Genomic DNA, 230,686 nt, shown 5'->3' with positions numbered 1-230,686 from the left:
CGCCCGGAGAGCAGGGTCTCCACGCCACCGATGTTGGCCGCCGCGCATGTCAGAACTTGGCATGCGATCTCTGCGAAGTCGACCGGCCCGGCGTGCTCAAACGGAGTGCCCGCCCCCACAGTGCGCCGGCTGCGGGCGATGGCGGTCAAGGCAGCAACCGCAGCGTCGATCAGTTCGGTATCCGTGGGCATCGCGATTCCTCTCGGTGGGTCATCTACTCCGGCATCGGGCGTCTCGACAGGTCGTCTGGTCAGGAAGCGTCCTGGCCTCCCGTCGGTGCTTCGAAGATCACGGCCGTCACCGTTCGCAGCCGTAGGCCAGACCGGGCGCTGGCGAGACGCGCACTGCGCGCTCCTCGTGAGCGCGCCCGGTCAGCTGCGGTCCAGCTGGGCTGATCTCGCGGTTTGCGCCCAGGAATGTGCCGGCTGAGTCGACCCGAACCGCGGCAGCGACGACGTCGGCGCTGTGCTCGGCCAGCGACGCGCGGAGCGCTTGGGGAAGGGTCACTGGACTGTTGGCGTGGAGGTCCCGTGGGTCGACCCAGGCCGCATCGTCGGGTTGGGCCGGCAGGAGCGTGCATGCGGCTTGCACGCCGCGGGCGGGGACGGTGAGTTCGGGATCGGTGACCACGTCGCGCAGGACGTAGCCGAGGTCGACTGCGGCGACCAGGCCCCGTTGCACCTCCAGGCTCGCCACTCGCAGATCGGCGCGCTGCGCCATGGTCTCCGGGCTGGCATGCCCGCCGAGATCGGCGGTGATCTCCCGCAGGGACGCGCGCAGTTCCGCACCAGAGCGCAGCAGCTCGGGGTCGACTCGGCGGGCGCGTCCGGCGATCTGCGCGAGGTCACCGCCCAGCCGCGCCCAGGCCTCGTCGAGCGATTCGAGTGCCGGCTGCAAGCGTTGCGCGTGCTGGTCGGAGTCGACGGCGCCCAACTGTGCGGCCGCGGCGAGGATCCTGCCGCCGGCCACCGTGAGGTCGCGTTCGACCTTGACTGTGAAGAGCACGTTCGCTGCGGTCGGCGATGCCGCCAGTGTCCGACGGGCCTGGACATCCCAGCAGGCGACAGCCTGCTCCAGGCGGTCCGGCTCGACGAGGTCGCGATGCTGCCCCGTCAGTCCGGCGGGCCAGCGACCCTGCAGGTAGGACGCCGCCAGCTGTTCGGCGGTGCCCACGCGCACCATGAGGTTGAGCGACTGGTCTGCCGACTGCCCGGGGTTGAGCCGGTGTTTGGCGTCGAGCACGCGGCGCATGTCGCGGTTGTACTGCCACAGCGCCTGGCCGACGCCGTGGGAGGCGACGTACACCACGTGCATGATCCGGGTCCGGGCCGCCTCGGAGTCCAGGTGCCCCGTCTCGCTGAGGCGTGCCGTCGGGTGCCGGCGGACGGAGATCATCTCGGTCGCTCGGGACAGGTTCTGCACGACCCGATCCAGGTGCGGGTCGCCGTCGCCGGCGCCTGGCCAGCCGGTGCGCTGCTGGGTCAGGTGCATCCCCACAGTGAGCTTGTGGATCCGCTCCATGCTCAGGTTGCCGGTGCGGTCCGGGAACGAGGACCACAGGTCGGCCGCAGCCTCAACGACCTCGCCCCACGACCGCGCTTTGGCCTTGGCCGTGTCCGGCGGTGCGTCCCACAACAGTTCGCGCGCGGCGACGTCGGCGTCCAGCAGCAGGTCCCCGACCGTCCACTCATCGTCCCCCTCCGGCAGTCTCGAGGTGTGCGACGGGCCGGACATCGCCGTCACGAGAGGGCCTCGGCCTCAGCGACCAAGACGCCGAGTTCGGCGATGACCGCGGCAGCACCGGGCGCGAACGCCTCGACCGGGTGCGTACGAGCGGCGCGGCTGGCCGCCCAGATGAGGTCAACCAGAGTTGAGGACACGGCGACGTCCAGAACGACGTCCTCGAGGTCGCCATCGGCGCCGACTGGCAGGAGCGCCAGGGCTCTCGACGCGACGATCTGGGCGCCGAGTGCCAGGGAGTGCAGGTCGGCCTCGACTGCTCCTCTCGTCTGTGGGCTGTCGGCGGCCGCGGTCAGGAGCGCGACGAGCCGCAGCCACGTGGTCGACGGGTCGACGGTGTTCGACTCGTTCATCGTCCCGCTCCTTCCTCTGGGTGGGTCGCTCCCATGGGGCCACGCCCGGCCGTTCGCGTGGGGCTACGGGGGCTGGTTGTGGATGACGGGGTCGTGTGGGTGGTTCGGTGGACAGTTGCTTCACAGGCCGAAGGCCGGCCGACGCCGCGTGGGTGGTCAGCTGGGATCGACGGGCGTCGCCTCGCACTCGTACGGAACGGAGGCGGCGACGATGCCGATGTCGGTGATGAAGGCCCTGGCGGTCGGTCCCGGGGTGGTGGTCAGCGTTGTCGTAGTCGCGCTCACGCTCGCGGTCGCACCGGCGCCGATTGCAGCAGGCGTGGCGCTGGTGCTGATAGGGGTCGTCTCGGCCACGGGCCGCGGCGCATGGGAAAGATCAGCGGCTGCGATCGTGCTGGGCGCCCGCCGGTTGCGGCCGTCCGAGCGCGACGAGCTGGCGGCGGTGCTGACCGCGCTGTGCCGCGTCGGGCTGGGACCGCCGCTGGTGGAGCTCCGCGTGAAGCGGTCTCGGGTGATCGGGGCTGCCGGGGCCGGTCGACGGACCGTCGTCGTGTCTACAGGACTGATCGAGGCCGTCGTTCGCGGCGATCTGCCGAACCGTCAGGCGGCCGCGGTGGTCGCGCACTCCGCCGTCCTAGTCCGCGAGGGGCTGACGCGCGCGGATCTGCTCATCGGTTGCGTGTCGGCGCCGTGGCGAGCGATGCGGGCCGCCGTCCACGGCATCGGGCGGGCGTTGCCGTTGACCCTGGCCGCGTGGCGGCGGCGAGTCATCGTCGCAGCCGTGGCCGTCGTGCAGGCGGTCCAGGTTGGAAGAATGGGGCTCGCGGTCACGATCGCCGCTATCGGAGCGCTCAGCTACGCGGTGCCGGTGTGGGAGCGCCAGTGGCACGACCTACTCGTCAGGGCCGGCGACGAGGGCGTCGCGCATGCCGGCTTCGGTGACGACCTCGTCGCGTTCCTGCGCACGTGCCCGGGAACCGACGCCACGAGGGCACGCCTTCGAGCATTGGTCCCTTCCGGCACGCCGCGACCGGCGTTGGGCCTGGTGACGCGCTGACGATGTCGAGACCGCTGGTCGAGCAGGCGACCTGGACTGCGACGACGATCAGCGGGGCACGCGGGTCCCTCCCGCCGGGTTGCTTGTTGTACGACGCCCCCGCTGCTCGGCCTGCAGCCGCTGCGCCACCCGCTCGGCCGTGACAATGGACGCCCGTCGTTGGTCGGCCGCCAGCTCGGCGGCCAACCGCCCGGCAGCCTGCGCGCTCGACCGCGCCTCCCCGATGCTGCTGAGGTCCGCCGACAAGCCGCGGCCCCGCTCCCCCTGGGCGGCAAGGTCACGCGACGCCGCAGCCAGATTCCGCGCGGCCTGCCCGCCCAGCTCGTCCACCATCGCGCACAGCCGCTCAAGCAGGCGCAGGTCCTCCCCCGCCTGATCGGTGAACCCTCGCGCGATGGCGTCGGCGACGTCCCCCATCGTCTGCTGAGCCGCGCGTAGGTAGGTGCACGCCCGCTCCAGGCTGACCGGGGCCGGCCGCAGCTGCTGCGACGGCGAGAACCGGTCGAGCGCCTTGTCGCCAGCCGCGGACGGTGTGGTCAGCGTTGGTTCGACCTACTCAAGGTGAAGCCTGGCGCGCTCCAGGTAGGCGTCCGCGACGACCAGCCCGTCCTCAATGAACATCGGTCCTCCCCACGTTCGACCCACGACACTCGACGCCTGCCTTCCCAAGGCGGCGACGACGCGGCAGGTGGTCACAGGCTCGGCGTCGGCCGCTCAGATTGCGTAGCCCTAGAGATCTCGGCGGCGAACGAGGGCGCATCGGGGCATGAACGAGCACCACCTGTCGGTCCAACAGGCCGGTGTTGCAGCGACCGGCTGAGTCCAGTCAATTCAGGTCAAGGAAGTTCGTCACCTGGATCGCACGGACCTACCGCCGCCGCCGCCGTCCGGGCGGCGCCTCACCCTGCCCACTCGACATGGCCTCACCCCACATCAGTTGCACTCGGCCGTCAGGTTGGTCACAGTCGGCTGGTGGGTGGGGGCCACGACCGCTACCGCGCCTGCGTCCCTGGTCATCACTCTCCCCGCGACGGGACGTGAGACGGGTCGGTTCGGACTCAGGGCGGCAATCGTCGGATCGTCCAGAAGGTGCATGGTAAACGCCCTTCTGAGGCGCCTCGGGCGTTCCTAGCATCGACTTGTGCTCAACGACAACAGCCGCTTCACGCTCCCCGAGCGCCCCGATTCACTGGCAGACGCCCCCGTAGCTGGCTGGGCTGCGCCGGTGACTATCCCGACGTTCGAGACAGGCGTGCCCGAGCAACTGCCCGCCTACCTCGACATGAGGGTCTATCAGGGCTCGTCGGGAAAGGTACTGCCACTACCAATGATCGAATCGATCGATCGTGCCGCGCACCCGCGCGCGTGGCAAGCCGTGCACCTGGAGAACGAGTACGTACGCCTCATGGTGCTGCCCGAACTGGGTGGCCGCATCCATGTGGCATTCGACAAGGTGAGCGGACAGGACTTCTTCTACCGCAACAACACGATCAAGCCAGCACTCGTCGGGCTCGCTGGGCCGTGGATCTCGGGCGGCGTCGAGTTCAACTGGCCACAGCACCACCGCCCTGGAACCCACCTGCCGACCGACTGGGAGATCGAGCACGAGGACGACGGCTCGGTGACCGTCTGGTGCTCGGACCATGACCCATTCACCCGCATGAAGGGCATGCATGGGATCCGGTTGCGGCCGGGGACTGCTCTCATCGAGGCACGGGTGCGTCTGTTCAACCGCACCGCGGTCACCCAGACGTTCCTGTGGTGGACGAACATCGCGGTGCGAGTGCACGACGACTACCAGTCGTTCTTTCCGACCGACGTGCACATGGTCGCGGATCACGCGAAGCGGGCAGTCACTGCGTTCCCCGTCGCGGACCGGCCCTACTACGGGGTCGACTACCCTGCCCGCGCGGATCGCGACAGCCCGCACTACGTCGGCCCGGATGCGAACCGGCTGGACTGGTATCGGAACATCCCCGTCCCCACCTCGTACATGTGCGTCGGCAGCGCGGACGACTTCTTCGGCGGCTACGACCACGCGGCTGGGCTCGGGTTCGTGCTCGTAGCCGATCACCGCATCGCCCCGGGCAAGAAGCAGTGGACGTGGGGTAACGCCCAGTTTGGGTGGGCGTGGGACGCGAATCTCACCGAGCGCGACGGCCCATATATCGAGTTGATGGCTGGCGCGTACACAGACAATCAGCCGGACTTCTCGTACCTCACGCCCGGCGAGACCAAGGCGTTCAGCCAGTTCTGGTACCCGTTCCACGAGATCGGCCCCGCTCACCAGGCAACGACGGAAGCGGCTGCCCGCCTCGACGTGACCGTGGTCGACGGCACTCGGACTGCGCGCATAGGCGTGGCATCACCACGTCCTCTGGAGGCGGTCGTCGTGTTGCACGACGACGAGGGCCAAGTGCTCTGGCGCAAGGTCGCGGACGTCCGGCCGGGGCAGCCGCTGCAGGCCGACGTCCCGATCACAGGTGAGGGGCCGGTAGAACTAGTCGTTGCCGAAGCCGAGACCGAGCTCCTGCGCTGCGCGTCGGAGTCGCGTACAGAAACCACGACGCTCGAACCAGCGACGGAACTAGCTCCTCCGGAGAAGATCGAGTCAGCTGACGAACTCTACTTCGCCGGTATGCATCTGGCGCAGTACCGGCACGCGACCCGCTCGCCTCAGCCCTACTGGGAAGAGATTCTCCGACGCGATCCCCTCGACTCGCGCGCGCACGTGGCGCTCGCAGGGCTGCGGCTCCGCGACGGGCGCCTCGATGAGGCGGAACGTCACCTTCGTGCCGCCATCGCGCGCGAGACACGTCGCAACCCGAACCCGCCGACCGGTGAAGCCCACTACCTGCTCGGAGTCACCCTCGACGCAGCGGGACGTGCAGCTGAGGCGTACGACGCTTACGCCAAGAGCATGTGGAACTCGGCGTGGCGCACTCCAGCGCACCTCGCGCTTGCGCGCCTGGACGCCCGCGCCGGTCGCTGGCAAGCCGCGTTGCAGCGCGCGCGGCAGGCGCTGCGCACGGACACCGACCAGCTCCAGGCGCGAGCGATCGCGGTGGTGGCGCTCCGACGCCTCGGTCATCCGGACGAGGCCACCGACCTCGTCGCCGAGACGACCGCCCTGGACCCTCTGGACGCGTGGATCCGAGACCTGCGATTCGGGCAAGTCGATACAGACGCCCTCACCTTGGCGGACGTTGCTGCGGAGTATTCGAGCCTCGGTCTACTCGGTGACACTCTTCGCGTGCTCGACGCGGCCTCGCGCGCGGCCGAACTGCGACCGGTCCCTGCGGCGGGCAACCCCCTGCCCCTCCTGCATTACCGCCGGGCCGAAGTCTTGGCCGAACTGCACCGGGACAGTGACGCGGCGGAGGCGCGTCAGCTCGCTCGCAAGGTCGACGCTCGCACATGCTTCCCGCGAGGAGCGAGCGACGCACGCCTGCTGGAACGCACCCTTGCGCGCGACGACGCCGACGCGCGGGCGCACTCCTTGCTGGGACAGTGGCTGTACGGCGAGCACCGATATGACGACGCGGTCGCGCACTTGAACCGAGCCGCGGAGCTCGACCCGACGGACATCGTTGCACTGCGTGGGCTAGCGCTCGCGGCCTACAACGTCAGTCGCGACACACACGCTGCGATGGGGCTCTACCAGCGCGCGCTCAGCCTTGCGCCGGACAACGGGCGTCTCCTGTACGAGGCTGACCAGCTCGCCCGCCGCGCCGGCGTCGACCCGGCGATCCGGCGCGAGCGCCTGGAGCAGCATCCGGCGGTGACGATGAGCCGCGACGACCTAACGATCGCGTACTGCGAGCTTCTCGTACTCACGGGTCACCCCGCGCAGGCCGTCGAAAGCATGGCATCGCGACGTTTCAGCCCCTGGGAGGGTGGAGAGGGCGAGGCGCTGCGTGTGTGGTCCGCCGCGCAGTCAGCGATCGCAGCGGAGGTGCTGGCTGACGGCAGACCAGACATGGCCGTCACCGCGTTGGAAGCGGCGCTGTCTCCACCAGCGAACCTGGGTGAGGCCCGACACCCGCTCGCCAACGACGCCGACCTGCTTCTCGCCCTGGGCGATGCACTCTGCGCGGCCGGCCGCGAGTCGGACGCCCGCGCGACATGGGAGCAGGCGGCGCTGCGCGTGGGTGACTTCGCCGGCATGTCCGGCGTGCCCTATTCCCCGATGACCTACTACTCGGTGCTAGCGTCCAAGCGCCTGGGGAACGACGAAAGGGCGACATTCCTGACGGCCGCTCTGGCGGCATACGTCGGCGAGGAGCGTGCCGCAGTCCCCGCGATCGACTACTTCGCGACTTCGCTGCCCACGATGCTGACGTTTCGCCCTGACCTGCGCGCAGTCCACGCTGCGCGGGTCTCGCTGCTCGAGGCACAGCTCGCGATCCTCGAAGGGCGGGCTGAGGACGCTCGGGCGATCGTGGGCCGACTGAGGCAGACGGACCCTTGCGACCTCTTGGTGCGAGCCGTCTCGCTCGACGTTCTCCTCGGCGCGGCCGCCTGAGGGTGCCCGTCTGTCCGCGAGTACCGGCCTCAGCCCTTGTGCTGGCGCCGGTACTCGCGTGGCGTCACGCCGTGGAACTTCTTGAACTGTCGCGCGAAGTAGAACGAGTCGGGGTACCCCACTTCGCCCGCGATCGTCGCGATGGTGCGATCGGTGAGGTCCAGCAGCTCGCGGGCGCGTGCCATCCGCAGCATCGTCTGGTACTGCAACACCGGGTAGCCCATGTGCCGCTTGAACACCGCTGCGAAGTGGGACGCGCTCAGCGACGCCATCGCAGCCAGCTGGGCGACGGTGACGCGCTCGGCGACGTGTGTGCGCAGGTATTGCGCGGACTCCTCCACGACATCCACGCTCAGGTCGCCGACGCCGCGATCCGCGGCCAGCAGGGTCAACGCGTGCCATGCCGCGCCCGAGGCGACCAGCAGACTCGGTGTGGTGGAGTCGCGCTCGAGCCAACGGACGATCTCAGTGATGAGCGAGACGATCTGATAGAGGTTGTGGACGCGTCGAACAGGGTTGGCGGCCGTCATCTTGGCGGCGCTCAGGAACTCCGGCAGGTGCGGTCCTGCCAGGTGGAACCACCACACGGTCCACGGATCATCCGCGTCGGCGCCATACGCATGAGGCACTCCGGGGGGCAGGATCACAGCCTGCCCGGCCTCGACGGTGAACCTGCCGGCCGGCGTTTCGCACCACCCGGCGCCGTCGACACACATCATCACGATGACCTGGCCAATGGGCGAGTGGCGGCGACGCCCGTGCGAGTGGGCACGAGGGAAGTAGCCGCAGTCCGTGACGACCAGGTCGCCGGAACCTGACTGTGCGAGGTATTCGCGCACTCTTGGCCGAGGCAGGACCAGAAGGCGCTGGCCAGGGAACCCATCGGGCACCAGCGCATCGTGGCGGACGTCTGATCGAGCATCCTCGAGCACTGGATGAGTGTGAGCCGTCATCGTTGTTCTGTCCAGGTAGATCGACGCATCCTTCTACTCTGACCCATGACAGGCCGCCTAGCGTGGGTGAAGCGCGACCTCCACCGGAACGCTCCGGCGGACCCCCGTACGCACGATTGGAGTCAACGATGACCCACAAAGCGCGACGCCTGATGGCGATGGCGCCACTCCTCCTGATTAGCCTGGTAGCCGGTTGCGTGTCGACCGGCAGCTCGGCCTCCAGCCCGAGCGGTCAGACGCCCACGGCCGATGCCAGTGGCCCGCTCATCCTGCAGTCCCGCTTCACCGATGCCGAGAAGGGTGGGATCGAGGAACTTGTCAAGAACTTCAACGCACTCGGACAGGGCACGGTCCAGCTCAACAGCATCCCCACGCAGACCTTCAACTCGCAGCTGCCGACCTACCTGACCGGCTCGAAGCCGCCGGACGTCTACACCTGGTACGCCGGGCAGGCGACGCGTGACTTCGCCGACCAGAACCTGCTGCTCGATCTGTCCGACGTGTGGTCGCAGCACCTCACCAATCTCCCGGCGGCTCTACGCAGCCTGAGCCAGACTGCCGACGGCAAGGAAGTGTTCATCCCGACCGGCTACTACTGGTGGGGCGTGTACTACTTCAAGAGCGACTTCGAGAAGCTCGGGGTGACTCCGCCGAAGACCTGGGACGAATTCGTGCAAGTCGCCCAGAAGATCAAGGCGCAGGGCGTCAACCCGCTGACGATGGGCCTGAGTGACAACGCGTGGCTCGCGTCCGCCTGGTTCGACTACCTGGACCTGCGGATCAACGGCGGGCAGTTCCACATCGACCTGCTCTCCGGAAAGGAGAAGTACGACAGCCCGAAGGTCAAGGCGGTTCTCACCGAGCTCGCGAAGGTGCTGCCGTATTTCGACCCGTCGATCCTGGGGCTGTCGCACAACCAGGCGATGAGCGACTTCGCGCAGGGTCGTTCGGCGATGTACCTGCTGGGTGCGTGGGCTGAGCCGTCCGTCCCACAAGATCGGCGCGACGACTTGGCGTTCTTCCAGTTCCCCATCATCGATCCCAGCGTGCCCATCGCCGAGGAAGGACCGACGGACGGTTTGATCGCCAGCGTCCGGACAGACAAGCCCGCCCTGACCAATCGCTTCCTGGCTTATGTCGCCAGTGCTGATGCGCAGTCTGCCCTGATGAAGGGACAGGAGGGAACCGCCCTCGCGGCCAACCCCGAGGCCACCCAGGCTCTCGATCCGCTCGCGCAGCAAGGCAAGGCGATGCTCGAGTCCGCGGCGCAGGTCACGCAGTTCTACAACCGGGACGCAGGCGACGCGCAGCAGAAGCCGGCGGACTCCGCACTGACTCGGCTGGTCGCCGAGCCGACCGCGATCGACTCCATCGCCACGGAGTGGCAGGCCGCGGCTGAGCGGGTGCGGGCAACTTCGTGAGCAACTCCACCCTCGTGCAGGGTCGGCGGCGTGGCATCGTCACGCCGCCGACCGTGCTCGCCTTCGTACTCGTCCCGTTCCTCGTCGAGGCGATCGGCGTCTTCTTGCCAGCCGCCCAGGGCATCGGGTTGTCCTTCTTGCGGTGGAACGGCATTGCGCCCGCGCAGCCGCTCGGGCTCGGGAACTATGTAAGTCTCGCTGGCGACCCGATCTTCCGGACAGCGTTGCGGAATACCGCGGTCTGGATCGCGCTGTTCGGCGGGATATCGTTCGTCGCCGGGCTCGCAACGGCCCTGTTGTTCCAGTCCGAGCGTCGCGGCGTTGGCATCTACCGAACTGCCCTATTCCTTCCGATCGTATTCTCGCTCGTGGTCACTTCGCTGATCTGGAGCGCATTTCTGCAGCCGACTGGCGTGCTCAACGTCCTGCTCCGGTCGGCCGGCCTGGGCGACTGGCAGCGAGTTTGGCTCGGTGACCGGCAGACGGCTCTGTATGCCGTCATCGTCGCCGCGTTGTGGCGTGAGATCGGCTACGTGATGGTCCTGTTCATCGCGGGGCTCAAGGGTCTGGACCCGGGCGTCCAGGAGGCCGCGCGAGTCGACGGCGCGTCACGTTGGCAACGGTTCCGGCACGTGACGTTCCCGCAGTTGCGCAGCGTCAACCTCGTGGTGCTCAGCGTCCTCGTGATCGACTCCCTGCGTTCGTTCGATATCGTCTGGGCGATGACCCGCGGCGGACCGTTCCACTCCACGGAGCTCTTGAGCACATACATGTACTCGACCGCCTTCCAGTCCCGCGCGCTCGGATACGCCTCTGCAATCGCCGTGGTCATCTTCGTCCTCGCGATCGCCGTGATCGTGTCCTACCTCGTCCGTGCGCTGTCCGAGGAGAAGGAAGCATGACGACGAGTGCAGCCCCGGTCGGCGGAGTGCCCGCAGTTCCGCCGGCACCCGTAGACGCGGCCTTCCCGGTGACAGCGGCACCCGCCGGCGATCACGCAGCTTCCCACCGCCGTCATAGCCGCCGGAGGACGCTGGCGACGGCAGGCTTCCACACCGGGGCAACGCTCGTCTCGCTCCTGTGGTTCGCGCCGATCCTTCTCGTGCTCGTGACCTCCTTTCGGACCTTCGACGACGTCGCCGGCAACGGGATCGCGAGCGTGCCGCGCACCTTCACGTTCGCCACCTACGCGCAAGCGTGGAGTCAGGGCGGAATGTTCCGAGCCCTGATGAACAGCCTCGTGGTCACTGTGCCGACCGTCGTGCTGTCCCTCGCCCTTGCTGCAATCGCCGCATTCGGGCTCAGCCGGTACCGGATCCCGTTCCGGCGTACGGCGCTGCTGCTCATGCTCGCCGGCAACCTGCTGCCGGTGCAGATGCTCCTCATCCCGGTCACGCGGGTGACCCAGCAGTTGGGTGTCTACGACACGTTGTTGGCACTGGTGGTCGTACAGACAGCGTTCGGGCTGGGGTTCTACGTCTTCGTCCTCTACGGGTTCATGCGCACCGTGCCGCGAGAGCTCCAAGAGGCCGCGACCCTCGACGGTGCTGGGCCGGTCCGCATCTTCCTGCGTGTCATCCTGCCTCTGACGCGTCCGGCGCTCGCTGCGCTCGGCGCTCTCGCCTTCACCTGGGTCTTCAACGACCTGCTCTGGTCCATCACGCTGTTGCAGACGTCTGCGAAGCTGCCGATCACCGCCGCTGTCCTCTCGCTCCAGGGCCAGTACGTCTCGTCCTGGTCGGTGATCGCAGCGGCGACCATCATCGCGGCGATCCCGCCCACGATCGTCTTCCTGCTGTTCCAGCGCAGCTTCATCGGTGGGCTGGCGCTCGGCGCCGTGAAGTGATGGCTCCGACGCCAGTCGAAGCCGGGGGTCAGGGAGGAATCGTGACGGGGACCGAAGCGTCCGCGGTGCTGCTTCGCGGCGGCGGCACAAGCGTGGTTGTTGAGATCACTGACGGTAGGCTCCCGCGGATCCTGCACTGGGGTGAGGATCTCGGGCCGCTGACGGAACAAGAGCTCGTTTCCGTTGTGAGCGGTTCACGACCGGCCGTCGGCGACAGCCAGGTCACCTACCCGCAGCCTGTGCCGGTTCTGCCACAGCTCGCCGAGGGCTGGCTCGGGCGCCCGGGGCTCGGCGGGGACACCGCCGGGACGCGCTGGGCGCCGCTCTTCCGCCGCGCCACGCACTCGGTCGAGAGAGATGCGTCGTGCGACCGCCTGGTGACCGTCGCGCGCGACGTCGAGTACGCCCTGAGTGTGCGGATCGAGATCGAGGTCTTGGTCGCGAGCGGGCTGGTCCGGCAAAGGGCGGCCCTGACCAACGACGGCGACCGCGTCTATCGTGTCCACCACCTCGAGCTTGCCCTTCCCGTCCCTCCTGAGGCCGATGAGGTGCTCGACACGAGCGGACGCTGGTCGCTCGAACGCCGCCCACAGCGGCGGGAGTTCTCGGTGGGCGAATGGGCACGCACCTCGCGAGGCGGCAAACCCGGGCTGGAGCACACACTCCTCCTCGCGGCCGGACAACACGGTTTCGGTTTCCGCTCGGGCCGGGTTTGGGCGATGCATCTGGCGTGGAGCGGCAACCAGACGCTCGCCGCCGAGCGCACCCCAGCGGGCACCCGTCACCTTGTGGCGGGTGAGGATCTGCTCCCGGGCGAGGTCGCTCTCGAGCGCGGCCAGACGTACGTGTCTCCCTGGCAGTACGGGTCCTGGGGCGATGGTCTCGACGAGGTTGCCTCACGTTTCCACCGACACCTCCGCGCGCGCTCGCCGCGCTCGCCGCGACCTGTGGTGGTCAACACCTGGGAGGCGGTCTATTTCCGCCACGACCTTGCGGTCCTGCAGCGATTCGCCGCGCGGGCTGCCGAAGTCGGAGCGGAGCGGTTTGTCCTGGACGACGGCTGGTTCGTTGGGCGACGCGACGACACCACATCGCTCGGCGATTGGGACGTCGATCCCCAGGTGTGGCCAGCGGGCCTCGGGCCGCTCGTCGATACCGTGCAGCGTCTGGGGATGGACTTCGGCTTATGGTTCGAGCCCGAGATGGTCAGCCTGGATTCGCAGCTGGCGCGTGCGCACCCGGAGTGGATCTTCGACGCAGGGCACGGCGTCGGCCTGCCCTCCCGCTACCAGCACGTGCTCGACCTCGGCCACCCCGACGCGTACGCGCACGTTCTGGAGAAGATCTCGGCTCTCGTGCGCCGCTATTCGATCGCCTTCATCAAGTGGGATCACAACCGGTATCTGCTCGACGCCGGCCACACCCCGACCGGAGGCGCCGGTGTCCGCCGCCAGGTCGGGCAGGTGTATCGAATGATGGACGAACTGAAGCAGCGGCATCCGGGCCTCGAGATCGAGACCTGTGCCAGCGGCGGTGGCCGCGTCGACCTCGGCATCCTCGAACGAACCGACCGAGTGTGGCCCAGCGACTGCAACGACCCGCACGAGCGACTGGAGATCCAGCGCTGGACAGGTTTGCTGGTGCCTCCGGAGCTCCAGGGCACGCACATCGGTGCGGAGGAGTCCCACACCACGCGGCGCGTGCATCCGTTGGCGTACCGGGCGGAGAAGGCGATCTGGGGGAACCTCGGAGTGGAGGTTGACCTCCTCGGTGCCGACGCAGAGGAGCGCGCCGCGATCGGCGCCTGGGTTGCTTTCCACAAGAACCACCGTGCCAAGCTCCACTCGGGCACAGCGGTGCATGCGGACCTCGCCGATCCGGCTCTGCGACTGGAAGGTGTCGTTGCCCCAGACCGATCGTGGGCGCTCTATGCCTTCTCCGTCGTCGAGCGCCCGACCACATGGCCGCCCGGTCGCGTGCTCCTGCCCGGCCTGGATGATGAGCTCCTCTATCGTGTCGTGCTCGCCGGGCCGGAGGCGAGCGCGGCGCAGTCAGTCCCCCATCCGCCGTGGCTGGACGACGGCATCGCGCTGCGTGGCCGGGTGTTGCGAACCGTCGGGTTCCAGGCACCCTTGCTCGACGTCGATCGATCAGTGCTGTTCGAGGTGACTTCCACCGGTCCCAGTACCGAATCATGATTCCGCTGGCCGCTCGCCTCGGTGGACATTCGCTCGAGGCTCTGGTGTCCCCGCACGGCGCGAGCCTGCGCGCGCTGACCGTCGACGGTGTGGAGCTGCTGCAGCGCAGCGCCGCTTCCGGGCACCCGTCGCCGTCGGCGCGCACCCGTACCTGCGTGTCGGCGCAGGCTCGGTCGACGACCTGGTGCTCACCGTGCCAGCCGCGACGGCGCTTGAGCTGGATGATCGTCACACCCCCATCGGCTGCCGGGGAGTCGCCGGAACGTCCCTAGATCTGACGCACGGGCGACGAGTGGGCGACGAGTGGGCGACATCGTGAGGCACGCCTGCTTCACGGACCTGCGGATCGATGGCGGCCGCGTGCATCATGTGCTGACATCTCCGACCGGCCCCAGCGTCACGCTCTGGGCTCAGGAGGTCTTCGGCTGGGTGCAGATCTTCGTCACACCGCACTTCCCCAGCGCCGAGCCCGGTGAACTGGCGATCGCCATCGAGCCGATGACGGCCCCGCCGAACGCGCTCCGCTCCGGGGTCGGTCTGCGGTGGCTCGAAAGCGGCGAGGAATGGACGCTGACCTGGGGCATCACGCTCGCGGCGTAGCAGCGCCAGCGAGCGAGTCATCGTGTCGCGGGCCAGCCGGGGTAAGGGCGCGCTCATTTCGTTTCATAGCGCGACCTTGGCGCGCGTATGACCGCCAGACTCATGCTGGGGTTACTGGCCATCTCGCACCGGGGGACCCCGACCTCGCCCAGCCGGAGACCCAGCACCACGGTCGGATCTGTCGTTCGTAGACGCAGGCCATTGCGGTGCACAGACGGCCTGGGTTGGTCCGTCGCGCTCGCCGGTAGAGGTTGCAGCTCTTCGGCCGCCTGAGCAGGCGGCCGGTCCTCATAGCGACGATTCGTCCGCATGCCGGCTCGGCTCGCCGCTTGCTCCGCGCATCCGCGGGCACTCCTTGTGACGACTGGCCGTGTGCCGGTTACCGTCGCGCGACGGGTGGGGATCGAAACTCATCGCGCGACGGCCCTGCCGCGGCCAGCCGCTCGTGCTCGCGTCGCTCTCAGCGTGGGTGACAAGGAGTGAGCGCTGAGCCTGTCGATGTGGCCCGCGTCGATGCCGCGGCATGCTCGACCCGGCGGGGTCGTCGGCGCCAGGTAGACAGGACACCCTGGCGCCGACGAGACCCCTCGCCTGTATGGAGTCAGCTGCAGGTAATCAGCGGCTGCGCCCAGTCGGCCCGGTCGTTATAGCCTCCGTCACCGGCGTCGCCGACGTGGAGGACGAGATCCCGAACGCCCGCCAGCGACACATCGAAGTTGACGCCGGTACCCCGGGCCACAACCCCGCTGTCCCATACCGTCATGCCGTCGGCCACCAGCGAGAACGTGGCGGTGCCGCCCTCTGGACCGACGTTGTTCACCACATCGTCGATGCCAACGATGCCGGTGATCCGCGAGCACGTTCCACCGAGGTAGTAGCGGATGTCGGACGGGCTGGCCACGCCGATGCCAGTCGGGTAGACCGTGCCCGCCACCTTGATCGGGTTGCCTCCGCCGACGCTCTGGTCGATCGCCGGGCTCATCCAGCCGCTGGTGGCGGAAACCCACGGCTGATGCGACAACGGCACATCCGTGCCCGACGGCGGCGCCGGGGCGACCGTCAGCGAGAGCGGCGGCGAGGTGACCGTCGAGTCAGGACGCTGTGAGGAAAACTGCACCTGGGCCGTCGCGGAGTATGTGCCGACCTGCGCGCCGGTCGGCACAGCGATATCGAAGGTGTACTGCGCTGCCTCTCCGTTCGCGAGGGTTCGCGGGCCGGTGCTCTGCGCAGCGGCTGTCCATCCGGCAGGAATGCTCAGCTGCACCTGCGGGTCCTGCGCTGGAGTCGTCCCGTCGTTCTCGACCGTGACCGTGGCGGTCACGGTCGAACCGCCGGAGACGAGGACGTTCTCGGTCGGGGCGATCGAAGTGCCGTCGACCGCGGTCACGGTCGGGGCGTGCACAAGGACTCGCGGCGTCAGCGGCATGCCGGTGCTCGTCGAGGCGATGAGCAGGTCGACGCCATGGGCCGGGACCTCCGCACTGATGGTGTCGAGCGATTCGGTCACCTGGTGCGTCCAAGCGTCCCTGAGGGCCACCCGGTCCGCGCCCAGACCGATTGCCGACGCGGTGGTCGAGATCTCTGCCGGGGAAGTGCCGCGGTTGACCAGCGCGATCGCGATCGAACCATCCTTGAGCGGCTTGATCCATGTCTCGGTTGTGCCGGCTGGCCCTACGCGGACGCCCTGCTTGCCGAGGGTATCCTGGTCGACCGCGAGGACATCCGAGTTGGTCAGAGCCTCGAGCGCCGAGGCGTCGAGTGTGCGCGGGTCGCTTCCGATGACCAACGGGGCCGCCGAGATGGCCCAGAGCGCGAGTTGCGAGCGGAACTCCTCGTCCGTCATGCCGAGGGCCGGGCCGAGATAGTCGGGGTCGTTCCAGTGACCAGGACCGGCAGCCTCCGGATGGCGGGCGTTGATGTCGAAGTTGCGCAGCACGTCGCTGTACTTGATCGAGTTCACGAATCCGACGTCGGTGTAGGTGCGCCACGATTCGGCGATCTGCGGGGCATAGCTCCACGAGTTCGTCGACTGCTGCGACTGCGGGTAGTTGCCCCAGTCCGGCGAGGTGACGGGGTTGCACAGGTTGAAGATCATCGGCCGCCCGCTCGAGTTGTGCCGTAGGGCGTCCGCGAACTGCGTGTAGACCGTCTGCGGGTCGAGGTTGGCTGCGATCCCGCAGAGGAAGTCCACCTTGACGGCGTCGTAACCCCAGGCGGCGAACGTGTTCGCGTCGGTCTGGTAGTTACCGTAGCTGCCGAGGCCGCACCGGTCTGGCATGTACGGGCCGGCATCAGTGTAGATCCCGGCCTTCAGTCCCTTCGCGTGAAGGGCAGCGGCGACGGCGGCCATCCCATCGGGGAAGCGCGTGGGGTCGCCCTGCAGTTGTCCATCCGCTCCGCGCGGCGTGGAAGCCTGCCAGCCGCCGTCGAGCCACACAATGTTGTAGCCAGCACGTGCGAGCCCGCTGGACACCAGGTAGTCCGCGACCGAGAGCACCTGTGCCTCGGTGAAGGTCCCGCCGAGTCCGAAGTAGGTGTTCCAGCCCTGGTACGGCGTCGCCGCGAGCGACGGTTCGGCGATCGATGTCGTCACGGTGGGCACGGGCTGCGCGTTCGCCGCGGGCGCCGCGGACACGACCGCGGCTCCGAGACCGAGTAGAACTGCTGTGGTCTTAGCCATCAAGCGTCGCATGAAGGCACACTCCCGACTTCTTTGTCGTCCTCGGCGCTCTGCCGAGGTTGTCTGCATATAAGCGCGGCCACGGGAGGCGGGGCCATAGAGGCACTGACGGAATACCTGGACATCTCTACGACCACGCAGGGTCGCCTGATGGATCCGGCGGAGAGCCAGGCGCCCAACTTCGGCACCGCAGGACGACCCCCGCCAGAGCCGGGTCGACCCGAACGTTGTTGAGTCTCCCGCCGGGGATGCTTCCGTCGCGACGCGAGCAGACCCGAGCCGCTACCTGGGTGTCGCTATTGACGGCCGCAAGAAGCGTCCGTTGGTACAGGCACCCAGTCGCGCGCGCCGGCGACCCAGCCACACGGTCGCCACCCGAACTGTCGCCCCCCACTACAGCGTCGCCGGAACCCTCGGCCGCCGCGTCCGCGCTGTCGTCCGAGCCCCGCAAACCGGACCGGCGACACCCTCCGACTGCGCCGCCTGCCGCAGCCGCGCCGCCTCCCGCACTGTCAGCAGCTCCGCCCCGCCGCACCACTCGACCGCCTCCGCCAGGCTCAGCCGCTCCTGCTCGGTCATCTTCACCAGCGCCGCCCCGGCCCGCGCCTCGCACACCGAGACCACCGCGTCCCGCTCGGCCAGCGCCGAGATGACCATGACCCCGAGCGCGTCGCGTCGCCGCTCCTGGTCCACCCTCCGCGCCCGCATCCGCGCTTGCGCATCCAGCGCCGTCCGCCGCGCCCGCTGCCTCGCCGTCTGATCCGCCATCGGGACTCCCCTACTCGTGTGACCTCACCTCCGAAGGCCGGCACGAGTCCCCGCGCGCTCACCACCACCACCCGCGCAGCGCAGACGACGTCCCCCCTACGCGACGACGACCGACGACCGCACCGCCCCGACACCGCCCGAAGCCCTCAACTCGACGCTACGCCGATCGCCGAAATCGTCGTAGGAGACGATCGGCTGGTGGCCCGGACCGGTGAGTCCGGGCACGTCATGTCGTACTCCGGTCGTAGGCTGCTCCTGGCGCATCGTCCTCTGCGGCGTGCGCATTAACCCGACAGGAGGCTGCGTGGCCGAATCAGAAGTCAACACGCGATCCGTCTTTGTGGTTCACGGACGCAATGAGGCGCTTCGCAAGGCCATGTTCGACTTCCTGCGCAGCATCAACCTATCCCCGATGGAGTGGAGTCACGCCGTGCAGCTCACCGGCGAAGGCTCTCCCTACATCGGCCAGGTGATCGACGCCGCCCTCTCAAGCGCAGTCGCCATCGTCGTTTTGATTACGCCGGACGAGATCGCCTATCTTCAGCCGCAGTACGGCCAAGGAGAAGGCGATCCAGAGACGAAGCCCGCACCTCAGGCACGTCCCAATGTGCTCTTCGAGGCTGGAATGGCACTCGGCCGCGACCCGCGCCGCACGGTGCTCGTAGAGGTCGGGAAGGTCCGCCCGTTCAGTGACGTGGAGGGACGGCACGCCATTCGGCTCACCAACGATCTCGCCCGACGTCAGGAACTTGCCACACGTCTCGAAACAGCGGGCTGCGAGGTAGACCTCAAGGGCACCGACTGGCACACGACCGGCGACTTCACAGCGCCGCCGCCGCCTGGCGAGGGACTGCCCCTCGGCCGCCGGCTGCCATCGAACACGACTATCCGCAAGGCCATCGACTTCGACGTGAAGCACTTCGACAAGGGCGCAAGCCGGATCGACAAGCTGCAGATCGTGAATCGTGGCACCGAGACAGCGTTCGACGTCGACGTCACGCTTCCGGACGACGCTTCCCTGCAATTGAACGACTTCAAGCCGATCGCGAAGATCCCGGGCGGGGGGCGTTCCGTGACGATCGACGCGATCAGCTACCGCCAGAGCTACGGCGGCTCCAAGAGGGTAGACGTCTTCGACGTGACGATCAGCGCGCGAAGCGAAGCAGGCGAGAGCGTCGTCCAGGAGGTCTTCCTGGACACCAACGGGTGAGGAGATAAACCAGGTGAACGAGGAGATTCGAGTGCCCGTAAGCCTGCCGCTCGACTCGGACGGCTTCCTCCGCCGCGAGTGCCCCACCTGCGGGCGCGAGTTCAAGTGGTTCAGTCACGAGGAAGGCGACGCCGACGCCGAGGCTGTCGATCAGTACTTCTGCCCGCTCTGCGGCGTCGCCTCGGGTACGGACTCGTGGTGGACACCCGCCCAGCTCGAGTACATGCAGGGCGTCAGCGGACCGGCCATCGACCAGCTCGCACGGGACATGATCGCCGACGCGTTCAAAGGGCTGAAGTTCAAGCCGAACCGCTCGTTCTCGCTCGACATCCAGACACCCGACCCGCTCGCCGAGCCGGACGACATGACAATCGTCGAACCACCTTGCCATCCGAATGAGCCCGTCAAGGTCCCCGACGAAGACGCGGCGCGCGTGCACTGCCTGGTCTGCGGTTCGCTCTTCAGTGCCTGAACTACGAGCGATCCGGCTCAACGGCGCTTTACGGTAACCACATTTGGGGAGTTCGCCCGGTCTAGACCTGTGTGATTGAACTGATCTGGCTTGCCCGTGGCGGTGCGGCGAACAGCGCGGTCGATGGTGCGGGCGATGGGCACCAGGTCCTCTCGACTCGCCCTAGGTAGTCCGCCCGAACTGGCGGGCGACCCGCGGCAGTCCGCAGAAAGTCCGCAAGAGGTCCGTTAGCCGCCACTGACGACCATCAGCCGCCGACACCGTCACCGCAGGTCAAGGGGACCGCCACCGACTCCCATCGACGACCGTTCACGCAGGGAGAGTTCGAGCTGTACTACGACTGCTGATCGGCTGCTCCCGATCAGTTGAGACTGAGGGGCGTCCCTGGCTTCGGCCGGGGGCGCCCCTCGGTTTTGCGCGGCGCGCTCCGTCTAGCGGACTGTCGAGGCTCAGCCGCGCGCTGCGACGACCGTGGCGGGCACCGGTCCGGACGACTGCCGGACGATGAGCTCGGTCGGCAGGGTCACGTGGGTCATGTCGAGCTCGCGCCCGGACAGGAGCTCCAGCAGCATCCGCACGGCGTGGCGACCCATCTCCTGGATCGGCTGCGCGATCGTGGTGAGCGCCGGCGACGCGAGCACGGACTCGGGCACGTTGTCGAAGCCGATGACCGAGACGTCGCCCGGCACGTCGAGGCCGAGGCGCTGGGCGACCTGCATCGTGCGGATCGCGGACAGGTCGTTGGCCGCGAACACGGCCGTCGGGCGCTCGGGGAGCGTCAGCAGGGCGTGCGCGGGCTCCTCGGCGGACTCGGGCCGGTAGCCGCCGACGCGGATGAGCTCGGGATCGATGGGGATGCCCGCGGCGGTCAGGGCCGCGCGGTAGCCCTCCTCGCGGAGCCGGGCCGACTCGAGGTCGGGCCGCCCGCCGAGGAACCCGATGCGGCGGTGGCCGAGGGACAGCAGGTGCTCGGTCGCGACCATCGCCCCCTTGAGGTTGTCCGAGTCGACCGTCGGCATGCCGGAGCGGCCGGTGTGGGGGTCGACGGCGACGACTGGCGTGCCGTACTGCGCGTCGACGACCGTCGGCGTGACGAGCACCGCGCCGTCGATCAGGGTGCCTGAGAGCCGGGACAGGTAGCGCCGCTCCCAGCCGACGAGCTCCTCGGCGGGTCCGCCGGCCGAGTAGGCGAGCAGCTCGTACCCCGCGCCGCGGATCGCCTGGGCGGCGCCCTTGAGCAGCTCGGCGCTGAACGGCTCGAAGTCGGCGACGAGGATGCCGATGACGTTGGTGTGGTGGCTCCGCAGGCTGCGCGCGACGAGGCTCGACTCGTACCCGAGGGTCTCGATGACGGCGCGGACCTTGGCGCCCGTGGCCGCCGCGACGCCGTACCGCTCGTTGATGACCTTCGAGACAGTCGCGACCGACACGCCCGCCTCGCGTGCGACGTCGGTGATCGTCACTCTGTGCTGTGGATCCACGCGGAGACTGTATCGCGTGTAAAACGTTATCGAAATCGATTGACGCGCCCGGACGTCGATGCGCGACCTCGACCCGCGGCGCCGGCGCCGACAGCGACGTCAGGCGTAGAAGACGCGCTCCACGACGGCCCGCGCCCGCCGGGCGGTGCGCAGGTAGTGCTCCTCGAGCTCGCCGCCCGATCCCGGCGGGTAGCCGACCACGCGCGCGATCCCCGCGAGGGCCTGGCGGTCGTGCGGGAGGACGTCGGCGTGCGCTCCCCCGGCCCTCCCGGTCCAGAGCACGATCGCGTCGCGCAGCCGCGATGCGAGCTCCCAGGCGGCGGTCAGGGCCTCGGCGTCGGCCGCGTCGAGCAGGCCCGCGCCGGCCGCGGCCGAGAGCGCCTCGAGCGTCGCTGTCGTTCGCAGAGCCGGGACCTCGTGGGCGTGCTGCAGCTGGAGCAGCTGAGCGGTCCACTCGACGTCCGAGACGCCGCCCCGGCCGAGCTTCAGGTGCCGTGCGGGGTCGACGCCGCGCGGCAGTCTTTCGGCCTCGACGCGGGCCTTGATCCGCCGGACCTCCCGCACGACGGCGTGGTCGAGGCCGCCCACCGGGTACCGCAGCGGTGCGACGAGGTCCGTGAACGCTGCGCCGAGCGCCTGGTCACCCGCGACGGGCCGCGCCCGCAGCAGCGCCTGGCTCTCCCACGGGGACGACCATCGCCCGTAGTACTCGCGGTAGGAGTCGAACGAGCGCACGAGCGGTCCGTTCCGGCCCTCGGGTCGAAGGTCGGCGTCCACCTCGAGCGCGGGCTCAGGCCCGACCTCGCCGAGCAGCTGACGCAGCAGGCTCGCGACCGCGAGCGCGAACTCCTGCGCCTGCGTCGGGTCGGCGCCCGGGACCGGGTCGTGCACGAACAGCACGTCGGCGTCCGACGCGTACCCGAGCTCGCGCCCGCCGAGCCTGCCCATCGCGACGACGAGCAGGCGCGTGGGATCCGCATCGAGCCCGCGGTCGTTCCGGACCTCCACGGACGCGATGCGCAGCGCCCCCGCAAGGACGACGTCCGCCGCCGTCGACAGGCTCAGCGCCGCGCTCGTGCCCGTCACCACGCCGAGCACGTCGGCCACGGCCGTCCGCGCAAGCTCGCGGCGTCGCAGCGCCCGCAGGATCGTCGCGGCCCCCACCTGCTCGGTCGCACGGGTCAGCACGGCGTCGGCCTCGGCCGACAGCCGCTCCTGCGAGCGCGGCAGCAGGTCGTCGTCGGCAGCGAGCCACGTCACAGACTCGGGAGACCGCGTGAGGGCGTCCGCGGCGTAACGGGAGGTCGACAGCACGCGCGCGAGGCGCTGGGCGGCCGTGCCCGAGTCGCGCAGCAGCTTGAGGTACCAGTGCGTCGTGCCGAGCTCGTCGGACAGCCGCCGGAACGCCAGCAGGCCCGAGTCGGGGTCGGCGCCGTCCGCGAACCAGCCGATCATCACGGGCAGCAGCTGACGCTGGATCGACGCACGACGCGACACCCCCTCGGTGAGCGCCGCGATGTGCCGCATGGCCCCCGCCGGGTCGCGGTAGCCGATCGCCGCGAGCCGGGCCCGCGCCGCGTCGGGAGCGAGGCTGGCCTCCTCGGTCGACAGCTGCGCTGTGGCGGGCAGCAGCGGCCGGTAGAAGAGCTCCTCGTGCAGGTGGCGGACGTCGCGTCGGACCGCCCGCCAGCGGTCCTCGAGGCCCTGGGCCCCGTCGGCGCGCATGCCGACCGAGCGCGCGAGCCGACGCAGGTCCACCTCAGCGGTCGGCATGAGGTGGGTGCGGCGCAGCCGGTAGAGCTGGATGCGGTGCTCGAGGGCCCGCAGGAACCGGTAGCAGACCGCGAGCTGCGCGGCGCTCTCGCGCCCGACGTAGCCGCCCGCGGCGAGGGCAGCCAGCGCCGTCAGGGTGTTGGGGCTGCGGATGGCCTCGTCGGCGCGGCCGTGGACGAGCTGGAGCAGCTGCACCGTGAACTCGACGTCCCGCAGCCCGCCGACCCCGAGCTTGAGCTGGCGGTCCGCCTCCGCCGCCGGCACGTGCTCCTCGACGCGGCGGCGCATCGCCTGGGAGTCCTCGACGAAGTTCTCACGCTGGACGGCGGACCACACGAGCGGGTTCACGGTCGCGACGTACTCGTTGCCCAGCGCCTCGTCGCCCGCGAGGTGGCGCGCCTTGAGCAGGGCCTGGAACTCCCAGGTCTTGGCCCACCGCTCGTAGTAGGCGCGGTGGCTCGCGAGGGTGCGGACGAGCGGCCCGTTCTTGCCCTCGGGGCGCAGCGCGGCGTCGACCGGCCAGAGCGCAGGCTCCCCCGAAGCCGTCGAGCACGCACGGGCCAGGCCCGCGGCCAGGCGCGCGGCGACCGCGAGCGCGTCCGCCTCGTCGACCCCGTCCACCGGCTCGGCGACGTAGATGACGTCGACGTCGCTCACGTAGTTGAGCTCGCGGCCGCCGCACTTGCCCATGCCGATCACGGCGATCCGCACACCCACGCCATGGTCGTCCAGATCAGCCCGCGCGATCGCGAGCGCCGCCTCGAGCGCTGCGGCGGCCAGGTCGGCCAGCGCCGCGGCGACGCCAGGGAGCCGCGACAGCGGGTCGACGGAGGTGAGGTCGCTCGCGGAGATGCGCAGCAGCCGGCGCTGGTAGGCCCGCCGCATCGCGTCGACCGAGCCTGCGCCCGCGGCGCTCGCGACCGGCACCGCCGCCTCGGGGTCGGCGCCGACGGCCTCGAGCAGCTCAGCACGCACCGCGCCGGCCGCGACTCCGGTGGCTGGGGCGTCGTCGGCCAGCACCGCGAGGTGGTCCGGGTGCGAGGCCAGGTTGTCGCCGAGCGCGATCGAGGCGCCGATCACCGCGAGCAGCCGGTCACGACCGGGGCCGGGCTCGGCCAGCAGCCCCCGTAGCACCGCGAGGTTCGCCGCGTCGGAGCCCGCCGCTCCCGCGATCTTCACCAGGGCGAGCAGCGCCTGGTCAGGGTCGGCGACATCCGACAGCGGGCCGAGCAGCGTCTCGGCCGGGTCGTCGCACGCCTGGGCCAGCGGCTCGTCGAGGAACATGCGCTCGGCTCGCGCAGCGTCGGCGAAGCCCGCCCGCGTCAGCCGACCCGCGAACGTGCCTCCTCGTCCCGCGCCCTCGACCCCGGTGCTCACGAGCGCCACGCTACCGACCCGCGGCAGCTCACAGGACGGGCAGGAACCGCTCGAGCTCGTACGGCGTCACCTGGGCCCGGTACTGCTCCCACTCCTGGCGCTTGTTGCGCAGCACGTAGTCGAAGACGTGCTCCCCGAGCGTCTCGGCGACGAGCTCGGAGGTCTCCATCACCGTGATGGCCTCCCCCAGGGACCTCGGCAGCGGCTCGATCCCGAGCGCACGGCGTTCGGCCTCGGTGAGCTCCCAGACGTCGTCCTCGGCACCCTCGGGCAGCTCGTATCCCTTCTCGATGCCCTTGAGTCCGGCGGCGAGCAGCACCGCGAACGCGAGGTACGGGTTGGTCGCGGAGTCCACCGCGCGGTACTCGATGCGGCTCGAGTTGCCCTTGCCGGGCTTGTACATGGGGATGCGCACGAGCGCCGAACGGTTGTTGTGCCCCCAGCACACGAAGCTCGGCGCCTCGGCGCCGCCCCAGAGCCGCTTGTAGGAGTTGACGAACTGGTTGGTGACCGCGGTGATCTCGGCAGCGTGGACGAGCAGGCCCGCGATGAAGCTGCGTGCGACCTTGGACAGCTCGAGCGGCGCACCCGCCTCGTGGAACGCGTTGCGGTCGCCCTCGAACAGGGACAGGTGCGTGTGCATGCCCGAGCCCGGCTTGTCCTGGAGCGGCTTCGGCATGAACGACGCGAACACGCCCTGCTCGAGCGCGACCTCCTTGACGACCGTGCGGAAGGTCATGATGTTGTCGGCCGTGGTCAGCGCGTCGGCGTACCGCAGGTCGATCTCGTTCTGCCCCGGGCCAGCCTCGTGGTGGGAGAACTCGACGGAGATCCCCATCGACTCGAGCATGGTGATCGCTGCGCGCCGGAAGTCGTGCGCGGTGCCGCGCGGGACGTGGTCGAAGTAGCCGCCCGAGTCGACCGGCACGAGCGGGACGTGCGGGTCCGCCGGGGACTCGAACAGGTAGAACTCGACCTCGGGGTGCGTGTAGAACGTGAACCCCTGGTCGCTCCCCTTGGCGAGCGCGCGCTTGAGCACGTTGCGGGAGTCCGCGAGCGACGGCTCACCGTCGGGCGTGAGGATGTCGCAGAACATCCGTGCCGTGCCGTGGTGCTCACCGCGCCACGGCAGGATCTGGAACGTCGTCGGATCAGGCCGGGCGATCATGTCCGCCTCGTAGACCCGCGTGAAGCCCTGGATCGAGCTTCCGTCGAACCCGATGCCCTCGGTGAAGGCCGACTCGAGCTCGGCGGGGGCAATCGCGACCGACTTCAGGATCCCGAGCACATCGGTGAACCAGAGACGGATGAAGCGGATGTCCCGCTCCTCGACCGTGCGGAGCACGAACTCCTGCTGCCTGTCCATGGCGTACATCCTGCCTGATGGACGCCGCGACCGGACCACTTCGTGGCGCGCGACTCCGGCGAGTCGCCCGCCGGCCGCTCCCCGCCGCCGCGGTCCCCGGTGCGACGCCGCACGGACGACGCCATGACCACGTGGCCTGGCGCAATAGGCTCGGTGCATGGCGCAGCTACGCATCGCGCTGGCGCAGATCGACACGTGCGTCGGCGACCTCGAGGCCAACACCTGTGCAGTCGTCGAGTGGGCACGACGCGCGGCCGACGCCGGTGCGGACCTCGTCGTGTTCCCCGAGATGACGGTGACGGGCTACCCGATCGAGGATCTCGCGCTGCGGGCATCCTTCCGCAGGGGCGCCGAGGCGGCACTGGTCCGGACCGCGGGCGAGCTCGTCGCGGCCGGGCTCGGCGACCTCGCGGTCCTCGTCGGCACCGTCGGTGAGAAGACCACCCAGGAGCATGCCGGAGCCCCGGCACGGCCGACCAACCAGGCCGTCCTGCTCCAGCACGGCAGCGTCCAGGCGCGCTACGACAAGCACCACCTGCCGAACTACGGCGTGTTCGACGAGTTCCGCATCTTCACTCCCGGTGACACGGCGTGCGTCCTGGACATCCGGGGGCGGCGCGTCGGCGTCGTCATCTGCGAGGACATCTGGCAGGACGGCGGGCCGGTGTCGCAGCTCGCCGCTGACGGCATCGACCTGCTCGTCGTGCTCAACGGCTCGCCGTTCGAGGAGGGCAAGGGGCACCTGCGGACCGACCTCGCCGCGCGCCGGGCCCGGGAGGTCCGCGCGCCGCTCGCCTACGTCAACATGGTCGGCGGGCAGGACGACCTCGTGTTCGACGGTGGTTCGTTCGTCGTGACCGACGACGGCACGGTCGTCGCACGCGCGCCGCAGTTCGTCGAGCACCTGCTCGTGTGGGACCTCGCGACCGATGGCGGGCCGGCGCGCACCGCCGAGATCGCCCCGGCCCTCGACGCCGACGAGGAGATCTACCGCGCGATCGTGACCGGGCTGACGGGCTACGCGCGCAAGAACGGGTTCACGTCGGTGGTGCTCGGACTCTCGGGCGGCATCGACTCGGCCCTCGTCGCAGCGATCAGTGCGGACGCGTTCGGAGGCAAGAACGTCGTCGGCGTCTCGCTGCCGTCGCGGTACTCCTCGGACCACTCGAAGGACGACGCGGCGGACCTCGCGCAGCGGATCGGCGCGGACTACCGGGTGCAGCCGATCGCCCCGATGGTCGACGCGTTCGAGGGCCAGCTCGGGCTCGAGGGCGTCGCCGCCGAGAACCTCCAGGCCCGCGTGCGCGGGATGATCCTCATGGCACTGTCGAACGCCGAGGGGCACCTCGTGCTGGCGACGGGCAACAAGAGCGAGCTCGCGGTGGGGTACTCCACGATCTACGGCGACGCGGTGGGCGGCTATGCGCCGCTCAAGGACGTCGACAAGTCCCGGGTCTGGGCGTTGTCGCGCTGGCGCAACCGGGCCGCCGTCGACGCGGGGCAGATCCCCCCGATCCCGGAGAGCTCGATCACGAAGCCGCCGTCCGCGGAGCTGCGCCCGGGCCAGGTCGACCAGGACTCGCTCCCGCCGTACGACCTGCTCGACGAGGTGCTCGACGCCTACGTCGAGAACGCCGAGGGCCGCGCCGAGCTGCTCGCGCGCGGGTTCGACCCTGCCGTCGTGGACAAGGTGCTCTCGCTCGTCGACCGCGCCGAGTGGAAGCGCCGGCAGTACCCGGTCGGTCCCAAGGTCACCGCGCTCGCGTTCGGCCGCGACCGTAGGCTGCCGATCACGACGCGTTGGCGCGAGCCGTGAACCGACCCATCCCCACACCCCGCGTGACCCCGAGCACGGACCAGGAGCAGCCCCGATGACCGACACCACGAAGCGCGTGCGCGTCCACCACCTGCGCGAGGCCAAGCAGCGCGGCGAGAAGCTGACGATGCTCACGGCGTACGACGCGCCGACCGCCCGCATCTTCGACGAGGCCGGGATCGACATGCTGCTGGTCGGCGACTCGATCGGCAACACGATGCTCGGGCACGCCACGACCATCCCGGTCACGGTCGACGAGCTCATCCCGGCGGTGCGGGCCGTGAGCCGCAGCGCCCACCGCGCGCTCGTCGTCGCCGACTTCCCGTTCGGCTCCTACGAGACCGGCCCCGCCCAGGCCCTCGCGACGGGTGTGCGCTTCCTCAAGGAGGCCGGCGCGCACGCGGTCAAGCTCGAGGGCGGCCGGCGCATCGCCGCCCAGGTCAGGGCCCTGACCGACGCCGGGATCCCGGTCGTCGGACACCTCGGCTTCACGCCGCAGTCGGAGAACACGCTCGGCGGCAAGCGCGTGCAGGGCCGCGGCACCCAGGCCGCCGAGGCGCTCAGCGCGGACGCCCTCGCACTCCAGGAGGCGGGCGCCGTCGCGGTCGTGCTCGAGATGGTGCCGAGCGACGTCGCCGCCCGGATCACCGAGATCCTGCGGATCCCCACGATCGGCATCGGTGCCGGCTCGGACGTGGACGGGCAGGTGCTCGTGTGGCTCGACATGGCGGGGATGGGCGACTGGTCACCGAAGTTCGCCAAGCAGTACGCGCAGATCGGCCGGATCCTGGGCGAGGCGGCGCGCGCCTATGCCGACGACGTGCGAGCCGGGACGTTCCCGGACGCCGAGCACTCGTTCCTCACCTGAGCCCGGCTCCGCCTCAGCGCTCCTCCTCTTCCTCCTCGGCCTTCCACTTCTGTGCGCGCGCGGCGGCCGTCTCGAGGGCCTTCTGGGCTGCCTCCCGGGTCGGGTACGGCCCCATCAGGTGGGACCAGTCGGAGACCCTGCCCTCCTCGACCTGGTGCGTCGCGACGTTGTAGTAGAACTGCTGACCGCTGCCCGTCATGGGTCCTCCCTCGCGCCCTGAGGGCCGGCTGCGGCCCTCGTCCGTAGACTGCCAGGTATGTCGACCGTGCACGCGCCGAGAGGTGCCCTCGTCCCCGGCGCCGTGAGCCCCCAGCGATCGGTCCCCGCCTCGATCCCCCGCCCGGAGTACGTCGGCCGTCCCGCTCCGGCACGCCACACGGGCACGGACGTCGTCGCACCCGAGACGATCGAGCGGATCCGCGTCGCGGCGCGCATCGCCGCCCGCGCCCTCGAGGAGGTCGGGCGGAGCATCGTGCCCGGCATCACCACGGACGAGCTCGACCGGATCGGTCACGAGTACCTGATCGACCACCACGCCTACCCGTCGACCCTCGGCTACCGCGGGTTCCCGAAGTCGCTGTGCACGTCGGTCAACGAGGTCGTGTGCCACGGCATCCCCGACTCGACGGTCCTGCAGGACGGCGACATCGTCAACATCGACATCACCGCCTACATCGGCGGGGTGCACGGTGACACGAACGGGACGTTCGCCGTCGGGACCGTCGACGAGGAGTCGGCGCTGCTCATCGAGCGCACGCGCGAGTCGCTGGCGCGGGCCATCAAGGCGGTCAAGCCCGGCCGGGAGATCAACGTCATCGGACGGGTGATCGAGAAGTACGCGCAGCGCTTCGGCTACGGAGTCGTGCGCGACTACACGGGCCACGGGGTCGGCGAGACGTTCCACACCGGCCTGGTGATCCCGCACTACGATGCCGCGCCGCACTATGCGACAGTCATCGAACCCGGCATGGTCTTCACGATCGAGCCGATGTTGAACCTGGGTACGCCCGAGTGCGTGAGCTGGGACGACGGCTGGACGGTCCTCACGGCCGACGGCAGTCGCAGCGCCCAGTTCGAGCACACCCTCGTCGTGACCGACACCGGAGCGGAGATCCTCACCCTGCCATGAGCGACCACAAGCACGGCTCCAAGAAGCGCACACCCACAGCGTTCGGCATCGACATCGGCGGCAGCGGCATCAAGGGCGCACCGGTCAACCTCGAGACCGGCGCGTTCAGCGCCGACCGCGTGCGGATCCCCACGCCGCAGCCGGCGACCCCCGACGCGGTCGCCCAGACCGTCGCGCAGGTCATCGACGCGTTCCACCTGCCCGCCGAGCTGCACGTCGGGGTCACGTTCCCCGCCGTGATCCTGCACGGTGTCGCGCAGTCCGCTGCCAACGTCGACCCGTCATGGATCGGCACGAACGTCGAGACCGCCGTGGCGCGGGCCACCGGTCGCTCGGTCGTCGCCGTGAACGACGCCGACGCGGCGGGCTACGCCGAGACCCTGTACGGCGCCGCACGGGACAACGCCGGAGTCGTGATCGTCGTGACGCTCGGCACCGGGATCGGTTCCGCGATCATCGTCGACGGCGTGCTCGTCCCGAACACCGAGCTGGGCCACCTGGAGATCGACGGGCACGACGCCGAGAGCAAGGCGGCGGACAGCGCGCGCGAACGTGAGGGCCTCGACTGGGCGCAGTGGTCGGCGCGGCTGCAGCGGTACTTCAAGACCGTCGAGAACCTGTTCTGGCCCGACCTCATCGTCGTCGGCGGCGGCGTGAGCAAGCATCACGCGAGCTTCCTGCCGCTCCTCGACCTGCGCACGAAGATCGTGCCGGCCGAGCTGCGCAACGCCGCCGGGATCGTGGGCGCAGCGGCGCTCGCGTCCCGCACCAAGCGGTCCGACTGACCTCGCACCCGTAGCGGTATCACACCAGGACGGGACGGCCACCGTGGGCAGGGAGCTGACGCAGGTCGCACCCGGCGTCTGGACCGCGACGGCCGAGATCTGGACGAGCCTGACGACCCTCGTGGTGGCCGACGACGGCGCCTGCCTTGTCGTCGACCCCGGGATCACCGTGGCGGAGGTCGAGTGTCTGGCCGACGAGATCCGGGACCGCGGCTGGCACGTCGAGGCCGCGTTCGCCACGCACGCCCACTGGGACCACGTGCTGTGGTCCGCGCGGCTCGGCGACGTGCCGCGCTGGGCGACGCCGGCCGCTGCGGCGGCCCAGCAGCGCTCGCGGGACGCGGACCTGGCGAAGGCCGACGCGGCAGCCCCCGGGCACGACCGTGAGCTCTTCGGGCGGATCACCGCTCTGCCCGACGACGCCGTCGCCGTGCCGTGGTCGGGTCCCCGCGCGCTCGTCGTCGGCCACCACGCCCATGCGCCGGGTCACGCCGCGCTCGTGCTCCCCGACTCGGGCGTGCTCGTCGCGGGAGACATGCTCTCGGACATCGAGATCCCGCTGCTGGACGTCGACGCGGCCGACCCCGTCGGCGACTACCGCGACGGGCTGCACCGACTCGAGGCGGCCGTGACCCAGCACGCCATCACAGCAGTCGTCCCGGGCACGGTCATGTCGGCGGCCCGCGCGAGCTGGCCCGGCGGTTCGTGGTCGACCGGGTGTACCTCGGCGCCCTCCTCGCGGGCCTCGACGCGGCGGACCCTCGCCTGGCCGATCCGTGGCTCAGCGAGGCGCACGAGGAGCAGCTCCGAGCGGTCTCCTCGGACTGATGGACCGGCCGTGGCCGCCGGGCTACGGTCGTTTCATGGGACTTGTCGTGAGCCAGCTGTGCGTCGACTGCGGTGAACCCGCCGCGCTTGCCCGGTGGTGGGCGAACGTGCTCGGCTGGCATGTCGTCAGGGGCGTGGCGCAGGACGAGAGCGCCGAGACCGACACGCTCGCGGACGAGGACGAGGTCGAGATCGAACCTCGCGACGGGTCGCACGCCGGCGTGCTCTTCGTGCGGGTGCCGGAGGCCAAGTCGGTCAAGAACCGCCTGCACCTCGACCTGCGCCCGCAGGACGGCTCCGACCAGCAGACGGAGCTCGCGCGACTCCTCGAGCTGGGCGCCCGCCCGGTCGACGTCGGCCAGGGCGTCGAGGTCTCCTGGTACGTGCTGGCCGATCCCGAGGGCAACGAGTTCTGCCTGCTGCGCTCGACGCCGTCGCAGCTCCCCCAGGCCTTCGCCGACGTGCTCGACTGACGGACCACCGACCGGTCCCGGCCGCCCGCCAGGTGATGGCCCGCAGCGGACTCTCCCGCGCCTGCCCCTACCCCGCCCGGAACCACCGCCGGACCGCGTTCACCGGTGCTCCGCCGGAGCGGTTCCCGCCGCGTCGGTGACCGCTCCGGCGGCTCCGGCACGCCGCGCTGCAGGCCGGGCTTCTCGGATGGCGGGGAGGTAGAACACCGCGCCGAGGATGCTGAACGCCCCGGCCACGATGATGGCGAGTGCCGTGCTGGTGTGCTCGGCGAGGGGGCCGAGGAGAAGCAGGCCGACGGTGTACGCGCCGCCCGCCACCATCGAGTTCATCGACAGGACGGTCGCCCGGTTGCTCGGGTCGGCCTCCCGGTGGAGAAGCGTGCTGTGCGCGGGCCCGCCGGCGCCGTGCAGCGTGTAGGTGAACAGGAAGGCGGTGATCAGCCCGGTCGGTCCGGCCGCCAGGCCCAGGACGACGATGAGTGCGCCGTTGAGTACGCGTGCCAGCAGGGCGGTCCAACCCACGCCGATGCGGCGACTGGCCAGGCCGGCGAGGCTCGACCCGAGCGCGAAGAGACCCCAGGCGACTGCCGACACGGGCCCCATGAGGGCGCCGGCGTGGGTCTGACCGCCGACCAGCTCGGCGAGCCGGATCGGCATGAGGGTCTCGAAGGCGATCATCCCGACCGACCAGAACACCTCGACCAGCACGAGGGCGCGCAGGACGCGCGACGTGGACAACGTGCGCAGACCGGCGACGACCGTGCGCGGCGCGGCCCGGACCGAGCCCAGCGCCTGTCGCCACCGGGTCGAGCCGCCCGCGGTCCGCCCTTCGCGCATCCGGACCGCGATCGCGAGGAGATTGACGGCGTAGAACCCCAGGGCGACCCAGTACGGAAGTTCCAGCGCCGTCATCGAGCTGAACGGGTTCCACGCCACGAGGGCGCCGGATACCAGCGCGCCGGACGCGATGGAGAGCCCGAGGGCAGTTCCCGCGTGGGCGAGGCTCGTCTCGACCCTGACGCCGGGCTCGTCCGCCTGGGCGGTGTCGACGTACCAGGCCTCGAGGGGCCCGGAGTCGAGCGCCCGGAAGAGTCCCTGGAGCAGCAGCGCGACCACGAACCCCCCGAACGTGTGCGCGGTGACGAAGATCAGGCCCGAGACCAGCGCGACGACCCCCGCGGCGAGCAGCACGGGCCGCCGACCGAGGGCGTCGGCGAGGCCGCCAGTGGGCAGCTCAAGGCCGAGGACGACGAGGCCCTGCATCGCCAGGATGACCCCGAGCTGAGCCAGGCTCATGCCGCGTTGCAGTGCGAGCAGCGTCGTGATGCCGACGGTGAGGCCCACCGGGAACCAGCGGGTGACCGTCAGCAGCAGGAGGGTGGCGCGAGCATCGCCGGCCGACACCCGCGGGGCGGTCACCCCCCTCACCGTCCCGAGGGGTCGTCGAGATCCATCGGGAAGAGAACGGTGTACACCGCGAGCCGCTTGGCATCGGGGCTGCCCTGGCCCGCGGTGCGGTACATGGTCACGAGCCGGTCGACGTCGGCCTTGAGTGCCTCGGCCTGCGCGGGCGTGACCAGCACGAAGTAGTCGCTCATTCCGGCGGCGTCGCGCCACGGGCCGGGCCAGGAGCTCTCGACGTCGAGCCAGCGATCGAACTGCTGGCCGAGGTGGTGGCTGTAGTCCCGAACCAGCCACGTGAGTGCGGCTTCGGAGTCGCGGTCCCCCGCGAAATCGCTGACCGTCCACTGGTGGGAGTCGGTGGCGGCCCGCCAGAGCCGCCGTCGGCCGGCGCCCTCGTCGGTGTCCGCCACCAGGCCGACCGACTCGAGCTTGCGCAGGTGGTACGAGGTGGCGCCCGTGTTGGTGTCCAACGCGCCGGCGAGCTCCGTGGCGGTGGCAGGCCCACCCCGTCGCAGCGCGCTCAGCAGCCGAGAACGCAACGGGTGGGCCAGCACCTTCAGCGCCGCCGCATCGAGCTGGAGGCCGGTGGAGTCGCCTTCGCTGGTCGAGGTCATTCCTGCACACTACCTATGCATAGAAGATGTGCACAAGAATTCCGCGAACACAGGCCTACCTCGCTGCGACGCCGTCAGCGGAAGCGACATCGCTCGTCGCGCCGGTGGGCCCAGACCGCGAGGGCGAGCGGCACCAGCCTCGTAGCCAAGGACACCCGGACGGTCAACCGCCGAGGCCGAACTGCTGGCGGGTCATCGCGTCAAAGGTGCGGTCCGGGAGCCTGCTGATGGCGACGGCGGTTCCCGACCCGCGCCCGACGCGGTAGCGGGGACATGGCCGGGGGTGGTTGCGGCCTTGACGATGGCGGCAGCGACCACCTCGACCTCGCTGGTGATGGGCTTGTCCTGGTTGGCGCGGTGGTAGCGGGCGACGGCGGTCGCCATCGTCGCGTAGGCGCCCTGGCCGGAGGTCTGTTCCAGCAGGGTCATCGCGGTCTCGTGCCAGGGCGTGCGGACCGGGCCGGGCTGCACGACGGTCACAGTGATCCCGAATGGCCTCACCTCGGCTCGCAGGCTGTCGGAGAGCGCTTCAAGTGCGAACTTCGACGCGTGGTACCAGCCGCCCATGGGCGAGGAGAACTCGCCGGCAAGGCTCGAGACGTTCACGATCCGTCCGCGACGGGCCTCGCGCATGGGCCCGAGCACCCGCCGGGTGAGGTCCGCGAGGCCGAAGACGTTGACCTCGAACTGGAGGCGCGCACGCTCGATGGGCGTGTCCTCGAAGGAGCCGAACTCCCCGTAGCCGGCGTCGTTGATCAGCATCTGGATCGGTCCGACCGCCGCCTCGCCGCTCTGGACGGCCCGCTCGATGCTCTCGGGGTCGGTCAGGTCCAGATGCACGGGGACCACGCCGTCGAGCCGCTCGATCAGCTCCACCCGGCGCGCGGCCCCTGCGACCCGATAGCCCTGCGCGGCGAGCATCTGGGCCGTCCGCGAGCCGAGCCCGGAGGAGGCGCCAGTGACGAGGACGGCACCCTTGGCATTACTGTGCATGTTGTTCACAGTTAATGACTGTACTGTGAACGTCATGCACAATCAAGGTGTCGACGAGCGGGTGCTGAGAACGGTGTGGGGCGCTGCGCCATCGACGGCCCGTGGACCACGGGCGCGGTACGACCTCGCTTCGATCGCCACGACCGCCGTCGCCCTGGCGGACGACCGCGGACTGTCCGGGGTCGCCCTGTCGGCGCTCGCTCGCGAGCTCGGACTGGCGACGACGGCGCTCTACCGCTACGTGGACTCCAAGGAGACCCTGGTGCATCTCATGGTCGACGCCGCCATCGGGCCGCCGCCGGAGGCCGCTCCGGGCGACTGGCGCGACGGGATCCAGGCCTGGGTCGGCGGCCTGTGGGGCCGCTACCGGGCGCACCCGTGGCTCGCCGAGGTGCAGGTGGCCGGCATGCCGCTGTACCCGCAGCGCCTCGGCTGGATGGAGGCCCTGCTGTGCGAGCTGGACCGCGGGCAGGTCCGCGACCCGATGCGCATCGCCCTGCTGCTCGACGGGGTGACCCGCTCGTTCGCCCTTCTGGCACGTCCGGCCGACGACGCCGCTCCCCCGTCCTGGGTGGTCGAGGCCGCGGCAGCGAGGTATCCCCGGCTCGCGCACGAGCTCGCCCGGGACTGGACCGACATCGAAGGCGAGCTGGCCACGGCTGTGCGGACCGTGCTGGCGGGTGCGCAGCGCGTGACCGCAGGCTCATGTGCGGATGAGCTGGCCGATACGCCGGGTGGTGTTCGCCGACGTAGCAGTCGTTGACGCCTCGGGCCACGCATTGCGGGCCATAGCGCCGCGCGCTATGTGGCCTCCTCTGAACTGCCCGGCAGCAGGATGATGGCCCACGTCGTCAACGGGGGCAGGGTGTAGGAGGCGTAGGTCTGCCCGGCCGACAGCGCATCGTGCTGGCTGCCGACGCCCTCGGCGCGACCGTCGAGCTCTCGAGGTGCGCCGCCCTCGGAGTCAGGCGTCGCCCAGACCAGGGTCGGGGGTGCTGCCACCGGCGCGAGTCGCAGCGTGATCCCCTGCTGAGGTGTGGGGTCGTTCTTGCCCGCGTCCCAGGCGACCTCGTCCTGGCCGACGAGGTTGATGAGGTGGATCACGAGTCCTCGCGAGGTCCTGACCACGCGAGTCCACACCGTTCCAGGAGTCGCCTTGGTCGAGAAGGTGACCCCGTCTGCGCCGCTGAGCACGATGTCTTCGTTGATGCCGCCGGTGAAGAACTCCGTCACGTCCACCTGCGTCGGGTCGAGCAGCAGGTCGCCGTACCGCACCTGGAAGTCGTACCAGCCGACAAAGAGGTCCAGGCTCGCCTCGGTGATGCGGTGGTTGCGCGGGTAGTACGGATCGGTGAGCACGTTCGAGCTCTCGCCGAGCAGCAGGTGCGTCGCACCGTGGGAGAACACCGTCGCCATCACGAGGGTCGCGCACGCGTTCGCCCGGTGCTCGTCGTCCGCGTAGCAGGACAGGTATGCCGAGAGGATAGGCGGATGCTCAGGACGGTGCGAGCGCGCCGAGGTGGCGAGCCGGCCGAGGTCCTCGAGGGTGGTGTGGGGCGGCCACACCTCGATGTAGGTGGCGTTCTGGGGTGAGCGCGCGGTCGCGTAGGTCGGGAAGTCGTTGACGTTGTTGAACATGAACGGCGTCTGCGGCAGTCGTTCGCGCACGGCAGCCAAGAGCGCAGGAAAGGCCTCGGCGAGGTCGACGTGCACCCCGTCCGATCGGAGGGCGAACTTCGGCCAGCCGTACTGGTCCAGGTGGAAGCCCTCGATCCGGGTACCTTCGACGACCGCAGCCAGCTGCTCGAGGTAGTGCCCCAGCCAGCGGGGGTCGCTCGGATCGACCAGGACGAGGAAGTCCTCCCCCAGCCGGTAGGGCTCGCCGTCGGGGCGAACGAGCTGTGAGTCCGGCCAGGTGGCCCTCTCGTCGCTCCCGATGGCGTAGACGGCCGAGTAGCCGAGCGGGACGACACCGGCGCTCGCGAGCTCCACGCACATGGCATCGACTGCCCCGAGGTCGCGCTCCTGGCCGAGCGGATCGAGGTAGCGCTCGGTCGGCGGCAGCAGCTGGGAGTGCCGGTACGCCCAGTCGTAGAGCTGTGCGAGCGTGAGATGCAGACGGCGATACGTGCGCGCGACCGCTCGGGTGTCGACGTCGTCGGTCAGGGTCACGACGAAGCCGTAGCGCGGTCGCTCGAAGGCGTCGGTGAGCACGTCGACGGCGGTCGTCGCGAGTGCACCGCCGACGCGCAGCTCCACACCGTATCCACCGCGAGGCAGGGCCCCGACGCGGACACGGGTGGACCCTGCCGGCACGTGCTGCACGTGCACCCGAGTGGCTATGTGCCACACGGACAGAGCGCCGTCGGCGGGAGTCGGCTCGTCGAGGTCGATCTCGACGGGCTCGTCGGCGCGGAACCACGTCCGGGTCGGGATCAGCTCCATGCCGCGTCCTCCACGTCCGACTGCATGAGCAGGTACTTGGCGTGCGACCAGAGCAGGGGGTCGGCCACCGGACCCCAGCGGTCGATCCACGGCTGGACCGCCGAGGCGTCCTGCGGTTCGTGGAGGGTCTGCTCGGCGAGCCCACCGTCTGCTGCCTGGCGACCACGCACCCAGTCGACCGCGTGCGCGTGACCGTCCGCGTTGCCGGCGAGGCGATCGTGCCACCCGAGCCACGCGGTCAGCAGGAGCCACGGGTTGCCCCCGTAGTAGGTGTCACCCAGATACCGACGGATGCCTCCGCTGGGCGACGCGAGGGTGGTGCGGATCCCCTCGATCGTGGCGACCATCACGGGGTCGTCATGGTCGACGAGCCGGAACGGTGTGGCCAGCGAGACCAGGCTCGCGTCGAGACGCGAGTCGGACGGCCCCTTGACGAACCGGCCGCCAGACACGCACGACTCACGGATGAACGCGAGCACGGCGTCCGCCGTGTCGGCCAGGTCCGGGCGGTCCAGCATGTGCGCCGCTGCCTGCAGACCCGCCGCGATGGAGGCAACGGTCGACGTGTGCCGGCGGTCGCCGAACTCCTCCCAGTAGTCGTAGCAGGGCATCGCCCAGGACGCGGCGAGGTACTCGGCAGCGAGCTCGGCCGCGGCACGGAACGCCCCCGCGTCGGCGCCGGCCAGGTGCGTGTGCAGGGCGAACAGCCACGTGCCGTAGCCGTCGAGCTGGAAGTTGGGCCAGCTGTCGGCGCCGTCAGACTCCGGCATCCCCGACAGCGTGTAGCGCGTGGGAAGCATCAGCCGCGGCTCGGGGTCCTCGCCGGCGCGGAGCCTGTTCACCACGTCGAGAATCCTGTCCCGCTGCCGTTCGACAGCATCCGCCGCCCAGCGGTGGAAGGCCTCCGACGATGTGGTCTCGCCGACGGCGTCCATGGCCAGCGCGCAGTACGCGCCGTCGCGGAGCCACGCGAAGCTGTACTGGGGGAAGTTCGGGCTCGCGATGAACGCGCCGGTCGTCGCCTGGCCGTCGAGGAGCACGCGGATGCTCGCCATGACCAGCGGGTCCGTGGAAGGAATGGTGATCATTAGCCTTTGACTGCTCCTGTGGTCAGGCCAGCGACAAAGAATCGCTGGAACACGATGTAGACGATCAGCACCGGGACGATCGCGATCATCGAGGCGGCAAAGACGAGCCCCCAGCTCGTCGAGTGCTGGCCCTGGAAGAGCGAGATCGCGATCGGCAGGGTTCTGACGTCCGTGTCGTTGAGGACGGTCAACGCCCAGGCGAACTCGTCCCAGGTGCCAAGGAAGGCAAAGATGACGGTCGTCGCGAGCGCAGGACGCGCCAGCGGCAGCGCCAAGCTCCAGTAGCGGCGCCACGGGCCCGCCCCGTCGACGATCATCGCCTCGTCGAGCTCTCGTGGGATCGTCTCGAAGAATCCAGCGAGCAAGAACGTGTTGAACCCGAGCGCGGTCCCCACGTAGAACGGGACCAGACCCTGCAACGAGTTGAGCAGGTGCAGGTCCCGGGCCAGCAGGAACTGCGGGATGATCAGCATCATCGTGGGGATCGCCAGGCCGACGACGATGGCCGTGAACAAGATGCGCTTGCCCGGGAACGCCAGCCGGGAGAACGCGTACGCCATCATCGAGGAGAGCGCCACGATCAGCGCCGTGCTGACGACCGCCACCATCGCTGAGTTGAGGAAGTACCGACCGAAGTTGTTGGCCCCGAGCGCTTGCGCATAGTTGTCGAGGGTCGGGCTCGACGGGATCAGGTCCAGCGGGGCGCTCAGGACGAGCGAACGCGTCTTGAACGACGTGGACAGCATGTACAGGAACGGGTAGACGAGGACGGCCGCCGCTATCCCGAGAATGAGGTATCGGATCGCATAGTCGATCCGCCTGCGTCGCTGGGAGGTGGTCATTCCTTCACATCCTTGTCGAACGGCGCGTCCACCAGTACTGAATCCCGGAGATCACGAGCACCAACGCGGTGAGCGAGAACGAGATCGCACTGCCGTAGCCGAACTTGTAGTACTTGAAGGCCTGGTCGTACATGTACGTCAGGGGAACCTGGGTCTGGTTGTCCGGGCCACCTCCGGTCATGAGGAGCACCGAGATGAAGACGTTGAACCCGCCGATCACGAGCAGGATGACGACGACAGTCATGGCGGGGCGGATCGACGGCAACGAGACGTGCTGGAAGCGCTTGAAGGCGCCGGCGCCGTCGATCGCCGCTGCCTCGTGCAGCTCCTTGGGGACCCCGGTCAGAGCCGCGAGGAAGATCAGCATCGACCAGCCGATGCCCTTCCAGGTGCCCAGGATGGAGATGGCCGCGAACGCGGTCCACCGGCCCTGGAACCAGGCGACGTTGTCCGGGACGACGTGGAGAAGGTCGACCACCACCGCGTTGGCCGCACCGTCGCCCGAGGAGAACATGTACTGGAACAGCAGCGACACCACGACCCAGCTGGTGACGACCGGCAGGTAGAACAGCACCCGGAAGGCCGTCCGACCCGGCAGCCTGCTGTCGAGCAGCACTGCGAGACCCAGCCCGATCACGATCTGGAGCGGCACCGTGACCGCGGTGTACACCGCCGAGTTCAGCAGCGAGTTCAGGAAGATCGGATCGCCGAAAGCCTTGGTGTAGTTGGCGAGGCCCACCCACGGGCTCACTGCTCCGGGGGCGATGTTCCACTCGCGCATGCTCAGCAGCAGGGTCTGCACCGCCGGGTAGAGCATCACGAGGGCGTAGAGCGCGAAGCCCGGGAGCACGAACGCGTAGGCCGCAAGCACGCCGCGCCGACGGCGGCGCCTCCCGGCGGCACTGGGCCGCCGGGAGATCGTCGTCGGCTCGGCACTCAGCTGTGCGGTGAGCTGGGTCGAGACCATGCGGTGATTCCTCGCCTTACTTCTGGACGTTCGCCAGCAGTGCGTCAGCCTTCGAGGCCGCCTCGTCCAGAGCACTCTTCACGGACTTGTCGCCCTTGATGGCCGACCGCACCTCGTCCTGGAGCATCGCGTCCATCTCGCTCCACGCGGGGGTGACCGGACGCGGTCGCGCCGTCGCCAGCTGCGTGACGAACGGTGCGTAGTAGGCGTTGACGCTGGTCAGCTTGTCGCCCAGGTTCGCCAGCACGGGCATCTGGCCCACCTTGGCCATCTCGAGCTGCGCTTCCTCGGACACCATGTACCGCATGAACTCGGTCGCGGCAGCCTGGTTCTTCGAGCTCGTGGTCAGGACGATGTCCTCACCGCCCACGACGCTGATGCTCCCGCCGTCGCCCTGAGGCACCGGAGCGGCGTTCAGCTTGAAGTCGGGGTACTGGCTCGCGAAGATCGGGTACATCCACGGCCCGTCGAGGATCGTTGCGTACTTGCCTGTCGCCAGGCCGTCGCTGGTCGAGATCCCGCCCTCGCCGCCGAGGATGATGTCGGGCAGGTAGCCACCCTTGTACAGGTCGACCAGGGTCTGCACCCCGGCGATCGATGCGGCGCTGTTCAGGTAACCCGTCGCCTTCGTGACGTCAGGGTCCGTGATCTGACCACCCGCGCTCCAGATCCACGGCAGGACGTTCCATCCGCCGGCACCGTTGTCGGCGAAGGCGCTCGCACCGACGCCCTTGAGCTTCGGGGCGGCGGCCACCAGATCGGCCACTGTCGCGGGCGGCTCGGCGATGCCGGCCTGCTTCAGCACGTCGGCGTTGTAGAGCAGCACCCGCGTGTTGGTGTCCAGGGGCAGACCGTAGTAGTGCCCCTTCCACTTGTTGGTGGCCAGGCTGCCCGGGTAGGACTGGGCGGAGAGCGTCGCGAAGTCCGGCATTGAGGTGTCCAGCGGAACGAGCACGCCGAGGTTCGCGAGCTCCGGGACCCACCCGATGTCGGCCCGGACGAGGTCCGGCAGCACATCGCCCGCGACCGCGGTGACGAGCTTCTGATGCAGCTGGTCGTACGGGACAGCGACGTCCTTGACCGTCACACCGGGGTTCTTCTTCTCGAACGCCGGGATGATCGTCGTCTCTAGCGTCTTCACCTCGGGCGAGTCCGCGCTGTACGCGTGCCAGAACGTCACCGTCCCTGAGAGGGGAGCCGCACTGCCGGACCCTGCCGGTGAGGCGGTCGCGGCGCCCGCGCCGCCGGAGCATCCCGTCAGGGCGAGCATGCCGGCCGCTAGTGCGGCCCACGCCACCTTGCTTCTCGAAATCACGTCACTGCCTCTCGCTCGAACCGCATTGTTCGGTGTACAGGTGCCGCGTGCACCACGACTCGCTGGGACCTCTTCGCGCACGTCGTGGCTGTCTGTGGACGCTCCAGCCGGAGGTGACCCCTCCAGCTCCAGCGACCAGACGCCTCCTCGGGTTCGACCCGAGTTATCGTCATGTAGGTATTAACCCATGCGGCACCTTGAGACGTCAAGTGCCGCGAACATGCACCACTTGGTCAGATTCGGCGGTTCAGAGTCCACTCGCTTATTCCTGTTGCGGTACTATGAGACCTCGATCGCGCGACTGCTCACCCTCAAGGAGGAGACCTGGTGCCCAGCAACAGTGCTGCCTGGAGCCCCCTGTCCGACTCAGAGCGGCGGGTCGCGCTCGAGGTCCTGCTGCACGGGCCCCTCGCCCGCATCGAGCTTGCTCACCGACTCAACCTGTCCACCACCAGCCTGACCCGACTCACGCGGCCGCTGGTCGAGTCGGGACTGCTGCGAGACGCCCCCGAGACGGACACGACCGCTCGAGCCAACGGCAGGCCGATGCGACCCCTCGACATCGATCCCGAGCTGCAGCACTTCGTCGGCATCAAGCTCACCGGCAGCAGCGTCTACGGCGTGCTCACCAATCTGCGGGCCGACGTCATCGAGACTCGTCGGGTCGACCTGTCCAGCCCTGAGCCCGCCGACGTCGCGGACGTCATCACGCGGCTGGTGGCAGAGCTCGGCACGTACACCGACGAGATCACGGCCATCGGCATCGGGCTCGGGGGCGCCGTGACCGGCTACACGCACGTCTCACGCGCACCCTTCCTCTCGTGGCGCAACATCAACTTCGCCGAGATGGTCCAGGACCGGACCCAGCTGCCCACGGTGATCTCGAACGACCTCGACGCCCTCATGGAAGCCGAGCACTGGTTCGGCGCCGGCCGCGACGTGCGCAACTTCGCCACCCTCACGATCGGCGCCGGCGTCGGCGGCGGTCTCGTCATCAACGACAGCCTCGTCGTCGGCGTCGATGCGGGACTCGGGCTCCTCGGCCACTTCCCGCTGGACCCCCTCGGTCCGCCATGCCCCGAGGGCCACCGCGGTTGCGCGCACGCTCTTCTCTCGCTGCCCTCGATCCAGACCCAGGCCTCTCTTGCCCTCCGCCGCCCGACCAGCTACGACGACGTGCTCGACCTCGCCGTGTCCGGCGACCCGGTGGCCGACCGGATCGTCGGCAACGCAGCTCGCGCCTTCGGCGTCCTGATCGCCGCGGTCGCCAACATCGCGCTGCCGGAACTCGTCCTCCTGACGGGTGAAGGCATCCGGCTCGCGGACGTCGGCTGGGAACGCCTCCAGGACAGCATCCGCGAGAACCGCAACCCCGAAGCCTCGAAGGTCGACGTCCGCGTCATCGCCGACGACCCGATCCTCTGGGCGCGAGGAGCGGCCGCCGTCGCCATCCAGCAGGCGGTCCTTGGTGGACTCGACACAGCCAAGTGATCGCAACACCTGGATGGCCCGTGGCCAGGTAGCGTCCGCTCAGGTCTCAGATCGGGCCCATGGCGCGGGCTGATCTGGTTTCGAAGGCCCACCGATTCGCCGTCGACGTGGCCGGCCGATCGGTTCAGCGCGACTATCGACTGTGGAGGCAGCACTCACGGGACGCAGAGCTCCGCAAAGTTGAATTCTGGGCTGACGGCCCCGGAGCGCAGCTCGTGGCGGCCGGCGCCCAGTGCGAGCAGGCTGCTTGCCAGGCTTGGCCGGACACAGCATTCTCCCTGGGGTCGACGAGCGGCTCGGACACTCCTCGGCGGTCGAGACCCTCGACACGTACAGCCACCTGTGGCCGGACTCCGACGACCGCACTCGTGAGGCGGTCGACTCTGTCCTCGCGCCTGCACCTGCTGCGGACTCCCCGCGGACCGGGGATGGTCAGATGTAGCGTCCTCGCAGGTCAGCGGCTCATGTGCGGATGAGCTGGCCGATACGCCGGGTTCTGTGCCCGCGCGCGGTTGCCCCCGCGCGGGTGACGGCCATCCATCTACGACGTACGTTGCCGCACGCCTCCAGCGGCCTACCCGGGAGCTCGGGCGAGCAGCCCTCGAACGCTCCCTGTCTGGCCTTGCTCCGGGTGGGGTTTACCTAGCCGCACCGGTCGCCCGGCACGCTGGTGGTCTCTTACACCACCGTTTCACCCTTACCCCGCTCACCCCGAAGGGCGGGCGAGGCGGTCTTCTCTCTGTGGCACTGTCCCGCGGGTCACCCCGGGTGGGTGTTACCCACCACCCTGCCCTGTGGAGCCCGGACGTTCCTCGGCGAGCCCGAGGGCTCGACGCGGCCGTCTGGCCAGCTCATCCGCGCGCCCAGCCTAGCTGTCCGGACGGGTGGCGTCCGACCGCGGCCTAGAGTCGTCGGGTGCTCGTGCTCCTGCCGCCCTCCGAGGGCAAGACAGCTCCCCTCGCCGGCGCGTCGCTCGACGTCGCAGACCTCTCGTCGCCCGGGCTCGGCCCGATGCGGGAGAAGGTGCTCGACGCGCTGATCGACGTCAGCGCACGGCCCGATGCGGTGACGATCCTCGGTGTGGGTGCGAGCATCGCTGCGGAGGTCGCCCGCAATTCGGGGCTGCGGAGCGCCCCGACGGCCCGCGCCGACCGGGTCTACTCGGGCGTCCTGTTCGCTGCCGCCGGCCTGTCAGGGCTCACGCCGGTGGCTCGCGCGCGAGCAGAGGAGTCGGTGCGGATCTTCTCGGGCCTGTGGGGCGTCACCACGCCGGGCGATCGCATCCCCGCCTACCGGCTGTCGATGGCGACCGACCTGCCCGGCATCGGACCGCTCGCGGCGGCCTGGCGCGACGAGCTGGCTGCCGTCCTCGACACCCGGTCCGACGGCGACCTCGTCGTCGACTGCCGTTCGGCCACGTACCTCTCGGCGTGGCGTCCACCACGCGGCGCCACGTGGGTCCAGGTCCGCGTCGTGCGCGAGCTCGCCGGGGTCCGGTCGGTCGTCTCGCACAACGCGAAGCACGCCCGTGGGGTGCTCACCCGGCACCTGCTCGCGCGCCGGCGGAGCTCCCCCGTCGACGCGGACGGTCTTGCGGCGGCCGCGAGCGAGCTGATCGGCGAGAAGTGGGTCGCGGTCGAGCTCGGTCCGGTGGGCCGCGGTGCGCGCGTGCTCACGCTCGTCGTGCACTGAGCCACGGGCGAGACGCCTCAGGCGCGCGCGGCCCAGCCCTCGCTCGGCGCTCCGGCGACGGCGACCTCGCTGCGGCCGTCCTCGAACAGCCGCACGATGCTCAGGGACGCGGGAGCGACCCGCAGCTGGCTCCACGACGACGGCTGCGCGCCCATCGCGATCCCGAGCGCGGCCCGGATCGAGACCGCATGGCTGACGACCACGACGGTGCGGTCCACTCCCCCGGCGAGCAGTGCGCCGAGCGCACCGCGGATGCGGACGCCCACGTCGGTGATCGACTCCCCGCCCGGCGGACGCACGGTCGCCTCGAGGTGCCACGGCCGCAGGGTGCCGGGCCAGCGCTCCTCGATCTCCTCGGCGGTCAGCCCCTCCCACGCCCCGAAGTCGGCCTCCTTGAACTCCGGCACCGTCCGGACCTCGAGACCGAGCTTCGCGCCGACGACAGCGGCCGTCTGCTGCGTGCGGACCATCGGCGAGGCGACGAGCTCGCTCGGGTAGGGGATGTCACCCCACAGGTCGCGTCCGACCCGGTCGACGAGCACCGCGGCGGCCGCCGCCTGCACGCGACCCTCGTCGTTGAGCGGCGGTCCGGGCACGGACGACCCGGAGTACCCGCGGGACAGCGTCATCGTGGTGGACCCGTGCCGCACCAGGACGACGGTGACGGGCTCCGCCGCGTCGAACCGCACCCCGGCGCCCGACGGCCGGGCGGCGCGCCGAGGGGCGCCGCCCGCTGCCGGGGAGACCCCGGCGTCCGCCATCAGAAGGCGTCCTCACCGCGCACGAGGATCCGTCCGGAGTCCTCGCAGAAGACGATCTCCTCGGGCGGCAGCGCCTTGATGCGCGCGAGCTCGGTGCCCGGGACCATGAGTCCGCTGCCCTCGGAGCGACCGTGCCGCAGGGCGGCGACCGCGACACCGCCGAGGCGACCGCGCATCTTCTCGTAGAGGGCCAGCAGCTTCTCGTCGAGCGGCGCTGCCTTCTCGGCGCGCTGCGCGCTCACGAGGTCGGCGTCGGCGTCGAGCTCAGCGAACGCCGCATCGCGCTCGGCCACGACCTCGTCGCGCTGCGCGACCAGGGCGTCGTGCGCTGTCGTCAGCTCGTTCAGCACGGACTCGTGGGCCTCGAGCCGCTCCATCACCTCGAGCTCGACCTCCTCGAGCTCCGCCTGTCGCCGGCCGAGCGAGGCGAGCTCGCTCTGCAGCGCCTGCAGGTCCTTCGGGGTGCCGCTGCCCGAGTCGAGCCGGGTCTGGTCGCGCGTCGCGCGGGTGCGGACCTGCTCGACGTCGCTCTCGGCCTTCGCGACGGCCCGGCGGAGGTCGTTCGCGGCGGTCCTGGACGTCACGAGGGCCGTCTCGAGGTCGGCGAGCTGGCTGTCGAGCTCGATGAGTCGCGCGAGCGCGGGGACGTTCGCGCGGCGGTGCGCGATCTGGTCGAGGCGCGTGTCGAGGGCCTGGACCTCCAGGAGCCGGCGCTGGGCCTCGGGGGGTGCTGTGGTCACAGGGGGTTTCCTTCCGACTGCATCTGAGGGCTCGGCACCCGCGCGGTCCACGGATCGGTGCGCTGCGTGCTGATCCGGGTCTCCACCGTAGTGCCGTCGGCCGCGAGGGCCGTCGCGAGATCGGCGGCCGCGAGGCTCAACCAGGGCCACTCGGAGGCGAAGTGCGCGACGTCCACGAGGTAGGGCGGACTCGGCTGACCGGGCGCCGCGTCGAACTCGGCACGCTCGCGCAGCTCGGACGCCGGGTGATGGCGCAGGTCGGCCGTGAGGTACGCGTCCGCGCGCGCCGCCCGGACCTCGTCGAACAGCGAGTCGCCCGACCCACCGACGACCGCGACCCGCACGACCCGGGCGTCCGGGTCACCCGCGAAACGCACACCCTGGACGGTCGCGGGCAGCGCGGCGGCGACCCGCTCGGCGAACCCGCGCAGCGTCGTGGGCTCCGCGAGCCGGCCGACGCGCCCGATCCCCGTCGGGCCGTCCCAACGTGCGAGCTCGAGCACGTCGAACGCCGGCTCCTCATAGGGGTGCGCGGCACGCATCGCCGCCACGACGGCGGAGCGCAGCCGCCGAGGGGCGACCATCTCGACCCGGGCCTCGACGACCGTAGCGATCTCGCCGGATCGACCCACGGCGGGCCGGGCGTCCGCCGACGGCGTGAAGGTGCCCTCGCCCGTCGTGGTCCAGGCGCAGCGCGTGTACGCGCCGATCGCCCCCGCCCCCGCGAGCGCCAGCGCGTCGACCACGCGGCCCGCGTCCGCGACCGGCACGAACACGACGTGCTTGTCGAGGGCCTCGGCCGCGATCGGCTCGAGCGGCTCCAGGTCGACGAGGCCGACCATGGCCGCGAGCGCCTCCGCAACACCGTGGGGCGCGGCGTCGGCGTTGGTGTGGGCGGCGTACAACCCGATCCCCGACCGGATGAGTCGGTGCAGCAGGGCACCCTTGAAGGTGGTCGCCGCGACCGAATGGACGCCCCGCAGCAGCAACGGGTGGTGGGTCACGACGAGGTCCGCCCCCCACGCGACGGCCTCGTCGACGACGGCGTCGACCGGGTCGACCGCGAGGAGCACGCGACGTACGGGCTGCGCCGGGTCGCCCGCGACGAGCCCCACGGCGTCCCACGACTCGGCTGTGCCGGGTGGGTAGAGCCGGTCGAGCACGCCGACGACCTGGGCGAGCGTGGGCGCTGCTGTCCGGTGGTCCGTCACGGCCTGAACGCTACCGTCGGTCTACGGCAGGAGCATCGACTTGATCGCGCGCCGCTCGTCCATCGCCTTGTACGCCTCGGACACGTCGTCGAGCGGGACGACGAGGTCGAAGACGAGCCCCGGCTCGATCGCGCCCGACCACACGTCGCCCATGAGCTCGGCGATGTACGCACGCACCGGCGCGACGCCACCGAGGACCCCGACGTTCGACGAGAACATCTGCTGGACGGGCAGCTCCGGCCCGCCGGCCGGGACGCCGACGTACCCGACCCGGCCGCCGGGACGCGCCGAGTTGAGCGCCTGCTGCATCGACTCCTTCGTGCCGACGCACTCGAGCGCGGCGTCCGCGCCGACCCCGTCGAGCAGGTCCATGACCCGCGCCACCCCCTCCGCGCCGCGCTCGGCGACGACGTCGGTCGCGCCGAACCGCACCGCGAGGTCCTGGCGGGTCGCGTGCCTCGACATCGCGATGATCCGCTCGGCGCCCAGGCGGCGTGCCGCGAGCACCGCGCACAGCCCGACTGCGCCGTCACCGACGACGACGACCGTCGAACCCGGCCGGACGCCGCCCGCGAGCGCGGCGTGGTGGCCGGTGCCCATGACGTCGCTCAGGGTCAGGACGCTCGGCAGCAGGGCCGCATCCGGGTGGTCCGGGGTCGCGACGAGCGTGCCGTCCGCGAGCGGCACGCGCACGTACTCGCCCTGACCGGCGTCGGAGGGGATGCCGTCGTGGTCCGGCTCGCCCCACCAGCCGAGCTGCGAGCACGACGTGTGGACCCCGTTGCGGCAGTGCACGCAGGTGTTGTCGCTGATGGTGAACGGTGCGACCACGAACTGGCCGGGGCGCAGCGACCGGACGCCCGCACCGACCTCCTCGACGACCCCGACGAACTCGTGACCGATCCGGTGCGGGGCCGCGGTGGGCCGCACCCCGCGGTACGGCCACAGGTCGGAGCCGCACACGCACGCCGCCACGACGCGCACCACGGCGTCCGTCGGCAGGACGATGCGGGGGTCAGGGACCGTCTCGAGGCGGACGTCGAAGGGGCCATGGATGAGGGTGGCGCGCACGAGCTGGCCTTTCGCAGGACGGTCGGTGGGTGCCGTGAGGGGTGGGCCCGGCCGGGCTCGAACCGGCGACCTCCGCGGTGTAAGCGCGGCGCTCTGACCAACTGAGCTACAGGCCCCTGCGACGGTGAACCAGACTACCGGCGCGCAGGTACGTCAGAGCAGGGCGAGCGCCGTCCGGTACGCCTCGAGGTCGCGGGCCTGCGTGCGGGGGTTGACGAGCGCCCAGCGCAGCACCCCGCCCGAGTCGATGAGGAAGCTGCCGCGGATCGCCACGCCGCGATCCTCGTCGAACACGCCGTAGGTCCGCGCGATCTCGCCGTGCGGCCAGAAGTCGGAGAGCATGTCGAAGCCGTACGCCTCCTGCTCCTGCCAGGCACGCAACGAGTAGGTCGCGTCGCACGAGACCACGAGCAGGCGCACGCCGGAGTCATCGAACAGCTCGATGTTGTCCCGGAGCGCGCACAGCTCGCCCGTGCAGGTCCCCGAGAAGGCGAACGGCACGAACACGACGACGACGGGCGTCCCGCGCAGCTCCGAGAGCCGCACGGGGGTGCCGTGCGTGTCGATCGAGGCGAAGTCCGGAGCCGGCTTCCCGAGCTCCGGGACGACCTGCTCGCCGACGGGCGACACCGTCACTTGCCGCGACCGCGGTTCCCGAGCCGCGTCGCCGACCAGTCCGGTGCGATCGAGAACGTGCTCGTCGCGTGCAGGCCGGCCGTCGTGGCGGCCTCCTCGATCTCGGCGTGGTCGATGTGACCGCCGCGACCTGCCTTCGGTGTGAGGACCCAGATCACGCCACCGTCGTCGAGGACGGTCTTGGCGTCGACGAGGGCGTCGGTGAGGTCGCCGTCATCCTCTCGCCACCAGATCATCACGCCGTCGGTGACATCGTCGTAGTCCTCGTCGACGAGCTCGTGCCCGGTCGTCGACTCGACGGCGGCACGCAGCTCGCTGTCGACGTCGTCGTCGTACCCGAACTCCTGAACCACCTGACCCGAGATGAATCCGAGGCGAACCACAGCCTGCGAGGCTGCGTCGCCCGTGGTGCTTGCCACGTGCTGACCTGTTCCCTTCCGTCGCGACCACCCCGGACGGGCGATCTGTCGGTGTCCGCAAACCGTAGCCCACCGCACCGGGTCGCACCGAGGCAAGACCCTCACGGGCTCGGCGTGGCGTGGTTCGCCCGCGCGTGTCGCCGACGTCACGTCGGCCCACGGCCCTCTCGGTGTGACTTCCGACGACACAGGGGCAGAGAATGGTTCGACTACCCGCTCCCGATGGCGCGCGCACCTGTGCAGCGCCGCACGGCTCGGGCCGAGCCGCCCCCCCAGGTCGACCGACCGGTGGGTGCACGAGAGACGAAGGAGCGCACGTGGCTTCGACGGACGACAGAGGACCACTCATCAACGGTCTTCTCAGCCAGGTCCCGGACATCGACCCCGCCGAGACTGGCGAGTGGCTCGACTCCTTGGACGGCCTCATCGACGACAAGGGCGGCCCGCGGGCCCGCTACGTGCTGCTGAACCTGCTGAAGCGGGCGCGGGAGCGCAACGTGACGGTCCCGACGTCGATCAACACGCCGTACGTGAACACGATCGGCGTGCACGAGGAGCCGTACTTCCCCGGCGACGAGGTCATCGAACGCCGGTACCGCTCCTGGATCCGCTGGAACTCGGCGGTCATGGTCACGCGGGCGCAGCGCCCCGGGATCGGCGTCGGCGGTCACATCTCGTCGTACGCGTCGGTGTCGACGCTCTACGAGGTCGGCCTCAACCACTTCTTCCGCGGCAAGGACCACCCCGGCGGCGGCGACCAGATCTTCTTCCAGGGCCACGCGTCGCCGGGCATGTACGCCCGCGCGTTCCTCGAGGGTCGCCTGTCGGCCCACCAGATCGACGGCTTCCGCCAGGAGATGTCACACCCGGGCGGCGGCCTGCCGTCGTACCCGCACCCGCGCCTCGCCCCCGCGTTCTGGGAGTTCCCGACGGTGTCGATGGGCCTCGGCCCGGCGTCGGCGATCTACCAGGCCTGGACGAACCGCTACCTGCACCTGCGCGGCATCAAGGACACGAGCCAGCAGAACGTCTGGGCGTTCCTCGGCGACGGCGAGATGGACGAGCCCGAGAGCCGCGGCATGCTGCAGCTCGCGGCGCAGCAGGGCCTCGACAACCTGACGTTCGTCGTCAACTGCAACCTCCAGCGCCTCGACGGCCCGGTGCGCGGCAACGGCAAGATCATCCAGGAGCTCGAGGCGCAGTTCCGTGGCGCCGGCTGGAACGTCATCAAGGTCATCTGGGGCCGCGAGTGGGACGTCCTGCTGAACGCGGACAAGGACCGCGCGCTGGTCAACCTCATGAACAACACGCCCGACGGCGACTACCAGACGTTCAAGGCGAACGACGGCGCGTACGTCCGCGAGCACTTCTTCGGGCGTGACCCGCGCACCAAGGCGCTCGTCGCGAACATGACGGACGACGAGATCTGGGCGCTCAAGCGGGGCGGCCACGACTACCGCAAGCTCTATGCCGCCTACGCCGCGGCATCGGCGCACACCGGTCAGCCGACCGTCATCCTGGCCCACACGATCAAGGGCTACGGCCTCGGATCGGGCTTCGCGGGTCGCAACGCGACACACCAGATGAAGAAGCTCAAGGGCGCCGACCTCAAGACGCTGCGGGACACGCTGCACATCCCCTTCACGGACGAGCAGCTCGACGCGGACCCCTACCTCCCGCCGTACTACCACCCGGGCGAGGACGACCCCGCGATCCAGTACATGAAGGACCGCCGCAAGGCGCTGGGCGGGTACCTGCCCGAGCGGCGCTCGACGCACGTCGAGGTCACGCTGCCCGACGAGAAGGTCTACGACCAGCTCGCCAAGGGCTCGGGGCACCAGGAGGTCGCGACGACCATGGCGCTCGTGCGCCTGTTCAAGGACCTCGTCAAGGACAAGAGCTTCGGCAACCGGGTCGTCCCGATCATCCCCGACGAGGCACGGACCTTCGGGCTCGACGCGATCTTCCCGAGCGCCAAGATCTTCAACACCCAGGGTCAGCACTACGTGCCGGTCGACAACGACCTCATGCTCTCCTACCGGGAGTCCGAGGCCGGGCAGATCATGCACACCGGGATCAACGAGGCCGGTTCCGCGGCCGCGTTCCAGGCCGTGGGCACGTCGTACGCGACGCACGGCCAGCCGCTGCTGCCGTTCTACTTCTACTACTCGATGTTCGGCTTCCAGCGCACGGGCGACCAGTTCTGGGCGGCGGGCGACCAGATGACCCGCGGCTTCCTCGTCGGGGCCACGGCCGGTCGCACGACACTGACCGGCGAGGGCCTGCAGCACGCCGACGGGCACTCGCCGCTGCTCGCCGGCACGATGCCGCACGTCGTGCACTACGACCCGGCGTACGGCTACGAGATCCGGCACATCGTGCGCGCGGGGATCGAGCGGATGTACGGGCCCGACCACGGCCAGGACCGCGACGTCATCTACTACCTCACGGTGTACAACGAGCCGATCCTGCAGCCCGCCGAGCCGGCGGAGGTCGACGTCGAGGGCATCCTCAAGGGCATCTACCTGCTCGCGCCGGCGCAGGGTGACGGGCCGCGTGCCCAGATCCTCGCCTCGGGGGTAGCGGTCGGATGGGCGCTCGAGGCCCAGCAGCTCCTCGCCGACGACTGGGGCGTCCGGGCCGCGGTCTGGTCGGTCACGAGCTGGAACGAGCTGCGCCGCGACGGCCTGAAGTCCGACGACCAGGCGTTCCTCCACCCGGGCGAGGAGCAGCGCGAGGCCTATCTCACGCGCAAGCTCGCGGGCGCCGAGGGTCCGTTCGTCGCGACGACGGACTTCGACCACCTCGTGCCCGACCAGGTGCGCGCGTGGATCCCGGGCAGGTTCGCGACGCTCGGTGCTGACGGCTTCGGCTTCTCGGACACCCGTCCCGCGGTGCGCCGGCACTTCAAGATCGACGGTCCGTCGACCGCCGTCCGGGTCCTGCAGGAGCTCGAGCGGGCAGGTCAGGTCGCAGCCGGCTCGACGGCTCAGGCCATCGAGCGGTACCGGTTGCACGACGTGACGGCCGGGACGTCCGGCAACGCGGGCGGCGAGTCCTGATCGTCTGACCGCTCCGCGCCATCCTCGTCGAGGGGGTGGCGCGGGGCGGTGCGTCGCTACGGTGCGACGGGTTTCGCGTCTGCCGCGGCGATCAGCTGGCTGAGCTCGGCCCGCAGCGGTCCGACCGCCTTCTGGTTCGGGTACAGGTCGAGCGCCGCGAGGTGCAGCTTGGCGTCGAACGTGCGGCCTGCCTCGATCGCGGCCAGGACGAGCTGACGGGCGTTCTCGGGGTCGTGCTCCCGCGGACGCCAGTGCCCGACGCCGAGGGAGAGCGCCTCGACGGGCAGGCCGACCTCGCGGAGCAGCTGGAGGCCCACGACGAGCGCCTTGCCCGACGGGTCGCGCTCGGCGGCTGTCGTCAGCCGACGCAGCATGCCCTCACGGTCGTCATGCACGGACAAGCGGGCGACCTCGATGAGGGGGTACCACGCCCGGGGGTTGCCGGCGAGCTCTTCACCCAGGGCCCAGACGGCCAGGTCAGCGGCACGCTGCTTCTCCGGGTCCTCCAGCGTGGCGGTCAACGGGTCGTCGTCGGGGCCGGTCCCGGCAGCGCGTCGACGGACGATCTCCGCGAGCGCCGAGAAGGCCCGCTCGTTGTTGGGGTCGTCGCTCAGGACCGATCGCAGAGCGTCCTCGTGAAGCGTGTCACCGCGCCTCGGCGCGGTGGAGGGACGACGCGCGCCGACCTTCGATGCAGACGGCGGTCGCCGCATCAGCTGGCGAAGTCGGGGCAGAAGGGCCATGACGCGACCATAGCCTTTGCGGCGCCCCGCCACCTGTCCCACGGTGTCACAGCGCGTGAAGATCGTGCGCGGCGACGTCCACATTTGTCGACCTCCTACAAGCCTCACCGTATGCTCGCGCCATGGCCACGGACCGAGAGCACGCCGCCCGCGCGGCAGACCAGCGCGCGCCCGCCGTCGATCCCGTCGGACCTGGCGAACCGTCGCGCCCACGGTCGGTCGGTGCCGCAGGATCACGGACCGGGACCGAGACGCTGCGGCGGGTGCGCGACGGCAACGGGCTGCTCGCGGCCGCCGCGATGCGCCGCCTCGACGAGGACCTCGCGTGGTACCGCGCGCTGCCGGCCGAGGACCGCTCGTGGGTCGGGCTCGTCGCGCAGGCGGGCATCAACGCGTTCGTCAGCTGGTTCTCGGACCCGTCGACACCGCCCCACGGCGTCGGCGAGATCTTCGCGGCCGCGCCGCCCGAGCTGACCCGGTCGATCTCGCTGCAGCACACCCTGCAGCTCGTGCGCGTCGTCGTCGACGTCGTCGAGACCCACAGCGACCAGCTCGCTGCGCCGGGCGGCGAGCGCGACCTGCGGGAGGCGGTCCTGAGGTACTCGCGGGAGGTCGCCTTCTCTGCCGCCGAGGTGTACGCACGGGACGCCGAGGTCCGGGGCGCGTGGGACGCGCGCCTCGAGGCCATCGTCGTCGACGCCCTCGTGCGAGGAGAGGTCGACGACTCGGTGCGCTCGCGCGTGGCTGCGCTGGGGTGGAGCGGACGTGGCTCGACGCTGGTCATGGTCGGCACGACGTCGGCCCCCCTCGACGACGTGCGGGCAGCGGACCTGCGCCGGGCGACGCAGCGGGCGGCCGACGACGCGCTGGTCGGGATCCTGGGTGACCGGCTCGTGGTGTTCCTCGGCGGCGACGGCGACCTGCAGGCGGGTGCCCTCTCGCTGCTCCCCCGGTTCGGCCCCGGCCCCGTGGTCATCGGCCCGCCCGCCGGGCACCTGGCCGATGCGGCCCGGTCCGCACGCGCCGCACTCGCCGGACTGGTTGCCGCGCCGGCGTGGGCCGAGGCGCCGCGGCCGGTCCAGGCCGACGACCTGCTGCCCGAGCGCGTGCTGGTCGGTGACGTGACGGCTCGACGCGCCCTCGTCGCCCAGGCGTACGTTCCGCTCGCCGCGAGCACCGGGTCGCTGCTCGAGACCCTGACCGCCTACCTGGGCGCGGGCCGTTCGCTCGAGGCCGCCGCGCGCATCCTCTACGTGCACCCCAACACCGTCCGGTACCGCCTGCGCCGCGTCGCCGACGTCACCGGATGGGACCCCCTGGACCCGCGTGAGGCGTACGTCCTGCAGACGGCGCTCGCGATCGGGCGTCTCGGCGAGGACGCCTGAGGCCGCCGGTTCTTGTCGGTTAGCGACAACAGGCTCGGAGAAGGTTCGTGCGAGCCCGCTTCGGCCCCGGGGCATCGGCCTGGCACAGTGGACGCGTGCTCGCCATCGTCTGCCCCGGTCAGGGCTCCCAGTCACCCGGCATGCTCGCACCCTGGCTCGAGCTCCCAGGGGTGGGTGAGAGGCTCTCCGGCTTCTCGACCGCCGCGGGCGTCGACCTCGCCCGGCACGGGACGACCTCCGATGCCGACACCATCCGCGACACGGCTGTCGCGCAGCCGCTGATCGTGTCGACCTCGCTGATCGCCCTCCGGGTCATCCTCGGCGAGAGCGCGCCGGCCGACGTCGCGGCCGTGACCGCCGGGCACTCCGTCGGCGAGTTCACCGCTGTCGCCGTCGCGGGGGTCCTGCCCGACGACGAGGCCGTCGCGCTCGTCACGGCACGCGCGGCGGCCATGGCCACGGCGGCAGCGGCCGTGGCGACGGGCATGTGTGCCGTCGTCGGCGGCGACGCCCAGGAGGTCCTTGCGGCGATCGAGGCGGCGGGCCTGGTGCCCGCGAACGTCAACGGTGGCGGCCAGGTCGTCGCGGCGGGCGACCTCCCGGGCCTCGAGCGGCTCGCGGCGAACCCGCCCGCGCGGGCACGCGTCATCCCGCTGCAGGTGGCCGGGGCGTTCCACACCCCCTTCATGCAGTCGGCCCTCGACGCGTTCGCTCCCGTCGCCGCCGCTCAGCGTCCTCGCAGCCCTCGCCTGCCGCTGCTCTCGAATGCGGACGGCGCGGCGTACTCCGGCGGCCGCACCGGGCGCGGCTCCGGCATCGACGTGCTGAGCCGTCTCGCCCAGCAGATCGTCGCCCCGGTCCGGTGGGACCTGTGCCAGGAGGCGTTCGCCGCCCTCGGCGTCACGGGGATGCTCGAGCTCGCGCCAGGCGGTGTGCTCGCCGGGCTGGCCCGGCGTAGCCTGCCCGGGGTGGAGACGGTCGCGGTGAAGTCCCCGTCGGACGTCGACGCCGCCCGAGACCTGATCGCCCGCCATGGGACCCCGCGCAGCCAGGAGACCGCCCTGTGACCCGACCGAACCTCACCCAGGCCACCGGCCCCGCGCACTCCCGCATCCTGGGGATCGGCGCCGCCCGAGGCGAGAACGTCGTGACCAACGACGACATCGCCGGCCCGATCAACTCGTCCGACGAGTGGATCCAGCAGCGCACCGGCATCGTCACCCGGCGCCGAGCCAGCCACGACGTCGACGTCCTCGACCTCTCCGAGGCCGCCGCCCGGCAGGCGATCGCCGCGGCCGGCCTGACGGGAGCCGACATCGACGCGGTCATCCTGTCGACCGTCACGTACTTCGAGCAGACCCCCGCGGGTGCCGCGGTTCTCGCGGACCGCCTCGGGGCGACGCCCGCGGCCGCGTACGACATCTCCGCCGCGTGCGCCGGCTACTGCTACGGCATCGGCCAGGCCGACGCCCTGGTCCGTTCGGGCGCTGCACGGCACGTCCTGGTGGTCGGTGCCGAGAAGATGAGCGAGTTCATCGACCCGACCGACCGCTCGATCTCGTTCCTGCTCGGTGACGGTGCCGGCGCGGCTGTCGTCGGGCCGTCGGAGTTCGCGGGCATCGGCCCGACCATCTGGGGCTCCGACGGGTCGCGCGCCAAGGCCGTCGGCCAGACGCACAGCTGGATGGAGCTGCGCGACAACCCCGAGCTCGGTTGGCCGACCCTCCGTCAGGACGGCCAGTCGGTGTTCAAGTGGGCAGCGTTCGAGATGCCCAAGATCGCCCAGCAGGCCCTCGACGCGGCGGGTGTCACAGCCGACCAGATCCAGGCCTTCGTCCCGCACCAGGCCAACATGCGCATCATCGACCAGATGGCCAAGCAGCTCCACCTGCCGGCGTCCGTCGTCATCGGCCGCGACATCGCCGACACCGGCAACACGTCGTCCGCGTCCGTCCCGCTCGCGACCCACCGCCTGCTCCTGGAGGGCGCCGTCCAGTCGGGCGACCTCGCGCTGCAGATCGGCTTCGGCGCAGGCCTCGTGTACGCGGCCCAAGTCGTCGTCCTGCCCTGACCGGGTCCCCACCCGGCGCCGGACGCCCACAGCGTCCGGCGACCACGAGCAGTACGGTTCATCGACCCAGCACCACCCACACCAAGGAGACACCGATGGCGAACAGCGAGCAGGAGATCCTGGCCGGACTGGCCGAGATCGTCAGCGAGGAGACGGGGCTGCCGACCGACTCTGTCCTGCCCGAGAAGTCCTTCACCGACGACCTCGACATCGATTCCCTGTCGATGATGACGATCGTGACCCTGGCCGAGGAGAAGTTCGACGTGCGGATCCCCGACGACGAGGTCAAGAACCTCGTCACCGTCGGCGACGCCGTCTCGTTCATCGCCAAGGCGCAGGCCTGACAGCACAGCACCACCGCACGACAGCGTCCGGGACCCGGTCCCTGGACGGAACCGCTCCGGCACCCGCCGGGCCGGGACCCGGACGCATCTCGTCCTCGCCGAACTGGAGCAGACCATGAGCCCCGTCATCGACGTCGTCGTCACCGGCCTGGGAGCCACCACACCGCTCGGCGGTGACGTCGCGAGCACCTGGCGCGCGGCGCTCGCCGGCGAGTCCGGCGCACGCTCCCTCGACAACGACTGGGCCGAGCGCTACGAGATCGCGGTCAGCTTCGCGGCCCAGATCAAGGTCAAGCCCGAAGAGGTGCTGCCGCGACCTGAGATCAAGCGCATGGACCCCTCGGCGCAGTACGCGATCATCGCGACGCGCGAGGCCTGGGCCGACGCCGGGAGCCCCGAGGTCGACCCCACGCGCCTCGGCGCCGTCGTCTCGTCCGGCATCGGCGGCATCTGGACGACCCTCGACGCCTGGGACACGCTGCGTGAGAAGGGCGGCCGGCGCGTCCTGCCGATGACCGTCCCGATGCTCATGCCGAACTCCCCCGCCGCCTACGTCGAGCTCGAGATCGGCGCCCGCGCCGGCGCCCACGCGCTCGTGTCCGCCTGCGCCTCGGGCGCCGAGGCGATCGGGTACGGCGTCGAGATGATCCGCTCCGGGCGCGCTGACGTCGTCGTGGCGGGCGGCACCGAGGCAGCCATCCACCCGATGCCCCTCGCGGCGTTCGCGGCGTCCCGCACCCTGTCGACACGCAACGACGACCCCGCGACCGCGTCGCGGCCGTACGACCTGCACCGCGACGGGTTCGTGCTCGGCGAGGGGGCCGGGATCGTGGTTCTCGAGTCCGCCGAGCACGCCGCCGCACGCGGCGCCCACGTGTACGCCCGGCTGGCCGGCGTCGGGCTGAGCTCCGACGGCTACCACATCACCTCCCCCGAGCCCGAGGGCCGCGGTCAGGTGGCGGCGATGCGCTCGGCCCTGACCGACGCCCGGCTGACGGCCTCCGACATCGTCCACGTCAACGCGCACGCGACCTCGACGGTCGTCGGCGACCTGATCGAGGCGCGCGCGGTGCGTGAGGTGCTCGGGGCGGCCGCCGACCAGGTCGCACTGTCCGCCACCAAGTCGATGACCGGTCACCTGCTCGGGGGTGCGGGTGCCCTCGAGACGATCTTCACGGTCCTCGCGCTCGCCGACCGCACGGCGCCGCCCACGATCAACGTGACGGACCCCGACCCGGAGCTCGAGCTGGACCTCGTGCGGGACACTCCCCGCGCGATGCGCACCGGACCGATCGCTGCGATCAACAACTCGTTCGGGTTCGGGGGCCACAACGTGGCCCTGATCGTCGCCAGCGTCTGACCTGTCGGGTCGGCCGACCCCTGCAGGTCAGGGGCCGGCCGGACTGGGCCAGTCAGCCCGACCAGGGCGAGCGGACAGGGCGAGCGGACCAGGGCGCGCCGATCAGGGTCAGCCGACGCGGTGCAGCCAGCGGACCGGTGCGCCTGCGCCCGCGTACCGGAACGACTCGAGCTCGTCGTCCCAGGCCTGGCCGAGGGCCAGGTCGAGCTCGGTCCGCAGCCGCGCCGGGTCGGCCGCGTGCTCGAGAGCCGCTCGGATGCGGTCCTCGGGCACGACGATGTTGCCGTGGACGTCGGTCTGGGCGTGGAAGATGCCGAGCTCAGGGGTGTGGCTCCAACGCGAGCCGTCCGTCCCGTGGCTGGCCTCTTCGGTCACCTCGTAGCGCAGGTGGGTCCAGCCGCGCAGCGACGACGCGAGCCGTGCTCCGGTCCCCTGGGCGCCCTGCCACGAGTACTCGGCGCGGTACATGCCGGGGGACGCCGGCTGCGGTGTCCAGTCCAAGGACACGCGTGCGCCCAGCACGTTGCCTGCCGCCCACTCGAGGTGGGGGCACAGCGCACGTGGCGCTGAGTGCACGAAAAGTACACCGCGGGTGATTGCACCAGCCATGTCGCCCTCCTTGACGGTTCGAGGTTCGTCTTCCCCAACGACCTCAGCCCGACGACAGGAAGATCACACGGTGTCGCGGCGTGCTGGGGACAGCATGCCCGACATCGCACCGTGAGCGCCAGTGCCGACGCGCGCGGCGCGCTGATCAGGGCCTCAGAGCTGCTCGCGGATGGCCCGCATGGCCTTCTTGCGGACCGAGCGCTCGAGCCGGTCGAGGTACAGGTGGCCGTCGAGGTGGTCGACCTCGTGCTGCAGGCAACGGGCCATGAGCTCGGTGCCCTCGACGACGACCTCACGGCCGTCGAGGTCCTCGCCGACGACGCGCGCGTACCAGGCGCGGCGCGTGGGGTACCACAGACCCGGCACGGACAGGCAGCCCTCGTCGCCGTCCTGGAAGTCGTCGGACAGCTCGACGATCTTCGGGTTGAGCACGTAGCCGACCTCGTCGTCGATGTTCCACGAGAACGCGCGGAGCCCGACGCCGATCTGGTTCGCGGCGAGACCGGCACGCCCGTCGTGGTCGACCGTCTCGATCAGGTCGGCGACGAGCGAGCGCACACGGTCGTCGATGGACGTGATCGGGTCGCACGGTGTCCGCAGGACCGGGTCGCCGACCGTACGGATCTCTCTCATCGCCATGCGCGGATTCTTTCACGCGCCGAGCCGCTGCGTTCCGAGGGCCACGCCGCGGCACCGGGACCGCGTGTGATCGACGGAACACGCCCGCGGTTGGGCTCACGGGTCGACGGGTCGTAGTCTTTGTACTGACCGGTCAGTTCAGCGACTATCGGAGGACTCGTGTCGCACGTCACCCCTACCCCGCACCTCGAGACGACGGACGAGCCGCAAGGGCCCCCGGCCCCGCAGTCCGCAGTCACCGCTCGCGAGCTCACGCTGCACACGCGCCGCGGTGCCGTCTACGGTCCCGTCGACCTCGAGGTCGCTGCGGGCTCTCTCGTCGTCGTGCAGGGACCGCAGGGCGGTGGCCGGTCGAGCCTCCTGCTGACCCTCGCCGGCCGCATGGTGCCCGACCGCGGGTCCGTGCTCACGGTGCTCGGGGAGTCGCTGCCGCGTCGCCGTCGTGCCGTCCAGGCCCGCGCGGCCGTCGCAGGTTTCGCGGGCGTCGACGACCTCGACGAGTCCGTCACCGTGGCCGCCACCGTCCGCGAACGCCTCGCCTGGTTGTCGCCCTGGTACCGCCGGGTCGCCCGCGTCGACCAGCGCACCTTCGCCGCCCTCGCCCAGCCCGTCTTCGGCGAGCGGCCGCTGCCGCGCGTCGACAGCCTCGTGTGGGACCTCGACGAGGTCGACGCGATGCTCCTGCGCCTCACGCTCGCGATGGCGCAGCACCCCGACCTGCTCGTGGTGGACGACGTCGACCAGGTGCACGACTCCGTCCGGCGCCAGACCGTGTGGTCCCGGCTCGAGGCGATCTCCGCCACCGGGACGACCGTGATCGCGTCGGTCGCGTCGTTCGACGAGGTGGCTCGCATGCGCTGGGACCACCGGCCCGAGCAGGTCATGCTCGCAACCGGCCCGCATGCCGTGCCCGCCACCTGAGCGCTCGGCGCCCTCCCCCGAAGCGCGTGGCCGCCCACGGCTCGCGCACCGAACCGTCTCGAAGGATCACCATGCTCGCCCTCACCTCGACCGGCACCGAGCTGCGCCGGTTCCGCCGCGGACTGCTGCCGAAGCTCGCCGTCGGCGCGATGATCTTCATCCCGCTGCTGTACGGAGCGCTCTACCTGTGGGCGTTCTGGGACCCGACCGGCCACCTGGACCAGCTCCCGGTGGCGCTCGTCGACGCGGACCAGGGATCGACGCTCGACGGTGTGGCGCTCCACGCCGGCACCGACGTCGCGACCCGCCTGCTCGACTCGGGCGACCTCGACTGGCACCTGACCGACGCCAAGGACGCCGCCGACGGCGTCGCGAACGGCACGTACTACTTCGCGGTGACCGTGCCGGCCGAGTTCTCGGCCGACATCGCCTCCGCGGGCGGCGCCGACCCCACCAGCGCACAGCTGCTGGTCACCTACAACGACGCCAACTCGTTCCTCGCCTCCACGCTCGGTCGCTCGGCGATGACGCAGGTCCGGGACGCCGTCGCCGCGACGATCGGCGAGCAGGGCGTCGACCAGGTCCTGGTCGGGCTCGGCTCGGCCCGCGACGGGTTCGCGCAGGCGTCCGACGGCGCCCTGACGCTGCGAGCGGCCGGTGGGCAGCTCGCCGACGGCGCGCAGCAGGTGGCCGACGGCGCCACGAGCGCCGCCACCGGCGCGGCCGCGCTCGCGGACGGCTCGAAGCAGCTCGTCTCCGGCTCCTCGGCCCTGACGGCGGGCGCCCAGAAGCTCGCCGACGGCGCGGGGGCGCTGTCGACCGGTGCGAGCTCTGCCGCGAGCGGCGCCGCGCAGGTGTCCGCCGGGGCGGGGCGCCTCGCCGACGGCGCATCCAGCGCTGCGACGTCGTCCGCCACGCTCGCCGCCGGCGCCGCGCAGGTGGCGACCGGGGTGCACAGCGCGACCGGCCAGGTCGGCCAGCTCGCGGCCTCGCTGCCCGCGCTGCAGACCGGGCTCACCTCGATCGGCGCCTACCTCGGCGCGCATGCGGCCGCCGGAGACACCACCGCAGCCCAGCTCCTGACCGGGCTGCAGTCCGCGTCGGCGGCCCTCCCGTCGACCGCGACCGTTGCCGCCATGTCGAGCCAGCTCGCTGCGCTCGACACCGGCGCCGGCAAGGTCGCTGCCGGTGCGACCCAGCTGAGCAGCGGGCTCGGCACGCTGTCGACGGGCGCGAACGACCTGCGCTCCGGCTCGGCCCAGCTCGCGGCCGGCACCCAGTCCGTCGCGGACGGTGCGGGCACCCTGGCGACGGGTGCAGGCAGCCTGGTCACCGGCACGTCGCAGCTCGCCCAGGGCACGACGAGGCTCGCCACAGGCGCCTCGGAGCTCGCGGCCGGCACGACCACGCTCGCCGACGGCGCGAGCCAGGTCGCCGACGGCACGGTCCAGCTCGAGGGTGGCGCGCAGACGCTCGCCGACGGCCTCACGACCGGTGCCGCGGCGATCCCCGACGACACGACCGACGTGCGCACACAGCGTGCGACGACCATCGCCTCGCCGGTCGCGCTCGAGTCCACCAGCGTCGCCGCCGCGCAGGGCTTCGGGGAGGGGTTCGCGCCCTTCTTCATCCCGCTCGCGCTGTTCGTCGGGTCCCTCATCACGTGGCTCCTGCTGCGCCCGCTCCCCTCGCGGGCGCTCGCCACCCCGGCGTCCGGACTGCGTGCGACGCTCGCCGGGTTCCTTCCCGCGATGGTCATCGGCATCGGGCAGGTCGCCGTCATGATCGCCGTCATCCACTTCGGCGTCGGTCTGCAGATGGCGACCACCGCCGGCACCATCGCGTTCACCCTGCTGATCGTCGCCACGTTCCTGGCGCTGCAGCAGATGCTGACCGCCGTGATGGGCCCGGCCGCGGGCAAGGTGGCCATCCTGGCGCTGCTGATGCTCCAGCTCGCGTCGTCCGGCGGCACCTACCCGGTCGAGACGACACCCGCGTTCTTCCAGGCGATCCACCCCCTGCTCCCGATGAGCTACGCCGTCACCGGGCTGCGCGAGGTCATCACGGGCGGGATGGACGCCCGGCTGTGGGGCGCCGTCGCCTACCTCGGCGCGGTGCTGCTCGGGTCGCTCGCGATCACGTCGTGGCGCGCCGGCCGGCTGCGCACCTGGAGCCTCGAACGGCTCCACCCGGCGATCAGCATCTGACAGGCTGCCACCATGGCGACCCACTCAGCTCCTGACCCGGCACCGGCTCCCCCGCTGGCGCCGGTGCCGGTCGCGACCGACCCCACCCAGCCGCGGCGGGACACCCGCGGGAGCATCGTCGACGCGGCGGTCGCGCTCATCGCCGACCGCGGGTTCTCCGCGACGTCGGTCGACGACATCGCGGCCGCGGCGGGTGTGGCGAAGGGCAGCATCTACTACAACTTCGGCTCCAAGACCGCGCTGTTCGAGGCCGTCATCGTCGAAGGCGTCGATCGCCTGACTGCCGCACTGCGCGCCTCCGTCGACGGCCTGGACGGGCCGGCCGCGATCGAGGCGATCGTGACGGAGCTGCTGGTCCAGGTGCAGGCCCACCCCGACTTCGCCAAGCTCGTCGTGGCCGAGGTGTTCCGCACGGGTCGCGACTGGCAGCACTCGATCCGGCAGGTGCGCGAGGAGTCGATGGCGGTGTTCGCCGACGTCGTCCGCGCGACATGGCCCGACCGCGACCCGTCGCTCACCGCGGCCGTGATCTTCGGTGCCACGCTCGTAGCCGGCCTGGAGTGGCTCGCGTTCCAGCCGCACCGCACCGCGGCAGACGTACGGTCAGCGGTGCTGGCCACGGTGCTGCCCGCCTGACGCACGCCGCGGGGCGCAAGCATCCCGGACACGACGACGGGCCCGGGGATCGCTCCCCGGGCCCGATGTCGTGCTGCGAAGAATCAGCTGTCGGCGCGCTGCTGCGGAACGCCGGTGAGGAGCTCGCGAACCTCGGCCTCGTGAAAACGGCGGTGTCCGCCGAGGGTCCGGACTGCCGAGAGCTTGCCGGCCTGCGCCCAGCGCGTGACCGTCTTCGGGTCGACGCGGAACATGACGGCAACCTCACCCGGGGTCAGAAGCTGGCCCGTGATCGGGGCGGACATGCCGGCGCGGTGAGAAGTGGTGAGAGACATGATGGGATTTCTCCTGTCGTTCGGTAGCTCGGCTGGCCCTTGAGGCCCCGTGGCTTTGCGTCCCCGCCTTGCGGCGGGTTTGCCCTTGTTCGCTGACGTGACGACTATGCCCGAATACGGACATCCGTGCAAGAAACGACCGGGTGAAAACGCACGATTCGCCCGCATGGCCGCATGAACGGTCAACGAGCCCGGTCCGCGTGGTCGTGGCACCGCGGGTGATGCGCGGCCCGCGTGCGAGCAGTGGCAGGCCGGGGTGCCCCCTGGGATGCTGTGGACATGGCGAACTTCATGCTGGTGGCGCGTGGCGGTGAGTGGGACGGCGAGACCGTCGAGGTCGATCACGACCCGCAGCCGGGCGAGACAGTCGCCTTCCCTCAGAAGGACGACCCGATGACCGGACCCCCTGTCGAGGTCGAGTACGTCGTGACCGACGCGGTGGAGACGCTCCCCGGGGGCGAGACCGCGCACGTCATGACGCTCGCCGGGTAACGGCGGGGCGCACAGCGGGCGTCGAGTTGCTGTGATTGCGTGCGGCTGGTGACCGGCTGGAAACCCGCCCGGGCACTTTCCAGAAGACGGTGCGCCGCGGTGCCCGAGACGACCGGGACGTCCACGTTTGGCGCCCGCTGCGGCACTCGCACCTGAAGTCAACAGCGATCGCGCGGACTCCGGCAGCTGTGCTTCGAACTCCGCGACCAGCAACTCCGGTTCCACGGAATGTGGCTGCCGCCCTCCGACGCCATCCCCCTCTGACATTCAAGGTGGCGTACAGGCGACGTTCGGGCACTCAAAGCCCATGCGGATCTGGCCGCTGCAAGGGGCCTTCAGCGGACACATGATGCCCTGTTCGTGGCCTCAGTAGTCACTTCTCGCAGACGACGCCATCACCGTCACGGTCGTTATACCAGGCGTACTCGGGATCATTCCCTTGCACGTAGTTGCCGTAGCCAGCGGCGATCGCTGCCTTGCAGGTGGCGAACTGCGGGTCGTTCGCGGACGTGGCAGGCGGTGCTTGGACGACAGGCGCAGGAGCTGCCGGAGCAGGTGCTTCTGCTGGCGCTGGTGCCACTGCCGGCGCTGGTGCTATTGCTGGCGCAGGTGTTGTTGCAGGCGCTGGCGCTGGCGCCTGGGTGGCCGGTGGATCGGCCGGGGCAGATGTCGTGCTCGGCTTAGCGGTCGGTGCTGGGGACGGCGCGGACGGTGTCGGCGTAGTCACTGGCGTCAGCGTTGGTGTCGGTGTCGCGCTCGTTGCATCCGGGGCTGTCTGCTCAGTGACCTGCTTGCCGCACCCTGGAAGCAGGGTCACAGCGAGCACCAGAAGGAACACGGAGATGATTGGACGTCGACTGCGCCACGCGCTCATGCCTCATAGATCGTCATTGTGTCCCGCATTCTTGAGCCACGGAGAGCTCGCACCTGACACTGCGTGCGGTGCCGACGCCCATGGTGGTTGCCGACCCCGTCACGCCAGGAACGAGATGCTGCCCTTCGCGGCCTCGGAGGACGATCAACGCATGGACACGTTCCTGCGGGCCGTCGCGCCGCTTGCCGCAGCGATCGCTTCAGTCATCGGTGTCCTTGTCGCTCTTGATCAGTTGACCCAGCGAGCTCGGATGCGTCGTATCGCCGAATGGTCGAAGCAACTCGCTGACGGGGAGCAGAGCATCAATCGTCGCGCTGCGCTGACCAAGGTGCGCACATGGGCGACAGCCGAGTTGGTTGCCAGCGTGATGGTTCCCGCACGGTTCTACTTGGAGAGCGCACTCTGGACTGTCTCCGTTCCCGTGTTGATCATCACGCAACTATCCGGGGCGTCCGGGCGGGCGCCGTTGCTCTTGGCATGCTTCACGGCATTGGCCTTGACCATTCAAGGGGCATCCGGGTGCACCGCGAGCGGCATCGGATCGCGTCCGAGTATTTCCGCGGCACGCCGGTGCCCGATCCAGATCTTGACCTCCTCCACCAGATGGACGGCGGAAGCCGCGCGGAGTTCGGCTGGAGCATGCTGATCGCCGCTGGAGTGATCGCGGTGAGTGTGGGGTCCCGCTCGATGTTCCACCAAGAGGCGACAATCCAGAGTCTCGTCGTCGTCATCGTCGGTTCGGGCCTCGGAGGCCTCGGGCTCGCTGGCGTCCAGCGCTCCACACCGCCCCTGCTGCGGTAGCGGCAGGTGGCGTATGCCCCACCGGTGGCCGAGCAGATGCTGACCGCGTCGAGTGTGGCCGCGATCGCTGTCAGCTGGACAACACGAGCGGACCGACCGGCAGTCATCGCCCTCGTGGGCGCATCTCCGTTTGGCCGACTCCTAAGCGACATCCGTGCCGCTTACACCCTCGCCGATAGTTGGCTGCTGCACTCCTGCTGCACATTGGCCTGTCGATCTTCGCCAGACGCGTGACTGTGCAGATCACCGGGTGGGCCAGGTGGGGCTTGAACCCACGACCCACGGATTATGAGTCCGCTGCTCTGACCGACTGAGCTACTGGCCCGCGAACGACCAGGCTACTGGGTCGCCGGACGTGGCCGGTGGCGGGACTGGCTTCCCTCCCGCAGTACCGTGGAGACGTGCCCCTGTTCTCGCGTCGACCATCCTTGCCCGCAGCGATCCGTGCCCGCTTCGCGCTGCCGTCGGGGGACCGCGTCCTCGTGGCGGCCGAGCTGACCGACGGGCGGTGGGCCGCTGCCGCGCGCCGGTCGCTGTACGTCGCCGGGCCCGACGGCGACGTCCTGCGGCGACCGTGGTCCGACGTCGACCGGGCGAACCTGGCCCCCGAGACGTCCACCATCACCATCAGCTGGGTCGACGGCGGCCGTGCCGAACTCGCGCTCGCGGGTCCAGGTGCCAGCCCGTTCGCCCAGACGCTGCGCGAGCGGGTGCAGTCCTCGGTCGTCCACAGCGAGATCGTCGCGCTCCCGGGCGGGACCGAGGCGCGGGTCGCCCTGCGCCGCAACGAGGACGGTCAGCTCGTGTCCCAGGTCATCGGCTCAGCAGGCGTCGACCTCGCCGACCCGACGGTCGCAGCACGGGTCGACGCCGCGGAGGCTCGGGTGCGCTCGGCGGCCGGACTGGCCGTCTGAGGCGATTCGGAGCACCTGCGGCCTCCTGCTACAGTTCTTTTCGCGCGATCCCTCGTAGCTCAATTGGCAGAGCATCCGACTGTTAATCGGACGGTTACTGGTTCGAGTCCAGTCGAGGGAGCCAGTATACCCGCAGGTCAGGCCCCCTTTCGAGGGGGCCTTTCTGCTGCCGTGCCCAATACGTGCTCGCTCAGTACGTCACTCCGTTCCCACGATGTGGGCAAGCAGGATGGCGGGCCAAGTCTCGAACACCCGTCCAGCTCGCTAGAGCAAGACACAGAGGCTCGCTGATGCCGGCATGTGGCGCCGCGACGGTGAGCCGAGCTGCACGGTCCGGTCCAGCCGCCGGGGATATCGCCGGGGTCGGTGAGTCTTGGCTGCCGTGGGTAACTGGCCGTCACGACCAACGCCGGCACCACTGACGCGATCGTTGACCGGCGGTCGTCGTACAGCCACCAGACGGCCGCGCCGTTGTCGCTCAGCCGGCCGTCCCGCCTGTCCGTCTCGCCTGTGCCAGCGACTCCTCAATCGGCTCCCCGGAGTTCCAGGAGACGGGTACGCGGCACGCCGGCGAGAGCGGGGGCAGAGTCCGCAGATGACCAGACCTTCTGCTCAAGGAACTGGACGAACCCGCGGGCAGCGTCAGGGTCGTCGAACTCCAGGTCGAGCATCAGGCAGCGCTGGTCTTCGACAGGGAGACGGATGGCGTAGCCACGCACTCCGGCGTCTGCGCGCACCTGGGCGAAGCTGTCGAACGCTGCCTTCCACTGGTCGTAGTCGTGGATCGCGTGCTCGATGCGCAACGTGGTCATGCCGCTCTCCATCCGGTCCGGCAACGCTCCTGCTGGTGCACGTCACGGTAGGTCGGCCCACTGCTGCGCGATACCCCAGATTCCTGGGGGTCCTCCGTCCGTGTGATCAACCGCGACGGACGTTCCCGACCGACCCATACGCTCATCCAGTGACCAGCACCCGCGATGGGGATCGAGTCCGCGCGCGGATCGACGTCGTCGCCCGGCAGATGCTCGACTCCGTGGCCCTGCGCGGCGCAGTCCTCGACGTCCTGCATGGGGTGGTCGACTTCGATGCGTACGTGTGGCTGCTCACCGACCCTGTGACCACCGTCGGCGCTGCCCCTCTGGCCCACGTCCCTGGCGTCCCGCTCTCCGAACTGCCGTCCCTCATCCGGGCGAAGTACTCCACCCAGCTGAACCGCTGGACCGCACTGATGCAGACGACGTCACATGTGGGGCTACTGGGCAACGCAACGCGCGTCGATCTTGCTCAGACTGTGATGTGGCGCGAGATGTTGGGCAGGCACGGCATCCGCGACGTCGCCTCGACGGTCTTCGCCGACCAGTTCGGCTGCTGGGGATTCCTCGACCTGTGGCGCGGCGACCACCGTGAGCCGTTCGGAGAATCCGACGCTCTCATCCTCGCCGCGATCGCACCGACGGTGACGACTGCCCTGCGGGAATGCCAAGCGCGAACCTTCGTCGAAGCGGCGAAACCGCACCGCGATGACGCCGGGCCCGTCGTACTGACACTCGACGACGGTCTGCGAATTACGAGTCGAACTGCGGCGTCCCAGACGTGGCTGGACGTCCTGCTCGCGCCGGGGCCCGGTTCCCACGCTGTCCCCGCGAGCGTCTACAACACCGCCGCACAGCTCCTGGCCATCGAAGACGGCGTCGACGACCACCCGGCGTCCACCCGCACACACCTCAGCGACGGCTTCTGGCTCACCCTTCGCGCAGCCAGGATCGCTTCCGTCGCGACACAACCGACCGCTCCTGACCCCGCCGCGGCCGGAATCGTCGTGACCATCGAGGAGACGTCACCCACCGAGCGTCTCGAGCTCTTCGCACGCGCCTTCGCCTTCACCTCTCGTGAGAACCAGCTCGTCGGACTGCTTGCCACGGGCGCCGATACCCGGATGATGGCACGGCAGATGGCGCTGTCCGAGCACACCGTGCAAGACCACCTCAAGTCGATCTTCGTCAAGACCGGGGCACGCGATCGCGTCACCGTCCTCGCCCGTGCGCTGGGCACCGGGCTCGCGCCTCGCACGTGAACTCTCCCCTGGTGCTCGGCAACGGCTCAGGCGTGGACCCCCCACCCTCAGACGAGGTCGTCAACGGCAGCCGGACGTCGAGACGCGGTGCTGGCGGTTGTTGGCGTCGGGGGTCGGGATTGCCGAGGCGGGCAGTACGAGTCCAGCAGAATCGCAGTTCAGGCCCCCTTTCGTGGGGCTTCCTTGTGTCCTGACACGATGTGACCATGGCCACCCCCCTCGACACCGTGGCATGGCCGGTGCGGACCGCACGTCTGGCTCTGCGGCCGGCGACGCCGCTCGACGTCGAGCCCACCTGGCGGTACCGCCGGCTGGCGACCGTCAACCACTGGATCACGCGCGCCCCGACCACGGTGGACGAGTACCGCACCGCGTTCGACCATCCGGGTCGGTTGCCGAAGACCCTTGTCATCGAGCACGACGGCGAGGTCATCGGCGACCTCATGCTCGCCGTGTCGGACGCCTGGGCGCAGGCCGAGGTCGTCGACCAGGGTCGCGGGGTCCAGGCAGAGCTCGGGTGGGCACTTCACCCCGATCAGGCCGGCCAGGGGTACGCGACCGAGGCGGTCCGAGAGCTGATCCGGATCTGCTTCGAGGACCTCGGGCTGCGTCGCGTGACGGCCACCTGCTTCGCTGACAACGAGGCATCCTGGCGTCTGATGGAGCGTGTCGGGATGCGTCGAGAGCAGCACGCCGTCCGCGAGTCGCTGCACCGCTCGGGCGCCTGGCTCGAGGGTCTGGGCTACGCGCTGCTCGCCGACGAGTGGCGCAGCGGCCTGTAGATCGCGCCCCGGGCGGGGCACCGAGGACGGACGCGGGCTGTCGGGGGCGCCGCGGCGCTCGATGAAGTTTCGATTGAGGTTCTGCCCAGGGACCGCAAAGTCCCGGGTCAATCGTTCAGCGTGCCGGGACAGTACTCGCGGACCCGTCCTCGAGGAGCTGACCCGCATGCACCGCACCGTCATCCGACTGCCGGCCGTCGTCGCGCTGGCACTGCCGGCGCTGGTTCTGCCGCTGGCTGCCTTCCTGGGCCCGGCGATCGCGTCCGAGCCGCTACCCACGCCCAGCCAGACCTCCGCCCCGCACGACATGGAGGGCATGACGGGGACTGACGACATGCAGGGCATGGAGGGCATGGACCACGGCGCCGGCTCGGCTGACCACACCGAGCACGGCGCCGAGCCGGCCGAGGGCGCCATCGGAGCGACGGCGCGCCCCCGCGTCGCGGTGCTGTCCACGTTCGCCGGCGTCAACGGCGCGGTCCTGATCAGCGCCAGCGTCCTGCGTCGACGCGATCGAGCCCGACACCCGCGCCGCCAGCGGGGATCGACTCCCCCGACGACCGTCTGACCGGCGAAGGAGAACCCCGTGACCGCGCCCACCACCGTCGTACCGCCCGCCCCGGTCGACCCGGACGTGTCCCCGGGTCCGGACCTGACGCCGCCGCGCCCGGGCCGGAACCTCATGACGATCCCCCTTGTCGCAGCGGCTCTGCGCAGCCGGTGGTATCCCGGCGTCCTGCAGGTCCCGATCGCCGCCGTGTTCGGCCTCGTGGCGTATCAGCTTCTTGCCGGGCCCGACGCGGCCCACGACAACGCCGGCACGGCCCTCATGTGGGTGCTGTGGTGGCCCGTCATCCCCATCGTCTTCGTGCTGCTCGGTCGGTTCTGGTGCGCCGTGTGCCCGTTCGGCGCCATCTCCGACCTCGTGCAGAAGTGGGTCGGGGTCAACCGCCCGGTGCCGGCGTTCCTCAAGAGCTACGGCATCTGGGTCATCGACGCCGCGTTCCTCGCGATCACGTGGGCCGATCACGTGTGGGGCATCGTCGAGTCGCCGTGGGGCTCAGGCGTGCTGCTCCTCCTCCTCACGACAGCAGTCATCGCGTCGGGCGCCCTGTTCCAGCGACGCACCTTCTGCCGGTACCTGTGCTTCCTCGGCGGGCTCGCGGGCAACTACGCCCGGGTCGGCATGGTCGAGCTGCGTGCGGACACCGGGATCTGCTCGACGTGCAAGGCCAAGGCGGCGTGCTTCAACGGCACTGACACGGTCGCCGCCTGCCCGCTGTTCACGTTCCCGCGCACGATGGAGGACTCGGCGAACTGCAACCTGTGCGCGAACTGCATCAAGTCGTGCCCCAACGACGCCATCCAGATCCGGGTCCGCAAGCCGACCAGCGAGCTGTGGTTCATCACGAAGCCCAAGCTCGAGCAGTCCGCGCTGGCCATGGCGATCATGGGCATCGTCCTGATCCAGAACGTCACCATGCTCGAGGTCTGGACGGACGTCCTGAGCTGGATCGAGACGACGACCGGCATCACGAGCTACGCCGTCATCTTCACGGTCGCGTTCGCCGTCGCGGTCAGCGTCCCGGTCGCACTCCTCGCCCTGGCCTCCCGGGTCGCAGCACTGCGCAACCTCGAGAGCGCGACGCTCAACTTCGCCCGGTTCGGCTACGCACTGATCCCCCTCGACGTCGCTGCCCACCTCGCGCACAACCTGTTCCACCTGCTCGCCGAGGGCGGGTCGGTGTACTCCACCCTGACCGTCCTGTTCGGCGGTACCGGCGGCACCGGCGATCCGGCGCTGGTCGGCACCGGCACCATCCAGGTGCTGCAGTTCGCCCTCCTTGCCCTCGGCCTTGCCGGCTCGTTCTACACGGCACGGCGCATCGCGCACCGCCGCTACCGCACGGCCGCGCGGCGCCGCCGGACCCTGCTGCCGTTCGTGGTCATCATCGCGCTGCTCGGCGCCGTCAACGTGGGGATGTTCCTCCTGCCGATGGCACATCGGATGTGACCTGGCGGCGGTCGGTCGCGGGGAGCCGCAGCCGCTTGAGGAGCAGGGCGTTGACGGCCACGATCAGGCTGGAGCCGGACATCGACAAGGCCGCGATCTCCGGACGCAGGACGAGGCCGATCGACGGTTCGAAGACTCCGGCCGCGATGGGCAGGGCCAGGGCGTTGTACCCGATGGCCCACCCGAGGTTCTGCCGCATCTTGCGCACGGTCCCCGTGCCGATGCGCAGCGCGATCGGAACGTCCAGGGGGTCCGAGCGCATCAGGACGACGTCCGCGGTCTCGATGGCGACGTCGGAACCTGCGCCGATGGCGATGCCCAGGTCGGCCTGCGCGAGCGCCGGCGCGTCGTTCACCCCGTCCCCGACCATGGCGACCCGCTTCCCGCTGGCCTGCAGCTCCGCGACCTTGGCGGCCTTGTCTCCGGGGAGCTCCTCAGCGATCACCTGGTCTATCCCCAGCTGGCCGGCGATCCTGTCGGCGGTGGCCTGGTCGTCGCCTGTCAGCATGACGACCTGGACCCCGGCCTCGTGCAGGGCCGCAACGGCCTGGGCGGCCGTCTCCCGGGCGGCGTCGGCCATGGCGATCACGCCGACAGCCGTGCCGTCGGCAGCGACGAAGACCGCGGTGCGCCCGGCGGCCGCGAACCGGTCGCGCGCGTCGGACAGCGAGCCGAGGTCGATGTGCTCGGCGGCCATCAGCGTGCGGTTGCCGACCAGCACGCGGTGCCCGTCGACGTCCGCGCCGGCGCCGTGGCCCGGGACGTTGCGGAACTCGGTGGCCCGCAACGTCGCCGCGCCCCTCGTCCGCGCGTACCGGACGACCGCCGCGGCCAGCGGGTGCTCCGACTCCTGCTCGACGGCCGCGGCGAGCGCGAGGACCCGCGCCTCCTCCATGCCGTCGACGACGACGTCGGTGACCTCGGGGGCGCCCTTCGTCAGCGTCCCGGTCTTGTCCATCACGACGGTGTCGATCCGCGCCGAGGTCTCCAGCGCCGTCGCGTTCTTGAACAGGACTCCCCGCTGGGCGCCCAGGCCGGTGCCGACCATGATCGCCGTCGGCGTGGCCAGACCGAGCGCATCCGGGCAGGTGATCACCACGACCGTGATGGCGAACAGCATCGCGGTCTGCACGCTCGCCCCGCTGGCGAGCCACACCAGGAACGTCGTGCTGCCCGCGACGAGCGCCACGAGGACCAGCCAGAAGGCCGCCCGGTCGGCCAGGCGCTGACCCGGGGCCTTGGAGTTCTGCGCCTCCTGCACCAGCGCCACGATCTGGGCAAGTGCGGTGTCAGCCCCCACCTTGACGGCCCGCACGCGCAGGGTTCCGGTGGTGTTGATCGACGCACCGATCATCGGCGAACCAGCGGCCTTGGCAACGGGCAGGCTCTCCCCGGTCACCATCGACTCGTCGACCTCGGACTCCCCGCTCTCCACGACCCCGTCCACCGGAACCCTCGCGCCGGGCCGCACCAGCAGCAGGTCCCCCACCTGCACGTCGGCCGTCGGGACCTCGACGGGCTCGTCGTCGCGCAGGACCAGGGCCATCGCCGGTGCGAGCTCGAGCAGCGTCCGCACCGCGTCGTTGGCGCCGCCGCGCGCCCGCATCTCGAACCAGTGCCCGAGCAGGACGAACGAGGTCAGCACCGTCGCGGCCTCGTAGAAGACCTCACCCCCGCCCGTGAGGGTCACGCCCAGGCTGTACACCCACCCGGCGCCCACGCCGACCGCGACGAGCACCATCATGTCGAGGGTCCGTGCGCGCAGTGCCCGATAGGCACCGTCGAAGAAGATCCACGCCGAGTAGAAGACCACCGGCAGCGACAGCGCGAGTGCGAAGACGTCGTCGCGCAGGCCGAACGGCGCGGCCACCCCGAACCCGAGAACCTTCCGGCCGATCGGCGACCACAGCAGCACCGGAACCGACAGCACGGCCGCCAGCAGGAACCGGTTGCGCATGTCGCGGACCATGCTGTCCATCGACATCGCGCCGTGGTGGCCGCCGTGCCCTATCACCTCCTGGGGTCCATGGATCGGCGGACCTTCGTGGGGGGCGTGCGCGTGATGGTCGGTCGGCTCGTCCATCGGGTCGCAGAGGTGATCGGGGACGGACTGGCCGGCGCAGTGGTACCCGCAGTCGCGCACCCAACCGGCCAGCTGCGCCACCGAGGTTCGTTCGGGGTCGTACGTCACCGTCGCGGTCTGGTCCACGGGGTTCGCCTCGACGCTGCGCACCCCGGCGCGACGAGACAGCACGGCTTCCACGACGGCAGCCGACGACGCCCAGTGCAGACCCGAGACCGAGAGCACGGCGGTCCGGCTCGCCGAGCGCATGAAGGCTCCCTTCGCCGACGTCCCTCAGCAGTCATCCATGGTGGACCCGGGCTCGTCGGGACGGCGCGCCGAGCAGCTCAGAGGCGCGCCGTGACCTCCTTCAGGAGGTCGGCGGGCGCGATCCACATGGAGGGGTAGTCGGCGGACCACTTCTGAACACCCTGGGCGTCGATGAGGACGAAGCCGTGCCCGGGCAGCCCCTCGTGCATGCCCTTGCCGAGCGTGTCGTAGGCCTTGGACGTGGTGCCGTCGTCGAGAAGGAACGGGGTCGTGACCCGGAGCCGGGTCATGTCGGGGGTGATCTGAGCGGCGGTGTTCATCACGATGGGCAGGACCTTGATGCCGGTCGCGGTGAAGGCCGGGTCGCTCTCGATCTTGGCCATCTGGACCAGGCAGGCGTCGCAGCCGGCTCCCTCGCTGAAGTACAGGAGCACGGGGGTGCCGCGCAGGGACGCCAGGGACACGCTCGTGCCGTCGGTCGCGGGCAGGGTGAACGCCGGGGCCGTGCGCGCCTCGGCGGACTGCGTCGGTCGCGCGGACACCAGCCCGGCCACGACCAGTCCGACCACCACGAGGAGTCCCGTCGTCCAGGCGATGATCCCCCACCGGCGACGTCGAAGCGTGGCGGCGTGGCTCTGCTCGGCCGCCAGGTCCAGCGCGACCTGGCGCTCGTGCTCGCGTCGCATGGCGGTCCCGGAGGTCATCGACCACTCCCTTGGTGTGCTGGGGTCTCGTGGCACGACGGGGCGTCGTCGCCATCGGTGGGCAGGTCATCGGTCGGCGGGACATCGGTGCCGCCGTCGCTCGGTGGGGCCGGGTGGCTGCGGCGGCCGACCAGCGTCGCCCACACGAACACGGCCGCAAGGGCGAGCAGGGCGAGTCCCAGCACCGGCTCGGGTACCGGCTCGGTCCACCGCTGGATCCGCAGGAAGACGTCGGCCAGGGCCTGGCCCGCCGAGGCCTGGAAGGCGGTCCCGCCGGTCATGTCGGCGCTGCCGGCGAGGGCGATGATGAAGCCGCCCATGACGGCGAACGCGACGGCGACGCCCACGTTGAGCGTGTTCGTCACGAGGAGCCTGGTGCCCAGGCGGATGCGGACGAGCTTCGCTCGGAAGAGCGTGCGCTCCCCCAGCCGCGCCCGGTCCCACAGCAGGGCCATGACGAACAGGGGGAAGACCATGCCGAACACGAACGCCAGGCCGAGCGCGAGGCCGCCGATCGCCGACCCGGACAGCGCGGACAGCGTCATCACCCCGACGAGCACGGGCGCGCAGCAGCTGGACGCGATCCCTGAGAAGACCCCGAGCGCGAAGAAGCTCGCGGAGTCCCCCCGCCTCGTGTCCGGGGTGCGCATGACGCTGGGCAGCGACCACATCTTCCCCGACAGTGCCAGGAGCGCGAGGACGATCATCAAGGTGCCGCCCGCGTAGTACAACGGCGCGTGGTACCGGGCGATCGCACCGGCGAGAAGGCTCATCCCCATGGTCAACGGGACCAGCACGAGCGCCAGGCCGGCGGCGAAGATGAATGTCAGCGGCAGCAGTCTCCACAGCCGGTTCTTCACGGCGCCGGCCAGGTAGCTCGGTGCCAGGAACACGATGCAGCAGGGCGCGAACAGCGCGACGCCACCGGCGAAGAACGCCGCGACGATGCTGCCGGTCGTGAGCAGGTCAGCACCCACGACTCAGCGCCCCACGGGCGCGGACGCGCGAGCGGCGAGCAGGCGCGTGAGCTTCTTGCGCGGCAGGCGACCCGCGCTGAAGTACGCCCCGTCGACCAGCACCAGGGGGTTCATGGCGGGCCGGTGGAGATCCACCAGGCTGCGACCCTCGGCCGAGTCGAGCGGGATCACCCGGACCGCGAGCGGGAACTGCCCGGCCAGCCCGGCGAGCTCACGCTCGGCCTCGTCGCAGAAGTGGCACGCCTCGGCGTGGACCACGGTCACCGGGATCGGTGCCGTGTCGAGCTGAACCACCACGAGGGCCTCCTGCGCGCGTCGGTCGGACACCTCACCTTCGACCCGCACCCCTGCTCAACCGATCGACGTTCGATCAAGATCCGATGAAGACTCCTCGTCGGGCCGCCAGCGGTACCTCTCACCACGGTCCGGCCCCGCCATCAATACCTGACGCACGAATGATGAAGACTCGCTGAAGAACGTCGCCGGTCGCCTCGCGGCGCCGCGAGGCGACCGGGCGGGCAGACGCAGGACGGCACAATGAGTTCCGTGACGCCGACGCCTGCCGCGAGACCCGCTGCCCATCGCGCTCTCGTCGTCGACGACGAGGAGCCGCTGGCCCGGTTGGTGGCCGGCTACCTGGAACGCGACGGGTTCGAGGTGCACGTGGCGTTCGACGGTCTCGATGCCCTGGCGCTGGCCAGGTCGGTCGACCCGGACGTCGTCGTCCTGGACCTCGGCCTGCCGGGCATGGACGGCGTCGAGGTCTGCCGCGAGCTGCGGACCTTCTCCGACTGCTACGTGGTGATGCTCACGGCGCGCGCGGAGGAGGTCGACACCCTCATCGGTCTTGCGGTGGGCGCCGACGACTACGTGACCAAGCCGTTCAGCCCGCGGGAGCTGACGGCGCGGGTCGGTGTGATGCTGCGTCGGCCGCGACGGTCCGCCGCGAGCACCGTGACGGCCCACGCGACCGCAGCCCCCGCACCGCCGCTGGTGTTCGGATCGCTGTCGATCGACACGGTCGCCCGCGAGGTGCACGTCGACGGGATGCTCGCCGCACTGACCCGCGCCGAGTTCGACGTCCTCGCGGCGCTGGCGGCCCGACCGCACGCCGCCTTCAGTCGGCACGCGCTCATCGAGGCCGTCTGGGGCGACAACTGGGTCGGCGACGAGCACCTCGTCGACGTCCACGTCCTGCACGTCCGGCGCAAGCTCGGTGACACCGCCGAAGAGCAGCGCTTCGTCCGGACGGTGCGCGGGGTGGGTTACCGCATGGGTCAGGGCTGATGGTCGCCCCGGACCCGCGGCGAGGCCGGTCCGGGCTGGCCTCCCGGCTCTTGGCGGCCATCGCGCTCGTGGTGGTCACCGCCGGCGTCACCGCCTGGCTGGTTGCCGGGGCGATCGGACCTGCGACGTTCCACAGCCACATGCTCCAGGCCGGTGCGAGCCACGACCCGGTCGCGGTGCTGCACGCCGAGGAGGCGTTCCGGTCGGCCAGCGCCCTGTCCCTGACCGTGGCCCTGGCCGCGGCGGTCCTGGCCGCGCTCGCCGTCAGCCTGTTCCTGACCCGGCGCATCGGCAGGTCCCTGGCGGCCTTGTCCAGCGCCGCCGCGCAGGTGGCGGGCGGACGGTTCGACGCCCACGTCACCAACCCCCACCTGGGGGTCGAGTTCGACGAGCTCGCCGATGCGTTCAATGCCATGTCGGCGCGGCTGCATGAGTCCGAGGCGCTCCGGCAGCGGCTGCTGGCCGACGTCGCCCACGAGCTGCGCACCCCGGTGGCGACCCTCACGGCCTACCTCGAAGGCCTCGAGGACGGTGTCGAGTCCCTGACTCCCGCGACCGTCGCGGTCCTGCGCGCACAGGCCTCCCGGCTGACCCTGCTCGCCCGCGATCTCGCAGCGGTCACTCAGGCCGAGAGCGGCGAGCTCGTGCTCCAGCACGTGCTCGTCGCGCCCCAGGAGATCGTCGCAGCGGCCACCCTGTCCGCCGCAGACCGGTTCGCGGCCCGCGGCGTGGAGCTCACCACCCGTGTCGACCCCCGCGTGGCACCGCTCGCCGTCGACCGTGACCGCCTGGGGCAGGTGCTCAGCAACCTCCTGGACAACGCGCTGCGGCACACGCCCCCCGGAGGGGTCGTGACCGTGACCGCCCGCACCGCCCACCCCGGGGCGGTGCAGATCGGCGTCGAAGACACCGGGGAAGGCATCGAACCCCAGCACCTTCCCCATCTCTTCGAACGCTTCTACCGGGTCGACACCGCCCGCGACCGCGACCACGGTGGGTCGGGCGTCGGGCTCGCGATCACCAAGGCCCTCGTCGAGGCCCACGGCGGAACGATCACCGCCAGCAGCCCCGGCCGCGGCCTTGGCAGCCGCTTCGAGATCCTGCTCCCGGCGGCCGGTTCCTCCCTCTGAGATGCGCCCCGTCGAGGCGACGTCGCGGCTCGGCGACCCGTACTGGCGCAAACGTCCGCTGAGCCTCACACTTCACCTGCTGCACCACCGCACGGCCCCCTCCTCCTTCAGCTCGGCTCCTGCTCGCGACCCCGGAAAGGACACCGACGTCCGTGCTCCGCACCGTCTCCTCCCACCTCTCGTTCGACGTCACCTCGTCGACCGAGCTGTACCTGGCGATCGCCGTCGCCGACGGCGCGTACGACCGGTTCGAGCACCTGACGGTGACGCATCAGGACGCCCTCCTGGAGCCCCTGGAGATCAAGACCCACCACGGTGCGCGGATCCACCGCGTGCACGCTCCTGCGGGCCGTGTGGTCGTCGACTACCACGCACAGGTGACCGGGACCGCTGCGCTCCCACCGGTGGAGGACGCGGACCTCATCGAGTACCGCCGGCCGAGCAGGTACGCGGACTCCGACAAGCTGCTCGCCTTCTCGCGCCAGCAGTTCGCGGGGCTCGAGGAAGCCGCTCTGGTCACCGCGGTCGTCGGGTGGGTGGCCGACCACCTGCGCTACGCGCCCGGGTCGAGCCTGCCGACCGACGCCGCGTCGGACACGCTCCTCAAGCGCCGCGGCGTGTGTCGTGACTTCGCGCACCTCGTCGTCGCCCTGCTGCGCGCCAAGGACATGCCCGCACGGTTCGTGTCGGTCTACGCACCCGGCCTGAGTCCCATGGACTTCCATGCCGTCGTCGAGGCCTACGTCGACGGCGCCTGGCACCTGGTCGACGCGACCGCGCTCGCGCCCCTGGGGTCGATGCTGCGCATCGCGACCGGTCGGGACGCCACGGACACCGCGTTCCTGTCGAACTACCACGGGTATCTCACGCTGCGGTCGATGACGGTGACCGCGACCGTGCAGCACTCCACCTCGCCCGGTGACCTCGCCGTCGACGCCGCCACGGGGCTCGCCGTCCTGCGCTGAGCTCGCGCGCTGCCGCACGGCACCTCAGGCGGTGTCGCCGGGGTCGGTCGCAGTCCGCGGGGTCTGTCAGGCGCTGTCGCGCAGCGTCCGACGACGGTTCTCGAGCGCGATCAGCTCGGTGAACAGCGCCTGGTAGGCGCCCGGGTCGGCGACGCCGTCCATGCGCTGGAGCCGACCGCGCAGGTCGGCGATGCGCCGCGTGAACCCGATCTCGAGGATCGCGAGGACGACGCCCCGCACGTAGTCGGGGAGCACCTCGGCGCGGTCCTCCGGGAGCGGCGCGACGGCCAGCTCGGTGACGAGCCCGGCGACGGGGCTCGCGGCCTCCTCGTGCACGCGGGCGACCCAGGCAGCACTCCCCCGGTCGCCGGCCGCGGCCAGCTCCTCACGCGCACCCTGGAGTCCGCCCGCGGCGCGGATCGCCTCGTGCACGGCACGGTAGGCGGGCGCGCTGAACGCGTCGTCCCCGAGGTCGTCGAACTCGGCGGGGACGAGCGCGGGCAGCTGCAGGACGACCTCGAGCGCGGTCCGCTCGGTGCGGGCGACCGGGTCGCGCACGTCGGGCAGCGGCATGCGGTCGACCGGTGCGGACGCACCCTGGCCGGGGCGTCGGGCGTCCCCCGGACCTGAGTCGCCCCGACGCGCGGCGCCGGCGTCGTCGGGCCGGCGCGCTCCAGCGGTGCGACCCGCACCCGAGACCGCGCTCCGCACGGACGCCTGGTCCATGCCGAGCCAGCCCGCGAGGAGCCGCGTGTACTCGGGGCGCAGCGCGGTGTCCCTGATCCCGGCCACGACCGGCGCGGCAGCCCGCAGCGCGCCGACGCGGCCCTCGGCAGTCGCCAGGTCGTACGCCGCGAGGGTCGAGCGGATGACGAACTCGAACAGTGGCGTGCGGCCGGCCACGAGCGCCCGGACCGCGTCGGGCCCCTGGGCCTGCCGCAGCTCGCACGGGTCCATGCCGCTGCGCTCGACCGCGACGAACGTCTGGGCCGAGAACGACTGGTCCTCGCCGAACGCCCGGAGCGCGGCCTTCTGGCCGGCCGCGTCGCCGTCGAACGTGAAGATGATCTCGCCGCCGACCGAGGCGCCGGACGCGAGCTGGACCCCGCCGCTCGAGCCGGCGTCGCCGACGAGCCGGCGCACGATGCGCGCATGGTCCGGGCCGAACGCGGTGCCGCACGTCGCGACCGCCGTGCCCACCCCGGACAGGTGCATCGCCATGACGTCGGTGTAGCCCTCGACGACCACGACCTGCTTGGCGCGGGCGATCTCGCGCTTGGCCAGGTCGATGCCGTACAGGACCTGGGACTTCTTGTAGAGGGCCGTCTCAGGGGTGTTCAGGTACTTGGGGCCCTGGTCCTCCTCGAACAGCTTGCGCGCGCCGAAGCCCACGGTGTCGCCCGTGACCTCGCGGATCGGCCAGACGAGCCGCCCCCGGAACCTGTCGTACACGCCTCCGCCGGACTTCTGGCTCAGCAGCCCCGTCGCGACGAGCTCGGCCTCGGTGAAGCCGCGCCCGCGCAGGTGCCGCAGGAGCGAGTCCCAGCCCTGGGGCGCGTACCCGACGCCGAACTGCTCGGCCGCACCGCGGTCGAAGCCGCGCTCGGCGAGGAACGCGCGCGCGGTCGCGCCACCCGGGGTCGCGAGCTGCTCGCCGAAGAAGGTGGCCGCGGCGCGGTGCGCCTCGAGCAGCCGCTGGCGGCGGCCCGGCTCGTCGCCCGGGCGGGGGGCGCCGCCCTCCTCGTACCGCAGCTGGAGGCCGACGCGGCCCGCGAGGTACTCGACGGCGTCAGAGAACGGCAGGCCGTCGATCTTCTGGACGAACGAGATGACGTCGCCGCCCTCGCCGCACCCGAAGCAGTGCCACAGGCCGACCTGCGGGCGCACGTGGAACGACGGTGAGTGCTCGTCGTGGAACGGGCACAGGCCCTTCATCGAGCCGACGCCCGCGGACTTCAGGGTCACGTGCTCGCCGACGACGTCCTCGATGTGGGCACGTTCACGGACCGCCTGCACGTCTTCCCGCCGGATCCGTCCTGCCACGGCCTGAGTCTAGGCCGCGGCTGGCCCTCCCCCGGGCGCCGAGCTCCGGGGCCTCACCTGCCGGACCGCCTGGTCAGCGCCTCGGCGGGTGGACGAGGCGAGCGTGCATCTCGGCCGCCGACACGTCGGTGAGGGACGCGACCTGGTCGATGACGACGCGCAGGCGGGCCGCGTCGTCGTCGGCGAGGACCCAGTCCGCGGCGAACGGTGGTTCGAGCGCGAGCGGGGCGCGCTCGCTCATGACCCGCACGAGGTCCACGAGGATCTCGCGCTGGCGGTGGTACAGCGGCTCGAGCTCGCGCGGCGCCATGACGTACGCGACCGCGAGGCCCTTGAGGACGAGGATCTCGGCCTGGGTCTCGGGCGGGACGACGAGGTCGGCGGCGTACCGGGTCAACGGGCCAGGCCCGTACCGGGCGCGTGTCGCGGCGTGCGCATCCCCCGCGAACCGTCCGATGAGCTGGCTGGTGGCGTCCTTGAGCATCGCGAGCGCGCCGCGCGAGCCGTCGAACCCCTGTGCCCACAGGTCGGCCGCGTTGAGCCTGTCCATGGCGGCCTCCAGCTCCGGACCCGAGACGAGGTCGCCGTACCAGGACTCGACCGCCGCGAGCACTCGCGCACGCTCGTCGTCGACCGTCAGGACCCGCAGGTCGAGGCGCCCACCGACGACCGCGTCCTCGACGTCGTGGACGGAGTACGAGATGTCGTCCGCCAGGTCCATGACCTGCGCCTCGAGGCACTTGTGTCCGGCGGGAGCGCCGTCGCGGAGCCAGGCGAACACGGGCGCGTCGTCGGCGTAGACGCCGAACTTGTGCGTGGGCAGCCCGCTCGGGCTCAGCGGGCCCTCCCCGCGAACCACGGGTACTTGACCGACGCGTCGAGGCTCGCGCGCGTCAGGTTGAGGCCGACCGCGCGACCGTCGGGGGCGACGACCTTGGGCTCGAGCCGCGTGAGCAGCCGCAGGGTCTGCGCGTTGCCCTCGAAGCCGCCGATGCCCTTGGCGAGGGAGGCGAGAGCACGCTCACCGTTGTGGCCGAACGGCGGGTGACCCAGGTCGTGCGCGAGACAGGCCGTGTCGACGACGTCCGGGTCGCAGCCGAGGGCCTTGCCGATCTCCCGGCCGACCTGCGCGACCTCGAGCGAGTGCGTGAGGCGGGTGCGCACGAAGTCGTCCGACGACGGGCCGAGCACCTGGGTCTTGGCTCCGAGCCGCCGGAGCGCCGAGGAGTGCACGAGCCGCGCGCGGTCCCGTTCGAACGGGCTGCGGGCACGCGACTTGGGCGCCTCGATGACCCACCGTGCCCGGTCGAGCTCGGCGTAGCCGTCGCTCCAGGTCTCCACGGTCACGCGCACACCCTAGTTCGCCGAGCTCAGGCGAGCCGCCAGACCTGGACCCCGGGACCGTCGCCCGGCAGCTGCAGCGCGTCGCCGCGGACCGGGAGGTCGGCGCCGCCGTAGAGGTTCTCCGGCTCGCAGCCCGGGCCGAGCAGGTGCGCCGGGAGCTGGGCGCCCGCCCACGACGTGCGTGCCACGAGGACGAGCACGCGTTCGTCGGGAGTCTCGCGCAGGTAGGCCACGGCGTCGGGCGCCACGACCGCCCAGCGCATGCCGCCCTCCCGCAGCGCCCTGCTGCCTCGGCGCACCGCGATGAGCGCGCGGTACACCTCGAACGTCCGGGCGTCCCACCGCGGGTCGTCGGGGCTCGACATGGCAGACCACGGCATGGGGACGCGGGCGTGCTCGCCCGTGACCCCCGTGAGACCGCCCTCGTCCCCCGCGAACATCGCCGGCGTGCCGGGGTAGGTGAACAGCAGGCCGGCCGCGACCTCGACCGCCTCGCGGGAGCCGACGACGGTCCGCAGCCGCGCGGTGTCGTGCGACCCCAGCATGTTCCACTGGCGCGCGGTGACCGCCCACGGCACGGCCGAGTCGAAGTCCCGCATCGTCGCGACCATCGAGGCACCGTCGCGGCGCGGGACCGGCACGGGCATCCCCAGGAACCCCAGGTCGGAGCCCGGCGGCACGAGCCAGGTCCACACCGGCCGGGTGAAGCCCGAGTAGTTCATGTTCGCGTGCCAGCCGTCGCCCGCGAGGTCCGCGCCCGCGTCGTGGAAGTGCTCGCTGACGAGCACGGCGTCCGGGTTGACCTGGGACATCGTGCGCCGGATCGTGCGGGCGACCTCGCGCGTGAAGTCGTCCGACGCGTACCGGCCCGTCATGTTCGCCACGTCGATGCGCCAGCCGTCGAGGGACGTCGGCGCGCCGAGCCACCGCCCGATGACCGACTCCGGTCCCTCGATCATCCGCTGCGCGAGCGAGCCGGCCGCATAGTTGAGCTTCGGCAGCGACGCGTGCTCGAGCCAGCCGACGTAGCCCGGAGCGGCGTCGGTCCAGTAGTAGTACGACGCCTCCTCGCTCGCGGCGTCGGCCTGGGCGCGGGCGAACCACTCGTGGCCGGCGCCCGTGTGGTTCGTCGTGAGGTCGCCGATGAGGTGCATGCCGCGCGCGTGCACCGCAGCGCTCAGCGACGCGAGCGCGCCGTCACCGCCGAGCAGCGGGTCGACGTGGTCGAACGTGCTCGCGTCGTACCGGTGGTTGGAGCGCCCCGGGAAGACCGGGGTCAGGTACAGGACGTCGACGCCGAGCCGCTCGAGGTGGTCGAGGTGCTGCTCGACGCCCGCGAGGTGCCCGCCGAAGTACTGCTGGGACGTGCCCGGCCCCGATCCGATCGGCTCGTCGTCCCAGCGCGCCGGCAGGGCCCAGTCCGGCAGCGGACCCGCGGGCGGCCCCTCGTGCGCCTGCGGACCCGAGCCCGCGCGCGCGAACCGGTCCGGGAACACCTGGTAGACGACCGCACGGTCGAGCCAGGCGGGAGCGGAGCCGTGCACGGTCAGGCGGAAGTCGTGCGCATCGGGGACGTCGCGGGCGTGGACGCCGCTCGCGTTGAGCCAGCGGTAGCCACCGGGCTCGTCGAGCAGCGCGCGGTAGCCCGTCACCGGGTTGTGCACGGGGACGTCCGCGACGTACCAGCGCTCGTGGGCATCCGTGCGGTCCAGGCGCGCCGGCACGAACCGTGGCTCGCCGTCGCGCACGGTCCGGACCCACAGCGCACGCTCGCTCCCGGTGGCGGGCACCCTGAACCGCACGGGCACCACGTCACCGAGCGCGGGCGTGGCCTGCGGTACGTACAGCTCGGAACCGTCGTGGTGCGGGTCGTCGAGCAGGTGCGGTGCACCGGCCCGCCGCTCGCGACGCGTCGGCGAGTCGGTCATCTGACGCTCACTCCTGCTCTGCCTGTGGCGTGCTCAGCCCTTGACCGAGCCGGCCGTCAGTCCCGAGACGATGTACTTCTGCAGGAACAGGAAGAGCAGCACCACGGGGATGGCCGCGAGCACGGCGCCGGCGGCGAACAGCCCCCAGCGCGCCGTCCGCTCGTCCGCCGCCCAGTAGTAGAGCCCGACGGCGAGCGTGTACTCCTCGGGCCGCTGCAGCACCACCTTGGCGACGATGAACTCCCCGAACGTCCCGATGAACGACAGGAGCCCGACGACCGCGAGGATCGGGGCGACCAGCCGCAGGATGATGGTCCAGAAGATCTGTGCGTGCGAGGCGCCGTCGATCTTGGCCGCCTCGTCCAGCTCGCGCGGCACGGTGTTGAAGAACCCGTACATGAGGAACGTGTTCACCCCGAGCGCGCCTCCGAGGTAGACGGCGATGAGCCCGTACCGGCTGTTGAGCCCGAGGGCGGGGAACACGTCGCCGATCGAGAGCAGCACCAGGAAGATCGCGACGAACGCGAGCATCTGCGGGAAGATCTGCACGATCAGGAGCGCCGTCAGGCCACCGCGCCGACCCTGGAACCGGAAGCGTGAGAAGGCGTAGGCGGCGGCCGCTCCCATGAGCACGGTGCCCACGGCCGTCACCGTGCAGATCACGATGGAGTTGACGAACCAGCTCCCGTACCCGCGAGCCCACAGGGCCTGGTAGTTCGCGAGGTCGATGGTGCGGAACAGCTTGTTCGAGCCCGTCAGGGTGCCACCCGGGTTGAGCGACGCGGACAGCACGTACACCAGGGGCAGGACGCAGAGCACGATCATGACGATCGCGACGACGTGCCGCCAGCCCACCTCGATCCACCAGCGGCGTCCCCGCAGCACGTTGTCCCGCGCGGCGACCTCTCTCGTCACGGAGGTGTCGGCCATCTCAGAGGTGTGGGCCATCTCAGATCTCCTCGAGGGTGCGGGTGCGGCGGAAACCGAGGTAGGCGATCAGCCCGACCACGATGAAGATGAGGATCGACAGCGCGCTCGCGAGTCCGTACTGCTTGGTGCCGCTCTCGAAGGCCACGGAGTAGACCATCGAGATCAGGATGTCGGTGTGGCCGACCACGACGGGCGCACCCACGAAGTTCGGGCCGCCGCCGGTCAGCATGTAGATGAGCGTGAAGTTGTTGAAGTTGAACGCGAACGACGAGATCAGCAGCGGCGCGACCGAGATCATGAGCAGGGGCAGCGTCATGGAGCGGAAGATCCGCCAGGCGCCGGCACCGTCGATCCGCGCCGCCTCGATGGTGTCCTCCGGGATGGCCTGGAGCGCGCCCGTGCAGACGAGGAACATGTACGGGAAGCCCAGCCAGAGGTTGACCATGAGGATCGACGCCTTGGCCATCCACGGGTCGGTGAGCCAGGGGACGTTCGCGCCCCCCAGCAGGACCTCGTTGATGAAGCCGAACTTCGAGTTGAGCATGCCTCGCCAGACGAGCGCGGACAGGAACCCCGGGAACGCGTACGGGAGGATCAGCAGCGAACGGTAGATCTTCCGGCCGCGGACGCGCGGGTCGTTGAACACGATCGCGAGGAACAGCCCGAGGGCGAACGTCGTGAGCACCGAGAGCGCCGCGAACACGAACGTCCAGGCGGTGATCTGCAGGAACGGCCCGGTCAGCCGCGAGTCGGTGAAGACGCGTGTGAAGTTGTCGAAGCCGACCCCGACGCGCCAGCCCGGGGTGAGCCGGTCGCCGGCCTGGGACACGAAGTTGCCCGTGTGCGACGGGGTGTACGTGACGCCGGTCGCGGTGTCGGTCATCGTGTCGGCCGCCGCGTCGTACTTGAGCGTGGGCTGGTAGACGTAGCCCGTGGAGCCGTCCTGGGTGCGGACCGAGCCGTCCGCGGGATTGTCGGAGAACGGCACCCGCAGCGCGGTGATCGCGTCCTGCTCCTGGGCGATGGTGGCGAACCCGAGCACGTCCCAGCCCGGCACGGCCGTGACGCGGCCACTCTCGACGGAGGCGTCGGCGACGACGGTGAACGGCTGCGTCGCCGTGCCGACCTCGACGTCGCCGTCCTGGACCACGGCGAACCCGAGCTCACCGGCGTGGCGCACCACCGTCAGCGGGAGGGTCGGCGAGTCCTCGACGCGCGTCTCGTTCTGGATCGCGATCGCCTCGATCGCGTCGGACTTGGTGGAGTTGTGCCCGTCGCCGTAGTTCGTGAACGCGACGTAGCCGGTGTATGCCATCACGAACAGCTGGTAGACGAGAAGGAAGAGCAGGCCGGGGACGAGGTACTTGCCGGGGACCGCGCGCCGCGAGAAGTAGACCCAGTTCACCACCAGGAGGGCGACGGCGAGGAACGCGAGGATGCCCCACGACCGCACCGCGAGCGCCGCGAGGATCCCGTAGACGCCCAGGGCGTCGACGACCCCGACGAGCACGAGCTTGGCGACGAAACCGGGAGACATGGTCCGGGCGTGGGACCCGTCCCCGCGCGAGCGGCGGGGGGACCCGGCGCCGGGCTCCCGCGGCGGGGCGACGTGCTCGACGGTCTGCTGGTCGGTCATGCGGGTCCTCCGGTGCGCGCGGGTGACTGCTGGAGAGATCGCCGCGAGTGCACGGCGCAGGACAACGATGTCCCGCCGGGCCGCTGTGCGCAGCCCGGCGGGACCTCGTCGACCGTCAGACCTTGTCGACGGCGTCCTGGATGTTGGTCACCATCGTGGCCCACGTGCTGGCCGGGTCGGCCTGGCCACCGATGATCTGGGCCTCGGCTGCGCCCCAGAAGGCCCACACCGTGCTCATCGCCGGGATGGCCGGCATCGGGGCACCGGTCGCGCCGGCGTCGTTGAAGCCCTTGAGGATCGGGTCAGTGACCTTCGCGGCGGACGCGGCGTTCGCCGGCATGCGGCCACCCTGCTCGAACAGGAGGTCCTGAGCGGCCTCGGTCGACAGGTAGTTGACCACGAGCTCGTTGGCGAGGACCGGGTTCTTCGACTTGGCCGAGATGAAGACGCCCTGGACGCCGACGAACGGCTGGGCCGGCTGACCGCCGGCGCTCGGGACGGGGAGCACGGAGATGTCCATGCCAGCCGCCACGAAGGCCGAGGTGTTCCACGGGCCGGTGATCATGTACGGCGCCTGGCCGTCGAGGAACGCCTGCTTGGCCTTGTCGCCGTCGATCGCGAGGTCGAGGACCTTCTCCGTGCCGAGCTTGGCCAGGTACGCGGCGTACGCGGTACCGGCGTCGCCACCGAGCGCGAGCGTCTTGGTGTAGGAGCCGTCCGCGTTCTGCTTGAACACCGGGGCGCCGAACGAGGTCTGCAGCGGGTACAGGTGGTACGGGTCGGACGCGTCACCCTGCTGGATGAGCACCGAGAACGGGGTCCCGGCCGTCTTGGCCTGGGTCACCAGGTCGTCGAACGTCGTCGCGGTGGTCTCCTTGAGGAGCGCGTTGTTGCGGACCAGGGCGATGTTCTCGATCGAGATCGGCGTGCCGTAGGTCTTGCCGTCGTAGGTCACGCCGGCGATGGCCGAGGCCGAGAAGTCCTTCGCCTTGTCGCCGAGCTCGACGGGCGCCACGACGCCGTTGTTGACCCACTCGCCCAGTCCGTCGTGGGCCGAGACGATGACGTCCGGGCCCTCGCCGGTCGGGACCTGCGCGACGAAGTCCTTGCCGATGTCGCCCGACGCCTTCTGCACGAGGGAGACCTTGACGCCGGTCTTCTCGGTGAACGCGTCGACGACCGGCTGCATCTCCTTGATGCGGGTGTCGTCCACCCACATCGTCAGGGTACCGGAGAGGGCTGCGGTGGTCGCAGTCTCGGCGGGGGTGGTCTCGGCCGTCGTCGGGGTGTTCGACGACCCGCTGCACGCCGCCAGCGTGAGCGCCACGCCCAGGGCGGTGGCAGTAAGAGGGATGCTCCGTCGCATCTTCGTGTCTCCAAGGATCTGTGGGAGAAGCCGTACGTCGACGGGATATCCCACCGACTCTGGCCTGATGGCACGACGCTAGCCCGCTTGCCGCGGAGTCTGCAACTCGTTACGGTAACTTTCAGGCAACATTTTCACGGCAAGCGGGTGACCCGCGGGCCTGCTCACGGACGAGGAGGTCCCGTGTCCCCTACGCTGCCGCACGTGCGTACTCGATTGACTGACCTGGCCGAACAGGCGGGCGTCAGCACGGCGACCGTCTCGCGCGTGCTGAACGGCAAGAACGGCGTCTCCACCCAGACCCGCCAGGCGGTCCTGGCAGCTCTCGACCTGCTCGGCTACGAGCGACCCGAGAAGCTGCACACCCGGTCACGGGGCCTCGTCGGGCTCGTCGTGCCCGAGCTCACGAACCCGGTGTTCCCGGCGTTCGCCCAGGTGGTCGAGTCGATGCTCTCCGAAGCCGGCTACACGCCCCTGCTGTGCACGCAGTCACCCGGTGGCACGACCGAGGACCAGTACGTCGAGATGCTCCTCGAGCACTCGGTCGCCGGGATCGTCTTCATCTCCGGGCTGCACGCGGACACGACAGCCGGCCGCGACCGCTACCAGCGCCTGCGCAGCCGCGGGATGCCGATCGTCCTGGTCAACGGCTTCGCCGAGGGCGTCGACGCGCCTGCGGTCTCGAGCGACGACGCAGCCGCGATGGACCTCGCGTTCCGGCACCTCATCTCGCTCGGCCACCGGCGGATCGGCCTCGCCATCGGCCCTGAGCGCTTCGTCCCGGCCCAGCGCAAGGTGGCGGCCTTCACCGACAACCTCGCGCGGCACCTCGACGACACCGACCCGGCGAGCCACATCGTGACGACGCTGTTCACCGTCGAGGGCGGGCAGGCAGCGGCCGGGGAGCTCATCGCGACCGGCCACACCGCGATCATCTGCGGCTCGGACCTCATGGCGCTCGGCGCCATCCGGGCGGCCCGGGCGCGCGGGCTCGACGTGCCGGCGGACATCTCTGTCGTGGGCTACGACGACTCGCCTCTCATCGCCTTCACCGACCCGCCGCTCACCACCGTCCGCCAGCCCGTCCAGGCGATGGGCCACGCCGCGGTCAGCGCGCTCGTCGCCGAGATCAACGGCGTCCGGGGCACGCGGACCGAGCTGCTCTTCCACCCCGAGCTGATCGTGCGCGGATCGACGGGCGTGGCTCCCGCCGTACGCTGAAACCGACGCTCTCGCGCCGGGCCGTCATGGGCCGGCGCAGCCGGACCCACCGACCGACCGATCGGGTGCATGCGCCCGTCCCGCCGAATCGAGGCACTTCTCCGTGAGCACGAACACCACGCTCGGCAACATCACCACCACGCTGGTCCACGCCGCCGGGTCGCCGTCGGCCGAGTGGTGGCGGCACGCGGTCATCTACCAGGTGTACCCGCGGTCGTTCGCCGACGCGTCGGGCGACGGGATCGGCGACCTCCCCGGAATCACCTCGAAGCTGGACCACCTCGCACGCCTCGGGGTCGACGCGATCTGGCTCTCGCCGTTCTACCGCTCTCCGCAGGCCGACGCGGGCTACGACGTCGCCGACTACCGGGACGTCGACCCGTTGTTCGGCACGCTCGCGGACTGCGACGTCCTGCTCGAGCGGGCCCACCGCCTCGGTCTGCGGGTCATCATCGACCTGGTCCCGAACCACACGTCCGACGAGCACGTCTGGTTCCGCGCGGCGCTCGCGGCCGGTCCGGGCAGCCCGGAACGCGCGCGCTACCTGTTCCGCGACGGCAAGGGCGAGCACGGCGAGCTGGCGCCCAACAACTGGACGTCGATCTTCGGTGGCCCCGCGTGGACCCGCACCACCGACCCCGACGGCCGCCCCGGCCAGTGGTACCTGCACCTGTTCGACACGCGTCAGCCGGACCTCGACTGGACCAACCCCGAGGTGCGGGGCGAGTTCGAGAGCATCCTGCGGTTCTGGCTCGACCGTGGCGTCGACGGCTTCCGGATCGACGTCGCGCACGGCCTCGTCAAGGCGCCGGGCCTGCCCGACTGGGACGGCGAGGCCTCGATGATCGAGGGCAGCCTCGACGACGACGGCTCGACCGCCACGGGCGACTCCGGACCCATGTTCGACCAGGACGGCGTCCACGACGTCTACCGCGCATGGCACCGCGTCCTCGCCGAGTACGACGGTGACCGCGCGCTGGTCGCCGAGGCGTGGGTCGAGCCCCTGGCGCGGCTCGTGCGTTACGTCCGGTCCGACGAGATGCACCAGGCGTTCAACTTCTCGTTCCTCACGACCCACTGGGACGCCGCCGCGCTGCGGGCCGTCGTGACCGCCTCGCTCGCCGCGAGCGACGAGGTCGGGGCGCCCACGACGTGGGTCCTGTCGAACCACGACGTCGTGCGCCACACCTCCCGGCTCGGGCTCGCCGAGCCCGGCTCGCGGCCGAACGGCATAGGGGCGGTCGACGAGCAGCCCGACGAGCAGCTCGGCCTGCGCCGCGCGCGGGCCGCGACGCTCCTCATGCTGGCCCTGCCGGGTTCGGCATACCTCTACCAGGGCGAGGAGCTCGGGCTGCCCGAGCACACCGCGCTCGACGACGACCTCCGCCAGGACCCCGCGTGGTGGCGCTCGGGCTACACCGAGCGCGGCCGGGACGGCTGCCGCGTGCCGCTGCCCTGGGTCGCCGACGCGCCGGGCTTCGGGTTCTCGCCGACGGGCGCAGCCTGGCTCCCGCAGCCGGACTCGTGGGCCGCCTACGCCCTCGACGCCCAGCGGGGCACCCGAGGCTCGACGTACGAGCTGTACCGCGAGGCGTTGCGCCTTCGCCGGGACTTCCACCTCGGCTCGGGCTCGCTGTGCTGGGTCGACGGCTCTGACCAGGACGCGACGACCCGCGTCGTGGCGTTCGCCAACCGGGACGTCTACGTCGTCGCCAACCTGGGCGCCGAGCCGATCGCGCTGCCGCGGTCCGACACGCTCCACGTCCTGCTCGCGAGCGGCGAGCTCACGACGAGCGACGACGGGACGATCCTCGTCCCGAGCGACACGACGGTGTGGGGGCGGCTGGGCTGAGCCCGGTCGCGCCGGCCGGTCACTCGACGCGCCGGACGGCCGCTCGCCGGGCGGGCGTCAGGCTGGTCAGGCGCCGGCCGGGGCTCCCACGTGGAGCGCCACCGCGGTGTGCGGTGCGACGCGCACGTCCGCGACGCCGTCGCGCACCGCGACCGGGTCACCCGCGCACCTGCCGTCGACTGCCGGTCCCGCCACGACGTCGCAGTACGAACCGTCCGACAGCGTCGTGGGGACCTGCGCCGCCACCTCGACGTCGCCGCCGTTGAGCACGACGAGCCCGCGCGTGCCCCGGCTGAGCGCGAACGCGTCGCCGTCCTCCCATCGGTCACCCACCGGGTCGTCGCCCACCGCGTCGCGCCAGCCGACCATGCCCTCAATCGCGGTCCAGCGGTGCTGGCACACCCACTCGCCGTCGGTGTAGGTCACGTCCGGGCCGACCGGCGCCGCGCACTGCGCGTCCAGGACCTTGCCGGCCGCGTCCTGCACGGGTCCGGCATCGCGATCGGTGAACGCGTACCCCGAGTAGACGATCGGCCGGCCGTAGTCGGTCGCCAGCATCAGCACGTTGGCCAGCACGTAGTCGGCGCCGTCGCGGTACCCGAGCGTCGAGCGACTGCGCTCGGTGTCGTGGTTCTCGACGAAGATCCAGGCCTTGTCGGACGGCAGGTACGTGGAGCCGGTCCCCAGCCCGGCAGCGAGCCGCAGCGACCCGCCACGCACCATCCCGGTCACGTCCTTGCCCCAGCCGAACTCGAGCACGTCGCCGATCGCCGTGTACTGCTCGGGCGTGACGGGCTCGCCGGTGCCGCGGATCACCTCCGAGACGATCCGGGTGCCCGCGGGCAGCCGAGCCACGATGGCGGCGAGGTCCTCGGCGGGCAGGTGCTTGGCGGCGTCGATGCGGAACCCGTCGACCCCGAGCGAGAGCAGGTCCGTCAGGTAGGCGGCGATCCCGTCCTGGACGCGCCCCGTACCGGTCGCGAGGTCGGCGAGGTTGACGAGCTCGCAGCTCTGCACCTGGAAGGCGTCCTTGTAGCTGCTGATGTCGTCGGCCGGGCCGACCCCGCAGTGGTGGAAGTCACCGGCGGCGTCCGACCAGATGCCCGGGTAGTCGTAGTGGGAGTAGGGGGAACCGGCCCAGCCCGTCCCGCGCGCGTCCTTGCCGGTCATGTGGTTGACCACCGCGTCGGCCAGGACCTCGACGCCCGCGGCGTGGCAGGCAGCGACCATCGCGCTGAGCTGCGCACGCGTGCCGAGCCGGGACTCGAGGCGGTAGCTGACGGGCTGGTAGGCCGTCCACCACTGGCTCCCGAGGACGTGCTCCTGCGGCGGCGAGGTGAGGACCCAGCCGTAGCCGGCGGGTCCGAGGTGGTCGGTGCACTCGGCCGCGATCGCGTCCCACGTCCACTGGAAGAGCTGCACGCCGACGTCGCGCGCACCAGCAGGCGCGGCGACCGCCGCCGGACCGGTCGGCGCCGAGGTCGCCGCCGGGGCCGGGACGCCCGTCGTGCAGGCGGCGCTCACCGCCACGACCGCCGCCGTGAGCAGCGTGAGAGCCGCGTTCCTTGACCGTCGTGCCGTCCGTGCTGTGCAGCGCTGCACGCGTGCTCCCCCGGTCGTCGTCGTCGAGCGTCGCAAGCGTACTGAAACTTGCGGCGACGCGCCTCGGACCCGCGCGCGCTCAGCCCCCCGAGACGCTCAGCTCAGCCTCGTGAAGCGCGCGGCGGAAGCCCTCCGACAGGTCGCGTGAGTCGAGCCAGCCCTCCGGGAGCGACGGTCGCTTGGGCGAACCCGCGCGCCCGCGCTGGCCCTCCGCGCCGGCACCCGGGTAAGGCTGGTCGAGGTCGAGGCCGGCAAGACGGTCGTCGAGCTCGGCGAGCGTCGAGACCAGGCCGAGCTGAGCCCGGACCTCGCCGCCTACGACGTACCCCTTGAAGTACCAGGCCATGTGCTTGCGCATCTCCCGCAGGGCCTTCGACTCCTCGCCGAAGGTCTCGACCATGAGGACCGCGTGCCGCCGGACGACCGCCGCGACCTCACCGAGACCGGGCCGCCGGCGCTCGTCCGAACCAGCGAACGCAGCAGCGAGGTCCGCGAACAGCCACGGACGCCCCTGGCACCCGCGCCCGACGACGACCCCGTCGCACCCGGTCTGCGCCACCATCGCGAGCGCGTCCTCGGCCGACCAGATGTCCCCGTTGCCGAGCACCGGGATGTCGGTCACGGTCTTCTTGAGCAGCGCGATGGCCTCCCAGTCGGCCGTGCCCGAGTAGTAGTCCGCCGCGGTGCGCGCGTGCAGGGCGACCGCCGCGACCCCGACCTCCTGCGCGACGAGCCCGGCCTCCAGGTACGTCAGGTGGTCGTCGTCGATGCCCTTGCGCATCTTGACGGTGACCGGGACCCCGTGCGGGCTCGCGGCGTCGACGGCCGCGCTGACGATCGAGCGGAACAGGTCCCGCTTCCAGGGGAGCGCCGCACCGCCGCCGCGGCGGGTCACCTTGGGGACCGGGCAGCCGAAGTTGAGGTCGATGTGGTCCGCGCGGTCCTCCGACGCGATGAGCCGCACGGCCGCGGCCACCGTCACCGGGTCGACGCCGTACACCTGCACGGACCGCGGCTTCTCGTCCGGCTCGTGCGCGATGATCCGCATGGACTCCTCGCCGCGCTCGACCAGCGCACGCGACGTCACCATCTCGGCGACGTACAGGCCCGCACCCGACTCGCGGCACAGCCGTCGGAACGCCGCGTTGGTCACGCCGGCCATCGGCGCGAGCACCACGGGCGTGTCGATCGTCAGCGGGCCGATGCGCAGCGGTGGAAGAACGCGCGTCGCAGTGTCGGCGACGGGCACGCCGTCGACGAGGGCGGTCGCGGTGGCGCTCGGGAGGTTCACCGCACGATTGTCCCCCACGTGTCGACCCGCTCAGCCGAGCAGCCAGCCGCTCTCCTCGGCGATCCGCACCGCCTCGGCACGCGTACGGGCGCCCGTCTTGCCGATCGCCGACGAGAGGTAGTTGCGCACCGTGCCCTCGGACAGGAACAGCCCGCGCGCGATGTCGGCCACCGTGCCGCCCGATCGCGCCGCACGCAGCACCTCGTGCTCGCGCGCCGTCAGCGGCGTCTCGCCCGTCATCAGCGACTCGACCGCGAGCGCCGGGTCGACGACCCGAAGGCCCGCCGCGACCCGCCGGACGGCGTCGGCGAGCTGGGCCGCGGGGGTGTCCTTGACGACGAAGCCGGATGCCCCAGCCACGAGCGCGCGCCGCAGGTACCCGGGGCGACCGAAGGTCGTGACCACGAGGACGCGGCACGACGGGAGCGCGGCGACGAGGAGCTCAGCCGCCGCGATGCCGTCGATCCCGGGCATCTCGACGTCGAGCAGCGCGACGTCCGGACGGTGCTGGAGCGCCGCAGCCACGACCTCGTCGCCCCGCGCGACCTCGACGACGACCTTCAGGTCCGGCTCGAGGTCGAGCAGCGCCGCGAGCGCGCCGCGCACGAGCGCCTGGTCGTCGGCGAGGAGCAGCCGGATCGGCGCGCTCATCGCTGACGCGCGACGCGCAGCTCGAAGCCGCCCTGGGCCGAGCGGCCGGCGCTCACCACGGCGCCGACTGCCTCAGCACGCTCGCGCAGCCCGACGAGGCCGGTCCCGTCGCCGCGCGCGCGTGGCGTCGCGGGCGTCACACCCGGTTCGGTGCCGCCGCCCGGTTCGGTGCCACCGCCTCGTTCGGTTCCACCGCTCAGCTCGGTGCCCCCGCCCGGGCCGCGGCCGTCGTCGCTCACGACGGCCGAGCTCCCCCGCACCGTGATCATGCAGCGCCGCGCGCCCGAGTGCCGGATCACGTTCGTCACGCCCTCGCGCACCGTCCACGCGAACACGTCGCGAAGGTCGTCCGGGACGTCGTCGAGCTCGGTCGACAGCTGGGCGTCGACGCCCATCGCCGTCAGCGCGACGCGCGCCGACGCGAGCTCCCCCGCCAGGCTGACGACGCGGAAGCCCTGGACGGTCGACCGCACGTCGGCGAGCGCCGCGCGCGCCAGCGACTCGATGTCGGCGATCTCGCGCGCCGCGCCCGCCGGGTCGCGCTCGAGCAGACGTCCCGCGAGCTCCGACTTCACGGTGATCACTGTCAGGGAGTGCCCGAGCAGGTCGTGCACGTCGCGCGCCATGCGCTCGCGCTCACGCGCGACCGCAAGGTCCGCGAGCTCGGTCCGGGCCGCGGCGAGCTCGGCGTTGCGGGCCATGACCTGCGTCACCCCGAAGATCGCGAACGCCGCGAGCAGGATCTGCACGCCGATGCCCGCATCCGTCTCCCAGCCGTCCACCACGTGCGGGAGGCCCTCGCCGGCGACGGCGAGCAGCACGACCACCCCGAGCGCCACGCGGGGAGCCAGCATGAACACCGCGGACACCGCCATGAAGACCAGCCCGGCGAGCGACGTCTCGCCGCCCGCGAGCGCCATGCCCCCGACGAGGACGGCCTCGCCGACGAGCACAGGCCACGCCTCGCCGGCGCGGTGGCTCGTCCGACCCGGCCCGCGGCTGCGGATCGTGCGGGACAGGCCGACGACGAAGACGGTCGCGAACGCCACGACGCTGACGAGCGACACGATCCGGGCGACCCCGCGAGGCGCCGACCATGCGCTCGACCACGGGTAGACGAGGTACACGAGCCAGACAGCGCCGAACACCGGGCCCAGCCTGCGCATCGACCGGCGCACCGGCAGCGGCGCCGCGGGCGCTCCCGCCGCCTCGAGCTCGCGAGGACGAGGCTGCGCGCGGGTGGTCACGGCGAACACCGTAGCCCCCGCACGCTGCCCGTCCCCGGGGTCAGACCCGCGCCGTGTCGCGACGGAACATCACGGCGGCGCCCGTGACGAACACCACCGCCCACGCACCGAGGTTGGCGACGGCGACCCAGGACCAGCCGCCGCCCACGAGCGGCGTGCGGGCGAGCTCCGCGAGACCGTAGAGCGGGGTGAACCGGGCGATGGTGGCGAACAACCCGTCCGTGAGCGGCACGAACAGTCCGCCGGCGAACGCGAGGATCGCCAGCACCGGACCGAGCATCTGCATCACGTTCTCGGCGGGCAGCAGGTACCCCAGGAAGAGCCCGAACGCCGCGAACACCGACGAGCCCAGCCACGCGATGAGCGCCGAGGTGACCCAGACCGATGCGTCGGCCTGCGCGCCGGCGACCACGCCGACCGCGAAGACCACGACCACCGAGGCGAGCCCGAGGACCATCGCGACGACGATCTTCGTGAGGATGTAGGCCACCGGCCGCAGCGGCGTCAGGCGCAGCTGGCGGCTCCAGCCGAGCGCACGCTCGACCGAGACCATCGCGCCGCCGCTCGCCGAGGCGAGCATCGCGCCGTACACCGCCATCGACACCATGATCCAGGCGGTGACGTTGCCGTGGCCGACCGAGGTCGTCCGGTAGTCGCCCTGCGTGCCGAAGATCAGGAAGAACGCCGGCGGCATGATGAGCGCGAGCACGACGGTGCGCCGGTTGCGCAGGAGCCGGCGCAGCTCGATCGTCAGGAACGTCCGGTTGAGCCCCCCGCGCACGGGGCGCCGGGCCGTCGGCGCCTCGGCAGGCATCCGGTCGAGCTCCTGGGTGGTCGTCGTGGCGGTCATCGCGTGCTCCCTGCGGTCGTGAGGGACGGGGTGGTGAGGTGCGCGCCGTCGGACGTGAGCGCGATGAACGCGTCCTCGAGGTTGTGCGACGAGATCTCGAGGTCGCGCGCGGGCGTCGCGGTCAGCAGGTGCCGCACGACGCGGTCGGAGTCGGCCGTCTGCAGCAGGACCCGCTCGCCGCGGACCTCGGCCCGGTCGACGCCGGGCATGGCCGCGAGCTCGGCGAGGCCGGCGCCGGGCAACGTGGCCGAGACGACCCGGCCCGACGACAGGTTCTTGACCTCGGCCGCGCTGCCGTCCGCCACGACGACCCCCTGCCTGACGAGCACGATGCGGTCGGCATAGGCGTCGGCCTCGTCGAGGTAGTGGGTCGCGAAGATCACCGTACGGCCCCGCGCCGCGTCGGCCCGGATCGCCCGCCAGAACTCGCGGCGACCCTCGACGTCCATGCCCGTCGTCGGCTCGTCGAGCACGAGCAGGTCGGGCTCGGGGACGAGCGCCATCGCGAACCGCAGCCGCTGCTGCTGACCGCCCGAGCACGCGCCGACCATGCGGTCGGCGATCGATACGATCCCGGCACGTTCGAGGACGTCCGTGACCGGCCGGGTCAGGCCGAACAGCGACGCCGTGAGCTGCACGGTCTCGGCGACGGTGATGTCCTTGAGGAGGCCGCCGGTCTGCATCACCGCGGAGACCCGCCCGCGGGTGATCGCCTCGGCGGGGTCGAGCCCGAACACCGACACGCTCCCCGAGTCAGGGCGGCTCAGGCCGAGCACCATGTCGATGGTGGTCGTCTTGCCGGCACCGTTCGGTCCGAGGAAGGCGACGATCTCGCCGGGCTCGACCACGAGGTCGAGCCCGACGACGGCGTGCACCGAGCCGTAGCTCTTGTGCAGGTCATGCAGCTCCAGGGCTGCCGGTCGCTGTGAGGACGTCATGGCACGAGCCTGCTCGACCCGGGCACCCGGCCGGCAGGCCGGGCGTCACGTCATCGACGTGACGGATGTCATGAACCCCCGGGGTCAGGCGCCGATCAGCCGGGCAGCGAGGTACGCCGAGACCTGGTCGAGCGCGACCCGGACCTGCGACATGTCGTCGCGGTGGCGGATCGTCACGGCCTGGTCGTCGAGCGTCTCGAAGTCCACCGTGATGCAGAACGGCGTGCCGATCTCGTCCTGGCGACGGTAGCGGCGGCCGATCGCCCCGGCGTCGTCGAACTCGATGTTCCAGCTCCTGCGCAGCTCGGCAGCGAGGTCGCGCGCCTTGGGCGAGAGCGCCTCGTTGCGCGACAGCGGCAGCACCGCCGCCTTGACCGGCGCGAGGCGCGGGTCGAGCTTGAGGACCACCCGGGTGTCGACGCCGCCCTTGGTGTTAGGTGCCTCGTCCTCGGTGTAGGACTCGACGAGGAACGCCATGAGCGAGCGCGTCAGCCCCGCCGCGGGCTCGATGACGTAGGGCACCCAGCGCTCGTTCTTGGCCTGGTCGAAGTACGACAGGTCCTGGCCGGAGTGCTCGGTGTGCGTCTTGAGGTCGAAGTCGGTGCGGTTCGCGATGCCCTCGAGCTCGCCCCACTCGCTGCCCTGGAACCCGAAGCGGTACTCGATGTCGACGGTCCGCTTGGAGTAGTGCGACAGCTTCTCCTGCGGGTGCTCGTAGTGGCGCAGGTTCTCGCGGGCGATGCCGAGGTCGGTGTACCAGTCGGTGCGCGCGTCGATCCAGTACTGGTGCCACGTCTCGTCGGTCCCGGGCTCGACGAAGAACTCCATCTCCATCTGCTCGAACTCGCGCGTCCGGAAGATGAAGTTGCCGGGGGTGATCTCGTTGCGGAACGACTTGCCGATCTGGCCGATGCCGAACGGCGGCTTCTTGCGGCTCGTCGTGACGACGTTGGCGAAGTTCACGAAGATGCCCTGCGCGGTCTCGGGGCGCAGGTAGTGCAGCCCGGACTCGTCCTCGACCGGGCCGAGGTACGTCTTGAGCATCATGTTGAAGTCGCGCGGCTCGGTCCACTGCCCGCGCGTCCCGCAGTTCGGGCAGGCGATGTCGGCGAGGCCGTTCTCGGGCGCGCGGCCCTTCTTCTCCTCGAACTCCTCGAGCAGGTGGTCCTCGCGGAACCGCTTGTGGCAGCTCTGGCACTCGGTGAGCGGGTCCGTGAACACCCCGACGTGGCCGGACGCGACCCAGACCTGGCGGGGCAGGATCACCGCGGAGTCCAGCCCGACGATGTCGTCGCGGCTCGTGACCATCGTCCGCCACCACTGCTTCTTGATGTTCTCCTTGAGCTCGACGCCCAAGGGTCCGTAGTCCCACGCGGACCGGGTCCCGCCGTAGATCTCACCGGACGGGAAGACGAACCCACGGCGCTTGGCCAGGGAGGTGACGGCGTCAAGACGGGACGGGGCCACGTTCACACTCATTTCCTCGGGCGACCCCACACCTGGCTGGCGGAGGCTACGCACCCGAGGCTACCGGGATCGTGCGCGCCCCTGTGCCCTCCCTTGTTCTCCTCGCACCCCACTTTGACAACGATTCTCAACTGTCCGAGACTGAGCACGTGCCCACCCGCCTCCACGCAGCCTGCCTTGCGCTGCCCGTCGCCGCTGCCGTGCTCGCCCTGGGCGCCTGCTCCACCGGCAGCGCCGACGACGGTCGGCCCAGCGTCCTCGCGTCGTTCTACCCGCTCCAGCTCGTCGCCCAGCAGGTCGGCGGCGACCGCGTCGACGTGACCTCGCTGACGCCGCCCGGCGCCGAGCCGCACGACCTCGAGCTGTCACCGGCCCAGGTCGTCCGGGTCGGCAGCGCCGACCTCGTCGTCTACCTGTCCGACTTCCAGCCCGCGGTCGACGACGCCGTCGCGGCCGCCCCACCGGCCCACGCGGTCGACGCCGCTACTCTCACCACGCTCATGCCACTCGCTGGGGGCTCCGGCGACCTCGACCCGCACTTCTGGCTCGACCCGAGCCGCATGCCGGCCGTCGCCCACGCCGTCGCCGACCAGCTCAGCACGATCGACCCCGCAGGAGCGGCCACGTACGCCGCGAACGCCACGGCCCTGTCCGCACGGTTCGACGCCCTCGACGCGCAGTACGCCAGCGGCCTGGCGACCTGCGCCGACCGCGCGTTCGTCACGTCCCACGCGGCGTTCGGGTACCTCGCGGCGCGCTACGACCTCGAGCAGGTCGCCATCTCGGGGCTCGATCCGGAGGCCGACCCCTCGCCCGACCGCCTCGCCCAGATCAGCCGGCTCGTGCAGGACCGCGGGGTCAGCACGATATTCTTCGAGACGCTCGTGAGCCCCAAGGTCGCCCAGACGTTGGCCGCCGACCTGGGCGTCGACGCCCGGGTCCTCGACCCGCTCGAAGGCGTGAGCGACCCGACCCAGGACTACTTCAGCATCGCCGAAGCGAACCTTTCGGCCCTGAAGATGGCATTGTCCTGCTCGTGAGCGACAACGTGATCCAGGCCGAGGGGCTCGGCGTCCAGCTCGGCGGTCAGCAGATCCTCACCGGCATCGACCTGTCGGTGGGCCCCGGCGAGGTCCTCGCCCTGCTCGGCGCCAACGGCTCCGGCAAGTCGACGCTCGTCCGCGCGCTGCTCGGCATCGTCCCGATCTCCGACGGCAGCGTCGAGCTCCTGGGCAGCCCGCTGGGCCGGTCCGCCCCGTGGGAGCGGATCGGGTACGTGCCCCAACGGCTCCCGGCCGGCGCGGGAGTCCCCTCGAGCGCACTCGAGGTCGTGACCGCGGGCCTCCTCCACCGGCACCGCCTGCGCCCGCCCCGCGACGGTCGCGCCCGTGCGCTCGCGGCGCTCGACGAGGTCGGGCTCGCCGCAACGGCGCACCGTCCCGTCCACGAGCTCTCCGGCGGGCAGCAGCAGCGCGTCCTGATCGCCCGCGCGCTGGTGCGCCGACCCGAGCTGCTCGTGCTCGACGAGCCGACGTCCGGGATCGACATCCCCACGCAGCAGACGTTCGTCGACGCCGTCCAGCGCCTGCACGACGGCGGCGGCACCGTCGTCGTCATCCTTCACGAGCTCGGACCGTTCGCACCGCTGATCGAGCGCGCCGTCGTCCTGCGCCACGGACGGATCGCGCACGACGGCGCACCCCCGAGCGCCCGTGGCGAGCACGCGACGCCCGACCACGACCACACGCACGCCCACCCCGGGCCGACGCCTCCCCCGACCACGCGGACGATGTCCGTGGAGGTGAACCTGTGAGCTGGATCGAGACGCTCACGACCATGCTGGCTTCGCCCCTGATGCAGCGCGCCTTCCTCGCCGCCATCCTGGTCGGGGCAGCGGCCCCCGTCGTCGGCACGTTCCTGGTCCAGCGCCGGATGTCGCTCATGGGAGACGGCATCGGGCACGTCGCGCTCACCGGTGTCGCGCTCGGCTGGCTCGTCGGCAACTGGGCGGGCCTGGCGCCGCACGACGCGCTGGCCGTCCCCGGCGCCGTGGTCGCGGCGATCATCGGCTCGGTCGTCATCGAGCTCGTGCGCGAACGCGGGCAGACCAACGGCGACCTCGCGCTCGCGCTGATGTTCTACGGCGGGATCGCGGGCGGCGTGCTGCTCATCAAGGTCGCCGGCGGCACGAACGCCAACCTCATCAGCTACCTCTTCGGGTCGATCTCGACCGTGTCCGTCGCCGACCTCGCCTGGACGGTCGTGCTCGCGGCCGGTGTGCTCGCGGCCGGTGTCGGGCTGCGGGCCGCGCTGTTCGCCGTGAGCCACGACGAGGAGTTCGCGCGGGCGAGCGGGATCCCGGTCCGGCTGCTCAACATGCTCATCGCGACCATCGCCGCGCTGACGGTGACCGTCGCGATGCGCGTCGTCGGCCTGCTGCTCGTCAGCGCCCTCATGATCGTGCCGGTCGCGGTCGCTCAGCTGTACGCGCGGTCGTTCAGCCGCACGATGGCGGTCGCCAGCGGGATCGGCGTCGCCGTGAGCATCGTCGGGCTCGCCATCACCTACTGGGAGGACTTCCCGCCCGGGGCGACGATCGTCGTCCTCGCGATCGGTGTGTACGGCGTGGCGGCGACCCTGCGGCCGTTGCTGCAGCGGCCACAGCCCGCCGACGACCCGCACCCGGACGTCACCGACGACGTGCTCATCGCGGACAGCGCGGCAGACTGACAGCCGCGGCCGTCACCGGCCCCGGTCGAGCCCCTCTGCCGCCGTGCCCGTCGTGAGATCCGCGGCCGCGGCCTTGTCGACCGCCCGCCCGAACCGTCGGTCGCGGTGCGCGTAGTCCTCGACCGCGCGCCACAGGTGCCGGCGGTCCACGTCGGGCCACGGCTCGTCGAGGAACACCAGCTCGGCGTACGCGGACTGCCAGATCATGAAGTTCGAGATCCGTTGCTCCCCGGACGACCGCAGGAACAGGTCGACATCGGGCAGCTCGGGCTCGTCGAGGTAGCGCGCGACCGTCTTCTCGGTCACCTTCTCGGGGTCGAGCCGGCCCGCAGCGACCTCGCGGGCGATCGCCTTCGCGGCGTCGGCAATCTCCGCGCGACCGCCGTAGTTCACGCACATCGTCAGGGTGCAGGTGGCGTTGCCGGCCGTGACCCGCTCGGCCTCCTCGAGCTCGTCGATCACCGACTTCCACAGCCGGGGACGCCGCCCGGCCCAACGCACGCGCACGCCCCACGAGTCCATGAGGTCACGTCGGCGGCGCAGCACGTCCCGGTTGAACCCCATGAGGAAGCGCACCTCCTCGGGTGAGCGCTTCCAGTTCTCGGTCGAGAACGCGTACGCCGAGACGTGCGTGACACCGATCTCGATGGCCCCCGCGACGACGTCGAGCAGCGAGGCCTCGCCCGCCGCGTGACCCGCCGTCCGCGGCAGCCCGCGCGCGTTCGCCCAGCGCCCGTTGCCGTCCATGACGACCGCCACGTGCTTCGGGACGAGGGAGCGCGGGATCACGGGCGGGCGGGCACCGCTCGGGTGCGGCGGGGGTGGGACCGGCATCAGATCCTCTCGACCATCGGGAGCGAGCGCAGCTGGCGCTCGAGGTAGAACTGGCTGAAGGCCGCGACGATCCCGCTGCCCTCGCGTCGGTGGCGCTCGGCGCTCGCGTCCGCGACCGCCCAGTCGCCCGAGAGCAGCGCCGCGAGCAGGTCGAACGTCTCACGCGCGGGCGCCGTGGCCCCCGGTGGTCGGCACCCGCTGCACATCGCGCCGCCCTGAGCGACCGCGAACGCGCTGTGCGGTCCCGGCTTGCCGCACCGCGCGCAGTCGGTGAAGCTCGGGGCCCACCCTGCGATCGCGAGCGCCCGCATCAGGTAGGAGTCCAGGACGAGCCCCGGGGCGTGCTCACGCACCGCGAGCGACCGCACCGCGCCGATGAGCAGCCAGTACTGCTGGAGCGCCGGCTCGTGCTCGGCCTCCACGAGCCGGTCGGCCGTCTCGAGCATGACCGTGCCGGCCGTGTACAGCGCGTAGTCCTCGCACACCGGGCGACCGAACGCACTGAGGGTCTCGACCTGCGTGACGATGTCGAGCGACCGGCCCGTGCTCAGTTGGAGGTCGATGTGCATGAACGGCTCGAGCCGCGAGCCGAAGCGCGACGACGTCCGGCGCACACCCTTGCCGACGGCGCGCACCTTGCCGTGCGACCGGGACAGGAGGGTGACGATGCGGTCGGCCTCCCCCAGCTTCTGGGTGCGCAGCACGATCGCCTCGTCGCGGTAGAGGCTCACTTAGCCATTGTCTCCCGCAGCACCGACGCGCGCGGCCGTCCCGCGCCGGTCGTGGCTGACCGGCGCGGGACGGCCCGCGACTCAGCGAAGCGCGCGGTTGACGGCCGAGATGATGGCCTTGAGCGACGCCGTGGTGATCGACGGGTCGAGCCCGACGCCCCACAGCGTCTGGTCGCCCACCGCGCACTCGACGTACGCAGCCGCCGTCGCGTCCCCGCCGGCCGACAGGGCGTGCTCGGCGTAGTCGAGCACCTGGACGTGCACCCCGATCCCGTCGAGGGCGTTGACGAACGCGGCGATGGGCCCGTTGCCCGAGCCCTCGATCGTGCGCGGCTCGCCGTTGTCGACGAGGTCGACCGAGATGGTGTCCGGACCGTCCTCGATGCTCGCGGAGCGTGTCCCGCGCAGCGACAGCCGTCCCCACGGCGAGAGCGGGCCGCCCGGCTCGGCGGGAAGGTACTCGTCGTTGAAGATCCGCCACAGGTCGTCCGCCGTGACCTCCGAGCCGTGCTCGTCCGTGAAGCCCTGCACGACGCGGGAGAACTCGATCTGCAGGCGGCGCGGGAGATCGAGGTCGCGCTCCGACTTGAGCAGGTAGGAGATCCCGCCCTTCCCGGACTGGGAGTTCACCCGGATGATCGCCTCGTAGCTGCGACCCACGTCCTTCGGGTCGATCGGCAGGTACGGGACGGCCCACACGACGTCCTCGACCTCGGTGCCCGCCGCTGCTGCCTGCACCGCGAGCGCGTCGAGGCCCTTCTTGATGGCGTCCTGGTGCGAGCCGGAGAAGGCGGTGAACACGAGGTCCCCGCCGTACGGGTGGCGCTCACCCACCGGCAGCTGCGTGCAGGCCTCGACGGTGCGGCGGATGTGGCCGATGTCGGAGAAGTCGAGCTCCGGGTCGACACCCTGGCTGAACAGGTTGAGGCCCAGTGTCACGAGGCACACGTTGCCGGTGCGCTCGCCGTTGCCGAACAGGCATCCCTCGATGCGGTCGGCCCCCGCGAGGTAGCCGAGCTCGGCGGCCGCGACGCCGGTGCCGCGGTCGTTGTGCGGGTGCAGCGAGATGATCACGTTCTCGCGGTGGTGCAGGTGGCGGCCCATCCACTCGATCGAGTCGGCGTAGACGTTCGGGGTCGCCATCTCGACCGTCGCCGGCAGGTTGATGATGACCTTGCGCTCGGGGGTCGGCTCGAGCACGTCGAGCACCGCGTTGCACACCCGGGCGGCGAACTCGAGCTCGGTGCCGGTGTACGACTCGGGCGAGTACTCGTAGTAGACCTCGGTGCCGGGGACCGTCTCCTCGTACTTCTTGCACAGGTGCGCGCCCGACGTCGCGATGTCGACGACCCCGTCCTCGTCGGTGCGGAAGACCACCTCGCGCTGCAGCGTCGACGTCGAGTTGTACAGGTGCACGATGACGCGCTTGGCGCCCTCGATCGCCTCGTAGGTGCGCTCGATCAGGTGCTCGCGCGACTGGGTGAGGACCTGGATCACGACGTCGTCGGGGATGCGGTGCTCCTCGATGAGCATCCGCACGAAGTCGAAGTCGGTCTGCGACGCCGACGGGAAGCCGACCTCGATCTCCTTGAAGCCCATCTGCACGAGCAGCTCGAACATCTGCAGCTTGCGGGCGGGGTTCATCGGCTCGATCAGGGCCTGGTTGCCGTCACGCAGGTCGACCGCGCACCAGCGGGGCGCCTTCGTGACGCGCTTGCCGGGCCACGTGCGGTCCGGCAGGTCAACGGCGAACTGGGCGGCGTACGGGAGGTAGCGGTTCACCCGCATGCCGGAGGGCTGCTGGGGTGTGGCGGTGTCGTAGCTCATGAGGGGATCCTTCGCGGGGGTGGCTGTGGGGCGAGCGTCAGCCGGCACACCGAACACCGCGACGAGGATCCGGCCTAGAAGGCCTCGTCGCGGCGACGAAGGAGGAGGCGCGTACGCGTGAGCACCTCGACACTGTACCCCGCGGGCCGCGCCGCGCGGGACCTCCGTCTCAGCGTCGTCGGCCCGTCGCTTCCGGCCCATCGCTGGGGGCTCAGCCCAGCGCGACGAGCCCGTCCGTCGCGCGCACGAGCAGGTGACCCCCTGCGCCGACAGGTCGCGGACCGCGTCGGGCAACGGCACCGACCAGTACGGGACGCCGTCGCGCAGGCCGAACGCCTCGAGCTGAGCCGAGCCGTCGAGCGCCGTGGCCAGCGTCACCACGAGCGCGCCGTCGCTGAGCGGGCGGCCCACGATCGCCTCACCCACCTCGCGGCTCCACACGACGGCCCCGGTGTCCAGGTCGAGCACGCCGACCCGCGGACCGCCCGCGAGGACGAGCTCGCGGTCGACGGTGAGGACCGGGTCGAGCCCGGTCTCCGCGCTCCAGAGCTGACGTCCGGTCGCCAGCTCGTCACCGACGACCGACCGACCCTGGTCGATCACCACGAGCTCCGAGGCCGAGCCGGCGTTCGCAAGCTGCTCGGCAGGGAAGCCCGGCACCGCGAACTTGCGGGCACCCGTGGCGTCGTGCAGCTCGCCGCCGTGCGCGATCGACCAGGTGACGAACCGGTCGCCGAGCGGCGCGGTGAGCACATAGCTGAGGGACGGCTCCGAGAACAGCACCGTGCCTGCGTCGGCGTCGAGCACCGATGACGTCGCACCCGTCAGCAGGACGAGCCGGGGAGCGACCTCGACCCGGGCGGCACCGGCACTGAGCTCCGCCTCACTGCTGCGGTGGCGCCACACGACGTCGCCGGAGACGGCCCGCCGCCGTGCGATCTCGACGAACAGGTCGGTACCGGTCGTCGCAACCACGACGTCTGCGTCGGCGCGCGCAAAGGCGATGGAGGTGCCCGTGAAGGTCCACTGCCCGAGCACCGCACCGTCGTCGGCGCTGAGGGCCACGACGCGGTGCGTCACGCTGCGAGCGCCCTGCGGAGCACCGTTGCCGTCGGTGTAGACGGGCCACGGGCTCGTGACGACGCACACCACGACCAGTCCGACGTCGGCGCCCGTGTGCGGGCACTGCACCTCGCCACCCTCGGTACCTGCGAGCGCGACCGGCCCGAGGACCCTCGACCAGCGCGCGGCTCCCGTCGCGGGCTCGAGGGACGTCGCGCGCCACACCTCGTCTCGCGGTCCGACGACGACAAGGGCACCGCCCGCCGCGAGGACGTCGTCGTCGGTGGTCCCGCTCGCCCGCCAGAGGACCGACGGCGCGGTGCTGAGCGGGCGGATCATGCCCGCCACGGCGGCGATCCGGTCGGAGCGCGCGGCATCCCGCCGATCCATCGTGATCGTCGTCGCTGCGACCGCCAGCGCGACGATCACCGGGATGGGCCACCAACGCCGCAGCGCGGGCCACAGTCCCATCATCGAGGGGCCCTCGGGGCCAGCGGAAGCGGGTCCTGGCCGCGTCGGCATCCGGACGTCGGCGCCGTCCTCGGCGAGCTCGACGTCCTGCATCGCACGGGTGGACCTCGCTGGCCCCATCCTGCGACTCTAGGCCCGCGTGGCCGCCCCCGGGGCGCGAACGACGCGGAGGCCGCAGTCGCCGAACGACACGGTCGCCCCCGCCGGCAGCCGCACCCGCTGGCCCGGACCGCAGACGATCTGCGCGCCGTCGGCGAGCGTGACGATCGTGCCGTTCGTCGACCCACGGTCCGCGACCCAGACGCCGGCCGTGTCCAGCCCGACCTGCAGGTGCGTCTTGGAGACCGACCGCCCCGGGTCGTCGACTCGGATCACCTGCGAGTCGTCGCCGCCGCCAGGGTTGCGGCCGACGAGCAGGCTGCGCGTCACCGTCACGACGCGGCCGTCGCTCAGCTCGAGGTCAGCGGTGGCCGGGTCGAGCCCTGGCGCGGCCGGGGTCTCGTCAGGGCGCTCGTCGGGCCGAAGCGGTGCGTAGCGGGTCTGCTCGAGCTCGGGGTCGAGCCCGAAGACCGCCGGGCGCACGACCGCGAGCGCGCGCGTGTCCACGTCCGGCGCGACGCCTGGTTCCGCGAGCGGCGGCATCACCAGCGCCGGGCCGCCCGTGCGCCGGTCGGACAGGAGCGCGTCGAGGCGACGCGCGGCCGCGTCGCGGGCGGCCTCGGTGGCGGCGGCCGCGTCCGCACGAGCCCCACGACGGAGCACCTCGCGGCGCGAGGGCTCGTCGTGCGACGCCTCGTCGTGCAGCGCCTCGTCGTGCAGCGCCTCGTCGCGCTGCTGGTAGCGCGGCAGCGCGTCGGATCCGTGCGCCAGGGCACCGCGGGGAGCCCCGGTCGGCACGACCGTCACGGTCGCCGTCGGGGGCCCGGAGACAGCCGACCGCCGCTGCGGCTCCGAGCCGCGAGTGCGGCGAACCTGCGGTCGCGGCGGCGGCAGGGTCCCTGTGCGCAGGTCGACGACCTCGTCACCGGCGGACCGGTCGTGCCAGCCGCGGTTGCGGCCGGACCGGTCCCACAGGGGCGACGCGAGCACGACCAGCTGGCCGACTCCGAGCACGAGCGTGCCGGCGACGACCACCAGCCCGCGCACGACGATGCGCCGCATGCCGACGGGCCGACCGGACCGCACGTCGACGATGCGCAGACCGAGCAGGTACTTGCCGACGGTCCAGCCTCGCGCGCCCTGCGCCCACCACTGGAAGATCGCGAGTGCGGCGAGCATGCACCAGCCGAGCAGCAGGGTTGTCGGGTCGGCGACCGGAACCTCGGTCCCGGACGGGGTGCCGGCGACCGTCGCACGCACAACCGGCAGCAGCGCACCGAGCAGCAGCCCGCCGCCGCACGCGACGACCGCGACCTGGTCGACGAGGTAGGCGAGCAGGCGCCGCCCCATGGGGCGGGGACGGGGTGCGTCATGGGGTCGGTCCCTCCTGGTGGTCGCGCTGGTGGACGAGCTGCGGGCTGGAGCTCGGGGTCGGTCTCGGGCTCGGTCTCGGGGGCGGCACCCGGGATGGCCGGTCTGGTCGACGCGCGTCGAGCCGCCTCTCCCGCCGCCGGTGGCGCAGCGAGGCCAGCGAGACCCGGCTGCGGAACCGCCGGACCCACGGGACCGTTCCGCGCATCGCGGCGGCTGTGACCTCGACACGCCGCCAGTAGGCCGCGGCCTGCGCGTCGGACGGCAGCCCCGGCCCGAACACCGTGGCGTCGGCCTCGGCGGCGAGCGTCAGGACGGCCGACGCGGCGCGCGACCCCGACGCGGCGGCTCCGGTGAACGAGTCAGCGAGCGCACGGGCGCTCTCGCCGCGCGTCGCGAGGGGCGGTGCGGGGGTGCGCAGGTCGAGGGCCACGTCGAGCAGCTCGTCCCAGCCGCCTGCGACGCGTGCGACGACGTCGCTGTCGCGGCGCCTGCGACGGCGCCGCCGCGCCTTGAGCGCGACGACGAGGATCAGTGGCCCGGCGACGACGGCGAGCGGCACCGAGGCAGCTGCGGCGACCACGGCGACCTGCCGCCACGCGGACTCGGTGACCGCCGGCTTCTTCGAGTCCTGGGCCTGCGGCTGCTCGGTGTCGTCGTTCGGCGCCGCGACCGGCTCGGGAGGCGCGGGGGGCGGCTGGACGACCTGCGGCTGAGGGTCGGCCGCCGTGGTCGACGAGTCCTGCTGGGGAGTCTGGGTGCGCGGCGGGGTCGGGTCGAAGGGGACCCAGCCGTACCCGGTGAACGCGATCTCGACCCACGCCTCGACGTCCCCCGCGGTCACCGTGACGACGTCGCCCGTGCGCTGGTCGTCGGTCGGGACGAAGCCGAGCACGACACGTGCCGGCAGGCCCATCTGGCGCGCCATGAGAGCCATCGCCGACGCGTACTGCTCACCGTCACCGACCATGAGGTCCGACCCGAGCAGCGCAGCGACCCGGTCGGCTCCGTGCCCCGAGACCGAGGGGTAGTCCCCGGACTCGACGAGCCCGTGGCTGAAGTACCCGGTCTCGGCGAGGGCCTTCTGCAGGCTCCGCGCGACCTGCACCGGCGTCCCGGCGTCCCGGGCGACGTCGGCGGCCTTCGCGTCGACGGCGTCCGGCACCCCGGTCAGGGCCGGCAGGATCACGGGAGCTGCACCCGCCGCACCGATCGTCGCGTCGTCGGGCACGATCGGGACGACGACGTCCAGGGTGTACGCCAGCCCCGACGTGAGCCCGCGCGTCAGGACCCCGCCGCCCGTCGCGTCGTTGAAGCGCAGGTCGCCGGCGACGGCATCGTCCGCGAACGTCACGGCGGTCGCCTGCCCGACGGTCGGCAGCCACACACCCGTGAGAGCGCCGACCTCGATCTCGATCCGTGACGTCGCGCCACGGACGTCCGTCGGGATCGTGGCACCGACGCGCCGGAACTCGCCCGACCCCTCAGCCGAGCCGTCACCCGCGACGTTCCACACCACGCCGTCGAACTGGTCCAGCGTGGCGAGCCGCACCCGCGCACCCGCGGGCAGGCCCGTGACCGTCAGCAGCGTCGCGTCGTCCTCCTTGACGTACTTGCGGAACGCCGACAGCGGGCTCGGGTAGTCGCGCGGGTCGAACGGCGGCACGAGCACGTCGCGCACCACGTAGCGCTCTGTCGCACCCGTCACCACCGGTGCACCCAGCGCGCCGCCCGCGACCGCCAGACCCGCGAGCGCGACCAGGGCGACGACCCGGCGCGGACGCAGCATCCGGGCCCGCCAGGCCGCCCAGGTCAGCAGCACCAGGGTCAGCGAGAGGCCCGCGACCACCGGCACGACGGTCTGGCGCGTGCCCAGGACGATCGCGCCGACGAGCCCGGCGACCGGCATGAGTGCCGCGAGCGCCGCGCGCGCCGGGGTGCGGACGCGCAGCGTCGTGGCCGTCGCCGCAGCCGCTCCGACGAGGGCGAGCAGGAACGGCGCGGCGAGCAGCGTGCCGGTGGTGCCGAGCGGAGGCTGGAGCGTCAGGATCTGCTTCCACGAGGTCGCGGCCCCGGTCGCGAGCGCGCCGAGAGTGCCCGCCGTCGGGACGAACCCGGCCTCCGTCGTCCCGGGAGCCACGAGAAGCCCCCCGGCGACGAAGTACGCGACGACGACGACCGCCACGACGCTCAGTGCGGACCAACGGCGCCACGCACCCAGCGCAGCCGCGCCCGTCCCCAGCACGAGGCCACCGACGACCGCAGGGGCGAGCGCCCGCAGCCCGAACGCCGGCCCGAGCGGGGCGAGGGCGAACCCGAGCGCACCGACGAGCACGACGAGGTCCACGCCGGCTCGGGCGCCCGTCCGCGGAGCGCCCTCGGTGCCGCGTGCCATCAGCCGACGACCCTGCGCAGCACGCGCGGCAGGTCGTCGAGCGCGCCGAGGGTCCCGATGCTCAGCGAGCCCTGCGTGCGGACGCTGATCTCGGCTCCCGGCGAGCACGCGAGCACGAGGGTCCGGGTCCCCACCGGGACGTGCCGGGCCGCGGCTCGCAGGTCGGCGGGTGTCGGCACCGACCCGGTGACGAGCACGGCGACCGACGCCGAGGGCGCCTCGCGAGCGATCCGTCGGCCCAGCCCCGAGACCCCTGTCCCCCCGACCTCGACCGACACCGCGGAGCAGTCGTCGAGCAGCCGCGGCGGCGACGACACCCGCAGGCGGCCGGGACCGGCCAGCACCACGAGGTCACGCTGCTCGCGGAGGGTCTGCACCCCGATCGACGCGATGGTCGAGACACCCAGCTCGACCTCGTCGTCGTCGTCGAAGTCGCGAGGGTCGGTCGACAGGGCGAGGACGGTCTGCGTGCGGCGCGTGTCCTCGAACTGCTTGACCATGAGCACGCCACGGCGCGCCGTCGTGCGCCAGTGGATGTAGCGACGGTCGTCGCCCGCCACGTAGTCACGCAGGGCATGGAACGAGAGGTCGCTGTCCGACAGGTCACGCGTCGCCTGACCTTCGAGGTCGCGCAGCACCCCGGCGCTCGACCCCGTCAGCGCGACGAGCGCAGGGTGCACGAACAGCTCGACCGGGTCGGTCCAGCGCAGCGTGCGGCGCGCGATGCCGAGCGGGTCGCCGCGCACCGACCGCACCGGTCCGACGACGACGACCGCGCGGTGCGACGTCGGGATCGCGAACAGGTCGTCGTGCTCGGCCCCGCCCGCGAGCGACGGCAGCGCGAGGTCGGCCCCGCCCGCGCCCACGGGCAGCTCGATGCGCGCCGGCAGCGACCGTCGACGCGACGCGTTGCGCACCGTCAGGCGACCCACGGCGCGCTCCCCCACCCGCACCCGCCGATCAGCCAGGTCGAGCTCGACCTCGTACCGCTCGCGACCGACGGTCATGAGCAGCGCGAGCACGAGCACCACCGTGAGCGCCGCCCCCGCCGCGGCAAGCTCGAGCCAGCCGAGGGCGCGACCGAGCACGACACCGACCACGGCGCCGGCGAGCGCGCCCCAGCCGATCGGGGACAGGCGGGGAGCCACCGTCAGGCCACCCGCTGCGCCGGCGGACGGACGGCAGCGGCGATCCGCTCGACGACGTGCACAGCCGTGACACCCGCGAACTCGGCCTCGGTGTCGAGCACCAACCGGTGCGCGAGCACGGGGACAGCAAGGCCCTTCACGTCGTCCGGCAGCACGAAGGCCCGGCCCTGCGAGGCTGCCCAGACCTTGGCGCACCGCACGAGCGCGAGGCCGCCGCGCATGCTCGCACCGAGCGCCGTCTGGGAGTCCTCGCGGGTCGCCTCGGTCAGCCGCGCGACGTAGTCGAGCACCGACGGGTCGATGTGCACGGACGTGGCCAGGTCCGCCATCTCGCCGACGGCCTTCGTCGTGATCTTCGGCAGGAGGCCGGTGGTGCGGTCCTTGGCGCCGGCGAGGATCTCGACCGTCGACGCACGGTCGGGGTAGCCGAGCGACGTCTTCATCAGGAACCGGTCGAGCTGGGCCTCGGGCAGCCGGTACGTGCCCGCCTGCTCGATCGGGTTCTGCGTCGCGATGACCATGAACGGCCGGCCGACCGGGTGCGTCACCCCGTCGACGGTGATCTGCCCCTCCTCCATGACCTCGAGAAGCGCCGACTGCGTCTTCGGCGAGGCGCGGTTGATCTCGTCGGCCAGCAGCACCGACGTGAACACCGGGCCGCGGTGGAAGTCGAACTTGCCCGTGCCCTGGTCGTAGATCGTCACGCCTGTCACGTCGCTCGGCAGGAGGTCCGGCGTGAACTGGATGCGCTGGTGCGAGCCCTGCACGGTCGCCGCGATCGCCTTCGCGAGCGACGTCTTGCCGGTGCCCGGCGCGTCCTCCAGGAGGAGGTGCCCCTCGGCGAGCATCGCCGTGACGGCCAGGCGGACGGTGTGCTCGGTGCCCAGGACCGCGCGGCACACGTTGGCCACGAGCGCGTCGAAGGTCTCGGCGAACCACGTCGTCTGGTCAGGGTTCATCGGGGTGCTCTCTCCTGGGGATGCCGGTCGCGCTCGATGCGCGGTCGGGACGAGGTCGTGCCGGGTCGCGGCTGGTCGGGTCCCGCCGGGCAGGTCGAGGGTCATGGCGCGGGCACCAGCATCGTGGCGGTCGCAGTCGGCCCTGTGCCGACGGCATCGGACGCCCGGACCTCGACGGTCACCTGGGCACCCCCCACGGGGACCGAGGCGAGAGCGATCCATGCCGACGTGCCTGAGCACGTCGCGACGGACCCGCCAGGCGAGGGGCACGTGGTCCAACCTGTCCAGCCGCTCGGGTCCTGGAACCGGACCTCGTAGCTCACGGCCAGGCCACCGTTCTCGCTCGGGGACAGCTCGTCCCACGTGGCGGTCACACGGTTCGACCCCGCCGGTGAGGTCAGCACCAAGCCTGTGACGAGTCCGGGTTCACGGGCACGCGAGAAGCTCCGGCTCGTCTGCGCGACCGGGCCCCGCGCGTCGCCGTTCGACGTGACCACCTCGATGCGCACCTCGGTCGTTCCAGACCCGACCGCGGCGAACCAGCTGCCGTTGAGGTCGGTCTTCGCCGATGTGTCGGACGTCGACGTCCAGTCCGTGAGGTAGCCCTGACCCGCGACGTAGAACCGGTACCGGTACTGCTTGACCGGTCCCCCACCCCAGTCGGCGGGCGCTGCCCACGACGCGGCGATGGAGGTCGGCCGGTTCTGGCCGTCGAGCGCGGGGTCGGCGAGCGTGACGCCGGTCGCGGCCCCCGGCGCGGTCGTCGCGGTGGCCCATGCCGACGGGCTCCACGCGCCGCTGCAGCCCGCCACGTTGCACGCCTGGACACTGAACGCGTACGTCGTGCCGCCGGTCAGGCCCGTGATCGTCGTCGTCGTCGGGTCGCTGGGGACGTCGACCTGCGCGCCCCCCACGGTCTGCACGAGGTAGTGGGTCACGGGCGACCCGCCGTCGCTGGCGGGCGCCACCCAGTCGACCCGGACGGCACCCTGACCGGGGTCGGCGGTCGCCGTCGGTACGGCGACGGCGCCGGGCACGCCGAACGTCGAGCTGACAACCGTCCCGGCTGCGCCTGTCCCCGCCTTGTTCGTCGCCCGGACCGCGAACGTGTAGGCGACACCGTTCGCTGCCCCTCGGAACGCGTAGGACGTCGCAGCAGGGTCGGTCAGCACAGCCGTGCCGGAGCCCGGTCCGCCCGAGATCACGAGCCCGTACGTGAGGCCGTCGTCGCCGTTGCCGGACGGCACCGTCCACGCGACGGTGATCTGGCCGCCGAGCGGATCCTCCACGCGCTGCGCGCTGACCACCGGAGCGCCGGGGACGCCCGCGGGGCGCATCGCCGTGGACGACGCGCTCCACGGGCCCGCCGTCGTCAACCTGTTGTACGCGCGCACCCGCACGGTGTACGCGGTGCCGTTGTCGAGCGCGCCGAACGTCGCGGTGGTGCCGGAGGTCGAGTTGGTCGCGGGGCCGGTGCGGGGCGCCGGCGTGATCTCGACGTCGTAGCGCTGAACGGCCGAGCCGGCACTGGTCGGGGTCGACCACGCGGCGGTGATCGCCTGGTCGCCGAACGTCAACGACGGCGCGTCGGGTGCGTCGGGGACCGCGTCGGGCCGGGCGGGCGCGGACGCGGGGCTCGGGTCGGACCAGTCGACGGCGTTCTGCGCGGCCACCGTGAACGTGTACTCGGTGTCGTTGGTGAGGTTGTCGATGGTGCAGGTCGTGCTCACGCACGCGCGCACGAGCTGGCCGGCGGCCGAGATCGCCGTCACCCGGTACCCGGTGATGGGCTCGCCGCGGTTGTCGGGCGCATCCCATGCGAGCACCACGGTGGCGTCGCGCGACTCGACGACCCGCGGGGCCTTGGGGGCGTCGGGCCGCCCGCGCACGACGACGGTGACCCGCCCCTCGACCTCGCGCGCGGGGTCCCCGGTCGAGTCCGCCACGCGGAAACGCGTCACCATCTGCCCGACGAACGCGGCGTCGGGGCGCACCGTCACGGTGCTCGACGTCGACGTCGCGACCCCCGAGCCCGGTGTCTCGACGGTCGCGCCGACGACGGTCAGTGCGGAGTCCGGGAACGGGTTGAACGCACCGGCGAGCACGTCGACGACCACGTCGCGACCCTGCACGCCGTCGAGCACCGTGCGGTCGACGACACGCGCCGTGGGGCGCGTGCTCGCGATGACGTGCAGGTCGACCTCGGCATCCATCGAGCCGGCGAGGCCGTAGCCGAGCGTCAGCTTGAGGGGTCCGACGGTGCCCTTGGCGGTCGTGCGTGCGGCGCTGACGACGAGCACGCTGCCCGTGAGCGTCGCCGTGAACCCCGCCGGGACCGCGGACGTGAGCCGGTAGCTGTAGTACTCCGTGCTCGCGGTGGCGCCCTGGGGCCCCGTGGTGAAGGCGTGCAGGTCGACGCTGACGGCGGCCTCGCCCGGCGCGAGGTCGACGATCGCGGGGCCGAACGTCGGGGGTGGTCGTCGACCGCGTAGACCGTGATCGACAGGGTGAGCAGCGACGTGCGTCCCGTGGTGTCGCCGCTCCCGGTGCGGTCCGTGACCGGCACGGTGATCGACGCCGGGCCGGCATACCCGGGCGCGGACGTGTAGACGAGGGTTGACGCGTCCCGCACGAGGGCGGAGTTGTCGGACTTCGTCGCCGTCACGGCGGTCGGGTCGGCGACGGTCGCGGTGCGACCGGGCGCGACCTGGACCTGCTCGTCGAGCCTGATCACCAGCAGCTGGCCCGACGCGACGCGCAGCTCGGGCGCCTTCGGGCGGTTGGTCGGCGGGAAGAAGCCGAGCGCGGGAACGCTGATGAACGCGTAGGTGCTCACGCCGCCCGCGCGCGGATCGGTGTTCGTGAGCAGGTACGGCACCGTCTGGGCGTGGTCGACCAGCGTCACGACGACGCGACCCGCCGCCGTCACGGTCGCCACGTCGGCTGCGAACGACGGCACGGACACCGCGAGATCGCTGAGCGGGCCGCTCGGGTTCTGTGCGACGGCGAGCACGTCGACCTCGATGCTCTGCCGTCCCAGCGTGTCGATCGGCGGCACGACGACGTCCTTCGCGACCGGCGGCAGCACCTCGGCGTCGTCCGCCACGCTCACCGTGAGGATCCCGGTGTCCCGTCCCCCGCGCGCGTTCGTCACGGTGTAGGCGATCTGCAGGACACCGGGAGCCTCGGGCGCCTGCACGATGATCCGGCGGCCCTCGACGTGGGCGTCGGTGCCGGCCGCCATCTCCAGCTCGGCCGCCAGCGAGAGCGCGCCACCGCTCGAGTCCACGTCGTTCGCGAGCACGCGGACCTCGACCAGCTGGCCGGGCCTGACCGTCACGTCGTCGTTGCGGGCGACGACCTGCGCGACGGCCGTCGGCCGTGGGCTGATCCCGACCCGGACCGTGGCGACCGCCCGCTGACCGACCCAGTCCTCGACGGCGTACGTGAAGGTGTCGGTACCCGTCTCACCGGGCAGCGCCTGGTACTCGAGGTAGTCGGCGCCCACGTCGACGATGCGACCCCGCGTCGGCGCGGCGGCCGCGCCGAGCAGCGTGATGCCGTCCCCGTCGTCGTCGATGCCGACGACGGGGACCGGGATCCGGATGGTGTCGCCCTCGAACGCGCGCGCGGTCAGGTCGTGCGGGCGCGGCGGGGCCTTGGTCGCCGCGTCCGAGGCGTGCACGCGCACGGTCACGGTCGCCGCTGTGCCGTTCCCGATCGAGTCCTTGACGATGAACGTCGCGTGCGCCGTGAGCGTCGTCGACGGCGCCTGGTACCGCAGGACGTCGCCGGACACGAACAGCAGGCCCTGGCCCGGGCCGAGCGGCTCGGCGAGCGTCGGGACGAGCGTGAGGTGGTCGCCGTCGGGGTCGTACGCGGTGTCGAGCACGGGGATCGTGACGACCCCGCCCGTGCGGACGCTCACCTCGACGTTCGCCACGACCGGCGCCTGCTGCGAGGCCGACGGCGGAACCGGGTAGACGGCGATCTCGCCGACCGTCTCCGCCGCGCCGTTCGAGACGACGTACCGCACGGTGACCGGGCTGGTCAGCGTGCGGGCCGACGTGATCTGGACGAGCTGGTGGCCGAGCACCGCGAGCCGGAGCCCCCCATCGGGCGGAGCCTCGACCGACTGCAGCACGAGGACGCCACCCGCGAGGTCGACGTCGTTGGCCAGCGGGTCGATCGTGACCTCGCCGCCGGCCGGCAGGTAGGCGCGGTCGCGGACCGCCACGGGGGCCTGGACCTCCGCGGGCCACTCGCGGACGTCGATCCGCGCGAGCCCGCTCGCCTGCTGAGGGGGCGCCGCGACTGTGAACGGCACGTAGTAGGTCCCCGGACGGCTCGCGCTGAACGTGAACGTGCCCGTCGTGAGGTCGGGGGTGATCGTCGTGCCCGCGACCTCGTCGACCCCCGCGAGCCGGACCGGCTCGTCCGACGAGCTGCGCACCGCCAGGAGCGGCTGCACCAGCACCGACAGGCCGACGTACGTGACGGCGTGCACCGGGTCGATGCGAGGTGCGAGCGAGCCGGCGGCGCGCACGTCGACCTCGATCTCCCCCTGGGCGGTCTCGGTGCCGTCCGAGACGACGAGATGCACTGTCGTCCGGCCCAGGGCACCATCGTCCGCGAGGTACGTCACCGTGCCGTCCTGCCGGAACCGGACGGTCCCCGTCTCTGCGCTCGCCCCCACGAGGACGAGGTCGTCGCCGTCCGGATCGACGAAGTCGGCCAGCGCGCTGTACTCGGCCTGGCCGCCGAGCTCGACCTTGAGCGCACCGGTCCGCACCTGCGTGGGTGCACCGTTCGAGGCCGGGTCGTGGATCGTGAGCTGCACGCGCGCCGTCGACGGCGCGCTGGTGCCTCGTCCGTCGGAGATCGTGTAGACGAAGCTCACGGTGCCCGTGGCGCCGTCCGCCACGGTGAGCTGGAGCGCGCGCCCCCCGTAGATCGACTCGAGCCGGCCGAACTGGGCAGGCACCTGGTCGAACTCGGAGATCGCGAGGATGCCGCAGTCCGAGGACGAGTCGTTGTCGATGACCGGCAGGATCGTCGTGCGTCCGCGGCGGACCCCGAACTCGTCGTCGCTCGCGGTCGGGCTGGCCGCCTGGCTGCTGCACTCCGTGACGAGGTCCTGGGTGGTCGTCGACCCGCTCGCGTCGTTCGGCTGGTCGGTGGGCTGCGGGTCAGGGACGAAGTCCGACCAGTTCGGCTTGCGGAGCGCCGAGTCCTGCTGCGGCATCCACATCCGGCCGCGCAGCGTGTCGTTGAGGACGACGACGTGCCGGTTCACCCGGAACGTCAGCGCGTCGGCCGTCGTCATCCCCTCGAGGTCGAGCACCTGGGGTGCCGCGCCGTCGCACACGCGCAGGTAGCTGCCCGTCCCGGTGGCCCAGGCCGCATGGATGCAGCCGTCGAGCGCGACGGGGGCGGCGGGCTTCCCCGAGCCCGTCGTCCGGTGCTCGACGACCGGACCGCCGTCGAGCGGGACCTCGAGCAGCGCGGTGGTGCTCGCGACGAGGACGCGGTCGGCGCGCGGGCCTGGCTGCTGCAGGACGAGACCCGCCCCGTCGAGCTCGACGCTCCCGTGCAGCGTCCGCAGCGTGCTGCCCTCGAGACCCACGGGTTCGTCACCGACGGTCGTGAGCTGGTCGACGCCCGCACCGAGCGTGCCGAGCTGCTCGAGGACGGGCCGGCCGTCCACGAGGTCGACCCTCGTCGTGCCGCCGCTGTCGCCCGCGACGCCGAGGACAACGCCGTCCCGGCTGACGGCGACGGTGCCGCCGTCGCCCAGGGCGAGCTCCGGCACGTCCGACCCGGCCCGCAGCGCACCGAGGTCGCGGACCGCGCGGACCCAGGCCGACCCGTCGGGGCCGAGAACCGCGACGGTACCCGCCGCCATCTGCGTCACGGCGCCCGTCGGCACGGTCGCCCGCGTCGTCAGCGTCACGCTCGCCGGGTCGACGACCGAGACCGTGCCCGGCTCGACGAGCAGCACGTCACCCGCGTCCTGGAGCACGTCGAACGTCGTCCCCGCGGCGACGAGGCCGGCGTTGAGCTCCTCGACCTGCGCGTTGAAACGACCCAGCTGGAGCGAGCTCGTGGCCGTGAGCCACACACCGCCGTCGTTGAGGTCGACGCGCGCGAGCGGGAAGCCCGGGTTCAGGAGCGCGAGCACGGCGACGACGGCCGGCACCGTGACCACGGCGGCTGCGGACGCCGAGCGGCGGCGGAACGTGGAGAGGTTCACCCGACGCAGACCTCCGCCGGCCGCGCCGACGCGCTGCGGTCGGCACGCACGATCGACACCTCGATGCACACCTGCCCCCCGGCGCCGGGGGGCACCGTCACGGTCGGCTCGGCGAGGAGCGCGAGGGCCGGCTCACCGGTCGCCGACCGGACACCCCAGAGGTACTGGTCGCCGGTCGCAGGCTCGGGGTTGACCCAGGTGAAGCTGACCGAGCCGTCGCCCATCCGCACGCCCGTGAGCCCTGTCGGCGACGGCACGACGGCGACGACACCGCCGACGCCCTGTGCGCCGAACCCCGAGGTCGCCTCAGCGGTCGGCAGTCCGTTCGGCGCGCCGCGCAGGTTCACCACGAGGGCGACGACCGTCACCGTCACCACGAGCGCCGCTGCGACGATCGCGACCACCCGGCGGCCGCGGGACCCGCTCGACGGCGCTCCCCCCGGCTGGGCGTGCGCTCCTCCCGCCGCGACGTGGCGCACGACCGGCGCGGCCCGGTGCGCAGCCTGCGGTGCCGGCGCCTCGCCCGGCCCGGGGTCGACGGTGACGATCGGGCGCAGCCGCGGGCCCTCGTCGCGCGTGAGGTCGTCGCGCGTGAGGTCGTCGCGCATGAGGTCGTCGCGCATGAGGTCGGTGCGTCGGGGCAGGGCGAGGGGGTCGCGCGGGTCGATGCTGACGACCGGGCGCAGCCGCGTCGCGTCGTCGTCCACCGCCGTGCCCGAGCCGGTGCCGGGGCCCGTGCCGGACGCAGCCGACCCGAACGCGCGCCAGCCGCGAGACGCCCCGGTCTGGGCGTCGTCGTTCAGGTCGAGCGGCGTCACCGGGAGCCCCAGCTCGGCCTCGACCTGCTGGAGCGCACGCGCGAGACCGGCCGCGCTCGGGTACCGGCGCTCCGGCGCCTTCTCCATCGCGCACGCGAGCGCGGCCTGGAGCGAGGGCGGCACGTCGCCCCGCCCGGTCACGGGGAGCGGCTCGCGCTCGATCCGCCCGACGAGGTCGGCGGCGCCGTTGCGCGCGCCCGGCACCTCGAACGGCGTGCGCCCCGCGAGCAACGAGTAGACGGTGGCGGCCAGGGAGTACACGTCGGAGCGCACGTCACCGGTCGGGTGCGGGGCGAGCAGCTCGGGCGGCGACCACGGGATCGACATCCCGACCGCAGCACCCTCCCCCGAGCCGGGGGACGACGCGATCCCGAAGTCCGTGAGGGCCGGCCAGCCGAAGTCGGTCGTCAGGACGTTCGCGGGCTTGATGTCCCGGTGCAGGACCCCAGCGCGGTGGGCGGTCTCGACCGCCGAGCCCAGGCGGACCCCGATGCGCAGCGCCTCCTCGACCGAGATCCGCTCGCGGCGGTACCGCTCCGCGAGACCGGCCCCCGAGCAGTACTCCATGACGATGTACGGGCGGCCGTCGTCGGCGATCTCGGCCTGGTGGATCGTGACGATCGACGGGTGGTGCGAGAGCCGCGCCATGACGTTGGCCTCGGTCTGGAACCGGGTCCGCGCGTCGCCGTGCAACGAGCCGGCGAGGAGCACCTTGACCGCGACGGCGCGGCGCGGCATGTCCTGCTCGTACAGGAAGACGTCAGCGAACCCGCCGAGCCCGAGCACCCGGATGAACCGGTGCCCGGCGATCCGGGGTGGCGCCGATGCCTCACGTCGTGCTGTCACGCACCCCGCTCCACCGTGAACGTCACACCGTCACCGAGGTCGACGACCTCGCCGTGCTCGATGACCGTCGCCTCGCCCGGCGCCAGCTGCCTCGCGGGGTCACCCGGTCGCGTCACGAGAGTCCCGTTGGTCGAGTGCAGGTCGGTGACGAGCACGTCGTCGCCGTCCGCGCGCACCTCGGCGTGCGTCCGCGAGATGTCCTGCTGCGGGCTCGGCAGCGTGACGAGGCGCGGGAGGTCGCGGTTCGTCACGCGCGAGACCTGGGGGGCGCGACCGAGCAGCACCGAGCGGTCGACAGAGACGACCTGACCGGTCGACAGGACGAGCTTCGCCGGGGGTGCCAGCTGCGGCGCAGCGACGCGGAACGGACCAGGGACCTCGTCGCCCGCCCACGACGGCAGCTGGTGGCGGATCGTCTGGAGGTCGCTCGAGAGGATGGTCATGCCGTCGTGGTCGTCCGGGACCACGGTGTCCTCGACCTGGCCGAGCGAGCCGGAGTCGAGCGCCGCCTCGGCCTCGGCCACGACCTGCGCGACGACCTCGGTGCTGCTCGGAAGGTTCCACGCGGCGTCGAGCTCGCGGCGCAGCGACTCGGACTCGTCGCCCGCGGGGACGTGGTCGATCAGGTCGCGCGCGCCGGGCACCGGGTCGTGGGTCGGGAGGCTGTCGGCGCCGGGGCCGGCGAGCGCGTCGCCGGGCGTCCCGTCAGGCGTCCCGTCGGGCGTCTCGACGCGCACGTCGACCGGCGCGTCCTCGACCGTGTCATCGACGGAAGCGGGCTCCGCGACCGCCGCATCGCGTGCAGCGAGCGGCACCCGCACGACGGACGCACGCACGACGCCGCTGACCACGGGCAGCGCGAGCCCGGGCGTCCACGGCGTGCCGACCACGCGGATCGTCACCTCGTCGGCCCCCTCGGCGACGCGCTCGGACCACGTCGTGACCTCACCGGCGCTCAGCACCCGCGCGCCGTCGGTGCCACGGACCTCGATCTCGACACCGCCGCGAAGCGCGGCGTGCACGCGCCCGCCCGAGAGATCCACGAGCGCGAAGGGTTGCAGCCGCGCGATCCCTCCCGCGAGCAGAGCCTCGAGCTGATCGGCGAGACCGCCCTGCGCGGGAACGGCCGCCCAGACGGCGCGCACCACGTCGGACGGCGTGGACGGCGCGAGGAGTGCGACGACGCCTCCGGCGACCACCGCGTGCCAGTCCCCCGGCATGTACTCGGGCACGATCACAGCTCGACCTCCGTCGTCGTCGCTCGCGGCACCGTCGCGCCGTCGAGCATCTCGTCCCAGGTTCCCGTGGCGGCGCCGGGACCGGACTGCCCCGCCGGGCGCGGCACGGTCGTGTACGCGTCGGACGCACCGGCGCTCGTCGTGGCGACGTCGACGACCACGGTGCTCACGTTGTCCCGTCCGCCAGCCTCGATCGCACGCTGCACGAGGAGCTGCGCGGCTTCCTGCGGGTCGCTGCACTGCCCCAGCACCTCGGCGATGACCTCGTCGGGAACCTCGCGCGTCAGACCGTCGGAGCACACCAGGATGCGGTCGTGCGGTCCGGCCGGGATGAGCCAGTAGTCCGGCTCGAGCGCGGAGCCGGTCGCGATCGCGCGCGTGAGGACGTGGCGCTCGGGGTGGGTGCCGGCCAGCTCGGGCGCGAGCTCGCCGTGGTCGACGAGCTCCTGGACCACCGAGTGGTCGACGCTGATCTGCGTGAGCGTGCCCGACGCCCAGCGGTACACGCGGGAGTCGCCGACGTTGAACACGAGCCAGTAGGACCCGTCGGCCTCCTCGGCGACCGCGACACCCGCGATCGTGGTGCCACCGGCCCGGCCCTCGAACGCCTCATGGACCCGCGCGGCGGTCCGCTCGAAGCACGCGTGCACGTCGTGCGCGGAGGCGGAGGTCCGGCCTGCGAGCTGCGCGAACTCCTCGACGGCGAGCCGGCTCGCGACATCGCCCGCGTCGTGGCCACCCATGCCGTCGGCCACGAGGAACACCGGCGGGTACGCCAGCAGGGCGTCCTCGTTCACGGCGCGAACACGACCTCGGTCCGTTGCCGATCCCCACGACGTCCGCACAGCTCACCCCCAACCCCGGCGGGCACAGCCTTGCGCCCTCGATGACTATCGGCGCACATGGTGCCCTAGATGAGGCCACCGATGTGCCGGAACACCTCAGCTCGGTCAGATCCCGAGCTGGAACACCCCCCAGTACGCGGTGACGACCAGCAGGACCAGCGCTCCTGCGAGCACCGACCACACGACGACGTGCCCCCAGACGCCCGTCGCGACGCCCGGCCCGTCATGGCGCGGGTGCCGCTCGAGGTCGAGGAGCCGCACGCACGCCACGACGGCGGCGATCCCCAGGAGGCGCACGCCGACCCAGCCGCCCTGCACGATGACCGAGTTGCGCTCGTAGTCCAGCGCGAGCCGGGCGACTGCCACGAGGTACCAGACGAGCCCCCCGACGGTCGCGACCGAGAGCCCACCGATCCAGCCGAGCCGGCCGGCGACCCCGGGCGCGAGCCGGTGCCGGACCGGCCGGCCGCGCACGCGTCGCCATCCCGTGACGCCGAGCCCGACGAGAGGTCCGAGCACGAGCAGCCCGACCGCACCCGCGACGACCGCCAGGACGGCATCACCGTCGCCGAGCCAGCGCGGCATGGGCGAGGGCGCGGCCCAGTAGGTCTGGTGCGGGGTCGCCCCGGCGATCTGCGGCACCGACTGGGCGGTCGCGGGCAGCCCACGGATCCATCCGGACAGGTCGCGGAGGAAGTCGGGCGAGACCTCCCCGTCGACCTTGAGCCCGTGGTCGGCGCCGGCGTAGTAGCGGACCTGGTACTGGCCGTTGCCGGCGATCGCCAGGTCACGGATGATCTGCTCGGCACCCTGGACCATGGGCATCGACGCGTCGTGCGCGCCGTAGGCCACGAACACCGGCTGGTGCATGCGCCGCTGGTAGGGGGCGACGTCGAAGTCGAAGTACTCGAAGCCGCCGCCGGGCAGCGACATCCCGACGGCCCGGGGGATCGCGCGGAACACGGTGTTCGGCACCCCGGTGGCGCGCAGGTAGGAGTCCATCGCGAACGCGGCCTGCTGCCGCGGCGGGACGACCGGCGCCGAGGCGAACACGACGAAGGCGAGGCCCGGGTCGTCGGCGGCCATCACCGGCGCGATCCAGGCACCCTCGCTCTCGGAGTACACGCCGACCTTCGTCGGGGCGACACCGGGCCAGTGCCGCAGCGTCTGCACGGACGCGGCGTAGTCGGCTGCCATCTGGACGTAGTCGCGGTGCCGGGCCGAGTACGTGTCGAGCCGCTTGTTCGGGACCATCGTGACCACGCCCGACGCGGCGAGCGCGGACGCCTGCGCCTTGAAGGCCCGAGAGTACTCCCCCGTCCCGGCGCCGTGCACGAACACCACGGCGGGGAGCGGTCCGCTCGCCCCGACCGGCTCGGTGATCCGGGCCTCGATCGTGGTGCCGTCGAGCTGCACCGTGACGACCGACTCGCGCACCGGGTACGTCTGCGCGAGCGGGGCGTACGTCACAGCGGTCGACGAGCTCGCCACCACGAGCGGGTCGTTCAGGGGCACCGGGTCCCACTGGGGGCCCATGAACGCGCCGATCACGGCCAGCACGATGACACCCACGACGCTGCTGGTGGCGATGCGGTACGGCACCTGGAGAGTATCCCCCACGGTGGACCGGGCTCGATCAGGGATGTCCCTGGTCAGAAGCCCATCCGGCCGAGCTGCTTCGGGTCCCGCTGCCAGTCCTTGGCGACCTTGACGTGCAGGTCCAGGAACACGCGCGTGCCGAGTAGCGCCTCGATCTCGCGGCGTGCCGTCGTGCCGACCTCGCGCAGCCGCGAGCCGCCCCTGCCGATGATGATGGCCTTCTGGCTGTCGCGCTCGACGAACAGCTGGACCCGCACGTCGAGCATCGGGGTCGCGCCGTCGTCGCCCTCACGCGGCACCATCTCGTCGACGACGACCGCGAGCGAGTGGGGCAGCTCGTCGCGCACGCCCTCGAGCGCCGCCTCGCGCACGAGCTCGGCGACCATGACGGCGACGGGCTCGTCGGTGAGCTCGCCGTCGGGGTAGAGGGCCGGGCCCTCGGGCAGATGGCCGATGAGGATCTTCTCGAGCACGTCGACCTGGTAGCCCGTCTCCGCCGAGACCGGCACGATGTCGGCCCAGTCGCCGAGCTGCGAGATCGCGAGGAGGTGCTCCGCGAGGCGTGCCTTGCCGACGAGGTCGGCCTTGGTCGCGATCGCGACGACGGGCGTGCCCCGACCGTCACGTGCGGCGTCGGCGAGCTGCTCGGCGATGAACCGGTCGCCGGGGCCGACCTTCTGGTCCGACGGCAGGCAGAAGCCGACGACGTCGACCTCGGTGAGCGTGCCCTTGACGAGGTCGTTGAGACGTTCGCCGAGCAGCGTGCGCGGACGGTGCAGCCCGGGGGTGTCCACGAGGACGAGCTGCGCGTCCGGGCGGTGCACGATGCCGCGGATGGTGTGCCGCGTGGTCTGCGGGCGGGCCGACATGATCGCGACCTTCTGCCCGACGAGTGCGTTGGTCAGCGTCGACTTGCCGGCGTTGGGCCGACCGATGAGGCAGGCGAAACCTGAGTGGAAAGTCATGCGTGTGCTCCGTGGTTCGGGTCGGCGGGGGTGGTGGCCCCCTGGTCGTCCCCCGGCTCGTCGTCAGGCGTGGTCCGCCGGACGACGAGCGTCGAGATCTGCTTGCGGCGTCCGTCGGCGCGTTCTGCGACGAGGTGGAGGCCATGGATGTCGCCGGTGGAGCCGACGAGCGGAACCTTGCCGAGGGCCTTGGCGAGCAGACCACCAGCGCTGTCCACGTCGTCGTCGTCCACGTCGAGGTCGAAGAGCTCGCCGAGCTCGTCCTTCGCGAGCCGTGCCGGGACACGGTACGACCCGTCACCGAGGTCCTCGACGCCCGGGGCCGACGGGTCGTGCTCGTCGGTGAGCTCGCCCACGATCTCCTCGAGCGCGTCCTCGATCGTGACGAGGCCCGCGATGCCCCCGTACTCGTCCACGACCATCGCCATGTGCGACGAGCCGGCCTGCAGCTCGCGCAGGAGCTCGTCGACGGGCTTCGACTCGGGCACGTACACGGCGGGCCGGGCGATCGATGCCGCCGGGGAGTCCTGGGCGTCGGGGTCGTCGGACAGGCGGCGCACGAGGTCCTTGAGGTAGAGCACGCCGCGCAGGTCGTCGACCGACTCGCCGACGACCGGGAGCCGCGAGAACCCCGACCGCAGGAGCAGCGCGAGGGCCTTGCGCAGCGGCGTGTCCGCCCCGGTCACGATCATGTCGGTGCGCGGCACCATGACCTCGCGCGTGAGGGTCTGGCCGAGCTCGAGGACGGAGCGGAACATGTCGCGCTCCTCGTCCTCGATCACGTCCGACTCGCTCGCGCGCTCGACCATGTCGCGCAGCTCGTCCTCCCCGAAGTCCGGCCGCGCGCCCGACGTCGGCACCGCCCGCGCGAAACCGCCGACCGCGCGGGAGACCCCGAGCAGCAGGCGCGACAGGACGGTCAGCACGGCCAGGGGGTGCTGGCGTCCGACCGTCCGCGGGCTCACCCGCACGAGCAGGTAGGCGACGGCGGCGCACACGAAGCCGGCCACGAGCAGGACCCAGCCCCACGCAAGCCCCGTGGACGCGACGACGAGCGTGATGCACACCGTCGCCGTCATCTCCCCGAGCAGCCGCACGAACGCGGCCGACGACGAGACCCGACGCCGCTGCTCGACGAGCCGCCGCACCCGCTCGGCGGCGGGGTGCCGCTCGGCCAGCAGCTCGGTGACAGCGGCCAGGGTGACACGGCCGACCGCGACCTCGCCCGCGCTCAGCGCCGCCGCGAGCGCGATGCCGAGCACCGCGACCACGACGAGCAGCCCCAGGGGGACGTGCGTCATCGGCTCGCGAGGAACGTCAGGAGCAGCTGGCGCTGGAGCGCGAACATCTCCCGCTCCTCCTCGGGCTCGGCGTGGTCGTACCCGAGCAGGTGCAGGATCCCGTGCGTGGTGAGAAGGAGGAGCTCCTCGGCGGTCGAGTGGCCGGCGACCCTGGCCTGCGCGGCCGCGACGTCGGGGCAGAGCACGACGTCGCCGAGCAGGCCCGCCGGCGTCTGCTCACCCTCACGGCCCGGTCGCAGCTCGTCCATGGGGAACGAGAGCACGTCCGTGGGTCCCGGCTCGTCCATCCACTGCACGTGCAGCTGCGACATGACGTCGACGCCGACGAGCAGGATCGACAGGTCCGTCTGCGGGTGCACGTGCATGGCGTCGAGCACGTAGCGCGCGAGCGCCGCGAACTCCGCCTCGTCGACCTCGACACCGGACTCGTTGTTGACCTCGATGCTCATGTCCTGTCCCAGCGTGCGTAGGCGTCGATGATGTCGCCGACCAGGCGGTGGCGTACCACGTCCGACGAGGTCAACCGGCAGAAGGCGACGTCGTCGATGTCGGCGAGGATCTGCTCGACGACGCGCAGCCCCGACGTGGTGGCCGTCGGGAGGTCGACCTGCGTGACGTCGCCCGTGACCACGATCTTCGACCCGAACCCCAGGCGCGTCAGGAACATCTTCATCTGCTCGGTCGAGGTGTTCTGCGCCTCGTCGAGGATGATGAACGAGTCGTTGAGCGTGCGCCCGCGCATGTAGGCGAGCGGGGCGACCTCGATGGTCCCCGCCTCCATGAGCCGCGGGATCGAGTCGGGGTCGACCATGTCGTGCAGGGCGTCGTACAGCGGGCGCAGGTACGGGTCGATCTTGTCGCTGAGGGAGCCTGGCAGGAACCCGAGCCGCTCGCCCGCCTCGACGGCTGGACGGGTCAGCACGATGCGGCTGACCTGTCGCACCTGCAGCGCCTGGACCGCCTTGGCCATCGCCAGGTACGTCTTGCCGGTGCCCGCGGGGCCGATGCCGAAGGTCACCGTGTTGCGGTCGATCGCGTCGACGTAGTCCTTCTGCCCCTCGGTCTTGGGCCGGATCGTGCGCCCGCGCGACGTCAGGATGTTCTGGGTCAGCACGTCCACGGGGCGCGGCGACGCGCTGGCGGCGAGCATCGTCACCGACCGCGCGACGACGTCCGGGGTCAACGGCGTCCCGGCCGCGGCGACCTCGATGAGCTCGTCGACGAGCTCGGCGACGAGCGCGACGTCGCCCGCCGGGCCCGCGAGCGAGATCTCGTTGCCGCGCGCGTGGATGTCGACGGCCCGGAAGCCGGCCTCGATGGCCAGGAGGACCTCGTCACCGCGCCCCAGCAGCTCGACCATCGAGACGTCCGCGCCGACCGTGATGCGGTGCTCGACGCGGGCCGTGACACCGGTGGCGGGACGACGTGCTGGTGTGCTTTCGGCCATGTGCTCGGCTTGCGCCTCCGCGCTCCTTCGGTCCGCCCTGCCGTGGACCGGCAGGCGCTGTGCCCGAGTCTACCGAGCACGCGCCGTCCTCGGCCCGGCGCAGCCACTCCGGCGGCCGCACGCGGTACGTTCCGAGCAGACGGCGGTCGCACGGATCCGGGTGCGCCGCCGACCGAGGCAGCCGACCTGAGGACGACACCATGCGAGCACGACGATCGCGACCCCTGCTTCTCGTGGCGGCCGGGGTAGGTGCGGCACTGACGATCGCGACGTCGGCCGGTTGCGCGTCCGGGACCGTTCAGCCCGGCGCGTCGACTCCGGTGACAACCGCGACCGCCCCCGCGACGACGTCCGCGACGGCACCGGCGAGCACCCCGACTCCCGAGCCCTCGGCGTCGAGCACGCCGACGGACGGCGTCCCGACCGACCAGCCGACCAACGGCCCCAACACCCTGACGGCACCGACGGCCGGGGCGACCGTCGACGGTCCCGACGTGCCGGTCACCGGCACCGGCACCGGCTTCGAGGCGACGCTGAGCTGGGAGGCCGTGCCCACCGGGGGCGGCGACCCGGTCGCCCAGGGCTTCACGACGGCGGGTGCCAACGGCGAGGTGGGCCCGTTCGCGTTCACGGCAACCCTGCCGCCAGGCACCTACACGCTCTCGGTCTGGGAGCCTGACATGTCCGACGGCGCGACCGGCACCAAGCGTCACAACCAGGTGTCGGTGACCGTCACCGTCCGCTGACGGCCGAGCTGGGCTCAGCCCCAGCGCCCGAGGCGCTGGGCGAGCAGTGCCAGCGCGATCGGGCCCGCCGTCGACGTCCGCAGCACGTGCGGTCCGAGGCGCACCGCTCGCGCGCCCGCCCCCACGAGCGCCTCGAGCTCACGCGCCGAGATCCCGCCCTCGGGGCCGACGACGACGAGGACCTCGCGCTGCTGCCCGGCGCCCCGCGGGCCGTCCGACGGCGCGGACGACCCGGCGTCGGCCGCTCGCGCCACGCCGAGCCCTGCCAGGTCCACCTGCGCGATCGGCACGCTCGCCTCTTCGTGCAGGACGAGCGCGACGCCGCCGGCGTCGACGGTCCGGTGCACCCGCTCGACGAGCCCGCGCCCGTCGACCGCGAGCTCGACCTCGGGGACCCGGGCCCGGCGCGACTGCTTGGCCGCGGCGCGCACGGTCCCGAGCCACCTCGACCGGCTCTTCGCGGCCCGGTCCCCGCGCCACACGACGACGGAGCGCTCGGCCTGCCACGGCACGACCGCGTCGGCACCGACCTCGGTCGCCGCCTCGATCGCCATCTCGTCACGGTCGCCCTTGGCGAGCGCCTGCACGAGCACGAGCGCCACGTCCGGAGCCGGCTCGTCGGTCCGGGCCACGACCTGCAGCGTCACCCCCTCGGCACCGACCGCCCCGACGAGGCACTCGAGCCGGACGCCCGCACCGTCGACGACGTCCACGCGCTCACCCGGTGAACGGCGTTGCACGACCCCGGCGTGCCGCCCCTCGGCCCCGTCGAGCAGGTAGGCGCCGCCGGGGTGCACGGCCGCGAGCGCGCCCGGCTCCACCAGGAAGACCGGAGCACTCACCGCTCAGCGACCCGAGAGCTTGTCGCGGAGCTTGGCGAACACCCCAGGGTTGGCGGCGGAGAACCGTGCCTCCGGCCGCTCTTCGCCGCGCAGCGTCGCGAGCTGCTGCAGGAGCGCTGCCTGGTCCTCGTCCAGCCCGGTGGGGACATGGACGTCGACGTGGATGTGCAGGTCGCCGCGCCCACCGACGTGCAGGTGCCCGACGCCGAGCCCCCGCAGCGTGATCACCTGGGCCGGCTGCGTGCCCGGGCGCAGGTCGACCTCCTGCGGGCCGTCGAGGGTGTCGAGCGTCAGGACCGTGCCGAGCGCGGCCGCCGTCATCGGCACCGGGAGCGTGCAGTGCAGGTCGTCGCCCTGCCGGACGAACGTCTCGTGCTTGCGCTCCCTGACCTCGAGGTAGACGTCGCCGGCGGGCCCGCCGGCCGGACCGACCTCGCCCTGGCCCGTCAGCTTGATACGCGTCCCGGTGTCCACCCCGGCGGGCACGTCGACCGTCAGGGTGCGGCGCGAGCGCACGCGGCCCTCGCCCGAGCACTCGGTGCACGGCTCGGGGATGACCGTCCCGAACCCCTGGCAGGCGGCGCACGGCTGGGACGTCATGACCTGCCCGAGGAACGAGCGGGCGATGCGCTGCACGCTGCCTCGGCCGCCGCAGACCTCGCACGTGCGGGGCGACGTCCCGGGGCGGCAGCACGTGCCGGAGCACGTGGGGCACACCACGGCCGTGTCGACCTGCACCTCGCGGTGGGACCCGAACGCGGTCTCCGCCAGGTCGAGGTCGAGGCGCACGAGCGCGTCCTGGCCGCGGCGCGCGCGCGGGATGGGCCCACGCTGGGCGCTCGCGCCGGACCCTGCGCCGAAGAAGGTCTCGAAGATGTCCTGGAACCCGAAGCCGCCACCCATGCCGCCGCCGGCGGACGGGTCGCCGCCCACGTCGTACGCGCGGCGCTTCTCGGGGTTCGACAGCACGTCGTACGCCCGCGAGACGTCCTTGAACATCTCGTCCGAGCCGCCGTCCTCGCCGGCGACGTCCGGGTGGTGCTGACGTGCGAGGCGGCGGTAGGCCTTCTTGATCTGCTCGGGGCTCGCGTCGCGGGCAACCCCGAGGATCTCGTAGTAGTCGGTCACAGATCACTTCCTGGTCGGACGGTGAGGCGAAGGGCCGGGTTCGGCCGGGTCATCCGGCGAGGATCCGTGTGAGGTACCGCGCGACCGCGCGGACGGAGGCCATCGTGCCGGGGTAGTCCATGCGGAGCGGACCGATCGAGCCGATCCGGGCGAGGGCGTCGCCGTCACCGCCGTATCCGGTCGTCACGAAGCTCGTCTCGAGCAGCCCCTCGTGCTGGGTCTCGCGGCCGATCCTGGCTGACACCGCCGTGGCGTCCTCGGCCATCTCGGTCAACAGTCGCAGGAGGACCACCTGTTCCTCGAGCGCCTCGAGCACGGGGCCGAGCGTGTGGGTGAAGTCCGCCCCGCTCGCGCGGGCAAGGTTCGCGGTCCCGGCCAGCACGACGCGCTCCTCGCTCTCCTGCGCGAGCGTCTCCTCGACGACGGAGACGACCGAACGGACGAGCGACGCATGGTCCGGGGCGAACGAGTCAATGAGGGCCGCAAGCACGGTGTCGAGCTCCGCGAGCCGCCGGCCGGCGGCGGCGACGTTGAGGCGGGCGCGCAGCACCGCGACGACGTCGAGGTCGGGTTCGGTCGACAGCTCGACCGTGCGCTGCTCGACGCGACCGTTGTCCGTGATGATCACCACGAGCAGCCGTCGGTCACCGAGCGGGACGAGCTCGACGTGCCGCAGCACCGAGCGCCGCAGCGACGGGTACTGCACGACCGCGACCTGCTGGGTCAGCTGGGAGAGCAGCCGGACGGCCCGGTCCACGACGTCGTCCAGGTCGACGGCGCGCGCGAGGAAGTCCTCGATCGCCCGCGACTCCGCGCCCGACAGCGGCTTGACCGATGAGAGCCGGTCGACGAACAGGCGGTACCCCTTGTCCGTGGGCACGCGCCCCGCCGACGTGTGCGGCTGCACGATGAAGCCGCCCTCCTCGAGGGCCGCCATGTCGTTGCGGATCGTCGCAGGCGAGACCCCGAGCCCGTGCCGCTCGACCAGCGCGCGGGAGCCGACGGGCTCGCGGGTGGCCACGTAGTCCTCGACGATCGCGCGCAGCACGTCGAGCTTGCGATCCTCGCTCATCGCACCTCCTGCGCGTCGTCCTGGACCTCACTGGGTGCCCGTCGGGTCGCCCGGCGGGCTGCCGTGAGAGCGGGGTAGCACTCGGCCACCCGGAGTGCCAATTCTACGCGGTCGCGCCGCGGGGCGACGTCGGGCTCGCACGTCGGGCACCCGTCAGCCCGTACTCCTGCCCGCAGCACCTGTCCGCATCGCGCGCCCGCGCCGGTTCCGGTGCGACGGCCACGCGCCCGTTAGGGTGCCCGGGTGAGCCACGACCGCTACGGGAACGACGTCCTCGCGACCCCCGGCCGCGGCGGCGGCGACCGGCCCGGGTCCGCGCACCACCGGCCCCGCAAGCAGTCCCGCCCGCAGCCTGCCGAGATCGGACTCGTCGTCGAGGAGGTCATGACCGGCTGGGTCGGTGCCGTCCGACGCGTCGAGAAGTCCGGCGGGCAGCACGTCGTCGTGCTCGAGGACCGCAAGGGCAAGACGCGCACGTTCCCGCTCGGGCCCGGGTTCTGGGTCGACGGGGAGCCCGTCGTGCTCCTCGCGCCCGTCGGCCGGTCCGCACCGGCCCGCCCGACGCGCACCGCGTCCGGATCGGTCGCGGTGCACGGCGCCACGGCCCGGGTGGCGCGCGGGAGCCGGATCTGGGTCGAGGGCAAGCACGACGCCGAGCTCGTCGAGAAGGTGTGGGGCGACGACCTGCGCCTCGAGGGTGTGGTGGTCGAGCTGCTCGACGGCGTCGACAACCTCGCCGACGCGCTCCGGGAGTTCGCCCCGACACGCGAGCGGCGCGTCGGGGTGCTCGTCGACCACCTCGTGCCCGGCTCCAAGGAGACGCGGATCGCCGCCGACGCCACCCGCGGCACACCGGCCGGGAGCGTCCTCGTGCTCGGCCATCCCTACATCGACGTCTGGCAGGCCGTGCGCCCCGCGCGGATCGGCCTCGCGGCATGGCCGACGATCGCGCGCGGCACCGAGTGGAAGCTCGGCATCCTGCGGGAGCTCGGCTGGCCCGCGCTCGAGCAGGCCGACGTCGCGCACGCGTGGCAGCGGATCCTCGCGTCGGTGCGCTCCTACGCCGATCTCGAGCCGTCGCTGCTCGGGCGGGTCGAGGAGCTCATCGACTTCGTGACGGCGTCCTGACGGCAGCCGCCTGAGCTGGGTCAAACGGCGCGCGTCCGACGCGTCGGACGACTAGTGTGCGGCGCAACGGCCACGCATGCCGCGCCGTTCCCTGACGCGAGAGGCACCCACATGAGCCAGACCCCACCGCCGCCGTGGGCCGGGCAGCCGCCCGCGGGCCCACCCCTGACCGACGCCGAGACCCGCCAGTGGGCCGGGCTCGCGCACCTCGGCGGGATCTTGTGGATCGTGCCCGGCCTCATCATCTGGCTCCTGTTCCGCGCGCGCAGCGGGTTCGTGGACCAAGAAGGTAAGAAGGCGGTGAACTTCCAGATCACGCTGCTGATCGGGTGGGTCATCGTCTGGATCGCCGACGCGATCTTCCTGCCGTGGTTCCTGGCCAACCTGCTCCAGCTCGCGCTGTGGATCTTCTCCCTGGTCTTCTCGATCCAGGGCTACCTGGCTGTGCAGCGTGGCCAGGCCTACCGCTACCCCTTCTCCTTGGAGCTGATCAAGTGACCGCCGAGACCCCGGGGACACCCGACGAGCCGACAGGCGCCGTCCCGCCGCCGCCCGCACCGCAGTACGAGACACCGCAGTACCAGGCGCCCCAGGGTGAGTACCCGCCGCCGCCCCCGGCTCCCGGGTACGGCGCACCGCAGGGCGCCTATCCCCCGCCGCCGCCCGCACCCGGGTACGGCGCACCGGGGTACGCCTCGCCGCAGGGTGCCTATCCGCCGCCGGCGTACGGGGTCCAGCCCCCGCTGACCGACTCCGACCAGCGCATGTGGTCGGTCTTCGCCCACATCGGTGGGGTGTTCGTCTCGTTCCTCGTCCCGCTCGTCATCCTGCTCGTCTTCAAGGGTCGGGGGGCGTTCGTCGAGGACCAGGCGAAGGAGGCGCTCAACTTCCAGATCACCCTGGCGATCGCCTACGTGGTGGGGGGCCTGACGGCGATCCTCATCATCGGCCTGTTCATCCTGCTCGCCGCCGGGATCTGCTCGTTCGTGTTCGCGATCATGGCCGCCATCGCGTCCAACCGCGGTGAGCTGTACCGCTACCCGCTGACGCTCCGGCTCGTCAGCTGAGCTGACGCCGTCGCACGACGCGAGGCCCCGTCGACCATCAGGTCGGCGGGGCCTCGCCCTGTCGGGACAGCCGGATCAGTCGGGACACCCAGGTCGCTCGGGACGGCCGGGTCAGTCGGGACGGCCAGGTCAGTCGGTCAGGTCGCGGACCACGGCGTCGGCGAGCAGGCGACCGCGCCGGGTCAGCAGCACGCGGCGCTCGCCGTCGGCCCCGAGCGCAGCGCGTCCGTCGAGAAGCCCGTCGGCGACGAGCCCGGCCACCTGTGTCCGCGCGGCAGGCGTCAGGGCGTCGAGCGCGAGGCCGTCCGCGAGCCGCACCCCGAGCATCACCCGCTCAAGCTGGGCCGAGTCCGCCCCCACGAGCTCGCGCCCGGCCGCCGGGCTCAGCCCGTCGGCGAGCCGCGCCGCATACGCCCGCGGGTGCTTGACGTTCCACCAGCGCATCCCGCCCACGTGGCTGTGCGCGCCGGGCCCGACCCCCCACCAGTCGTCGCCCCGCCAGTACGCGAGGTTGTGCCGGCACCGGTCGGCATCGGTCCGGGCCCAGTTGCTGACCTCGTACCAGTGCAGACCGGCCGCGGCGAACAGGTCGTCGGCCAGCTCGTACTTCGCGGCCTGGTCGTCCCCGCTCGGCAGCTCGAGCTCGCCGCGGCGTACCTGGACAGCCATGCGGGTGCCCTGCTCGACGACGAGCGCGTACGCGGACACGTGGTCGACGCCGGTCGCGAGCGCCGCCTCGACGCTGCGGCGCCAGTCGTCCGCCGACTCCCCCGGCGTGCCGTAGATGAGGTCGAGCGAGACCTGCAGCCCCGCGTCCCGCGCCCAGCGCACGACGTCGGGGATGCGTGCCGGGTCGTGCGTCCGCTCGAGCGTCGCGAGGACGTGCGGGACCGCGGACTGCATCCCGAACGACACGCGCGTGAAGCCCGCTGCGGCCAGGGCCTCGAGCGACGACGGCGTGACGGAGTCGGGGTTCGCCTCCGTGGTGACCTCGGCGTCGTCAGCCAGCACCCAGGCCGACCGCACACCGTCGAGCATCCGCGCAAGGTCCCCGGGGGGAGGACAGTCGGCGTCCCCCCGCCGACGAACACCGTCCGGACCGGGCGCGCGGGGAGCCCAGAGCCGGCCAGCACGCACGCCGCGAGGTCGATCTCCCGCAGGGCCGTGTCGGCGTAGGCGACCTGGCTCGCGCCGCCGCCGAGCTCGGTCGCGGTGTACGTGTTGAAGTCGCAGTACCCGCAGCGCACGGTGCAGAACGGCACGTGCAGGTACACCCCGAACGCGCGGGAGCCCGCGCCTGCGACGGCCGACGGGGGAAGGGCGCCGTCGTCGGGCGCCGGATCGCCGTCGGGGAGGGCCGGGCTCATCGGTGCGCGCTACTTCTTCTTGGCATCCTTGGCGTCCTTGCCGCTCGCGTCGGAGGACAGCGCGGCGATGAAGGCCTCCTGCGGCACCTCGACCCGACCGATCGTCTTCATGCGCTTCTTGCCCTCCTTCTGCTTCTCCAGCAGCTTGCGCTTGCGGGTGATGTCACCGCCGTAGCACTTGGCCAGGACGTCCTTGCGCATCGCCCGGATCGTCTCGCGCGCGATGATCCGCGCGCCGATGGCCGCCTGGATGGGCACCTCGAACTGCTGGCGCGGGATGAGCTCGCGCAGCTTGCCGACCATCATCAGGCCGTACGCGTACGCCTTGTCCTTGTGCACGATCGAGCTGAACGCGTCGACCTGCTCGCCCTGCAGCAGGATGTCGACCTTGACCAGGTCGCCCGCCTGCTCACCGGCAGCCTCGTAGTCCAGGCTCGCGTAGCCGCGCGTCTTGGACTTGAGCTGGTCGAAGAAGTCGAAGACGATCTCGGCGAGCGGGAGGGTGTACCGCAGCTCGACGCGGTCGGCCGACAGGTAGTCCATGCCGCCCAGCTCGCCGCGGCGGGTCTGGCACAGCTCCATCACGGCGCCGATGAACTCGCTCGGCGCGAGGATCGTGGCCTTGACGATGGGCTCGCGGACCTCGACGATCTTGCCGCCCGGGAACTCGCTCGGGTTCGTGACCCGCACGACCTTCTTGTCCTCGAGCGTGACGTCGTACACGACGTTCGGCGCCGTCGAGATGAGGTCGAGGTCGAACTCGCGCTCGAGCCGCTCACGCACGATCTCGAGGTGCAGCAGCCCGAGGAAGCCGACCCGGAAGCCGAAGCCGAGCGCGACGGACGTCTCGGGTTCGTAGACGAGCGCGGCGTCGTTGAGCTTGAGCCGGTCCAGGGCGTCGCGCAGCAGCGGGTAGTCGGTGCCGTCGATCGGGTAGAGGCCCGAGAAGACCATCGGCTTGGGGTCGCGGTAGCCGCCCAGGTCGTGGGTCGCGGGCTTGCTCGCGTTCGTCACCGTGTCACCGACGCGCGACTGCCGGACGTCCTTGACGCCCGTGATGAGGTACCCGACCTCGCCGACTCCCAGACCCTTCGTGACGACCGGCTCCGGCGAGATGACACCGATCTCGAGCAGCTCGTGCGTCGCGCGCGTCGACATCATGACGATCTTCTCGCGCGGGTTGAGGTTGCCGTCGACCACGCGGACGTACGTGACGACGCCGCGGTAGGTGTCGTAGACCGAGTCGAAGATCATGGCCCGGGCGGGCGCGTCCGCGTCACCGGTCGGGTGCGGGACGAGCTTCACGATGCGGTCGAGCAGCGGCCCGACGCCCGCACCCGTCTTGCCGGAGACCAGCAGGACGTCCTCGGGCTCACCGCCGACCAGGCGCGCGAGCTCCTCGGCGTACTTCTCGGGCTGCGCAGCCGGCAGGTCGATCTTGTTGAGCACCGGGATGACCTGCAGGTCCTTCTCGAGCGCGAGGTACAGGTTGGCGAGCGTCTGCGCCTCGATGCCCTGCGCCGCGTCGACGAGCAGCACGGCCCCCTCGGACGCTGCCAGCGACCGCGACACCTCGTAGGTGAAGTCGACGTGGCCCGGTGTGTCGATCATGTTCAGCGCGTACGGCACGAGCTCGCCGTCGGCGTTCTCGACGGCCCACGGCATGCGCACGGCCTGCGACTTGATCGTGATCCCGCGCTCGCGCTCGATGTCCATCCGGTCGAGGTACTGCGCGCGCATCGCTCGGGCGTCCACCACGCCGGTGAGCTGGAGCATGCGGTCCGCGAGGGTCGACTTGCCGTGGTCGATGTGGGCGATGATGCAGAAGTTCCGCAGCAGCTCGGGCGGCGTGGCCGCCGGCTGGATGCGGCTCATGCCCGCGGCGCTCGGGATCGGGGACAACTCGGGGGTGCTCCGGCTTCGCTTCGGGGGATGGTGGACGGCACCCCATGGTCCCATGGCGTCGGATGCGATCGACCACCGGACGGGGCGGCGAACCGGGAACAGGACGAACCCTGCGTGGCGAACGGGCGATCTTCGACCGACGAGCGGGCGATCTCTGGGCCGAGCCATGGCCGCAGGGCGTCCGTGAGTGCATGCTCAAAGGGAACGCGCGCCTGCCGACGATGCTGCCCCGGACCCGGTGAGCCCGGCACGGCGCTCACGTTCGCGAGGGAGGCACGGTGGGCACCGCGGACCCGCGCCCAGCCACGAGCAGCCCGATCATGTCCCGGGTGCTGATCGACGCGCTGCAAGAGGGCCTGCTGATCGCCGACTCCGACGGACGGGTCATCGAGGCCAACGCGGCAGCGGCGACCATCTTGGGACTGACCCGTGAGCAGGTGATCGGCGGCCGGTTCGACGCATCCGGCCGTGGCGCCACCACGATCGACGGCACACCGTTCCGTCATGAGGACCGACCGTCCGTGATCGCGGCCCGCACCGGTGAGCCCGCGAGCGCTGTGGTCGGGCTGCGGCCGGAGACGACCGACCCGCTGTGGCTGCGCCTGTCGGTGAACCCGATCCCGCTGCCCGACGGCGAGAGCGACGAACCCGGACGACCGGCCCTCATCATGACGATGGTCGACGTGACGGCCGAGCGGCTGCGCGCCGACGAGCTCCGCCGCAGCGAGGAGCGGTTCCGGCTCACCTTCGAGGATGCCGCGATCGGCATGGCGATCGTGTCGCTCGACGGCCGGTTCCTCCAGGTGAACCAGGCGCTGGTCCAGAGCCTCGGCATCCCCCGCGCCGAGCTCCTCGCCCTCACCTTCCAGGAGATCACCCATCCGGACGACATCGACGCCGACCTCGAGCAGCTCGCGCTGCTGCTCGACGGCGCCATCCACGGCTATCAGATCGACAAGCGGTACGTGACACCGTCCGGGACCGTCATCCGGGCTCGTCTGACGGTCTCGCTCGCGCACGACGCGGCGGGACGACCTCTGCACTTCATCAGCCAGGTCGAGGACGTGACGGCGACGCGGCGCGCGCAGGACGTCCTCGAGCAGCGCGCGTTGTACGACCACCTGACCGGCCTGGCCAACCGCTCGCTCCTCCTCGACCGGCTCAACCACGCACTCGCGATGCACGCGCGCAACGACAAGCTCGTCGCCGTGGTCTTCGCCGACCTCGACCACTTCAAGCGGATCAACGACTCGCTCGGTCACGACGCCGGCGACCGCATGCTGCGCATCGTCGCCGACCGCATGCGCACGTCCGTCCGCCCCGGCGACACGGTCGCCCGGATCGGCGGCGACGAGTTCGTCGTCGTCCTCGAGCAGATCGACTCGGCCGACCAGGCCGGCGAGCTGCTCCAACGGATCCAGACGTCCGTCGAGCTGCCGCTGCAGCTCGACGGGCACCTGCTCCTCCCGGCGATGAGCGCGGGGTTGACGGTCGACGACGGCGGCGGTGACGCGCTGCGCGTCCTGCGGGACGCCGACACCGCGATGTACGTCGCGAAGAACACCGGCAGGGGCCGCTGGGTCGCGTTCCGCGAGGAGCACCGTCGCGCGGCCGTCGACCGGCTGTCCGTCGAGGAAGACCTCCGCGCCGCGATCGAGCACGGCGACTTCGAGCTGCACTACCAGCCGATCGTCGAGCTCGCCTCGCGCGTGGTTTCCGGCTACGAGGCGCTCGTGCGCTGGCGCCACCCGGAGCGCGGCCTGGTCCTGCCCGAGTCGTTCATCGCGATCGCCGACGACGCCGACCTGACGCCCGAGGTCGGGTCCTGGGTGCTCCGGGAGGCTGTCGGCTTCCTTGCCCGGCACCCCGAGATGCCCGGCAGGCTGTACATCAACGTGTCACCTCGCGAGCTCGGCCGGGTGAGTATTGAGCCCGAGGACCACACCGATCGCCGCCCCCCCGATCTCGCCCGGCTGATCGCGCAGACCCTCGAGGCGGAGGGCGTCGACCCGAGCCGGCTCGGGATCGAGATCTCCGAGGTGGCGGTCCTCGAGGCGACCGAGCACACGCGGGCCGAGCTCGCGAGCATCGCCCGGCTGGGGGTCGCCGTGCTCCTGGACGACTTCGGCACCGGGTACTCCGCGCTGCTGTCGGCCCTCGCGGCGCCCGTCACCGGTCTCAAGCTCGACCGGTCGTTCACGGCCCGGCTCGGCGAGGCCGGTGCCGCCGACCGGGTGAGCGCGGCCGTCGCGGCGGTGGTCGGGGCGCTCGGCAGCTACGGCATCGCGGCGGGCCTCGAGACCGAGGAGCAGGCAGCGGCCGCGCTCGCGCACGGCTGGGAGCACGGGCAGGGCTGGCTCTTCGGCCGGCCGCTTCCCGAGGGGCTCATGACCCCGCTCGTCGCGCTTCAGGAGTGACCCGCACCGCGAACAGGCGGCGCGTCACGACTCGCGGGTGATCTGGACCTGGACGTCGAGGTCCTGCGTCCCGGGGCCGGCGAAGATCCCGCGCAGCGGAGCCACGTCGTCGTACGACCTTCCCCGCGCCAGCACGACGTGCTGCGGGCCCGCGGGCACGCGGTTCGTGGGGTCGTACGGGTGCCACTCGCCCGCCCACCACTCGATCCAGGCGTGCGACTGCCCGACGAGGACCTCGCCGACCTCGCCGTCGCTGCTCGGGTACAGGTAGCCCGAGACGTACCTGACGGGGATGCCGACGCTGCGCAGGGCCCCGGCGGCCAGGTGGGCCATGTCCTGGCAGACCCCCTTGCGAGCGGCCCACGCCTCGGACGCCGGCGTGTGCACCGCTGTCACTCCCGGGACGTACTCGAGCTCGTCGCGCAGCTCGCCGCAGATCGCCGTCGCGGCCTCGTTCGGGTCCCGACCGTGGGCGTTCCTGGCGGCGAGCTCGACGACCTCGTCCGGGGCCAGCGTCGTCGGGGTGTCCGCGAGGAACTCCGCGAGCCGGTCACGCAGCTCCGGACCCCGCACCGTGTCCCACCCGGTCGTCGCCTTGGCGGGCGTCCGCTCGTGGATGTCGATCCGGTGCTCGGCGACCACGACGAGCAGCTCGTGCGGCGCGAGCACCTCGAAGGCCGTGACGGAGCTGCCCCAGTAGTCGCGGTACTCGTACGACCACGTGAGCGGCTGGATGTCGAGCCGCGTCTCGAGCACGGTCTGGCCGGGCTGGGCGAGCGGCGTCATGCGCGCCTCGTTGTACGACGCCGTGACGGGGCCCGCGTAGCGGATCGACGTCGTGTGCACCACATGCAGACGGCTCATAGCGCCTCTCCGACCCAGTTGGTGAGGTGACCGGACGGGAAGTACCGCATCCGGATCGCGTCGCTCGCCGCCGAGCACGCGCGCTGCACGCTCTCCATCTCGTCGGGCAGCGAGTCCAGGACGTCGAGGAGCGGGCGGTACTCGAGGCGCGTGCGCGCAAGCCCGAGGTGCCGGCGCGCCTCGTCGACACCGGTGCGGTCGCTGACGGGGTCGAGCGCCGTGAGGCACGCCTCGGCCTGGCCGAGCGCGAACACGATCGAGCGGGGGAACAGCCGGTCGAGCAGCAGGAAGCCCGCGGCCCGCTCGTCGGAGGCCGACCCTCGATGGGTCCGCAGGTAGGCCTCGTGCGCGCCGCACGAGCGCAGCAGGGTCGTCCACCCCGGACCCGTCGTGCCCGCGAGCGCGCGCGTCGTCAGGAGGCGCGCGGTCATGTCGGCGCGCTCGATCGACCGCCCCAGCACCATGAACTGCCACGTCTCGTCACGCGACGTCACCGAGTCCATGAGTCCTGCGACGACGGCGGCCCGCTCACGCACCCACGTGAAGTAGTCGTGCGGCCGCGCCGGGTGGACCTCCGCGGGCAGCCGGTTCCAGGAGGCGTTGAGGCACTCCCAGAGGTCCGTCGAGATGATCTCCCGCGCGCGGCGGGCGTTCTCCCGTGCCGCGACCAGTGACCCGGCGATGGCCGACGACGACACCCGGTCGTACGCCAGAATCTCGAGGACCTCCTCGCGGCCGACCTGCACCTCGGGCGGCGGCGCGGTCCGGTCCATGACGGACAGGAGCAGCCGGCAGGCGGTGTCCTCCTCCGCCCACGGGTCCTCGAGCAGGCTCTGGACGTGGACGTCCAGGAGACGGGCCGTGTCGTCGGCACGCTCGACGTAGCGCCCGATCCAGAACAGCGACTCGGCGATGCGGCTCAGCACGTCGGTGCCTCCTGCACGGTCGTCAGGGCACGCGTGCCGGGGGCGCCGCCGGACTGCTGCTGCTGCCTGACCTGGACCCGCAGGCCGCTCGGGTTGGGGTCGGTGTTCTGGGCCGTCGTCTGCGGGACGCTCGCGGGGAGCTCCGCCGCCACGACCGGAGGCCGACGGGGTATGCCCGACCCGAGCACCCACGTGTCCTTCGACCCGCCGCCCTGCGAGCTGTTGACCACCAGCTCACCCTCGGGCAGCGCGACCCGGGTCAGGCCGCCGGGCAGGACCCAGATCGACTCGCCGTCGTTCACGGCGAACGGCCGGAGGTCGACGTGGCGGGGCCGCAGCGAGTCCCCGATCAGCGTCGGCACCGTCGACAGCTGGACGACCGGCTGTGCGACCCAGCCGCGCGGGTCCTCGACCAGGCGTGCCCGCAACGCGTCGAGCTCGGCGCGGGTCGCGCGAGGTCCGACCACGAGCCCCTTGCCGCCTGACCCGTCGACGGGCTTCACGACGAGCTCGTCGAGGCGGTCGAGGACCTCCTCGAGCGCACCCGGGTCCTCGAGGCGCCACGTGTCGACGTTGTCGAGCAGGGGCTCCTCGCTGAGGTAGTACCGGATCAGGTCGGGGACGTAGGTGTAGACGAGCTTGTCGTCCGCGACGCCGTTGCCGACGGCGTTGGCGATGGTCACCGTGCCCGCCCGGGCACACGTCATGAGCCCAGGGCTGCCGAGCAGCGAGTCGGAACGGAACGCGACCGGGTCGAGGAACTCGTCGTCCACCCGTCGGTAGATGACGTCGACCCGCCGCCGGCCCTGCGTCGTGCGCATCCAGACGCGGCCGCTCGCGCAGAACAGGTCGCGTCCCTCGACGAGCTCGACGCCCATCGACCGCGCCAGCAGCGAGTGCTCGAAGTACGCGCTGTTGAAGACGCCCGGCGTCAGGACCACGACCGTCGGTTCGTCGACGCCGGAGGGAGCCGCCGCGACCAGGGCCGCGAGCAGCCGGCGCGGGTAGTCCTGCACCGGCCGGATCCGCAGTGCGGCGAACAGCTCAGGGAACGTCTGGGCCATCGCGCGCCGGTTGGACAGCACGTAGCTGACCCCGCTCGGCACCCGGACGTTGTCCTCGAGGACGCGGAAGTGCCCGACCTCGTCGCGGATGACGTCGATCCCGGACACGTGCACGCGGACGCCGTTGGGCGGCTGGATCCCGCGTGCCGCCCGGTGGAAGTGCGTCGAGGAGACGATGAGGTGCCGCGGGACGACGCCGTCCGCGACGGCCTTCTGCGGGCCGTAGACGTCGGCCAGGAAGGCCTCGAGCGCGCGCACGCGCTGAGCGACACCCGGCGCGACGTGGTCCCACTCCTCACCCGACAGGACGCGGGGGGCGACGTCGAGCGGGAAGGGTCGCTCCTCACCCGCGAAGTCGAACGTCACCCCTTGGGCCAGGTACGAGCGCGCGAGCGTGTCGGCCCGTGCGCGCAGGTCCGCCGACGACAGACCGCTGAGCGCCGCATGGACCTGCTTGTACGCCGGACGAGGTCCCGTCACGTGGTCGAACATCTCGTCCCACGCTGCGCCTGCCGGGTAGTCGTCGAACACGTCCTCCATACGCCGGAACCTAGTACGCGTTTGTCACCAGCATGTGTCGGACGCCCCGCCGCCCCCGGCGGGTCTCGTACGGCGCCGGCACTCCGGTGCCGGTCGCGTCGCACGGTCGCGGTCGTTAGGGTGCCGACGTGGCGCAATCGACGTGGAACCGAGTCCTCCGTGCGGGTGCGGAGATCCTTCGATCCGTGGTCGCGTCGGCGGGACGCCCGGCTCGTGAGAGCGGGCCGCGCGCTGCACCGCGCGCTGCACCCCGGGGCCGCACGACCTCGTCCGCCCCGCACGCACGCGCCGACCGGTCGCCGTATCCCGGCGACTTCACAGGAGTCGTCCACCCGCGGTACGCGCCCCACCTCGACGGTGACGCCGACCACGGTGAGGTCGTCTGGACCTGGGTCCCGTTCGAGGACGACCCGACGCGGGGCAAGGACCGCCCGGTGCTCGTCGTCGGTCAGGACGCGCGGTGGTTGCTCGGGCTCATGCTCTCGAGCAAGGACCACGACCGCGACGCCGCCGACGAGGCCCGGTGGGGCCGTCGCTGGTTCGACGTCGGTGCGGGCCCGTGGGACGCACAGCGACGCCCCAGCGAGGTTCGCCTCGACCGCGTGCTCCGCATCGATCCGGGGGCGGTCCGCCGGGAGGGCGCGATCATGGACGAGGCGACATTCGACCGCGTCGTCGCGCAGCTCTAGCGTCGGTCGCAGTGCCTGCAGGTCGGCGCGCGCTGGGCGGCCCCGCTCCGGCCCACGCCCGCCCGCGCGGAATGGGCCTTCGCGGCCCGGGCTGCTATTCTTGACGCTCGCGTGTCCGCCCAGGTCGGCGGGCACAGATCCAGTTCTTCACCGCGGGTGTCCCCACGCCCAAGTCCCGGGGCTGGACAAGCCCTCTACGACCTCATCGATCGCCCCGGCGAACACACAAGGAAGTCCATACGTGGCCAACATCAAGTCTCAGATCAAGCGGATCGGCACCAACGAGAAGGCGCGCCTGCGCAACAAGGCCGTCAAGTCGGAGCTCAAGACGCACGTGCGCCGCGTGCGCGAAGCTGTCGCCGGTGGCGACAAGGACGCCGCAACGGTCGCCCTCGTCTCGGCGTCGCGCAAGCTCGACAAGGCGGCGTCCAAGGGCGTCATCCACGCCAACCAGGCAGCGAACAAGAAGTCGGCTCTCGCGAAGGCTGTCGGCAGCCTCTGAGTCCGCCGCCGGTCTTCGACCGGCGCACGTCCCGGACACGCAGCCCTGGACAACGAGGAAGGCGTCACCCCCTACGGGGTGACGCCTTCCTCGTTGTCCGACCTTCTCGCCGTGCGACCCGCCCCGACCGGCGGGGCCGGGCGATCAGCTCGCCGAGGACCCGCTCCACGCCTCGAGCAGCGCGGCCGGGACAGACGGCCGGAACCCGGCTTCCCGCAGCGCCCGGTCGAACGCCTCAGCCGCGCCGGCGATGTCGCGGTTGCCGAGGAGCCGGTCTCCGAGCTCACGCCATGCGGCCGCCGACTGCCGGCTCGCGGACATCATCCCGAGCATGTCGGCTGCCCACTTGTAGGCCTCGGCCGACGCCACGATGTCGCCCTTCGTGTGCAGCGCGTCCCCCAGCGCGAGCTGGGCGACTGCCTTCTCCAGACGAGGCTGGTCACCGAGACGGACGATGGCTGCTCGCGCACACCGCTCCGCCTCGTCGGAGTCGCCCAGCAGGAGGTGCGCCCGCGACCGTTCGACATCGACCCGCGCCAGCTCGACCTCGGAGCCCGACGCCACAAGGTCGGGAGTGGCCAGCTCGAGCTGGTGGAGCGCCTCGATCGGCTCTGCCGGATCGCTCCGGAGCAGCAGCCATGCGTAGTTGAGTCGCAGCCGCGGCACGTCCCGGCTCACCTCGCCGCCGTCGAGCAGCGCCAGCGCCCGTTCGGTGTAGCGCTGAGCGAGGTCGTAGTCACGACGCTGCTCCGCGACGAGCGCGGCGTTCCAGTAGACGCTGCCCCGACCGCGCGGTGTGCCCTGCTCATCGGCCTGCCGCACCAGCTCCGAGGCGCGGTGCGTGGCGTACAGGAGGTCGCCGCGCTCGACGTAGGCCCAGAGCAGGGTCGAGGCCAGTCGCAGGTGCTCGTCCGTCCCGGACAGGCCCGCCTTCTCAAGGTCGAGGACCACGCGCTCGCCCACCTCGATGCTCCGGTGCAGGTCGCCGGCCTCGAGGTACGAGGCGACCAGGCCCGTCGCGACGCCCGCCGCGTCGAGGTGGTGCCCGCGAGCCTGCGCGTCGACGAGCAGCGGCTCGAGGATGGCGACCGACGACTCCAGATCACCGAGACCCTCGTGGGCTCGGGCAAGGGTCAGCAGAGCCTCCACCTTGAGCGCGTGCGTCACACGGTCGAGGTCGAGACGCGAGATGCGCTCGCGAGCCGACGCGGCCGCGCCCGACTTCACGTCGAGCTTGGCGAAGTCGACCTCGAGACGGGTCCGAGCCTCGTTCGGGCCGTCGGCACCGAACTTGAGGAACTCCACCGTCGAACCCATCCGGGCGGCGAGGACAGCGAGCGCCGCGTCGGTCGGCTCGCGTCGACCGGCCTCGATGAGCGAGATGTAGCTCGGTGAGAAGGCCCCTCCGGCCAGGGCCGTCTGGGAGAGGCCTGCATCGATCCGCCCCTGGCGGACTCGGTCAGCAATGGTCGTCATGTTGGGTCACTGTACCTGTGACTGATGAGAATGTCTGCATCTTGGTCGAGATTCACTCCAGGCAACCATCTCACGCGGCGACTTGGCGTGGTGGGCGGGAACGGGCACGTCCCCGCCACCACCACGCCAGGCGAGAGTGCCGCGTTCGTCGCGGTCACCCCCGTCGTCACTTCATGATGTCGCGGCAGCAACCGGTGGCACCGCCGAGCGGCGTGTACTCGGAGGCCTGGGAGGTGGTGGCAGCACTGATCGAGATGAGCACGGCGAGGACGACGGCGGTTGCGGACTTCACGGTGATGCGCACGATAGGTCTCCTGTCACAGTGGACTGACTTGATGTCAGCAATATTATGACGGCTCGGCGACGGACTTGTCGCGCACTTGGCGGGTGAGTTCCGACCGTCCGCTCGACCGCACGCACAGCGCCACGCGCGCCACACGAACCATCTTCACCCGGGGGTCACACAGATGGGTGAGTGTCATGTTCGACAGCGTGTGGTGTCATGGTCTACATGACTGACGAGTCCTGGTGGGAGCCCGAGACGCAGCTTGCCGCTGCCGTCGATGCGGCGATCCCGGACTGCGCGCAGCGCGAGTGGGACCAGCACGTCGCCCACGAACCCGTGCTGATCGGTCGACAGGGCATCTTCACGAACCGGCTGCGGCCGTTCGCCTACCAGCTCTCCTACCGCTCCCCCACCCTCGAACCGCTCGTGTCGGGCTCGTGGAGCGAGTTCCAGCACGAACGAGCCACTGCCCACGTGCTCCGATCGACCTTCGGGCGGACGAACTTCGAGGACGTCTCGCAGGGCCGGTGGCTCTTCGTCCGGTTCCCGCGCGCTTACCTCATGGGCGAGCTTCCGATCCCCGAACGTCCGGACCGGCTCGTCATCGAGGTCGCCGAGCACGTCGAGATCGACCACCAGCTGATCGGCTCCCTCCGGAACCTGCGCGACCGTGGGTTCCGGATCGCCGTGCCCGGGTTCGTCAGCCGGCCCTCGCAGCGACTCCTTCTCCCCCATGCCGACTTCGTCAAGATCGACGTCCGTGACCTCGACGTCGAGGGTCGGCCCGTCGTCGAGCTCGCCCGCTCGTACGGCGCGCTGCTCATCGCGGAGTTCGTCGAGCACAGCTGGCTGCTCGAGCACAGCTGCGACCTGGGCTTCGATCTTCTGCAAGGCAACCTGCTCGAGCCGCCCACCGTCCTGGACAGGTCCGCGGCCCGGATCGCGAGACGTGTCGCGTGAGCAGCCTCCCCGTCGAACGGCACTCAGCTCGCCATGACCCATGGACGGTCCGTGGCGTGCCGTTCCGCCCTGCCTTCGCCGCCCCCGCGTCCGCGTCCGTCGAGTGGATCGCCGCCGACACGGCGCCGCGCGCGCCCAGCTCAGCCGCGACCTGGCGCACCCGGCTCGGTCGGCAACCGATCGTCACATCGGCCGGCCGGACCATCGGCTACGAGTTCCTCTACCGCGCGCCGTCCCGTCGGCCCGTACGGGTCGACCGCTGGACGCCCGCGCGGCAGGACGGAGCGACTGCGGCGGTGCTCGACTGCGTGTTCGGCGGTTCCGGCGTCGCGAGCGTCGCCGCCGACCACCTGGCGTTCGTCAACGTGACCCGCTCGTACCTGGTCGGCGAGCTGTCGCTGCCGCTCGACCCGGCGCGCCTCGTCCTGGAGATCGTCGAGTCCGTCCGGGCCGACCCCGCGGTCCTCGCGGGCGTGAAGGCCCTGCGGGCTCGCGGGTACCGGATCGCCATCGACGACTTCGCCGGGCTCGACGACCAGGTCGCCCTGCTCCCCCACGCTGACTACGTGAAGCTCGACATCCGCGACCTCGCCCGGCAGGGGACTGCGCTGATCCGGCTCGCCGCACGGTTCGGTGCTGTCCTGGTGGCAGAGCGCGTCGAGGACGACGCGACTCTCGACAGGTGCGCCGCCGCCGGCTTCACGCTGTTCCAGGGCAACATCGTCCAGCCGACGATGGTGTTCGAGCGCGCCCCCGCCGTCCCCTCACCGCGAACGCGCTGACGCGACGCGAAGAACGGCGCGCTCGACCGCGAACTCGGGGTCGCGGCTCGCACCCTTGACCTCGGCATCCGCCTGCGCGACTGCTGTGATCGCCGCCGCGAGCGACTCGGGCGTCCAGCGCGTCAGGTCCCGTAGGGCCCGGTCCACCTGCCACGGTGCGAGTCCCAGGTCACGGACCGCCGCCGAGCCGCGCCCGCGCGTCGCCGCGACCTTGGCGAGGATGCGGAGCTTGGCCGCGAGCGCAGCCACGATCGGCACCGGGTCGACCCCGGTGGCGAGCGCGTGCCTCAGCAGCGCGACCGCCTGCCCGGCATCCCCCTCGACAGCCGCGTCGGCGACCCGGAATCCCGTTGCCTCGATGCGTCCCCCGTAGTACCGCTCGACGACGTCGACACCGATCGCACCGGTGGTGTCGGCCGCGAGCTGGGCGCACGCCGACGCGAGCTCACGCAGGTCGCTGCCCACCGCGTCGACCAGCGCGCGCACCGCCGCGGCGTTCGCACGACGCCCCGCGCGGCGAAGCTCCGCCGTCACGAATGCCGTCTTGTCGGCGTCCTTCTTCACCGGCTCGCACGCCACGACGACACCGTCACCGGCGCGCAAGGCGTCGAGCAGCTTCTTGCCGCGCTGCCCTCCCGCGTGGCGCAGGACGAGCGTGACGTCCTGCTGCGGTGCCGTGAGGTAGGCGAGCGCGTCCTCGATCAGCTCGTCCGTCGCACGCTCCACACCGGCCACGACCACGACCCGGTCCTCGGCGAAGAGCGACGGGCTCGTCACGACACCGAGCGTGCCCGCCGCATACTCGCTCGCGTCGAGCCGGGTGACCTCGACGCCGGCGTCGCGCTCACGGGCCAGCCCGATGAGACGGTCGACGGCCCGGTCGGCGAGAAGCTCCTCGGCGCCGGACACGAGCACGACGGGCGCGAGCTGTGCGTCGTCCCACGTGAGCCCGGTAGCCGGCCCACCGCTCGGTGGTCTTCCGGTCGTTCGGTGGGATCGCGTCGCGGGTGGCACGCACCAAGAGTGCCATGGCCGACTGACGGGCACGTTCGCGCACGGAGCGCCCCACGGCAACGGACGCGTCGGAGCGCTCGGGCCGTTCGCGCAGGACCAGGGCGAGAAGCGCAGCAGTCGCGACGGCGAGCAGCGCAGCTCCGAGCGGGCCCGCCAGCCAGGCCACCCGTGCGCCCGGCAGCGCGACCGCAGTCCGCGCAACGGCTCCGATCCACCAGCAGGCGGCGCCCGCCACGGCCGCCAGCACCGCGGCAGCTGCCGGCCACCACGGTGCGACCAGAGCGGCGAGCAGCCCGACGACGGTCGCGGGCGCGACCGCCAGGTCCGCGACGAGGTTCGCGGGCACCGCGTACGTCGAGACCGTCGGGCTGAGCAGGATGATGACGGGCGCGCAGACGCACTGTGCCGCGACGGGGACCGCGAGCGCATAGGCGACCGGCGTGCCGACCGCACCCGACCACCGTGCCGCCAGCGGCTTCGCAAGGAGCACCAGCCCGGCGGTCGCCAGCACCGACAGGACGAACCCGATCTCTCGTGCCAGCCATGGGTCGGCGACGAGCAGCGCGACGACCGCGGCGCTGAGCGCCGGCATCGCCCGAGCCGGCCGCCCGACGACGAGCCCGCCGACGCCCACCGCACCCATCGCGGCGGCGCGCAGCACGCTGGCGCCCGGATGGACCAGCACGACGAAGCCGGTCAGTGTCACGACGAGGACGACCACCCGCAACCGCCGGTGCAGCCGCACGGCGCCCGCGCAGGCCAGCACAGCGGCCCCCACGAGCGCGAAGTGGGCACCCGACACCGCCGTCAGGTGCGTGAGACCCGCTCCTCGCATCGCGTCGGCGAGGTCGGTCGGCATCGACGAGGTGTCCCCCACAGCGACACCAGGGAGCAGTGCGCCCGCGTCCCCCGGCAGTGTCGATGCGATGTCGACGAGTGCCGAACGCACCGGCGCGGCCCAGGCGATCCACGGCCCGGGTTCGGCGAGTACCGTCGGCGGCCCCGACGCGACGAGGATCGCGACGGCACGCGAGCCCGGCTCGGCGGCCGCCAGCCTCCCGGACGCGGCGACCTGGCTGCCGTAGACCACGTCCGACCATCCGCTCCCCCCGAGGACCACGACCGGTGCGGCCGACGTGCTCTCGGCACCGCTCGCCTCCACGCTCCGGGTCGAGACTGCGATCCGGTACCTCGCGGGGGCCCCTGGCCATGAGCTCGCGATCGGCACAGCATCGCTGTCGACGGTCCCGGTCACCCGGACGACGGCCCGGTCGGCGGCGAGCGTGGCGATGCCGCCCGCCTGGCGCGCGACGAGCTGGGCTGCCCCGGTCCCGAGCACGACGCTGAGCGCGGCCAGAACAAGGACGACCTGGCCGACTGCCCCGGCCTGCCGGACCGCACCGGCCCGCCCGACCGCACCGGCCCGCCCGACTGTCCCCGTCCGGTCCTGGATCCCCGGCGGCCCGACCACCTCGACGTCGACGGACACGAACCGACCGCGCCGCCGGGTGAGCGCGACTGTTCCGGCACAGGCGGCGCCGGCAACGGCGGCGAGCACGCACGCGACCCGCGGCGACATCACCACGACGGCGGTGGCGGCCAGCCAGGCCGCGCACGCCGACGGCACGAGGCGCAGGTCGAGCCCGTCGCGCACCCGTCACACCCGCACGAGCGGACGGAGCTTGGCGAGCAGCGTCGGACCGATGCCGTCGACCTCACCGAGCTGGTCGACGGACGCGAACCGCCCGTTGGCCTGCCGCCAGTCGACGATCCTGCCCGCAAGGACCGGGCCGATGCCCGGGAGCGCATCGAGGGCCGCAGCATCGGCGCCGTTGAGGTCGACGGTCGCCGACGACGAGCCGCCCGACCCGGCGCCGTCGGGGGCGGTCCCACCGCCCGGCGGTGCTCCCGTCTGCGGGGCGACGGCGTCGCCGGGTGCGGGCACCACCACCTGCTCTCCGTCGATCACGACGCGCGCCAGGTTGAGCGCGGCCAGGTCCGCACGTTCCGTCGCACCGCCCGCAGCACGGATCGCGTCGTCCACGCGAGAGCCCGCAGCCAGCTGCACGACACCGGGGGTCGCAACCTCACCCACGACGTGCACGACCACCGCGCCACCGCTGGTCCTCACCGTGGACACCGAGCCGGTGCCGTCGACCGACGCAGAGCCCGTCGACGCAGAGCCGGTCGCTGCTCCAGGGGTCGACGCGGCGCCACGAGCGTCATCCGTGTCGGCTGCGACTGACGACAACGACACCCCGACGGGTGGCAGCTCGATCGGCACGAGCCCTGCTGAGGCGACCGCGGCGGACCTCAGGGCGACCGCGCCACCGACGAGGCCCATCGCCAGCGCGGCCGTCAGGGCAAGGCGCATCGGAACGGCCCACCGACGCGGCGGACTGCTGGGTCGCCGCTCCCCGTCGCGGGGATGCGTCAGGGGATGCCCATGTGCGTCCGCGTAGGCCTTGCTCGCGGTCGCGAGCGCTGACGAGCGACGAGCGGCGACATCCGCTGCGTCGCGCCCAGCCGGGTCGGGGGCAAGGTCGCGCCCAGCCGCGTCGGGATCGCGCGCAGCCGGGCCAGGATCGAGCGCAGCCGCGTCGGGATCGCCAGCGTGCCGGTCCGCCGCGCGCGCAGGGACCCAGCCGTCCGCGGGACCGGCGGGCACCCCGGCCGGCTCACCGGTCGCCGCGGTCGACCGGGGCGACACCGGCGCGGTGGGGACGGGCTGGGTCAGCCCCCACAACCGGTCGCGCTCGGACGACCCGTCGCTCTCAGACGACCGGCCTCGCTCCGGGACCTGCGTTCGGACGGCCATTCTCGAGACGGTAGGGGTCGCCGTCGGCGATCGGCGCCACGACGGGAGACCGCTGCGGAGGACGCCCCCGGCCATCGGGGCTGCGGGTGGCCGAGCGGGCGTCGGGCGTCACGCGTCAGGCGTCCGCGACGACGATCGCGAGCAGCCCTGGGCCGACGTGGGCCCCGATGACGGCGCTGACCTCGCACACCTCGACGTGCTGGACCAGCTCGCCCAGCCATGCCTCGAGCTGACGCGCCACGCCGTCGGCGACCTCAGGCTGCCCGAGGTGGTGGACCGCGACCCGCGCCGGACCCCGCCTGCGGACCTCAGCGACGACGATCGCCTCGAGCCTGTCGCGTGCCGCACGACGGGTGCGGACCTTCTCGGCGACCTCGATGCGTCCGCCACGCAGCGCAAGGATCGGCCGCAGACCCAGCACCGTGCCGAGCGCCGCCGCGGTCGCACTCAGACGCCCCCCGCGGCGCAGGTGGTCGAGGGAGTCGACGAGGAACCAGGCGCTGGCCGATGCGGCCACCGAGCGCGCACGTTCGGCGACGAGCGCACCGTCGGCCGACGGCTCCGCAGGCATCGCGACTGAGGGTGTCTCGTGCCGGACCCGCCTGACCAGGCTGCGGATCAGGCCGGTCGATCCGGCTCGACCCGCGCCGTCGGCATAGCCCTGCGAGGTCCCGTCGTCGTCCACCGGAAGTCCACCCCGGGCCAGCCGGGCAGCCGACAGCACCGCGAACCCGAGGCCCATGACGACCGAGCGCGAGTCGACGACGTGCACGGGTATCGGCGCGGCGAGAGCCGCGAGCTGAGCGGCCCGCACGGTCCCCGAGAGCTCACCCGACAGGTGCACGGACACGATCTCGCGGGCACCGGACGCAGCCGCGCGCGCGTAGGCCTCGGCGAAGGCGGCCGGTGCCGGTTGCGACGTCGTGACACGGACGCCGTGGGTCAGCGCCGCCGTGAGCTCGGCCGGCGGGAGGTCCCGGCCCTCGAGATGGCGTTCCCCGCCGACGACGACCTGCAGCGGGACGACGACGACGCCCCACCGCTCGGCCTCGCCCGCCGGCAACGACGCGGTCGAGTCGGTGACGACCGCGACCCGTGGGGGCCGCGCGGCTGCGCGCGACCGCGCTCGGTCGGTGCTCAGGCCGGCACCACGTTGACGAGCCGGGGCGCGCGCACGATGACCTTCGCGACCTCGCGTCCGGCGATCGCGCGCTCGACGCCCGGGTCGGCGAGCGCGAGCTCCCGCAGCGCGTCCTCGGTGACGTCCAGGCTCACCTCGGCGCGCCCGCGGACCTTGCCCTGCACCTGGAAGATGCACGTGACCGTGTCCTCGACGAGCTGCACCGGGTCGGCGACCGGGAACGGCTCGTGCGCGAGCGACACCGGGTGCCCGAGCCGCTCCCACAGCTCCTCCGCGAGGTGCGGCGCGACCGGCGCCGTCATGAGGATGAGCGGCTCCACAGCCGCGCGCGGCACGGTGGCGAGCGACGTGAGGTGGTTGTTGAGCACGATGAGCTTGGCGATCGCGGTGTTGATGCGCATCGCGTCGTAGTCGGCGGTGACGTCGGCGATCGTGCGGTGCAGCACCCGCAGCGTCGCGGCGTCCGGCGCGTCATCCACGACACGCAGAGCGCCGGTCGTCTCGTCGATCGTGTTCCGCCACAGGCGCTGGAGGAACCGTTGCGCACCCACGACGGCCCGCGTCTCCCACGGACGTGACAGGTCCAGGGGGCCCATCGCCATCTCGTACACGCGCAGGGTGTCGGCGCCGTACTCCGCGTACATGTCGTCGGGCGTCACCATGTTCTTCAGCGACTTGCCCATCTTCCCGTACTCGCGGAGCACCTCCTCGCCCTGCCAGGTGAAGCCGCTCGCGACCGACGGGTCCTCGACGACCTCGCTCGCCTCGACGTGCACGCCGCGCGCGTCGGTGTATGCGTAGGCCTGGATGTAGCCCTGGTTGAAGAGCTTGCGGAACGGCTCGACGCTCGTGACGTGGCCCAGGTCGTAGAGGACCTTGTGCCAGAACCGTGCGTACAGCAGGTGCAGCACGGCGTGCTCGACGCCGCCGACGTACAGGTCGACACCCCCGGACCGGTGGGTGTCGGCCGGGTTGTGGCCCGGGCCCATCCAGTACCGCTCGAGCTCGGGGTCGACGAGCGCCCCGGCGTGCTCGGGGTCCAGGTAGTGCAGGTAGTACCAGCACGACCCGGCCCAGTTGGGCATCGTGTTGGTGTCGCGTCGGTACGTGCGAGGTCCGTCGCCGAGGTCGAGCGTGACGTTGACCCAGTCCTCGTTGCGGCCCAGCGGCGCCTCGGGCGAGGACTGCGAGTCGAGCGGGTCGAACGTGCGCGGGGAGTAGTCCGGAACCTCGGGCAGGTCGACCGGCAGTGCGGAGTCCGGCAGCGCGATCGGCAGGTCGTGCTCGTCGTAGACGATCGGGAACGGCTCGCCCCAGTAGCGCTGGCGGCTGAAAAGCCAGTCCCGCAGGCGGTACGTGACCGTGCTGGTGCCGAGGCCCTTGCCCTCGAGCCACGCGACGATGACGCCCTTGGCGGCGCTGACGTCGAGACCGTCGAGGCTCACCTCGTCGTTGCTGGAGCCGATGATTGCGCCGTCGCCGGTCCACGCACCGCCCTCGAACCCCTCGGGTGGCGCGACGGTCCGCACGACCGGCAGTCCGAACGCCTCGGCGAACGCGTGGTCGCGCGTGTCGCCGCCGGGGACGGCCATGATCGCCCCCGTGCCGTAGCCCATGAGGACGTAGTCGGCCGTGAAGACCGGGATCGGGGTGCCGTTGACCGGGTTGGTCGCGTAGACGCCGGTGAACACGCCCGTCTTGCGACCGGCGTCGGCCTGGCGCTCGACCGCGGTCTTGGCGGCGGCCTCGCGGCGGTAGGTGGCCACGGCCGCGGACGGGTCCGGGTGCCCGCCGGTCCACGCCTCCGCCGTGCCCGCCGGCCACACGGTCGGCACCTCGTCGAGCAGCGGGTGCTCGGGCGAGACGACCATGAACGTGGCCCGAACAGCGTGTCGGGGCGGGTCGTGAAGACCTCGACCCAGCGACGCTCCCGCGCGATGTCCGACGACGACCCGTCCGCACCGTCGTCGAGCACCGCGAACCTGACCGTGGCGCCGTCAGAGCGTCCGATCCAGTTGCGCTGCATCGCGACGACCTTCTCGGGCCAGTCGATGAGGTCCAGGTCGTCGGCGAGCCGGTCGGCGTACGCCGTGATCCGCATCTTCCACTGCCGCAGCGTGCGCTGGAAGACCGGGAAGTTGCCGCGCTCCGAGCGACCGTCCGACGTGACCTCCTCGTTCGCGAGGACCGTGCCGAGTCCCGGGCACCAGTTCACGGGTGTCTCGGACATGTACGCCAGGCGCTCGGAGTCCACCACCCTGCGGCGCGCGGTCTCGTCGAGGTCGGTCCACGGCGCGCCGTCGGGCACCCCGGCGATGCCGGTCGGGACCACGCGCGTGCCGGCCGCATAGGCCTCGACGAGCTCGCTGATCGGACGGGCACGGCCCGTGCCGCCGTCGGGACGCACGGCGTCGGCGTCGTACCAGGACTCGAAGATCTGCAGGAAGATCCACTGCGTCCAGCGCACGTACCCGGGGTCGATCGTGGCGAACGTCCGCCGCGGGTCGTGACCGGTGCCGAGCCGGCGCAGCTGGCGGGCCATGATCTCGATGTTGGCCTCGGTCGTGACCCGCGGGTGCTGACCCGTCTGGACCGCGTACTGCTCGGCGGGCAGGCCGAACGCGTCGTACCCGAGCGCGTGCAGCACGTTGTCGCCCTGCATCCGGCGGAACCGCGCCACGACGTCGGTGGCGATGTAGCCGAGCGGGTGCCCGATGTGCAGACCCGCACCTGAGGGGTACGGGAACATGTCCATCACGAAGTAGGGCGTCGACCCCGGCGCGGCGTGGTGTCCCTCGGCGTCCGTGAGCCGACCGCTCGGGTTCGGCGCCGAGAAGGTCCCGCGCCGCTCCCACTCGTCCTGCCAGCGTCGCTCGACGGAGTCCGCGAGCGCGGCCGTGTAGCGGAAGGGGACGTCGTTCGGTCCGGCGTCGGGGACGGGGTGTGCGGCAGCCTGCGAGGTCACGTCGGCGAGTTTACCGGCGCGCGCCGGAGCCCGGGTCAGGGGCTCCGCCACGCGGCGTAGGTCCGGCAGGTCAGCGGGCCGCGCGGAACTCCGTGACGAGCGGGCACTGGAACGGGTCGCGGGCGGCGAGGCCGACCTCGTTGAGGTACTCGACCACGATCCGGTAGGAGTGCAGCAGGGTCGTCTCGGTGTAGGAGATGCCCCGGTCGGCACAGAACTGCCGAACCATGGGCTGGACCTTCTTGAGCGACGGGCTCGCCATGCTCGGGAACAGGTGGTGCTCGATCTGGTAGTTGAGCCCGCCCATGAACAGGTCCACGAACCGGCCGCCCCGGATGTTGCGGCTCAGGAGGACCTGACGGTGCAGGAAGCTGATCTTCATCGACGCCGGGACGATCGGCATGCCCTTGTGGTTCGGGGCGAAGCTGGCACCCATGTAGAGCCCGAACAGGCCGAGCTGGACGCCCAGGAACGCGAACGCCATACCCACCGGCAGGAACCAGAACACGATCGCGAGGTAGCCGCCGAGCCGCAGGGTGACGAAGGCCATCTCGACGGGGCGGCGCTTGACGGCGCCGCGGCCGAAGATCGTCTTGACGCCCGAGATGTGGAGGTTGAGGCCTTCGAGGAGCAGCAGCGGGAAGAAGAACCATCCCTGGCGCTGGGTGAACCACCCGGCGATCCCCGTACGCTCGCGCTCGAGGTTCTCGGTGGTGAACACGATCGCGCCGGCATCGATGTCGCCGTCGGCGCCGAGGGTGTTCGGCTTGGCGTGGTGGCGGCTGTGCTTGTGGTTCCACCAGCCGTAGCTCATCCCGGCCAGCAGGTTGGCGACGACGAGGCTCGCCCAGTCGTTCCAGCGGCCCGAGACGAAGATCTGCCGGTGCGCTGCGTCGTGGCCCAGGAACATGACCTGCCCGAGGACGAGCGCCAGGACCGCGGCGACGACAAGCTGCCACCACGACGGGCCGATGGCGAAGAACGCGAACGCCGTGCCGCCGAGCAGGAGCAGGATGACCGCGAAGCGCGTCCAGTAGTACGCGTAGCGGCGGCGCAGGAGCCCGGCGCTCTGGACCATCTTGGTCAGCTCGGTGAACTCGCTGACCTGTCGCTCGCGCGCGGCGCCAGGGACCGCGCGGCCGTTGTCGGGCTGCTCGATGCTCTCGATCACGGTGCTGCTCATGGGGCCTGCCTCGGGGTCGTCGTCGGGTGGTCATCGTGGTGACGCGATGCCGCGGGGCAACACATCCGAACGGGGTCTGGTTCGAGGGTAACGGCACCGCCTGTCGATCGGCAGGTGGCCAGCCACGATTCTCGCGCCCCCACCGGCGCGTCCCCGCACGGCGCGCCGGGAACCGTACAGGGCCATTGGTCCTAGACGTACGTCGCAGCGCATGCGTACGGCACCCCTGCGCTCCGATGTCCCCGGGACACATGGGTCGCCCAGCCCTAGACTCGCAGCCATGTCGGACGCGCAGGGTGGCACTGTCCCATCGGTCCCGGGCGCCGCGGAGCTCGCCGCCCTCAAGGCTGCCGCCGCGCAGGCAGCCGCCGAGGCTGCCGAGGCACGAGCCGCTGCCGCGGTCGCCGCCGCTGAGGCTGCCCAGGCCGCTGCCGACGCGGCCGCCCAGGCACCGCGCGTCGCGGCTGCCACAGCACCCGCCGCCGCTGCTCCGTCCGCCCCTGCTCCGCCCCCTGCCCCGGCCGCGTCGGGCGCAGCCGGCCCGTCCGAGTGGGCCGCCAAGGTCACGGCGGGCTACACGTTCGCCGGCGAGATGCTCCACCTCGGAGCCCTCGTGGAGGGTGACACTCCCACCACGTCCGCACAGGTGGGCCTCCCGCTCGCGATGATGAACCGCCACGGCCTCGTCGCCGGCGCGACCGGCACCGGCAAGACGAAGACGCTCCAGGTCATGACGGAGGCGCTCTCCGCCGCGGGAGTCCCCGTGTTCGTCGCGGACATCAAGGGCGACCTCTCGGGTCTCGCGCAGGCGGGTCAGCCGAACGACAAGCTGCTGGCCCGGACGGCGAGCGTCGGGCAGGACTGGCACGCGACCGCTCACCCGGTCGAGTTCTACTCCCTGGGCGGGCTCGGGCACGGCACCCCGATCCGGACCACGGTCACCGACTTCGGACCGCTCCTGCTGTCGAAGGTGCTCGGTCTGAACGAGACCCAGGAGTCGAGCCTCGGCCTCATCTTCCACTGGGCCGACACGCAGGGGCTCGCGCTGCTCGACCTCAAGGACCTCCAGGCGACGATCGCGTACCTCATCGGCGACGAGGGCAAGGCGTCGCTCAAGGGCATCGGCGGCCTGTCAGCGGCCACCGCGGGCGTGATCCTGCGCGAGATCGTCACGCTGCAGGCCCAGGGCGCCGACGTGTTCTTCGGCGAACCCGCGTTCGACGTCTCCGAGCTGCTGCGGACCGCGAGCGACGGCCGGGGCATGATCTCCGCGCTTGAGCTGCCATCCGTGCAGGACCGACCCGCGCTCTTCTCGACGTTCCTCATGTGGCTGCTCGCCGACCTGTTCCAGGTGCTGCCCGAGGTCGGTGACCCCGCGAAGCCCAAGCTCGTGTTCTTCTTCGACGAGGCGCACCTGCTGTTCGCCGACGCCTCAGGCGACTTCCTCACCCAGGTGACCCAGACGGTTCGGCTGATCCGGTCGAAGGGTGTGGGCGTGTTCTTCGTGACGCAGAGCCCCAAGGACGTGCCGGGTGACGTGCTCGCCCAGCTCGGCAACCGGGTGCAGCACGCGCTGCGCGCCTACACGCCCGACGACGCGAAGGCCCTGCGGGCGGCCGCGAGCACGTTCCCGAACTCGCCCTACGACCTCGAGGAGGTCCTGACCACCCTCGGGACCGGCGAGGCGATCGTCACGGTCCTGTCGGAGAAGGGCGCACCGACGCCCGTGGCCTGGACCCGGCTGCGCGCGCCGCAGTCGTCGATGGAGCCGCTGCCGGAGGCCACGCTCACGGCCGCGGTCGCGGCGTCCCCCGTCTCTGCCCGGTACGCGACGGCGGTCGACCGGGAGTCGGCCTACGAGCTGCTCGCGGCCCGCACGGCCAGCGCCGCCGCGGAGTCGGCGGCGGCCACGGCAGCGGAGCAGCAGGCGAAGGCGGCCGACGCCGCGGCGAAGCAGGCCGCCAAGGACGCCGCCGCCCGCGCGAAGGAGCTCGACCGGATCAGCCGAGAGATGGAGCGCGACGCGGCCAGCGCCTCCCGGCGCACCTCGACCGCGCAGAGCCGCAGCCGGGCGTCGAGCCCGCTCGACTCGTTCCTGCGGTCGGCCGGGACCCAGCTCGGACGGGAGATCACCCGCTCGCTGTTCGGGACGCGGCGCCGCTAGACCGTCAGCGGACGACGGCGAGCGCGGCGTCGGCGTCGTCGTCCTCGGGGGAACCATTCGTGTGCGACCCGGTGCCCGACGTCGAGACGGCGTGGTCGTGCGGCCCGCTGCGCCCCACGGTCGCCACGACGAGCAGCCCGACCGCGGTCAGTGCCGCTCCGACCCAGGCGGGCGCAAGGTAGCCGTACCCGGCGGCGATGACCAGGCCGCCGAGCCAGGCACCGGTCGCGTTCCCGAGGTTCAGGGCCGAGTGGCACAGCGCAGCACCGAGCGACGGCGCCGTGGGTGACAGGTCCATGAGCCGCGTCTGCAGCGAGAGGCCGAGGATCTGCGAGGAGACACCCAGGGCGACGATCGCGGTGATCGCGAGGACGGCGTTGCCGCCCGTGAGTGCGATGACCACGAGGACGGCGATCGTGCTCGCGAACCCCAGGTAGACCGTCCGCAGGACGGACCGGTCGGCGAGCCGGCCGCCGAGGAGGGTGCCGATCGTCATGCCGACCCCGAACAGCGCGAGCACGATCGGCACGGTCGTGATCGCCAGACCGGTGACCTCGGTGAGCAGGGGCGAGACGTAGGAGTAGACGGCGAACATGCCACCGAAACCGACGGCACCGCCGGCGAACGCGACCCACAGCCGCCGGTTGCGGAGCGCCCCGAGCTCGGAGCGGACGCTCGCGTGGGCCTCGACCGCGAGCGCCGGGGTCCAGCGCAGCAGGGCGACGACCGTGATGACACCGAGCGCCCCCACGCCGACGAACGCGGCCCGCCACCCGAGCTGCTGCCCGAGCACGGTCGACAGCGGGACACCGACGATGTTCGCGACCGTGAGCCCGGCCATCATCATCGCGACGGCACGCCCGCGTCGGCCCGGCCCCGCGACGTGGGCACCGAGGACGGCGCCGACCCCGAAGAACGCACCGTGCGGCAGTCCGGCGACGAACCGGGCGACGACGAGCCAGCCGAGCGACGGCGCGAACGCGGTCACGACGTTCGCCGCAGCGAACGCCACCATGAGCCACAGCAGCAGCACGCGACGGTCGACGCGGGCCGCAAGGGTGGTCAGCACCGGCGCGCCCACGACGACACCGAGCGCGTACGCCGTGATGACGTGCCCGGCCGCCGGGATCGAGACGCCGAGATCCCCCGCGACCAGGGGGAGGAGCCCCATCGTGGCGAACTCGGTCGTGCCGATGGTGAACCCGCCCAGCGCGAGCGCCAGTAGGGCGAGGCCGCCGCGGGTCGCGCGTCGCGCGGACGTGCTCGTCAGTACGTCGGTCACATGGTCCTCGAATCGATTCGATCTCGGTCCGGGGGGCACGCCGTCGTTCACTCCGGGGGACACCAGGATCCTACCTGGCCGACAGCCCGGGCGGATCGCTCGGTCAGGTCAGCGGATGCCGCTCGGCAGGGAGACCGGCAGCGGACGTGGCCATCCGATGCGCGGCCCCACGCTCGCCGAACCGTTCGTGCGGACCTGGATCAGCTGGTAGTCGATGATCTGGCGGTTCACCGGGTCGAAGCGGAGCACGGTCATCTCGGCGGTGTTGCGCAACGGACCCACGGTCGGCTCCCCCAGCAGCGCGCCCGCCGTGCTCGCACTCACGTAGCGCACCCCGCTCCCGTTGCGCAGGGGCCCCACGCGGGTGTGCAGGTGCCCCGACAGCTGGGTGGGCACGCATCCGCGGTCGAGCGCCTCGTCGCCGACACGAGGGTTGTGGATGAGCAGGAGGTCGACGCCGTCCGTGTCGTCGCACGCGACGTCGGCCAGGCGGCTCGCCTCCTCGCGCGCCGTCTCCTTGCCCACGAGCGTGGTCCCGGCACCGATGCGCGTGGAGTTGGGGTCGCTGTCGCCGAGGATCCGGATGCCCTCCACGGTGACGACCTCCCCCGACAAGACCGTCGCACCCGCGCGGCCGTACATCGCCGAGGTCTCCTTCGAGTCGTGGTTGCCCGGCGACGTGACGATCGGCACCCCAGCGGGCGCGGCCTCCGCGAACGTCGTGACGCAGTACTGCTCGACCGCTGTGCCGTCGATCGTCGTGTCGCCGGCGTCGAGGATGACCTTGGCGCCCGAGAGCTTGGCAGCCGACCGGATCAGAGGCGCCATGCCGACGTTGCAGTGCAGGTCCGAGACGAGCAGGAGGGTGATCGGCTGCTCATCCTTGCCCACCGGATCGGCGGCCTCGTCGGCTGAGGGCGACGGGGTGGGGGTCGGTGTCGAGGCCGTGGCTGCGGCGTCGATCCGGCCCTGGCGATCGGTCCAGGCGGCGACGAACGCGTCGTCGGCGCCCGCGTAGAACGCCTGGTTCGTGCGATAGGCGTTGAGCACGTACGTGCCGTACGTGTTGATGACGCCCGCAAGTCGCCCGGTGACCCTGGACCCCTCGAGCGCTGTCCCGTCGAAGACCGGCGACCCCGCGCTCATGGTCGACGACCGGTCACGCTCCCCCACGCTCGACGTGAGGACGGTCAGCGCGAGAACGACGACGAGCGACGCCGCGGCCAGCTGGTGGGCGTGGGGGGCCAGCGGCGCTGCCAGCTCGGCACGACGCCGCGCGCCGAGGGCGAGCCGCCCGCCGAACCAGAGCCCGACGAGCAGCGCCAGGACCGTGAGCGAGCGGCGGGCAGCGCTTGCGAGCAGGGCTCGGGTGACGTCATGGATCGTCGCCTGCGGCCCCGAGAAGAACTGCAGATAGCCCTGCAGGTCGCCGCTGAGCGACTGGAGCGTCGACGAGGCGTCCACGGACGTGACGGACGCCGGGATCTCCTGGACCGTCACCCGGACGCCCAGCGCGAGCGGCAACGGCGAGCTCATCACGAGGGTGCCCAGCGGGCCGACGTCGACGGTGATCCCGCCGTCCGTCGTGATGTCGTACCGGGCCTCGTGCGGACCGAGGCTGAGCTCCGCGGTCGCCGTCGTGACACCCACGACCAGCGACACCGCGAGGGCGAGGGCTGCCGGGACGAGGACGCGGAGCCAGAACGGCAGGCGGCGACGCACGGGGGCCTCCCGTGCAGGCTCCCCGGCGGGGACGTCGGATGCGGCCGTCATCCTTGCAGCCTAGGTCGAGCGCTCACGTCGTTCGACAGCAGCCCCGGACACTCCGGCGCAGACCGGACATCTCGCGTCGCGCCGCGGCGTCGACCGTGTCCGCAGGTCAGCCCCGCGCGTCCCGCCAGGCCACCCAGTCGCGGACGAGCCGGAGGTCGTAGTCCGGCCCGCTCACGCCGACCGTGAGCAGCGTCGCGCCTGCCGCGACGAGGTCGTCGCCCACGGCTGCCGGCGGCCGCTGGACGGCGACCGACCGCTCGACGAGCGAGGTGTCGCGCCCGACCGCAGCGCCGTGCTCGGCGAGGATGGCGCTCTTGCGCTTCAGCACCTCGAGGTCGCCGAACGAGTGCCAGACGTCCGCATGCTCAGCGACGACGCGCAGCGTCTTCCGCTCGCCGCCGCCGCCGACGAGGATCGGGATCTCACGCGTCGGCGCCGGGTTCGATGCCGCCCACCGCGCCTTGATCCGCGGCAGCGCCTCGCCGAGCGCCGCGATCCTCGACCCGGGAGTGCCGAACTCGTAGCCGAACTCGTCGTAGTCCTTCTCGAACCAGCCCGCACCGATCCCGAGGATGAGACGCCCACCGGAGATGTGGTCGACCGTGCGGGCCATGTCCGCCAGGAGCTCGGGCTTCCGGTAGGAGTTGCACGTCACGAGCGCACCGATCTGCACGCGACTCGTCTGCTCGGCCCACGCGCCGAGCATCGTCCAGCACTCGAAGTGCTTGCCGTCCGGGTCGCCGCTCAGGGGGAAGAAGTGATCCCAGTTGAAGACCACGTCCACCCCGGCGTCCTCGGCACGGGCGACCGCGTCGCGGATCTGGGCGTACTCGGCGTGCTGCGGCTGAAGCTGGACGCCGATGCGGACGGGACGCTGCGTGGGAGGAGTCGTCGACATGCGCCCAGCCTGACACGGCCCGTCGGGTCGCACCACGGCGCTCGGGCCGGTCGGGGCACGCCGCCGTCAGGTCACCGTCACCGCTCGGGAGTCGCTCATCGGGGTGCCGCCCTCCCCGTCCGACGAGTCGTCCTCGGTGATCACCACGGTGTAGGCGCCCGGGGTCAGCTCGACGTCGAACGCGTACGGGGCGAACGTCTGGCCCTCGGCGGTCATCGTCACGCCCGACGAGACCTCGACGCCGCTCGCGTCGCGCACGGCCCAGTGCAGCACCGCCTCGAACACCGCGGCCTCGCCGGTGACGCGCAACGGCGAGGTCGCTCGGGCGCCCTGCACCGGGGAGTCGATCTGGACAAGCAGCCGCACCGAGATCGGGTCCTCACGCGTGATCGGCGCATCCCACGACACCACACCCCACAGCTCGCCTGCCGGCTTGCCGTCGATCCGCAGGAGGACCGGCGTCCCGGGATCGCCTGCCGCACCGGTCGCCGTGTAGACGAGCTGCTGGATCATCAGAGCCGCACCCGCCGACCCGACGTTCGCGGTCCGCGCGTCGGCCGAGAGGTCCACGACGATCGCACCGTCGACGCGACTCGTGCCGAGCACCGTGGTCGTACGGTTCCAGGTGGTCGTGTAGTCAGGGTCGGTCGGTCCGGCGATCATCGCCTCGACGGCCGCCCGGATCGGGTCTGACCCCGTGACTGCGCGCTGCTCGCGCGCGAGCCGCAGCCCCGTTCGGGTGTCGATCATGAAGTACACGGGCACGACGACCGGCGCGCTCGTCGGTGAGACGGTCGGTGACGGGCTCGGGGTGACCGACGCGGTCACGCTCGGCGTGGCGCTCGGGCTCGGGGTCGTGGTCGGGGTCGGCTCACCGCCGGTCCCCGTCGTGCACCCCGCGAGGATCAGGGCGAGGGCTGCCACGCAGGTCACGGCCACCGACCGAGACCTGTGCCCGTCGACGTGAACGTTCTTCTGCCCGGCCATGACGGCCTCCTCGGGGCGGACCGAGTTCACTCACCCTGGGCGACGTCCCGCCCTCGTTCTCATCGTGGCACCCACCGACCCCGCGGGCGCGCGCAGGGCTACTGGTAGGTGACCAGGTCGGGGATCGGCTGCACGGCCATCGTCTGGATGGGGTCCAGCATCGGCGAGTCCTCGTCGTAGAAGTTCTTCCAGCCCCACCGGACGCCGGCCGGTGCCCCCTCCTGCAGTCGCGCCCACGTCCCGGCCTTGGCGGGCTGCCCACCCTGCCCGTCGACGTGGAGCACGACGGCGAGCTCGTCCCGGCTCAGGCCGAGTCGCTCGCGATCGACGATCATGCGGGGCGCGAACTCGTGCAGCACGAGCATCTTCTGGGGCAGTGCCCGCGCGCGCGTGAAGTCGGCGAGCCACGCGGCCGTCGCGTTGATCTCGTCGATCCCGACGCTCCCGATCTGCCGGAGGTGCACCTGGTCCGGCGCGAGCCGCCACTCCGGGTCGAGCGCCAGGCCGACGTGCGGCAGGGCGAGCAGCTCGGCGTACTGCTGAGCCTGGGTGAGGAAGTCGGTCCGACCGGGCTGCAGGTCCAGCAGGACGGTCATGCCCGCAGCCCCGGCGGCGTCGATCAGCGGCCGCAGCTCGGCCGGCGGACGCTCGGCGGAGTAGTTGCCGTCCGACCCCGGACCGGCTGAGGCGACCGTCGCGATGATCTCGAGCGTCGGGACGACGGTGTCAGTGGTGAGCGGACGGTACTCGGCCGCCGTGGCCTCGGCCCGGGCCACCGTCGCGGCGTCGTCCTGCTCGCCGAGCACCCCTAGACCGGGAGTCCCGGGCGACCCGTACAGCGCGACGTACCGCTTGCCGGGCACGCCTGGCGCCGTCGGGAAGACGAGCTGCCCGCCGCCCGGAAGCTGGACACCGGTGGCGGCCGCCGCGACGCGCGCTGCGAGCAGCTCGGGTGTCCCGAACACCGAGCCCAGCGCCAGCACCGCGGTCGGCCTGACCACTCCGAGCGCGTCGACTGCTGTCGCGAACAGCCGCGGGTCGCCGCCCGGCACCACCTGGACCGGGACGCCCGCGGCCCTCGCCGTCGCCAGCGCTGCGAGGTGGGTGGGCGCGCCGTCGGTCAGGACGAGCGTCCCCGAAGGCGTGGCCGCGGGAGAGAACGCCGGGACGACCGGCGGGGCGGGCGGACGCGGCGGGCGGGGCGCACCCGTCGGCTCGGAAGGAAGCCACAGCGACATGTCCTGAGGAGTCGGGGTGATCGCAGGCGCCGCGGCGACGTCCTGGCCCTGCACGACGAGGGTCGCCACGGCCGGCCGCGCGAGCCCGACCACCGCCGCGACCTCGAGACCGGGCTCGACGACCTGCGCGGCCGCCCCGGACGCGATCGCGGCCGCGCCGGGGATGTCGCCCACAGCCTGCTGGACGGCTGCCACTCCCGCGGGCACCACGGCCGAGCCCACCGCCAGCACGACGTCCGCTCCGAGACGGTCGAGCTCGACCGCGACGTCCGCCCCGACGACGGTCCCGCCCGTGAGCAGCAGCGGGACGCCGAGGCCCACGGCGGCCGACGCCCCGGTCAGCTGCGCGGCGACGTCGTTCACGGGCGCGAGCACGACCGTCGGCGCGTGGACGTACAGCGCGCGGCTCGCTGCCATCGCGGTCGTCTCGGGATCTGCGTCGGGAACGAGCGTGACCGGTCCGCCGGGCGGGCGCGTCTCGACGGGGACGACGAGGGGCGTCGGTGCAGCGGTGGGGGTCGCCGTGGTCGGTGACGCAGTCGCGCTCAGCGCCACGCTCGGACTCGGCGCACGCTCGACGGGGGTGCCGGTCGTGCACGCACCCACGCCCAGAGCCACGAGCGCAGCCATACCTGCCGCCGCCTGACGCCGACCGTGCACGGCGGCGCGGCGTGCGCGGGGATGGTGCGGCACGGCGCTCCTGGGGTCGACGGCGATGGCCGGTCAACTGTAGGCGGCGAGTCGGCGGCGGCACCGGCATCGCGTCCGCGCGGCGGACCAGGCTCTGAAGCTCATCCACAGGGATGTGAGATCGGCTGACCGGGTTGGGTGGTTATCGGTAGGTTCTCGGGCATGCCCCGCACCCTGCCCGTGCCCGACGTCGTCTCCTCGCGCGCGGTCAGGTTTGCTCTCGCGGCGGTGCTGGCGCTCGGGCTGCTCGGTGGCTGCTCGTCCGGCGGCTCCGCCCCGGTGGCCACCTCGACGAGCTCTGTCCCGACGGTCGTCGCTTCGACGACACCGACCGCGGCCGCCACGCCCAGCCCGACGGCAACGCCGAAGCCCGAGCGTCCGGCCGCGATGGACACCGTCAATGTCGATGGTGCCATCGCGACGGCCACGTACTTCCTCGAGCTGTATCCCTATGCCCTAAACACGGGCGACATCAGCGACTGGAACAGCCTCAGCCATCCTGAGTGCATCTTCTGTGCCGGACTGGCGGATGAGGTGGAGCGGCAAGTCGGTCTCTCTGAGCATCAGGAGGGCTTGGCTACATCCATCGCATCCGCAACCGGCATCGAGGTGACACGGGGCGCATTTTTCGACGTCGACCTCGAGCTCACCCAGGGCCCCTGGCAGGTCGTAGACAAGGCAGGGACCGTCGTCGAGGAGTCACTGCCGACGAAGGTTGCACACATCCACATGAACGTCGTCCGCGACTCTGGCCGCTGGCTGGTGCGTGAGGCCCAGGCCGACCTCATCGAGGAGTAGTGCGAACCCTGGCTTCGGTCCTGATTCTTGCGGGTGTCGCGTTCGGTGTCGGCTCGTCGGCCGCCGCAATGGACGTGGGTGTGGGTGCCAACGGGGGCGCCTATCAACTCTCGGCGCGCGAGTGGCAGGCCGAGGTGGCGGCGCATGCGGTGGCGGTGGCGGCGGGTGACCCGGTGGCGGTGCTGAAGGAGTACGCCCGGGGCGTGCAGTGCAACGTGACGACGGTGCCGTTGACGACCGCGTTGAACGGTCCGTGCGGGGCCGCGAGCGGGGCGGTGCCCGCGGTGTTCTGCGGGGTCGGGGTCACCGCCCTGGACCCGTTGTGGACCCGCACCCGGACCAGCGCGACCGCTGCGTGGACCCCCTGGACGTACCTCACGGCCGGGGCCTGCCCTCAAGACGTCCTGCCCGCCCTGACCACCGCCGACTTCCGGCGCCTGCCCCTGACCCCCACCGCGACCACCGTGCAACCCGGCACCGGGTACGTCCTGGTCGGGTACGGGGTCATCGTCAGCGCCGATCCGACCCCGGTCGACCTGACCACCACCCTGCTCGGCTACCCGGTCACCGTGCACGCCACCCCCACCACCTACCGCTGGGACTTCGGGGACGACACCCCGCCCCTGGACACCCCCGACCCCGGCCTGCCCTACCCGACCGACGGCAGCACGCCCCCGACGACCCCCGGCAGCGTCTACCCGGCCGGGTCCCACGGCCACCCCTACCAGGCCCCCGGCACCTACACCCTGACGTTGACCACCACCTGGACCGGCACCTACCAGATCGCCGGAGACACCACCTGGCGGCCCATCACCGGCACCGCCACCACCACCACGACCCACCCGGCCCTGACCGTCGTCGAACGCCGCACCCACCTCGTCGCCGACACCTGCCTCACCAACCCCCACGGCCCCGGCTGCTGACCACCACACCCGCTACCCGGACGACCGCCATGTGACGTCGACCGGGCCGCGCACCTGACAGCGGGCGGGCAAGATCGTCGTATGACGGACGAGAACAGCACCACGGGGGCCTACGTGACGCCGGGCACCGAGTTCACCCGCGACCAGCGCTACATCGCGACCCGCATCACGGCGGACGGCCGCGACGGCTTCCCGGTCGAGGCGGGTCGCTACCGGCTGGTCGTCTCGCGTGCGTGCCCGTGGGCGAACCGGGCCGTGATCGTGCGGCGGCTGCTGGGCCTCGAGGAGGCGATCTCGATGGGCATCTGCGGGCCCACGCACGACCGTCGCTCGTGGACGTTCGACCTCGACCCTGGCGGTGTCGACCCCGTGCTCGGCATCGAGCGGATCCAGGACGCGTACTTCGCGCGGTTCCCGGGGTACGAGCGGGGCATCACGGTCCCGGCGATGGTGGACGTGTCGTCGGGTAAGGTGGTGACGAACGACTACGCACAGATGACCCTCGACCTGTCGACCGAGTGGCGCTCGCTCCACCGCGAGGGCGCGCCGGACCTGTACCCCGAGCACCTGCGTGACGAGATCGACGCTGTTGCCCTCGCGGTGTTCCGGGACGTCAACAACGGGGTCTACCGCTGCGGGTTCGCAGGCTCGCAGGCCGCGTACGACCGGGCGTACGGCAGGTTGTTCGCGCGCCTCGACTGGCTCTCCGAGCGGCTGAGCTCGCAGCGCTACCTCGTCGGTGACACGATCACCGAGGCCGACGTGCGGCTGTTCACGACCCTCGTGCGCTTCGACGCCGTCTACCACGGGCACTTCAAGTGCAACCGGTCCAAGCTCACCGAGATGCCGGTGCTCTGGGCCTACGCGCGCGACCTGTTCCAGACGCCGGGCTTCGGGGACACGATCGACTTCGACCACATCAAGCGGCACTACTACGTGGTCCACACGGACGTGAACCCGACGCAGATCGTGCCGGACGGTCCCGACCTGACGGGGTGGCTCACGCCGCACGGCCGTGCGGCGCTGGGCGGCCGTCCGTTCGGCGACGGCACTCCCCCAGGCCCCGTGCGTCGGGGCGAGGAGGTCCCGCCCGAGCACACAGCCGCCGCGATGGCAGGCTGAGGGGCGGCACGCGCGCCTCCGGCTCAGACCTCGTCGAGCCCGACAGCGAGGTCGGTGAGCCGGGCGACGTCGACGGATCGACCGGAGCGGATGAGGACGTCGATCATGTCGGCGACGTCCCAGACGTTGACGTTCATGCCGGCGAGCACGCGGTCCCCCGAGAGCCAGAACGCGACGAACTCGCGCGCGGCGACATCGCCCCGGAACACCACGCGGTCGGCGTCACCTGGCTCCACGTAGCCCGTGTACTCCATGCCCAGGTCGTACTGGTCGCTGAAGAAGTACGGCGGCCTGTCGTCGACGTCGTCGCGACCCAGCATGGTGCGCCCGGCCAGCTCGCCCTGGCGGATCGCGTTCGCCCAGTGCTCGACGCGCAGGCGTCGCCCCAGCAGCGGGTGCATCGCGTTGGCGACGTCACCCGCCGCGAACACGTCGGGGTCGAAGGTCCGCAGGTGCTCGTCAGTGACGATGCCGTTGTCGACGTCGAGGCCCGAGGCGGTGGCGAGCTCGGTGCGGGGACGGATGCCGACGCCGACGACGACGAGCTCGGTGTCGATGGTCGAGCCGTCGCCGAGACGGACGCCGGTGACCACGCCATCGACCCCGAGGATCTCTGCGACGACGGCGCCGGTGCGCAGGTCGACGCCGTGCTCGCGGTGCAGGTCGGCGAAGACGGGGGCGACCTCGGGGCCGAGGACGCGCAGCAGGGGCAGCTCACCACGTTCTAGCAGCGTGACGTCGAGGCCCGCCGCACGGGCGGCTGCCGCGGTCTCGAGCCCGATCCAGCCACCGCCGACGATGACGACGCTGGACGCGCGCGTGTAGGCGTCCTTGAGGCGCTGGCTGTCCTCGATGCGGCGCAGCGTCAGCACGCCGGCGAGGTCGGCCCCGGGCACGTCGAGCCGCAACGGCTCGGACCCGGTGGCGAGCAGCACCTTGCCATAGGGCACGCGCTCACCGCCGGCCAGCACGACCTCGTGCGCCGGACGGTCCAGCGCCACGACCTCGACGTCCGTGCGGAGCTCGACGGCGTGCTCGGCGTACCAGTCGGCCGGGTGCACGAACGCGGTCTCGAGCTCGTCGTTGCCGAGCAGGTACCCCTTCGAGAGCGGCGGGCGCTCGTACGGCAGGTACGGCTCGTCGCCGATCAGGATGATCCGCCCGGTGAACTCCTCGATGCGCAGCGACGCGGCGGCGTTGGCCCCCGCGAGCCCGGCGCCCACGATGACGATGTCCTGCGTCGCTGCCATGGTGTCTCCTCGTCGTCGCCGGAGCGCCCGACCTCGACGCCCGCTCCGGCCAGTCTGCCGCGGTCGGGGCGCGGCCGCCGGTTCAGCCCTCGACGCTGACCTTGAGGTGGTTGAGCCACGGGTCCTCGAAGTGCAGCGTCGCGCCGTCGTTGCGGCTGCGGATGCCGTGGTGCGCAAGGCGTGCGTCCAGCGCTGCGACGTCGTCGGCGGTCGGCACGACGATGGCGACCTCGCCGAGGCCGATCGACGACGCGCGGGGACCCGCACCCGCGCTGTTCCACGTGTTCATTGCCAGGTGGTGGTGGTAGCCGCCGGCCGACACGAACAGCGCGCCGTTCCACGTCAGGGTCTCGTCGAAGCCGAGCGCGTCGACGTAGAAGGCCCGCGCCGTGGGCACGTCGCCGACCTGCAGGTGCACGTGACCGACGATGGCCTCGCCTGCGCCGGGGGTCGCGATGCCGGACTCGGTGAGGTGCTCACCGAGGAACGCGTTCGGGTCGAGTCGCAGCGCGTCCATCTGCACGTGGCCGTCCGGCGTCCAGGCCCAGTCGGACCGGCTGCGGTCCCAGTACAGCTCGACGCCGTTGCCCTCGGGGTCGGTGAAGTAGAACGCGAGCGAGACGAGGTGGTCGGCGCTCCCGATGTAGGTGTTCGGGGCCTTCGCGGCGATCGAGGCGAGCGTCGCGGCGAGGCCGGCCTGCTCGTCGAACAGGATCGCCGTGTGGTACAGGCCGGCCTGACCACGCGCAGGGCGCGGCAGTCCGGGCGTGTGGCGCAGGACGACGAGGGGTGTGCCGCCCCGGCCCAGCGTGACGACGGCCCGGCGACCGTCCGCGACGAGGCGGTCGGCAGGGTCCTCGATGATGTCGAGCGCCAGGGCCTCGTGGTAGTAGCGCGTCTGCAGGTCGAGGTCCTCGACGAGCAGCGTGACCGCGTCCATGCCCGTGCCGGCCGCGATCGAGTCGGGGCGCGCGATCAGCGGCGCGCCGGCCTGCTGGGCTGCGGTCAGCGATGTGCGGACGGTGGTCATGGCGTTCTCCTCGGGTCGGCTGAGTTCATAGTAGTTGACGCTTCAACTTCTGGCTAGTGGCCTGCATTCCCCGTCGCACGCCAGCCGGCCACGACGCGTGCGCCAGACTGGACGCATGAACGAAGCACCCCCGCCCGGAGGTCTCCGCGGCTGGTACGCCGACCCGCGACGACCGGCCGGCCAGCGCTGGTGGGACGGTGACACCTGGACCGTGGCGACCCGCCCCGACCCCGCTCTGGCACCCCCGGACCCCTACGAAGGCCTTGAGCTGGCACCCGGGCACAACAACGCCGCGATCGCCGGTCTCGGGATCGGCCTCGTCAGCCTCGCGTGGAACCCGGTGGGGTTGCTCGGCATCGCCGGACTGGCCCTGAGCCTCCTCGGAAAGCGCCGCGTCACGACCTGGGTGCGCGAGAACTACCGCCCCAGCGGCGGTCGCATCGCCACCTGGGGACTCGTGGTGGCCGGGATCTCCACGACCTTCACGCTGCTCACCCAAGGGTTCTTCCGCTGATGGACGTCCGCGTCAAGCGCGTCTACGCGCCACCCGCCCCCGACGACGGACTCCGGGTCCTCGTCGATCGGATCTGGCCGCGCGGGATCAGCAAGGCCGACGCCGCGGTGGATCTGTGGCTCAAGGACGTCGCCCCGAGCACCGAGCTGCGGCAGTGGTTCGGCCACGAGACCGAGCGCATGGCCGAGTTCACCGTGCGGTACACCGCGGAGCTCGACGCCAGTCCCGCGGCAGCCGAGCTCCGCGGCCTGGCTGCCGACCACGACCGGATCACCCTCGTCTACTCGGCGCACGACGAGCGCCACAACCAGGCGGTCGTCCTGGCCGCCTACCTCGTCGGGGCCGGCTCCGACTAGCGCCAGATCGCCCACGAGTGCGGGCCGACGACGAGGTCGCCCGGGACGGTGGACGGCGAGAGCTCCTCCCCCGACCGGAGGAGCAGCTCGGCCGACGGGATGGCCGGGGTGAACGGCTCGTCGCCGAGGTTCAGCGCCAGGACGAGGCGCTCGCCGTCAGGTGACCTCGCGCCGAGCACGAGCCGCTCGTTCTCGACGTGCACCACCTCGAGGCGCGCGTGCGCGAGCCACGGGTAGCGACGCCGGAACCCGATCAGGCGCTGGTGCTCGCGGTAGAGCGGCCACCCGTCGGGCGCGAGGTCGCCGGGAGCTGCGGGGAACGCAGGTCTGATCGCATCGTCGCCTCCGGCCCGCTCCTCCTTGACCCCACGGAAGCCCTGCTCGTCACCCGCGTACACCGACGGCGTCCCGGCGACGAAGAAGAGCACGGCGAGCGCGTGCGTCACGTGCCGCGCGTCCGTCACGGTGCTGGCGAGCCGCGTGACGTCATGGTTGCCCACGAACGTGTACGGGAGGAACTGCGCGGCGAAGGCGTCGTGCCGTTGCAGCGCCCATGCGAGCTCGAAGAGGTTGAGGTCGACGATCGAGCTCCAGAGCGCCTTCCAGAGCTCGTACTGCGTGACGGAGTCGATCCCCGACTCCGCGACGTACCCGGCGTAGTCGCCGTGGATCATCTCGCCGAGCACCCACGCCTCGGGGTGCGCGGCGCGGACGCGCGGCAGGACGCGCTGCCAGAACGCTGCCGGCACCGCATAGACCGCGTCGAGCCGCCAGCCGTCGGCCCCCCGGCCGAGCCAGCGGGTCATCACGTCGGCGACGTGGTCGGCGACGTCGGGGTTGTCGTGGTTGAGCGCGACGAGCGCCCCGTGGCCCTCGAACACGTCGAGCTCGGGAACACCGTCGATGCCGGTGCGCCAGCGCACCCAGCGCCCCGCGGCGGAGTCCGGCCCCTCGGCGAGCGCCTGGACGACGCGCGGGTGGTCGCGGCCGACATGGTTGAACACGCCGTCGAGCACGACCCGCACCCCGCGTTCGCGCGCGGCCGCGAGGAAGGCGTCGAAGTCGTCGTCGTCCCCGAGGCGACTGTCGATCCGCAGGTGGTCGACCGTGTCGTACCCGTGGCTCGCCGAGGCGAACACCGGTCCGAGGACCAGGCCGTTGCACCCCAGCTCGACCGCGTAGTCGAGCCACGCGGTCAGGTGGGCGAACCGGTGCTGCACCAGCTCGCCCGGCGCAAGGGCGGCCGCTGGCGCCCCGGTGAAGCCCAAGGGGTAGACGTGCCACCAGATCGCGTGGTCGATCCAGGCCGGCATGTCGTCTCCCTCGCGGCGAGCCGCACCCGGGCCGGACGGCACGGGGCGCACCGACAGTCTGGCGCCCCGCACCGCCCGACGGACACCGCCAGGCTCAGCTTGCGAGCGAGAACCCGCCGGCCCAGGCGATCTTCTCGCCGACCGCGAGCGTCAGCTGCAGGAAGCCGAGCGCCTCGAGCTGCTGCGCGCGCTTGAGCGAGCCGGCGTCCACCGCACCGAGACCGGCCGCCTCGAGGACCGTGATGAGCGTCGCCTTCGCGTCGGCGTCGTCCCCGGCGACGAGCACCGTGGTGGTCGCGCCGCCGACCGTGCCGGTGGCGAGCGTCGCTGCGAAGTTCGTGTTGAAGGCCTTGAGGACGCGGGCACCCGGGACGAGCGCGGCGATCTGCTGCGCCGCCGAGGTACCGGCGGCGACGGCCAGGTCGTCGAACGTCGTGAAGTCGAGCGGGTTGGTGATGTCGACGACGACCTTGCCGTCGAGCTGGGTCGCGTACTGCCCAACGATGTCGGCAACGGCACCGTAGGGGAGCGCGAGGACGACGACGTCGCCCGTCAGCTCGTCACCGAACCGGCCGCTCGTCGCGCCGGCACCGAGGGCCGCGACGGCTGCTGCGGAGTTCTGCGGGTCGCGGGCGAGGACCTGGACCGTCGCACCGCCCTTGAGTGCGACGGTGGCGATCGCGGACGCCATCGAGCCGGCGCCGAGGATGCTGAACGTGGTCATGTCTTCCTCCGGGATTACTTGTTGGTTCAACTACTATGCTCCTCGAATGGTTGATCTGTCAACTAACCGGCTACACTGGCTGGCATGGACGACGACACGCGCTGGCTGACCGCGGACGAGCTGCGCGCCTGGACGCGCCTCGAGGCCGTCGTGGAGCTGCTGCCGGGCGCGCTCGACGGTCCGCTGCGCCGCGCCGCGGAGCTCAGCCACTACGAGTACCTCGTCCTCGCCAAGCTCTCCGAGGCGCCTGACCGGACGCTCCGCATGAGCGAGCTCGCGGCCCGGACCAACGCGACCCTGCCCCGGCTCTCGCACGTCAGTGCCCGGCTCGAGGCCCGCGGGTACCTGGAGCGGCGGACCTGCGCCGACGACCGCCGCGCGACCAACGCCTCACTCACCGGGGCGGGATGGCGCAAGGTCGTCGCGACCGCTCCCGAGCACGTGCGCTCGGTCCGGGACGCCGTCATCGACGCCCTGACCCCCGAGCAGATCGCGCAGCTCGACGCGATCGCGACCGCCGTGCTGCGCCGGATCGACCCTGAGGACCGCCTGCAGATGCTCGCGACGCCGACCACGGCGGCCTGAGCAGCAGCCCTACCCGCGCCCCTGGTGCGGGACGCGCCCCGAGTCGAAGAAGTTCTGCCCGAGCCCCGCCAGGAAGTGCGGACCGTTCGCGGCGAGCTCGGCGTCGAACGCGTCCTTCCACGTCGAGAACGGCGCGTTCGAGAGCCCGTCGTTCGCGAACCGGCGGTCGTCCGTGACCTCCGTGACGCAGAACGCCGGGATGTGCAGGTCGGTGACCGGGCTCCCCCGCTCGCACTCGGCGATGATCAGCGGACGGTTCAGGCCGCCGAACACGTCCACGACCCAGCCGTCCCCGCCCAGCCAGATCGCGTAGCGGTTCTTGATGATCCGTGACCCCGCGAGCTTGATCATCTCGAGCCCGACCGACAGGTCGATCTCCCGTTCCGCCTCGTACCGGGTGCCCTCGATCATCGGCCCCTTGACGGTCAGCGCGCAGAAGTCGAACTCGCTCCCCAGGTCGTCGAGCAACGCGAGCTCGTCCTCGGTCCCGTCGAGCTCGACGCGCGCCGAGCTGGACTGCACCCGCATCCGTAGCGCGTACCCCTGCTCGGCCATGAAGTAGCTCTGGACGATCAGGACGGGGGCGGGTTCGTCGAGCAGCTCACGCGGCAGGTCGCGGACGAAGAACCGGCGTTCGAACTCGAAGTCGCCGTACCCGTTGTCGCTCACGCCTTGCACGCTACCCGTGTGCGCAGGTCCGCGTCCTGCGGGCGCCCGCCGGGCATGCGAAAGGGCCGCCCCTGAGGGACGGCCCTTTCGATCGGGTGGAGCTGAGGGGATTCGAACCCCTGACCCCCTGCATGCCATGCAGGTGCGCTACCAGCTGCGCCACAGCCCCGTGACCCACCCCGGAGGGAGGACCACCACCCTTGCGGGCGTCGTGAAGTCTAGGCGGAACTTCGCCCCGAGCGCTAATCGGGGTCCCGGACCTCGCGGTCCGGTCCCGCATCCCAGTCGGCGGAGGCGTCGGTGGGCCCCAGGTTGTAGCCCGTGAGCCGCCACGTCGGCCCCAGGTTCCCGCGTCCGAGCCGCAGCTCGGCCCAGTGCGCGTTGCTGACCCCGACGATGCCCCGCCAGTCCGGCGGCAGGCCGAGCAGCCCCGCCACGCCGAGCCCGATCGCCGCGCCGTGCGAGACGACGAGGAGCGTGTCGTCGTCGCCGAGGTCATCGGCATGGGCCATCACGCCCTCGACCATGCGAGCCGCGACGGCCGCGCGGGACTCCCCGCCCGAGCGGTTCGGTTCGCCGCCCTGCGCCCAGGCAGCATGGTCGGCAGGCCACCGCTCGGCGATCTCCGTCGCCGTCATGCCCTCCCAGTCGCCGAACGAGCGTTCACGCACGCGCGCATCGACCACTGGCTCGAGGTCCAGCATCGACGCGAGTGCGTCGGCTGTGACCCGCGCGCGCACGAGGTCGGACACCACGATCCGCGTCGGCTGGTACCGCGCGGCGATGGCCGCGGCCGCCGTGTGCGCCTGCCAGTGGCCGACGTCGTCGAGAGGGATGTCCGACTGCCCCTGCAGCCTGGCCTGCAGGTTGTGCGCAGTGCGACCGTGCCGCCAGAGCAGCACGCGCCCCGCGGTCACTCGGTGGTCCCGGACCCCGACCGGACGTCGGCGGGCAGCTCGATGACCGGGCAGTCCTTCCACAGTCGCTCGAGCGCGTAGTACACGCGGTCCTCCGCGTGCTGGACATGCACGACGATGTCGCCGAAGTCCAGCAGGACCCAGCGCGCGGTCTGGTTGCCCTCGCGGCGCAGCGGCTTGGCGCCGAGCAGGTGCAGCGCACGCTCGACAGCGTCGACGATGCTGCTGACCTGCCGCTCGTTGGTACCCGAGGCGATGAGGAACACGTCGGTGAGGACGAGCTGCGCACTCACGTCGAGGGCGATGATCTCGTCTGCCTTGAGGTCGGCTGCAGCGCGGGCTGCAGCGATGGCAAGCTCGATGGCGCGTTCGGTTGCCGGCACGGGACTCCTTGGGTGAGTTCAGATGGACGGACGGTTGACCGTCAGACCACAGGGTGTTGGACCGCACCGAACGGCGCCGACGCTGCGGGCGTCGAGGTCGGTGCGGGGTCGTTCGCATCGGCGCTGCCGTGACCTGCGAGGAGCACGATGAGGAAGCCGAGGACGAACGCGACGAGAGCCAGCACGATCAGCTGAAGCCACGTGTAGGGGTGCGACGGCCGCTCGTCGGCGTCCTCGTCGTCGTCGTCACCGTACAGGCTCCCGCTCGCGACGGGCTCATTGCCGGCCGCAGGTGCGCTCCCCGCGACGCCGAGCGAACCCCAGTGCGGGACGGGGACCTCGTCGGCGACCTCGACCTCGGGCGCCGGGGCGGACGCCCCCCACGAGCCCACGACGGGCGCCTGGTAGGCCGGCGGCGAAGCAGGTGTCGGAACGGCGGTCGACGCCCCCGCGGACGGCGCCCACGAAGGGCCGGTGCGCCCGGACGTGGGTTGCCACCCGGCCTGCGGTGCAGACGGTGTGGATGGTGCGACCGGTGTCGGCGGCGGGGTCGCTGCGGGCGACGTGCCGTAGCGCGACGGCGTCACCGGACCGGCCGAGGGCGCACCCGCGTCCCCGGCGGCGGGTCGTGCCGACCCTGCGCCCGCCGGGCCACCCCATGCGCTCGACCTCGGCTGGAAGCCGGTCGGCCGCGGGACCGTCGGGTCCGGCACCGGCGGCTGAGCGGTCGGGCCGGCCTGCTCGGGGCTCGAGGCAGCTGCGGGGACGGCGGAGTACGGGCTCGACGGCTGCGCGGCCGTGGAGGGCCGGACGATCGAGGGCCGGGCCACCGCAGGGCGGGCCACGGCGGGACGCGCAACGGTCGGCCGGGCGGCAGGCGTCGATCCAGCGGGCGACGGAGCCGCCGGCGGCTGCGTCGGCACCTGGCTGGAACTGCCGCCGACGGCGTCCGCGGAGCGTGCGGGGCCGGCCGCCGGGCGCGGGGTCGCCGGACGGCTCGTGTAGGTCTGCGTGGGCGCTGCTGGCGCCGCGGGGGCGCTCGGGTGCCCGCTCCACGCCGACGGGGAGCCCGCCGACGGTGGTCGCACCGAGGGCTGACCTGTCGTGGCGGGGTGGGGGCCGGTCGGGTCGAGCGGGGTGTCGCGGATCGTGCGGCGCGAACGCATCGCCTGCGAGGTGTCGGGCGCGAGACCGGGCACCTGGTACGGCGCCGCTCCCCCGCGCTGGCCGTCCGGTCCGACGGACGGGACGGGCTGGCTGCGCAGGGCGCGGCGAGACGGCGGGGTCGCGTCGCCGCTGACTCCGAAGTCCGTGTCGGGCGCACCGCCCTCGCCGGCTCGCTCGAGCTCGCGACGGCGGCGCCGCTCTCCTGGTTCACTCATCGTTACCTCGATACAGACCATGCTTGGCGATGTACTGGACGACCCCGTCAGGAACGAGGTACCAGACCGGCTTCCCCCCGCGCGCACGGGCGCGGACGTCCGACGACGAGATCGCCAGGGCGGGGATCTCCTGCTGGGTCACTCGGTCCTCGGGCAGCCCCTCGGTGGACAGCGTGTGCCCGGGTCTGTTGACGGCGACGAAGTGGGCCATGGCGAACAGCTCTTCCGGGTCCTTCCACGTGAGGATCTGTGCGAGCGCATCCGCTCCGGTGATGAAGAACAGATCGGCATCCGGCCGCTCGATGTTGAGGTCGCGGAGCGTGTCGACGGTGTACGTCAGCCCCGCGCGGTCCATGTCCACCCGACTGACCGTGAACCGCGGGTTCGAGGCGGTCGCGATGACGGTCATCAGGTAGCGGTGCTCGGCCCGTGTCACGTGCTGGTGCTGCTTGAACGACGGCTGCCCCGTGGGGACGAACACCACCTCGTCGAGACCCAGGATCGCGGCGACCTCGCTCGCGGCGACCAGGTGCCCGTGGTGGATGGGGTCGAACGTGCCACCCATGACGCCGAGGCGGGGTCGACGCTCTTCCATCAGGTGCGTCCTCGCTCTCGTGTCCCAGGTCGGTCGTGCGCGGTCAGTGCCGGGTGCCGACGCTCCGGAACGCGTAGGTGACGAGCAGCAGCGCGACGAGCCCGCCGAACGCGGTCAGACCGAAGGCCACGGGCGGGACGGGCAGCTCGGTGGCGTGCTCGGCGACGGCCTCGACGGCGAGCAGGGCAGCGTGCACGTCATCCTCCAGGGGTGGGGTAGCGGGGTGTTCCAGTGTCGCACGTCCGAGGTGCCACTCAGGGTCGCACGTGCCCGTCGCCGTGCACGATCCACTTGGTCGTGGTGAGCTCGGCGAGGCCCATCGGACCGCGGGCGTGCAGCTTCTGGGTCGAGATCCCGATCTCGGCGCCGAGGCCGAACTGGCCGCCGTCGGTGAACCGGGTCGACGCGTTGACCATGATCGCCGCGGAGTCCAGCTCGGCGACGAACCGCTCCGACGCGGCCAGGTCCCGCGTCACGATGGCCTCGGTGTGGCCGGACGTCCAGGTGCGGATGTGCTCGATCGCGGCGTCGAGGTCGTCGACGACCCGCACGGCGAGGTCCAGGGAGAGGTATTCCGTCGCCCAGTCCTCGTCGGTCGCCGGCACCACCTCGACGCCGACGGGCGCGAGCGCCGCTGTGGCCGCGTCGCCGTGCACGACGACGCCCGCCTCGGCGAGCGCTGCGAGCGCCGACGGCAGGAACCCCGGCGCCGCCGCCGCGTGCACCAGCAGCGTCTCTGCGGCGTTGCACACCCCGACCCGCTGGGTCTTGGAGTTCAGCAGGATCGGCAGGGCCATCGCCGGGTCGGCGGACGCGTCGACGTAGACGTGGCAGTTGCCGACACCGGTCTCGATGACGGGGACGGTCGCCTCGCGCACCACGGTCTGGATGAGGTCGGCGCCGCCGCGCGGCACGAGCACGTCGACCAGGCCACGGGCGTGCATGAGCGCCACAGCCCCCGCACGGCCGAACGCGTCGATCGACTGGACGAGGTCGGCGGGCAGACCCTGCGCCACGAGGGCTCGGCCGAGCACGCCGACGATGACCTCGTTGCTGCGCGCCGCCGCCGAGCCGCCGCGCAGGATCACGGCGTTCCCGCTCTTGAGCGCGAGGCCGGCGGCGTCGACGGTGACGTTCGGCCGGGCCTCGTAGATCATGCCGACGACGCCCATCGGGACCCTGACCTGGCGCAGACGCATCCCGTTGGGCAGCGTCGAGCCGCGCACGACCTCACCGACCGGGTCGGGCAGCGCGGCGAGCTCGCGCAGGGCGTCGGCGATCGCGACGATGCGCGCGTCGGACAGTGCCAGCCGGTCGAGGAGCCCCGGCGAGGTGCCGTTCTCCCGACCTCGCGCCAGGTCCTCGGCGTTGGCCGCGACGATCTGGGCGGTCGAGTCGACGAGAGCGTCGGCCAGCGCGTGCAGCGCGGCATCCTTGGTCGAGCGCGTCGCGGTCGCGAGCACACGGGACGCGACCTTGGCGCGGCGCGCGGTGGCCAGGACCTGCGCCGCGACGTCGTCACCGGCCGCAGAGGCGGGCGACACGTCGAGGTGGTTCTCGAGCGATGCGGTCATCGAGTCAGGATAGTCCGGCGTCCTGGCGCTGACGCGTGGCAGCGCGAGGCCGACGCCGCACGAGCACGAGGTCGTCACGGTGCACCACGACCCGGTCGTAGCCCGGCCCCAGCTCGGCGCGCAGCTCGGACGTGGTGTGGCCGAGCAGGTCGGGGACCTCGGCCGACGAGAACCCGACCAGGCCGCGGGCCACGACGGTGCCGTCGGCGGTCACCAGGTCGACCGGGTCGCCCGCCTCGAAGTCGCCGTCGACCCCGGTGATGCCCGCGGGGAGGAGCGACATGCGGCGCTCGACGACCGCGCGGACCGCACCGTCGTCGAGCACGAGCCGTCCCCGCGTGCGCGCCGCGTGCGCGAGCCACAGCAGCCGCGTCGAGGCGCGCCTGCCGGTCGCCGCGAACCAGGTACCGACGTCGTCCCCCGCGAGCGCCTGCGCGGCCTGCGCGGCCGAGGTCAGGACGACGGGGATGCCGGAACCCGCGGCGATCGCCACGGACTCGAGCTTGGTCACCATGCCGCCGGTCCCGACCGCGCTGCCGCGCGCCGAGATGTCGACGCCCTCGAGGTCCTGGGGACCGGTGACCGTGGCGATGCGTGTCGACCCCGCGCGGGACGGCGGACCGGTGTACAGCCCGTCGACGTCGGTCAGGAGCACGAGCGCGTCGGCGTGCACGAGGTGCGAGACGAGCGCCGCGAGCCGGTCGTTGTCACCGAACCGGATCTCCTCGGTCGCGACGGTGTCGTTCTCGTTGACGATCGGCACGACACCCAGGTCGAGCAGGCGGCCGAGCGCGCGTTGCGCGTTGCGGTAGTGACCGCGCCGCACGGTGTCCTCCGCCGTGAGCAGCACCTGCCCGACCCGGATCCCGTGGTCCCAGAACGCCTTGGTGTAGTGCGCGACGAGGATGCCCTGGCCGACCGATGCGGTGGCCTGCTGCGTGGCGAGGTCGCGCGGGCGCGCGCTCAGCCCGAGCGGTCCGAGGCCGGCGGCGATCGCACCCGAGGACACGAGGACGACCTGCCCACCGGCGGCGCGCCGCGCGGCCAGGACGTCCACGAGGGCACGCAGCCGGTCAGGGTCGAGCCGGCCGTGCCCGTCCGTCAAGGACGACGACCCGACCTTGATGACGATCCGAGCGGCGGAAGGCAGGCGGCGGCGGTCGGTCAGGGCGGGGGCGCTCACGGGGTCCATCCTCCCGTGTCACGCGCCCCCGACGTGCCGCAGCGCGCCGCCGGGTCGGCCGTGGACGCACCACGACGACGCCGGAGGGTCAGGAGGGGTCCTCGTCCGTCCACAGCCCGGCCTCGTGCTCGGTCCACAGCTCGGCACGCGCCTCGGTCTTGGCATCCATGCGCTCCTTGTACTCGGAGCGCTTCTCGCCGCGGGTCGGCCGCGACCGCGCCTCGATCCGCATGTCCGAGCCGCGGGGACCCGCGAGCATCTCCGAGCCGACGAGCATCGTCGGCTCCCAGTCGAAGACGACAGCACCCGGACCGTCGCCGATGACGACCTCCGCGCCCGCGACCGCGCCGGCCGCGAACAGCTGCTCCTCGACGCCGAGCCGCGCGAGCCGGTCGGCGAGGTACCCGACGGCCTCGTCGTTCGTGAAGTCCGTCTGGCGCACCCAGCGCTCCGGTTTCACCCCGAGCACCTGGAAGTAGTCGTGCGGGCCGTCGGTGCGCAGCGTGACTGTGAAGCCCGCGTCGTCGACCGCCTTGGGGCGCAGGACGATCCGCGCCTGCTCCGGGGCCGGCGCCTCGCGGCGCGTGCGCTCGACCAGCTCGGCGAGCGCGAACGTCAGCGGGCGCAGCCCCTCGTGGGTCGCCGCGGAGACCTCGAACACGGTCAGGCCGCGCTCCTCGAGGTCGGACCGGACGAGGGCCGCCAGGTCGCGGGCCTCCGGCACGTCCACCTTGTTGAGCACGACGAGCCTCGGCCGCTCGATCAGCGGGACCCGACCGCCCTCGATGCCGACGTCGCCCGCGTACGCCGCGAGCTCGGACTCGATGACGTCGAAGTCGCTCAGCGGGTCACGGTCAGGCTCGAGGGTCGCGCAGTCCAGCACGTGCACGAGGACCGCGCAGCGCTCGACGTGCCGCAGGAACTCCAGGCCCAGACCCTTGCCCTGGCTCGCCCCGGGGATCAGGCCGGGGACGTCCGCGACCGTGTAGCGCGACGAGCCCGCCTGGACGACGCCGAGGTTCGGGACGAGGGTCGTGAACGGGTAGTCGGCGATCTTCGGCCGGGCTGCCGAGATGGCGGCGATGAGACTCGACTTGCCGGCGCTCGGGTACCCGATGAGCGCGACGTCGGCGATCGTCTTGAGCTCGAGGACGACGTCCTGCGACGTCCCCGGCTCCCCCAGCAGCGCGAAGCCCGGGGCCTTGCGGCGCGGCGACGCGATCGCCCAGTTCCCGAGGCCGCCGTGGCCGCCGTGCGCGACGACGTAGCGGGCACCGACGCCCATGAGGTCAGCCAGGACCTCGCCGTCCTTGGACTTCACGACGGTCCCGTCGGGCACGCCGAGGATCAGGTCCTCACCCGTCGCGCCCTGCCGGTAGTCGCCCATGCCCTGCGAGCCCGAGCCTGCATGCTTGTGCGGCGAGTGGTGGAACTCGAGCAGCGTGGTCACCTGGGGGTCCACGACGAGGATGACGCTCCCGCCGTTCCCACCGGTCCCGCCGTCGGGCCCCGCGAGCGGCTTGAACTTCTCGCGGCGGATCGAGGCGCACCCGTGACCACCGTCACCGCCGGTCGCGCTGAGCACGACCCTGTCGACGAAAGATGCCATGGGTTACCTCTTCCCGGGGATCACGCGGACCCCGTCCCTGATTGCCGCGAATGGCCGCGGCGGTACTGCTCCGAGCTGGTGCTGAGACCAGCAAGGCTGCGCTCGAACGAGCGTGACGACGACGAAGGGGCGCACCCGTCCAGGCGCGCCCCTTCGACGAACGTGTACTGAGGCGTCAGGCCGCCACGACGATGTCGATGACCTTGCGGCCGCGACGGGTGCCGAACGTGACGGCGCCGGGAGCCAGGGCGAACAGTGTGTCGTCGCCCCCGCGGCCGACGTTGATGCCGGGGTGGAAGTGCGTGCCGCGCTGGCGGACGATGATCTCGCCGGCCTTCACGACCTGGCCACCGAAGCGCTTGACGCCCAGGCGCTGCGCGTTGGAGTCGCGACCGTTGCGCGAGGAGCTCGCGCCCTTCTTGTGTGCCATGTCGAACCTGCTTTCGTGCTCAGATGGATGACGCGCCCACGTGCGGGGCGGCGGCGCAAGCTCAGTTGATGCCGGTGACCTTCAGGCGGGTCAGCCGCGAACGGTGACCCTGGCGCACCCGGTAGCCGGTCTTGTTCTTGAACTTGAGGATGTCGATCTTCGGGCCCTTCTCGTCCCGGACGACCTCCGCCGTGACCTTGATCTTCGCGAGCGCGCTCGCGTCGGCGGTCACCTTCTCGCCATCGACGAGGAGCAGAGCGGTGAGCTCGACCGTCGACCCGGGCGTCGCGGCGAGACGGTCGACGACGACGACGTCGCCGACGGCGACCTTCTCCTGGCGGCCGCCAGCCTTCACGATCGCGTACACCACGTTGTTGCTCATCTCTGCTCGTCGAACTCAGGCACTACGTCTTTGGTCAGGCACTACGTCTGCGATCAGGCACTACGTCGTCACTCAGGCACTGCATCTCTGGGAGATGTGCTGCGCGCGCAGGATCCGGAGAGCCGAGGTTCGGCTCGCGCCTGTTCGACGCTGATCTCGCACGATCTGCACGCACGGCCTGTGCTCACGACCTGCAGCGCACAACCTGCAACGCACAACCGGCGCGTGCGAAACGCGCCGACGTCCAAGAGTACGGAACTGACCTGGCAGGGTCAAACCGCGACCAGGCCGTTCCGCCTCCCCGGACTCAGTCGGACGTCTCGTCCTCGTCCCCGTCGAGCTCGAACACGCCCGGGTCGACCTGCACGAGCTCGAGCGTCGCGTCGCCCGCCTCGGCCGGCAGGGCCACGGCGGCATCGAACGACGTCGCTGCGGGCTCGCTCGGCGCGGCGCTGGAGGCAGTCTCGTCGTCCACGGGGGCCGCCTGCACCGGCTCGGGAGCCGCGACCGTGAGGTCGGCCTCCTCGGCGCGCTCCGGGGCCTGCTCGTGCCCGTGCTCGTGCGCATGAGCCGCCGCTGCCGCGATCGTGGCGAGCGTCGCCTTGACGGCCGCACGCGCCTCGGGAAGCACCGGTACGGCGATCGTCGGCGTCGAGGACTCCTTGACGACGCGCTTGCGGCGCGCGCGCTTCGGCTCCCCGTCGCCCTCGGAGTCGACGGGCTGGGCAGTACCCGCGTCGAGGCGGTTGTCCTTCTCGATCGGCTCGGCGTGCACGATGAAGCCGCGCCCGTTGCAGTGCTCGCACGTCTCGCTGAACGCCTCGACCAGCCCCTGGCCGACCCGCTTGCGGGTCATCTGCACGAGGCCGAGCGACGTGACCTCCGCGACCTGGTGCTTCGTGCGGTCACGGCCCAGGCACTCCACCAGGCGGCGGAGCACGAGGTCGCGGTTCTGCTCGAGCACCATGTCGATGAAGTCGATGACGATGATCCCGCCGATGTCGCGCAGCCGGAGCTGACGGACGATCTCCTCCGCGGCCTCGAGGTTGTTGCGCGTGACGGTCTCCTCGAGCGTCCCGCCCGACCCCGTGAACTTGCCGGTGTTGACGTCGACGACCGTCATCGCCTCGGTGCGGTCGATGACGAGCGAGCCGCCCGACGGCAGCCAGACCTTGCGGTCCATGCCCTTGGCGAGCTGCTCGTCGATCCGGTGCTCGGCGAACACGTCACCGCGACCCGACCACCGTGTGACCTTCGAGGCCAGGTCGGGGGCGAGGTCGCCGATGTAGCCGGAGATCGTGTCCCACGCCTCGTCGCCCTGGACCACGAGCGAGCCGAAGTCGTCGTTGAAGATGTCACGCACGACACGGATGGCCAGGTCCGGCTCGCCCTGCAGCAGCGCGGGCGCCGACGCCGACTTCGACTTCTTCTCGATGGCCTCCCACTGCGCCTGGAGCCGCGCGATGTCCGCGCGCAGCTCCTCCTCGCTGGCACCCTCGGCCGCGGTGCGCACGATCACGCCGGCGGAGTCCGGGACGAGCTCGCGCAGCAGCTTCTTGAGGCGGTTGCGCTCGGTGTCGGGGAGCTTGCGGCTGATGCCGGTCATGCCGCCGCCCGGGACGTACACGAGGTAGCGGCCCGCGAGCGTCACCTGAGACGTCAGGCGGGCGCCCTTGTGACCGATGGGGTCCTTGGTGACCTGCACGAGCACCGCGTCACCGGACTTCAGTGCCTGCTCGATGCGGCGCGGCTGACCCTCGAGGCCCGCCGCGTCCCAGTTGACCTCACCGGCGTACAGCACGGCGTTACGACCCTTGCCGACGTCGACGAACGCGGCCTCCATGCTCGGGAGCACGTTCTGCACCCGACCCAGGTAGACGTTCCCGGCCATCGACGCCTGCGCCTGCCGCGAGACGAAGTGCTCGACGAGAACGCCGTCCTCGAGGACCGCGATCTGCGTCCGCCCGTTGGCCTCGCGGACGATCATCGTGCGGTCGACCGACTCGCGACGGGCCAGGAACTCCGACTCCGTGATGATCTGACGGCGTCGACCGTTGTCGCGCCCCTCGCGGCGGCGCTGACGCTTGGCCTCGAGCCGCGTCGAGCCGCGCAGCGCGGTGGGCTCGTCGCTCGGGACGCGCGCAGCACGGGTCCGCGTGGTGGTCACGACCTCCTCGGCACCGTCCCCGCTGCGACCGCCCCTACGACGACGCCGACGACGACGGCTGGATCCGCCGTCACTGTCACCCTCGGTCACGGCCTCGTTCTCGTCGGACTCGGCATCGGACGCGTCCTCGTCGGCCTCGCCGGCCGGGGACTCCTCGTCCTCGTCACCGTCGTCGGACTCGTCGACCTCGCCCGCGGGGCGGCTGCGACGGCCACGACCGCCGCGACGACGGCGGCGGCGCGGCGACGTCTGCTCGTCGTCCTGCTCGCCTGCTGCCTCGTCGGGCGCCTGGTCCTCGTCGAGCTCCTCGTCGGCCGCAGGCTCGACAGGCGCCACGACCTCGAGCTCCTCGACCGGGGCCTGTCCTCGTCCTCCGCGACGCGAGCGGCGACGCGCGGGGGCCTCGGACTGCACGGCCTCGTCGGCGACGACCGCCTCGGTGGCGGCGACCGACGCTGCGAGCTCCTGGTCGTGCAGGGCCGCGGCGGCCTCGGAGATCGCGGCAGGCGTACCGGCCGGCGACACGGCGCGCCGCCGGCGCGGGCGCACATCCGGCTCCGGGGCCTGGAACAGCAGAGCCGTGGTGGCGAGACGGGGCTTGGTCGACCGCGTCGTGGCGGTGGGGGCTGCCTCGGCAGGCGGCGTCGCAGCAAGCGCCGCGAACACGTCGAGCGCCGGCGCACGCGACGGGGCGGGGGCGGCGTCGGGAGCCGACTCGTCGAGCTCCTCCTCGTCGGCTGCCGCCTCGACGACAGGCTCGACGACGGGCGCAGCCTGCGACCGGCTGCGGCGCGGGGCGCGCTTGCGCGGGGCAGTGACGGGAACCTCGTCGGCAGCGACCTGGGCGACGGGTGTCTCGGGGACAGGGGCCTCGGCGACCGGGGCCGACGCCGGTTCGACGGCCTCGCCCGGGGTCACGACGGTGCGCGTGACGCGCCGCGACCGACGCGCCGGGGGCGCGGCAGACTCGGCCGTTGCGGCGGGTGCCGGCTCGACCGGCGGGGCCACGACAGGTTCGGGTGCGACGACGGGAGCGGGCTCCGGCACGCTTGGTGCTTCGGCGGCAGGCGCCGCGACGACATCCCCGGGGGCGGCGGTGCGGCGCGTGGCGCGGCGCCGGACGGGCTTGCTCGGTGCGACAGCCGCTGCGCCGGCGCTCTCAGCGCTGTTCTCGACTGCGTTGTCGTTGCTGTTCTCGAAGGTCACTCGGGTGCTCCTGGGTGCCCACCAGCGCCGTCCACACCTATCGGCGCCCGCGGGCGGTCGGTCGTCGCTCGCGCTGAGCGCGGCGACGGAAGTCGTCGGTTGCGGCTGGCTGCACGGGCGGTCGGCGCCATCGCCTGCCTGCTCCCCCGAGTCCCGGACGGGACCCGGCGCGAAGCCGGCGGCGCCTGGCGAGCGCGATGCGCTGGTGCGGCGAGCACGTTCGTGGCGTCAGGGCGGTGTGGACACCCTGGGCACCGCTGCAAGTATCGCACAGGGGCTTGCGGCGGGCGCCGCGACACGGTTCGACGTGACGACGAACTGTCAGCAACCGGGACTAAGGTCCCACGTCTGGAAGGGGCTGCCTTCTACGGTCGTCCCAGGCCCCTGTCCGGTTCGCGCCGGCCCGGCACCGAGCCGCTGCACACCGTCGGAGGACCACATGGAAGCCCTCGATCTCGCCCGCTGGCAGTTCGGTGTCACCACCGTCTACCACTTCATCTTCGTGCCGCTGACGATCGGGCTCGCGCCCCTCGTCGCGCTCATGCAGACCTTCTGGGTCCGCACGAAGAACGAGCGCTGGCTACGCCTCACCAAGTTCTTCGGCAAGCTCATGCTCATCAACTTCGCCATCGGCGTCGCGACCGGCATCGTGCAGGAGTTCCAGTTCGGCATGAACTGGAGCGAGTACTCGCGGTTCGTGGGCGACGTCTTCGGCGCACCGCTCGCCATGGAGGCGCTCGCCGCCTTCTTCGTGGAGTCGACGTTCCTCGGGCTGTGGATCTTCGGGTGGGACAAGCTCCCCAAGAAGATCCACCTCGCGTGCATCTGGGCGGTCGCGATCGCGACCAACCTGTCGGCCTTCTTCATCCTCGCCGCGAACTCCTGGATGCAGCACCCGGTCGGCACCGTCTTCAACGCTCAGACCGGCCGCGCCGAGATGGTCGACATCGGCAAGATCCTGAGCAACCCGACCCTCATGGCGGCGCTTCCGCACACGCTCACCGCCGCGTTCGTGACCGCGGGCACCTTCGTCGCCGCCATCGCCGGCTGGTGGATGGTCCGGCTCGTGCGCAGCGGTGACGTCGCGACGGCACGAGACGTGTACCGGCCCGCCGTCATCCTCGGCGTCGTCGTCATGCTCGTCGCCGGCGCCGGCGTCGCGCTCACGGGCGACCAGCAGGCCAAGCTCATGTTCGACCAGCAGCCCATGAAGATGGCCGCCGCCGAGGGGTTGTGCGAGAGCGTCGACGGCGCCTCGTTCTCGATCCTCGCGATCGGCGACCTCAACAACGACTGCGCGGGCGTCAAGCACCTCATCTCCGTGCCCGGACTGACGTCCTTCCTGGCGACGAACGACTTCTCCGCCCCGATCAAGGGCGTCGACGAGCTCCAGGCGCTCGCCGCGGCGAAGTACGGCGACGGCGTCAACTACGTCCCCAACCTGCCGATCACCTACTGGTCGTTCCGGCTCATGATCGGCATGGGCGCCGGGGCCGCGGCGCTCGCTCTCGCCGGGCTGTGGCTCACGCGCAAGGGCCGGGTCACCGGCAGCGTCTGGTTCTCCCGGCTCGGGCTCGTCGCGCTCCCGATGATCTTCCTCGCCTCGTCGTTCGGCTGGATCTTCACCGAGATGGGCCGCCAGCCCTGGGTCGTCGTGCCGAACCCCAACCCGTCGGGCGTCGACGGCGTGTGGCTCCTCACGGCGCGCGGCGTGTCGACCGTCGTCAGCCCGACGATGGTCATCATCTCGATGGTGGCCTTCACGCTGCTCTACGGGGTCCTCGCGGTCGTGTGGTTCAAGCTCATGCACCGCTACGCGATCGAGGGCGTCGCCGCGACCGAGCACGACCCCAGCCCCGACAACCCCGCCAACCACCGCGATCCCGACGACCCCGCCGCCGCTGACGCGCCGCTGTCGTTCGCCTACTGAGGAGCGGACATGGAGCTCTCGACCGTCTGGTTCCTGCTCATCGCGGTCCTGTGGACCGGCTACCTCGTCCTCGAGGGGTTCGACTTCGGAGTCGGCATGCTGCTGCCCGTGCTCGGCCGACGCGACAAGGACCGTCGCGTCATGATCAACACGATCGGCCCGGTGTGGGACGGCAACGAGGTGTGGCTGCTCACGGCGGGCGGCGCGACCTTCGCGGCGTTCCCCGAGTGGTACGCCACGATGTTCTCGGGCTTCTACCTCGCCCTGCTGCTCATCCTGCTCGCGCTGATCGTGCGCGTCGTCGCCTTCGAGTGGCGCGGCAAGATCAACGACGACGCGTGGCGCAGCCGTTCGGACTGGGCGCTCATCATCGGGTCGTGGGTGCCCGCCGTCCTGTGGGGCGTCGCGTTCGCGAACCTCGTGCGAGGTGTCGAGCTCGACGCGAGCCACCAGTACGTCGGTGGCTTCTTCGCGCTGCTGAACCCGTTCGCGCTGCTCGGCGGCGCCATGACGGCGCTCGTCTTCCTCACGCACGGCGCGATCTTCCTCGCACTGAAGTCCGGCGGGGACGTGCGGGACCGCGCGGGCGCGCTCGCTGCACGGCTCGCGCCGGTGACCCTCGTGGTCGCGGCGGCGTGGGCGATCTGGGCCCAGGTCGCGTACTCGGTGACCTGGACGTGGGCCGCGGTCGTCGTCGCAGCCGCCTCGCTCGTCGCCACGGTGCTGACGACCCGGTCCAGGCGCGAGGGCTGGGCGTTCGTCGCGTCGGCCGTCACGATCCTGGCCGCCGTCGTGCTCATCTTCGGCTCGCTGTATCCCGACGTCATGCCGGCGTTCGACACGGCGAACTCCCTGACCGTGACGAACGCGTCGTCGAGCCACTACACGTTGACGGTCATGACGTGGGTCGCAGCCGTCCTCGTCCCGTTCGTGCTGCTGTACCAGGGCTGGACGTACTGGGTCTTCCGCAAGCGCGTGTTCGCGACGCACATCCCCGACCACGTCGGGCTCACGTTCGAGCGTCCGGCTGTCCCGGTCGGCGCCCCGACGACTCCCGCGGGTGGGCCTGCGGGTTCTGACGGCGGCCCGCGGGCGTGAGACGCTCGCGGGCGTGAAGCCGCTCGACCCGAGACTCCTGCGCTATGCACGATCGGCCCGCTCGTACCTCGCACTGACCGTCGGTCTCGGCGTCGTCGGGGCCGGCCTCGTCGTCGCGCAGGCCCTCCTGCTCGCGCACGCGCTCGCGTCGGTCGTGCACGACGGCGCCGACCTGTCGGACGTCATGGGCCTCGTCGCGTGGCTCGCCGTCGTCGTGGTGACCCGGGCCGCCGTGACCGGCGTGCAGGAGCGGTACGCGCACCGGGCGGCGACCCGCGCGATCGGCGAGCTCCGCGAGCAGGTCGTGGCGCGAGCCGCTGCGCTGGGCCCCCGCTGGCTCGCCGAGGGCGCCGGGCCCGGTGTCGTCACTCTCGCGACCCGTGGGATCGACGCTCTCGAGCCGTACTTCGTGCGGTACCTGCCGCAGCTGGTCCTCGCCGCGACCCTGACCCCGGCCACGCTCGCGGTCGTGCTCGGGCTCGACTGGGTGTCCGCCGCGATCATCGCCGGGACGCTCCCGCTCATCCCCGTGTTCATGGTTCTCGTCGGGCAGCTCACCCAGGGACGCTCGGAGCGTGGCCTGCGGGTGATGCAGCGCCTCGGCTCGCAGGTCCTCGACCTGCTCGCGGGGCTCGCGACCCTGCGGGCCCTCGGGCGCGAACGCGGCCCTGCGGCGCGCGTGCGCGAGCTCGGCGACGCGCACCGTGTCGCGACGATGGGGACGCTGCGCATCGCCTTCCTCTCCGGGATGGTGCTCGAGCTGCTCACCACGCTCTCGGTCGCGCTCGTCGCGGTCGGCATCGGGCTGCGCCTCGTCGGTGGCGACATCGACCTGGTCACCGGGCTCGCGGTGCTGGTCCTGGCGCCCGAGGTGTACCTCCCGCTGCGTCAGGTGGGCGCCCACTTCCATGCCTCGACCGACGGCGTGGCCGCTGCGACGCAGGTCTTCGCGGTCCTCGACACGCCCGTCCCGGCGGCAGGGGCCGTCCCGGCGCCCGACCTTCGCACCACGACCGTCTTGATGCGGGGCGTCGGCGTCCGGGCGCCCGGACGCTCGGTGCACGCCCCCGCTGCGCTCGACCTCACGGTCACCCCGGGCCGCGTCGTCGCGCTCACCGGACCCAGCGGCGCCGGGAAGACGACCGCCGTCGCCGTGCTGCTCGGTCTGCTGCGACCCGACGCAGGCTCGGTCACGCTGGTCGACGACCACGGCTGTGAGACGGATCTCGCCGACATCGACCTCGCCTCCTTCTGGCGCCAGGTCGCGTGGCTGCCTCAGCGCCCGGTGCTCGAACCGGGCACGCTCGCCGACGTCGTGACCGCAGGTGCCGGCGCGGTCAGGGCGTCCGACCGCGACGCCGCGGCCGCGCTGACGGGCCTCGACCTGGTCGTCGCGGGCCTCGCCGACGGATGGTCGACGCCCCTGGGTCGCGGCGGCACGGGTCTGAGTGTCGGGCAGCGCCAACGGGTCGCGCTCACCCGGGCCGTCCTCGCCCCCGCGCCGCTCGTCGTCCTCGACGAGCCGACGGCGCACCTCGACGCAGCCGGCGAACGCGTCGTCCTCGAGACGGTGCGCGCGCTGCGTGACGCGGGGCGCACGGTGGTGCTCGTCGCGCACCGCGCGTCGCTCGTCGCGCTCGCCGACGACGTCATCGAGGTCCACCCCGAGCCCGTCGTCGCCGAGGTCCGGGCATGACCGCCCTCAGCGGCGCCGACGCGCCCGCCCTGCCGCGTGACACCGCCGCCGCGACGGAACCAGCGCGGGTCGATGCACCCTGGGGGTCACGTGACCCGCTGCGGCGGGCCCTGGCACTCCTCGACATCGACCGGTCCCGCGTCGCACTGTCCGTCACGCTCGGGGTGCTGGGGCTGGGCAGTGCCGTCGCGCTGGCGGGCGTGGCCGCGTGGCTCATCGCCCGCGCCTCGCAGATGCCACCGGTCCTCGAGCTGTCCATCGCCACCGTCGCGGTGCGGACGTTCGGGATCGGCCGCGGAGTGTTCCGCTACCTCGAGCGGCTCGTGTCGCACGACGTCGCGCTCCGTGGCATGGGTGCGCTGCGCACGGCGCTCTACGCGCGCCTGGCCGCCGGTCGCCCCGAAGGGACTGCCGCCGTGCGACGCGGCGACCTCCTGGCGCGCGTCGGCGCGGATGTGGACGCGGTCGGCGACGCGGTCGTCCGAGGCCTCCTGCCGGCCGCCGTGGCCTCGGTCCTGGGCCTCGGCACCGTCGTCGCGATGGGTGCGCTCCTCCCCGCGGCAGGAGCCGCCCTCGCCGCCTGCCTCCTGCTCGCCGGGGTCGTCGCCCCGTGGCTCGCGGCGCGCGGCGCACGCATCACCGAGCAGCGGGCCGTCGCCGCCCGCGCGTCGATCGCGTCGATCGCTCTCGGGCTGCTCGACGACCCGGGCGCGCTCGCCGTCCAGGGGCGCACAGCACCCGAGCTCGCCGCGCTGCGGCGCTCCGACGCCGAGCTTGCCGACGCCACCGACGCGGGCGCGGGTCCGGCCGCGCTCGCGTCGGCACTCGGGTCGCTCGCCGTGGGGATCGCCGTGCTGTCGGCGCTGCTGCTCGGCATCCCCGCAGTCGCCGCCGGCAGCCTGACGCCCGTCGCGCTCGCGGTCGTCGTCCTGACGCCGCTCGCCGCCTTCGAGGCGACCTCGGTCCTGCCGGCTGCCGCCATCCAGGTCCACCGCTCGCGGGCCGCCGCGGCCCGGATCATGGCGCTGCTCGACGAGGCCGAGGCCGGAACTGTCCCCGACCACCACGCGCGGGGCTCGACCGCCGTCGCGCCGTCGCTGGTGGCGCGGGGCCTCTCTTGCGCGTGGCCGGGGCACCCGCCGGTCGTCACGGGGCTCGACCTTGACCTCTCCCCCGGTCGCTCGATCGCCGTCGTCGGCCCGAGCGGCACGGGGAAGACCACCCTCCTGCTGACGCTGGCGGGTCTGCTGCCGCCCCACGCGGGCACCGTCGAGCTCGGCGGTGTCGCCGTCTCGTCCCTCTCCCGCGACACCGCAGCCCGCGGCGTGGCACTGACCGCCGAGGACGCGCACGTCTTCGCCACGAACGTGCTCGAGAACCTCCGGGTCGCCCGCGGCGACGTCTCCCCCGACGAGGCGCTCGACGCGTTGCGCCGGGCCGGGCTGACGGACTGGCTCGTCGGGCTGCCGGACGGCGTCGACACCCAGCTCGGCACCGACGCGCAGAACGTCTCCGGAGGCGAACGGCGGCGCCTCCTGCTCGCCCGCGCCCTGGTCGCGCCGGCACCGCTGCTGCTCGTCGACGAGCCCGGTGAGCACCTCGACCGGGCTACCGCGGACCTCCTCGTCCGGGACCTGCTGAACCAGAGCGCCACCGCACCCGGGACCGCTGCGCGCACCGCGGTGGACCGCGCTCGCGGCGTCGTCGTCGTCACGCACCGACTGACCCCGCTCGACGCGGCCGACGAGGTCGTCCTGCTGCGGGACGGACGGGTCGAGGCGCGCGGGACCCACGCCGAGCTGCTCTGCACCCACGACGGCTACCGTGAGTCGCTGGCCCGTGAGCACGACGACGACTGAGCAGGACGACGACCCGGAGGACGCATGACCACGCGCGACGACGCCCGCACCGCGGTACCGCCCGTCGACGGCGGCACGACCCAGGCCGACAAGGGTCGCGACGACCTCCTGGACGCGGTCCTGTCCGTCGCGAGCGGGCTCGACCTGACCGGCGTCCTCGAGCGGTTCGTCGAGGCGAGCGTCGAGCTGACCGGGGCGAGCTTCGGTGCGCTCAACGTGCTCGACGCGCGCGGCGCCTCGACGACCTTCGTGCAGGTCGGCGTGTCCCCGGCCGTCGCCGCGATGCTGCGGCACGCGCCCCACAACATCGGGGTCCTCGGCGAGATCCCTGACGAAGGCGTGCTCGCGCTCGACGACCTCACGCACCATCCGGCGTTCCGCGGCTTCCCGGCCAACCACCCCCCGATGGGCGCGTTCCTCGGCACCGCCGTCCGCGTGCGCGAGAAGGTCTACGGCTATCTGTACCTCGCCGACAAGCAGGGCGGGTTCACCGAGGCGGACGCCGACGTCGTGATCGCGCTCGCCTTGTCGGCCGGGGTCGCGCTCGCGAACGCCCAGCTCTACGCGAACGCGGCACGCCGTGAGCACTGGCTCCGCGCCGGCCAGGACATCACTACGATGCTGCTCTCAGGCGTCGACGAGGAAGAGGCGCTCGCGCACATCGCCGCCACGGCCCGTGAGGTCGCCGGGGCCGACACGGCCGCGCTCGCGCTCCCCGGCGTCGGCGGCGAGCTCGTCATCGAGCTGGCCGACGGTCACGCGGCCGAGAGCCTCATCGGCTCGGTCATGCCGTCCGACGGTCCGTCGTGGTCGGTCATGGGAGAGGGCCACGGGCTGCTCGTGGAGTCCCTGTCGCAGTCCCGCGTGGTGCGGGTCCTGCCGATGCGGGCGTTCGGCCCGGCGATGTTCGCCCCGCTGCAGACGTCGGGGCGCGGCGTCGGCGTGCTCATCCTGATGCGCCGCATCGGCGGCTCGGCGTTCGAGTCGAGCGACCTCGTGACCGCCGAGTCGTTCGCCGCCCAGGCCGCGCTCGCCTTCGTCCTGGCCGAGGCGCGGCACGCCCAGGACGTCGCGGCCCTGCTCGACGAGCGTGAGCGGATCGCGCGTGACCTGCACGACCTCGCCATCCAGCAGCTCTTCGCGACCGGCATGCAGCTCGAGACGGTCCGGCGGCGCGCGGCCCGCGGCGTCGACCCCAGCGAGCTCACGAGCATCGTCGAGGACGCGCTCGACAACGTCGATGCGTCGGTCCGACAGATCCGCCAGATCGTCTACGCGCTGCGGGACCCCGACGCGGCGAACGGCATCGTCGAGCGGCTGCGCCGCGAGGCGTCGCTCGCGCGGACCGGGCTCGGCTTCGCGCCGTCATTCGTGGTCATGCTGGACGGCGAGAGCGTGCCCGACGGCGACTACATCGAGGCCGACCAGATCGACGCACGGATCGGCCCCGACCTGACCGACGACGTCGTCGCGGTCGTCCGGGAGGGCCTCGCGAACGCCGCCCGGCACGCGCAGGCGTCATCGGTCGCCGTCAGGGTCATCGTCAAGGGTCAGGGGCCGACGGGGACCGTCATCGTCGAGGTCGAGGACGACGGCGTCGGGCTGCCCGCGATGAGGGCGCGACGTTCCGGGACCGGCAACCTGGCGGCTCGGGCACGGCAGCACGGCGGGACGTTCACCCTGGGCGCCTCGCCCGCAGGCCGCGGCGCCCTGCTGACGTTCGAGGCCCCGCTGGGCTGATCCCGCGGGTGCAGCCTCCGCGGTGCCGGCGCAGCGTTCAGCCGGTGAGCATGCGGCCGGAGGTCAGCGGGTCAGTGGTTCGTCTCGGCACGCCAGCCCGAGTGCTTGCGGGCCGAGACCCACGCGGCGACCTGCGTGCGGCGCTGCAGACCCATCTTCGACAGCAGCGACGTGATGTGGTTCTTCACGGTCTTCTCGGCAACCCCGAGACGCTCCGCGATCTCGCGGTTCGACAGGCCCTCGCCGATGAGGTCGAGCACCTTGAGCTCGCTCGGCGTCAGGTTCTCGGTCGGGTCGTCGTGGCCGGCCCGGCGGCGCGTCACCGTGCGCTCGTCGAGCAGCGTGCGCCCCGACGCGACCGCGCGGATGACGTCGGTGATCTCTGCGCCCCGGACGCTCTTGAGCAGGTAGGCGGCAGCGCCCGCCTCGAGCGCCTCGGCGAGCGCGTCGTCGTCGTCGAACGAGGTCAGGACGATCGCACGCGCGTCGGGGAGTGTCTCCCGCGTCCGCTTGAGGAGGTCGATCCCCGTGCCGTCGGGCAGCTGGAGGTCGACGAGCAGGATCTGCGGGTGGACGAGGGCGGCGCGGCGGACACCGTCGGCGACGGAGCCCGCCTCGGCGACGACCGTCATCCCCTCGGTCCGTTCGACCACCTCGGCGATTCCTCGCCTGACGACCTCGTGGTCGTCGACGATCATGACCGTGATGGGACCGGTGCGGTCGGCCTGCGGGGCGGGCGTCGTAGGTGGCACGGTGGCATCGTATCCAGAGCGCGCCCGATACCCGACACCGACTCTCCCGCCGGACGCGCTGTCCCGTCTGCGACCTATCTGGAGGACGACCTGTGACGACCGTGCTGCTGCCCCTCGGCATCGAGCTCGACCCTGCGCTCCCCGAGGGTGTGCGGGCCGTCCGCTACGACGTCCGAGCACCCATTCCCGCCGAGCACACCGACGCGGACGTGCTGGTGGTGTGGATGAACACGCCCGGCCAGCTCGCCGACAGCGCACGCCGACTGACCCGGCTGCGCTGGGTCCAGACGCTCGCGGCCGGGCCCGACGCGGTCCTCGATGCCGGCTTCGGATCCCACGTCGTGGTCACGAACGGCCGCGGTCTGCACGACGGACCCGTCGCCGAGCACGCGCTCGCGCTCGTGCTGGCTGCCGCCCGGCGCGTCCCGGACCTCGTGCGGGCCCAGCACGACCACCGGTGGGCCCGCGAGCTCGGCGGCGCGCAGCAGCTCGACCCGCCGGGCTCGTTCCGCACGCTGGACGGCGCCCGCGTCCTGATCTGGGGCTTCGGCTCGATCGCGGCACGGCTCGCACCGGTGCTCACCTCGCTCGGCGCACGCGTGACCGGCGTCGCCCGGACGGCCGGTGAGCGCGCCGGCGTCCGCGTCGTGGCCACCGCCGACGTCCCCGCCGAGCTCCCCACCACCGACGTCCTCATCGGTCTGCTCCCGGCGACGCCCGAGACCCACCACGCGATCGGCACGCACGTGCTCGGTCTCCTGCCGCCGAGCGCGTGGGTCGTCAACGTCGGGCGCGGGTCGACGCTCGACGAGGACGCCCTGCTCGAGGCCCTGCGCTCCGAGCAACTCGCGGGTGCGGCGCTCGACGTGTTCGAGACCGAGCCGCTCCCGGCCGACTCGCCGCTGTGGGACTCCCCGCGCATCCTGATCAGCCCCCACGCGGCGGGTGGTCGACCGCAGGGTGCATCAGAGCTGATCGCACACAACCTGGCGGCGTTCGAGGGCGGGCGCCCGCTGCGGAACGTCGTCGAGCACTGAGACCGGTCCCTCGCCGGTCGCTGCGGTCACCAGCGCCCGTGTCGCGGGCGCGGCTGGCACACCGGGCACGTGAACGACGAGCGGTTCATGAACTCGTCGCGGCGCACCGGCGCGCCGCAGCGCCGGCAGGGCTCGCCCGCACGCCCGTAGACGGCCAGGGACCGGTCGAAGTACCCGGACTGGCCGTTGACGTTGACGTACAGCGCGTCGAAGCTCGTGCCGCCCTGAGCGAGCGCCTCGGCCATCACCTCGGCGGCGGCGTCGAGCGCGCGCTCGACCTCGGTGCGGCGCAGCGTGTCCGTCGGGCGCGCGTAGTGCAGGCGCGCGCGCCACAGCGTCTCGTCGGCGTAGATGTTGCCGATCCCCGACACGAGCGTCTGGTCGAGCAGGGCCCGCTTGAGACCCGTCCGGCGCGAGCGGACCGCCGCCACGAGCGCCCGGCGGTCGAGCGCGGGGTCGAGCAGGTCGCGGGCGATGTGGGCCACGGGACCGGGGACGGCTGCGAGCGGTGATCCGGCGCCGCCCGGTGCCCCGTCGGGCGTCGGCTCGAGGTCCGTGACCGACAGGTGCCCGAAGGTGCGCTGGTCCACGAAGTCCAGCGCGGCACCGCCCGTGAGCTCGAGACGCACCCGCAGGTGCGGGTGGGACCCGCCGGCCGCCACCTCGTCCGGGGTCGTCCGCACGAGCAGCTGACCGCTCATCCCGAGGTGCGCCATGAGCGCGTCGTCGGGCTCGGAGCCCACGACCGGGTCGAGCGGAAGCCACAGGAACTTGCCGCGGCGGACGGCTGCCGCCAGGCGCCGCCCGGTCAGGCGACCGGCGAAGTCGAGCGGGCCGCCCTCGTGGCGTCGCACGCTGTAGTCGCGCCGGACGTCGACGGCGGTCACGGTGCGGTCCAGGACGTGGCGTGCGAGCCCGTCGCGGACGGTCTCGACCTCGGGCAGCTCAGGCACGGCGCGGCACGCTCATGCGATCACTCAGGCTGCTGAGGCTCAGGACGGTCGGAGCGCGTCCAACGCCCGGTACGCGTCCGCTGCGGCCTCCTGCTCGGCCAGCTTCTTGGCCGCGCCGGTCCCGCTGCCGCGCACCTCGTCACCGACGACGGCGCGAGCCGTGAACGTGCGGGCGTGGTCGGGTCCGACGCCGTCGACCTCGTAGCTCGGCGAACCGAGACCGAGCTCGGCCGAGAGCTCCTGGAGGCTCGTCTTCCAGTCGAGGCCCGCGCCGAGGTCCGCCGCGGCCACGAGGGTAGGGCCGACGAGCGCCATGACGAGCTCACGTGCGGGCTCGAGACCGTGGGCGAGGTAGACCGCGCCGAACAGCGCCTCGAGCGTGTCGGACAGGATCGAGTCCTTGTCCGGGCCACCGGTCGACAGCTCGCCCTTGCCGAGCAGCACGTACGAGCCCAGGTCGAGGTCGCGCGCCACGGCGGCGAGCGCGCGCTGCGACACCGTGGCGGCGCGCATCTTGGCGAGCTCACCCTCGGGCAGCTCAGGGTGGTTGCGGTAGAGCGCCTCGGTCACGGCCAGGCCGAGCACCGTGTCCCCGAGGAACTCGAGACGCTCGTTCGTCGGGATGCCGCCGGCCTCGTGCGCGAACGAACGATGCGTGAGCGCCAGCACGAGAAGCTCGGGATCCAGGTGGATCCCGAGCTTCTCGACAAGCTGAGCGGACGCGATGCTCATGCCCCGGTCACCCCGAAGGGGATCGGGGCATGAGCGACGATCGCGATCGCCACTGCGCTGAGCGTCAGCCGACCTCGTGCTCGGTGCGCACGGCCTCGGCGTACTGGCGGTTGTTGTACGCGCCGCACGTCGGGCACGCCATGTGCGGCTGCTTGTTGGCCTTGCACTGCGGGCAGGTGGTGAGCGCAGTGGCAGTGGTCTTCCACTGCGACCGACGCGCACGGGTGTTGCTGCGCGACATCTTGCGCTTCGGAACAGCCACGGCTAGCTCTCTTTCGTCTCGTCGTACGTGCTCTGCAGGCCACCGAGGGCCGCCCACCGAGGGTCAAGGATCTCATGCGAATGGTCGGGGTCGTCCGCGAGGTGCGCTCCACATTCGGAGCACAGACCCGGGCAGTCCGGCCGGCACAGCGGTTGGAACGGTAGCGCGGTCACCACAGCGTCCCGGAGCGCGGGCTCGACGTCGACCAGGTCGCCGTCCAGCTTGCGCACGTCCTCTTCGTCGTCGCCGTCCTCGACCGCGACAGCCGCGCGCTCAGGGTAGACGTACAGCTCCTGGATCGTGACGTCGAGGTCCTCGACCGTCTCGTCCAGGCAGCGGATGCACTCCCCGATTGCTCGGCCACGGACGGATCCGGAGACCAGAACACCCTCCATGACCGCCTCGAGCCGAAGATCCAGCTCCAGGTCGGTCCCGGGAGGGACGCCGATCACCACGGTACCGAGATCCTCAGGAGCCTTGACCGTGCGCTGCACCGTCCGCATCGATCCCGGACGTCGACCGAGCTCATGGGTATCGAGCACGAGGGGCGAACGGGGATCGAGGTGAGGCGCGCGCTGCACTTTCCAGGTTCCCATCATCAGGTTCTCGGTCACGCCACGACCGGCAGGACCAACGGTCAAGCCTACGGCACTGGAGGCCACCTGCCCAAACGGCGCGACACGACGGCCGATCCGTCAGCCCTCGCCCGGACCGCCGAGACGGTCGGCGAGCCTGGCCCGCCCGCCCTGCACCTGGCTGAGCAGCTTGCCGAGGTCGATCTCGAAGTCGGCGAGGCGGCGGTCGCAGTAGTCGTCGGCGTCGCGGCGCAGGCCCTCGGCGGTCACCTCGGCCTCGCGCACGATCTCCGCGGCACGCTCGCGCGCGGCGACGACGACGGCCTCGGTGTCCACGAGCTCCGAAGCGCGCTCGCGGGCGCGCGCGAGCACGGCCTCGGCCTCCGTCTGGGCGGCCGCGCGGGCCGAGTCGGCGTCCGCGAGCAGCTCGTCGGCGCGGCCCAGCTGGGTCGGCAGCGCGTCACGCGCCTGGTCGACGAGGTCGAGCATCTCCGCACGGTTGACCAGGACGGAGGACGACATCGGCATCGCACGCGCCGTCGAGATCGCGGTCGAGAGCGCGTCCAGGATGCCGGTCAGGCCCTCCGGACGCGTCCGGTCCAGGTCGTCGTCGCTGTAGCTGTCGTTGCTCATGCCCTGCTCCCTCCGCCGGCCGGGCTGGCGCCCAGCGCGTCACGCACGACCCGCCCGACACCGGGCGGGACGAGATCATCGATGTCGCCCCCGAACCGCGCCACGTCCTTGACCAGCGACGACGCGATGTGCGCGAGCGCCTGGTCGCCGGCGAGGAAGACCGTCTCCACGCCCGTCAGGCGGCGGTTCATGAGCGCCATCGGCAGCTCGGCATCGAAGTCGGCGCCGCCGCGGAGCCCCTTGACGATCGCCACCGCGCCGACCGAGCGGACGAACTCGGCGAGCAGACCCGTCACCTGCTCGACCCGGACGCCGGGGACGTCCGCGAGCGCCGCGCGGGCCAGCTCGACGCGGACGTCGACGCCCAGGAGGGCCGCCTTGGACGAGTTCCGGGCGACGCCGACGACGACCTCGTCGAACAGCGACGCGGCACGTCGCACGATGTCGATGTGGCCGAGCGTGATCGGGTCGAAGGACCCCGGGCAGACGGCTGTGCTCACGCAGCCAACCTACGCGAGGGCACGCTCGGGCTGCGCGAACCACACGCGCGTCTCGCCGTAGGTCCGGTCGTCGAAGCGTTCGAGGCCCGCGGGCCAGGTCGGCTCGGGGCTGCGCGTCGAGCGCTCGACGACGAGCACCGCGTCGGGCGCGAGCGCGCCGGCGACGTCGCCCAGCATCCCCGCGAGCTCGTCGTCCGGGACGTCGTACGGCGGATCGACGAGCACGAGGTCCCAGGGCGCGAGAACCGGGCGCGCGACGAATCGCTCGACGCGTTCGACGGCGACCGTCACGGTGCCGGCGAACCCGAGGGTCGCCACGTTGCGTCGGCACACGTCGGCCGCGAGCCGGGCCGACTCGACGAGCGTGACGGACGCCGCACCACGGCTCGCAGCCTCGAGCCCCAGCGCACCGGACCCGGCGTACAGGTCGAGGACGCGCGCACGGGAGACGGCGCCGAGGTGCTCGAGCCGCGAGAACAGCGCCTCGCGGACGCGGTCGCTCGTCGGGCGAGTCCCCTTCGGGGGGACCTGGAGCGTGCGGCCGCCGGCGGAGCCTGCGACGATCCGGGTCATCGCCGGCTCTGCGGACCGGTCGCGGCGGCCGGCGCACCCGGTGCGGCCGTCCCGGACGCGTCGGTCATGCGCTCCATCATCGACTTGGTGCTCGTGCTCGAGCACACCGCGAAGACGATCGCACTGACCGCGACCTGCGCGATGACGACCGCGGACGGCACGTGGCCGAGCGCGACGGCGATGAGGACGGGGACGAGGCCGAGCACGACGACGTCCGGCCCGCGCGCGAGCACCATCGTGACGCCCGCGGGCAACGCGCCCATGGGTGTCGAGACCAGCGGGCCACCCCAGTCGGGAGCGGGGCGGTAGGCGGCCCGCACGGCCGCACCGGCCCAGACGGGCGTCGAGACGACGGCGAGCGTGAGCCAGGACGTCAGATCGCCCGCCCAGGCCCCCACGGCGCCGAATGCGACGAGCGACCACGCGAGCATGACGACGCCGGGCACGACCATGCGCAGCCGGCGAACCTCACGTGCCGCGAGCGGCAGCAGCCGGTCGAGCACGGGTGACATCTCAGCCCGGCGCGCGCCCTCACCGGTCGCCGTCATGGCCACCGATCCGGCGACGACCAGGGCGATCGCGAAGCCGAGCCGACCGGCGAGCTGAGGGACGACCCCGACCAGCACCGGCACGAGCGCGGCGACGACGATCTGCACGAGGTGCCGTACGGAGCGGAGCAGCACCGTCGCATCGGCCGAGACCAACGCCGACACCGGACCGCGCACGAGCCCGAACCGGGCCGACCGGCGCCGTCGCGGCGTCGCGGCGCTGTCGGTGAGCGCGCGGCCGAGCTCGCGCGAGTCCATCGACACGACCGCACCCGCGGCCTGGCTCGCGACGGAGCCGCTGACCCGCAGGGACCGCGACGGGATGTCGTCGAGCCGGCGGTCGACGACAACGGCCAGACCCGCCACGGCGACGGCGAGGACCGCGAGCGACCAGATCGGGATGGCGGGGAACCTCGCGGGGTGCCAGCCGAGCACGACACCGAGCACTGCGAGGACCGGCGCGGCCGCGAGGACCAGGTCACCCACGAGGGAGGTCGCGCCGCGCCGCGCGTCGAACGTCTGCGCGAGGCTCGCCGCGAGCACGAGCGCGGCCGACACGAGCCCGGCGGCAAGCGCCGCGACCAGGACCTGCCCGCCGTGGTGGTCACCGAGCAGCCCGCCGTCGAGGACCCCGACGACGACCGCGCCCACGACCGCCGCCAGCAGGGGCAGCCGACGCGCGGACGGACGGAGCAGCCCGCGTCGGTCGACCGGCAGGCCGAGCCACCACGTCGCCTCGGCGGCCGCCGAGCCGACGGGACCGAGCCGGCCTGCGAGCGAGAGCAGCACTCCGGCGAGCCCGACGACGAGGACCACGACGAGACCCGGCAGGCTCAGGCTGCTCGCGCCGGCGGTGGTCTGCTCGCCGGCGGGCAGCGAGGCGCGCAGCTGGCCCGCGATGCCGAGCGCCATCCCGATGCCGATCGCCGTCGTGATGACGACGTAGTACACGTCACCGAGCAGCTCCCCGACGCTCGCGCCGCTGCGCAGGTTCGTCGCGGCGGCGGTGTACCGGCGGATCGAGCGGCCGGTCGGGAACGACCCGGTCGCCTCGGGACCGACCAGGACCGCGGAGCCGGCCTCGCCCGACTCGCCGACCTCGTCCGTCAGTCCGGCGTCGTCGCTCATCGCGGCCCCTGCTCGATCGCCGCGGCGGCCTCCTCGGCGCTCAGGAGGCGCGACACGTCGTCGGCGACCAGCACGGCGCGGTCGGCGACCGCCCGCAGCAGCACCGGGTCGTGGGTCGCGAGCAGCACGGCACCGCCGGACGCCTTCTCCGCGAGGAGCCGCTCCACGAGCCGCTGGCGCATGCGCAGGTCGAGCCGCTGCTCGGGCTCGTCGAGCACCAGCAGCGCCCGCGGGCGGACGAACCCGGCGGCCAGCAGCAGCCGGCGGCGCTGCCCGGACGACAGGGCGACCGGGAGCGACGTGCCGTGCTCGGTGAGGCCGAACTCGTCGAGCACCTCGTCGACGACGGTCTGGGCATCGCGCACGCCGTGGCCGCGCGCCGTCAGGTAGAGGTGCTCGGCGACGGTCAGCGCCGGGAAGTACGCGTCGTCGTCGAGCACGCTCGCGACCTTGGTGCGGAAGCCGACCTCGCGCTCGTCCACGGCAGCACCGAACACCTCGACCGAGCCGCCGGCGGGGTCGAGCAGCCCGAGCACGGCACGCAGGACGGTGGACTTGCCCGATCCGTTGGCACCCACGAGCGCGATCACCCGCCCGGGCGCGAGCGTGAACGACACCGGCGCGCACACCGGCTCACCGCCGTATCCGACGAGGAGGTCTTTGGCGCGGATCGCGGGGGTCTTCGACACGCCCGACAGCGTACGCATCCCCGCCGGGCCGGCGTCACGCGCGGTCGAGGAACTCCTCGCGCTCACCGACGAGCAGCCGGTCGATCGCCGCGCGCAGCACCGGGTGCTCGCGCAGGTCAGGATCGGCCCCGACGACCTCGCGCGCGTCGGCCCTGGCCCGCTCGATGACCGCGCCGTCCCGAGCCACCCGCAGCAGGCGCAGCGAGCTCGCCCCGCCTGACTGCGCGGCGCCAAGGACGTCACCCTCGCGGCGCAGCTCGAGGTCGACGGCAGCGAGCTCGAACCCGTCGGTGGTCGCCGCCAGCGTGGCGAGGCGCGTGGCGGCCGGGCTGCCGTCGGGCGCGTCCGCGACCAGGAGGCACAGCCCGGGTGCAGCGCCGCGACCGACCCGGCCGCGCAGCTGGTGCAGCTGGGAGATGCCGAACCTGTCGGCGTCGAGGACGACCATCGCCGTCGCGGCCGTGACGTCCACCCCGACCTCGATCACCGTGGTCGACACCAGGACGGGCACGCGCCCCGACGTGAAGTCCGCGAGCACCCGGTCCTTCTCGTCGGCCGCCATGCGCCCGTGCAGCGTCCCGATCTCGATCCCGGCGAGCGCCGGCAGGGCGCGCAGCTCGTCGGCGACCTCGAGCACCGCGCGCAGGGGCCGACGCGGCGGCGCCCCCGCGACGAGGCCCTGCCCGTCGACACCCATGTCGTCGATGCTCGGCTCGTCGGCGCTCGGCTCGTCGGCGTCCAAGCCGCCGGCGGCAGCCGTGGCGTCCCACGAGAGCAGGTCGGCTCCGTCGTCGTCCGCCGGTCCCCGGCTCGAGGCGGTGCGGCGACGGGACCCCGCCTGGTCGTCGTCCGGGTCGATCCGCGGGCACACGACGTAGGCACGGCCGCCCTTCTCGACCTCCTCGCGCACGCGTTGCCACGTCCGGGCAACCCAGGTCGCGTTGTCGGCCGGCACGACGACCGTGGTGACGCCGCTGCGGCCCGCCGGGATCTCCGAGAGCGTCGAGGTCTCGAGGTCTCCGAAGACCGTCATCGCGACGGTGCGAGGGATCGGGGTCGCGGTCATGACCAGCAGGTGCGGCAGCTGGGCGGCCTTGGCGCGCAGCGTGTCGCGCTGCTCCACACCGAACCGGTGCTGCTCGTCGACGACCACGAGCCCGAGGTCGGCGAACTGCACCGTCTCCGAGAGGAGCGCGTGCGTCCCCACGACGATGCCCGCGCGACCGCTCGCGGCGTCGAGCAGGTTCTCGCGTCGCGCTGACGCACCCTGGGAGCCCGTGAGCAGCGCGACGCGCGTGCTCAGGTCGTCGCCGCCCAGGAACCCGCCCTCCGCGAGGTCGCCCAGCAGGGCACGCAGCGTGCGCACGTGCTGCGCCGCGAGAACCTCGGTCGGAGCCAGCAGCGCCGCCTGTCCGCGCGCGTCGACGACCTGGAGCATCGCCCGGAGCGCCACGACGGTCTTGCCGGAGCCGACCTCGCCCTGCAGCAGCCGTTGCATGGGATGCGCGGCCGCGAGCTCGACCTCGAGCTCCCCGCCGACGGCTCGCTGACCGTCGGTGAGCGTGAACGGCAGGCGGGCGTCGAACGCGTCGAGGAGTCCGCCCGCGACCCGCGGACGAGCGACAGCCGGGGAGCCCGCGGCCAGCTGTCGGCGGCGCGCCAGCTCGGCCTGGAGCACGAACGCCTCCTCGTAGCGCAGCCGGTCACGGCCCCGACGCCACTGCTCGTCGGTGAACGGCTCGTGCACGTCGGTGAGCGCCTCGCGCAGCCCCACGAGACCGCGCGCCGACCGGACCTCTACCGGGATCGGGTCGGGCAGGTCGTCGTCGGTCAGGGGGTCCAGCACCGTGCGCACGCAGCGTTGGATGCGCCAGGTGGGGACGGCGGCTGAGGCCGGGTACAGCGGGATGGGGCGCGACGCCTCGACGAGCGCCGCCGCCTCGTCGTCCGCGTCCACGCCGATGAGCTGGTAGTCGGGGTGCGTGAGCTGGCGCTGGCCGCGGTAGTCGGACACGACGCCCGTGAACAGACCCGTGCGACCCGGCACGAGGCGTTGCTCGTGCACGCGCAGCACTCCCCGGCGCTTCGCGAAGAACGTGAGCTGCAAGGTCCGCACGCCGTCCGTGACGACCGCCTGGAGCATCGCGCCTCCGCGTGAGCGCATCTCGCGGACCGTGACCTGACGGACCTCCGCCTGCACGGTCACGTGCTCGCCGACGGCGAGGTCGGTGAGGTTCGTGAAGGTCCCCGGCTCGGTGTAGCGGCGCGGGTAGTGCCGCAGCAGGTCGCCCGTCGTCCGCAGGCCAAGCTTGGCGAGAGGGGCTGCGGTCCGCTCTCCCAGCACGCGGGCAAGAGCCTCGTCCACCCGGGCACCGGGGCGCACGACGGCATCATCGGGGACGCTCACCGGCAACCTCCGGTCGATCGACGCATCAGTCCAGGCCCAGCCAGAACGCCGGGAGTCCCGGCACCGGACCGGTGCCGAGCACGGCGAGGTCAGGCCACCGCTGCGCGAGCTCGGCCTCGAGAGCCCCACGCAGGTCGTGGTCGACAGCCGGGCCCGTGAGAACGGTCAGGGTCTGCCGGGCTGCAGCGCCTGCCCCGACGGCGACCCCGGCGAGGAGGGAGTCGACCGCGGCGAGCGCCGCGGCGAGGTCAGCCTGCTCGACGACCGTCGTCCGGAGGCGGCCCAACGCCGCCGTTGCCCCGGCGACCTGGCGCGCCGGGTCCGCGGCACCGGCGAGCGCGATGACGGCGACCGTGACGCGCAGGTCGTCGTGCGCGTCGAGCACGTCGACCGTCGTCCCGCTGGGGGCAAGGGAGCGCGCTGCCTCACGGGCCGCGTGCGCACCCGACGCGTCTCCGGGGAGCACGACGACGTGACGCGTCCCCGTGTCGGTGATCGCCCGGACGAGGTGACGCGCCTCCAGGGCGGCACCGTCGCAGCGCACCAGAGTGACGGCCCCCGCGAGAGCGTGCGCAGCCCCGAGGTCGGGCGACCCGGTGCAGGCGACCACACCCAGCTCGAGCGGCACGCCGTCGGCGAGGCGAGCGCCCAGCAGTCGCACGACGACCTGCTCACGAGCACCGACCGCCGCGGCCTCGACCGCCCGGCCGGGGTGGTCGGTGTGCACGTGGACCTGCCACACGCCGTCCGCGCCGACGACGGCCACGGAGTCGCCGAGCGCCTGCATGCCGGCGATCAGGGTCGGCCCGAGATCAGCCCGGTCGCCCGGCCCGCCGGGGGTTCGCACGAGCAGCATGACCTCGAACGCCCCACCGCCTTCGGGTGCCAGGTGCGTCGCGACCAGGTCGATCGGCTCAGGCAGCCAGGACAGGTCGCTCCCGGCGTCGGCGGGTGCGCCGTCCCTGGCGACCACGTCCCGGAGGGCGTCGAGCAGGACGATCAGCGCGCAGGCACCCGCGTCGACGACGTGGGCTGCGGCCAGGACCGGGTGCTGCGCGCTGATCCGCACGAGTGCCGCGTGCGCCTGCGTGGACACGGCGGCCAGCACGCCGGCAAGGTCGGCGCCCGCTCCCGCGGCGCGCAGCGCGGAGTCCGCGACGACGCGCGCGAGGGTCAGGACCGTCCCCTCCTGGGGATCAGCCACCGCACCGAGCGCCGCCTGGCCGGCCGCGGCCAGCGCGTCGGCGAGGTCGACCGGACCGGCGGACGACGGCAACGCCCCAGCCAGCCCCTCGAGGTACTGGCTCAGGATGACGCCCGAGTTGCCGCGGGCCGACAGGAGCGCGCCGCTCGCGAACACGCGGGCGACGGCGTCGGCCCCCGCCGGGCCCTCGAGTGCCGCCACGGCATCGGCGCCACCCGCGACGGTGAGGAGCGCGTTGGTCCCGGTGTCCGAGTCGGCGACGGGGAACACGTTGACGGCGTCGATACGTCCGCGCGCTGCGCCCAGCGCCGCCGTGGCTGCGTGCGCCCAGGCGCGCACATCCGTCCCGTCCAGGCGTTGCACCGCGTTCCCGTCCTCGTCTCGTCGTACGTCCCCACACGATGCCGCATCGGACCCACATTTGGGTCGCGCCGTTCCCATGGGCTAGTCTTTCCAGGTTGCCCGGCCGTGTCCGGGCGCAGGTGGCGCACCCGTGCTTGACGGACAGCATCAGCTGGACGGCAGCGTGCCGCGCCCCACCCCAGACCAAGACAGGCCGCTCTGCGGCGTGCATGACCGAACCAGGAGAAGACCGTGGCTGCTAACTGCGACGTCTGCGCCAAGGGCCCGAGCTTCGGGAACAGCGTCTCGCACTCTCACCAGCGGACGCGCCGCCGCTGGAACCCGAACATCCAGCGCGTGCGTGCCGTCGTCGCCGGCACCCCGAAGCGCCTGAACGTCTGCACGTCCTGCCTCAAGGCCGGCAAGGTGCAGCGCGCGGTCTGACCGCCGCCCCACTCTCTACCCGAAGGCCCACGAGGTTCGTTCCTCGTGGGCCTTCGGGCTGCCCACCCGGTGTGGCATCGTGAGGGCATGGTCGAACAGCTCGACGAAGTGACGATCCGCACCGCTGCCGAGGCCGACGCCGCGGCGATCGCGAGCGTCCACGTGCACTCCTGGCAGGAGGCGTACGAGGGCATCGTCCCCGCCGAGCACCTGGCAGCTCTCGACCCGGTGGCACGCGCCGCCGAGTGGACGCAGTTCCTGCGGAACGGTCCGCACGACCACGTCCGGACCTGGCTGGCCGAGTCGCCGTCGGGCGTGCTCGGCTTCGTCACGCTGGGACCGGCCCGGGACGAGGACGCGAACCGCGGCGACCACGAGATCTATTCGATCTACCTCGAGCCCGGAGCCTGGGGGCACGGCGTCGCGCGCGACCTGCTGCGGACGGTCATCACCGAGGTCGGCGGCCGGTCGGCCCTGACGCTGTGGGTGCTCGCGGCGAACGACCGGGCACGCCACTTCTACCGCCGCAACGGCTTCCAGGCCGACGGCACGGAGCGCTTCGAGGACGTCGGCGGCGCCGAGCTCCTCGAGGTGCGCTACCGCCGCGGCTGACCGGCAGCCGGCACCGCCCGACCCGACGCGGCCTGCCGCGCGAAGTGATCCCATCCCGGTGAGCCCGGTCCAGGGTCGACGCCCCCGACGAGCACCCGCGTGACCTGCGCCCCGGTGCCGTGGTCCGCGGGAGCCGCGCGCACCCGACCCACCACGCGGAACGGCTCCGGGAGCTGAGCATCGGCGGGGAAGGTCGCGAGCAGCCCGTGATCCTCTCCCCCGGTCAGGACCCAGTCGCGCGCCTCGGCCCCGAGCGCGCCAGCCGCGCCCGACAGCCGCTCGAGGTCGACCGCGAACGCCACGGCCGGTTCGTCGAGGTCGAGCACGACGTCGCTCGCGCGCGCGATCCGGCCGGCGTCGCGCAGCAGGCCGTCGGACACGTCGAGCATCGCGGTGGCGCCGCCGCGCGCCGCGAGAGGCCCCGCCGCCAACGGTGGCTCGGGCCGCAGGTACGCGCCGACGAGGCCGGCATCGAGGTCGCCCCGCCCGGCCTCGAGCAGGGCCAGCCCCGCAGCGGACCACCCCCGCACCCCCGCATGCGCGACGACGTCGCCCGGCCGGGCGCCGGACCGGAGCACGGGTTCTCGGCCGGCCAGGTCGCCGTGCACCGTCACGGCGACGACCGCGACCGGCCCGGAGGACAGGTCGCCACCCACGACCCCGACACCGAGAGGTGCGCAGACGGCCGCGAGGCCCCGCGCAAGCCCTTCGACCCACGACGCGGGCAGGTCGGCCGGTGCCACGAACGCCACCACGAGAGCCGTCGGGCGCGCGCCCATCGCCGCGATGTCGGCCAGGTTCTGAGCGGCCGCCCGCCGGCCGACGTCCTCGCCGGTCGACCAGCGCCGGCGGAAGTGTCGGTCCTCGACGAGCACGTCGGTCGACACGACCACGCGACCGTCCGGCGCGGCCACGACCGCGGCGTCGTCCCCGGGCGGGACCAGCGTGGCGTCGCCGAGCGGCAGCTGCGGGAAGATCAGGGCGAGCAGGGCATCCTCGGACAGGTCGGCGACGGTCGGCTCGTCAGGGGAACTCACGTCCGCCACCGTATCCCGCCGTCGACCTCGCGCCGGCCGGTCCCGCCCTGCCCGCGGCGCTGCAGCCACCCCGCCCCGGCCCTGCGACAACCGGTCCCCGCCCTGCGACAACCTGTCCCGGCCCTGCGACAACCAGTCCCGGCCCTGCGGCCGAGAGACGCACGCGCCCGGCACGCGACGCGTTAGCGTGACAGCGTGACCGACCTGGTGATCCGCACTGCCTCGACGCAGCGCGTGTCAGGGCGCCGTCGGGGCTCGGGTCCACGTCCCCGGCGCGGGTGTCGCGCAGCGACCGCTGCGGGACTCCTGGTGACCCTCGCCGCGTGCGCCCCGGGGGTGTCGGTCGCCGAGGCCCCGCACGGCGCCGACCCCGTCTGCGCGAGCGTCGTGCTCGCTCTCCCGGACCAGCTGGGCGACCTGCCGCGTCTACGCACGACGAGCCAGGCCAGTGCGGCCTGGGGCACGGCGGCGGCACCGGTCGTGCTCCGGTGCGGCGTCGAGGTCCCGGGGCCCACGACGGTGCACTGCGTCAGCGTGGAGACGCCCGACGGCCCGAGCATCGACTGGCTCGCGCTCGCCGACGACCCCGACGCGCAGGGGGCGACGAGCTGGACCTTCACCACGTACGGTCGCGACCCGGCCGTCGAGGTCCGCGTGCCCGCTGCTGTCGCGAGCTCGCACTCGACGTCGTTCCTCGACCGGCTCGGCCCGGCCCTCGCGCAGGTCGAGCCGACGCGGGCCTGCCTCTGAGCCTGCCTGCCGGAGCAGACGCTTCAGCGCAGGCCGGTGGGCCGGTGCAGCGCGAGCTGCAGCAGCTCGTCGATCAGGTCGGCGTAGGAGAGCCCGGTCGCCTGCCACATCCGGGGGTACATCGAGAACGGCGTGAACCCGGGCATCGTGTTGATCTCGTTGACGATGACGTCGCCGTCCGGGGTCACGAAGACGTCGACCCGGGCGAGGCCCTCGCAGCCGACGGCCTCGAACGTCCGCACGGCCACCTCGCGGATCTCGCGGACGAGCGCGTCGGGCAGGTCGGCGGGGCACGAGAGCGTGACCCCGGCCTCGTCGAGGTACTTGGCCTCGAAGTCGTAGAAGCCGTGCCGGGTGTCGGTGACGACGATCTCGCCGGGCAGCGACGCTCGCGGTCGGGCGCCGTCGCGGCCGCCGAGCACCGCGCACTCGATCTCACGGCCGACGATGCCGGCCTCCACGACGATCTTCGGGTCGTGGAGCTCGGCGGCGGCGATCGCAGCCGGCAGGTCAGCAAGATCGTCGACCCGTGAGATCCCCAGGCTCGAGCCGGCCCGCGCGGGCTTGACGAACACCGGCAGACCCAGGCCGCGGATCGTCTCGGTCCATGCCGCCGGGTTGCGCGCGAAGGCGCCCGGTCGCAGCACGGTGAACTCACCGATCGGCAGGCCCTGCCCCGCGAGCACGAGCTTCATGAAGTGCTTGTCCATGCCGACCGCAGAGGCCAGGACTCCCGCGCCCACGTAGCGGACGTCGGCCAGCTCGAGCAGGCCCTGGAGCGTGCCGTCCTCACCGAACGGCCCGTGCAGCAAGGGGAACACCACGTCGACCGCACCGATCTGCCGCGGCAGGACCCCCGCCTCGAGGACGGTGACCGCGCGCTCGTCGGAGCCCTGCGGCAGGAGGACCTCGAGCGGCCCGTCCTCGACCTCGGGGAGGTGGCCGTCGACGATCGACCAGCGGTCGGGGTCGTCCTCGACCAGGACCCAGCGGCCCGACGGGGTGATCCCGACGGGCAGCACGTCGTAGCGCGTGCGGTCGATCGCCCGCAGCACGCCGCCCGCCGTCGCGCAGCTGATCGCGTGCTCACCCGAGCGTCCGCCGAACAGCAGCAGCACGCGGGGTCGCGCACCGGAGTCGGGCCTGACGGTCGAGGTCGTCGGTGTCGTGTCCATCGCGCCCGACCCTACCGCGGCGACGGACACGACCTCGCTAGGCTGCGGCCATGCCGGACCCGTCGCTGCCCCTGGACCCGTCGACCGTTGTCGTCACCGCCGGTCGGCCGGAGCGGTCACCGGGTGCACCGGTCAACCCGCCCGTCGTGCTCTCCTCGACGTTCGTCTCGACGGGCGTGCCGCCCGCGGGCGAGCTGTTCTACGGACGCAACGACACCCCGACCTGGCACCCGTTCGAGCTGGCGCTCGGCGCGCTCGAGCAGTCAGCCCGCCCGGCGCTCGTGTTCGGCTCAGGGATGGCGGCGATCGCGGCCGCCCTCTCGCTGGTGCCGCCCGGGGGGCGGGTGGTCCTGCCCCGGCACGCCTACGGGGTGACGCTCGCGTACGCGCACGACCTCACGGCTCGCTCAGGGATCGAGGTGACCTCCGTCGACATCGCCGACACCGCCGCAGTCACGGCGGCGCTGCGCGCCGGTCGCCCGGCATCGATGCTGTGGGTCGAGACCCCGACGAACCCGATGCTCGAGGTCGCCGACCTGCCCGCGCTGGTCGCCGTCGCGCACGAGGCCGGCGCACTCGTCGTGGTCGACAACACGTTCGCCACCCCGCTCGTGCAGCGCCCGTTCGCCCACGGCGTCGACGTCGTCGTGCACTCGGTGACGAAGTACCTCGCCGGGCACAGCGACGTGGTGCTCGGTGCGGCCCTCGCCGACGACCCCGACCTGCACGCACGTCTCCACGCGTACCGCACGCTGCACGGTTCGGTCGCCGGACCGTTCGAGGTCTGGCTCGCCCTGCGGGGGCTGCGGACGCTCGCGCTGCGGGTCGCGCGCTCACAGGCGAGCGCGGCCGAGCTGGCCCGGCGCCTGTCCGAGCACCCCGCCGTGCTCGAGGTGCGCCACCCGAGCCTTCCGGCCGACCCGGGTCACGCACGCGCCTCGGCGCTCATGGACGGCTACGGGTCGATCGTGGGCGTGCGACCGCGCGGAGGTGCGGACGCGGCGGACGCGGTCGTCGACGCCGTTCGGCTGTGGGTCCCGGCGACGAGCCTCGGCGGCGTCGAGTCGACGCTCGAACGTCGCCGTCGCTTCGCGACCGAGTCCCCCACGGTGCCCGAGGACCTCATCCGCCTGTCGGTGGGCATCGAGGACGTCGAGGACCTGTGGTCCGACCTCGAGCGGGCACTGAGCCGCTCCGCCGGCTAGTCGGGCCCGGGTCGGCCGCGCGCGGGTCGGGGGCCGTCGGACGCGGGTGCGTCGGGGTCAGAGGCCCTCGGCCTTGTGCGGGCGCGCGAGCAGCAGGGGCGCGAGCTGGTCCACCGGGAGACCCTCGTGGAGGACCGCGACGACCGCCGCCGTGATGGGCATCTCGACGCCGACCTTGGCCGCCAGCTCGAGCACCGATCGCGAGCTCTTGACACCCTCGGCGGTGCCGCCCGTCGCGCGGATCGCGTCGTCGAGCGCCATCCCCTGACCCAGGTGCACCCCCAGGGTGTGGTTGCGCGAGTCGGGCGACGCGCAGGTCGCCATGAGGTCACCCAGACCCGCCAGGCCCGGGAACGTCTCCGCGTCCGCGCCCAGCGCGAGCCCGAGCCGCGTGATCTCCACGAGCCCGCGCGTAATGACCGTGGCCATCGTGTTGTAGCCCAGCCCGCGCCCCTGCGAGATGCCGACCGCGATCGCGATGACGTTCTTGACCGCACCGCACAGCTCGACGCCGACGACGTCGTCGTTCGTGTACGGACGGAAGTACGAGGACGCGCAGGCTCGTGCGACGAGGCGGGCCGTCTCCTCGCTCGTCGAGGCCACGACGGTGGCCGTCGGCTGGTGCTGGGCGATCTCCTTCGCGAGGTTCGGGCCGGACACGACGGCCACTCGGTCGGCGTCGATCCCGAGCGCCTCGGCGACGACCTGGCTCATCCGCCGGTCCGTCGCGAGCTCGACGCCCTTCATGAGCGAGACTGCCACGGCGCGCGGGCCGAACGTGTCACGCAGCGGCTCGAGCGTGGCCCGGGCGTTCTGCGAGGGGATCGCGATCGCCACCAGGTCCGCGCCGGACACCACGCCGGCCGCGTCCGTCGAGGCGCTGATGCCGGGGGGCAGCTCGACACCGGGCAGGTAGGCCTCGTTGCGGTGCGTCCGGGTGATCTCGTCGCAGGTCTGTGCGCTGCGGCCCCAGATCGTGACGTCGCACCCCGCGTCGGACAGCACCGCGGCGAACGTCGTGCCCCAGCTCCCGGCGCCGAGGACTGCGGCGCGCAGGCGTGGGACCGGCGGGACGGCCGTCACGCGTTCGTCGGCGTCGTGGGCCGATCGCCGTCGTCGGGTCGCTCGCCCGCCGGCTTGGCCCGGCGCACGTCGAACCGGACCTCGGGGGCGGGCTCGCCGCGGAGGTCCTCGAGGATCACCGTGATGGCCGCCAAGACGCGCTCCGTGGCCTCACGCAGCGTCGCGGTGTCCAGCGGGCGGTCGTACAGGTCGTCGAGCACGACGGGCGGCCCCGCGACGACCGAGACCTTCTTGCGCGGGAACGGCTTGAGGACCTTGGAGTACCGGCCGAGGATGTCCTGGGGACCCCACTGGGCGACGGGGATCACCGGCGCGCGCGTCATCAGCGCGAGCCGCGCGACGCCCGTCTTGCCGACCATCGGCCACAGGTCCGGGTCACGGGTCAGCGTGCCTTCGGGGAACACCGCGACGCACTCGCCGTCACGCAGCGCCTGGACCGCCGAGTCGAGCGACTGGCCGGCCTGCGAGGTGTTGCGGAAGACGGGGATCTGGCCCGTCGCCCGCAGGGTCGCACCGAGCACCGGGTACTTGAACAGCGAGGCCTTCGCAAGGATCTTCGGCGCGAAGCCGTGGTCGTACAGGTAGTGCGCGAACGTGAGCGGGTCGAGGTTCGTCATGTGGTTCGCCGCGGCGATGAAGCCCCCGCTCGCAGGCAGGTGCTCCGCCCCGCGCCAGTCGCGACGCATCATCGCGAACAGGACCGGTCGCACGATCCGGGCGACGACGCGGTAGGCGCGGTTGGAGCGCTGCGGTGCTGGCACGGTCACGGATGCTACCCGCACCAGCCTCGCGACGGCGGTTCGGGGCAGGTTTCGACAGACCATCCCCGCACCCGGCCGGCCGCTCGGGACTAGCGTGGCTCTGACGACCGGTGACACGCGAGGTAGCCCGATGGCGTCCGACCACGTGCTGCCAGCGGGCACCGCGGAACCCGGCCTCGACGTCGTCCGCGCATCCGCACTGACGGCGGACGACGTCCTGCGGCGGCTCGACTCGGCGCGCGGGGGCCTGTCCGACACGCAGGCGGCTGCCCGGTTCGCGGAGCTCGGTCCGAATGCCGTGCGCTCGGACGAGGCCCGTTGGCTCCCCGTCCTGGTCCGTCAGGTCCGGTCGCCCCTGCTCGTCCTGCTCGTCGTCGCTGCGATCGCGTCCTACTTCGTGGGCGAGCGGACCTCGGCGGTCATCATCGGCGCGATCCTCGTCGTGTCCGTGGGCCTCGGCTTCGTCAACGAGTACCGCGCGGTGCGCGCGGCCGAGGCGCTCCACAGCCAGATCAGGCACACGTGCGTCGTCGTCCGGGGCGGCCACCCGGTGGCCGTCGACGTCACGGCGCTGGTGCCCGGTGACGTCGTGGACCTCCAGCTCGGCGAGATCGTCCCGGCCGACCTCCGGCTCCTCGAGGCCTGGGACATCCACTTCATTCGCCGCTTCATGCTGTTCTTCGGCCCGATCAGCTCGCTCTTCGACTTCGCGACCTTCGCCATCATGCTCGGCGTCTTCCATGCGGGACCGGCGCAGTTCCGGTCGGGGTGGTTCGTCGAGTCGCTCGCGACGCAGACGCTCGTCATCTTCGCGGTCCGCACGCGCAGGATCCCGTCCTTCAGCAGCCGGCCGAGCGCCCCGCTGCTGGCCTCCGCACTCGGCATCGTCGTCATCGGGGCGCTCGTGCCCTCGATGCCCTTCGCCTCGGCCCTCGGGTTCGGCGCGCTGCCGACCGGGTTCTTCCTCGTGCTCGTCCTGCTCGCCGCGTGCTACCTGGCCCTCATCGAGCTCGGCAAGCGCTGGTTCTACCGAGCGGCTCCCCCGGCGCCGGCGCGGGCGACCGTCGGCGCGCGCGAACGCCGCATCGGCTACCGGATCCTGCGCCGTGCGCGGCGGTTCACCTCCGCGGGTGGCAACAGGTAGCGCCCGGCCCCGGCGCGATCTCGACGCCGGAGCCGCGAGGTCTCAGTCGCGGCTGAACTCGGCGCCGAGCGCCGTCAGCTTGTCGGTGAAGTGCTCGTAGCCGCGGTCGATCAGGCTGATGCCCCGCACGGACGACGTGCCCTTCGCGGTGAGCGCTGCGATCAGATGGCTGAACCCGCCGCGCAGGTCGGGGACCTCGATGTCGGCCGCCGCGAGCGGCGTCGGTCCCGAGATGACGGCCGAGTGGTAGAAGTTCCGCTGGCCGAACCGGCACGGACGACCGCCCAGGCACTCCTTGTAGACCTGGATCGTCGCGCCCATGCCGCGCAGGGCGTCGGTGAACCCGAACCGGTTCTCGTAGACGGTCTCGTGGACGATCGACAGGCCCTTGGCCTGGGTCAGCGCGACGACGAGCGGCTGCTGCCAGTCGGTCATGAAGCCGGGGTGGACGTCGGTCTCGAGGACGATCGAGCTGAGGTCTCCGCCGGGGTGGAAGAAGCGGATGCCGTCGTCGTCCACGGTGAACTCGCCGCCGACCTTGCGGAACGTGTTGAGGAACGCCGTCATCTCGGGCTGCGTGGCGCCGCGCACGTAGATGTCGCCGCCCGTCGCAAGCGCCGCCGAGGCCCAGGACGCGGCCTCGATGCGGTCCGAGAGCGCGGTGTGCTGGAAGCCGATGAGCCGGTCGACGCCCTCGATGCGGATGACGCGGTCGGTGTCGACCGAGATGATCGCGCCCATCTTCTGCAGGACGTTGATGAGGTCCATGATCTCGGGCTCGATCGCGGCGTTCGACAGCTCCGTGATGCCCTCGGCGCGCACGGCCGTGAGCAGCAGCTGCTCGGTCGCGCCGACGCTGGGGTACGGCAGGGCGATCTTCGTGCCCTGCAGCCGGCGCGGCGCCTGCAGGTGGATGCCGCCCTCGCGCTTCTCCACGACGGCGCCGAACTGCCGCAGGATGTCGAGGTGGAAGTTGATCGGCCGGTCGCCGATGCGGCAGCCGCCGAGGTCGGGGATGAACGCCTCGCCCAGCCGGTGCAGCAGCGGGCCGCAGAACAGGATGGGGATGCGGCTCGACCCGGCGTGCGCGTCGATGTCGGCGACGTGCGCGGACTCGACGTTCGACGGGTCGAGGTGGAGCGTGCCGGCGACGTCGTCGACCTGGACGCTGACGCCGTGCAGCTCGAGCAGGCCGGTCACGACGGCGACGTCCTTGATCTGCGGGACGTTGCGCAGGACGCTCGGGCCCTCCCCGAGGAGGGCGGCCACCATGGCCTTCGACACGAAGTTCTTGGCGCCGCGGACGGTGATCTCCCCGGACAGGGGGTTGCCGCCGTTGACGTAGAGGAGGTCGCTCATGACTCCATCGTCGCTCACCGGGGCGGGTGCTTCGTACCGGATCGCCGTCGGGCGTGCGCGTCGTGCAAAACCTTCACACGACGGCGATCCGGTCGCAGGTGTCAGGACGTGCGGGTCGCGCCGAGCTCGACGGGCACACCCGCAGGTCGGGCGGCCTTGATCTCGACCGAGGGGAGGTGCTTGGCCGGAAGCGTCCGGGGACGCCAGGCCTCGCGCGTCGCCTCGAACGCGGTGATCTCGGGCTCGTGCTGCAGCGTGAGGCCGATGTCGTCGAGGCCCTCGAGGAGGCGCCAGCGCGTGTAGTCGTCGACGTGGAAGGACGCCACGACGTCGTCGCACGTGACCGTGCGGCTCACGAGGTCGACCGTCACCTCGGTGCCCGGGCGGGTCTCGAGGACCTTCCAGATGAGCTCGATGTCCTCCTGCGCGACCTGCGCGGCGAGGAGCCCCTGCTTGCCGGAGTTGCCGCGGAAGATGTCGGCGAAGCGGGCCGAGATCACGACGCGGAAGCCGTAGTCCTTGAGCGCCCAGACGGCGTGCTCACGCGACGAGCCGGTGCCGAAGTCGGGACCCGCGACCAGCACGGAGCCGGCGGCGTAGGCGGGCTGGTTGAGGACGAACTCCGGGTCGCCGCGCCATGCGGCGAACAGCGCGTCCTCGAAGCCCGTCCGCGTGACGCGCTTGAGGTAGACGGCCGGGATGATCTGGTCGGTGTCGACGTTGCCGCGTCGCAGCGGCACCCCGACGCCGGTGTGCTGGCTGAACTTCTCCATGGTCGTTCTCTCTTCCGGTGTCGGGGGCTCAGGCGGTCTGCAGGTCGGTCAGCGGCGAGCCGTCGGGCGCGACGACGTCCGGCCCGAGGTCCGCGACCGACGACAGCGTCCCGCGGATCGCGGTCGCGGCTGCGACGAGCGGCGACACGAGGTGCGTGCGTCCGCCCTTGCCCTGACGGCCCTCGAAGTTGCGGTTGGAGGTCGACGCGCTGCGCTCCCCCGGTGCGAGCTGGTCCGGGTTCATGCCCAGGCACATCGAGCAGCCGGCGTTGCGCCACTCGGCCCCGAAGTCGAGGAAGATCCGGTCGAGCCCCTCGGCCTCGGCCTGCAGGCGCACGCGGGCCGACGCCGGCACGACGAGGACGCGGACCGAGTCGGCCTTCGTGCGGCCCTTGACGAGCTTGGCGACGGAGCGCAGGTCCTCGATGCGACCGTTCGTGCACGAGCCGATGAAGACGGTGTCGACGGCGATGTCGCGCAGCGGGGCGCCCGGGGTCAGGCCCATGTACTCGATCGCACGCTCGGCGGACTGACGCTCGTTCTCGTCGGCGATCTCGGCCGGGACGGGCACGCGACCCGACAGCGGCAGACCCTGACCCGGGTTGGTGCCCCACGTGACGAACGGCTCGAGGTCGGCCGCGTGCAGGACGACCTCGGTGTCGAACGTCGCGTCGTCGTCCGAGCGCAGCGTGCGCCAGTACTCGACGGCCGCGTCCCAGTCCGCGCCCTCGGGCGCATGCGGGCGGCCCTTGAGGTAGGCGAACGTGGTCTCGTCGGGCGCGATCATGCCGGCGCGCGCGCCCGCCTCGATCGACATGTTGCAGACCGTCATGCGGGCTTCCATGGACAGCGCCCGGATGGCCTCGCCGCGGTACTCCAGCACGTAGCCCTGGCCGCCGCCGGTCCCGATCTTGGCGATGATCGCCAGGATGATGTCCTTCGAGGTCGCGCCCGCGGGCAGCTCGCCGTCGACGGTGACGGCCATGGTCTTGAAGGGCACGAGCGGGAGCGTCTGGGTCGCCAGCACGTGCTCGACCTCGCTCGTGCCGATCCCGAAGGCCAGCGCGCCGAACGCGCCGTGCGTCGAGGTGTGCGAGTCGCCGCAGACGACCGTCAGGCCGGGCATCGTCAGGCCGAGCTGAGGGCCGACCTGGTGCACGATGCCCTGGTCCGCGTCGCCGAGCGAGTGGATCCGGACACCGAACTCGGCGGCGTTGTTCCGCAGCGTCTGGATCTGCGTGCGGCTCGTGACGTCGGCGATCGGCAGGTCGATGTCGAGCGTCGGCGTGTTGTGGTCCTCGGTCGCCAACGTCAGGTCCGGGCGGCGTACCGTGCGGCCCGCGAGCCGCAGTCCCTCGAACGCCTGGGGGCTCGTGACCTCGTGCACGAGGTGGAGGTCGATGTAGAGCAGGTCGGGCGCGCCGTCGGTGCCGCGCCGCACGATGTGGTTCTCCCACACCTTCTCTGCCAACGTGCCTGCCATGTCTGTGGTCCTCTCGAGTCGCCCGGTCGGGTGTTCGACGGGCAAGAGCTAGCCGGATGCACTTGCGTCTCAGCCTGCGAGACGTCAGTATCGACCTATGGACAACTCTAGCGGAGTCGGCGTGCTCGACAAGGCGGCATCCGTGCTCAGTGCTCTCGAGGCCGGACCTGCGACGCTCGCGCAGCTCGTCACCGCCACCCATCTTGCTCGCCCGACCGCCCACCGGCTCGCCGTCGCGCTCGAGCACCACCGCCTCGTCGCCCGCGACATGCAGGGCCGGTTCGTGCTCGGCCCCCGCCTCTCCGAGCTGTCGACCGCCGCCGGTGAGGACCGTCTGCTCGCCGCCGCAGGGCCCGTCCTGGCGGCCCTGCGCGACCACACCGGCGAGAGCGCACAGCTGTACCGCCGGCAGGGCGACATGCGCATCTGCGTCGCCGCGGCCGAGCGCCCGGTCGGCTTGCGCGACTCGATCCCGGTCGGTGCCACGCTGACCATGCAGGCCGGCTCGGCCGCGCAGATCCTGCTTGCGTGGGAGGAGCCGGACCGGCTCCACCGCGGGCTCCAGGGGGCGAAGTTCACCGCGACGATCCTGTCCGGCGTGCGACGCCGCGGGTGGGCGCAGTCGGTGTCCGAGCGCGAGGTGGGCGTGGCGTCGGTGTCCGCGCCCGTCCGTGGCCCGTCCGGTCGCATCGTCGCCGCCGTGTCGATCTCGGGGCCGCTCGAGCGGCTGTCGCGTCAGCCCGGCAGGCTGCACGCCGGCGCCGTCGTGTCTGCGGCCAACCGGTTGACGGAGGTCTTGCGCCGATCGGGTGAATGAGCGCGACCCGCCCCGCGCGGCGCAACCGCTCGGGCGAGCACAGCAGAAAGGCCCGGTCACCGTGAGGTGTCCGGGCCTTGCTCGTACCCCCGACCGGATTCGAACCGGCGCTACCGCCGTGAGAGGGCGGCGTGCTAGGCCGCTACACAACGGGGGCCTGTACTGCCAAGAACCACTGCCTTGAACCTGCAGCTCGCGAGTCGCCTCACGCGTTGCCGGGTGGTGAGTCTACCGGATCTCCGGAGCATTCACACCGCTGGGGTACCAGGACTCGAACCTAGACTAACTGAACCAGAATCAGTCGTGCTGCCAATTACACCATACCCCATGGGGTATAACCTCCGGAGTCGCCCGAACCTGCGGACACCTGCGTGACCATCGGATTCGGCAACGTCACCGGACGTCGTACCGCGGGGGAACACTACCTGACTGCACCGTCGCCTCCAAACCACGGCTCCCCCGCACGCCCCTGGACGGGACCTCACGGCGCACGGTGACGCCGCCGGCTCAGACGCCGACGAGGTCCGCCAGCTCGGTGAGCGATCGGACGACGACGACCCCCGGTGCATGCTCGTGCGCGTCGGGCAGGGCGTTGCGGCGCCCGCCCGGCCGGTCGATCCACACGCCGACGAGCCCCGCGTCACGGGCAGCCCACGCGTCGACGTCGAGCTCGTCACCGACGTACGCGGTGCGCGCGGGCTCGGTCCCGAGCAACCGGCACGCCTCGACGAAGACGCGCGGATCGGGCTTGCCGACGCCGAGCGTGTCGACGCCGACGAGCATCGGCACGCGCTCGACGAGGCCGACCCGGGCGAGCTTGCGCGTCTGGTAGGCGACCGACGCGTTGGACAGCGCACCGATCACGATGCCCGCCGCGAGGAGGCGGTCGACGGCCGACGACGCGTCGTCGTGCGGCGACCAGGCGCCCACGAAGCTCTCCTCGAACAGCGCGTTCCAGATGTCGTACCCCGCGTCGTCGAGCGCGGGCCCGCCGAACGCCGAGTGCAAGGCGTTGGCGCGCAGCATCCTCTGCTCGCGGTAGGTCTCGTCCCCGCGCGTGTACGCGCCGTAGTGACCCTCGACGTCGGCACGCCAGTGCGCGAGCACCTCGTGGTCACGCTCGGGGCCGACGTCCGGCAGGTACCAGCGCGCCACCGCTGCGAGCGCATGGGAGAACGCGGCACGGGTGTCGACGAGCGTGTCGTCGATGTCGAACAGGACACCGTCGACCTTCATGCGGTCACCGCACCCATGCGGACACAGCCCTCATGCGGTCACAGCGTTCCGCGCAGCGCCGCGATCCTGGCCAGCGTCGAGACCTTGCCGAGGATCTCCATCGACTCGAACAGCGGCGGCGAGACGCGTCGGCCCGTGAGAGCCGTGCGCAGCGGGGTGTAGGCGAAGCGGGGCTTGATCCCGAGCCCGTCGACCAGGGCGGCCTGCAGGGCGCTCTGCGTCGCCTCCGTCGTGAAGCCGTCGGTCGGGATCTCCTCGAGCGCCGCCGCGGCGGCGTCGAGCACCGCGGGAGCCTCCTCGCGCAGGCCGGTCCGGGCGTCGTCCTCGACCGTGACCGCGTCGTCGGCCACGAAGAGGAACCCCAGCATCCCGACGGACTCGCCGAGCAGCGTCATGCGCTCCTGGACGAGCGGAGCGGCCGCCGTGAGCAGCGCGCGGTGCTCGGGCGAGAGGTCCGCGAACGAGACCGCCGGCACGAGACCTGCCTTGTGCAGGTACGGCACGAGCCGGTCGCGGAAGTCCTCCGGGCCGAGCAGCCGCACGTGAGCCGCGTTGATCGCCTCGGCCTTCTTGAGGTCGAACCGAGCCGGGTTGGGGTTGACGTCCGTGATGTCGAACGCGGCGACGAGCTCGTCGACCGTGAAGATGTCGCGGTCGGCCGCGATGGACCAGCCCAGCAGGGACAGGTAGTTGAGCAGCCCCTCCGGGGTGAAGCCGCGCTCCCGGTGCAGGAACAGGTTGGACTCCGGGTCGCGCTTCGACAGCTTCTTGTTGCCCTCGCCCATGACGTACGGGAGGTGTCCGAACGCCGGCATGACGGTCGCGACACCGAGCTCGAGGAGCGCGCGGTAGAGCACGACCTGCCGCGGGGTCGAGGACAGCAGGTCCTCGCCGCGCAGGACGTGCGTGATGCCCATGAGGGCGTCGTCGATCGGGTTGACCAGCGTGTACAGCGGGTGGCCGTTGCCGCGCACGATGACGTAGTCGGGGACCGAGCCGGCCTTGAACGTCACGTCGCCGCGGACGAGGTCGGTGAACGTCACGTCCTCGTCGGGCATCCGCAGGCGCAGGACGGGCTCGCGGCCCTCGGCGCGGAACACGGCCTTCTGATCGTCGGTGAGCGCCCGGTCGAAGCCGTCGTAGCCGAGCTTCGGGTCGCGACCCGCCGCGAGGTGGCGCCGCTCGACCTCCTCGGGGGTGGAGTACGACTCGTAGGCGTACCCGCCCTCGAGGAGCCGGCGTGCGACGTCGCGGTAGAGGTCCATCCGCTGGGACTGGCGGTACGGCTCGTGGGGTCCGCCGACCTCGACGCCCTCGTCCCAGTCGAGGCCGAGCCACCGCAGCGCGTCGAGCAGCTGCTGGTAGCTCTCCTCGGAGTCCCGCGCGGGGTCGGTGTCCTCGATCCGGAACACGAAGGTCCCGCCGACGTGGCGCGCGTACGCCCAGTTGAACAGCGCGGTCCGGATGAGCCCGACGTGCGGGGTCCCGGTCGGCGAGGGGCAGAAACGAACACGGGTCGCAGACCCGGCAGCAGCATCGGTCACGATCCCACCCTAACGGCGCGCCGCGGCCACCCTGCCCGTGCCCGTCGAGCGAGCGGCAGGTCAGGGACGGGTTCCTGCACCTCTCAGCGGCGCAGCACCGGGTTGCGCAGGACGCCGATGTCCTCGACCTCGACCTCGACGATGTCGCGGTCCACGATCGGCCCGACGCCCGCCGGGGTCCCCGTGAGGATGACGTCGCCCGGGAGCAGGGTGAAGACCTCGGAGATGTACGAGACGAGGTACGCGACGTCGAAGATCAGCTGCGAGGTACGGCCGTCCTGGCGCGGCCGGCCGTTGACCCGGGCCCGCACGGCGAGGTCGGAGACGTCGAGCCCTGGCACGATCCACGGCCCGATCGGGCACGACGTGTCGAACCCCTTGGCGCGGGTCCACTGCGGTTCGGCACGCTGCGCGTCGCGCGCGGTCACGTCGTTGGCGACGGTGTAGCCGAACACGTGGTCGAGCGCCCGTGCGACCGTCACGTTCTTGGTGACCTTGCCGATCACGACCGCGAGCTCGGCCTCGTGCTCGACCTCCTCGGTCCACGCGGGCAGGACGATCGGGTCGTCGGGCCCGATCACCGAGGTGTTGGGCTTGAGGAAGAGCAGGGGCACGACGGGCAGGTCGTTGCCCATCTCGGCCGCGTGCGCGGCGTAGTTGCGCCCGACGCCGATGATCTTCGAGCGCGGGATGACCGGCGCGAGCAGCCGGACCGCGTCGTCCGACAGCGGGACGCGCTCCCCCGTCGGCTGGATGGTGGTGTAGATCGGGTCGCCGGTGATGACGACGAGCTCCTCCGAGCCGGGCGCGCCCTCGACGAGGGCGTAGCGGGGGTCGTCTCCGGTCGTGAATCTCGCGATGCGCACCCGGCAACCCTAATCGTCAGACGCGGGCGAGCACCTCGCCGTGCAGGATCGCGAACCAGCCGTCCTCGGCGCGGCCCCACTCGCGCCACGCGTCGGCGAGGTGCTCGAGCGCGACGTCGTCGGCCAGGCCGTACTCGATCGCCTGGGCCGCGAAGTGGGAGGCGACGGCGCGGTCGGCCCAGAGCTCGGACCACCACCGACGGTCCTCGGGCGTCGCGTAGCACCACACGCCGGCGCCGGGCTGGATGCCTGCCGGGTCGAACCCGGCCTCGCGCACCCAGCCGAGCAGGCGGCGTCCCGCGTCGGACTCGGCCCGGTTGGCCTGGGTCACCTCGCGGTAGAGCGCGAGCCACTCGTCGAGTCCGGCGTTGGGCGGGTACCAGGTCATCGCGGAGTAGTCGGAGTCGCGGACCGCGACGAGACCGCCGGGACGCGTGACGCGCTTCATCTCCCGCAGCCCGGCGACCGGGTCGGAGAGGTGCTGCAGCACCTGGTGGGCGTGGACGACGTCGAAGCTCGCGTCGTCGTACGGCAGCGCGTACAGGTCGCCGACCTCGAAGGTCACGTTGAGCGCACCGGCCTCGAGCGCCGCCTCGCGGGCCGCCTCGATGACCCGCTCCGAGCGGTCGAGACCGATGGCCTCGCCCGGGAGGACGCGCGCCGCGAGGTCGATCGTGATGGTGCCCGGTCCGCAGCCGACGTCGAGCAGCCGCGCCCCCGGCGCGAGCGCGGGGAGCAGGTAGGCGGCCGAGTTCTCGGCCGTGCGCCACCGGTGGGAGCGCAGGACGCTCTCGTGGTGGCCGTGCGTGTAGACGTCGTCGGGAGACCCCGTGCTGATGCTCACGCGCCACTGTAGACGGCGAACGTCGCGCCGTTCCAGCCCGCGAGCCGGGATCGTCCGGTCTGTGAGATCGCGAGGGGAAGCGCCGTGCCGACCTACCCTGGTCGGGTGAACCTCGTCGTCCCCGCCGCCGCGTGGCTGCCCCTCGCCGAGGCGCACGCAGCCCGGGCGGACGCGCTGACGGCCGCGCACCGTGCCCGCAAGGCCGCCCGCGAGCGCCATCCGATCGACGACTTCCTCTACGACTACTACGGGACCAAGCCCTCCCTCCTTCGGCGCTGGCACCCGGGCGCAGGCGTCGCGCTCGGCCCGACGCCCGACGGCCCGGCGGAGCACGCGGAGTGGCGCTGGTACACGACCGACGACGACGGCACGGTCGTCCTCGACGTCCAGGAGCTCCTCGCGGACCGCGGCGACACCGTGCGGTACGTGCACTCGCTGCTCACCGCGACGGCGGACCGCCCCGCGCACACCGGCTGCCTCGGCCTGCACGAGTGGGCGATGGTCTACCGCCAGGACGACGCCCGACGCCGGCACACCCTCCCCCTGCGCCTGGGCCGGGACGGCACCGACGCCGTCGTCGAGGCGCACCCGCTGCGCTGCACGCACTTCGACGCGTTCCGCTTCTTCACGCCCGGCGCCGTCCCGCGCAACCGCGTCCAGCTCACGCGCGCCGACCAGGTGGGACACGAGCAGCCCGGGTGCCTGCACGCGAACATGGACCTGTTCAAATGGGCGTCGAAGCTGGGCCCGCTCACGCCGGGCGACCTCCTGCTCGACTGCTTCCAGCTCGCTCGCGACATCCGGACCCTCGACATGCAGGCGTCGCCGTACGACGTCTCGTCGCTCGGCGAGACCGCCGTGGCGATCGAGACCCCCGAGGGCAAGGCCGAGTACGTCGCGCGGCAGCGCGCCTTCGCCGAGCGCGCCACATCCCTCCGCGCTCGGCTCGTCGCCGCGTGCGCGGTGCTCGTGCCGGCGGAATAGGTCTCCCCTTCCTCGCGCTATACCCCCGCGGGTAATCTGGCCGCACCCGCTGACGAGAGGCCCGCAGATGAGCTACGGCATCACCACCACGGTCGACGAGCCCTTCGGCCCGACCCTCGCGGCCGTCAAGGACGCGCTCAAGGCCCAGGGCTTCGGCGTCCTGACCGAGATCGACATGGCGGCCACCCTGAAGGCGAAGCTCGACGTCGACATCGCCGCCCAGGTCATCCTCGGCGCGTGCAACCCGCCGCTCGCCTATCGCGCGCTGCAGGCGGAGGACCAGATCGGCCTGCTGCTGCCGTGCAACGTCGTCGTCCGGTCGCTGCCCGACGGCCGCACCGAGGTCGCCGCGATCGACCCGCAGGTCATGGTGACGATGACCGGCAACGCCGCGCTGGCGGCCGTGGCCGACGACGCGGCAGCTCGACTCGGCGAAGCGCTGCGCAGCCTGAAGACCACGGCGTGATCGTCCCAGGTCGCGCGATACCCGGGCGGGTAACCTGACCTGCACGAGAGAAGAGGAACTCCCATGGAGCTCGACCGCACCGAGATGGGCAAGGTCATCAACCGGCTCAAGCGCGCCCAGGGCCAGCTCGCCGGCGTCCAGCGCATGCTCGAGGAGGGCCGCGACTGCGAGGACATCGTCATGCAGCTCGCCGCGGTGAGCCGCGCGCTCGACCGCGCGGGGTTCGCGATCATCGCCACCGGGATGCGGCAGTGCCTCACGCAGACGGACGGCGAGGACAAGCTCGACGTCGACAAGCTCGAGAAGCTGTTCCTGTCCCTGGCATGAGCTCTCCGGGCATGAGCGCTCCCGGCATGGACGCGGCCGCCTGGGATGCGCGGTATGCCGCGGGTGGCCGCGTCTGGACGCCGCAGCCCAACCTGTGGGCGGTCGAGGCCTTCGGTGACCTCACGCCCGGCACCGCGCTCGACCTCGGCACGGGTGAGGGCCGCCACGCGCTGTGGCTCGCCGGGCTCGGCTGGGACGTGACGGCTGTCGACTTCTCGGCCGAGGCGCTCCGCACCGCCCGCGCGGTCCAGGGTGCCGACGCTCCTGGAACGACCGCGCACATCGAGTGGGTCCACGCCGACCTGCTGACGTACACGCCTGCGGCCGGGTCGCAGGACGCGGTCCTGCTGATGTACATCCACCTGCTCGCTCCCGACCGACGTGCGCTCGTCCGGTCCGCGGCGCGCGCGCTCGCACCGGGCGGCACCCTCCTCGTCGTCGGCCACGACCTGACCAACCCTGCCGAGGGGACCGGCGGCCCGTCCGACGCGACGGTGCTGTTCACGGCGCACGACGTCGCTGCCGACCTGGCCGGAGAACCCGGGATCGAGGTGCGGCTCGCCCAGCGTCGCCCGCGGACCGTCGAGGGAGCCGTGCGACCCGCGCTCGACGCCGTCGTCGTGGCCGTCCGGACCACCTGACGTCACCGCTCGGCGTGCTGGCGCCACCGCGGTCCTGCAGCACCGCCCCCGAACCGCCTCAGATGTTCCTCTCCGGGTCGCCCAGCAGCATCGCGACATGGTCGGGCACCGTCGTCGTGAGCTCGCGCGGGGGGCGCACGTAGCCGCTCGAGGGGGGCGGACGGTCGGGCAGGACGACCTTCTCGTGAGGCACGTCGGTGTACGGGATCGTCGAGAGCAGGTGCGCCATCATGTTGAGCCGCGCGTTCTTCTTGACGTCGGACTCCACGATGAACCACGGGCTCGCCGGCACGTCGGTGTGCACCAGCATCTCGTCCTTCGCGCGCGAGTAGTCCTCCCAGCGGTTGATCGACTCGAGGTCCATCGGGCTGAGCTTCCACTGCCGCGCCGGGTCGTGCAGGCGGGAGCGGAAGCGCCGCAGCTGCTCGGCGTCCGAGACGGAGAACCAGTACTTGCGCAGCAGGATCCCGTCGTCGATGAGCATCTGCTCGAAGATCGGCGTCTGGCGCATGAACCGCGTGTACTCCTGCGGGGTGCAGAAGCCCATGACGCGCTCGACCCCGGCGCGGTTGTACCAGGACCGGTCGAACAGGACCATCTCCCCCGCGGCCGGCAGGTGCGCGATGTAGCGCTGGTAGTACCACTCGCCGCGTTCGCGCTCGGTCGGGGTCGGCAGCGCAGCGATGCGCGCGACGCGAGGGCTCAGGTACTGGGTGATCCTCTTGATCGTGCCGCCCTTGCCGGCGGCGTCCCGGCCCTCGAAGATCACGACGATCCGTGCGCCCGTCGCCCGGGCCCACAGCTGGACCTTGACGAGCTCCGACTGCAGCCGGAACAGCTCGGCCTCGTAGACCTTGTCGGAGAGCTGTGGACCCTGGCGCGCGCCCGACTTCTTCTTCCCCATGACGGGACGGTAGCGCTCGCGGCGTCCCGCCGCGCCCCTGCGGCGCGTGAGGCTGGGAGAATGGACGGGTGCCCGCTCCCCAACGCCCGTTGAACCTCGCCGAGCGGATCCCCGCCGACCCCTCCGACCCCGACGCGCTCTACGACGCGTTCGTGGGCTGGGCGACCGACCAGGGCCTCGCGCTGTACCCGCACCAGGCGGAGTCGCTGCTCGAGCTCGTCACGGGCTCGCACGTCATCCTGTCGACCCCCACGGGGTCCGGGAAGTCGCTCGTCGCGATCGCGGCGCACTTCATCGCGCTCGCGCAGGGTCGGCGCACGTACTACACCGCGCCGCTCAAGGCCCTCGTGAGCGAGAAGTTCTTCTCGCTCGTCGCGGCCTTCGGATCGCAGAACGTCGGCATGATGACGGGCGACTCGGCGGTCAACCCCGGCGCGCCCATCATCTGCTGCACGGCGGAGATCCTCGCGAACATCACGCTGCGGCACGGCGACGACGCGGACGTCGGCCAGGTCGTCATGGACGAGTTCCACTTCTACGCCGACCCGCAGCGGGGCTGGGCGTGGCAGGTCCCGCTGCTCGAGCTGACGCACGCGCAGTTCATCCTGATGTCCGCGACGCTCGGCGACGTCGGCTTCTTCGCCGAGGACATCGTGCGCCGCACCGGCGTGCCGGTGGCGGTCATCGCGGACGCCGAACGGCCGGTCCCCCTGACGTTCTCCTACGCGGTCGAGCCCCTCCACGAGCTGCTCGAGGAGCTCGTCCGGACCCGGCGCTCGCCCGTGTACGTCGTGCACTTCACCCAGCGCGAGGCCGTCGAGCGGGCTCAGGCGCTCATGTCGATGACCCTCGCGAGCCGCGAGCAGCGCGACCAGATCTCCGACGAGCTCGGCGCGTTCCGGTTCGGCCCAGGGTTCGGCAAGACGCTGTCGCGGCTGCTGCGCCACGGGATCGGCGTCCACCACGCCGGGATGCTGCCCAAGTACCGGCGCGTCGTCGAGCGCCTGACCCAGAAGGGCCTGCTGCAGGTCGTGTGCGGCACCGACACGCTCGGCGTCGGCATCAACGTCCCGATCCGCACGGTCGTCCTCACGTCCCTCGTGAAGTACGACGGCGTGCGCATGCGGCACCTCTCGGCGCGCGAGTTCCACCAGATCGCCGGGCGGGCGGGCCGGGCCGGCTTCGACACCGTCGGCGAGGTCATCGTGCTCGCCCCCGAGCACGTCATCGAGAACCGCAAGCTGCTCGCCCGCGCGGGCGACGACCCGAAGAAGATCAAGAAGATCGTCCGCAAGAAGGCCCCGGAGGGCGCGGTCAACTGGACCGACAAGACCTTCGAGCGGCTGCGTGACGCACCCCCGGAACCGCTGACGTCGAGCTTCAGCGTGACCCACGCGATGGTCCTCAACGTGCTCGTGCGCCCGGGCGACCCCGTGGCGGCCATGACGCGCCTGCTCACCGACAACCATGAGCCCGAGGGGGCGCGCGGCCTGCACGTCCGCCAGGCGGTGGCCGTCTACCGCTCGCTGCGCACGGCGGGCGTCGTCGAACGCGTCGCTCTGCCCGACGACGGGACCGGGCATGTGCGCCGCACGGTCCATCTCACGGTCGACGTCCCGGCGAACTTCGCGCTCAACCAGCCCCTGTCGCCGTTCGCGTTCGCGGCGCTCGACCTGCTCAACCCCGAGGACCCCGCCTACGCGCACGACGTCGTCTCGGTCATCGAGGCGACGCTCGACGACCCGCGCCAGGTGCTGTCCGCGCAGGAGAACAAGGCCCGCGGTGAGGCGGTCGCGGCGATGAAGGCCGATGGCCTCGAGTACGACGAGCGCATGGCGCTGCTCGAGGGCGTGACGTACCCGCGGCCGCTCGCCGAGCTGCTCGGCGCGGCGTTCTTCACCTATCGCCGCACCAACCCGTGGGTCGCCGACCAGGAGCTCTCCCCTAAGTCGATCGTCCGCGAGATGCACGAGAAGGCGATGACCTTCGCCGAGTACGTGCAGGTCTACTCGCTCGACCGGACCGAGGGCGTGCTGCTGCGCTATCTCGCGGACGCGTACCGGGCGCTGCGCCAGACGGTCCCCGAGGAGGCGCGCACCGAGGAGCTGAGCGAGCTGATCGAGTGGCTCGGCGAGCTCGTCCGGCGCACCGACTCGAGCCTGCTCGACGAGTGGGAGCGGCTGCGCAACCCGCTCGA

General features: G+C 72.0%; 198 protein-coding genes, 6 tRNA genes, 1 other RNA gene, 4 pseudogenes and 1 riboswitch (2 of these 210 cut by a window edge). Of the genes and pseudogenes, 77 read left to right on the top strand and 132 right to left on the bottom strand.

The genetic code is table 11. The features are described 5' to 3' along the window. The 3 genes from DDP54_RS18700 to DDP54_RS13720 form a co-directional block, all read right to left on the bottom strand. Positions 1–191, bottom strand: the 5' end (the start) of a protein-coding gene (locus DDP54_RS18700; RefSeq protein ID WP_242448411.1) for a hypothetical protein. It extends 781 nt beyond the left edge of the window; 191 of the gene's 972 nt are visible here — the first part of the coding sequence; it begins with the start codon at positions 189–191; the stop codon falls past the left edge of the window. A 106-nt stretch (positions 192–297) separates the two neighbouring features. Then, positions 298–1,308 (bottom strand): hypothetical protein, encoded by a 1,011-nt coding sequence (locus DDP54_RS13725; RefSeq protein WP_158274529.1) that lies wholly within the window; start codon positions 1,306–1,308, stop codon positions 298–300. 431 nt (positions 1,309–1,739) lie between these two features. Continuing rightward, positions 1,740–2,093, bottom strand: a complete 354-nt coding sequence (locus tag DDP54_RS13720) for a hypothetical protein (RefSeq protein ID WP_109132207.1) — start codon at positions 2,091–2,093, stop codon at positions 1,740–1,742. A 211-nt stretch (positions 2,094–2,304) separates the two neighbouring features. Here DDP54_RS13720 and DDP54_RS13715 point away from each other — a divergent pair, with 211 nt between their 5' ends. Further along, complete coding sequence (locus DDP54_RS13715; RefSeq protein ID WP_146192436.1) at positions 2,305–3,150, top strand: hypothetical protein; 846 nt, start codon at positions 2,305–2,307, stop codon at positions 3,148–3,150. 48 nt (positions 3,151–3,198) lie between these two features. On the opposite strand, the gene DDP54_RS13710 is transcribed toward DDP54_RS13715, so the two are convergent. After that, the gene (locus DDP54_RS13710; RefSeq protein ID WP_109132205.1) at positions 3,199–3,567 is read right to left on the bottom strand and encodes a hypothetical protein; all 369 of its coding nucleotides are present in this window, start codon (positions 3,565–3,567) and stop codon (positions 3,199–3,201) included. A 724-nt stretch (positions 3,568–4,291) separates the two neighbouring features. Between DDP54_RS13710 and DDP54_RS13705 the strand changes: the two genes are divergently transcribed. Beyond that, on the top strand, positions 4,292–7,675 hold the full coding sequence (locus DDP54_RS13705) for a DUF5107 domain-containing protein (RefSeq protein ID WP_109132204.1): 3,384 nt from the start codon (positions 4,292–4,294) through the stop codon (positions 7,673–7,675). 29 nt (positions 7,676–7,704) lie between these two features. On the opposite strand, the gene DDP54_RS13700 is transcribed toward DDP54_RS13705, so the two are convergent. Further along, a complete protein-coding gene (locus tag DDP54_RS13700; RefSeq protein ID WP_158274528.1) occupies positions 7,705–8,607 on the bottom strand; it encodes an AraC family transcriptional regulator in 903 nt (300 codons plus the stop codon). Between the two features lie 149 nt (positions 8,608–8,756). On the opposite strand from DDP54_RS13700, the gene DDP54_RS13695 reads away from it, so the two are divergent. The 5 genes from DDP54_RS13695 (at position 8,757) to DDP54_RS13670 (ending at position 14,693) form a co-directional block, all read left to right on the top strand. Further along, positions 8,757–10,049, top strand: coding sequence for an extracellular solute-binding protein (locus DDP54_RS13695; RefSeq protein WP_109132202.1), 1,293 nt, complete (start codon positions 8,757–8,759; stop codon positions 10,047–10,049). Further along, entirely contained in the window at positions 10,046–10,951 is a 906-nt protein-coding gene (locus DDP54_RS13690; RefSeq protein WP_197711404.1) for a sugar ABC transporter permease, read from the top strand. Before DDP54_RS13695 ends, DDP54_RS13690 begins: the two co-directional genes overlap by 4 nt. Next, the gene (locus tag DDP54_RS13685) at positions 10,948–11,895 is read left to right on the top strand and encodes a carbohydrate ABC transporter permease (protein WP_109132201.1); all 948 of its coding nucleotides are present in this window, start codon (positions 10,948–10,950) and stop codon (positions 11,893–11,895) included. The genes DDP54_RS13690 and DDP54_RS13685 overlap by 4 nt, the downstream gene beginning before the upstream one ends. A gap of 41 nt (positions 11,896–11,936) precedes the next feature. Further along, a complete protein-coding gene (locus DDP54_RS13680) occupies positions 11,937–14,093 on the top strand; it encodes an alpha-galactosidase (RefSeq protein WP_242448410.1) in 2,157 nt (718 codons plus the stop codon). Positions 14,094–14,396: 303 nt separating this feature from the next. After that, positions 14,397–14,693 carry a hypothetical protein gene (locus tag DDP54_RS13670; protein WP_109132198.1) on the top strand — a complete coding sequence of 99 codons (297 nt, stop codon included), beginning with the start codon at positions 14,397–14,399 and terminating at the stop codon, positions 14,691–14,693. A 601-nt stretch (positions 14,694–15,294) separates the two neighbouring features. Here the strand turns inward: DDP54_RS13670 and DDP54_RS13665 are convergent. Further along, a complete protein-coding gene (locus DDP54_RS13665; RefSeq protein WP_242448409.1) occupies positions 15,295–17,295 on the bottom strand; it encodes an NPCBM/NEW2 domain-containing protein in 2,001 nt (666 codons plus the stop codon). A gap of 471 nt (positions 17,296–17,766) precedes the next feature. Next, positions 17,767–18,141 carry a hypothetical protein gene (locus DDP54_RS13660; protein ID WP_109132196.1) on the bottom strand — a complete coding sequence of 125 codons (375 nt, stop codon included), beginning with the start codon at positions 18,139–18,141 and terminating at the stop codon, positions 17,767–17,769. Positions 18,142–18,445: 304 nt separating this feature from the next. On the opposite strand from DDP54_RS13660, the gene DDP54_RS13650 reads away from it, so the two are divergent. Both DDP54_RS13650 and DDP54_RS13645 read left to right on the top strand, forming a co-directional pair. Further along, positions 18,446–19,351, top strand: a complete 906-nt coding sequence (locus DDP54_RS13650; protein WP_197711403.1) for a nucleotide-binding protein — start codon at positions 18,446–18,448, stop codon at positions 19,349–19,351. A 13-nt stretch (positions 19,352–19,364) separates the two neighbouring features. After that, positions 19,365–19,823 carry a hypothetical protein gene (locus DDP54_RS13645; protein ID WP_197711402.1) on the top strand — a complete coding sequence of 153 codons (459 nt, stop codon included), beginning with the start codon at positions 19,365–19,367 and terminating at the stop codon, positions 19,821–19,823. A gap of 449 nt (positions 19,824–20,272) precedes the next feature. Here the strand turns inward: DDP54_RS13645 and DDP54_RS13640 are convergent, their stop codons facing one another. The 3 genes from DDP54_RS13640 to DDP54_RS13630 all read right to left on the bottom strand — a co-directional run bounded on the left by DDP54_RS13640 (position 20,273) and on the right by DDP54_RS13630 (position 25,820). Next, positions 20,273–21,304, bottom strand: coding sequence for a LacI family DNA-binding transcriptional regulator (locus DDP54_RS13640; protein WP_197711401.1), 1,032 nt, complete (start codon positions 21,302–21,304; stop codon positions 20,273–20,275). Positions 21,305–21,403: 99 nt separating this feature from the next. Further along, positions 21,404–24,454 carry a bifunctional [glutamine synthetase] adenylyltransferase/[glutamine synthetase]-adenylyl-L-tyrosine phosphorylase gene (locus DDP54_RS13635; protein ID WP_109132609.1) on the bottom strand — a complete coding sequence of 1,017 codons (3,051 nt, stop codon included), beginning with the start codon at positions 24,452–24,454 and terminating at the stop codon, positions 21,404–21,406. A 28-nt stretch (positions 24,455–24,482) separates the two neighbouring features. Further along, a complete protein-coding gene (locus tag DDP54_RS13630; protein WP_109132192.1) occupies positions 24,483–25,820 on the bottom strand; it encodes a glutamine synthetase family protein in 1,338 nt (445 codons plus the stop codon). Positions 25,821–25,977: 157 nt separating this feature from the next. Between DDP54_RS13630 and DDP54_RS13625 the strand changes: the two genes are divergently transcribed. After that, positions 25,978–27,636, top strand: a complete 1,659-nt coding sequence (locus DDP54_RS13625) for an NAD+ synthase (protein WP_109132191.1) — start codon at positions 25,978–25,980, stop codon at positions 27,634–27,636. Positions 27,637–27,691: 55 nt separating this feature from the next. Next, the gene (panB, locus tag DDP54_RS18435) at positions 27,692–28,504 is read left to right on the top strand and encodes a 3-methyl-2-oxobutanoate hydroxymethyltransferase (protein ID WP_197711400.1); all 813 of its coding nucleotides are present in this window, start codon (positions 27,692–27,694) and stop codon (positions 28,502–28,504) included. 13 nt (positions 28,505–28,517) lie between these two features. On the opposite strand, the gene DDP54_RS13615 is transcribed toward panB, so the two are convergent. Then, a complete protein-coding gene (locus tag DDP54_RS13615) occupies positions 28,518–28,703 on the bottom strand; it encodes a hypothetical protein (RefSeq protein WP_109132189.1) in 186 nt (61 codons plus the stop codon). Between the two features lie 48 nt (positions 28,704–28,751). Here DDP54_RS13615 and map point away from each other — a divergent pair, with 48 nt between their 5' ends. Genes map through DDP54_RS13595 form a run of 4 tightly spaced genes read left to right on the top strand, consistent with a single transcriptional unit; the run spans position 28,752 to position 31,719 of the window. Further along, positions 28,752–29,633, top strand: a complete 882-nt coding sequence (map, locus tag DDP54_RS13610; protein WP_242448471.1) for a type I methionyl aminopeptidase — start codon at positions 28,752–28,754, stop codon at positions 29,631–29,633. Beyond that, a complete protein-coding gene (gene ppgK / locus DDP54_RS13605; RefSeq protein WP_109132187.1) occupies positions 29,630–30,418 on the top strand; it encodes a polyphosphate--glucose phosphotransferase in 789 nt (262 codons plus the stop codon). Before map ends, ppgK begins: the two co-directional genes overlap by 4 nt. A 43-nt stretch (positions 30,419–30,461) precedes the next feature. After that, positions 30,462–31,322 carry an MBL fold metallo-hydrolase gene (locus DDP54_RS13600; protein WP_158274527.1) on the top strand — a complete coding sequence of 287 codons (861 nt, stop codon included), beginning with the start codon at positions 30,462–30,464 and terminating at the stop codon, positions 31,320–31,322. Further along, positions 31,282–31,719, top strand: coding sequence for a VOC family protein (locus DDP54_RS13595; protein ID WP_109132185.1), 438 nt, complete (start codon positions 31,282–31,284; stop codon positions 31,717–31,719). The genes DDP54_RS13600 and DDP54_RS13595 overlap by 41 nt, the downstream gene beginning before the upstream one ends. A gap of 99 nt (positions 31,720–31,818) precedes the next feature. Here DDP54_RS13595 and DDP54_RS13590 read toward each other — a convergent pair whose 3' ends face one another. From DDP54_RS13590 to DDP54_RS13580, 3 genes are all read right to left on the bottom strand, one after another. Continuing rightward, the gene (locus tag DDP54_RS13590) at positions 31,819–33,138 is read right to left on the bottom strand and encodes an MFS transporter (protein ID WP_242448408.1); all 1,320 of its coding nucleotides are present in this window, start codon (positions 33,136–33,138) and stop codon (positions 31,819–31,821) included. Between the two features lie 5 nt (positions 33,139–33,143). Beyond that, entirely contained in the window at positions 33,144–33,737 is a 594-nt protein-coding gene (locus DDP54_RS13585; protein ID WP_109132184.1) for a helix-turn-helix domain-containing protein, read from the bottom strand. Between the two features lie 192 nt (positions 33,738–33,929). Then, on the bottom strand, positions 33,930–34,766 hold the full coding sequence (locus DDP54_RS13580) for an SDR family NAD(P)-dependent oxidoreductase (protein ID WP_242448407.1): 837 nt from the start codon (positions 34,764–34,766) through the stop codon (positions 33,930–33,932). On the opposite strand from DDP54_RS13580, the gene DDP54_RS13575 reads away from it, so the two are divergent. Beyond that, complete coding sequence (locus DDP54_RS13575; protein WP_158274526.1) at positions 34,765–35,493, top strand: TetR/AcrR family transcriptional regulator; 729 nt, start codon at positions 34,765–34,767, stop codon at positions 35,491–35,493. The two genes, DDP54_RS13580 and DDP54_RS13575, sit on opposite strands and share 2 nt — an antisense overlap. 38 nt (positions 35,494–35,531) lie before the next feature. Here DDP54_RS13575 and DDP54_RS13570 read toward each other — a convergent pair whose 3' ends face one another. From DDP54_RS13570 to DDP54_RS13550, 5 genes are read right to left on the bottom strand one after another with little or no spacing between them, the layout of a single operon-like run. Next, positions 35,532–37,175, bottom strand: coding sequence for a glycoside hydrolase family 66 protein (locus DDP54_RS13570; protein ID WP_109132182.1), 1,644 nt, complete (start codon positions 37,173–37,175; stop codon positions 35,532–35,534). Next, entirely contained in the window at positions 37,166–38,230 is a 1,065-nt protein-coding gene (locus DDP54_RS13565) for a glycoside hydrolase family 15 protein (RefSeq protein ID WP_158274525.1), read from the bottom strand. The genes DDP54_RS13570 and DDP54_RS13565 overlap by 10 nt, the downstream gene beginning before the upstream one ends. 32 nt (positions 38,231–38,262) lie before the next feature. Next, positions 38,263–39,105 (bottom strand): carbohydrate ABC transporter permease, encoded by an 843-nt coding sequence (locus DDP54_RS13560; RefSeq protein WP_109132180.1) that lies wholly within the window; start codon positions 39,103–39,105, stop codon positions 38,263–38,265. Positions 39,106–39,109: 4 nt separating this feature from the next. After that, on the bottom strand, positions 39,110–40,072 hold the full coding sequence (locus tag DDP54_RS13555; protein ID WP_109132179.1) for a sugar ABC transporter permease: 963 nt from the start codon (positions 40,070–40,072) through the stop codon (positions 39,110–39,112). 16 nt (positions 40,073–40,088) lie between these two features. Continuing rightward, positions 40,089–41,387 carry an extracellular solute-binding protein gene (locus DDP54_RS13550; RefSeq protein WP_146192435.1) on the bottom strand — a complete coding sequence of 433 codons (1,299 nt, stop codon included), beginning with the start codon at positions 41,385–41,387 and terminating at the stop codon, positions 40,089–40,091. Between the two features lie 327 nt (positions 41,388–41,714). Between DDP54_RS13550 and DDP54_RS13545 the strand changes: the two genes are divergently transcribed. Continuing rightward, a complete protein-coding gene (locus tag DDP54_RS13545) occupies positions 41,715–42,878 on the top strand; it encodes an ROK family transcriptional regulator (RefSeq protein ID WP_197711399.1) in 1,164 nt (387 codons plus the stop codon). Between the two features lie 469 nt (positions 42,879–43,347). Here DDP54_RS13545 and rnpB read toward each other — a convergent pair. Then, positions 43,348–43,732: RNase P RNA component class A (gene rnpB / locus DDP54_RS13535), an RNA gene on the bottom strand. 61 nt (positions 43,733–43,793) lie between these two features. Here rnpB and DDP54_RS13530 point away from each other — a divergent pair. Then, positions 43,794–44,570 (top strand): peroxide stress protein YaaA, encoded by a 777-nt coding sequence (locus DDP54_RS13530; RefSeq protein WP_109132176.1) that lies wholly within the window; start codon positions 43,794–43,796, stop codon positions 44,568–44,570. A 17-nt stretch (positions 44,571–44,587) separates the two neighbouring features. Here the strand turns inward: DDP54_RS13530 and DDP54_RS13525 are convergent, their stop codons facing one another. The 7 genes from DDP54_RS13525 to DDP54_RS13495 all read right to left on the bottom strand — a co-directional run bounded on the left by DDP54_RS13525 (position 44,588) and on the right by DDP54_RS13495 (position 49,408). Further along, positions 44,588–45,331, bottom strand: coding sequence for a histidine phosphatase family protein (locus tag DDP54_RS13525; protein ID WP_109132175.1), 744 nt, complete (start codon positions 45,329–45,331; stop codon positions 44,588–44,590). Next, a complete protein-coding gene (locus tag DDP54_RS13520) occupies positions 45,331–46,071 on the bottom strand; it encodes a hypothetical protein (protein WP_109132174.1) in 741 nt (246 codons plus the stop codon). The genes DDP54_RS13525 and DDP54_RS13520 overlap by 1 nt, the downstream gene beginning before the upstream one ends. Further along, entirely contained in the window at positions 46,068–47,282 is a 1,215-nt protein-coding gene (locus tag DDP54_RS13515) for a Nif3-like dinuclear metal center hexameric protein (RefSeq protein WP_109132173.1), read from the bottom strand. Before DDP54_RS13515 ends, DDP54_RS13520 begins: the two co-directional genes overlap by 4 nt. Before the next feature lie 21 nt (positions 47,283–47,303). Then, positions 47,304–48,353 carry a zinc-dependent alcohol dehydrogenase family protein gene (locus DDP54_RS13510; protein WP_109132172.1) on the bottom strand — a complete coding sequence of 350 codons (1,050 nt, stop codon included), beginning with the start codon at positions 48,351–48,353 and terminating at the stop codon, positions 47,304–47,306. A gap of 42 nt (positions 48,354–48,395) precedes the next feature. Next, positions 48,396–48,469, bottom strand: a tRNA-Val gene (locus DDP54_RS13505). A 37-nt stretch (positions 48,470–48,506) separates the two neighbouring features. Continuing rightward, on the bottom strand, positions 48,507–48,989 hold the full coding sequence (locus DDP54_RS13500; RefSeq protein WP_242448406.1) for a peroxiredoxin: 483 nt from the start codon (positions 48,987–48,989) through the stop codon (positions 48,507–48,509). Further along, a complete protein-coding gene (locus DDP54_RS13495; RefSeq protein ID WP_109132171.1) occupies positions 48,986–49,408 on the bottom strand; it encodes a DUF3052 domain-containing protein in 423 nt (140 codons plus the stop codon). The genes DDP54_RS13500 and DDP54_RS13495 overlap by 4 nt, the downstream gene beginning before the upstream one ends. 317 nt (positions 49,409–49,725) lie before the next feature. On the opposite strand from DDP54_RS13495, the gene aceE reads away from it, so the two are divergent. Beyond that, the gene (gene aceE / locus DDP54_RS13490; protein ID WP_109132170.1) at positions 49,726–52,470 is read left to right on the top strand and encodes a pyruvate dehydrogenase (acetyl-transferring), homodimeric type; all 2,745 of its coding nucleotides are present in this window, start codon (positions 49,726–49,728) and stop codon (positions 52,468–52,470) included. Positions 52,471–52,526: 56 nt separating this feature from the next. Here the strand turns inward: aceE and DDP54_RS13485 are convergent, their stop codons facing one another. Further along, positions 52,527–53,213, bottom strand: a complete 687-nt coding sequence (locus DDP54_RS13485; protein ID WP_109132169.1) for a hypothetical protein — start codon at positions 53,211–53,213, stop codon at positions 52,527–52,529. Between the two features lie 122 nt (positions 53,214–53,335). Between DDP54_RS13485 and DDP54_RS13480 the strand changes: the two genes are divergently transcribed. The 5 genes from DDP54_RS13480 to fabF all read left to right on the top strand — a co-directional run bounded on the left by DDP54_RS13480 (position 53,336) and on the right by fabF (position 58,373). After that, positions 53,336–54,598, top strand: a complete 1,263-nt coding sequence (locus DDP54_RS13480; protein ID WP_109132168.1) for a helix-turn-helix domain-containing protein — start codon at positions 53,336–53,338, stop codon at positions 54,596–54,598. A gap of 95 nt (positions 54,599–54,693) precedes the next feature. Further along, the gene (locus tag DDP54_RS13475; RefSeq protein ID WP_109132167.1) at positions 54,694–55,665 is read left to right on the top strand and encodes an ACP S-malonyltransferase; all 972 of its coding nucleotides are present in this window, start codon (positions 54,694–54,696) and stop codon (positions 55,663–55,665) included. Next, the gene (locus tag DDP54_RS13470; protein WP_109132166.1) at positions 55,662–56,669 is read left to right on the top strand and encodes a beta-ketoacyl-ACP synthase III; all 1,008 of its coding nucleotides are present in this window, start codon (positions 55,662–55,664) and stop codon (positions 56,667–56,669) included. The genes DDP54_RS13475 and DDP54_RS13470 overlap by 4 nt, the downstream gene beginning before the upstream one ends. A 95-nt stretch (positions 56,670–56,764) precedes the next feature. Further along, positions 56,765–57,013, top strand: coding sequence for an acyl carrier protein (locus DDP54_RS13465; protein ID WP_109132165.1), 249 nt, complete (start codon positions 56,765–56,767; stop codon positions 57,011–57,013). Positions 57,014–57,128: 115 nt separating this feature from the next. Next, complete coding sequence (gene fabF / locus DDP54_RS13460; protein WP_109132164.1) at positions 57,129–58,373, top strand: beta-ketoacyl-ACP synthase II; 1,245 nt, start codon at positions 57,129–57,131, stop codon at positions 58,371–58,373. 108 nt (positions 58,374–58,481) lie between these two features. Here the strand turns inward: fabF and DDP54_RS13455 are convergent, their stop codons facing one another. After that, entirely contained in the window at positions 58,482–58,982 is a 501-nt protein-coding gene (locus tag DDP54_RS13455) for a DUF3145 domain-containing protein (protein WP_109132163.1), read from the bottom strand. Between the two features lie 153 nt (positions 58,983–59,135). Further along, complete coding sequence (def, locus tag DDP54_RS13450) at positions 59,136–59,621, bottom strand: peptide deformylase (RefSeq protein WP_109132162.1); 486 nt, start codon at positions 59,619–59,621, stop codon at positions 59,136–59,138. A 159-nt stretch (positions 59,622–59,780) separates the two neighbouring features. Between def and DDP54_RS13445 the strand changes: the two genes are divergently transcribed. The 3 genes from DDP54_RS13445 to DDP54_RS13435 all read left to right on the top strand — a co-directional run bounded on the left by DDP54_RS13445 (position 59,781) and on the right by DDP54_RS13435 (position 63,385). Further along, on the top strand, positions 59,781–60,542 hold the full coding sequence (locus DDP54_RS13445) for an ATP-binding cassette domain-containing protein (protein ID WP_109132161.1): 762 nt from the start codon (positions 59,781–59,783) through the stop codon (positions 60,540–60,542). Between the two features lie 71 nt (positions 60,543–60,613). Continuing rightward, positions 60,614–62,749 carry a YhgE/Pip domain-containing protein gene (locus DDP54_RS13440; protein ID WP_109132160.1) on the top strand — a complete coding sequence of 712 codons (2,136 nt, stop codon included), beginning with the start codon at positions 60,614–60,616 and terminating at the stop codon, positions 62,747–62,749. A gap of 12 nt (positions 62,750–62,761) precedes the next feature. After that, on the top strand, positions 62,762–63,385 hold the full coding sequence (locus DDP54_RS13435) for a TetR/AcrR family transcriptional regulator (RefSeq protein ID WP_109132159.1): 624 nt from the start codon (positions 62,762–62,764) through the stop codon (positions 63,383–63,385). Between the two features lie 83 nt (positions 63,386–63,468). Here DDP54_RS13435 and DDP54_RS13430 read toward each other — a convergent pair whose 3' ends face one another. Beyond that, positions 63,469–63,669 (bottom strand): BldC family transcriptional regulator, encoded by a 201-nt coding sequence (locus tag DDP54_RS13430; protein ID WP_109132158.1) that lies wholly within the window; start codon positions 63,667–63,669, stop codon positions 63,469–63,471. A gap of 49 nt (positions 63,670–63,718) precedes the next feature. After that, positions 63,719–63,793: riboswitch (cyclic di-GMP riboswitch) on the bottom strand. Positions 63,794–63,978: 185 nt separating this feature from the next. On the opposite strand from DDP54_RS13430, the gene DDP54_RS13425 reads away from it, so the two are divergent. Together DDP54_RS13425 and DDP54_RS13415 are read left to right on the top strand one after the other, a co-directional pair. Continuing rightward, on the top strand, positions 63,979–64,191 hold the full coding sequence (locus DDP54_RS13425) for a hypothetical protein (RefSeq protein ID WP_109132157.1): 213 nt from the start codon (positions 63,979–63,981) through the stop codon (positions 64,189–64,191). A gap of 1,351 nt (positions 64,192–65,542) precedes the next feature. Then, positions 65,543–65,866, top strand: a complete 324-nt coding sequence (locus tag DDP54_RS13415) for a hypothetical protein (RefSeq protein ID WP_109132155.1) — start codon at positions 65,543–65,545, stop codon at positions 65,864–65,866. 251 nt (positions 65,867–66,117) lie between these two features. Here the strand turns inward: DDP54_RS13415 and DDP54_RS13410 are convergent. Beyond that, positions 66,118–66,191 (bottom strand) — tRNA-Ile (locus tag DDP54_RS13410). Between the two features lie 76 nt (positions 66,192–66,267). Between DDP54_RS13410 and DDP54_RS13405 the strand changes: the two genes are divergently transcribed. Then, entirely contained in the window at positions 66,268–66,780 is a 513-nt protein-coding gene (locus tag DDP54_RS13405) for a hypothetical protein (RefSeq protein ID WP_109132154.1), read from the top strand. A 48-nt stretch (positions 66,781–66,828) separates the two neighbouring features. Further along, positions 66,829–66,904 (top strand) — tRNA-Asn (locus tag DDP54_RS13400). Positions 66,905–67,304: 400 nt separating this feature from the next. Here DDP54_RS13400 and DDP54_RS13395 read toward each other — a convergent pair. Further along, complete coding sequence (locus DDP54_RS13395; RefSeq protein ID WP_146192433.1) at positions 67,305–67,592, bottom strand: hypothetical protein; 288 nt, start codon at positions 67,590–67,592, stop codon at positions 67,305–67,307. Between the two features lie 149 nt (positions 67,593–67,741). Between DDP54_RS13395 and DDP54_RS13390 the strand changes: the two genes are divergently transcribed. From DDP54_RS13390 to DDP54_RS13375, 4 genes are all read left to right on the top strand, one after another. Then, positions 67,742–68,854, top strand: a complete 1,113-nt coding sequence (locus tag DDP54_RS13390; protein WP_197711398.1) for a helix-turn-helix transcriptional regulator — start codon at positions 67,742–67,744, stop codon at positions 68,852–68,854. A 206-nt stretch (positions 68,855–69,060) separates the two neighbouring features. Continuing rightward, on the top strand, positions 69,061–69,636 hold the full coding sequence (locus DDP54_RS13385; RefSeq protein WP_109132152.1) for a GNAT family protein: 576 nt from the start codon (positions 69,061–69,063) through the stop codon (positions 69,634–69,636). Positions 69,637–69,802: 166 nt separating this feature from the next. After that, complete coding sequence (locus tag DDP54_RS13380; protein ID WP_109132151.1) at positions 69,803–70,204, top strand: hypothetical protein; 402 nt, start codon at positions 69,803–69,805, stop codon at positions 70,202–70,204. 18 nt (positions 70,205–70,222) lie between these two features. Beyond that, positions 70,223–71,650, top strand: coding sequence for a 4Fe-4S binding protein (locus tag DDP54_RS13375; protein WP_197711397.1), 1,428 nt, complete (start codon positions 70,223–70,225; stop codon positions 71,648–71,650). On the opposite strand, the gene DDP54_RS13370 is transcribed toward DDP54_RS13375, so the two are convergent. From DDP54_RS13370 to DDP54_RS13355, 4 genes are all read right to left on the bottom strand, one after another. Next, positions 71,607–73,982 carry a heavy metal translocating P-type ATPase gene (locus tag DDP54_RS13370; RefSeq protein WP_109132150.1) on the bottom strand — a complete coding sequence of 792 codons (2,376 nt, stop codon included), beginning with the start codon at positions 73,980–73,982 and terminating at the stop codon, positions 71,607–71,609. The genes DDP54_RS13375 and DDP54_RS13370 overlap by 44 nt on opposite strands. Positions 73,983–74,059: 77 nt before the next feature. Further along, positions 74,060–74,686, bottom strand: coding sequence for a redoxin domain-containing protein (locus DDP54_RS13365; RefSeq protein WP_109132149.1), 627 nt, complete (start codon positions 74,684–74,686; stop codon positions 74,060–74,062). Then, positions 74,683–75,663 (bottom strand): cytochrome c biogenesis CcdA family protein, encoded by a 981-nt coding sequence (locus tag DDP54_RS13360; RefSeq protein WP_109132148.1) that lies wholly within the window; start codon positions 75,661–75,663, stop codon positions 74,683–74,685. The genes DDP54_RS13365 and DDP54_RS13360 overlap by 4 nt, the downstream gene beginning before the upstream one ends. 3 nt (positions 75,664–75,666) lie before the next feature. After that, positions 75,667–75,990 (bottom strand): glutaredoxin, encoded by a 324-nt coding sequence (locus DDP54_RS13355; protein WP_242448405.1) that lies wholly within the window; start codon positions 75,988–75,990, stop codon positions 75,667–75,669. A 210-nt stretch (positions 75,991–76,200) separates the two neighbouring features. Between DDP54_RS13355 and DDP54_RS13350 the strand changes: the two genes are divergently transcribed. The 3 genes from DDP54_RS13350 to DDP54_RS13340 all read left to right on the top strand — a co-directional run bounded on the left by DDP54_RS13350 (position 76,201) and on the right by DDP54_RS13340 (position 79,045). After that, complete coding sequence (locus DDP54_RS13350; protein WP_109132147.1) at positions 76,201–76,950, top strand: response regulator transcription factor; 750 nt, start codon at positions 76,201–76,203, stop codon at positions 76,948–76,950. Beyond that, the gene (locus DDP54_RS13345; RefSeq protein ID WP_109132146.1) at positions 76,950–78,080 is read left to right on the top strand and encodes an ATP-binding protein; all 1,131 of its coding nucleotides are present in this window, start codon (positions 76,950–76,952) and stop codon (positions 78,078–78,080) included. The genes DDP54_RS13350 and DDP54_RS13345 overlap by 1 nt, the downstream gene beginning before the upstream one ends. Positions 78,081–78,232: 152 nt before the next feature. Further along, the gene (locus DDP54_RS13340; RefSeq protein WP_109132145.1) at positions 78,233–79,045 is read left to right on the top strand and encodes a transglutaminase family protein; all 813 of its coding nucleotides are present in this window, start codon (positions 78,233–78,235) and stop codon (positions 79,043–79,045) included. A gap of 66 nt (positions 79,046–79,111) precedes the next feature. Here the strand turns inward: DDP54_RS13340 and dnaG are convergent, their stop codons facing one another. From dnaG to DDP54_RS13310, 6 genes and pseudogenes are all read right to left on the bottom strand, one after another. Further along, on the bottom strand, positions 79,112–81,088 hold the full coding sequence (gene dnaG, locus DDP54_RS13335; RefSeq protein ID WP_109132144.1) for a DNA primase: 1,977 nt from the start codon (positions 81,086–81,088) through the stop codon (positions 79,112–79,114). A 73-nt stretch (positions 81,089–81,161) separates the two neighbouring features. Beyond that, a pseudogene (locus DDP54_RS13330) lies at positions 81,162–82,429 on the bottom strand (deoxyguanosinetriphosphate triphosphohydrolase). Between the two features lie 29 nt (positions 82,430–82,458). Beyond that, positions 82,459–84,360 carry a glycoside hydrolase family 13 protein gene (locus DDP54_RS13325; RefSeq protein WP_109132143.1) on the bottom strand — a complete coding sequence of 634 codons (1,902 nt, stop codon included), beginning with the start codon at positions 84,358–84,360 and terminating at the stop codon, positions 82,459–82,461. 33 nt (positions 84,361–84,393) lie between these two features. Then, positions 84,394–85,290 (bottom strand): sugar ABC transporter permease, encoded by an 897-nt coding sequence (locus DDP54_RS13320; RefSeq protein ID WP_109132602.1) that lies wholly within the window; start codon positions 85,288–85,290, stop codon positions 84,394–84,396. Positions 85,291–85,309: 19 nt separating this feature from the next. Continuing rightward, entirely contained in the window at positions 85,310–86,926 is a 1,617-nt protein-coding gene (locus DDP54_RS13315) for an ABC transporter permease subunit (protein WP_109132142.1), read from the bottom strand. 115 nt (positions 86,927–87,041) lie between these two features. After that, a complete protein-coding gene (locus DDP54_RS13310; protein ID WP_347338523.1) occupies positions 87,042–88,253 on the bottom strand; it encodes a maltose ABC transporter substrate-binding protein in 1,212 nt (403 codons plus the stop codon). 222 nt (positions 88,254–88,475) lie between these two features. On the opposite strand from DDP54_RS13310, the gene DDP54_RS13305 reads away from it, so the two are divergent. Together DDP54_RS13305 and DDP54_RS13300 are read left to right on the top strand one after the other, a co-directional pair. After that, on the top strand, positions 88,476–89,513 hold the full coding sequence (locus DDP54_RS13305; protein WP_109132140.1) for a LacI family DNA-binding transcriptional regulator: 1,038 nt from the start codon (positions 88,476–88,478) through the stop codon (positions 89,511–89,513). Positions 89,514–89,616: 103 nt separating this feature from the next. Further along, on the top strand, positions 89,617–91,365 hold the full coding sequence (locus DDP54_RS13300; RefSeq protein ID WP_109132139.1) for a glycoside hydrolase family 13 protein: 1,749 nt from the start codon (positions 89,617–89,619) through the stop codon (positions 91,363–91,365). Between the two features lie 66 nt (positions 91,366–91,431). Here DDP54_RS13300 and DDP54_RS13295 read toward each other — a convergent pair whose 3' ends face one another. The 7 genes from DDP54_RS13295 to DDP54_RS13265 all read right to left on the bottom strand — a co-directional run bounded on the left by DDP54_RS13295 (position 91,432) and on the right by DDP54_RS13265 (position 99,423). Further along, entirely contained in the window at positions 91,432–92,889 is a 1,458-nt protein-coding gene (locus DDP54_RS13295; RefSeq protein WP_242448404.1) for an alpha-amylase family protein, read from the bottom strand. 157 nt (positions 92,890–93,046) lie between these two features. Next, entirely contained in the window at positions 93,047–94,216 is a 1,170-nt protein-coding gene (dusB, locus tag DDP54_RS13290; RefSeq protein WP_109132601.1) for a tRNA dihydrouridine synthase DusB, read from the bottom strand. A 72-nt stretch (positions 94,217–94,288) separates the two neighbouring features. Next, positions 94,289–94,909 carry a response regulator transcription factor gene (locus DDP54_RS13285; RefSeq protein ID WP_109132137.1) on the bottom strand — a complete coding sequence of 207 codons (621 nt, stop codon included), beginning with the start codon at positions 94,907–94,909 and terminating at the stop codon, positions 94,289–94,291. After that, positions 94,906–96,156 carry a histidine kinase gene (locus DDP54_RS13280; RefSeq protein ID WP_146192432.1) on the bottom strand — a complete coding sequence of 417 codons (1,251 nt, stop codon included), beginning with the start codon at positions 96,154–96,156 and terminating at the stop codon, positions 94,906–94,908. The genes DDP54_RS13285 and DDP54_RS13280 overlap by 4 nt, the downstream gene beginning before the upstream one ends. A 40-nt stretch (positions 96,157–96,196) precedes the next feature. After that, positions 96,197–97,006 (bottom strand): ABC transporter permease, encoded by an 810-nt coding sequence (locus DDP54_RS13275; protein ID WP_242448403.1) that lies wholly within the window; start codon positions 97,004–97,006, stop codon positions 96,197–96,199. Then, on the bottom strand, positions 97,003–97,944 hold the full coding sequence (locus DDP54_RS13270) for an ABC transporter ATP-binding protein (RefSeq protein WP_109132135.1): 942 nt from the start codon (positions 97,942–97,944) through the stop codon (positions 97,003–97,005). Before DDP54_RS13270 ends, DDP54_RS13275 begins: the two co-directional genes overlap by 4 nt. 84 nt (positions 97,945–98,028) lie before the next feature. Continuing rightward, entirely contained in the window at positions 98,029–99,423 is a 1,395-nt protein-coding gene (locus tag DDP54_RS13265) for a glycine--tRNA ligase (protein ID WP_109132134.1), read from the bottom strand. A 137-nt stretch (positions 99,424–99,560) separates the two neighbouring features. Here DDP54_RS13265 and DDP54_RS13260 point away from each other — a divergent pair, with 137 nt between their 5' ends. The 3 genes from DDP54_RS13260 to DDP54_RS13250 are packed head-to-tail and all read left to right on the top strand — an operon-like array spanning position 99,561 to position 102,141. Continuing rightward, complete coding sequence (locus DDP54_RS13260; protein ID WP_109132133.1) at positions 99,561–100,451, top strand: metal ABC transporter substrate-binding protein; 891 nt, start codon at positions 99,561–99,563, stop codon at positions 100,449–100,451. Next, positions 100,448–101,224, top strand: coding sequence for an ATP-binding cassette domain-containing protein (locus tag DDP54_RS13255; RefSeq protein ID WP_242448402.1), 777 nt, complete (start codon positions 100,448–100,450; stop codon positions 101,222–101,224). The genes DDP54_RS13260 and DDP54_RS13255 overlap by 4 nt, the downstream gene beginning before the upstream one ends. 23 nt (positions 101,225–101,247) lie before the next feature. After that, positions 101,248–102,141: a metal ABC transporter permease gene (locus DDP54_RS13250; protein ID WP_109132599.1), complete on the top strand. Its 894-nt coding sequence runs from the start codon at positions 101,248–101,250 to the stop codon at positions 102,139–102,141. A gap of 12 nt (positions 102,142–102,153) precedes the next feature. On the opposite strand, the gene DDP54_RS13245 is transcribed toward DDP54_RS13250, so the two are convergent. The 18 genes and pseudogenes from DDP54_RS13245 to DDP54_RS13170 form a co-directional block, all read right to left on the bottom strand. Then, the gene (locus DDP54_RS13245; protein ID WP_109132131.1) at positions 102,154–102,975 is read right to left on the bottom strand and encodes an isoprenyl transferase; all 822 of its coding nucleotides are present in this window, start codon (positions 102,973–102,975) and stop codon (positions 102,154–102,156) included. Beyond that, positions 102,975–103,706 carry a DNA repair protein RecO gene (gene recO / locus DDP54_RS13240; RefSeq protein ID WP_109132130.1) on the bottom strand — a complete coding sequence of 244 codons (732 nt, stop codon included), beginning with the start codon at positions 103,704–103,706 and terminating at the stop codon, positions 102,975–102,977. Before recO ends, DDP54_RS13245 begins: the two co-directional genes overlap by 1 nt. Before the next feature lie 81 nt (positions 103,707–103,787). Continuing rightward, positions 103,788–105,533, bottom strand: a complete 1,746-nt coding sequence (gene leuA, locus DDP54_RS18695; RefSeq protein ID WP_242448470.1) for a 2-isopropylmalate synthase — start codon at positions 105,531–105,533, stop codon at positions 103,788–103,790. Between the two features lie 309 nt (positions 105,534–105,842). After that, a pseudogene (locus DDP54_RS18690) lies at positions 105,843–106,934 on the bottom strand (PQQ-binding-like beta-propeller repeat protein); the annotation flags it as partial. A gap of 261 nt (positions 106,935–107,195) precedes the next feature. Beyond that, the gene (locus DDP54_RS13230; protein WP_109132128.1) at positions 107,196–108,515 is read right to left on the bottom strand and encodes an RDD family protein; all 1,320 of its coding nucleotides are present in this window, start codon (positions 108,513–108,515) and stop codon (positions 107,196–107,198) included. A gap of 19 nt (positions 108,516–108,534) precedes the next feature. After that, complete coding sequence (locus DDP54_RS13225; protein ID WP_109132127.1) at positions 108,535–110,931, bottom strand: transglutaminase domain-containing protein; 2,397 nt, start codon at positions 110,929–110,931, stop codon at positions 108,535–108,537. Beyond that, positions 110,931–112,079 (bottom strand): DUF58 domain-containing protein, encoded by a 1,149-nt coding sequence (locus DDP54_RS13220; RefSeq protein WP_109132126.1) that lies wholly within the window; start codon positions 112,077–112,079, stop codon positions 110,931–110,933. Before DDP54_RS13220 ends, DDP54_RS13225 begins: the two co-directional genes overlap by 1 nt. Positions 112,080–112,081: 2 nt before the next feature. Then, positions 112,082–113,038: a MoxR family ATPase gene (locus DDP54_RS13215; RefSeq protein WP_109132125.1), complete on the bottom strand. Its 957-nt coding sequence runs from the start codon at positions 113,036–113,038 to the stop codon at positions 112,082–112,084. A gap of 101 nt (positions 113,039–113,139) precedes the next feature. Next, entirely contained in the window at positions 113,140–115,338 is a 2,199-nt protein-coding gene (locus DDP54_RS18685; protein ID WP_242448401.1) for a fibronectin type III domain-containing protein, read from the bottom strand. Next, positions 115,278–119,291 (bottom strand): Ig-like domain-containing protein, encoded by a 4,014-nt coding sequence (locus DDP54_RS18680; RefSeq protein WP_242448400.1) that lies wholly within the window; start codon positions 119,289–119,291, stop codon positions 115,278–115,280. The genes DDP54_RS18685 and DDP54_RS18680 overlap by 61 nt, the downstream gene beginning before the upstream one ends. After that, on the bottom strand, positions 119,288–120,955 hold the full coding sequence (locus tag DDP54_RS13205; protein ID WP_109132124.1) for a serine/threonine-protein kinase: 1,668 nt from the start codon (positions 120,953–120,955) through the stop codon (positions 119,288–119,290). Before DDP54_RS13205 ends, DDP54_RS18680 begins: the two co-directional genes overlap by 4 nt. Next, positions 120,952–122,193, bottom strand: coding sequence for an FHA domain-containing protein (locus DDP54_RS13200; protein ID WP_109132123.1), 1,242 nt, complete (start codon positions 122,191–122,193; stop codon positions 120,952–120,954). Before DDP54_RS13200 ends, DDP54_RS13205 begins: the two co-directional genes overlap by 4 nt. Next, positions 122,190–122,990 carry a protein phosphatase 2C domain-containing protein gene (locus DDP54_RS13195; protein ID WP_242448399.1) on the bottom strand — a complete coding sequence of 267 codons (801 nt, stop codon included), beginning with the start codon at positions 122,988–122,990 and terminating at the stop codon, positions 122,190–122,192. Before DDP54_RS13195 ends, DDP54_RS13200 begins: the two co-directional genes overlap by 4 nt. A gap of 153 nt (positions 122,991–123,143) precedes the next feature. Continuing rightward, positions 123,144–124,640, bottom strand: a complete 1,497-nt coding sequence (locus tag DDP54_RS13190) for an acyl-CoA thioester hydrolase/BAAT C-terminal domain-containing protein (RefSeq protein ID WP_109132121.1) — start codon at positions 124,638–124,640, stop codon at positions 123,144–123,146. Between the two features lie 50 nt (positions 124,641–124,690). Continuing rightward, positions 124,691–125,602, bottom strand: coding sequence for a GTPase Era (gene era, locus DDP54_RS13185; protein ID WP_109132120.1), 912 nt, complete (start codon positions 125,600–125,602; stop codon positions 124,691–124,693). Next, positions 125,599–126,903 carry a hemolysin family protein gene (locus tag DDP54_RS13180; protein ID WP_109132119.1) on the bottom strand — a complete coding sequence of 435 codons (1,305 nt, stop codon included), beginning with the start codon at positions 126,901–126,903 and terminating at the stop codon, positions 125,599–125,601. The genes era and DDP54_RS13180 overlap by 4 nt, the downstream gene beginning before the upstream one ends. Beyond that, positions 126,900–127,352, bottom strand: coding sequence for an rRNA maturation RNase YbeY (gene ybeY / locus DDP54_RS13175; protein WP_109132118.1), 453 nt, complete (start codon positions 127,350–127,352; stop codon positions 126,900–126,902). Before ybeY ends, DDP54_RS13180 begins: the two co-directional genes overlap by 4 nt. After that, positions 127,349–128,350, bottom strand: a complete 1,002-nt coding sequence (locus tag DDP54_RS13170; RefSeq protein ID WP_109132117.1) for a PhoH family protein — start codon at positions 128,348–128,350, stop codon at positions 127,349–127,351. Before DDP54_RS13170 ends, ybeY begins: the two co-directional genes overlap by 4 nt. 200 nt (positions 128,351–128,550) lie before the next feature. Between DDP54_RS13170 and DDP54_RS13165 the strand changes: the two genes are divergently transcribed. Beyond that, positions 128,551–129,096 (top strand): Gmad2 immunoglobulin-like domain-containing protein, encoded by a 546-nt coding sequence (locus DDP54_RS13165; protein ID WP_109132116.1) that lies wholly within the window; start codon positions 128,551–128,553, stop codon positions 129,094–129,096. A gap of 14 nt (positions 129,097–129,110) precedes the next feature. Here the strand turns inward: DDP54_RS13165 and DDP54_RS13160 are convergent, their stop codons facing one another. From DDP54_RS13160 to hrcA, 3 genes are read right to left on the bottom strand one after another with little or no spacing between them, the layout of a single operon-like run. After that, positions 129,111–129,938 (bottom strand): 16S rRNA (uracil(1498)-N(3))-methyltransferase, encoded by an 828-nt coding sequence (locus DDP54_RS13160; protein ID WP_109132115.1) that lies wholly within the window; start codon positions 129,936–129,938, stop codon positions 129,111–129,113. A 3-nt stretch (positions 129,939–129,941) separates the two neighbouring features. After that, entirely contained in the window at positions 129,942–131,066 is a 1,125-nt protein-coding gene (dnaJ, locus tag DDP54_RS13155; RefSeq protein WP_109132114.1) for a molecular chaperone DnaJ, read from the bottom strand. 49 nt (positions 131,067–131,115) lie between these two features. Then, a complete protein-coding gene (gene hrcA, locus DDP54_RS13150) occupies positions 131,116–132,138 on the bottom strand; it encodes a heat-inducible transcriptional repressor HrcA (protein WP_109132113.1) in 1,023 nt (340 codons plus the stop codon). Between the two features lie 243 nt (positions 132,139–132,381). Between hrcA and DDP54_RS13145 the strand changes: the two genes are divergently transcribed. The 3 genes from DDP54_RS13145 to DDP54_RS13135 all read left to right on the top strand — a co-directional run bounded on the left by DDP54_RS13145 (position 132,382) and on the right by DDP54_RS13135 (position 134,333). Further along, positions 132,382–133,266, top strand: coding sequence for a DUF3097 domain-containing protein (locus DDP54_RS13145; protein ID WP_109132112.1), 885 nt, complete (start codon positions 132,382–132,384; stop codon positions 133,264–133,266). A 111-nt stretch (positions 133,267–133,377) separates the two neighbouring features. Next, a complete protein-coding gene (locus tag DDP54_RS13140; protein WP_109132111.1) occupies positions 133,378–133,764 on the top strand; it encodes a DUF4870 domain-containing protein in 387 nt (128 codons plus the stop codon). Next, positions 133,761–134,333, top strand: coding sequence for a DUF4870 domain-containing protein (locus DDP54_RS13135; RefSeq protein ID WP_109132110.1), 573 nt, complete (start codon positions 133,761–133,763; stop codon positions 134,331–134,333). Before DDP54_RS13140 ends, DDP54_RS13135 begins: the two co-directional genes overlap by 4 nt. Before the next feature lie 129 nt (positions 134,334–134,462). On the opposite strand, the pseudogene hemW reads toward DDP54_RS13135, so the two are convergent. Both hemW and lepA read right to left on the bottom strand, forming a co-directional pair. Beyond that, positions 134,463–135,700: pseudogene (hemW, locus tag DDP54_RS13130) on the bottom strand (radical SAM family heme chaperone HemW). A gap of 9 nt (positions 135,701–135,709) precedes the next feature. Then, positions 135,710–137,575 carry a translation elongation factor 4 gene (gene lepA, locus DDP54_RS13125; protein ID WP_109132109.1) on the bottom strand — a complete coding sequence of 622 codons (1,866 nt, stop codon included), beginning with the start codon at positions 137,573–137,575 and terminating at the stop codon, positions 135,710–135,712. A 308-nt stretch (positions 137,576–137,883) separates the two neighbouring features. Between lepA and DDP54_RS13120 the strand changes: the two genes are divergently transcribed. Beyond that, positions 137,884–140,022 carry a GGDEF and EAL domain-containing protein gene (locus DDP54_RS13120; protein WP_109132108.1) on the top strand — a complete coding sequence of 713 codons (2,139 nt, stop codon included), beginning with the start codon at positions 137,884–137,886 and terminating at the stop codon, positions 140,020–140,022. Positions 140,023–140,046: 24 nt separating this feature from the next. On the opposite strand, the gene DDP54_RS13115 is transcribed toward DDP54_RS13120, so the two are convergent. Genes DDP54_RS13115 through DDP54_RS13105 form a run of 3 tightly spaced genes read right to left on the bottom strand, consistent with a single transcriptional unit; the run spans position 140,047 to position 143,416 of the window. After that, positions 140,047–140,886 (bottom strand): transglutaminase family protein, encoded by an 840-nt coding sequence (locus DDP54_RS13115; RefSeq protein ID WP_109132107.1) that lies wholly within the window; start codon positions 140,884–140,886, stop codon positions 140,047–140,049. Next, on the bottom strand, positions 140,883–141,812 hold the full coding sequence (locus DDP54_RS13110) for an alpha-E domain-containing protein (RefSeq protein ID WP_109132106.1): 930 nt from the start codon (positions 141,810–141,812) through the stop codon (positions 140,883–140,885). The genes DDP54_RS13115 and DDP54_RS13110 overlap by 4 nt, the downstream gene beginning before the upstream one ends. Further along, complete coding sequence (locus DDP54_RS13105) at positions 141,806–143,416, bottom strand: circularly permuted type 2 ATP-grasp protein (RefSeq protein WP_109132105.1); 1,611 nt, start codon at positions 143,414–143,416, stop codon at positions 141,806–141,808. Before DDP54_RS13105 ends, DDP54_RS13110 begins: the two co-directional genes overlap by 7 nt. Before the next feature lie 128 nt (positions 143,417–143,544). Here DDP54_RS13105 and DDP54_RS13100 point away from each other — a divergent pair, with 128 nt between their 5' ends. Continuing rightward, positions 143,545–144,105: a type II toxin-antitoxin system PemK/MazF family toxin gene (locus DDP54_RS13100; RefSeq protein WP_109132104.1), complete on the top strand. Its 561-nt coding sequence runs from the start codon at positions 143,545–143,547 to the stop codon at positions 144,103–144,105. Positions 144,106–144,346: 241 nt separating this feature from the next. Then, on the top strand, positions 144,347–144,607 hold the full coding sequence (rpsT, locus tag DDP54_RS13095) for a 30S ribosomal protein S20 (protein WP_109132103.1): 261 nt from the start codon (positions 144,347–144,349) through the stop codon (positions 144,605–144,607). 144 nt (positions 144,608–144,751) lie between these two features. Here rpsT and DDP54_RS13090 read toward each other — a convergent pair whose 3' ends face one another. Continuing rightward, positions 144,752–146,083: a helix-turn-helix domain-containing protein gene (locus tag DDP54_RS13090; protein WP_109132102.1), complete on the bottom strand. Its 1,332-nt coding sequence runs from the start codon at positions 146,081–146,083 to the stop codon at positions 144,752–144,754. A 166-nt stretch (positions 146,084–146,249) separates the two neighbouring features. Continuing rightward, complete coding sequence (locus DDP54_RS18215) at positions 146,250–146,387, bottom strand: hypothetical protein (protein ID WP_158274523.1); 138 nt, start codon at positions 146,385–146,387, stop codon at positions 146,250–146,252. 207 nt (positions 146,388–146,594) lie between these two features. On the opposite strand from DDP54_RS18215, the gene DDP54_RS13085 reads away from it, so the two are divergent. Further along, positions 146,595–147,329 carry an EAL domain-containing protein gene (locus tag DDP54_RS13085; protein ID WP_109132598.1) on the top strand — a complete coding sequence of 245 codons (735 nt, stop codon included), beginning with the start codon at positions 146,595–146,597 and terminating at the stop codon, positions 147,327–147,329. A 56-nt stretch (positions 147,330–147,385) separates the two neighbouring features. Further along, positions 147,386–148,111, top strand: coding sequence for an EAL domain-containing protein (locus DDP54_RS13080; RefSeq protein WP_242448398.1), 726 nt, complete (start codon positions 147,386–147,388; stop codon positions 148,109–148,111). Here DDP54_RS13080 and holA read toward each other — a convergent pair. From holA to DDP54_RS13050, 6 genes and pseudogenes are all read right to left on the bottom strand, one after another. Further along, positions 148,094–149,026 carry a DNA polymerase III subunit delta gene (holA, locus tag DDP54_RS13075; RefSeq protein ID WP_197711396.1) on the bottom strand — a complete coding sequence of 311 codons (933 nt, stop codon included), beginning with the start codon at positions 149,024–149,026 and terminating at the stop codon, positions 148,094–148,096. The two genes, DDP54_RS13080 and holA, sit on opposite strands and share 18 nt — an antisense overlap. Next, positions 148,956–150,779, bottom strand: a complete 1,824-nt coding sequence (locus tag DDP54_RS13070) for a ComEC/Rec2 family competence protein (protein WP_109132100.1) — start codon at positions 150,777–150,779, stop codon at positions 148,956–148,958. Before DDP54_RS13070 ends, holA begins: the two co-directional genes overlap by 71 nt. Before the next feature lie 3 nt (positions 150,780–150,782). Further along, entirely contained in the window at positions 150,783–151,499 is a 717-nt protein-coding gene (locus DDP54_RS13065; RefSeq protein ID WP_109132596.1) for a helix-hairpin-helix domain-containing protein, read from the bottom strand. Positions 151,500–152,058: 559 nt separating this feature from the next. After that, positions 152,059–153,084 carry a DegV family protein gene (locus DDP54_RS13060; protein ID WP_109132595.1) on the bottom strand — a complete coding sequence of 342 codons (1,026 nt, stop codon included), beginning with the start codon at positions 153,082–153,084 and terminating at the stop codon, positions 152,059–152,061. After that, positions 153,081–156,049 (bottom strand): annotated as a pseudogene (gene leuS, locus DDP54_RS13055) (leucine--tRNA ligase). The gene DDP54_RS13060 and the pseudogene leuS overlap by 4 nt, the downstream one beginning before the upstream one ends. Positions 156,050–156,119: 70 nt before the next feature. Further along, entirely contained in the window at positions 156,120–157,232 is a 1,113-nt protein-coding gene (locus DDP54_RS13050; protein ID WP_109132099.1) for a fatty acid desaturase, read from the bottom strand. A 280-nt stretch (positions 157,233–157,512) separates the two neighbouring features. On the opposite strand from DDP54_RS13050, the gene DDP54_RS13045 reads away from it, so the two are divergent. Further along, complete coding sequence (locus DDP54_RS13045) at positions 157,513–159,396, top strand: helicase HerA-like domain-containing protein (protein ID WP_109132098.1); 1,884 nt, start codon at positions 157,513–157,515, stop codon at positions 159,394–159,396. A gap of 4 nt (positions 159,397–159,400) precedes the next feature. Here DDP54_RS13045 and DDP54_RS13040 read toward each other — a convergent pair whose 3' ends face one another. The 4 genes from DDP54_RS13040 to DDP54_RS13025 form a co-directional block, all read right to left on the bottom strand. Next, complete coding sequence (locus DDP54_RS13040) at positions 159,401–160,678, bottom strand: MFS transporter (RefSeq protein WP_242448396.1); 1,278 nt, start codon at positions 160,676–160,678, stop codon at positions 159,401–159,403. Positions 160,679–160,786: 108 nt separating this feature from the next. Further along, entirely contained in the window at positions 160,787–162,451 is a 1,665-nt protein-coding gene (locus tag DDP54_RS13035; protein WP_109132097.1) for a metallophosphoesterase, read from the bottom strand. 106 nt (positions 162,452–162,557) lie between these two features. After that, positions 162,558–163,349, bottom strand: coding sequence for an LLM class F420-dependent oxidoreductase (locus tag DDP54_RS13030; RefSeq protein WP_109132096.1), 792 nt, complete (start codon positions 163,347–163,349; stop codon positions 162,558–162,560). A gap of 66 nt (positions 163,350–163,415) precedes the next feature. After that, positions 163,416–164,099 (bottom strand): Gmad2 immunoglobulin-like domain-containing protein, encoded by a 684-nt coding sequence (locus DDP54_RS13025; RefSeq protein ID WP_158274522.1) that lies wholly within the window; start codon positions 164,097–164,099, stop codon positions 163,416–163,418. On the opposite strand from DDP54_RS13025, the gene DDP54_RS18210 reads away from it, so the two are divergent. Beyond that, positions 164,098–164,316 (top strand): hypothetical protein, encoded by a 219-nt coding sequence (locus DDP54_RS18210; protein WP_158274521.1) that lies wholly within the window; start codon positions 164,098–164,100, stop codon positions 164,314–164,316. The genes DDP54_RS13025 and DDP54_RS18210 overlap by 2 nt on opposite strands. A gap of 118 nt (positions 164,317–164,434) precedes the next feature. On the opposite strand, the gene DDP54_RS13020 is transcribed toward DDP54_RS18210, so the two are convergent. Continuing rightward, entirely contained in the window at positions 164,435–166,267 is a 1,833-nt protein-coding gene (locus DDP54_RS13020) for a hypothetical protein (protein WP_242448395.1), read from the bottom strand. Between the two features lie 159 nt (positions 166,268–166,426). On the opposite strand from DDP54_RS13020, the gene DDP54_RS13015 reads away from it, so the two are divergent. The 3 genes from DDP54_RS13015 to DDP54_RS13005 all read left to right on the top strand — a co-directional run bounded on the left by DDP54_RS13015 (position 166,427) and on the right by DDP54_RS13005 (position 169,107). Continuing rightward, positions 166,427–167,062, top strand: a complete 636-nt coding sequence (locus tag DDP54_RS13015; RefSeq protein ID WP_146192430.1) for a DUF6318 family protein — start codon at positions 166,427–166,429, stop codon at positions 167,060–167,062. Further along, positions 167,062–167,985: a hypothetical protein gene (locus DDP54_RS18430; protein WP_109132092.1), complete on the top strand. Its 924-nt coding sequence runs from the start codon at positions 167,062–167,064 to the stop codon at positions 167,983–167,985. The genes DDP54_RS13015 and DDP54_RS18430 overlap by 1 nt, the downstream gene beginning before the upstream one ends. A gap of 81 nt (positions 167,986–168,066) precedes the next feature. Then, complete coding sequence (locus DDP54_RS13005; RefSeq protein WP_109132091.1) at positions 168,067–169,107, top strand: glutathione S-transferase C-terminal domain-containing protein; 1,041 nt, start codon at positions 168,067–168,069, stop codon at positions 169,105–169,107. Between the two features lie 23 nt (positions 169,108–169,130). Here DDP54_RS13005 and DDP54_RS13000 read toward each other — a convergent pair whose 3' ends face one another. Together DDP54_RS13000 and DDP54_RS12995 are read right to left on the bottom strand one after the other, a co-directional pair. After that, positions 169,131–170,357: an FAD-dependent oxidoreductase gene (locus DDP54_RS13000; RefSeq protein ID WP_109132090.1), complete on the bottom strand. Its 1,227-nt coding sequence runs from the start codon at positions 170,355–170,357 to the stop codon at positions 169,131–169,133. A gap of 82 nt (positions 170,358–170,439) precedes the next feature. Next, on the bottom strand, positions 170,440–171,297 hold the full coding sequence (locus DDP54_RS12995; protein ID WP_109132593.1) for a VOC family protein: 858 nt from the start codon (positions 171,295–171,297) through the stop codon (positions 170,440–170,442). Between the two features lie 205 nt (positions 171,298–171,502). Here DDP54_RS12995 and DDP54_RS12990 point away from each other — a divergent pair, with 205 nt between their 5' ends. After that, positions 171,503–171,901: a DUF2510 domain-containing protein gene (locus DDP54_RS12990; protein ID WP_109132089.1), complete on the top strand. Its 399-nt coding sequence runs from the start codon at positions 171,503–171,505 to the stop codon at positions 171,899–171,901. Beyond that, positions 171,901–172,257, top strand: a complete 357-nt coding sequence (locus DDP54_RS12985; RefSeq protein WP_109132088.1) for a DUF488 domain-containing protein — start codon at positions 171,901–171,903, stop codon at positions 172,255–172,257. Before DDP54_RS12990 ends, DDP54_RS12985 begins: the two co-directional genes overlap by 1 nt. On the opposite strand, the gene DDP54_RS12980 is transcribed toward DDP54_RS12985, so the two are convergent. Beyond that, the gene (locus DDP54_RS12980) at positions 172,254–173,570 is read right to left on the bottom strand and encodes an alpha-amylase family glycosyl hydrolase (RefSeq protein WP_109132087.1); all 1,317 of its coding nucleotides are present in this window, start codon (positions 173,568–173,570) and stop codon (positions 172,254–172,256) included. The genes DDP54_RS12985 and DDP54_RS12980 overlap by 4 nt on opposite strands. A 94-nt stretch (positions 173,571–173,664) precedes the next feature. Further along, entirely contained in the window at positions 173,665–174,294 is a 630-nt protein-coding gene (locus tag DDP54_RS12975; RefSeq protein ID WP_109132086.1) for an NADPH-dependent F420 reductase, read from the bottom strand. A gap of 84 nt (positions 174,295–174,378) precedes the next feature. Between DDP54_RS12975 and DDP54_RS12970 the strand changes: the two genes are divergently transcribed. Further along, positions 174,379–174,879, top strand: coding sequence for a MarR family transcriptional regulator (locus DDP54_RS12970; protein WP_109132085.1), 501 nt, complete (start codon positions 174,379–174,381; stop codon positions 174,877–174,879). Between the two features lie 9 nt (positions 174,880–174,888). Here DDP54_RS12970 and DDP54_RS12965 read toward each other — a convergent pair whose 3' ends face one another. From DDP54_RS12965 to DDP54_RS12910, 13 genes are all read right to left on the bottom strand, one after another. Next, positions 174,889–175,548: a CYTH domain-containing protein gene (locus DDP54_RS12965; RefSeq protein WP_109132084.1), complete on the bottom strand. Its 660-nt coding sequence runs from the start codon at positions 175,546–175,548 to the stop codon at positions 174,889–174,891. 96 nt (positions 175,549–175,644) lie between these two features. Then, positions 175,645–175,717 (bottom strand) — tRNA-Ala (locus DDP54_RS12960). 73 nt (positions 175,718–175,790) lie between these two features. Then, positions 175,791–176,465, bottom strand: coding sequence for a histidine phosphatase family protein (locus DDP54_RS12955; protein ID WP_109132083.1), 675 nt, complete (start codon positions 176,463–176,465; stop codon positions 175,791–175,793). Next, positions 176,462–176,848 carry a ribosome silencing factor gene (gene rsfS, locus DDP54_RS12950; protein ID WP_109132082.1) on the bottom strand — a complete coding sequence of 129 codons (387 nt, stop codon included), beginning with the start codon at positions 176,846–176,848 and terminating at the stop codon, positions 176,462–176,464. The genes DDP54_RS12955 and rsfS overlap by 4 nt, the downstream gene beginning before the upstream one ends. A gap of 41 nt (positions 176,849–176,889) precedes the next feature. Continuing rightward, positions 176,890–178,230, bottom strand: coding sequence for a hypothetical protein (locus DDP54_RS12945; protein WP_109132081.1), 1,341 nt, complete (start codon positions 178,228–178,230; stop codon positions 176,890–176,892). Further along, positions 178,223–178,825: a nicotinate-nucleotide adenylyltransferase gene (nadD, locus tag DDP54_RS12940; protein WP_109132080.1), complete on the bottom strand. Its 603-nt coding sequence runs from the start codon at positions 178,823–178,825 to the stop codon at positions 178,223–178,225. Before nadD ends, DDP54_RS12945 begins: the two co-directional genes overlap by 8 nt. Before the next feature lie 43 nt (positions 178,826–178,868). After that, a complete protein-coding gene (locus DDP54_RS18425) occupies positions 178,869–179,021 on the bottom strand; it encodes a hypothetical protein (protein ID WP_197711395.1) in 153 nt (50 codons plus the stop codon). Positions 179,022–179,079: 58 nt separating this feature from the next. Continuing rightward, positions 179,080–180,399, bottom strand: coding sequence for a glutamate-5-semialdehyde dehydrogenase (locus DDP54_RS12935; protein WP_109132592.1), 1,320 nt, complete (start codon positions 180,397–180,399; stop codon positions 179,080–179,082). Positions 180,400–180,403: 4 nt separating this feature from the next. Then, a complete protein-coding gene (gene proB, locus DDP54_RS12930) occupies positions 180,404–181,591 on the bottom strand; it encodes a glutamate 5-kinase (protein WP_109132079.1) in 1,188 nt (395 codons plus the stop codon). 79 nt (positions 181,592–181,670) lie between these two features. Continuing rightward, entirely contained in the window at positions 181,671–183,191 is a 1,521-nt protein-coding gene (gene obgE / locus DDP54_RS12925; protein WP_109132078.1) for a GTPase ObgE, read from the bottom strand. 175 nt (positions 183,192–183,366) lie between these two features. Further along, entirely contained in the window at positions 183,367–183,621 is a 255-nt protein-coding gene (rpmA, locus tag DDP54_RS12920; RefSeq protein WP_109132077.1) for a 50S ribosomal protein L27, read from the bottom strand. 61 nt (positions 183,622–183,682) lie between these two features. Then, the gene (gene rplU, locus DDP54_RS12915; RefSeq protein ID WP_197711448.1) at positions 183,683–183,991 is read right to left on the bottom strand and encodes a 50S ribosomal protein L21; all 309 of its coding nucleotides are present in this window, start codon (positions 183,989–183,991) and stop codon (positions 183,683–183,685) included. A 319-nt stretch (positions 183,992–184,310) separates the two neighbouring features. Next, on the bottom strand, positions 184,311–187,376 hold the full coding sequence (locus DDP54_RS12910) for an Rne/Rng family ribonuclease (RefSeq protein WP_109132075.1): 3,066 nt from the start codon (positions 187,374–187,376) through the stop codon (positions 184,311–184,313). Positions 187,377–187,815: 439 nt separating this feature from the next. On the opposite strand from DDP54_RS12910, the gene DDP54_RS12905 reads away from it, so the two are divergent. The 5 genes from DDP54_RS12905 to DDP54_RS12885 are packed head-to-tail and all read left to right on the top strand — an operon-like array spanning position 187,816 to position 195,699. Continuing rightward, complete coding sequence (locus DDP54_RS12905) at positions 187,816–189,306, top strand: cytochrome ubiquinol oxidase subunit I (protein ID WP_109132074.1); 1,491 nt, start codon at positions 187,816–187,818, stop codon at positions 189,304–189,306. Positions 189,307–189,315: 9 nt separating this feature from the next. Next, positions 189,316–190,404: a cytochrome d ubiquinol oxidase subunit II gene (gene cydB / locus DDP54_RS12900; RefSeq protein ID WP_109132073.1), complete on the top strand. Its 1,089-nt coding sequence runs from the start codon at positions 189,316–189,318 to the stop codon at positions 190,402–190,404. A gap of 13 nt (positions 190,405–190,417) precedes the next feature. After that, on the top strand, positions 190,418–192,100 hold the full coding sequence (cydD, locus tag DDP54_RS12895; protein WP_109132591.1) for a thiol reductant ABC exporter subunit CydD: 1,683 nt from the start codon (positions 190,418–190,420) through the stop codon (positions 192,098–192,100). After that, positions 192,097–193,959 (top strand): thiol reductant ABC exporter subunit CydC, encoded by a 1,863-nt coding sequence (gene cydC, locus DDP54_RS12890; protein ID WP_109132072.1) that lies wholly within the window; start codon positions 192,097–192,099, stop codon positions 193,957–193,959. Before cydD ends, cydC begins: the two co-directional genes overlap by 4 nt. 24 nt (positions 193,960–193,983) lie before the next feature. Continuing rightward, entirely contained in the window at positions 193,984–195,699 is a 1,716-nt protein-coding gene (locus tag DDP54_RS12885) for a GAF domain-containing protein (protein ID WP_109132071.1), read from the top strand. Positions 195,700–195,770: 71 nt separating this feature from the next. Here the strand turns inward: DDP54_RS12885 and DDP54_RS12880 are convergent, their stop codons facing one another. Continuing rightward, positions 195,771–196,397: a response regulator transcription factor gene (locus tag DDP54_RS12880; protein WP_109132070.1), complete on the bottom strand. Its 627-nt coding sequence runs from the start codon at positions 196,395–196,397 to the stop codon at positions 195,771–195,773. 146 nt (positions 196,398–196,543) lie between these two features. On the opposite strand from DDP54_RS12880, the gene DDP54_RS12875 reads away from it, so the two are divergent. Next, positions 196,544–197,488, top strand: a complete 945-nt coding sequence (locus DDP54_RS12875; RefSeq protein ID WP_109132069.1) for a phosphoglycerate dehydrogenase — start codon at positions 196,544–196,546, stop codon at positions 197,486–197,488. 26 nt (positions 197,489–197,514) lie between these two features. On the opposite strand, the gene mutM is transcribed toward DDP54_RS12875, so the two are convergent. The 11 genes from mutM to DDP54_RS12820 form a co-directional block, all read right to left on the bottom strand. Next, positions 197,515–198,441, bottom strand: coding sequence for a bifunctional DNA-formamidopyrimidine glycosylase/DNA-(apurinic or apyrimidinic site) lyase (gene mutM / locus DDP54_RS12870; protein WP_109132068.1), 927 nt, complete (start codon positions 198,439–198,441; stop codon positions 197,515–197,517). Positions 198,442–198,480: 39 nt separating this feature from the next. Next, positions 198,481–199,173 (bottom strand): ribonuclease III, encoded by a 693-nt coding sequence (gene rnc, locus DDP54_RS12865; protein ID WP_109132067.1) that lies wholly within the window; start codon positions 199,171–199,173, stop codon positions 198,481–198,483. A 64-nt stretch (positions 199,174–199,237) separates the two neighbouring features. Next, positions 199,238–199,435: a 50S ribosomal protein L32 gene (gene rpmF, locus DDP54_RS12860; protein WP_109132066.1), complete on the bottom strand. Its 198-nt coding sequence runs from the start codon at positions 199,433–199,435 to the stop codon at positions 199,238–199,240. A 2-nt stretch (positions 199,436–199,437) separates the two neighbouring features. Then, positions 199,438–200,031, bottom strand: a complete 594-nt coding sequence (locus DDP54_RS12855) for a DUF177 domain-containing protein (RefSeq protein ID WP_197711447.1) — start codon at positions 200,029–200,031, stop codon at positions 199,438–199,440. A gap of 99 nt (positions 200,032–200,130) precedes the next feature. Then, complete coding sequence (locus DDP54_RS12850; protein ID WP_109132065.1) at positions 200,131–200,643, bottom strand: hypothetical protein; 513 nt, start codon at positions 200,641–200,643, stop codon at positions 200,131–200,133. Beyond that, complete coding sequence (gene coaD / locus DDP54_RS12845; RefSeq protein WP_109132064.1) at positions 200,640–201,143, bottom strand: pantetheine-phosphate adenylyltransferase; 504 nt, start codon at positions 201,141–201,143, stop codon at positions 200,640–200,642. Before coaD ends, DDP54_RS12850 begins: the two co-directional genes overlap by 4 nt. Positions 201,144–201,152: 9 nt before the next feature. Continuing rightward, a complete protein-coding gene (rsmD, locus tag DDP54_RS12840; RefSeq protein WP_109132063.1) occupies positions 201,153–201,716 on the bottom strand; it encodes a 16S rRNA (guanine(966)-N(2))-methyltransferase RsmD in 564 nt (187 codons plus the stop codon). Continuing rightward, positions 201,713–203,392 (bottom strand): DUF6297 family protein, encoded by a 1,680-nt coding sequence (locus DDP54_RS12835; protein ID WP_242448394.1) that lies wholly within the window; start codon positions 203,390–203,392, stop codon positions 201,713–201,715. The genes rsmD and DDP54_RS12835 overlap by 4 nt, the downstream gene beginning before the upstream one ends. After that, positions 203,389–204,081 (bottom strand): ABC transporter ATP-binding protein, encoded by a 693-nt coding sequence (locus tag DDP54_RS12830; RefSeq protein WP_109132588.1) that lies wholly within the window; start codon positions 204,079–204,081, stop codon positions 203,389–203,391. The genes DDP54_RS12835 and DDP54_RS12830 overlap by 4 nt, the downstream gene beginning before the upstream one ends. Positions 204,082–204,115: 34 nt before the next feature. Next, a complete protein-coding gene (locus DDP54_RS12825) occupies positions 204,116–206,446 on the bottom strand; it encodes an ATP-dependent DNA helicase RecG (protein ID WP_242448469.1) in 2,331 nt (776 codons plus the stop codon). Positions 206,447–206,513: 67 nt separating this feature from the next. After that, positions 206,514–208,055, bottom strand: a complete 1,542-nt coding sequence (locus tag DDP54_RS12820) for a DAK2 domain-containing protein (RefSeq protein WP_158274520.1) — start codon at positions 208,053–208,055, stop codon at positions 206,514–206,516. A gap of 231 nt (positions 208,056–208,286) precedes the next feature. Here DDP54_RS12820 and rpmB point away from each other — a divergent pair, with 231 nt between their 5' ends. Together rpmB and DDP54_RS12810 are read left to right on the top strand one after the other, a co-directional pair. Continuing rightward, the gene (gene rpmB / locus DDP54_RS12815; protein WP_109132061.1) at positions 208,287–208,478 is read left to right on the top strand and encodes a 50S ribosomal protein L28; all 192 of its coding nucleotides are present in this window, start codon (positions 208,287–208,289) and stop codon (positions 208,476–208,478) included. 87 nt (positions 208,479–208,565) lie between these two features. Further along, on the top strand, positions 208,566–209,090 hold the full coding sequence (locus DDP54_RS12810; RefSeq protein ID WP_109132060.1) for a GNAT family N-acetyltransferase: 525 nt from the start codon (positions 208,566–208,568) through the stop codon (positions 209,088–209,090). Here DDP54_RS12810 and DDP54_RS12805 read toward each other — a convergent pair. Next, a complete protein-coding gene (locus DDP54_RS12805) occupies positions 209,075–210,127 on the bottom strand; it encodes a thiamine-phosphate kinase (protein ID WP_109132586.1) in 1,053 nt (350 codons plus the stop codon). The two genes, DDP54_RS12810 and DDP54_RS12805, sit on opposite strands and share 16 nt — an antisense overlap. A gap of 195 nt (positions 210,128–210,322) precedes the next feature. Between DDP54_RS12805 and DDP54_RS12800 the strand changes: the two genes are divergently transcribed. Further along, positions 210,323–210,877, top strand: coding sequence for a DUF3515 family protein (locus DDP54_RS12800; RefSeq protein ID WP_242448393.1), 555 nt, complete (start codon positions 210,323–210,325; stop codon positions 210,875–210,877). 23 nt (positions 210,878–210,900) lie between these two features. On the opposite strand, the gene DDP54_RS12795 is transcribed toward DDP54_RS12800, so the two are convergent. Continuing rightward, complete coding sequence (locus DDP54_RS12795) at positions 210,901–212,052, bottom strand: D-alanine--D-alanine ligase family protein (protein ID WP_109132059.1); 1,152 nt, start codon at positions 212,050–212,052, stop codon at positions 210,901–210,903. Between the two features lie 50 nt (positions 212,053–212,102). On the opposite strand from DDP54_RS12795, the gene DDP54_RS12790 reads away from it, so the two are divergent. Next, positions 212,103–213,257 carry an aminotransferase class I/II-fold pyridoxal phosphate-dependent enzyme gene (locus DDP54_RS12790; protein ID WP_109132058.1) on the top strand — a complete coding sequence of 385 codons (1,155 nt, stop codon included), beginning with the start codon at positions 212,103–212,105 and terminating at the stop codon, positions 213,255–213,257. 57 nt (positions 213,258–213,314) lie between these two features. Here the strand turns inward: DDP54_RS12790 and DDP54_RS12785 are convergent, their stop codons facing one another. Together DDP54_RS12785 and DDP54_RS12780 are read right to left on the bottom strand one after the other, a co-directional pair. Further along, a complete protein-coding gene (locus DDP54_RS12785; protein WP_242448392.1) occupies positions 213,315–214,340 on the bottom strand; it encodes an NAD(P)H-dependent glycerol-3-phosphate dehydrogenase in 1,026 nt (341 codons plus the stop codon). After that, positions 214,337–215,101, bottom strand: a complete 765-nt coding sequence (locus DDP54_RS12780; RefSeq protein ID WP_109132583.1) for a lysophospholipid acyltransferase family protein — start codon at positions 215,099–215,101, stop codon at positions 214,337–214,339. Before DDP54_RS12780 ends, DDP54_RS12785 begins: the two co-directional genes overlap by 4 nt. A gap of 130 nt (positions 215,102–215,231) precedes the next feature. Here DDP54_RS12780 and DDP54_RS12775 point away from each other — a divergent pair, with 130 nt between their 5' ends. Continuing rightward, the gene (locus DDP54_RS12775) at positions 215,232–216,245 is read left to right on the top strand and encodes a cation transporting ATPase C-terminal domain-containing protein (RefSeq protein WP_109132057.1); all 1,014 of its coding nucleotides are present in this window, start codon (positions 215,232–215,234) and stop codon (positions 216,243–216,245) included. A 42-nt stretch (positions 216,246–216,287) separates the two neighbouring features. Here DDP54_RS12775 and murA read toward each other — a convergent pair whose 3' ends face one another. The 3 genes from murA to leuC form a co-directional block, all read right to left on the bottom strand. Next, positions 216,288–217,604 carry a UDP-N-acetylglucosamine 1-carboxyvinyltransferase gene (gene murA / locus DDP54_RS12770; protein ID WP_109132056.1) on the bottom strand — a complete coding sequence of 439 codons (1,317 nt, stop codon included), beginning with the start codon at positions 217,602–217,604 and terminating at the stop codon, positions 216,288–216,290. A 101-nt stretch (positions 217,605–217,705) separates the two neighbouring features. After that, positions 217,706–218,377 (bottom strand): 3-isopropylmalate dehydratase small subunit, encoded by a 672-nt coding sequence (gene leuD, locus DDP54_RS12765; protein WP_109132055.1) that lies wholly within the window; start codon positions 218,375–218,377, stop codon positions 217,706–217,708. A 28-nt stretch (positions 218,378–218,405) separates the two neighbouring features. Next, a complete protein-coding gene (gene leuC / locus DDP54_RS12760; protein WP_109132054.1) occupies positions 218,406–219,860 on the bottom strand; it encodes a 3-isopropylmalate dehydratase large subunit in 1,455 nt (484 codons plus the stop codon). Positions 219,861–219,957: 97 nt separating this feature from the next. On the opposite strand from leuC, the gene DDP54_RS12755 reads away from it, so the two are divergent. Further along, a complete protein-coding gene (locus DDP54_RS12755; protein WP_109132053.1) occupies positions 219,958–220,677 on the top strand; it encodes an IclR family transcriptional regulator in 720 nt (239 codons plus the stop codon). Positions 220,678–220,761: 84 nt separating this feature from the next. Here DDP54_RS12755 and DDP54_RS12750 read toward each other — a convergent pair. The 6 genes from DDP54_RS12750 to DDP54_RS12725 form a co-directional block, all read right to left on the bottom strand. After that, positions 220,762–220,834, bottom strand: a tRNA-Glu gene (locus tag DDP54_RS12750). Positions 220,835–220,933: 99 nt separating this feature from the next. Continuing rightward, positions 220,934–221,005, bottom strand: a tRNA-Gln gene (locus DDP54_RS12745). Between the two features lie 179 nt (positions 221,006–221,184). After that, positions 221,185–221,913, bottom strand: a complete 729-nt coding sequence (locus DDP54_RS12740; protein WP_109132052.1) for an HAD family hydrolase — start codon at positions 221,911–221,913, stop codon at positions 221,185–221,187. Positions 221,914–221,951: 38 nt separating this feature from the next. Then, the gene (gene gltX / locus DDP54_RS12735) at positions 221,952–223,457 is read right to left on the bottom strand and encodes a glutamate--tRNA ligase (RefSeq protein ID WP_242448391.1); all 1,506 of its coding nucleotides are present in this window, start codon (positions 223,455–223,457) and stop codon (positions 221,952–221,954) included. Between the two features lie 83 nt (positions 223,458–223,540). Beyond that, positions 223,541–224,323, bottom strand: a complete 783-nt coding sequence (locus DDP54_RS12730; protein ID WP_109132050.1) for a fumarylacetoacetate hydrolase family protein — start codon at positions 224,321–224,323, stop codon at positions 223,541–223,543. Between the two features lie 16 nt (positions 224,324–224,339). Beyond that, a complete protein-coding gene (locus tag DDP54_RS12725; RefSeq protein WP_242448390.1) occupies positions 224,340–225,167 on the bottom strand; it encodes a methyltransferase domain-containing protein in 828 nt (275 codons plus the stop codon). A gap of 105 nt (positions 225,168–225,272) precedes the next feature. Here DDP54_RS12725 and DDP54_RS12720 point away from each other — a divergent pair, with 105 nt between their 5' ends. The 4 genes from DDP54_RS12720 to DDP54_RS12705 all read left to right on the top strand — a co-directional run bounded on the left by DDP54_RS12720 (position 225,273) and on the right by DDP54_RS12705 (position 227,585). Continuing rightward, positions 225,273–226,151 (top strand): 3-methyladenine DNA glycosylase, encoded by an 879-nt coding sequence (locus DDP54_RS12720; protein WP_109132581.1) that lies wholly within the window; start codon positions 225,273–225,275, stop codon positions 226,149–226,151. A gap of 67 nt (positions 226,152–226,218) precedes the next feature. After that, entirely contained in the window at positions 226,219–226,617 is a 399-nt protein-coding gene (locus DDP54_RS12715) for a DUF302 domain-containing protein (protein ID WP_109132049.1), read from the top strand. A 63-nt stretch (positions 226,618–226,680) separates the two neighbouring features. After that, the gene (locus tag DDP54_RS12710; RefSeq protein ID WP_109132048.1) at positions 226,681–226,944 is read left to right on the top strand and encodes a metal-sensitive transcriptional regulator; all 264 of its coding nucleotides are present in this window, start codon (positions 226,681–226,683) and stop codon (positions 226,942–226,944) included. 11 nt (positions 226,945–226,955) lie between these two features. Then, complete coding sequence (locus DDP54_RS12705) at positions 226,956–227,585, top strand: class I SAM-dependent methyltransferase (RefSeq protein WP_197711394.1); 630 nt, start codon at positions 226,956–226,958, stop codon at positions 227,583–227,585. Positions 227,586–227,643: 58 nt separating this feature from the next. On the opposite strand, the gene ppk2 is transcribed toward DDP54_RS12705, so the two are convergent. Continuing rightward, complete coding sequence (ppk2, locus tag DDP54_RS12700) at positions 227,644–228,489, bottom strand: polyphosphate kinase 2 (protein ID WP_109132046.1); 846 nt, start codon at positions 228,487–228,489, stop codon at positions 227,644–227,646. Positions 228,490–228,557: 68 nt separating this feature from the next. Here ppk2 and DDP54_RS12695 point away from each other — a divergent pair, with 68 nt between their 5' ends. Beyond that, positions 228,558–230,686, top strand: the 5' portion of a protein-coding gene (locus DDP54_RS12695; RefSeq protein WP_242448389.1) for a DEAD/DEAH box helicase. The gene runs 433 nt beyond the window's last position; 2,129 of the gene's 2,562 nt are visible here — the first part of the coding sequence; its start codon is at positions 228,558–228,560; its stop codon lies beyond the right edge, outside the window.

This window comes from Cellulomonas sp. WB94, from assembly GCF_003115775.1.
Taxonomy (GTDB): Bacteria; Actinomycetota; Actinomycetes; order Actinomycetales; family Cellulomonadaceae; genus Cellulomonas_A.
Note: the sequence above shows the minus strand (reverse complement) of the source record. Positions and strands in the feature narration are given on the sequence as shown.

Excerpts from the sequence above, each read along its gene's own strand:
- DDP54_RS13720 (WP_109132207.1), bottom strand. The coding sequence starts at position 2,093 with ATGAACGAGTCGAACACCGTCGACCCGTCGACCACGTGGCTGCGGCTC.
- DDP54_RS13715 (WP_146192436.1), top strand. The coding sequence starts at position 2,305 with ATGCCGATGTCGGTGATGAAGGCCCTGGCGGTCGGTCCCGGGGTGGTG.
- DDP54_RS13710 (WP_109132205.1), bottom strand. The coding sequence starts at position 3,567 with ATGGGGGACGTCGCCGACGCCATCGCGCGAGGGTTCACCGATCAGGCG.
- DDP54_RS13695 (WP_109132202.1), top strand. The coding sequence starts at position 8,757 with ATGACCCACAAAGCGCGACGCCTGATGGCGATGGCGCCACTCCTCCTG.
- DDP54_RS13685 (WP_109132201.1), top strand. The coding sequence starts at position 10,948 with ATGACGACGAGTGCAGCCCCGGTCGGCGGAGTGCCCGCAGTTCCGCCG.
- DDP54_RS13660 (WP_109132196.1), bottom strand. The coding sequence starts at position 18,141 with ATGGCGGATCAGACGGCGAGGCAGCGGGCGCGGCGGACGGCGCTGGAT.
- DDP54_RS13630 (WP_109132192.1), bottom strand. The coding sequence starts at position 25,820 with ATGGACAGGCAGCAGGAGTTCGTGCTCCGCACGGTCGAGGAGCGGGAC.
- DDP54_RS13625 (WP_109132191.1), top strand. The coding sequence starts at position 25,978 with ATGGCGCAGCTACGCATCGCGCTGGCGCAGATCGACACGTGCGTCGGC.
- panB (WP_197711400.1), top strand. The coding sequence starts at position 27,692 with ATGACCGACACCACGAAGCGCGTGCGCGTCCACCACCTGCGCGAGGCC.
- DDP54_RS13615 (WP_109132189.1), bottom strand. The coding sequence starts at position 28,703 with ATGACGGGCAGCGGTCAGCAGTTCTACTACAACGTCGCGACGCACCAG.
- ppgK (WP_109132187.1), top strand. The coding sequence starts at position 29,630 with ATGAGCGACCACAAGCACGGCTCCAAGAAGCGCACACCCACAGCGTTC.
- DDP54_RS13595 (WP_109132185.1), top strand. The coding sequence starts at position 31,282 with ATGGGACTTGTCGTGAGCCAGCTGTGCGTCGACTGCGGTGAACCCGCC.
- DDP54_RS13585 (WP_109132184.1), bottom strand. The coding sequence starts at position 33,737 with ATGACCTCGACCAGCGAAGGCGACTCCACCGGCCTCCAGCTCGATGCG.
- DDP54_RS13575 (WP_158274526.1), top strand. The coding sequence starts at position 34,765 with ATGCACAATCAAGGTGTCGACGAGCGGGTGCTGAGAACGGTGTGGGGC.
- DDP54_RS13580 (WP_242448407.1), bottom strand. The coding sequence starts at position 34,766 with ATGACGTTCACAGTACAGTCATTAACTGTGAACAACATGCACAGTAAT.
- DDP54_RS13570 (WP_109132182.1), bottom strand. The coding sequence starts at position 37,175 with ATGGAGCTGATCCCGACCCGGACGTGGTTCCGCGCCGACGAGCCCGTC.
- DDP54_RS13565 (WP_158274525.1), bottom strand. The coding sequence starts at position 38,230 with ATGGCGAGCATCCGCGTGCTCCTCGACGGCCAGGCGACGACCGGCGCG.
- DDP54_RS13560 (WP_109132180.1), bottom strand. The coding sequence starts at position 39,105 with ATGACCACCTCCCAGCGACGCAGGCGGATCGACTATGCGATCCGATAC.
- DDP54_RS13555 (WP_109132179.1), bottom strand. The coding sequence starts at position 40,072 with ATGGTCTCGACCCAGCTCACCGCACAGCTGAGTGCCGAGCCGACGACG.
- DDP54_RS13525 (WP_109132175.1), bottom strand. The coding sequence starts at position 45,331 with ATGGCGGACGCCGGGGTCTCCCCGGCAGCGGGCGGCGCCCCTCGGCGC.
- DDP54_RS13485 (WP_109132169.1), bottom strand. The coding sequence starts at position 53,213 with ATGGCCCTTCTGCCCCGACTTCGCCAGCTGATGCGGCGACCGCCGTCT.
- DDP54_RS13480 (WP_109132168.1), top strand. The coding sequence starts at position 53,336 with ATGGCCACGGACCGAGAGCACGCCGCCCGCGCGGCAGACCAGCGCGCG.
- DDP54_RS13465 (WP_109132165.1), top strand. The coding sequence starts at position 56,765 with ATGGCGAACAGCGAGCAGGAGATCCTGGCCGGACTGGCCGAGATCGTC.
- fabF (WP_109132164.1), top strand. The coding sequence starts at position 57,129 with ATGAGCCCCGTCATCGACGTCGTCGTCACCGGCCTGGGAGCCACCACA.
- DDP54_RS13455 (WP_109132163.1), bottom strand. The coding sequence starts at position 58,982 with ATGGCTGGTGCAATCACCCGCGGTGTACTTTTCGTGCACTCAGCGCCA.
- def (WP_109132162.1), bottom strand. The coding sequence starts at position 59,621 with ATGGCGATGAGAGAGATCCGTACGGTCGGCGACCCGGTCCTGCGGACA.
- DDP54_RS13440 (WP_109132160.1), top strand. The coding sequence starts at position 60,614 with ATGCTCGCCCTCACCTCGACCGGCACCGAGCTGCGCCGGTTCCGCCGC.
- DDP54_RS13435 (WP_109132159.1), top strand. The coding sequence starts at position 62,762 with ATGGCGACCCACTCAGCTCCTGACCCGGCACCGGCTCCCCCGCTGGCG.
- DDP54_RS13430 (WP_109132158.1), bottom strand. The coding sequence starts at position 63,669 with ATGTCCGCCCCGATCACGGGCCAGCTTCTGACCCCGGGTGAGGTTGCC.
- DDP54_RS13425 (WP_109132157.1), top strand. The coding sequence starts at position 63,979 with ATGGCGAACTTCATGCTGGTGGCGCGTGGCGGTGAGTGGGACGGCGAG.
- DDP54_RS13415 (WP_109132155.1), top strand. The coding sequence starts at position 65,543 with ATGCTTCACGGCATTGGCCTTGACCATTCAAGGGGCATCCGGGTGCAC.
- DDP54_RS13395 (WP_146192433.1), bottom strand. The coding sequence starts at position 67,592 with ATGACCACGTTGCGCATCGAGCACGCGATCCACGACTACGACCAGTGG.
- DDP54_RS13385 (WP_109132152.1), top strand. The coding sequence starts at position 69,061 with ATGGCCACCCCCCTCGACACCGTGGCATGGCCGGTGCGGACCGCACGT.
- DDP54_RS13380 (WP_109132151.1), top strand. The coding sequence starts at position 69,803 with ATGCACCGCACCGTCATCCGACTGCCGGCCGTCGTCGCGCTGGCACTG.
- DDP54_RS13370 (WP_109132150.1), bottom strand. The coding sequence starts at position 73,982 with ATGCGCTCGGCGAGCCGGACCGCCGTGCTCTCGGTCTCGGGTCTGCAC.
- DDP54_RS13365 (WP_109132149.1), bottom strand. The coding sequence starts at position 74,686 with ATGACCTCCGGGACCGCCATGCGACGCGAGCACGAGCGCCAGGTCGCG.
- DDP54_RS13350 (WP_109132147.1), top strand. The coding sequence starts at position 76,201 with ATGAGTTCCGTGACGCCGACGCCTGCCGCGAGACCCGCTGCCCATCGC.
- DDP54_RS13345 (WP_109132146.1), top strand. The coding sequence starts at position 76,950 with ATGGTCGCCCCGGACCCGCGGCGAGGCCGGTCCGGGCTGGCCTCCCGG.
- DDP54_RS13325 (WP_109132143.1), bottom strand. The coding sequence starts at position 84,360 with ATGACCGACTCGCCGACGCGTCGCGAGCGGCGGGCCGGTGCACCGCAC.
- DDP54_RS13320 (WP_109132602.1), bottom strand. The coding sequence starts at position 85,290 with ATGGCCGACACCTCCGTGACGAGAGAGGTCGCCGCGCGGGACAACGTG.
- DDP54_RS13315 (WP_109132142.1), bottom strand. The coding sequence starts at position 86,926 with ATGACCGACCAGCAGACCGTCGAGCACGTCGCCCCGCCGCGGGAGCCC.
- DDP54_RS13285 (WP_109132137.1), bottom strand. The coding sequence starts at position 94,909 with ATGAGCGCGCCGATCCGGCTGCTCCTCGCCGACGACCAGGCGCTCGTG.
- DDP54_RS13275 (WP_242448403.1), bottom strand. The coding sequence starts at position 97,006 with ATGACCGCCACGACGACCACCCAGGAGCTCGACCGGATGCCTGCCGAG.
- DDP54_RS13270 (WP_109132135.1), bottom strand. The coding sequence starts at position 97,944 with ATGACGTCCTCACAGCGACCGGCAGCCCTGGAGCTGCATGACCTGCAC.
- DDP54_RS13265 (WP_109132134.1), bottom strand. The coding sequence starts at position 99,423 with ATGAGTGTGAACGTGGCCCCGTCCCGTCTTGACGCCGTCACCTCCCTG.
- DDP54_RS13250 (WP_109132599.1), top strand. The coding sequence starts at position 101,248 with ATGCTGGCTTCGCCCCTGATGCAGCGCGCCTTCCTCGCCGCCATCCTG.
- DDP54_RS13245 (WP_109132131.1), bottom strand. The coding sequence starts at position 102,975 with ATGCCGGTCCCACCCCCGCCGCACCCGAGCGGTGCCCGCCCGCCCGTG.
- leuA (WP_242448470.1), bottom strand. The coding sequence starts at position 105,533 with ATGAGCTACGACACCGCCACACCCCAGCAGCCCTCCGGCATGCGGGTG.
- DDP54_RS13230 (WP_109132128.1), bottom strand. The coding sequence starts at position 108,515 with ATGGGGCGGCGCCTGCTCGCCTACCTCGTCGACCAGGTCGCGGTCGTC.
- DDP54_RS13225 (WP_109132127.1), bottom strand. The coding sequence starts at position 110,931 with ATGGCACGCGGCACCGAGGGCGCTCCGCGGACGGGCGCCCGAGCCGGC.
- DDP54_RS13215 (WP_109132125.1), bottom strand. The coding sequence starts at position 113,038 with ATGAACCCTGACCAGACGACGTGGTTCGCCGAGACCTTCGACGCGCTC.
- era (WP_109132120.1), bottom strand. The coding sequence starts at position 125,602 with ATGACTTTCCACTCAGGTTTCGCCTGCCTCATCGGTCGGCCCAACGCC.
- DDP54_RS13180 (WP_109132119.1), bottom strand. The coding sequence starts at position 126,903 with ATGACGCACGTCCCCCTGGGGCTGCTCGTCGTGGTCGCGGTGCTCGGC.
- ybeY (WP_109132118.1), bottom strand. The coding sequence starts at position 127,352 with ATGAGCATCGAGGTCAACAACGAGTCCGGTGTCGAGGTCGACGAGGCG.
- DDP54_RS13170 (WP_109132117.1), bottom strand. The coding sequence starts at position 128,350 with ATGGCCGAAAGCACACCAGCACGTCGTCCCGCCACCGGTGTCACGGCC.
- DDP54_RS13165 (WP_109132116.1), top strand. The coding sequence starts at position 128,551 with ATGCGAGCACGACGATCGCGACCCCTGCTTCTCGTGGCGGCCGGGGTA.
- hrcA (WP_109132113.1), bottom strand. The coding sequence starts at position 132,138 with ATGAGCGAGGATCGCAAGCTCGACGTGCTGCGCGCGATCGTCGAGGAC.
- DDP54_RS13140 (WP_109132111.1), top strand. The coding sequence starts at position 133,378 with ATGAGCCAGACCCCACCGCCGCCGTGGGCCGGGCAGCCGCCCGCGGGC.
- lepA (WP_109132109.1), bottom strand. The coding sequence starts at position 137,575 with ATGAGCCGCATCCAGCCGGCGGCCACGCCGCCCGAGCTGCTGCGGAAC.
- DDP54_RS13115 (WP_109132107.1), bottom strand. The coding sequence starts at position 140,886 with ATGAGCCGTCTGCATGTGGTGCACACGACGTCGATCCGCTACGCGGGC.
- DDP54_RS13105 (WP_109132105.1), bottom strand. The coding sequence starts at position 143,416 with ATGGAGGACGTGTTCGACGACTACCCGGCAGGCGCAGCGTGGGACGAG.
- DDP54_RS13090 (WP_109132102.1), bottom strand. The coding sequence starts at position 146,083 with ATGACGACCATTGCTGACCGAGTCCGCCAGGGGCGGATCGATGCAGGC.
- DDP54_RS13085 (WP_109132598.1), top strand. The coding sequence starts at position 146,595 with ATGACTGACGAGTCCTGGTGGGAGCCCGAGACGCAGCTTGCCGCTGCC.
- DDP54_RS13065 (WP_109132596.1), bottom strand. The coding sequence starts at position 151,499 with ATGCGCCTTGCCCTGACGGCCGCGCTGGCGATGGGCCTCGTCGGTGGC.
- DDP54_RS13050 (WP_109132099.1), bottom strand. The coding sequence starts at position 157,232 with ATGAGCAGCACCGTGATCGAGAGCATCGAGCAGCCCGACAACGGCCGC.
- DDP54_RS13045 (WP_109132098.1), top strand. The coding sequence starts at position 157,513 with ATGTCGGACGCGCAGGGTGGCACTGTCCCATCGGTCCCGGGCGCCGCG.
- DDP54_RS13035 (WP_109132097.1), bottom strand. The coding sequence starts at position 162,451 with ATGACGGCCGCATCCGACGTCCCCGCCGGGGAGCCTGCACGGGAGGCC.
- DDP54_RS13030 (WP_109132096.1), bottom strand. The coding sequence starts at position 163,349 with ATGTCGACGACTCCTCCCACGCAGCGTCCCGTCCGCATCGGCGTCCAG.
- DDP54_RS18210 (WP_158274521.1), top strand. The coding sequence starts at position 164,098 with ATGAAGTACACGGGCACGACGACCGGCGCGCTCGTCGGTGAGACGGTC.
- DDP54_RS13025 (WP_158274522.1), bottom strand. The coding sequence starts at position 164,099 with ATGATCGACACCCGAACGGGGCTGCGGCTCGCGCGCGAGCAGCGCGCA.
- DDP54_RS13015 (WP_146192430.1), top strand. The coding sequence starts at position 166,427 with ATGCCCCGCACCCTGCCCGTGCCCGACGTCGTCTCCTCGCGCGCGGTC.
- DDP54_RS13005 (WP_109132091.1), top strand. The coding sequence starts at position 168,067 with ATGACGGACGAGAACAGCACCACGGGGGCCTACGTGACGCCGGGCACC.
- DDP54_RS13000 (WP_109132090.1), bottom strand. The coding sequence starts at position 170,357 with ATGGCAGCGACGCAGGACATCGTCATCGTGGGCGCCGGGCTCGCGGGG.
- DDP54_RS12995 (WP_109132593.1), bottom strand. The coding sequence starts at position 171,297 with ATGGACGCGGTCACGCTGCTCGTCGAGGACCTCGACCTGCAGACGCGC.
- DDP54_RS12990 (WP_109132089.1), top strand. The coding sequence starts at position 171,503 with ATGAACGAAGCACCCCCGCCCGGAGGTCTCCGCGGCTGGTACGCCGAC.
- DDP54_RS12985 (WP_109132088.1), top strand. The coding sequence starts at position 171,901 with ATGGACGTCCGCGTCAAGCGCGTCTACGCGCCACCCGCCCCCGACGAC.
- DDP54_RS12980 (WP_109132087.1), bottom strand. The coding sequence starts at position 173,570 with ATGCCGGCCTGGATCGACCACGCGATCTGGTGGCACGTCTACCCCTTG.
- DDP54_RS12975 (WP_109132086.1), bottom strand. The coding sequence starts at position 174,294 with ATGACCACGTTCAGCATCCTCGGCGCCGGCTCGATGGCGTCCGCGATC.
- DDP54_RS12970 (WP_109132085.1), top strand. The coding sequence starts at position 174,379 with ATGGACGACGACACGCGCTGGCTGACCGCGGACGAGCTGCGCGCCTGG.
- DDP54_RS12945 (WP_109132081.1), bottom strand. The coding sequence starts at position 178,230 with ATGAGTGAACCAGGAGAGCGGCGCCGCCGTCGCGAGCTCGAGCGAGCC.
- nadD (WP_109132080.1), bottom strand. The coding sequence starts at position 178,825 with ATGGAAGAGCGTCGACCCCGCCTCGGCGTCATGGGTGGCACGTTCGAC.
- DDP54_RS12935 (WP_109132592.1), bottom strand. The coding sequence starts at position 180,399 with ATGACCGCATCGCTCGAGAACCACCTCGACGTGTCGCCCGCCTCTGCG.
- proB (WP_109132079.1), bottom strand. The coding sequence starts at position 181,591 with ATGGACCCCGTGAGCGCCCCCGCCCTGACCGACCGCCGCCGCCTGCCT.
- obgE (WP_109132078.1), bottom strand. The coding sequence starts at position 183,191 with ATGGCATCTTTCGTCGACAGGGTCGTGCTCAGCGCGACCGGCGGTGAC.
- rpmA (WP_109132077.1), bottom strand. The coding sequence starts at position 183,621 with ATGGCACACAAGAAGGGCGCGAGCTCCTCGCGCAACGGTCGCGACTCC.
- DDP54_RS12905 (WP_109132074.1), top strand. The coding sequence starts at position 187,816 with ATGGAAGCCCTCGATCTCGCCCGCTGGCAGTTCGGTGTCACCACCGTC.
- cydB (WP_109132073.1), top strand. The coding sequence starts at position 189,316 with ATGGAGCTCTCGACCGTCTGGTTCCTGCTCATCGCGGTCCTGTGGACC.
- cydC (WP_109132072.1), top strand. The coding sequence starts at position 192,097 with ATGACCGCCCTCAGCGGCGCCGACGCGCCCGCCCTGCCGCGTGACACC.
- DDP54_RS12885 (WP_109132071.1), top strand. The coding sequence starts at position 193,984 with ATGACCACGCGCGACGACGCCCGCACCGCGGTACCGCCCGTCGACGGC.
- DDP54_RS12880 (WP_109132070.1), bottom strand. The coding sequence starts at position 196,397 with ATGATCGTCGACGACCACGAGGTCGTCAGGCGAGGAATCGCCGAGGTG.
- rnc (WP_109132067.1), bottom strand. The coding sequence starts at position 199,173 with ATGAGCATCGCGTCCGCTCAGCTTGTCGAGAAGCTCGGGATCCACCTG.
- DDP54_RS12855 (WP_197711447.1), bottom strand. The coding sequence starts at position 200,031 with ATGGGAACCTGGAAAGTGCAGCGCGCGCCTCACCTCGATCCCCGTTCG.
- DDP54_RS12850 (WP_109132065.1), bottom strand. The coding sequence starts at position 200,643 with ATGAGCAACGACAGCTACAGCGACGACGACCTGGACCGGACGCGTCCG.
- rsmD (WP_109132063.1), bottom strand. The coding sequence starts at position 201,716 with ATGACCCGGATCGTCGCAGGCTCCGCCGGCGGCCGCACGCTCCAGGTC.
- DDP54_RS12835 (WP_242448394.1), bottom strand. The coding sequence starts at position 203,392 with ATGAGCGACGACGCCGGACTGACGGACGAGGTCGGCGAGTCGGGCGAG.
- DDP54_RS12810 (WP_109132060.1), top strand. The coding sequence starts at position 208,566 with ATGGTCGAACAGCTCGACGAAGTGACGATCCGCACCGCTGCCGAGGCC.
- DDP54_RS12795 (WP_109132059.1), bottom strand. The coding sequence starts at position 212,052 with ATGGACACGACACCGACGACCTCGACCGTCAGGCCCGACTCCGGTGCG.
- DDP54_RS12790 (WP_109132058.1), top strand. The coding sequence starts at position 212,103 with ATGCCGGACCCGTCGCTGCCCCTGGACCCGTCGACCGTTGTCGTCACC.
- DDP54_RS12775 (WP_109132057.1), top strand. The coding sequence starts at position 215,232 with ATGGCGTCCGACCACGTGCTGCCAGCGGGCACCGCGGAACCCGGCCTC.
- murA (WP_109132056.1), bottom strand. The coding sequence starts at position 217,604 with ATGAGCGACCTCCTCTACGTCAACGGCGGCAACCCCCTGTCCGGGGAG.
- leuD (WP_109132055.1), bottom strand. The coding sequence starts at position 218,377 with ATGGAGAAGTTCAGCCAGCACACCGGCGTCGGGGTGCCGCTGCGACGC.
- leuC (WP_109132054.1), bottom strand. The coding sequence starts at position 219,860 with ATGGCAGGCACGTTGGCAGAGAAGGTGTGGGAGAACCACATCGTGCGG.
- DDP54_RS12755 (WP_109132053.1), top strand. The coding sequence starts at position 219,958 with ATGGACAACTCTAGCGGAGTCGGCGTGCTCGACAAGGCGGCATCCGTG.
- DDP54_RS12740 (WP_109132052.1), bottom strand. The coding sequence starts at position 221,913 with ATGAAGGTCGACGGTGTCCTGTTCGACATCGACGACACGCTCGTCGAC.
- DDP54_RS12715 (WP_109132049.1), top strand. The coding sequence starts at position 226,219 with ATGAGCTACGGCATCACCACCACGGTCGACGAGCCCTTCGGCCCGACC.
- DDP54_RS12710 (WP_109132048.1), top strand. The coding sequence starts at position 226,681 with ATGGAGCTCGACCGCACCGAGATGGGCAAGGTCATCAACCGGCTCAAG.
- DDP54_RS12705 (WP_197711394.1), top strand. The coding sequence starts at position 226,956 with ATGAGCGCTCCCGGCATGGACGCGGCCGCCTGGGATGCGCGGTATGCC.
- ppk2 (WP_109132046.1), bottom strand. The coding sequence starts at position 228,489 with ATGGGGAAGAAGAAGTCGGGCGCGCGCCAGGGTCCACAGCTCTCCGAC.